We start from the raw sequence: 230,686 nt of genomic DNA on the forward strand, positions 1-230,686 counted from the left end.
ATCAAGAAAAGAATATAACAAAATTGCAAATTTTATTGCTGAACAACATGAAAAAAAGATTCTTGAAATGTCTGAAAGTAATATAGAACGAGTATTCTTAAAATTTATTAAAGTTGAATTTATGCACGGTGTTGAAGAGCCTTGATGTAATAACCAAGGTGTTGCTATTTTACCTTATGTTATTAAAGACAATGAATATTATTTTTTATTGGTTAAAGAATTAAATACATTATATAGTGAAGAGCCTACTTGGGCTACTATTACAGGTGGTTTAGAAAAATATGAACTTATCCAAACTGTTATTAATGAAATGTGAGAAGAAACTAGTATTGATATTACAAACTGAATACACAAAATTAATTATAATTCTACATATTATGCCAATAAATCAAGTACCAAATTATGACATCTTTTTTATATAGATTTAACAGAATTAAATTTAGATTTAAATAAAACTTATAAAGCTACTGGTGATGGTACAGAAGCAGAAAAAAATACTTTTGCTAAATTTTTTAATCATGAAGAAATTAACTCTGAGTCTCGTGATTTATTTTGTTTAGCTATTTGTCAAAAAATATTTAAACATATTGAAAATCAAAATAAACTATCAGTTCAAGATAACATAGAGCAAATTAATAATCAATCAATAAATACAAACTTAATAAATCAACCATCAACAAGTACAAAAAAATATCATTTATAATTAAAATTTAATAAAATGATTATTAAAAAGGAGTAATTTAATATGAAAACATGAATAAAAACAAATTTAAATAAAATAACATTAGCATTAGCACTAACTGGTGCAACAACTGGAACAATAGGATTAATCATGGGGGGTGTTTACCCATGAAAGTAAAAAATTTAATTATTATTTAAAACCCAATCATGAAGTGGTTTTTGGAGATACTACAATTTGAGAGAGGCTTTTTAGAAATCTGTGTATCTTTGTTTTACAAAGTACTAGTTAAGATTAATTCTATCTTCAAATTTTATCATAAAATGAGCAATTGCTGTATTTCAATTTTGAATGGGCATTGTTCATTTTTTTGTTATATTTTCAATTGCTAAATAAAATATTTTCAATTCTTCCATATCATTAGGAAAAACTTTTTTATTTCTGATAACTTTTCGTAATTGACTATTAACAGATTCAATAGCATTTGTGGTATAAATTACTCTTTTAATTTCTGTTGGATAACTAATAAAAACTATCAAATTTTCTCAATTTTTATATCAAGATTTAGCAATTTGAGGATATTGTTTATTTCACTTATTTTCAAATGTTTCTAAAGCCTGCATTGCTTGTTCTTCACTACATGCAGTATAAATTGGTTTTAAATCTGCAACTAGAGATTTTCTATGCTTATATGAGACATATTTCAAACTATTTCTAATTTGATGAACGATGCATAATTGATGTTCTGTTTTAGGATAAACTGATTGTATTGCTTCTGACATTCCTGTTAAATTATCACTACAAGCAATAAGAATATCATTTAAGCCTCGATTTTTCATTTCTGTGAAATTGGCTAATCAAAATTTAGAACCTTCATTTTCACTAATTCATAAGCCTAAAACATCTTTTTTTACCTTCTAAATCAACTCCTAAAGCTATATACACAGATTTGTTAATAATGCGTTTATCTTGTCGTATTTTAACTACTATGCAATCAAAATAAACAATCGGATAAATACTATCTAATGGTCGATTTTGCCATGCTTTTACATCATCAATAACATCATCAGTAATTTGACTAATAACACTTTCACTAATATCAGCACCATGATATAACTCTTGTAATTGCATTCTAATATCTGATAATGTCATACCTTTTGCATATAAAGAAAGAACTTGTTGATCAAAACCATCAAATCTTCTTTGTCTTTTTGCAATTATTAAAGGATTAAAATTACTATTGCGATCTCGTGGTACATCAATCTCAATTTTACCTTGTTGAGTTATTAATTTTTTTGAACTTATACCATTACGAGCATTGTCACTATTACTATGTTGATTCTTATCATATCCTAAATAATTTTGCATCTCAGAATTCAACATTTTTTCTACTAATCTTTTTGTTAATTCTTTATACAAACCTCCCTCTTTAAAAACTGTTGTTAAATCTTCAGTATTTTCTAATAATAAATCTACTGCTTTTGATATTGGATCATTATTATTAATATTTTGCTTTTTAGCCATCTGTAATTCACTCTTTCTAGGTTTATTATAGAATTAATTAAACATAGTTATTTTTGTAAGAACCTGTTTGGAATCTTTTAAACATAATTAAACTAAAAAAGGGAATAATTATTTCTAACCTGACAGTTAATTAACATTTTATTTTCTTTGTCATTTTTTTGTTAAAAAGATTTTATCATTTGACAACTTATCGATTAAAAATTTATTTTTCAACTATAAAATAACATTTATGATATTAATTTAATCAAAAATAAGTTAAAAAAGATCCTAAACAGGTTCTAAATTACACAGATTACTAAACATTACCATTTGAGAACATAAAAATAGTTATGATATATATTTATATTTTGCTAATAAACCAGATATTGGAAGTAGTGATTTCAAATGAGGTGGTACTTATCCCGATGGATATTTTAAAAATTAGATTTCTAAATTTATATAAGAAATATTTTCATTGTATTTATCAAATAAATTAATATTACCAAAATTTATCTCTTGTTTATCAGTTATTAAAATTAAATCATAATTACCAGCACCAAATATTCCACTAATTTCAATCCGATTTAAGTTATTAATCGGATTTTCAATTTGTAATTCAAACTCACTATTATTATCAATTTTTGATATTTCTTTATAAAATTCTAATTTAGAAAATAATTGTGATTTATTAGAACCATATAAATTTAAAATATTTTCAATTTTATTAGCACTAATAATTGCTCTTGTAAAGTATTTTCCATATTCACCATTACCTAATGTTCAATCAGCAGGAATTAATGATGGTATATTATTACTTTCTAGTTCATTAGTTATAGATAGTCAGTTAAATTGGTTATCATCTAATTTGAATAATTCATTTTGACTAATGTCATTGTTTTTTAGTTTAATATTATTTATATCTGTAAAATCAAAATATACAGATTTTAATAATACTTTTGTATCTTTAAATTCTCAAACTTTATCGGGCGTAGAATGTATAGGATTTGATTTTAATTCAAAATAATAGGGTAATAATAATTTATAGTCATCGTTTAAACCATTATTAATAGACATTGTTGAGTAAATATTTTTTGATAGCATTGTAACTATTTGTTTTAATATTTTAACTTGTGATAAATTTGTATAATTAGGATAATCTAATTCTCATTGTTTAAATAAATTAGTAATAACTTCACTCGGTTTTTGTCCTTCAAATTTACTGCGTAATCTATCTAAATCATTTAATTGATTTGGGTTTAAACTTGCACCATCAAAATTTCTATTATAACTATATGTATAGGTTAACATATCTAATAATACTTTTTGCAAACTATCAATTGGTGGTCTATCTTTTATTTCTAGTTCAACATCATGAAATTTATCCGTTGTAGAAATAAATAAATTATTGTTACCTACTAAAAATCATGACTCTAATTTTTTATCTTTTAATTCTAGTTCATCAGATAATGGTCATACTTTTGAATTTTTAGTAACATCATAACCAATTTTAGCATTTGTTACTCTTGCATTATTAATAATTTCTTTTCTTGTTTCAGTTCCACCACCAATAGCAATTAAATCTAAAACTGATTTTTCTTGTCCAATAAATTGTTTTGCAAGATTTCATGGTAATATTTGTTCACTAAATCATTGTTGTAATATTCTAACTTTTGGTTGGGTTTCAATAGGCATTGATAATAATGGAAATGCTATCTTATCCTTGACAAATAATTTTGGGTATACTTCCATATTGTCAACTTCACCAAGTACTTTTATATTGCCGAAAATCATGCTTCTAGGGGCTTTAATTTTTAAACCAATTACTTTGGTATCTTTATTTAATGGTTTTTGTAATTTAATAATGATTGGATAACCATCTCTTGTTTTAAAATCTTTAATTTTGATAATAGTTATACTTTTAGTACTTCTTGTTTTTGGATTTTGATAAGGTTGAGAATAGTTATTAATGATATATAAATTATCAATATTATTTTCAGTTAATGGTTCATTAATAGATACTGCATATAATTTAAATTGATTTAATAAATTTATTTCTTGAAATATTAAATTTTTAATATCAGTCATACTATATTCAATAGTATTATCATTAATATTAGTACTTGCTCTTTGATTTAATTGCATAGTAAAGTCTGATGTTTCAGCAGCAGTAGTTTTTAATACTTTATCAATATCAATAAAACCAATTTTAATAGTATTTGCTGAAAATCTTAAATTATTATTTTCATTATTTTTAAATAAACGTTCAATTTCATAAATATATAAAGTTCTTAGTTTAAATTCATCATATGCTCTTTTAAGCTCAGGGTCACCTTTGCTACTCATAAGATTAGTAAAGTCATAAGGAATATTGTCAATTAAATAATCATTTTCTACTTCTGCTTGATTAAGTTTAGTTTGTTTCTGTGGAAACTTCGTTTGTGGTTTGTTGTTTTGATTGTCCATTGTTTTCTCCTATTAATTGGTTATTTTCGGGATTAAATAATTTTAATCTCACTGTTAAATTATTAATTTCTTGTTCATCATTAATGTTAAATGTTTTACTATTTAATAAATCTTTATCTAAACGTACTAATATTTGAATAAATTTAAGAATATCAATATTAAATTGTCATAACTTTTGTTCAATATAATTAATAGTTGAAATATTTACAGCTGTACTTTCTGGTACTGATTGTTGTGCAGATTTCTTTTGACTTGGAATATGAATGCCACAACGTTTAAATATTTCATTAACATTTCAATCATATATATCTGTTAAATTCTTACCTTTAAAATTACTACTTGTCATATTGATATTTTCATTTTGTTCATTATTATCTCCGCCACTTTTAAAAATATAATTTTTAGTAACTAATATTCTTACAGCATCTTCTAATAAATCTTTTACATTACCATAAGTTGAATTAAAAATAAACTTTGGTGAGTTTAAAATTGTATCTAAAACAATTTGTTCATAAATAACATCTAATGCTTTAATTTTATCCATTACTTTATTACAATCTGCTAATTCATTTGCTTTATTTCGCATAATTGCTATTGGTATATAGTTAATATTTAGTATTTGTTCTTGTGCTAAATTAGGGTTATTAATGAACGATTTAAAATCTAGTGGAAATTGTTTTTTGCTATCATTAACACTATAAATTGCACGATTAATAGTTACTTGTTCATTATTTAATGTATAAACTTCAAATAATCTTACAATTTGTGCATTTTGTTCATAACTATCATAAAAAATAGTACATTGAATTAATTTACCAGTAATATCATAAACTCTTTGTTGTATATCAACTACTTGAAAATATAAGTCATCATTTGCAATAAAAATTAAATAACCACTAATTCCCAATTTACTTAATTTAAAAATAGAATTTCAATTTTTTCTATAAGAACCTGTTTAGGATCTTTTTTAACTTATTTTTGATTAAATTAATATCATAAATGTTATTTTATAGTTGAAAAATAAATTTTTAATCGATAAGTTGTCAAATGATAAAATCTTTTTAACAAAAAAATGACAAAGAAAATAAAATGTTAATTAACTGTCAGGTTAGAAATAATTATTCCCTTTTTTAGTTTAATTATGTTTAAAAGATTCCAAACAGGTTCTAAAATTCTTGTTGAATTAAATACTGCTTAATAGTTTCATTGTTAATATCTAGTGGAGCATTATATAAATTAGCATTATTTTCTGCTACAAAATCAGTAAAATATGTTTCATGATTAAAATCATTAAAACCAAAATAACTTAAAATAGAAGCATGTGTACTTTTACCTTTTAAAAAAGTTAATTTAGTTTTTTCTTCATTATTAGTACTTTTATCTCTTCTTAAAAATTTACCTAACATAATATTCACCACCTTTTTTAAAATATTTGATTAATTTTTAATATTATTTTTACAATGATAAATATAATTAAACCCGCTGTTGCTGATGATAGAATTACTCCTATTAAACCTAAAATAATTTTTATTATTTTAAAAAACATAATATTATTCCTGTAATTCTTCTAATTTTCATACATTACCTTTTAAATTACCTTTTCCAGTATAAATAGTAATCAATTTTGCATGTTGAACTGATAAAATTACTATATTAGCACTATCATTAAAGGTTTGTATTTGTACACCAGCAATTTTTTTATCAGTTATAATAAATTCTTGAATAGTATAAACTGGATTATATATACTTCAAGAATAATAAACTCTATAATGTTTATTTTCTTGAAAATCATAAGTAATTTGTCAATTATCTCATTTATTTTTTTCTCTTGTTCCTACTTCTTTTCATTGTGGAATACTTGGTGTTGGATTATTTTTTAATTCAATATCTCATTCATTTTCTCTAATTTCATTAGTTTCTAAACTATATGAATTAATTTTTAAAGGTTTTTCTATATCAATTTTTTCAGGAGCAATAATATCTAATGTTTTACTATTAATTTGATAAGTATTTTCTTCTTGATATTCTTCTAATTTACTAACAAAACCGTAATTAATACGACTTTTTTGTTTAATAAAAATTTTATTATCTTGCAATCAAAGAATACTTATTATATTATTTTCTTCAATAAAACTTTCTAAATAATTATTATTTGAAGCGTCAAATATAAATTCTTTAATAACGTTTGGGCTACTAGATTGACCCCAATTATAATAAACTTTATATCTTTTATCTCTTATAAAATTATAAGTAATATTTGTTTTATCACTACTAACTGTTCCTACTTCTTTTCATTTACCAATCTTTAAATCTTTTATTTTATCATCAATTAATTTTTTAACAAATTTAACAGGTGGAATATCATTATCTGCTGTAAAAGGTATACTACCTAAATTAATATATTCAAATGCACCCCATTTATTTTCTTGAACATAAATTAATTTATCTTGTTTTTTATCAATCTTTTCTTTATTTTCATTAATACCACCAACAATAGTTTTATTTTTAGTTTCTAAACCAGAAATTTCAGTACCAATAGCATTTAATTGAAAAGCATATTTAATAGCGTCATCCATATATTTCTTATTTGGAATATCTAAATCATCAGTTATAACTGGTTCATTTCTATAAATTAAAGTTTTACCACCAACATTAGTTTTAATAATTTCATTAACTAATCTTGTAGTACTATCTTTATCATCTTTATTATTAAATATTCTATTTTCATCAACTGAACTACCACCAGTAGCACTAATAGTATTAGTTTTTTCATCAATCTTAATATTTTCACCAGCAATTAATTTATCTTGTTTTTTGTCAATATTTAATTTATTTTCATTAATTGCCGGAACTATTTGTTTTTCTATTGTTTGTAAATTATTGTCATCTATATTTTGTTTTTTATCTAATAATTCATTAGTTTCTTGTTTTGTATAATAATCATGCTCAGTACTTTCTTCTGCTATAAATTCAGTTGGTGTATCTATTCCTTGATATTGATATATTTCTTCTATATCACCAATTAAATTAATTTTTCCACGTTCAGGATAAGAATTACCGCCACCACTAAATTCTTTCTTTTTATTGTTAGAACCTGTTTAGGATCTTTTTTAACTTATTTTTGATTAAATTAATATCATAAATGTTATTTTATAGTTGAAAAATAAATTTTTAATCGATAAGTTGTCAAATGATAAAATCTTTTTAACAAAAAAATGACAAAGAAAATAAAATGTTAATTAACTGTCAGGTTAGAAATAATTATTCCCTTTTTTAGTTTAATTATGTTTAAAAGATTCCAAACAGGTTCTTATAGTAAATCGTTCCGGTATTTAAAATTTTTTTATTTTGGATTTGTTCACTATACGTCATGGAATCAACATTTAGCAATTCAAATTCATTAAAAACATTATTTAAATAAATTTTAATTACTTTATAAAATTTCATAAAGTTATTTTCTGTTGAATATTGATAACTGATTTTAATAAAATATCATTTAAATATTTCTATATTATTATTTTCAACTTTTTTTCATAAAGGACTAGTTTCAATATTAAATCAATTATTTTTAATATCATTAATATTTTCATTAGTTTTAATTAATTCATTATTTATTTTAGTTATATTGTTTTCATTTGTAGTAATTCTTTTTTGTTGTTTAGCAGAAAAATCACAAGTTGGTGCATGCGTATAATCACCAATTTGTGGATTATTTTGTAATGCTTCGGGTGGTAATGTACCAATTTCATCAGGTCAATCTAAAATCATTGTTTCAGTTTCTTTATCATAATCAGTTGCAACATAACCTTTATTAACAAATTTACTAACAGGACCTCTATATATTTCATTTTCATTATCATCAACTAAATCATCATATAATTTAATTTGTTTTGATAATGTAAATTCTTTTTGTTGTTCGATTAATTCATCAACTTGATTTCTAGTATAAAATGCTTTTAAATCAATTTTTTCAACATCTATTTCATCATCATTATAATTTGATAATATTTGTTTTAATTCTGTTAGTCTTGCCAATATTTTCATTCTACTTGGTGCTAAATCTCAAACATTAATTGTAGGAATACTATTTGCACTAAATTGACTACCATTATTAAACTGAATAGTAGCATCAACATTAAATTCAATTGGTGTACGATTAAATACTCAATGTTCAGCGGTTACAAAAACCATATCTCTTAATGTTTCTTTAATTAATTCATCTTTAAAACTATCAAAAGGAAATTTAGATAAAATAAAACCAAGATAAGCATTAATATCATTTTGAGCACGAATAGCAAAAGTTTTAAATCAATCATTAACATTTGGTCATGTTTGTATATATTGCTGTGGTGTTTCTGTAATTTTTCCAGTTAATGGATATCAGTTATTATAATTTTCTAGACTGACACCAATTCAAAGTTTATTAATCATATTTTATCATTCCTTAAAAAATGCTTTTTTATAATGTTTAGTTTTTGTTTTAGTTTTTCTATGTGATATATGTATAATTTCTTTTTGTAATTTCTTTTTACCTTTTTTTTACAACTTGACTATATGCAAATTTTTCTAAATGATGTAATAATCCAGTACCAAATACAGTATTTACTGAAAATTTTAAACCAACACTTTTAAATGATTTATTAATATTTTCAATAGGATTATTAATAACATTTGCTACTTTATGATAAGTTCTTACGATTCTAAATATTTCTCTATATACTTTAAAACTATCTCTAATTATTTGTTGAACAACCGGTGGAGCAAATGCTATTGCTTTTAATCATTTATTTTGATTAACTCCATAACCAATGTATCAACCACTATATCAACGATATCAATGGAATGGATGTATTTAAGTAACAAAAGTTTCTGCCTTAAGAATACTATCAACAACTGTAATTGGTGTATATTTAGGATTACGATGATAAATAGTAATTGCACATTTATCTAATGACAAAGGTTGAATTTTACAACCCATAAATACTGGTGAATTTAATGGAATTAATTGTGCATGTCGAATTGCTCTTTTTTCTGCACTACTAAATAAATCAGTTGCTTTTTCTTTTAATTTATTAATTTTTTCATATGCTTGTTTTTCTAACTTTTCAAATTTTTCTTGTAATTTATATATACTTTCTCGTAATTTTTCAAAATATGGTGTATTTTTTCAAAATTTATTTAAACCTTTTTTAAAATAAAATCTAATATCAAAATATTTAAAAAATTTTGGAATGGCAACACTTTTTAGGACTATTTTTTGGTAGACACTTGTTCTTGATATTTGATAGGAGTTAAGTAGTTTAAAGTGCTGTGGATTCTTATGTTGTTGTATCAATTGATATAATCAAATAATTCTAATTTTAATTGGATTAATGATGTAAAATTTTTATCATTAATAAATTCAGTTTTGAAAGTTTTAAAAGTTGCTTCAGCAACAGCATTATCATAAGGACAACCTTTTTTGCTTAAAGATCGAGTAATATTGAATGCTAATAAAAGATTATTAATAATTTTATTGTTAAATTCATTACCTCGATCACTATGAAATATTTGGATATCTTTTAAACAGCGATTTGATTGCATAAATGCTTGATATACTAGTAATGCATCTTTTTTAACTCCAACACTATGTCCAATAATTTCTCGGTTAAATAGGTCTATTAATAGGCAAATATAGTTTCATTTACCATTAACTTGAACGTAAGTTAAATCACTAACAATAACTTCATTTTTAACCCTATTATTAAAGTTTCTATTAACAAGATTGGTTATTTGACTATTATTGACTTTATTATGATGATTTTTGAATGATAATTTAGTGTATTTTGATATTAAATTATGCTTATTCATAATTTCTTTAATTTTTCTGCGTGATAAATAAATTTCTTGGTTTTCTAAAATTTTTTTTAATCTTCTAGTACCATAAACTTCTTTATTTTCTTTAAAAGCACTAATAACAGCTTCATCATACATATTATTTTTGATTTTATTTTCTTTTTTCTTTAAGTTAAAATAATATGTTGATTTAGATATTTTCAAAAAACGACACATTGTGCGAATTTTATATTTAACTTTATTTTTAGCAATAATTTCTACTTTCTGCCTATTATTAGTGCTGCTTGCTTTAAAATATCATTTTCCATTCTTAATTGTTTTAATTCTTTTCTTAATTTAATTAATTCATTTTCTTCAACAGAACGATTATCTTTAGTTTTAAAACTACCTGAATTAGTAAATTGCTTAATTCAATTATAAGTAGCTGCTCTTGTAACATTGTACTCTTTAGCAAGACAAGACACTGACTTACCGCTTTGATATAAAGCTACTATTTGTTTTTTAAATTCATCTGAATATGAGTTAATATTGGCCATAATTATACTTCCTTTCTTTTCACTAATTTGTTCACTTGTCTACGTAATTAGTGTCCAATAAAATGTAACCATTGCATTGTATTTAATAAATTTTGTCCATTTTCAGCATTTAAATCAGCATTAGCAATTATTTCACCTGCAACTGCTTCTTCTTTAATTTCTTTTAAAATTTTAATAGTTTCAGCATAACTAACATCTAATCCTTTGCTTTTATCATTTCATTTTAGTATTTTCATTTCTGGATTTTTTGGTTTTTTAACTATAAATTCAATTTTTGTAGAATTAACCATTTCAATGGGAAAAAAACTTGCTCATGGTGAATTTGATTGTTTATAAAATTCTATAAATTCTGGTGCTTCTACTAATTTTTCGGTATTATCTAAATTTTTATTGAATGGTACTGCCATTTTTTATTTTCCTTTCTGTTATAAATTATTTTTCTTTTTATAATCCAATAAAGTACTTTTTATTGAATTTGGTTGATTTGTTATTATTGTCTGTGGTTTGCCACCTGTATTAATTGTTTCTTTAAATACTGGTTGTTCTTTAATCATTTTTTTAATAGTTTCTTCAATTTTTGAATTTTCTAAATTATTAGTTTTAAATTTTAAATAATCATAAAATTCAGTTTTAACTTGATATTTTTTAAATATATTAATAATTTCTTTTTCTTTAATTTCTTGATTAAGTTTATTTAACTTATTTTCTGCTTCATTAACTTTATTTTCTATTTCTTGTGAAGAAGCATTGTTTTCAGTTAAAGGTTCAGTTGTTTGTTGAACATTATTTTCATTTTCTAAGAACCTGTTTAGGATCTTTTTTAACTTATTTTTGATTAAATTAATATCATAAATGTTATTTTATAGTTGAAAAATAAATTTTTAATCGATAAGTTGTCAAATGATAAAATCTTTTTAACAAAAAAATGACAAAGAAAATAAAATGTTAATTAACTGTCAGGTTAGAAATAATTATTCCCTTTTTTAGTTTAATTATGTTTAAAAGATTCCAAACAGGTTCTAACATTTAACATTCTCCTAATCTTATCCCAATAATCAATCTTTAACTAATTGTGGCATTTCACTTATTAGTTTTTTATAATCATTAACAGCATTTTCTAATATATCAATATCAGAAAATTTAAAACAATTTCCTATATCTAAATCAAAATCTCTATCAATTTTGATATTATTTTTTCTATATTTTTCATTAAATTCAATTTTTGTCATATTATTTATTCTCCTTTATTAATTTTTTCGTTTAATTTTGCTAATTTTTTTTGGTGTTTTATAATTTTGTTATTTGCTCTAACATGTTTTGGAGTTGTGATAAATCTTTTTAATAAAACAATAATTTCTCTGCAAATTAATGTTCCAACACTTGTTCCAATAATTATTAATTCATGTAAAAATTCTTTCATTTCAATATTTTCCTTTCAACTATTTATTTTTAATTTTTAATTATTCATCAAATTGACCGCCATTAATTCTTTCAATCATTGACTGTGAATTACTTATAATAGTTACTAATAAAGATATTTCTTTATTTAATTGTTCCATTCTTTCTTTATATGTCTGAATTTCATTATTATAATATTTAATCAATTTTTCTTTATTCATTGCTTTTCACCTCCCTTATAAACTCATGTGATTGTAATCTCAATTTAATGAAGCATTATCAGTATTTAATGGTACTTCGCTTAGATTATCACTACCATATTGACTAGTTGTTTCACTATTAATAGTAAATCTATTGTCATTAATTAATCTTGCAGTTTCATCATTAAATGATGTTTCTTGCATTTCTTCATTATGATGTGTAGTTTCCATAGGTAGTAAATTATGTATAATTTCACTTGCACCAGCAATTATGGTAGGTACTGCATAAGCATTATTAAAATCATTATTTATACCCATTGCTACACCACTTGATATTAAACATCCACCAGTTGCCATATTACAAATTTTTCTTATTGTTTCAAATTTATTAGGTATTAACTCAGTTAATCCACTAATAAGATTTGAAATACCATAAGCATTTAAACTAATATATGTATCTCAATCCATTAATGACTGATTATCTTGTTTATCTAATAATAATCATGGTTGACCCTCAGTTGTAGTTGTAGTAGTTATTGGAGTTGGTGTTGTTGGAATAATTGGAGTAATATTATTTTCTGTTCATTTACTATAATTTGCTAAACCAATTGTTCCTAAACCTAAAATAATTTTTTTAGAACTATTAATTAATTTAGTTTTAGTATTTGGTCTTTGATTTAAATTTCATATATCTAAACCTAATTTTTTACCAAATAATAAACTATTAATTGAACCTAATACTGGATTTGCAATTACTTGACCATAATAAGCACTTATACCTATCATTGCACAAATTGGACTTATTCCAGTTCTAATTAATTTAGTTAAAGTATAATTTGATTGTGTATTTTCGTTTGGCATTTTATTCTCCTTTAATTTCTAATTTTTTAACTGTTACTTTAATTCAACCTTGATAAACATCATTATCACCAACTATTAATGCAACATTACTTTCGGGGTCAGAAACAATTATGTGTTTTGATTTAACATTTGGATATTGTCTTAAAATAATTGCTCTAATATCATTACTTGTATGAATTGCTTTTGGAAATGGTGATAATATTTCAATTTCATCTTTATTTTCAAACAAAGTAGGTAATATTATCATTAATTATTTCTCCTTATTTTTAATTTGATTAGCAATTTCACTTAATATTTTTAATACTTTATATTCATTTTTTAATTCTTTAATAATAAATATTAAAAATATTATTAGTGTTATAGATGTTATTAATATTGGTACTATTAATAAAATTTTTCATAATATCATTTTTTACTCTTTTCATTTTTTAAATCATTTAACATTAATTGAACAAAATGCACGATTTTTAGGAATATTTAAAGTATTAAAGATTTCACCAGTTACTATAATTTCATCGTTTTTGTTTAATAAAATACAGCGTCTATAAAGTTTTGGTTTATTAAAAATTAAAGTAACATAGTTTAATCCATTTCATTGACCTCGAACACTATAATATAATTCTTTATTACCTTTTTCATAATATTTTGCTTCAATAGTGTTACTCAGTTTTACTGTTAATTTGACATAATTTTCTTTATTTTTCATTTTTATAATTTCCTTAGAACCTGTTTGGAATCTTTTAAACATAATTAAACTAAAAAAGGGAATAATTATTTCTAACCTGACAGTTAATTAACATTTTATTTTCTTTGTCATTTTTTTGTTAAAAAGATTTTATCATTTGACAACTTATCGATTAAAAATTTATTTTTCAACTATAAAATAACATTTATGATATTAATTTAATCAAAAATAAGTTAAAAAAGATCCTAAACAGGTTCTTAAATAATTGTCAAAAATTAATATTTTTTTATGATTTTTTAAATAATATTGAATATGCTTATATGCATCTTGTTCATGTTTTGTTAATTTTATATTTCCTTTATAATTTGTTATTTTATTTTTATTTTTTGGTTGGTTTTCTAGATAATCTCAATTCATAACATCTTGTACTAATACCATTAATGCACCAATAATTTTAGGGGTTGCTAATGGATTAGTTAATAATTGTTTTGAACTTAAAAAGAAATTTTCTACAATAACTAATATTTTTTTATTAATAAATTTTTCTTTAATTAATTGAAATTTTTCTTTATAAATATTTTTAGTTCATAAAACAGTTAATGTATTGAATGTTTCATTAAAAATAATATTATTAGTTTCATTTGAATATATAACAATTCCATTATTACCAATACCAGCAGGGTCAATTCCAATAATTAATTCATATTTCATTATTAATCAAATTCTCTGCATTGTATTTTATTAATTAAAATTTTAATAATATCAATTGAACCTTTTAATTTATTTAAATAATATATGTCTTTTTCTTTATTATATTGTTCTATATCACTATCTAAAATTAAATTTAATCAACTAATTAATTTTTGTTTATCCATATTTATACCTCCTACTTAACCTAATATTTAAAATACAGTCATAACAAATTGCTTTACTATTTTTATCTCTTAAAAAATATTTTCTTGTTTTTATATCATTAGTATTAAAGAATAAATAATCAAATTTATGTTGTTTACATGTTCAACAAAAATACTTTTTCATAATAATTCTTTCTAATATATTCTGTTGCTTCTAGCATAAAGAATATATATTTTGATTTTTAGATTATTAATATTACTACTATTCGTTTTATTAATTCCAGAAATTCTGGGCTCAAAAATAAATTGTGAAATTTTAAAAAACATCGAGGCATTCGATTCAATATTTATTTAATTTGTGTTAAACAAATTAATATTTTAATTGAACCGGCACCGCTCAATTTTTTTTACAAGTTTGAAATTTATTTTCTCGCCCAAAAAATTTTTCAAAAAAAAATAAAAAATAAAACCAACACTTGCTCACTGGGGAGTGGCAAGGTTGGTTAAATAAAGAATAGAATTAATACAGTAGGTCCCTACAACAGGTCTATATATACTAGTTTCCAATTCGCTCCCACCCCAAGAATTACCATTACTGGTTAGCATATTTTATTAGGTATCACTCCACTTTTTATTTATCCATGCAAGTCCACATGCTAGCTACTATTTTTAACAACTGTGTTGTAGTTCACTTTTTTAGTTCCCTAACACGTGTTGATAATAGTATTAAAGAAAGTTATTAAAAATTTTAAAATTTTACAATTACAAAAAAAGACAAGAATATTTCTTGTCTTTTTCCTTAATAATAACTTTGAGAATAATTTTTATTTTTTTTAAATGTATATTTTTTAAAATACGTCGAATATAAATTTAAATTTAAGGGTAAAAGAGAGTAATTTTGTCTAATTTTCATTATTTTTCAAATAATTCATTTTTGGAAATAAGTTACTAATATGATAATAAATTATTTCGTAACTTTGACAACCGCCCAATAATCTTTTATTAGCATTCAATATTACTCGATCTTTAAGCAAAAAAGGTTGTCCTTATGATAATGCTGTTGCTGAAGCAACTTTTAAAACTTTCAAAACAGAATTTATTAATGATAAAAATTTTACATCATTAATCCAATTAAAATTAGAATTATTTGATTATATCAATTGATACAACAACATAAGAATCCACAGCACTTTAAACTACTTAACTCCTATCAAATATCAAGAACAAGTGTCTACCAAAAAATAGTCCTAAAAAGTGTTGCCATTCCAAATTTATATATTCAAATCTTATTTTTTTACTAGTCTTTGATTTTCATTAAATAAGGTTTTTTTAAAAAATGTTATATAATAATAAGTATCATTTAAGGCATGTTTTTATAGCATACTTATGGTAATTGGTGAAGAAAGGGTTGAAAATTTTATGCAAAAAAGTCAGATAGCACGAGCTGTACAAAAAAAATTAGAATTATCAGAAAAAGAATACAAAGAAGTGTTAGAATTTATCTTAGATAAAATTGCTACTGCTTTAATTAAAGGAGAAAAAGTAACACTACGTAACTTTGGAACTTTTACTATTAAATACCGCAAAGCTCGACCGGGAGTAAATCCACAAAATTCAGAACCGATGGCTATTCCTAGAAAGCGAGTAGTTAAATTTAATTCTTGTAAAGCATTAAAAAAGAGAGTTAATGAAGGTAAATAAATATTTTATTTTAGGAATGACTTCAATCAAATATAGATTGTATATTCATTCCTTTTAATTTGTAAAATTAGCAACCTTTTTTAATCTTAAATAATTAAAAAAATACTCTGTTTTAAATGAGTATTTTTTATTTTCTTCATATATTATAATATTAAGATATATTTTTATAAATTACTTAATCTATTATATTTTTATTAAGTACTTTTTTTTCTGATAAATTAGATATTTGCATTTTTTTATCTTTAGTTGTATGAATAAATGGTTTAGATTTTAAAAATGTATAAATTAATAATGGTAATAATATAAAAGCAGCAAATAAATCAATAAAGCCAAGAAATAAATAAAAATAAAAACAATTATGAGAAACATGTGCAACATAATATCCTAAACTTAAACAAACAATTGGCATTATAATTGTTCGTTGTAAACTAGCAAATAATGACAATTTACCACGATTAATTGATTGATAGAAAATAACAACAACATAATGTAGTGTAGCTAATGGATAAAAAGCAAACTGCATAATAATATAAACTTTAAAGAATTTTGCCATTTCTAAATCTACGCCAAAGAAATGCATCATATATTGTCCTGCTATTACTACTAATAATACTGAACCAATTAGCAACAATAAAAGTAATAAAGTTAAACGTCACATCAATTGTCAAACACGACTAAAGTCCTTTGAACCATAAACATAACCAATTAATGCTCTTGCTCCCTGCGTAATTCCAATAATAGGTGCATTAATTAAAATTAACCAAGGCATAATACCGCCATATAATTGAACAAAAACCGGAATACCAGTACTTCCTCCACCATGATAGTCTGGAGGTGGCAATGTATTTAAAATTTTAGTAGTAACCATTGCCAAAATACTTTGGGCAATATTTTGTAATAAAGAAGTTGCACCAATTAATAAAATGGCCGTTACTATTACTCATTTAAGTTTTAAGTGTGCTACTTTAAATCTTAAATTATCGGCACTATATCAAATAATACCTATTGAAAATAAATTAATGCTTGCTCAAGCAATAATAGTTGCATATGCAGTGCCTTCCATTCCTAATTTACCAGGAATAACAAAAATAAAATCTAAAGATATATTTACTAAACAAGCTGCAACATTAATTAAAATTGTTCATAACATCATTCCTTCACTACGTAACAATGAAACTAAAAAATAAGCAAAAAAAAGTAATGGTGTAGCAAGAATTAAAATTTGTGAAAATCTAACTGCTTCTTTAATTATTATTTCCCTAATTACTGGATTACTTCCAGCATCACTTCCAGCTTGAAATTCAATAATACTCTGACAACTAAAATACATAATGATCATAAGAACAATAGAAACTAAAAAAGATAATAGAAACCCATTTCCTAAATATTCTGACATTTGTTCTCGTTTATTTTGACCATATGCAATTGAAAACTTAATACCTGTTCCAGTTGCAACCATTAAAGCAAAGGAAACCATCATTGAAGAAGGAACAGCAACATAAGTAGTAGCAATATTAATAATTTTTAATGCTTGTTCAGCAGTTATCATTATTCCTGAATTTTGATAATTATTATAACGATCAATAATACTTTGTCCACCTCATTGTGTAGCGATTCATTTATCAAAAATTTGATAAGTAGAAAAAATAATTACAGCAATTAAAGGTGGTGTGACCATAATAAAGATTGCTTTTCATGGATTTGCCGTGCTAAAAATAGCTTGTCTTTTCAACTTGTTTATTGAATTTCTTTCTGTTCTTTTATTGAAAGTAACTTTAGCAAGATTTTCTTTTTCCATAATATTATCCTTTCTAACAAAATTAATCTAATTAATATTATATTTTATAAAAGCTCATAACTAAAATATCTATTGCTGTCACAAATAAAAAACATGTTTAGTATTTTAAAAAATGTTAGAATAAAAAAATTAAAATATAAATTTTTATAAAAAATATAATTACATTATAACCTAATAATAAATAAATATTTAAAAATAATCTCTTTAATTTATTTTTATTTAAAAACTATCATTACTTCCTGGATGGGTTACACTTTATTGGACACTAATTACGTAGACAAGTGAACAAATTAGTGAAAAGAAAGGAAGTATAATTATGGCCAATATTAACTCATATTCAGATGAATTTAAAAAACAAATAGTAGCTTTATATCAAAGCGGTAAGTCAGTGTCTTGTCTTGCTAAAGAGTACAATGTTACAAGAGCAGCTACTTATAATTGAATTAAGCAATTTACTAATTCAGGTAGTTTTAAAACTAAAGATAATCGTTCTGTTGAAGAAAATGAATTAATTAAATTAAGAAAAGAATTAAAACAATTAAGAACCTGTTTAGGATCTTTTTTAACTTATTTTTGATTAAATTAATATCATAAATGTTATTTTATAGTTGAAAAATAAATTTTTAATCGATAAGTTGTCAAATGATAAAATCTTTTTAACAAAAAAATGACAAAGAAAATAAAATGTTAATTAACTGTCAGGTTAGAAATAATTATTCCCTTTTTTAGTTTAATTATGTTTAAAAGATTCCAAACAGGTTCTAAGAATGGAAAATGATATTTTAAAGCAAGCAGCACTAATAATAGGCAGAAAGTAGAAATTATTGCTAAAAATAAAGTTAAATATAAAATTCGCACAATGTGTCGTTTTTTGAAAATATCTAAATCAACATATTATTTTAACTTAAAGAAAAAAGAAAATAAAATCAAAAATAATATGTATGATGAAGCTGTTATTAGTGCTTTTAAAGAAAATAAAGAAGTTTATGGTACTAGAAGATTAAAAAAAATTTTAGAAAACCAAGAAATTTATTTATCACGCAGAAAAATTAAAGAAATTATGAATAAGCATAATTTAATATCAAAATACACTAAATTATCATTCAAAAATCATCATAATAAAGTCAATAATAGTCAAATAACCAATCTTGTTAATAGAAACTTTAATAATAGGGTTAAAAATGAAGTTATTGTTAGTGATTTAACTTACGTTCAAGTTAATGGTAAATGAAACTATATTTGCCTATTAATAGACCTATTTAACCGCGAAATTATTGGACATAGTGTTGGAGTTAAAAAAGATGCATTACTAGTATATCAAGCATTTATGCAATCAAATCGTTGTTTAAAAGATATCCAAATATTTCATAGTGATCGAGGTAATGAATTTAACAATAAAATTATTAATAATCTTTTATTAGCATTCAATATTACTCGATCTTTAAGCAAAAAAGGTTGTCCTTATGATAATGCTGTTGCTGAAGCAACTTTTAAAACTTTCAAAACTGAATTTATTAATGATAAAAATTTTACATCATTAATCCAATTAAAATTAGAATTATTTGATTATATCAATTGATACAACAACATAAGAATCCACAGCACTTTAAACTACTTAACTCCTATCAAATATCAAGAACAAATGTCTACCAAAAAATAGTCCTAAAAAGTGTTGCCATTCCAAATGCTTTCATAAATTAATCCTCCCTCTTTTTAACACTAATTTTAGTAAAATTTTATCATTTTTCAAATAAAGATGGTTGATTATAAAATGAGGGAAATGGTTAATAATTAAAAGATAATAATTATTTTTATTATAAGAGCAAAAAATTAATTATAATAATTTAATGAATAATTGCTTTCTTTTTTTTCTATAGCAAATACTTCAAATTTAAATAGTTTTACATATTGTCTTGATAAAAAAGCACAAAAGAAAATTAAAATTGACATCTTAACAAATGAGTAAATTATAGTAACAAAAAAATTATTATTTACAAATTCTACTGCTCTTCTGGCAACATTTAATCCAAATATTAAGCGCAATAATAAACCTGTCATAAATTCAACACTAATTATTTTATTAAAAGCAATATGAAAAAATAAAATAAAAGTAGTACCATGAAATAAAAAGGCTAAAGTTTTATTATAATTAATATTTAACATAATAAAAGGAATAAATAAAAATAAAGCTTGCAAAATTTCCATAATATCTCAATAAATTAAAGGAAAATAAAATATCATTCGACAACTAATAATAACAATAAATAAAGAAAAACTAAGTAATGAATAAACCACATTATCTTTTATCTTTTCTCAATTTACTCATCACTGAAAATTAAGACCAACTAAAAAAGCTAATAACCCAGGTATCAGTTGTAAAAATCCACCCTCACGAAATGATACATAAAATAAATCTCAATTAAAGTTACCATATCAATATAACTTACTAGTAAGTTGCAATTTAATACTAAATATTAAAACTATTATTAATAAAATACTAGTAATAACTAAAGTTATTATTTTAACAATATTTCAACTTTTATTACTTAAGGAAAAATGGTTAGTAACAACTTTTACTAATGCACTACCACCAATAATAATTCATATCATTCATTTACCATAATCAAAAAATAATAATTTAAATCATAATCCTATCATATAACCTGTTGTTACATATCCTTCTTTAAAAGCAAAAAAATCTAAATACATAAAACTTGTAACTAAAGATAAAATCATAATAGCTAGTATTAATTTACTATACTCTTTTCAACTAAAATTATTATTGGCACTTAAAAAACCAAATGATATCAATATAACAAATAACATTGGTGAACAAAAATAAGCATTAAAAGCATGTAAACTACCACCAATATTTAAAGTAACATTTTGTACATTATTTCAAACAATAAAAATAGTAGCAAGCACAATAAGTAGTCTAATGCCATTATTTCGAAAATTAATTTGTTTAAAATTGATAATATCCATTACTTAAACTCCTCACTATGATCATACATATTTGTCATATCAAAAAAAGGTGTTAAAATTGGCTGACCATCTCAAATTATTGGTGGTGAATTAATATCTAATAATCAAGCAATAGTAGCTGGAATATCATAAATTTTAATTTTATCTGGAATAATTCCGTGTTTTGGAATACAATTTCCTGCAAAAAGCAAAGGAATTTTTTGTTCAGCATCAGAAGAATGACCATGATATTGTGAAACACCTCCATGATCAGAACTAATAATTAATAAGGTATCTTCTCACATTTCTAAATCTTTTAAATTTTCAATAATACCTCCAATATATTTATCAGTCTGACTAATTGCTTGATAATATTCTTCACTATTTCATTCACGTGAATGACCTGCTAAATCAGGATTAACATAATAAAAAAACGAAAATAAAGGTTTATTACTTAATACGTTTTTGGTATTTTCAAAAGTTTGTTTATCATTTTCTGTTGCACAATAATTACCATTACTACTAATTAAAGTTTTTATATTTTCTTGGCCTTTGGGTTGAAAATTAGCAATCATTTCACCTTCGCTAGCATAACCAAATAATTTTTTTGAAGAACCATACTTATCAATAATAGAACTAAAAATACTTACTTGATCAGCTTTTACTTCAGCATGAACAGTATGATGAACATTCCACAAATCTTGATCAACAACACCATGCTTAATAGGATCTGTAGCAAATATAACACTTGCTCAATTTGCAGCAGAAGAAGTTGGTAAAACATCACGTGCTTCCAGTGTATACGCACCATGATGCATTAAATAATTCATATTTGGACTATAACCACTTTTTAATGCATAACTCGCCATACCATCAACACCCACCATAACTACATGTTTAGGTTTTTTTGCTTTAGGAACCAATTGATTAGTTGGTTCATTTGTTAAATAATCGTTACTATGTGGTACATAATTTAAAATTGGATCACGATAACTATTGTAACTAATAGTTATCATAATCCAAACTACTACTCACACAATATTTATTAGTAAAAAAACAATTATTTTTTTAGAATTAAACATCATAATACACCCTTTTTAATGAAATAATGATTATTAAATTTTACTATAAATAAATTTATGAAGTAACTATATATTAAATTCTTGACTTTCATCATCCTCTAACTAATAAACTAACTCCAAGAACAAAACATATTGGTACAATAATAATTAAAAAAATAATTGCAAAATAAACTTGTTCAAAAGGATGAGAAACATAAGTATTTTTAGCCGCTTCTATATCTAGTTGATCTCAATTATAAAACAAATTAATAATACCATAGTGTTTTAAACTTCAAAAACCGTTACCAAGAAAATTATTAAAATGATCATTAAAAATAGCTGTTCCAAATAATATTAAACTAATTATTAGAAAAAACAAAGTTAAAATGCATAAGAATAATCCTAGTTTTTGCTTTCAATCCCAAGATGTAACTTTTTTATATTCTACATTTTTATCCATATTTAACACTTACTAAACACTAAGAATATAATCAACGTTTAAAATAACCAAATATTAAAGATAAAACACTAAAACCAAGAAAGATAGCAGTTAAAATTACTGTAAATACAATTCCGACAACTACTTGCGCAAGAGGATAAGTTAAAAGTTTATCACTAGTAGCATCTGTTCACATTTGATCATAGCCAGCTTTGCTTAAAAAACTATCAAGTCCTCATATAGAAATAGCATGAAAGCCATTTCCAGCATATTGTGAACTTCCTCCACTTGGGGCTTTAAAATTGGCTGTTGCAATTAAAATTAGTCCTAATGCTAAACAAAGCAAACTAATTACCAGTGAGGCAAAGCCAATTTTTATTCCTCAATTTTGTTTCTTAAAAAGATTTATAAGATTTTTCATTAAGGTTTCTCCTTTACTACCTAATTATTTTATTGTTTTACCAAAATAAAGTATTAATTGGTATTATCACAATAAATAAATTATAGCGTAAAATTTTTTTAAATAATAAAAAAATTATGAATAAAAATATAGAAAAAATCATTAGTACTTTTACTAATGATTTTTTCTATATTATTATATTATTCTTCAATTAATACTTTAATACCAGGGCCCATTGCTGTAGTAATACTTATATTTTTAATATAAGCGGCCTTAACTGCTGCAGGCTTAACTTTTCTTAAAGTGTTAAGAATTGCTAAATAATTATCTTTTAACCCTTCTTGTGCAAATGATGCTTTACCAAGAATAACATGAATATTACCTTGTTTATCAACACGATATTCAACTTTACCTTTACGAATATCAGCTGTTGCTTTTTGAACATCCATTGTTACTGTTCCTAGTTTTGCTGTAGGCATTAATCCTTTTGGTCCTAATACTCTACCAATTTTTCCTAATTCACCCATCATTTCGGGTGTTGCAATAATAACATCAAAATCAAATCAACCTTTTTGAATTTTTTCAATCATTTCCTTACCACCAACAAAATCAGCTTGACTTTCCATTGCCTCTTTTTGTTTAGTAGTAGTTATTACTAAAACACGTTGTGTTTTTCCAGTTCCTGCTGGTAAAACAATAGAACCACGTAACATTTGATCAGCATGTCTTGGATCAACATTTAAACGAAATGCTGCTTCAACTGTTGCATCAAATTTTAATGATGAAGTTTGTTTAGCTAATTCTAAAGCACGATCAATTGGATAAACTTTAGTGTTATCAACTAATTTTGCAACTGCAAGATATCTTTTACTTCTATTCATATTAAACACCTTGCTTTCCATCTTCAACAGTAATGCCCATATTCTTGGCTGTTCCTGCAACAATTTTAATTGCATCTTCTAAAGAATAAGCATTTAAATCAGGTAATTTAATTTGAGCAATTTCTGTAATTTGAGCAATAGTAAGTGTTCCTACTTTTGTTAATTTAGCATTTGATGAACCTTTTGCAAGTTTCAATGCTCTTTTTAAAAGAAATGTTGTTGGTGCAGTTTTTATTTTAAAGTCGAAAGTTTTATCTTTATATGCTGTAATAAAAACTGGAATTGGAACCGGATTAACATCATCTTTTTGATCTTTGGTTTTATCGTTAAATTCTCTACAAAAACGTGGCATATCAATACCGAATGATGCTAAACTAGCACCTGGTTTGGCACTACCAGCTGGTAATTGAATAATACCTTCACGATTAATATTTTTTTTATCTGCCATGAGCAACTCCTCCTAAATGGATTCTCACTGTGGTCCAAACGAATAAATCTTCCACAAGTTTAAACATAATTAAATTCTATTTATATATATAAATAGTACTTTACAAATAATAACATCATTATAATTAGTAGTCAAATATATTTTAATTTTATTTTACATAAAAATTAAATAGTTTAAACTAAACTTTAATTTTTTTACAACTATCATATTCTACTTTAATTTCAGTTTGACGACCAAACATATCAACAGAAACTGTTGCAACACCCTTATCTTCATCTAATTTAATAACTTGTCCTTCTCGACCTTGTAAAGCACCAGAAGTAATATGAACAAAATCATTCAACTCAAAATCACGAATAATTTTTTTTATCTCTTTAACTTTAGGTTGTGATGAATTTTTAGAATTACGATATAACATTTCATTAACTTCTTTGGTAGAAAGTGGAGTTGGTGGTACACCCTTACCACTAGAACCAATAAATCCATTAATACCTGTTGTATTACGAATATCATATCAAGTATCTTCGGTTAAAATCATATGAACAAAAATATAACCCGGAAAAATATTTTTTTCAGTTATTTTTTTATCTTTATCTGGTATTGTTTCTTTAACAACCCTAACTTGAAAAATATTATCTTTTAAATTTAATTTTTTTTCAATTTTATTTTTCAAATCAGCAGCAACTTTATCTTCATGACCTTTGTTACAATTAACAATATATCATTGTGCTTGCTCAATTCGATGTTTATGTGTTTCTTCTAATGATGTAGTTTTCACTAAAGGGGTTTCTTTTTTTATTCTTTCGCTCATTTTTTGGCATCTCCGTTTTTTACATTATTTTTAATAAAGGTAATACAAATAGTAATAACTGCTCAATTCCATAAAAGAATAGTGCTAAGACAGCAATAAATAATACTGTTGTAATAAATTTATTATTTAATTGTTTTCTTGGTGTTCAACGAGTTCTTCTAATTTCTCTTGATAAGTATAAGAAAAAATATTTATGATAAGTTCTCGCTTCTTTTTTATAATAAAAACGTTCTTCAGGCGTACGATTTTTACGTTCTTTTTCTCAAATTTCGCTAATATTAACCTTTTTATTTTTATCGGCTGTTCGTGGATCAAAACTTGGTTTTCCTTCAGAAGTTCTTTTTGTTCTTAAAGGTTTAATTTTACGTAAAATATTAAATTTACTTTTTAAAAGAGCCAATTTTTCAGGATTAATTTTTGGTTTTTCTTTTGATTTATCTTCTGCACTCATGAAAATTTCTCCTAACGTGATTCCTTATGTAAAGTATGTTTTTGACAATGTTCACAATATTTTTTTAGTTCCATACGCTCTTTATATTTAATCTTATTTTTGTATGTATGATAATTACGATTTAAACATACAGTACAAATTAAAATTATTTTTTCGTTCATTAAATTCACCTAGAAAATTTAACCATTTTTAATTATATTATTATTTAAAATAAGTGTCAATTTTAAAATATTTTTATTTTAAAAACAAAGTTAAATTTTTAATCTTTCTTTAAAATTCATCATTTCTAAAATAATTGTACAAGAAAAAATAAAATAATAAATAAAAAATAATTTTTATTAACTTATTAACTATTAATACTTCCTAAAAGTGGTTGTCTTTCATTGGGTTCTATGATAACTTCTGGCATATCATTATTTGCATTTGTAACAAATGCCGGTTCAAACTCATAATCAGGAATTTTTAACTTTATTCTTTCTCGTTGACTACTATCTTCAATCTCCGTTACTAATTCCACCTTTTTATTTTCGGGAGTATAATTATCTATTCATTCTTTAAACTTTGTCAATGTTGGTCTTCAATCTTTTATTTTTCCGGGTTTAACAAAACTAGGAATTGTTTTATCTGAATGTCTCATTTCAAACTTATCTCAATTATTTTTTTCTAAATACTCATATATTTCCTTTAAATCTTTATTACTTAAAATACCTTTATATAAAGAAAAACTTTTCGTAATGTGTTCTTTTCTTTCATTAATAATTTTAATAATAATTTCCTCTTTACTATTTGAAGTATTAGATTTACTCATTGTAGAAAAATATGTGTGACTAACATCCATCATTGCTGAAATTGACATTAAATTTCCTCCCACAATATTACCATTTGTAAAGTTAATGCCTGCAGTTGCAAAAGTAGTAAGTGATTTTAAGTATTCAATAGTTTTTGTTACTTTTTGAATTTTATATAAATCAAAACCTGATATTCCACTAAGCACTTTAACTAATCCATTTGTACCAGTAAATAATTTATTTAATGCAATAGAAATCATTTCTGGAGTTAATTCATTACTTACAGCATCTTCTGTTAATTGTTCAGCAATTTCAGAATAAAGTCTTTCATCATTTGGTGGTAAAGTAGGAAAAGTAGGTAAATTTGGTTCGGTAGTTGTACTACCCCCAGTTTCATTTAAATTATATGCTTGTCAAATGACTCAACCACCAAATGCAGCATATAACATATCAGCTACTCCACTTTTAATTAATTGGTAACGTTTTTCAATATTACTATCCCTAGTAACAGACTTAAGTCCTGCTATTGTTAGTAGAACTCCTGTTGTCGTATTACTTCAATTTTGTGCACTTAATGCTCCTGCTCTAATTGGACCATGAAGATTATTCAACGCTCATTGTACTTCTGTTCATGTTTCTTCTTTATTTATTTTCATTTTATTTATTCCTTTCATAGTTAAAGTAGTTTTAAATTAAATTTTTAATTTTATTGATAAAATGATACATAATTATTCATTAATAATGTTACTAATTGTTCATCTACTAATATTTATTGAGAAAGATGGCCCAATATCAAAAGCACGAGATATAGAACTACTTCTAAGTTGTTGATATATAGTGTTTTCATCATGTCACATAAATATATAAATAACTAATCCTTGTGATTTATGACCTGCAGGTGACTGATTTACTACTCGTCAAACTGGTAATTGATTATCTTTGTCTTGAATTTTTTTTGTATTAAAGTTTAGTTCATTACTTTTAATTGTTGTTGTATTATTCATAACACTATAAGTTATGCTGTCTGTCGAATTAGCAAAAATTGTTGGATATAAAAATATAAAATTATTTCATGAATCAGCATAATCACTTCATTTTAAAAGCGTAGTTATTTCTGAATTATAATCTATTAGTTTTCCTCCATCTTTTGGAAAACTATGACTTAATGTTAAATTATTATTAGTATCCAAATTTTTGCTATCATATTGTAAATATCCAACGCTAATAATGTTACCAGTACTGTCAACTAAATATCTAATACTTATTTTTTTACTATTATTTTCAATTGAAAAATTATTAATAACAGATTCTAAATTTGGACTATCAATCATATTATTGAAAATATTTTCAGAAATTTTTTCTGCAATGCTTTCATTATTTTTTAAACTACTTTTAGTAATAAATTGTTTAACAAAGTCAAGACAAATTCCCCTACTATTTTTTGAATGAGACTGAGCAATATAATATAATCCCAATGTTTCACTTAAATTATCATAGTTCTTAATTACATCAACAATACCTTTTGTTCCGGTTAATGATATATGAGTATTAGCACCACCAAATTGAATAAAAGTAAAATTACTTTTAGACTTTTTATTTGAAATATAAGCTGTTGTTGATATTTTGCTCAAGTTTTGTTTTTGAAAAATTTGCAAATCATTAGTACTTGTTAATTGTTCTTCTTTATAATTAATAGCAGCAATTTCTTTATCAAACTCATTAATAACATCTTTATTTATCTTTTCAGGGTTATAAGTTAATTTAAAATTATCAATATAAATTTCTTTTACATAAGGTTCTAAATTTGGATTATCAATAATACTTTTAATATCAAAAAGATGATATATTCCATCTTTATCTTGACTATTTAAAATAGTACTATTACTTAAATTACCATACGTAGTATTAGTAACGACTTCATTAATTTCAGTTTTATTTTTATTTTCTTGTTTTAATTTATTAATATTTGTTAAATTATTAGTAATACTAGTGTTAGCAACAATATTAGTGGTTGCTAATGTTAAACTAAGTCCCAACCATAAATGTTTATTTTTTAACATTCTATTTTGCACCTCAGAATTTTATTTTTTAGTAAATCTATTATAAATTTCATTTAATTTTTTTTCATAAATATTATGGAGTTTTGGTTGATAATATTTCGTATCTTTTAACTTTGTTGGTAAATACTGTTGTTGTACATAATCATTAGCATAATCATGTGGAAATTTATATAATTTACCTTTACCTACTGATTTTTTTAATGTTTTAGATCAATTATGCTTCAAATAATCAGGAATTGGATATATTTTTCCTTGTAAAACATCACTATATGCTTTTTGTACTGCCAAATTAGCACTATTTGATTTCTCACTAAGTGCCATTTCAATAACTACTAAACCAAGTGGAATTATACCTTCGGGCATACCAATTTGACGAAAAGTATCAATAGCAGTTTTTACCCTAATTGCTAAAGCAGGATTAGCAAGTCCAATATCTTCGTAAACAATAATCAACATTCTTCTTAATAAAGCTTCATAATCACCAGTTGCTAATAACCTTGCTAAATAATGCAAAGCAGCATTAACATCACTGCCTCTAATTGATTTTTGTAATGCTGACTTTAAATCATGATGTTCATTTCCCTCTTTAGCATTTCAATTACTTGCTTTAGGCATAATAGCATTAATAATATCAATAGTTATGATTTCATTAGGATATAATTTTATTAATATTTCTAAAATATTAATTGCTATTCGTAAATCACCAGTTGCTAAATTACAGATTTTTTCTAAAATTTCATCACTAATATTAAAATTAAAAAATGAATTATTAGTAATTATTTTTTTTAAGCCTAATAACATTTCTTCATTACTAATTGGCTTTAATTCTAATAATAGACATCTACTTCGTAAAGCTGGATTAATTACAAAATAAGGATTTTCAGTAGTACAAGCCATTAAAATAAAATTGCCATGTTCTAAATATTGTAATAATAAATTTTGACGATCACGATTCATGCGTTGTATTTCTTCAATTATAATTATATAAGGTTTAGTATTTTGTGCTATTTTAATTAATTTTTCTAAATTTTCTTTTTTATCAATGGCAGCATTAAATACTCCAAATTCACATTTTAAATCATTAGCTAGTGCTTGAGCAATAGTGGTTTTGCCTGTTCCTGGATTACCATAAAATATTAATGATGTTAAAAACTTCTGATTTAATATTCGATTAATAATTCCATTTTTATCATTTATCAAATGACTTTGACCAATTATATCATTAACAGTAGTTGGTCTTAATATTGTTGCTAGTGGCTTATCCATACTCATCACCTTTGTTTTTAATTTAACGTCGTGAAGTTATTTTAACAATAGAACTAAAATTAATAAAGGTTAAATTATTATTTTTAATATTAACATCCAAGCATTGAAGCATTTTATATTCTTTATCATCATCATATTTAATAATGATACCAATGTTTTTTAAGTGCTGATATTTATCATTTTGTTCAGAAACACTAACAAGCTCAATATTATTTATCTTTTTTATGATATCAAAATTAATTGTCTTTTGAAAATGAATTTGATAGTTATCGCCATCAATATTAATTCCTATATTCATTTCTAAATTAATGTCATTAGTAGGAGAAAAATTATTCATATCATTAATATCTTCTTGAAATAATAGTGAAATAAGTGAAATAGAATTATCTTTAAAAGTAATTGGATATATTACACCACTAGGAAGAACATTCGGATATAAATCAATAGAATTTAAATCTTTAACATTAAAATTGTTATTTTTAAAGGTTTTTTCATTTGGTTCTTTATTTTGACATTGAATATTTATTGAAAACTCGATAGTATCTTGTAATTGATTTTTACCAACAATTGTTACTATTATAGATTTTGGTTTTTGATAATTTCCAGTAATCGCATTACTAGTAATAATATAATCTTGATCATTAAAATCTTGATGTCATTTTTGCTTACCAAACTCATTTATTTTTTTACTAACAAGGAAAGCAATATGATTATCAATATCCACTTTGCTAACATTAGTATCATCAATAACATCTATTTGTTCAGTATTTATGCTTTCATCATTTTCCAATGATGACTTAATAGCAAATAAAGATTTTACGGTATTATTGGCCGTTAGATTAATTATCAATTGGATAGTATCTTGCAATTGATTTTTACCAACAATTGTTACTATTATAGATTTTGGTTTTTGATAATTTACAGTAATCGCATTACTAGTAATAATATAATCTTGATCATTAAAGTCTTGATGTCATTTTTGCTTACCAAACTCATTTATTTTTTTACTAACAAGGAAAGCAATATGATTATCAATATCCACTTTGCTAACATTAGTATTATCTTCAGTAGTTATTAATTGATTAATTACACTTTCATCATTTTCCAATACTGTTTTAATAACAGATAATGATTTTTTTGTTCAACTACCTTGAACATTAAAATTAATATTTAATTGACCTTTAATAATTTCACTACTATTTTTAGCACAAATAACAACTGTTATTTTCTTTTTTATCATATAATTATCAAAATTTTTTATTGAATCATAATTAATAACAAAATCACTTTTTGTTACTTTATCTGATAATGATTTTTCTTTATTAATTTCTTCTAAAAATTTCTCTTCAATAATTTTATTGACTTGAGATTCTATTTCATTTTTAGTTCCTTTTGTAGCATCTGACATTACTATTGTTTGTGATGGAATTGTAATTCTATTGTCTAAATCAAAAATATTAAATTTTTCTGGAATAACATCATTTTCAACACTAAAATTGAAATTTAAGTCACAAGGAAGCAAACCATAATTACTACCAAATTGATTAACACTCATTTCAATTTTAAATTGTTCTATTTTTTCTTTATAAGATGGTATTTTTATTGAAAAATTATTTTTAAGTGCATTTTCATCATTAATTTTAATATTAATAGCTGGATTTACTGGTAAATGTACAAAAAAATTATTAGGAATATCTATTTTATTTGTTTGTAACACATTATCAATCTTTTTTAATAAATCACTAAGATAAAAAAATTTTAGTTTTTTATCAGTAGATATTAAACTAATATTATTTAATTTATCCTTGTAATCTATCAAATTATATTTTTTATTTGTTGGACAATTATTCTTATAATAATCTTCTCAATTTTTATCTTGATTAGGATTTCAGTTGTTGGAATTATTAGTATTTATGGCACTATTTCATTGATTATTTGCAATTATTAAAATCATAGTAGTAATAATTAAAACAACAACAAATAACAAAGAAAAAATTTTAAACCAATGTTTTTTTTCTTGCTTAACATTAGGTTTTTGCTTATAATTTGATTTTTCATTTTGATTAATACCAATTTTATACATTATTTCCTCCACCAAAAATCGATAATAAAACATAAAAAAACTTTATAATGATTAAAAAATCACTACAAAGCAACAGCTAAATTATATAAATAATAATATAACAATAAAACTTATAAATTAATTTTTAAAATTAAAAAAATAAAATTAAAATATAAATTTTATTGTTGTCTTAATTCTATCATAGTAATTTTTTATTAAATATATTTTTTGTAACTATTTTTTAATTTTAACTTTACTCGTGTTCAAGCATTATCAACTTGCTTATAACTTAAATTTAATTTTTTCATAATTTGATGAACATTATATCCTCTTCGCTTTAATCTTAAAACTTCATTTTCATTAGTAGTAAAATTTGTAATACTAATAACTTCTTCCAAAAATGAAGTATATTCACAATCATTTTTTTGATATAAATAATCATTATATTTTAAGGCACAATTAATAATTTTATGATTATTATTTAAAAAACTTTTAACATAAGTAAATACTCCTCATTTTACTTCATAATATAAAAAATTTTGAAATGACTTGTTTTTTCTTTCTTGAAATTTAAAAATTGCCTTTAAAAAAATAAAATAAAAAGTTGATTTTAAATCATTTGTTTCCAAAGGAATAGCAAAAAACTTTTTAATAATATTTCGTAAAAAAAATCATTTTTTAATTCATATTTTTTATATAAAAAATTAAAAGCAAATTCATTGTTTTCAATACAATACAAATAAATTAATTCATTATCATTCATAATTAAGTCCTCCTAAATATTTCAAATAACAAACTAATTATGAATTACTAATCAACTAATTATTTAAAGCTATGATATATTAGTATTTAATTTTGAAATTCTTAATATTACATATTTAATCCATAATCACGTTTAATAGTTGTTTTAGTCACTATTGATGATGAATCTAACAAATTTATCTTATCTTTAACGATTTCTACTTCTGTTTGTGGTATGTAATACTTAAATATTTCTCTTCTAGTGCCACTTTGTCAATTTCCTGTTCTTGATTTCGATTTCAATTTGATGATAAACTAAAAAAATCTTTTAAAAACATTTTATTTTCAATAGTTAACTGATCATAATTTTTAATTGTCAAAGCAATTTTTTTTGTAATAGTAAACAAGCGTGATTTCATGCTGAATTTCCTGAGTTATCTTTATAATCAATATCAATTGGTCATTTGTTAACTAAATAAGTTACTAATTTTTGTCAATAATTTATTACCGCTATATGTAGTAATGAATAATTCAGTTCATCAAATACTAAACTATTAATAACTTCTTTTTGTCAAAAATTTTCAATATTTGAATTATTTTTTTCATTTAATTTTTTAATTTCATTTTGCAAATATTCTAATGAATCTATTACTGATTCTTCTTTTTCTAATCAATTATCATCATCTCCCTTTATAATATAGATTATTTTTTCATAACAATTTCCTTTAGAAATCATTATTTCATTTTTAAATTTTAGAAATTCTTTAAATGTTTTTATTTGGATGGGTTACATTTATTGGACACTAATTACGTAGACAAGTGAACAAATTAGTGAAAAGAAAGGAAGTATAATTATGGCCAATATTAACTCATATTCAGATGAATTTAAAAAACAAATAGTAGCTTTATATCAAAGCGGTAAGTCAGTGTCTTGTCTTGCTAAAGAGTACAATGTTACAAGAGCAGCTACTTATAATTGAATTAAGCAATTTACTAATTCAGGTAGTTTTAAAACTAAAGATAATCGTTCTGTTGAAGAAAATGAATTAATTAAATTAAGAAAAGAATTAAAACAATTAAGAATGGAAAATGATATTTTAAAGCAAGCAGCACTAATAATAGGCAGAAAGTAGAAATTATTGCTAAAAATAAAGTTAAATATAAAATTCGCACAATGTGTCGTTTTTTGAAAATATCTAAATCAACATATTATTTTAACTTAAAGAAAAAAGAAAATAAAATCAAAAATAATATGTATGATGAATCTGTTATTAGTGCTTTTAAAGAAAATAAAGAAGTTTATGGTACTAGAAGATTAAAAAAAATTTTAGAAAACCAAGAAATTTATTTATCACGCAGAAAAATTAAAGAAATTATGAATAAGCATAATTTAATATCAAAATACACTAAATTATCATTCAAAAATCATCATAATAAAGTCAATAATAGTCAAATAACCAATCTTGTTAATAGAAACTTTAATAATAGGGTTAAAAATGAAGTTATTGTTAGTGATTTAACTTACGTTCAAGTTAATGGTAAATGAAACTATATTTGCCTATTAATAGACCTATTTAACCGCGAAATTATTGGACATAGTGTTGGAGTTAAAAAAGATGCATTATTAGTATATCAAGCATTTATGCAATCAAATCGCTGTTTAAAAGATATCCAAATATTTCATAGTGATCGAGGTAATAAATTTAACAATAAAATTATTAATAATCTTTTATTAGCATTCAATATTACTCGATCTTTAAGCAAAAAAGGTTGTCCTTATGATAATGCTGTTGCTGAAGCAACTTTTAAAACTTTCAAAACAGAATTTATTAATGATAAAAATTTTACATCATTAATCCAATTAAAATTAGAATTATTTGATTATATCAATTGATACAACAACATAAGAATCCACAGCACTTTAAACTACTTAACTCCTATCAAATATCAAGAACAAGTGTCTACCAAAAAATAGTCCTAAAAAGTGTTGCCATTCCAATAAGAAAGATTATAAATTTATGTTTATAAAAGTTAGAGTACAAAACAATAATATTAAAAATTATATTAAAAATTTAGATTTATTATATGAAAAAATTTATCAACAAAAAGATCAATTACAACAATTACAACATTTATTTTTTGAATTTAATGAATTTCTTGATTTAAATAAAAAACAGCAAAGTATAAAAATAAGTGATTATGAAACTCAACAAACTAGCGAATTTCTTAGAACCTGTTTAGGATCTTTTTTAACTTATTTTTGATTAAATTAATATCATAAATGTTATTTTATAGTTGAAAAATAAATTTTTAATCGATAAGTTGTCAAATGATAAAATCTTTTTAACAAAAAAATGACAAAGAAAATAAAATGTTAATTAACTGTCAGGTTAGAAATAATTATTCCCTTTTTTAGTTTAATTATGTTTAAAAGATTCCAAACAGGTTCTTAAAGAAAATGATTTTGTATATAAAATGGTAAAAGAAATATCTAATATTTTAGATATAACATTAAATTCGATAAATTCAGATTGTTTGATAGGAAATTCTAATAATGTATTACAAATAGCAGATGTTGAATTAATAAACCAAGAAGTATCAGTTGGTCTAGTACTTTCTGAACAAAAGGTAGCGTTTACAAATAATATATAATCAAAAGTTTTAAGCTTATAAATAATGCATATTTTCCAGATAATTTAATTATCTGGAATTTAAAATATTATTTACTTATTTTGTAATTTTTTATTTTATGATTTGAATTTATAATTTACAAATTTTGTAAAATTAACGAAGAAAGAGATTTAATAATTAAGTTTTTTGTTAAAAATTATCATATAATTAACAATGAACATCTTAATTATGGAGAAAAATATGAATAAGGATATGTATTTAATTAGAGCAGTAGAAATGGCAACAATTGCTGCTTATAAATTTATTGGTCGTAAAAATAAGAATGCTATTGACTTTGCTGCTGTTGAAGCAATGACAATTATGTTAGATAATGCCCCTATTAAATGTCGTATTATCGTTGGTGAAGGTGAGTTAGATCAAGCACCAATGTTATTTGTTAATCAAGAGTTAGGAAAAGGAAAAACTTTAACTTATGATTTAGCAGTTGATCCAGTAGAAGGTACTTATCCTGCTGCTTATAATATTGCTGGTAGTATTGCTTGTTTAGCAGCAGCAGCACCTAATACTATTTTAAAGTTACCAGAAATGTATATGGAAAAATTATTTGTTGGAACCGATTTACAAGATGCTATTAACAATGAAGATGATTTTATTACTAATATTAAAACTATGCAAAAAATGAAAAAACATAATGATTTAATTGGTATTATTTTAGATAAACCAAGACATCAAAAAATAATTGAAAAGTTGGATGATTTAGGTATTATTGTTCGTTTAATTGGTGATGGTGATGTGCTTGCTGCTATTGATGTTATTAATAAGGAAGCAGATTTTGTTTATGGTATTGGTGGTGCTCCTGAAGGGGCATTAATGGCAGCATTAGCATTAAGTGCTGGCGGCAATATTAAAACTAAGTTAATTTCCTATCAAACAATATGACCCACTGATGAAGATACTAAAATTCGTATTAATATTGAAGATATTGCTATTAAAAAATATAAATTATCATATAATAAATATTATTTTGCTAAAGATTTAGTAAAAGATGAAAATGTCCGTTTTGTTGCAACAGGTTTAACAGCTGGAGGCAGTTTAAAAGCAATTAAATATTATTATGGTACATATTATTTAAATACTTTTTTTGTTTCACATGGTGTTGTTAGAAATATGGAAGTTACTTATAGTGTTAGTCAGGTTAATAAACTATTGCCAAGTGTTGAAAAAATTATGAAAATATATAATAAATATGTTTAAAAATATTTAAAGGAGAAAATTATGAATGATATTGATCGTTTACCTGCTATCCCAGTTTTAGAAAGTCAACGTTTAAAACTACGACCCATTACTTTAAATGATGCACAAGCATTATTTAATTATGCGAAGAATGAAAATATGACAAAATATGTACCGTGAAAAGCTCATAAAAGTATTAATGATAGTATTGGTTTTATTAATTCTTTATTACAAGAATATAAACAATTAAGTTCTTTAATGTGAGCAGTGCAATTAAAAGATGATGAAACCAATACGATGATCGGTACTTGTGGTTTTATTAGATATTTTGCTCATACTAAATGTTTGGAAATAGGTTATGCTTTTAATCCAAAAGAGTGGGGTAAAGGTTATGCCAAAGAAGCATTGTTGACTGCTATTAAGTATGGATTTGAAAATACTAATAGTATTAGAATTGAAGGTAGTTGTGTTAAAGAGAATATTGCTTCAGCGAAAACGATGGAAAGTGTTGGCATGAAGTTTGAAGGAATTTCTCGTAGTAATTTTATTAAAGATGGTAAAGTTAGTGATTGTAAAATATTTAGTATTATTCGTAGTGAGTATTTTAAAGATAATAAAAAATAGTAACTAGATAATAAAATTTTAATTATTATTTAATAATTTTAGTATTTTTTATATAATTAAAACGTGAATATTTTTGTTAAAATGTTTTTTTATTAAGAGGTATAAAATATTTAAAGGAGAGATTAAAATTGAAATCTTAGAACCTGTTTAGGATCTTTTTTAACTTATTTTTGATTAAATTAATATCATAAATGTTATTTTATAGTTGAAAAATAAATTTTTAATCGATAAGTTGTCAAATGATAAAATCTTTTTAACAAAAAAATGACAAAGAAAATAAAATGTTAATTAACTGTCAGGTTAGAAATAATTATTCCCTTTTTTAGTTTAATTATGTTTAAAAGATTCCAAACAGGTTCTTATAAAGACCAGCAAATTATTAATGAATATAATAAAAAACTTAGTAAAGAAATAACAAAGCAACATTTAAATAATATAGAAAAATTAAGAGAAAATTTTAAAAAAGAAGTAATTACTCAATATAAGGAAAATTTCATTAATTATCTTGAAAATGAATTTATGGAATTACTTAAAGATGATATTAGCGATCTAATTAAAATTAATATTAGTAATTGAAAACTTAAATTAATAATGAAATTACAAGAAAAAATTCAAAATGGTGACTTTGAATAATGCAATATGACTTAATTATTGGAATTGACCCTGCTGGTATTGGTAATAATGGAATTGTTATATATTCAAATGAAACTAATAATATTATTTTTAATGAAACATTCAATACATTAACTGTTTTATGAACTAAAAATATTTATAAAGAAAAATTTCAATTAATTAAAGAAAAATTTATTGATAAAAAAATATTAGTTATTGTAGAAAATTTCTTTTTAAGTTCAAAACAATTATTAACTAATCCATTAGCAACTCCTAAAATTATTGGTTCATTAATGGTATTAGTACAAGATGTTTTCAACTGAGATTATCTAGAAAACCACCCAAAAAATAAAAATAAAATAACAAATTATAAAGGAAATATAAAATTAACAAAACATGAACAAGATGCTTATAAGCATATTCAATATTATTTAAAAAATCATAAAAAAATATTAATTTTTGATAATTATTTAAGGAAATTATAAACATGAAAGAAAAAGCAAATTATGTCAAATTAACAGTAAAACTAAGTAATACTATTGAAGCAAAATATTACGAAAAAGGTAATAAAGAATTATATACTACATGAACAATATTATCTGAAATATTATTGCATCCTTTTCTTTGACAAATTACAATTTCTTCATCAAAATTATCGTTCATTTTTTGAAATTGTTTTTGTTTACTTTTTACTTTTTTTCGAACTTTACTTCTTTTTTTACTCATAAATTCTCCTTTTTTCCTTAATTTTACTTATAAATTGTACTATTTTTGATTATTTTTACAAGTATGCTTTTAAATGGAAAATAACGCCTAAATTAAAGGCCTTTATTTTGTGATACCTATACTATTAATTATATTGAAATTGTTTATTATATTTTAAATATGAAAGTTGTTTTTTAAATAATTTTTATTTAATTTTAAATTACACTTATATATTTATATAATAAAAAAGTAAATTAATTTTTTAAATATATTTACAATAAATTTAAAATTTAAAAAAAGTTAGGAGAAGTAAATGTGAATTTTAATTATAAATGAAATTTTAGAGAACAAAATGCAAAAATTGATAAATTAGTTTTAGAACATATAACAAAAAAATGAGAAAAATGAGATTGAAGAATAAAAAATACAAGAGATAAAAAGAAATATAAAATTGTTGATTATCAATATCGAACAAGAAAAACATTATATGGAATGGTAACTTATAAAAGAAGAATTTATGAATATTTTGATGAAAAATTACAAAAATGAGTTCGTGTTTGTTTAGTTGATGAATGACTAAAATTACCTAAATATAAAAGAATTGGTGAAGATGTTGAACAAACTATTATTGAATATTTTGCTGATGGAAAAAGATATCATGATATTTGTGCTATTTGTAAAAAAGCAGGTATTGGTGTTAGTACTGTTCATAGAGTTTTTAAAAATTTAGAAGTAATTGAAGCAAATCCAGAAAAAGTAAAATTAGAAAAAAATCAACCTATTTTTGTAGCAATTGATGATGGTCATCGAAAATTTTGAAATTTTAAACGTAAAGGTATAAAACACTCTATGCGATTAATAGTAACATATACAGATAATATTAATCACAAAGTACAAAATAAAAGAGTAAAGGCAATTATAAAACCAACAAGAACAGTAATTGGAGTTAAAAAGACTGCTGAATTTGTTAAAGAGCATTGTCAAAAATTTTATGAAAATATTGAACAAGCAAAAATTATTATTTGTGGTGATAGTGCAGGATGAATTAAAGAAGTTGCTGATTATTTAGGTGCACAGTTTGTTTTAGATAAATTTCATTTAATTAGAACATTATATCTTGGAATAATGGCGGGAAATAAAGGAAAATATTTAAAAGAATATAATCATTGTAAAAATTTAATTAATAATGGTAATTATAAACAATTAATTGATTATTTATATAAAGAATTAGATAATCATAAAAAATTAAAGAAAAAATATTTTAAAAATAATAAACAAGGTATTGAAAATCAAGGTGCAAAATGAAATATTGGTTGCTTTACTGAAACTAATATTTGACACGTTTTAAAAGAAATGCTTGGTGATAGAACTTATAATATTTCAATTTATATTAAAATGGTTATTTTTAAATGTAATAAAATAAATACAGAGATACAATTATTATAAGTTAAAATTTTACTTTTTTTAAAAATAAGTATTTTAGTTGTATTATCTTTTAAAAAATAGTAAGATGAATATACAATTTCATAAAAATCCAAATTATTTCTTGTCTAAATTTATAATAAGACTGTGTATGAAGTAATTTATTCCGGATTTTTGACAATCTCCCATGATCCAATATCAAAAGCAGTAGATTTATTATTAGAAAATACTGAAGATTTAACAACAGTTTTTAAAGAGGGAGGTTTGTATAAAGAATTAACAAAAAGATTAGTAGAAAAAATGTTGAATTCTGAGATGCAAAATTATTTAGGATATGATAAGAATCAACATAGTAATAGTGACAATGCTCGTAATGGTATAAGTTCAAAAAAATTAATAACTCAACAAGGTAAAATTGAGATTGATGTACCACGAGATCGCAATAGTAATTTTAATCCTTTAATAATTGCAAAAAGACAAAGAAGATTTGATGGTTTTGATCAACAAGTTCTTTCTTTATATGCAAAAGGTATGACATTATCAGATATTAGAATGCAATTACAAGAGTTATATCATGGTGCTGATATTAGTGAAAGTGTTATTAGTCAAATTACTGATGATGTTATTGATGATGTAAAAGCATGGCAAAATCGACCATTAGATAGTATTTATCCGATTGTTTATTTTGATTGCATAGTAGTTAAAATACGACAAGATAAACGCATTATTAACAAATCTGTGTATATAGCTTTAGGAGTTGATTTAGAAGGTAAAAAGATGTTTTAGGCTTATGAATTAGTGAAAATGAAGGTTCTAAATTTTGATTAGCCAATTTCACAGAAATGAAAAATCGAGGCTTAAATGATATTCTTATTGCTTGTAGTGATAATTTAACAGGAATGTCAGAAGCAATACAATCAGTTTATCCTAAAACAGAACATCAATTATGCATCGTTCATCAAATTAGAAATAGTTTGAAATATGTCTCATATAAGCATAGAAAATCTCTAGTTGCAGATTTAAAAACAATTTATACTGCATGTAGTGAAGAACAAGCAATGCAGGCTTTAGAAACATTTGAAAATAAATGAAATAAACAATATACTCAAATTGCTAAATCTTGATATAAAAATTGAGAAAATTTGATATTTTTTATTAGTTATCCAACAGAAATTAAAAGAGTAATTTATACCACAAATGCTATTGAATCTGTTAATAGTCAATTACGAAAAGTTATCAGAAATAAAAAAGTTTTTCCTAATGATATGGAAGAATTGAAAATATTTTATTTAGCAATTGAAAATATAACAAAAAAATGAACAATGCCCATTCAAAATTGAAATACAGCAATTGCTCATTTTATGATAAAATTTGAAGATAGAATTAATCTTAACTAGTACTTTGTAAAACAAAGATACACAGATTTCTAAAAAGCCTCTGCAATTACAATTTCTTTTATATTTAAAATCAATTTTAGGTCACCAAATTTGCCCATATACAAATGATTTAAAAATTTATATTGTTTAGTATTCACAAAATGTAAATCTTATATAACTTTAATTAGGAATTATTAATATCCATATCTTCAAGGATGATTTTTATTGGGTATATAAACTTTTTTAGTTTTTATTAAATTTTCTTTGATAATTGGTTTTAAAGCTATTTCTTTTAGTTCATACATTTGATTATTGTAACTAAGATATAAGAACCTGTTTAGGATCTTTTTTAACTTATTTTTGATTAAATTAATATCATAAATGTTATTTTATAGTTGAAAAATAAATTTTTAATCGATAAGTTGTCAAATGATAAAATCTTTTTAACAAAAAAATGACAAAGAAAATAAAATGTTAATTAACTGTCAGGTTAGAAATAATTATTCCCTTTTTTAGTTTAATTATGTTTAAAAGATTCCAAACAGGTTCTAAAAGATTCCAAACAGGTTCTTAGATAATTTTTTAATAGTAATGTCGTTTATAATCTTATATTTATATTTTTCTTTCATATTCATGCTTCTTTCCATATTTATCACCAAGTATATTTAACTTCACTTTTGGGAAATTTTTACTCGATAACTAATAGGAAATTATCACTAAATAATGACACAATATAAGTATTATTGTTGAATAATATTTTTCAAGTGTTAAGATTAACGTACAATTGCATATTGAAGTCTAAATTATTCTCGTCTAAACTTATAATTTAAAGACAATAATTGAATGTTATAGACAACATCGGTACGCTCCCAAATATTTAAAAAACTTATTTAAACGTAGAAAAAATCATTATCCAAGTAATAACAGTACAGATATTGAAAATAGCGATTTTTTTCTTCTATAATGAACAAAAAATTTTATCAAAATTAAAAAAAATAAGTGAAGAAAAAGATAAAGAATTAGAGAAATTAACTAATGAAAACAATAACACTCCTAAAATAATATTACTTTCTTCAAATATTTTAGAACTAAGATCAAAAATTTGAACTTTGGAAGAAATGTTAGAAAAGAAAATAACAATAAAAATAGAACAATTAGAAAAAAGTAAAATAAATAAATATAAAAATTTTTTTATTAATTTTTTTACTTTTTGAATTAAAGATAAAAACAAATGTATTAATAATAAAATAAATAAGATAAATTCTGACTATACAAATATTAAAAACAATTGTAAAGAATTAGAAAACCATTTAATTGATCAAATAAATATATGCAAAAATTTAAAAGAAAAAAAATGAAAATTTTCAGAACCAAATCCAATAAATAAAGAAAAAAAATTTACACCTAAAATATAAAACTATCTTTTTAAAAAAATATTTTATTTTTTCATAAATTTAAATATTATCAAAAAATATAGGTTCTTAAAATTTACGATAATTTTAACGTTTCAACGTAAATATAGTTTGCAATAATACCACAAGCAACGCTAGCATTAAATGATTCTATTTTTGGACTTATTGGTATTTGAACAATATAATCGGTATGTTTTAATAACTTTGAACTTATCCCTTCACCTTCATTACCAATAATTAATGCTAAGTTGCTACTACAATCAATAGTAAAATAATCAATTGCTTTTGCTGTTTTAGCAGCAGCCAAAATTCAAAATTTATATTTTTCTTGTAAATTATTAATTGCGGAAGTTAAATTATTAACTTGACAAATTGGAATAATACTTAGAGCACCGGCTGCAGCCTTTGCAACTGCACCGTTTATTTCAGATTGATTACGATTTAAAACAATTACACCATCAAAGTCATTACCCGCTGCAATTCTTAACATTGAACCAAAATTATGTGGATCAGAAATACGATCTAAAATTAAAATTCTTAAAAATTTAGATGTTGAACCAATATTAATTAATTCATCAAAAGAAAAATATTGATAGTCTTTAACATTAGCCGCAATATTTTGATGTTTAGTAGTACCTAATAGATTATTCATTGCTTGTAAACTAATAATTTCATAAGGAATATTTACACTTTTTAAATCTTTTTTTAATTCTTGGTACTTATCTTGAACTAAAAAAACTTTTTTAATTTTTATTAATGATGATGTTGATAATGCAGCAATAATAGGGTGATAACCATAAATATATTGTAATGCCATAATTTTGCTCCTTTAAATAATATTCAAATCTTTTAATTCTTGACGAATTTTATCAGCTTCTTGGTATTGTTTTTCCTTTTTTAGTTGTTCTCATATTTTAATTTTATTTTTAATCTTTTCAGAATAATTACCAACTTTAAAATCAAATCCTAATATTTTTAAAGCAAAGGTAAAAGTATAAAAAATTTCTTGAAATTCTTCATTAAAATTTTTTTTAATAAGTGCTTCATTTAATTTTTTAATCATATTTTCAATTAAAGTAATAGTATTAGTTGTATCAATATTATTTGATAAATTTTTAATAATTTGTTTATAATAAATTGAATGATGATTATTATTACATATTATATTGTTAATAAATATTTGATATGTTCATTGTTTTAAAACATTTTCATATTTTTTTGTTGACACTAATCCATTTTCAATTGTTTCCTTATTGAAATCAATTGGTTGTTGATGATCACGATTTAATATTAAATATCGCAATACATTCGGATGATTTTGCTGACAAAATTCTTTAACCAAAATAAAATTATTTAAAGATTTTGACATTTTTTCATTAGTAATATTAACATGACCATTATGTCATCAAATATTTGACATTTTTTTATTATTAGCTGCAACAAATTGAGCTCGTTCATTTTCATGATGAGGAAATTTTAAATCAACACCACCACCATGTAAATCAATAGTTTGACCATTAAATAAATCCTCAACAAAACAAGCACACTCAGTATGTCAACCAGGTCTTCCTTTTCCTCACGGACTATTTCAACTAATACCTATTGTTGTTGATTTTCACAAAGCAAAATCTAGATTATTTTCTTTAGTAACTAAATTTTTAATTCTAAAATTTGGAATTAAATCTTCAATATTTTTATGTGCCAAACTTCCATAATCTTTTAACTTATTAACTTTAAAATAAACATCACCAGCCGTAACATATGCATAATCTTTAATAATTAATTTATTAATAAATTCAATAATCTTTGAAATATATTCACTTACTTTTGGTAATTTTGTAGGAAAAATAATATTTAATTTTTCTAAGTCTTCATAATATGCTAACGTATATTTTTCAGTAACTTGTTGTTCTGTTATTTTTAAATCCGCAGCTTTCTTAATAATTTTATCATCAATATCAGTAATATTATGAACATAATTTATTTTATAATTTTGATGAATTAACAAACGATGTAAAACATCAAAAACAAGCACACCACGAATATTGCCAACATGAATATAGTTATAAACAGTAGGACCACATAAATACATATTAACTTGCTTTTTATTAGTGGCAAGCAGTTGCAATCTTTGTGAAAAACTATCATAAATTTTAATCATTTAATTAACCCTTCTTAATAAAGTTTAGTTTTCATATACTCTATTATACTGTAAAGAATATCAATCTGTAACAAAATAATTTTTTAAATTTAAAACTCTCTTTAACAAAGAGAATCATTAATAATTAAAAAAGTATTAATTATTTGAAATTTCATAATTTTTGATAGATATCATTTTTATGTTTTTATTTTTTTTCAGTTATATATAAATTTCCTTTATTAACAGAAGTTATTGTTCCTATATAAATAGTATCATTAATATTTGTTAAACTTCAAACTGCACCATTAGTACTCTCTCAACCAAGCATCAATCCAAAACTTTTATCAGTTTTACTTTTATATATTTTTCCTTCACCATTATTATTTGTTATTCCTACATAAAGTGTACTATCAACATTTGTTAAACTTGAAACTTCACCATTAGTATTATTTCAAGTAGAAACTGGCTCAATCTTAGCATTAATATCATTAGTATTTATTTTATATAAATTTCCCTTTTTATTAGCAGTTGATGTTCCTACATAAAGTACACCATTAATATTTGTTAAAACCCAAACTGCACCATTGTCTTGTTTTCAATTATTCATTAATTCAAATTTGCCATCACTATTACTTTTATATAAATTTCCTTTACCAAAAATTGATGTTCCCACATAAAGCACACCATTAATATTTACTAGAGCATGAACTGCACCATTATTATCTTCTCAATTAGAAATTTTTTTAAAATTAGTAATAGTACAAGATAAAGAAACTTCGTTTTTATAAGTACCTTTACCATTAATAATAATTTTTGTAGTGTCAATAAAACTTTTAATATCAAAATCATCTTCAGTTAGATCAATTGCTTCTTTATTTTTATCTTTAATGGCTTTTAAAATTTCAGATTTATTTGGTTTGTCCAATTGACCAATGTAAATAATACCTAATTCCTTTTTAATAATAACTGTATTTAAATCAGTTTTTTCTACTGGTGAAGGTCTTTCTCCACCACAAGTGACGACACTTATACTTGTTACTCCAATTAAAGTTACTACTGCTAGACTACTTAGTAATTTCTTCATATATCTTTACCACCTAATCTTTAATTATTTTAATACAATCATTTTACATGATTTCTATATCAATAAAAATAAACATGCTATTAAAATTAAAATAGTAATATTAAAAAATTACTATTAATTTAATATATTCTCAATAAAGAGATAAATTTAAAAATGTTACAAAAAATATCAGAAATTTTAATTAAATAATTATTTTTTGGTTTATTCTTCAGGTACTGTATTATATTGTAAAGATTGCGGATCTGTAGCGAAATAATATTTTTTAAATTGATTTTCTAAATTTAAAGTTTTCTTTAATGCAGAATAACAAGTAATAATTAAAAAAACATTAACCGTTAAATCAATAGGATATTTTATAACTCTTAATGGAAAATACATTAATCATAAAGGTGGTAATCCAGGAAATAATATTTTTAATGCAATAGGATCAGTACCAGTAATAATTAATGAAGTAATAGCATAAGCAATTGGCAAATATCAATAAATTGTCTTTTTACTATAATAAATTTTACTAAAATTTAATACTAAATAGTAAGGTAATATACATCATAAAATACTAGTAAAAGTAAAAAATAAACATGGTGATGCACCACTAGTACTAAATAATAAACCTAAAAAATCACTGGCAATACCACTAAGAAATCCTAATATTCCACCACAAAAGAAACCTATTAAAACTAATATAAAATTACCCAATTTAATTTCAAAATATTTAGAAAATGGTAAACTTTTTAACATTAAAGCACCTGTTGTATTTAAAGAAACAGCTAATGCTAACATTATTCCACTTAAGCAAATAAATTTTATTTGCTTTATCTTTTTTTTATTATCTTTATAATCAAAAACTGTGATCAATAAAAAAGTAATTAAAATTAACAGTCCACTAATTATATTCAATAACAACACATTCATTTAATTACCACCCTTTTTTATCATAATTATTTTCTTTGTTCTTAAATAATTATAAACATCTGCCAAAAAATAACAAGAACCCGTAATTAAAATTATTTTATGAGGGCTACATTCAATCATTTTTTGATAATCAAAAAATTTACCAGTAATACTATTTAAATTACTATTACTACAAATAATAATATTATCTGAGACTTTTTTTAAACAACTAATTAATTTTTGTGGATATTTATTTTTTAAACAAGAAAATATAATTTGTTGAGGAATAATTTTATTAATTTTTAGCGTTTTAATTAATGCTTTAATACCATCAATATTATGAGCAGCATCAAAATAAATAGTTTTATCATTAATTTGATATTTCTCAAATCGTAATCTAATATTAGTATCATTAATGATTTTTAAAGCTTGTTTAATATTAATTTCTAAAAATGTTTTTGAAATTACTGTTAAAACTAATTTTTTATTTTCTTGATAGTATGGTTGGTTGATTAATATTGGAGAATATATAGGTTTATAACCTTCCATATCAATTTGCTTTTTTAATTTATTATTTAAATTACCTGAAATAAAAAGATTTTTTGTCATTGGTTTTACTATTCCCAATTTTTGATGTAATATTTCAGATGTAGTTTTACCAAGTCTATCTTGATGATCTTTACCAATTGAAGTGATAATAGCATATGTTGCATCAATGATATTTGTAGGATCAATTTTTCCACCAATCCCAACTTCAATTATTGCTCATTGCACATTTTGTTCTTGAAAATAAATTAATGCAATTAAAGTTAAAATACCAAAAAAACCTAATTGATAATATTCAATATCATCAAAAATCAAGTCTCTAATACGAACTAAATCTTGATTACTAATCATTCTATCATTAACAATAATTCGTTCATTAACAAACTCAATATGGGGAGAAGTAAACAAACCAATTTTTTGTTTTAAGGTTTGTGATAATATAGCAAAAATTAAACGCGATACTGAACCTTTACCATTTGTTCCAGTTACATGAATATACTTAATATTATTGTTTAAATATTTTGGACTAATAATTTTTAATTTTTTTAAACAATCTTTATTTGAATATTTAGATATTTTTTTAAAAAATTCTTCATTCATATTTTTAAAATCCTTTATTTAATAATTATTATTATCAATATTAATTAAAGGATTAACGGTTCTTCAAGTCACATAAATTATAATTGAATTAATTATAATTTTAAGAGGTGCTTGCACAATTCTCATAATTGCTGTTACTCCATAATCCTTGGCATTAGGATCAAATAAAGTCATATCAGCATAGGAGGCTATAAGCACTGTTGTTACATACTCAGCTACTACCGCTAATAAAATAATTGGTAAAATTTCTTTAATTCTATAAATTTCTTTTTTCAATAAATAATAAAATAAAACACTATAAATACTTAATAGGCCAATAATGCCACCACCACCCATAATACTAGCCAGAACATATTTATTAACAATAATTCCTGACATAGAATATGATGATTGCTTACCTGAAATAACAATATACATGCCGCCACCAGCAAAGAAAATAATAAAAAAATTAATTAAAGCAAAAATAACTCATGGATAATCTTTTAGTTTTACTTTAAATATTCCAGCAATTCCTGCCAAAAAACCAGTAAAAATAATACAAAACATATAATAAACACTAATATATGAAGGAACAAATAACATTACTAAAATATCTGTTACTGCAGCACAAATAATACCTATAATTGGACCAAACATATAACCGGTTATTTTAATCATTAAACCCTCAAAAGCAATTCTAATTGGTGGTAATACTGTAATGGGTATCGTAATAGAAACAATAATAGTTGCCACAGCTGATACTGAAGATAACATTGTTATATAAGCAATATTTTTAGTAGTAAAACGAACACCTTTATATTTATCTTTACGAAATCATTTTCAAAAACTATTCATTAAAATATATGCTAACATTATGCTACTTAAAGTAATAATTAAATAAATAGCTGTAGATCTACTAAATAAATTTAAGGTATTTAAACCATATCGTTGAGAAAATATGTGATTAAATATTAAATTATTGGGCATTTAAATAACCACCATTCCCGAAATATTCTTTAAAACTATATTAATTTTAACAAATATATCATAACATTGTTTGCTTAAATACATATAATAAAATTAGTATTTTTTTATTTTTATCACTTAATGGTAGTTTTATTTTTTGAAATCAATCAATTATTAGTTTTGCTAAATGGTCTTGAATTAAAAAAACCATTATAAGCACTTAAAGGTGAAGGATGTGCACTCTCAATAATAAAATGTTTTTCTGTATCAATTAGCATTTTTTTATTTCTTGCATTTTTACCTCATAAAATAAAAACAAGATTAGTACAATTTAAATTTAAAAATGATAAAACATGATCAGTAAAAGTTACTCATTGATATTGTAAATGACTATTAGGTTGACTTTGTCTGACAGTTAAAGTTGTATTTAAAAGCAAAACTCCCTGTTTAGCTCAAGTTGTTAAATTACCATCATTATCTTTTTCAATATTTAAATCATTTTTTAGTTCTTGAAAAATGTTTTTTAAACTTGGTGGTAATGGAGTATTTGTTTGAACACTAAATGCTAAGCCATGAGCTTGATTTGGCTGATGATAAGGATCTTGACCTAATATTATTACTTTAACCTTTGATAAAGGAGTTATTTTAAAAGCTTGAAATATTTCTTCTCATTGAGGATAACAAAGATAAGTTTGATATTCCTTTTTAATATCTTCTAATAATTTAGTAAAATATGCTTCTTTATATTCTTGTTGAAAAAATTCTAATCATGAGGAATCAACAAATAAAGTTTTATTATACATTTTTTTCACCTACTACTTATGATAACTTTGATTATTAAGTATTTGTAATGAACGATATATTTGTTCTAATAAAACAACATAACATAATTGATGAGGTAATGTTATTTTACCAAAGGAAATTTTAATTAAATTAATATTGTCTTTTAATATTTGTGCTACACCATTACTACCGCCAATAATAAAACCAATTTTACCTTGTTGATAAATTTGATTTTTATTAATCATCTCTGATAATTGTTCACTACTTATTAATTGCCCTGATAAATCTAATAAAAATCATTGATAATCATTATTCTTTGATATGTATTCGGTGATTTTATTAGTTTCAATTTTAATATTATTAGGAATTGAATTTAATTTAGATTCGATAATATTTTTTGTTTCAATATTAGTTCGCTTTTTAATTCGTTCTAAATAATCTTTGGCGGCTGATTTTCAATATGTTTGTGACAACTGGCCAATACAAACAATTTTAATATTTATCATTATAATTCTGAAAAAGCCATGTTATTTATTCTTTCATGAACCACTTTATCTGGGTTACGAAAATCAACATCACCCAAAGCTTTATCAATAGTATTTGGATTAATAACAACTATTTCTTTTTTATTTTTATCAACTCATAAACTAAAAATTACATCAATTTGAATATTAAAATCAATTTTAAAAGTCTTGTTCATTTTTGAATCTTTCATTATAAAGAATAAATGAATTCAACCTTTTTTAATAATGGTTTTATTTTTATCATCTTTAAAGTCAGTAATTTTTGGTGAAACAATACTAGTTTTAGCAACTTTTGAAGGGTTTTCTGCTTCTGTTGCTGTTTCATATGTAACATATCAATAACCATAATATTGCTGTTTAGATATATCATTATCAGTTAAACCAAAAACTAAAAGACTTCCATTTGCATCTTTACAACTAAATGGTTCATTCATTACTTTATCTGGATCATTATTAACATTATAATTAATACTCTCATAATTACCTGATTTATATTGGTCACTATTATAAAAATCCCTAGCGGCATCTGTAACTTCTAATGCATTACGATCAATTCTAATTTTGTCTGCTGCTAGTTGCATAAATGCAGCGAGTGGTTTGTATAAAAGTTTAGTATCATATTGATAGTATTTATTATAAACATAATCAACTAACGGATCACCTTCTTTGTTTGATGGCTCGTTTTCAAAATTTGTTTGAATTTTTGAACCATCTCCAGTACCACAAGCCACAATAGTACTCACAGAAGAAGAAAGTAAACTAAGTGTTGAAAATAAAGTGATTAATTTACGCATTTGATTGTTATTCTCCTTAAACTAAATAATAATTAAATATTCACTAAGAATTGTAACTTATTTTTTTATAAAAAGCAAAAGGAAATTCATATAGGTAAAAATACATTTTTTAAAATTAAAATATTAATGTTTATTTTAATATTTTAATAAAATTATTATTGTCATAAAAGGAATTAAAAATTATATATTTTTTTATCGTTGATAATTGCGGTAATGTTTAGTAATCTGTGTAACTTACAAAAATAACTATGTTTAATTAATTCTATAATAAACCTAGAAAGAGTGAATTACAGATGGCTAAAAAGCAAAATATTAATAATAATGATCCAATATCAAAAGCAGTAGATTTATTATTAGAAAATACTGAAGATTTAACAACAGTTTTTAAAGAGGGAGGTTTGTATAAAGAATTAACAAAAAGATTAGTAGAAAAAATGTTGAATTCTGAGATGCAAAATTATTTAGGATATGATAAGAATCAACATAGTAATAGTGACAATGCTCGTAATGGTATAAGTTCAAAAAAATTAATAACTCAACAAGGTAAAATTGAGATTGATGTACCACGAGATCGCAATAGTAATTTTAATCCTGTGTCAATATCGAATGAAAATTTCCTAAAAATATTTATCAAAAAATTAAATTATTTTGGAAAGTTACACTGTTAAATAAACACAAATTCCAAATAACCTTTAAAATTTTAATTCCTGTTTTTAATATAGGATTTTTTTTGTATAATTTAATTAAACTTAATATAAGTTTTTAACTCATTGCTTTAATTTCAAAGTAAATGAGTTTTTATTTTGAAAGGATGAAAAAATGAATAAAAATTTACAAGAAGAATATGAATGAATTAATAAAGAATTGATAAAAATAATCATTGATAAAAATCAATTTACTCCAGAAATTATTAGTAATAGAGTTAATTTAGCTCAAACTACTATTGTTGATATTAATGAAAATTTAAAAAAACAAAAGATTAGCAAATTTAAAAAAATTAGTTATTTAATATTAAAAATATTTACTTTTGGAAAAATTGATAAAAATAAAATAATTAAAGAAAAAAATGATTTTTTTATAAAAATATCAAAAGAACTTTTTGGAAATATTAAAAAAGTAAAAGAATTATATATAAGAAAATCAAATAGTGAAATAAATATAGATGTTAATAAAATTAATAATGCAACTTTAAATAATTTATTAATAAATCCGAATAAATCAAACTTACCACAAATGTAAAAACGATAGATTGCAATTACAATTTCGGTAATGTTTAGTAATCTGTGTAACTTACAAAAATAACTATGTTTAATTAATTCTATAATAAACCTAGAAAGAGTGAATTACAGATGGCTAAAAAGCAAAATATTAATAATAATGATCCAATATCAAAAGCAGTAGATTTATTATTAGAAAATACTGAAGATTTAACAACAGTTTTTAAAGAGGGAGGTTTGTATAAAGAATTAACAAAAAGATTAGTAGAAAAAATGTTGAATTCTGAGATGCAAAATTATTTAGGATATGATAAGAATCAACATAGTAATAGTGACAATGCTCGTAATGGTATAAGTTCAAAAAAATTAATAACTCAACAAGGTAAAATTGAGATTGATGTACCACGAGATCGCAATAGTAATTTTAATCCTGTAATAATTGCAAAAAGACAAAGAAGATTTGATGGTTTTGATCAACAAGTTCTTTCTTTATATGCAAAAGGTATGACATTATCAGATATTAGAATGCAATTACAAGAGTTATATCATGGTGCTGATATTAGTGAAAGTGTTATTAGTCAAATTACTGATGATGTTATTGATGATGTAAAAGCATGGCAAAATCGACCATTAGATAGTATTTATCCGATTGTTTATTTTGATTGCATAGTAGTTAAAATACGACAAGATAAACGCATTATTAACAAATCTGTGTATATAGCTTTAGGAGTTGATTTAGAAGGTAAAAAAGATGTTTTAGGCTTATGAATTAGTGAAAATGAAGGTTCTAAATTTTGATTAGCCAATTTCACAGAAATGAAAAATCGAGGCTTAAATGATATTCTTATTGCTTGTAATGATAATTTAACAGGAATGTCAGAAGCAATACAATCAGTTTATCCTAAAACAGAACATCAATTATGCATCGTTCATCAAATTAGAAATAGTTTGAAATATGTCTCATATAAGCATAGAAAATCTCTAGTTGCAGATTTAAAACCAATTTATACTGCATGTAGTGAAGAACAAGCAATGCAGGCTTTAGAAACATTTGAAAATAAGTGAAATAAACAATATCCTCAAATTGCTAAATCTTGATATAAAAATTGAGAAAATTTGATAGTTTTTATTAGTTATCCAACAGAAATTAAAAGAGTAATTTATACCACAAATGCTATTGAATCTGTTAATAGTCAATTACGAAAAGTTATCAGAAATAAAAAAGTTTTTCCTAATGATATGGAAGAATTGAAAATATTTTATTTAGCAATTGAAAATATAACAAAAAAATGAACAATGCCCATTCAAAATTGAAATACAGCAATTGCTCATTTTATGATAAAATTTGAAGATAGAATTAATCTTAACTAGTACTTTGTAAAACAAAGATACACAGATTTCTAAAAAGCCTCACAATTTCTTTTAGAACCTGTTTGGAATCTTTTAAACATAATTAAACTAAAAAAGGGAATAATTATTTCTAACCTGACAGTTAATTAACATTTTATTTTCTTTGTCATTTTTTTGTTAAAAAGTGGATGGGTTACACTTTATTGGACACTAATTACGTAGACAAGTGAACAAATTAGTGAAAAGAAAGGAAGTATAATTATGGCCAATATTAACTCATATTCAGATGAATTTAAAAAACAAATAGTAGCTTTATATCAAAGCGGTAAGTCAGTGTCTTGTCTTGCTAAAGAGTACAATGTTACAAGAGCAGCTACTTATAATTGAATTAAGCAATTTACTAATTCAGGTAGTTTTAAAACTAAAGATAATCGTTCTGTTGAAGAAAATGAATTAATTAAATTAAGAAAAGAATTAAAACAATTAAGAATGGAAAATGATATTTTAAAGCAAGCAGCACTAATAATAGGCAGAAAATAAAAATTATTGTCAAAAATAAAGTTAAATATAAAATTCGCACAATGTGTCGTTTTTTGAAAATATCTAAATCAACATATTATTTTAACTTAAAGAAAAAAGAAAATAAAATCAAAAATAATATGTATGATGAAGCTGTTATTAGTGCTTTTAAAGAAAATAAAGAAGTTTATGGTACTAGAAGATTAAAAAAAATTTTAGAAAACCAAGAAATTTATTTGTCAAGAAGAAAAATTAAAGAAATTATGAATAAGCATAATTTAATATCAAAATACACTAAATTATCATTCAAAAATCATCATAATAAAGTCAATAATAGTCAAATAACCAATCTTGTTAATAGAAACTTTAATAATAGGGTTAAAAATGAAGTTATTGTTAGTGATTTAACTTACGTTCAAGTTAATGGTAAATGAAACTATATTTGCCTATTAATAGACCTATTTAACCGCGAAATTATTGGACATAGTGTTGGAGTTAAAAAAGATGCATTACTAGTATATCAAGCATTTATGCAATCAAATCGCTGTTTAAAAGATATCCAAATATTTCATAGTGATCGAGGTAATGAATTTAACAATAAAATTATTAATAATCTTTTATTAGCATTCAATATTACTCGATCTTTAAGCAAAAAAGGTTGTCCTTATGATAATGCTGTTGCTGAAGCAACTTTTAAAACTTTCAAAACTGAATTTATTAATGATAAAAATTTTACATCATTAATCCAATTAAAATTAGAATTATTTGATTATATCAATTGATACAACAACATAAGAATCAACAGCACTTTAAACTACTTAACTCCTATCAAATATCAAGAACAAGTGTCTACCAAAAAATAGTCCTAAAAAGTGTTGCCATTCCACTTGTTTCTGAAAGTGGTATTAGTGAATGAAGTGATAGTTTTGGTGAAAGTATTAATATTGATATGAATATTAACTTTCATTCTCCTAAACAAACAGTTGTAGCATAAGTTATTAATAAAATAAATTATTAAAATTATAGATATTGAATTTTATAAAACATAAATAAATTATCGGATTAAATAGTGGGTTATAAGAGATATATTTGAACTAATGGAAAGAATGATAAAAATGGATATTAAACTTATAAACAAATGAGAAGTAATAATTAAATTGATAATATATTCACAGGCAATAAGAGAATATCAAGAGTATTTTAATATTTTACAAGAATTAGAAAAAGAACGTATAACTAGATTAGAAGATCTTGAAAATAAAAAACAAGAAATAATAGAAAAAATAAATAATAAACAATTAGTAATTCCAATTATTACTGCATTATTAAATTGTTGAAGAAGAAATAAAATTCAAGATTTTGATTTTTTGATTAAAAAATTGAAAGTTAAAATTCCTCATAATAATATGAGAAAAGTATGACGTAATGTTTGAAAAGAAATATTAACTTATTATTGTGATGGTGATTTAATTAAGACAATTAATTTCGAAGAGTTTAAAGAATGACAGGATAAATTTATCGAAAATTGTGAATCATTAATTGAAAAATGAAAAGGTAAAGAAAAATATAAATTGATATTAGATACTTGTAAAAAATTATGTGAGATTTTCAAAAATTTAGTAAATGATGTATGTAGTGATCATGAATTTCAAAGAAGTGAATCATTAAATATTATTGGTAATAATATATTTTTACAAGCAAATATTGCTAAAGAAAATGGGTCTACTGATTTATCAAATAATAATTGAAAAGAAGAAATTAGAAGAGACTCAAATCACTTAATGCCAAAAACTGAAAAACCTTGTTGAAGAAGATATGTAATTAGAAGATAATTAGTAAAAAAATAAATATATATTTAAATAAATTAAAAAATAAGTTTTAACCCCTTGTTATTTTTTACTTTTATATGCTATTATTGTATAGGTAACGGCTCGGTAGCTCAGTTGGTAGAGCATTCGCCTGAAGAGCGAAGTGTCAGTGGTTCGAATCCGCTTCGAGCCACCATTATTTAAAATATAGGCAATTAAGCCTTTTTTTTAATTATTTTTCTTAGATTTAGGTTTAAGTTAAAATTTTAGGTATAATAGTGTCATTAGCAATTTTAAACAATTAATAATTCTAGAAAGAAGGGTATTAGTGTCTAAAATTTTAGTTTTAAATAATGCGAAAATAATTAGCATTAAGAAAATAATAAATAATGGTTTTTTAGTAATTAAAGATAATTTAATTTTCCAAATTAATGAAGGAAAGTATAATTATGAATTTCAAGATGCTCAGGTTATTGAATGTCATAATCAAACAATAATACCTGGTTTTATTGATTTACATGTACATGGAGGTTATGGCTATAGTTTAATGGATGGTACCATTGAATCAATTAATAATTTTGCAAAATTAGTTCCAAAAGAGGGAGTAACAAAGTTTTGTTATGCAACAGTTACTGCCAGTAAAAAAGAAATTGATAATATTCTTTCAGTATTTGCTAAGTATATGAAAACAGAAAATAAAGGTAACAAGGCACGAATTATTGGTGCATATTTAGAAGGACCTTTTATCTCAGAATTACAAAAAGGAGCACATACTCCGTCATTACTTCATGTTCCTGATCTTAATTTAGTAAAATCTTGAAATATAATTAGTAACAAAAATTTAAAATTTATTGTTTATGCTCCTGAGATAGATCCTAATTTAAATAATAAAAATTCAAATTTTATTTCTTCATTAATTAAAAATAATATTATTCCTAGTGTTGGTCATAGTAATGCTACTTTTAAAGAAATAACTAAAACTATTGAATATGGTTTAACGCATATTACCCATCTTTATAATGCAATGAGTCCCTATAATCATCGCGATCCTGGTGTTGTTCCAGCATCATTATATTATGATCAATTAGTTACTGAGTTAATTTGTGATGGAATTCATGTTGATATTGATATTTTAGCAATAACATATAAAATTAAAGGTGCCGATGGAATTTGTATGATTACTGATGCCATGAGTGCAAAGGGACAGCCTGATGGTAAGTATTTATTGGGACCATTACCTGTCATTAAAAGTAATAATAAGGTTACTGTTGAAACAACCGGAAAATTGGCAGGCAGCATTGCAACAATGATTGCTGGTTTTAAAAATTTATTAAAAATTACTAATAATAATTGACAAGATTGCATCAAAATGGCCTCTTATAATAGTGCTAAACAAGTAGGAATTGCAAATAAAACGGGTGATATTGTTATTGGTAAATTAGCAGATATTATTGTATTAACTAAGAATAATGATATTTTTTTAACAATATGCGAAGGAAAAATTGCGTATCAACAAGAATAAGTAAGTAATGTAAGGGGTTTTTAAATTATGAAATTAATTATTTTAAAAGATAAAACTGAGGTTGCTCAATTATTAAGTAAAATTATTATTGATATTATTAAAGTTAAACCAAATGCTATTTTAGGATTAGCAACAGGAAGTAGTCCAATTGAAACATATAATTTATTAATAGCAGATGCAAAAAATAACAAAAGAAATTGATCAAAAGTTGTAACATTTAATTTAGATGAATATGTTGGTTTAACTCCAGATCATGTAAAAAGTTATCGTTATTTTATGAATCATCAATTATTTAATCATATTAAAAGTCTTAATTTAAAAAATACGTATGTTCCTAAAGGTATTGGTGATTTAGACCAAAATGTGGAAGAATATGAAAAATTATTAAAAGAAAAAGGACCAATTGATTTACAAATATTGGGTTTAGGTACTAATGGTCATATTGCTTTTAATGAACCAGGTACTCTTGCAAGTAGTAAAACACATGTTGTTAATTTAACTAAAGAAACAATTGAAGCTAATAAAAGATTTTTTTCTAAAGTTGAAGATGTACCAACCAAAGCTGTTACGATGGGCATTCATACTATTTTACAAGCTAAATTGATTGTTTTAATTGCTACAGGAACTAATAAAGCACAAGCTATTCGAGAGTTAGTTGAAGGTAAAGTTTCTCCAAATTATCCATGTACTTTTTTACAAAATCATGATGATGTTACAATTATTATTGATGAAGAAGCAGCAGCATTATTAAAACCAACTATATCAAAAAAAAATTAACTTAAAGGAGAAACAAATGGAACGTAAAAAGATTATTATTGGAAATTGAAAAATGTATAAAAATATAGAAGAAACTCAATTTTTTTTAAATGAATTTAATAAATTAATAAAAACTAAAAATATTAAATATGATTATGGAATAGCAGCTAGTTTTACTAATTTACCCTTATTAAAAATGAACAAAACTTCTACTTTAATTATTGCAGCTCAAAATTGTCATTATGAAACCGAAGGTGCATATACTGGTGAAATTTCAATTAAGATGCTAAAAGATATGATGGTTAGTCATGTTATTATTGGTCATTCTGAACGCAGAATGTATTTTAATGAAGTAGATGAAACAATAAATAAAAAAATACATTCACTATTTAATGCTAATATTATACCAATTTTATGTTGTGGTGAAACTTTAAACCAATATGAAAATAAAGAAACTAATGAAGTAATTAAAAATCAAATTAAGTTAGCATTAAAAAATATTAAAACAGAAAATATTGCTAAGTTAGTAATTGCCTATGAGCCAATATGAGCAATTGGTACTGGTAAAACAGCAACAGCTCAACAAGCCCAAACGGTTTGTAAAATGATTCGTGAATTTATTAGTGAATTATATAATAAAAATGTTGCAGAACAAGTACGTATTCAGTATGGTGGTTCAGTAAAACACGATAATATTAAATTAATACTTTCTGAACCCGACATTGATGGTGCATTAGTTGGAGGTGCTTCATTAGTACCACAATCTTTTTTTGATTTACTAATTTAACTCTATTTAAATTACTAATAAAAATAAGGAGTTAACTAAACATGGAATTATCAAAGATACAAATTAAAAGTATGTGAACAAAACTAACAAAAAAAATTAAACATCGTGCCTTTCCGGCAACCACTTTTGTCAATGCTTTTAGGAATAAGTCAGAAATTTTAGCATTGTTTAGTAAAAATGGTGAAGACACTAATCAATTAGAACAAATTGGCTTTATTATTTGTACTAAAACTATTTTTGCTCCTAGTAGTGATAGTATTGTTAGTGACAAAGGTATTATTACTAATGAATATTTTACTGGTGAAGTAATTGATGTTAATAATACTCTTATTCCTAATACTTATATTCATTTAGTTAAGGTTAATAGTGGACCAATCGTTATTAACGATATTCCATTGTATTTAACTATCAATGAAAGTCATCATCAATCATTAGTTAATAATAAAATTGGTGCTAAATTATTTACAAATAGTTTGATGAAACAATTAAATTATAAAACTTCTAATTTTAGTTCTATTTCTATTACTGAACAAAATTTTATTGTTGCTCTTAATAATTTAAAGATAAATAGAAAACAAATATTGCAAAGTGAATTTATCATTAATTCTTTATTAGAACAAAAATTATCATTAGAACAGTTAATTTTATTGCAAAATAAAGAAGAATATAGTTATTTAAAAAAATTTAATGAAGTTGAATTACAAGAAATTATTAATTTGCAAAAAATAGCAGTTGTTGCTATTAAAACTAATAAAGATCAGCGAAAAATAACATTAATAGCAGGTAATAAACAACGAATTGAAAACTTTTTTATTAATGCTAAAAAACCAATCATTATTGCTATTAATGCTATTAATAAAAAAATTAGAGCAATTAATCAGCCCGAAAATATTCAACCAATAGCACCGATAACTAATATTACTAATTATCAAGATTTATGACAATTACAAAAAATTCATAAAGAACTATTGAAGTCATTTTCAAAATGGCGGATAGTATCTCAAGATATATTAGAAAATTTATCACAGACTTTTGCTTATGGTTATTATTCAGAAGTCATTGATAATTTGAAAATTACTCATTATTCTTTTAATAATGATTTATTAGATTATAATTTAATGGAAATTAAAGGACACAATTTATTAGCTAATAGTAGTAATACTATTTTATTTCTTTCTAATAATATTAGTGATAATCCTAGTATGGTTATTTTATTAAGTGAAGATTTAAAATCAATTTGTGATTTAAAAACAATAATTACTAAAATTACTAAAAAGCAATCTATTAAAATAGTCTTTAAAAAAGATATTGTTATTTTGAGTACTGTTCATTATCAATGTATTACTGATTTTATTACTAAAATGATTACTATTTTTAAATCTGATAATTTTAAACATCAGTTACAAGTTATTAAATAAAATATGAGGTGAAATTCATGAAAACAAAACAACCAATATTACTATGTATTTTAGATGGTTTTGGTATTGCAAAATCTAGTTCAACTAATGCTATTAGTTCTGCAACAAAACCTAATTTGGATTATTTATTAAAAACTTATCCGCATACTGAAGTTTCAGCTTCTGGCCTTGCAGTTGGTTTACCAGAAGGACAAATGGGCAACTCTGAAGTTGGACATTTACAAATTGGTGCCGGTAGAGTAATTTATCAGTCATTAACATTAATTAATAAGTCAATAAATGATAAAACATTTTTTAAAAATGAAACAATATTGTCAGCAATTAATCATGCCAAAAAGAATAATAGTAATGTTCATATTATTGGTTTACTAAGTGATGGTGGAGTACATGCTCATATTAATCATATTTTAGCATTATTAGAAATTGCTAAACAACAAAATTTTAAGAATGTTTATGTTCATGCTATTTTAGATGGTCGTGATACAAAAGCTGATATTTCTAAAATTTATATTGAACAGTTATTAAAAACTATGAAACAATTAGGCATTGGTATGCTTGCTACTATTTCAGGAAGATATTATGCTATGGATCGCGATAAACGTTGAGATCGTTTAAAAATAGCATATGATGTAATAGTTAATCATGAAGGTGCTTCATTTATTGATCCTATTGCTTATGTTAATGCAGAATATAGTGCTGGTCGTAATGATGAATTTATTATGCCTGCTTATAATTCTGAAATTAATAATGGTAATATTAGGAATAACGATAGCATTATTTTTGCTAATTTCCGTCCTGATCGTGCAATTCAATTAGCATCAGCATTAACAAATAATAAATATGATTTTAATATTAGTATGAAAATACCAACATTAAAAAATACTTTTTTTATTTCAATGATGGAATATGCTAAAAGTGTTAAACCACAAGGTGTTATTTTTCCACCTATATCAATGCTTGATGCTTTAGGGGAATGATTAAGTAAAAATCAATATCATCAATTACGAATTGCTGAAACTGAAAAATATGCACACGTAACTTATTTTTTTGATGGTGGTGTTGATGTTGAATATCCACTATCAACAAGAATTTTAATTCCTTCACCAAAAGTAGCAACTTATGACTTAAAACCAGAAATGAGTGCTCGCGAAATTACTACTCGTTTAGAAAGTGAAATTTCTAAAAACATATATGATGTTATGGTTTTAAATTTTGCTAATCCTGATATGGTTGGTCATACTGGTGTTTTAAATGCTGCCATTGATGCAATTGATGTTATTGATGAATGTATTGGAAAATTGTATCAAGCAATGAAAAAAGTGAATGTTATTTTAATGATTACTGCTGATCACGGTAATGCTGAAATCATGATTGATAAAGAGGGTAATCCTAATAAAAAACATACATCGCAACCAGTACCATTTATTATTTGTAAAACAGGATTAAAATTAAAATCAGGTGGTTGCTTAGCAAATATTGCTCCAACGCTATTAGACGTTTTGGGTTTAGTTAAACCAACTGTTATGACCAGTGAGTCTTTAATTATTAAATAAAAATATATTGATTTTTCTTTTTATTGATAAGTGCTTGTTTTAAGAATATAAAAGTATTAAAATATAGGCATATGAATTAAATATAGTGTTTCCCCTTTTATTTTTTTAAATAAATATAAGGGGTTTATTATATTTAGTTCCTATATTATTTTAGAAATCTATACATTTATTAAAAATTATGGAGGTAAAGTATGCCATTATCAGAAACAGTAGAATATCAATATCGAGAACTTAATGACTTTCTACAAAAATCATTAAGTTCTAAAAAAGATGAATCATCACCCAATATAACTTTAAATAGTTTGGAAGTTAAGATTGATGATATAAAAACACAATTAGATAGTAGTTTAAAAGAATATATTATTGAACTTGTATATGTAGATGAAAAGGGACGTTTAGTAAAAAATACTAATGATGAAAATGTTAGTATTATTCAACAACCACCTTTAGCAATTAATAGTGATCAATTACAACAACTAGTAATAGTAAAAGAAAAATTAGATAGTTCTCTAGTACATTTATATCGAACTAAAAAAGAAAATGATAAGATTATTCTTGAATATTTAGGTAAAAAAGAATTACCGGCATTATTATTAAAAACTCAATCAGAATCCAATAATTTAAATAATGAAGAATATAAAGAAGAGTTAGATGATCTTAATGTTAATATTATAAAAAGATCTGAAGAGCCTATGAAATTATCATTTGCTGAAAATGGAACGTGTTATTTATTTATTGATAATAAAAACAAAACAATTGTTCCTGTAGATGTAAATGATGCTAAGGAATTTAAAAACTTTGTAGCCAAAAAATGTCCTCGTAATGGTAGTATAAATATTGAAGTTGATAAAAATGGAAAGATTTTGTTTGCATATATTATTGATAACCAGACTCATAAGAGGAAAGATATAAAAATTGATGAAAAATTAATTGATACTCTTGAAAGAGTAATTAGTACAGCCTCTTCTTTACATTCACAACATTTACAAAATAATTCTTTTGCACCTAAAAAAGAAGTACAAAGTAATAATTTTTTTCCTGCAAAGGAAATTAATGGTACTGAAGCACCATCAAAACCAGTAGAACAAAATGTTAAGTCAGTTTTATCTACACCAACACCATAAATGTAATAATTAAAGGAGAAAATATAAAAATGCCACTAATGGAAAATTTTAAATGATTTACAAACATTATGAGAAGTATATATCAATCAGAAATAAGTGATGTTGAAGATATTGCTATTGAAGTAGAGGATGACCTATATTCAAAAAAGAATACACTTAATATTTTGAAGAATTTTTCTTTCAATATTAATCCATTAAAAGTAAAAAAAATAGTTAGTTTAAATCAAGATGGAAAATTTGTTGTTGATAGTGGTTCATTAGTTAATACTATATTTATTAGTGATGAATCATTAATTCAAAATGATCAAAGTATATTTAAAAAAGACCAATTAGTTTTCGTTGAGGATGAAACTGACAATACTAAAATTAAAGTATATAAAATTTTATTTGATGAATCTGAAGGTGAAATAAGACCTGAATTAGGATTATTAGGAAGTATAAATTTATTAAAATTTAATGAAATTTTTATAAATTCTGGACTGTTTAAAGAAAATGATGTTTTAATTAATCAAAAGATTAAAAGTTTATTAGATACTCCACAGTTGCGAAATCCATTTGAACAACCAAACCCAGTTTGAGATGTGGAATACTATAAAATTAATGATTATTCTTCAAATAGTACAATGATCGAAGATTTTAAAAAACATTTAAATTTAGTGAATGTTGAAAAAGACTATTTTATTTATTGTCAAGGAAATGAAATTTTTATTAAAAATGTTACTGATCCAAATGATACTTTTATAATCTCAACAACTGCTCAAAGTATTACTGATAATGATATTTTTTATTTAAATAAAAAGATTAACGAAAATGGAGAAATTTTTTGAGAAACCTATAAAATAACAAAAAAACCTGTTCTAGGACGATTATATGATAATGTAAAATATCAAGCACATAAAGTTAAATTTTTAACCGACCAGCAATTTGATGATTTAAAAGCATTAAGTACTCCTCCAGAATTAGGATTTACTATAGAACCAACAAATAATATTGGATTAGCATCTGTTATTAAAGCAGAACAAGAAGAAATTGATTTAGATGCTATGCTTTTTTTACTTATTGTACCAGAAGTATTACCAGAAGATTTACCTGAACCTTTACCGATTACAAATAATATCACTGAAACATTACAAAATAATAGCATAGAAGGTTTGTATAGTTTAGTAATAGAAGATTGTAAAATAAAAATATCAGATGCTAAATCAGATCCAGGAAATGTAATTTTTGAACAAGAACTTTCTCTGGATAATAAAAAAATATGAAATGATATAGAAGTTGCTAGTAAGTATCAAAAAGTATACTTTGCAAAAAACCCAAGTAATAATTTAGTAGAAAAATGAGTAGTTATTGCTGATCAAAATCAACTACAATGTATTGGAACACTTTCTTTATTAGAGTTAAGAAAAAGTTTTGCAAATAATAATTTATTTCCTAATGGATTAAAGGGTATTCACTGTGGAGAAAATGGATCACAAGTTAAAGTGGCAAGAGCTGCTGCTGAACAGGTAATATCACCAAAACCATCAGCTACAAAATTATCTCCAGTTATCGTTAAAAATGTTATTAATTTAAAATGAGATGATAGTAGAGAATTATGAGATTTAAACATAACAACTGATGAGCAAACATTGGATAAAAAATTAAAATTAGAAAAAGATGAAAATGATATTTTGAAAAATTTAATAGATAAAAATAATAATGCAAATACTGTTATTTTATTTAATAAGTATGATGGAAAATTTTTAAGAGCATATTATTTTGATGAAAATAATAAAAAAGTAAATTGCTCTAATAAGTTAAGTGATGAAGATAAAGAACAACTTAGTATCATAAATCAGAAAGCAAAAGTAAGAGTATCAGAAACAAGAACAGTAAGACCAATACCTGATTTAAAATCAAACTTATTTTCAAAAAATATTAAAACTTTTAATTTTAATATTTTTAATGGAAAATGTTATGTTTTATGTAATGATGAACTTGGAATTCCATTAAAAGCAGAAGTGAAACTTAGTCCTGAACAAATTCATGCATTATCATATTTAACTAAAAATGAAGTTGATTTTTCTTTAACTTTTGATAAAGATGATAATTTTAAAAGTATAAGTTATATCTTTTATAGAGATGAAGTAAAACAAAATGTAACTATTAACAGAAAAGATTTATCTAATGGTAATAATTTTAATCAAAAAACGATTGAAACTGATGAATTAATGAAAGCAATAATTACTGCTCTTAATAATCCTGAAAGTTTAATACCAGAGGATGATGGAGTAACTCCAAAACCATGAAATAGTGATACTGCTGCTAAAGTTAATGATACATCATCACCAAGTAGTACAACTCAACATTCACAACAACAACAAATGTAATTAAATCATCATTATTTTAGAAGCACAAATAAAAAATATTTGTGCTTTTTTGATTCTAAACAATATTTTTTTCTGTATAATAATTAGTGAAATATTAAAGAAAGAAGGAATTAACAAATATGTCTTGCATTATTGATATTAGAGCACTACAAGTAATAGACTCAAGAGGAAATCCAACTATTCAAGTTGAATGTTGAACTGAAGATGGTGGATACGGGATTGCTTTAGTGCCATCAGGTGCTTCAACAGGTACTAGAGAAGCTTTAGAACTACGAGACAAAGATACTAAAGTTTATGGTGGACTTGGTGTTATGAAAGCTATTAAAAATATTAATGAAAATATTGCCGAAGCCATTATTGGTTTGGAAGTTACTAATCAAAGATTAATTGATCAAACAATGATTAAGTTAGATGGAACAGAAAATAAAACAAAATTAGGTGCCAATGCTATTTTAGGGGTATCATTAGCAGTTGCTAAAGCTGCCGCTGATGAATTATATGTGCCCTTATATACATATTTAGGTGGTACTAATGCTTGTCAGTTGCCAGTCCCAATGTTAAATGTAATTAATGGTGGTGCTCATGCTGATAACAATATTGATTTTCAAGAATTTTTAATAATGCCAGTTGGTGCTAAAACATTTTCAAAGGCAATCCAAATGGCTGCTGAAACTTTTCATGCTTTAAAAAGTATTTTAAAAGGTAAGGGTTTAGTTACTGCAGTTGGTGATGAAGGTGGTTTTGCTCCTAATTTAAAATCAACTGAAGAAGCATTAGATTTAATTGTCGAAGCTATTAAAAAAGCGGGTTACACTCCAAATAAAGATATAAAAATTGCTATGGACTGTGCATCATCAGAGATTTATAAAAATGGTAAATATGTTTTTGGCAATAAAGATGGTAAAAGTAAAAATACTGAAAAATTATTAACTTCAGCGCAACTAGTAGATTATTTAGTTGATTTAACTAAAAAATATCCAATTATTTCAATTGAAGATGGTTTGGCTGAAGGTGATTGAGAAGGATTTAAATTATTATTAGAAAAATCAGAAGGTAAATTCCAAGTTGTTGGTGATGATTTATTCGTTACTAATCCAAAAATTATTAAAGAAGGAATTATTAAAAACGTTGCTAATTCAGTATTAATTAAACTAAATCAAATTGGAACATTAACTGAAACTATGGAGGCTATTGAAATGTGTCAAAAAGCTGGGTGAACAGCAGTAGTATCTCATCGTTCTGGGGAAACTGAAGATACAACGATTGCTGACTTAGCAGTAGCTTTTAATACTGGACAAATTAAAACAGGTTCAATGTCAAGAACTGATCGTGTTGCAAAATATAATCGTTTATTAACAATTGAAGCCGATTTAGCAGATCAAGCTAAATTTTTAGGTGACGATGTATTTTATAATATTAATTAATTAAGATCATATTTTATGGTTAAATTTACTGATATCCTTTTTAATTTTAAACAAATTATAATAATTATCACTAAAATAATGTAATTAGAAGAGAGGATGACTAAATATGCAAGAATTAAATAATAAAAGAAGAATTGGAATCTTAACTTCTGGTGGTGATTCACCAGGTATGAATAATGTTATTAATGCAGTATATAAGACTTTTCGTGGTATAAATCATGAAAATAGTAAAATTGCTACTGCTGATAAAAGACCATTTGAATTAGTTTTAATAAAAAATGGTTATAAAGGAATAATGACAAATGACATTCACGTTATTGATAACAATTGAGCAAATTTAATTGATCTAGGAACTGAGATGGGGGGAACAATCATTGGGTCTGCTCGTTTTAGAGAATTTGAGCAAGAAGAAACTCGTAAAAAATGTATTGAAATTTTAAAATCTAAAAAAATTGAAGGTTTAATTGCTATTGGTGGTGATGGCACATATAATGGTTTGCAAAAATTAAGTAATGAAGCAGCTATTCAATGTGTGGGTATTCCAGGTACTATTGATAATGATATTAGTTCAAGTGAGTTTACTATTGGTTTTGATACCGCTCTTAATACAATTGTTGAAAATCTTGATAAAATTCGTCAAACTGCTAATTCTCACGGAAGAATTATGATTGTTGAAGTAATGGGTCGTAATTGTGGTGATCTTGCTCTTCACAGTGCTGCTGCTGCAAATTGTGATTTAGTTGCAACTAAAGATTTAGGAATTGGAGAACAGTCATTGATTGATATTATTAAACAGTTGTACACTAAAAAACAACGTCGTTCATTAGTAATAGTAGTAACTGAACGTCAATATGATGTTAATAAAATAGCTAAAATCATTGAAAAGGATACTGATTGTGAAACAAGAGCAGTAATATTGGGTCAAATTCAACGTGGGGGAACACCAAGTGCATTTGATCGTTATTTAGCAACAATGATGGGTATTTTTGCTGCTGAAAGATTTGCAAATAGTAATAAATCTAGTATTTGTATTGGATTGCAAGATAATAAATTAGTAGCTATTGAAATTCAAGATGCATTAAACACACCTTCAATAAATAAAAATAACGTTGCTAATAAAATTTTACGTTTGTCAGGAGTTATTTTTAAAAAAAATACTTAATAAAAAGAGGTGAATAATTTGATATCAATTATAAAAAGAACTAAATGTGTAACTACTTTAGGACCTGCTTCAAATTCTGCTGATGTTATTAAACAACTAATAGAAAATGGCTCAATTTGTGGGCGTTTAAATTTTTCTCATGGTACTCATGATGAACATTTAGCAAGGGTTTTAATGATTAGAGAAGTATCTAAACAATTAAATGTACCAGTTGCTATTATGTTAGATACTAGAGGTCCGGAAGTTAGAACACATACCTTTACAAAAGGTAGTGTAGAAATCAAAAAAAATGAAATTATTACGATAATTGATAATAAAGAGATTATTGGTACTGCGGATAAGTTTTCTGTAAATTATGGTAATTTAGCAAAAGATATTAAAGTTAATGATAATTTACTAGTAGATGATGGTAAATTAACATTAAAGGTTACAGCGGTTAAAGACCATACTGTTATTTGTCAAGCTTTAAATACACATACTATTAAAGATCGTCGTGCTATTAATATTCCAAATGTTAAATTGTCTTTACCTTTTATTTCTGAAAAAGATAGAGCAGATTTAATTTTTGGTTGTCAGCAAAAAGTAGATTATGTTGCTGCATCATTTGTTTGTTCAGCAGCTGATATTAAAGAAATCCGCAAAGTTTTAGATGATAATGATGGTAAACATATTCAAATCATTGCTAAAATTGAATCACAATTAGCAGTTAATAATTTTGATGAAATTTTAAAAGAATCAGATGCTATTATGGTTGCTCGTGGTGATTTAGGAGTTGAAATTCCTTTTGAAAAAGTTCCTTTTTTAGAACGTGAATGAATTAAAAAATGTCGTACTGTTAACAAACCGATAATTGTTGCTACGCAAATGCTAGATTCAATGATAGATAACCCTCATCCAACACGTGCTGAAGTTACTGATGTTTGGGTTGCTATGGATTGGGGAGCAACATGTACAATGTTATCGGGTGAATCTGCTAATGGTAACTATCCTGTGTTATCAATTGCAACAATGAGTAAAATTCTTATTGATGCTGAAAGTCATCAAGAACAGAGTAAAATTGCTACTGATTTATTGCATACAAAAGATCAATTGGTTGCTAAAACTATTAAAAAAATTATTGAAGAAAAACCACAATATTTAATTACTAATAGTCAAGATAGTAATTATATTAGAATTATTGCTAATGCTCATTTGCCAGTTTATATAATTCCTATTGTTAATAATGTTATTGATTATAATAAATTTGTAATAAACTTTGGAATTTATACTTTTTTAGCAACTGAAGGAATTCCAGTAGAATTAAGTAATTCTTCGCAATTAGTTAAAAGCATTAGTAGCACTTATATAATCCCTACTAAATCAAAAGTATTAGTAGTAGATATTAATAATAATACTAATCCTTTTACAACTTTTATTGTTAAATAACCTAGTACTACTGAGGTAAATTAGAAAAGGAATTAGGTAAAACATGAAAATTAATGTAATTAAATTAAATGGCAAAACGATGACTTATAATATTGAAAATCCAATTACTGGTTATCAATTATTAAAACAGGAAAATGAAAATATAGATTCTTCAATTATTGCTTTTACTCTGAATGGACAATTAAAAGATTTATATTGAGAAATTAAAGAAGATGCTGAAATCAAGTTTATTAAAAAAGATGATGCTTTAGGATGAACTATTTTAAATTATGGATGTGCTATGATTTTAGCTCATACTATTAAATTAATGTATCCACAAGCGTTAATTACGATTGCTAATACTAATGATAATGGTTTTTATTTAGATTTTGATTATGAAAAACGACTTTCTAATGATGAATTAATTAAAATTGAAGAGAAAATGCGTGAAATTTTAATAAAAAATATTGAAATTAAAAGAGTTTGTCAAACTAAAGAAGAATCTTTAAAAACTCATAAAGACAATCCTTTTGCTTTAGAATATATTAAATTAAATCATGTTAATGGATTAAAATGCTCTTATTTAGTTGATAATAAGACTTTAGTAGTAGCATCGGGTGTTGCTATTAATAATTCTTCATCAATAAAAGATTTTAAATTATTAAGTATTACTGGTGCATATTGATTAGGAAATGATAAAAATAAACAATTACAGCGCATTTCTGGAATTTGTGATTATTCAAAAGTAAAATTAGTAGATAAACTTAATGAACTTGAAGAACGAAAAAATCGTGATCATCGCAAACTAGGTAAAGAATTAAGTATTTTTACTTTTAATGATGATTGTGGTAAAGGATTACCTATATTTTTACCAAATGGTATGATTATTAAAAAAGTTTTGCAGGAATATTTGAGAAAACAAGAATTTATGTGAGATTATCAAGAAGTAGCAACACCAGTTTTAGGTTCTGTTGAATTATATAAAAAAAGTGGTCATTGAGATCATTATCGTGAAAATATGTTTACTCCAATTAAAAAAGAAGAAGAACAATTGGTATTAAGACCAATGACTTGTCCTCATCACTGTATGATTTATAAAAGTGCTCTTCGTAGTTATAAAGATTTACCTTTGCGTTTAAGTGAGCATGCTTTATTATATCGTTATGAAGCAAGTGGGGCTTTAACTGGTTTAGAACGAGTAAGAAGTATGGAATTAACTGATTCTCATATTTTTGTTAGATTTGATCAAATGAAAACAGAGTTTAAACGTTGTTATCAGTTAATTGCTGAGGTTTTAAAAACTTTAAATATTAAAATTGATTATTTATCATTATCTTTACGAGATCCTGCTGATAAAGAAAAATATTTTAATGATGATAAAATGTGAAATCAAGCAGAAACAGCATTACATGAAGTATTAGATGAATTACAATTAGAGTATAAACCAATGATTGGTGAGGCTGCTTTTTATGGACCAAAATTTGATGTTCAAATTAAAACAGCATTAGGTCATGAAATTACAATATCTACTATTCAATTCGATTTCTTATTACCGAAAAAGTTTAATTTAACTTATATTGATGAAAATAATAATGAAACAAATCCAGTTATTGTTCATCGAGGATTAATTGGTACATATGAACGTTTTATTGCCACATTATTAGAACAAAATAAAGGTGTTTTTCCACTATGATTAGCACCAAGGCAAATTGCAATTTTACCAATAAATGAAAAAGAAAAAACCTTAGAATATGCTAATAAATTATTGCAAACTTGTAAACAACATAATTTACGAACTGAAATTATTAGCAGTGGAACTATTGGCAAACGTATTGTTGAAACACAAACTCAAAAAATTCCTTATCAAATTATTATTGGTGATAAGGAAATAGAAAATAATAATTTAAGTTATCGTCAGTATGGTCAAAAAGAAAGTAAAATTTTTACCTTATCAGAATTTTTAAAATTATTAACAAAACAAGTTGAGAATAAAATATAACTATAAAAATTAAAAAATCATTTAAGGTTCTAATTCTTAAATGATTTTTTAGTTAATTAAGCAATTTAAATTTTACTAAGTATATTAGTAAAATTTAAACCATTTTTTTATACGAAAAAAATATTTATATTTTTACTATTATTTTCATTGACATTGGGTTTTGTTTTCTGTAAGATACTTATTGTGCCCGAAAATAAATGGGTTACAAACTAGAAAAAACGATCTTTGAAAACTAAATAGAACAAGAATTAATCCGTCAATTTTTTATTAAAAATTAAATAAGTCAGATATCATCTTTTAAAAAAAACAATTTTATTGAGAGTTTGATCCTGGCTCAGGATTAACGCTGGCGGCATGCCTAATACATGCAAGTCGAACGAAAGTAGCAATCTTTAGTGGCGAACGGGTGAGTAACACGTATCTAACCTACCATTTAGTGGGGAATAACTGTTGGAAACGACAGCTAATACCGCATATGTTATTTATTTGCAATGATAAATAATGAAAGGAGCATTTGCTTCGCTAATTGATGGGGATGCGGCGCATTAACTAGTTGGTAAGGTAATGGCTTACCAAGGTAACGATGCGTAGCCGATCTGAGAGGATGAACGGCCACATTGGGACTGAGACACGGCCCAAACTTCTACGGAAGGCAGCAGTAGGGAATTTTTCACAATGGGCGAAAGCCTGATGGAGCAATGCCGCGTGACTGATGAAGGTCTTCGGATTGTAAAGGTCTGTTGTAAGGGAAGAAGTGCTAGAATAGGAAATGATTGTAGTATCGACCATACCTTACCAGAAAGCCACGGCTAACTATGTGCCAGCAGCCGCGGTAATACATAGGTGGCAAGCGTTATCCGGATTTATTGGGCGTAAAGCGTGCGTAGACGGTTTTGCAAGTCTGAGGTTAAATTTAGGGGCTCAACCCCTAACCGCCTTGGAAACTACATTACTAGAGTATAGGAGAGGTTAGTGGAATTTCATGTGTAGCGGTGGAATGCGTAGATATATGAAGGAACACCAGTGGCGAAAGCGGCTAACTGGCCTATTACTGACGTTGTGGCACGAAAGCGTGGGGAGCAAATAGGATTAGATACCCTAGTAGTCCACGCCGTAAACGATGAGTACTAAGTGTTGCCATGAGGCAGTGCTGTAGCTAACGCATTAAGTACTCCGCCTGAGTAGTATGCTCGCAAGAGTGAAACTCAAAGGAATTGACGGGGACCCGCACAAGCGGTGGAGCATGTGGTTTAATTCGAAGCAACGCGAAGAACCTTACCAGGTCTTGACATACCTTGCGAAGCTATAGAGATATAGTAGAGGTTAACAAGGATACAGGTGGTGCATGGTTGTCGTCAGTTCGTGTCGTGAGATGTTTGGTTAAGTTCAGCAACGAACGCAACCCTTGTCCTTAGTTGCCAGCATTAAGTTGGGGACTCTAAGGAGACTGCTAGTGTAAGCTAGAGGAAGGTGGGGACGACGTCAAATCATCATGCCCCTTATGACCTGGGCTACACACGTGCTACAATGGCTGATACAAAGAGTCGCTAAACCGCGAGGTCAAGCAAATCTCAAAAAGTCAGTCTCAGTCCGGATTGAAGTCTGCAACTCGACTTCATGAAGTCGGAATCGCTAGTAATCGCGAATCAGCAATGTCGCGGTGAATACGTTCTCGGGTCTTGTACACACCGCCCGTCAAACCACGAGAGTTGGCAATGCCAGAAGTCGGTGTCCTAACCGTAAGGAGGGAGCTGCCAAAGGCAGGGTTGATGATTGGGGTTAAGTCGTAACAAGGTATCCCTACCGGAAGGTGGGGATGGATCACCTCCTTTCTATGAAGTTTATTTTCTAATAAGAAACCAAGACAACAAGAAAAATTAGATGGATGATTTATTGGATTACTTCTTTTGTTCTGTTTAGTTTTCAGGGATTGTTTTCTCTGAGCAATTGTTCTTTAAAAACTGGATAATAGACATCTTTTAAAAAAAATAAGATAATTTTTATCTTGCAATAGGATATTCTAAAAATAAATTATTAAGAGCTTATGGTGGATGCCTTGGAATTGGAAGACGATGAAGGACGCGATTACCTGCGATAAGCTTCGGGGAGCTGGAAATAAGCTTTGATCCGGAGATGTCCGAATGGGGAAACCCACTATCTTTAATCAGATAGTACTGTACAATGAATTCATAGTTGTGCAGAGTGATACCTAGAGAATTGAAACATCTTAGTACCTAGAGGAAAAGAAAGCGAATGCGATTCCCTTAGTAGCGGCGAGCGAAAAGGGAGCAGCCTAAACCAGTCGTCAGACTGGGGTTATAGGACTGTCTATTAGGTTCGACCTATGAGAAGAGTTACAAAATTTATATATAGCAGAAGTTGTTGGGAAGCAACGCCATAGATGGTGAAAGCCCAGTATGCGAAATGTATAAATCTCTTGACAGTATCCTGAGTACGGCGAGGCACGTGGAACCTTGTCGGAATTTGCGCAGACCACTGCGTAAGGCTAAATACTAACCAATTACCGATAGTGAACCAGTACCGTGAGGGAAAGATGAAAAGTACCCCGAGAGGGGAGTGAAATAGTTTCTGAAACCATATGCTTACAACAAGTCGGAGCCCGTTAATGGGTGACGGCGTGCCTTTTGTAGAATGAGCCGGCGAGTTACGATTACATGCAAGGTTAAGTTGAAAAGACGGAGCCGAAGTGAAAGCGAGCCTGAATAGGGCGTTTAGTATGTGGTCGTAGACCCGAAACCAGGTGATCTAGCCATGAGCAGGTTGAAGTTAATGTAACAGTTAATGGAGGACCGAACCAACGTTCGTTGAAAAGACCGTGGATGACTTGTGGCTAGCGGTGAAATTCCAATCGAACCTGGAGATAGCTGGTTCTCCCCGATATAGTTTTAGGACTAGCGTCAGAATTAGTGCAATGGAGGTAAAGCTCTGAATGTATGATGGCCCCACCTTCGGGGTACTGAATGCAATTAAACTGTGAATGCCATTGTTACATATCTGGCAGTCAGTCTATGGGTGATAAGGTCCATGGACATGAGGGAAACAGCCCAGATCATCAGCTAAGGTCCCCAAATCAATGCTAAGTGGAAAACGATGTGGAATTGTTCAGACAGCTAGGAGGTTGGCTTAGAAGCAGCCATCCTTTAAAGAGTGCGTAACAGCTCACTAGTCGAATGATTCTGCGCGGAAAATGTACCGGGGCTAAGCATTGTACCGAAGCTATGGGTCTATATATATGTTTACATATATTGTGGGCGGTAGGGGAGCGTTCTAATCTGCGACGAAGTTAGACCGGAAGGACTAGTGGAGCGTTTAGAAGTGAGAATGCCGGCGTGAGTAACGATTGAAGGTGAGAATCCTTCATGCCGATTGACCAAGGTTTCCTGGGCTAGGTTCGTCCACCCAGGGTTAGTCAGGACCTAAGGCGAGGCCGAAAGGCGTAGTCGATGGATAACAGGTTGATATTCCTGTACCACCATGGTGACTGATGGAATGACGGAGAAGGCTAAAATGTCCCAGTGATTGGTAGTGCTGGGCTAAGTACAAAGAGGGTTGTGTAGGCAAATCCGCACAGCGTTAACCTTGAAGTACGATGGGGAGTGAACGGTTCGCTTAGTAACGAAGCATTTGATGCCATACTTCCAAGAAAAGTTTCTAAAGACATCACCATGGTGCCTGTACCGAGAACGGACACACGTGGTCAAGGAGAATATCCTAAGGCAAGCGAGATAACTATAGCTAAGGAACTCTGCAAAATAACCCCGTAAGTTAGCGAGAAGGGGAGCTCATAGCAATATGAGTCGCAGTGAAGAGGTCCGGGCGACTGTTTAGCAAAAACACAGCTCTCTGCTAAGTCGTAAGACGATGTATAGGGGGTGACGCCTGCCCAGTGCTGGAAGGTTAAAGAGATTTGTTAGCGTAAGCGAAGCTTTGAACTGAAGCCCCAGTGAACGGCGGCCGTAACTATAACGGTCCTAAGGTAGCGAAATTCCTTGTCAGGTAAGTTCTGACCCGCACGAAAGGCGTAACGATCCGGACGCTGTCTCGGCTATAGACTCGGTGAAATCTTAGTACCTGTGAAGATGCAGGTTACCCGCGATTAGACGGAAAGACCCCGTGGAGCTTTACTACAACTTGATATTGAATTTTGGTGTAAGTTTGTACAGCATAGGTGGGAGACGTTGATATGCAGACGCTAGTAGGCATGGAGTCACCATTGGGATACCACCCTTGCTATATTGAAATTCTAACTTGAGATCATAATCTGGTCTAAGGACAGTGTCTGGTGGGTAGTTTGACTGGGGCGGTCGCCTCCTAAAAAGTAACGGAGGCGCCCAAAGGTACCCTCAATATGAATGGAAATCATATGTAGAGCGCAAAGGTAAAAGGGTGCTTGACTGCGAGACATACAAGTCGAGCAGGAACGAAAGTTGGGCTTAGTGATCCGGCGGTGCTGTGTGGAAAGGCCGTCGCTCAACGGATAAAAGTTACCCCGGGGATAACAGGCTAATCTCTCCCAATAGTTCATATAGACGGGGAGGTTTGGCACCTCGATGTCGGCTCATCGCATCCTGGAGGTGTAGTCGCTTCCAAGGGTTGGGCTGTTCGCCCATTAAAGCGGTACGCGAGCTGGGTTCAGAACGTCGTGAGACAGTTTGGTCCCTATCTGTCGTGGGCGCAAGAAATTTGAGGAAAGCTGTTCCTAGTACGAGAGGACCGGAATGGACCTACCTCTGGTGCACCAGTTGTCACGCCAGTGGCACAGCTGGGTAGCTATGTAGGGCATGAATAAGCGCTGAAAGCATCTAAGCGCGAAGTCAGTTCCAAGATGAGATTTCTCATTCGAAAGAAGTAAGATCCCTTGAATACTACAAGGTTGATAGGTCAGGTGTGTAAGCATAGTGATATGTTCAGCTTACTGATACTAATAGATCGAGGATTTATTGAAGAATATATTCTCTATTGCAAATCAAAAGTAATCAAATTTAAAGATGTCTGTTTCTAGTTTTTAGGGAGCAATTGCTAAACTATTTGGTGTCCATGGCGGAGTGGTCACACCTGTTCCCATCTCGAACACAGCAGTTAAGCACTCCAGCGGCGAAAATACCAGCAATGGGAAAATAGCACGATGCCAAATTTTTTTTACTTATTTTAATGTAAAAATTAAAAAAATCTTAATTTTTACATTAAAATAAGTAAATAATTTTATTAATAAAAATAAAATGGTGAAAAAAACCCTTTTATTTTTAATTTATGATTGTTTTAATCCACTTATACGCTCTGCTATTGATAAATCATTTTTTATTCATCAATAAATAGTAATAATAAATCCAATTAATGATATATAAGTTATATATTGTAGTAAACTGCAAAGTCCATAGATTAGTTTTTCTTTACGATTTGATCCAACATTAATTCCGGTGACGATTTCACCAACGGATCTAATATTAAAAATTCATAAAATAGCATTAATAATAAATAAAAAATTATTAATTAAACTTTTAATTAAACGTTTTGTTTGAATATTATTCTCCTTTAAACCAAGTATATAGGGACTTCGTCCCTCGCCACTACGTGGCTCACCCAAATTATAGTCCCAGTAGGTTCACTGGGACTATAATCATTTTTATTTATCTTTATTTTTAGGTTTATCTTTCTTCTTTAAAATATTATCCAATTTATCTAAACCAGCAGACTTAATATCACTATAAGTCATATCAATACTACTTGCTTGTTTAAGGTATTTCTTAGAACCTGTTTAGGATCTTTTTTAACTTATTTTTGATTAAATTAATATCATAAATGTTATTTTATAGTTGAAAAATAAATTTTTAATCGATAAGTTGTCAAATGATAAAATCTTTTTAACAAAAAAATGACAAAGAAAATAAAATGTTAATTAACTGTCAGGTTAGAAATAATTATTCCCTTTTTTAGTTTAATTATGTTTAAAAGATTCCAAACAGGTTCTTAGAGGTGATAGTTCACTTTTAAGTTCATGCACATAATGTAAAGCACGTGAATTATACCTCTTTAACCAATGTCTAGGAAAAAATAAAGTCATAACCATTGCTTCACCTCTATAACTAGGAGGCATAAATACCTTTTTTAATCATTTTCTTTGTTTTACGATGTGAAAACACTACTTTATTATAATCTTCAATATTAGTATATAAATTAATATTAAACACAACAAAAAATAAAAAAACACGCATTCTTTTAACTTGAACAACATATTCTACTTTTTCTCTTGCTTGTACTGGTATTCTATTAGGGTGTTGTTCAATCAAATACATCGTACCATTAAACATATGACCTATTAACTTACAAAATTGTCCTAAACTTTCTTGTTGATTTTTAAACTGCATTCCTAAATCATTAGAATTTTAATGCTAATTCATCTAAAATTATTAAATCTTGTTCCTCAAAAGCATAATTACTTGCTAACTGATTAAAAGTAAAAACATCATTATAATTAACCAAATAAGAATAACCAGTCTTTAATTTAATAGGAAAAGGACTAACTACTCGTTTCTTATGAGTTTGAGCTAAACAACAAGCAAGAGCAGATTTACCAGTACGTGGTGGTGCTGAAATAATATAACTACCTACACGTTTTAATATTTTAACATTACGAATAGTTATACAAATTGGATAAATAATAACAATCAAACCTATAACTAATAACACATAACCATATCAAGGCATTATTTCAACTCCTAACCTATAATTAAACTAATTGCTCTAACAAATAATCACAAAGGTATAATATTTTCAATTGCACTAACAATATCAACATTTAAAGCAGTACTAATAGTATCTGAAAAAATATGCCGTAATAAACTATCTGTTGTAAAAAGAAACTGTCTTAATGGTTCAACGGGTAAAACTTTACCAACAACACCATAAAGTACTCATCTAAAAGCATTACGCAATTGACCAAAAACATCATATCAACTAACTCGTTCATACTCAGGATTAAAAGCACTATTTGGTGGAACTGGTGTTACTTTCTCACTTGAAAAAATATTAACTTGACCAAAATTTAACTGTGGTGAAAAAGTTGGTTTAGTTGATTCACCATGAACATCAAAAAATACTGTTAAATGTCTTAAATTTGGAACACGAATAGGCATAGTAACAAAATTATATAAATGTTGCTGATAAACATCATTATCAACTTTACCTTTAAAAACATATTTTGTGTCACCAACATTATCTAAAAAACTAAAAACAAAATTAGCAGTAAAAGTTTTAAAATATTCATATTCAAAATAAAACATAAAACCTTGAATATAAAAACTTAAAGGTTTATCAATTTCAAAATTTAACTGTGTTTGAAAATTTATAATTTTTTTACCAGTATTAACAAAATTTAAATTATTAGTATTATTCTTTGCAACATAATTATGATTAAACATAATACGTGAAAATTCATCTAATTGTTTTCTATTAAAAGTATAAACACCAGTACCCATATCTATCATTTGTGACGGAACACCAACTGTATCACTATAATAATAACAAGTATATAAACCTTCATTATTTCCTATAAATTCACCACTTACTAATTTTAAATCCGGTTGGTCAACATCAAAATAAGCAGAATTTCATGGAATTGTTGCTCAATATCAAAATCATGATATTTAACATGTTTAACCATTTCTTTTGTAATATCATAATTAACAACATTAGGGTCATTTGAAGCAATTAAACTAGTCGGTGCTTGAACAGAAGTATTTACAACAAAAAATAATTTAGCAAACTTAAATCACATAATTATTTACCAAATAAACATTTTAAAATTCACCATGAACCATAAAATATAATAAATCCAATAAAAAACTGAGTTCCATAAACTACTAAATTTCATAAAATAGTAGTAAAATCATCAACTGGATTACCTATAAACATAGTTCAATAATCAACAATACATTGATGTATTTTATTGTAAATATCTCAAACACTCATAATTAACACCTACCCAAACAATAACCTAAAAATAAATTTAATACTACGATAAATAAAATTAAAAAATACACCTAATACCAACCAAAAAGTCAAATTAAACAAAATATAAACTTCATTAGTAATATTTGGTTGATTTAAAAATATTTGAATATCTCTACTAGAAAATATAAAAATAAAATGCAATATACTAACTACAAAATTAGACATAACTATTTACCTACAAACTTCCCTTTTTTATTTTCAATACCTTTTGCCTTATTTCTTAAACGTTTTCTTTCATGTTGTTTAGCGATTTTTTTACCAACAAATTTTGAACTACCTTTAATATTTTTATAACTTTGCTTTACAGTCCCCGATGTAGAAACTGGTTGAATATCAATATTTAAAAAAACTGAGAACCTGTTTAGGATCTTTTTTAACTTATTTTTGATTAAATTAATATCATAAATGTTATTTTATAGTTGAAAAATAAATTTTTAATCGATAAGTTGTCAAATGATAAAATCTTTTTAACAAAAAAATGACAAAGAAAATAAAATGTTAATTAACTGTCAGGTTAGAAATAATTATTCCCTTTTTTAGTTTAATAATGTTTAAAAGATTCCAAACAGGTTCTGACATAGCAAACTTTATTAAAAGAATAAAAACAACAAAATTACCTAAATTAAAACCTAAATCTGCCATTGGCAAATTTCAAAATTTCATAAAAATTTCTCCAAATAATTCTAAGAACCTGTTTAAAATCTTTTTAATAAAATTGAAATAAAGGAAAGAACAACCATTTGTAAGCTAGTATTTAATTTTCTTTCACAATTTTTTCATAATCTTCTGCATTTTTCTAATCATGCAAAACTTCGTTCTACAACTCATCTTTTTGGCAATAATACAAAAGAATGTAATTCATTACGTTTGATAACTTCAACATTTGCATTTATGATTGTTTTGATTTTAAAAGCAAATTTTTCACCAGTATAACCAGCATCTACTAGTATTTTTTGAACTTTAGATAAATTTTCTTTTTCATTTTCAATCATTATTATAGCACTGTTACCATCTGTTTTTTCTGCTGTGGTTATGTAAATTGTATGTGGTAAACCTTGAGAATCAACAGCAATATGACGCTTTATTCCTGAAATTTTTTTACCAGCATCATAACCTTTATTTTTAGCAGTATCTGTGTTCTTAACACTTTGTGAATCAATTATACAAAAACTAGTTTGTTCTTTTCTACCATTATTGATACGAACTTTTCTAACTAATTTTTTTTAAAATTACTTGTCAAGTGCTAGGTTCTTTATCACTATTTTTACTTCAAATTTGAAAATAATAATATACAGTTTGTCATTTTGGAAAATTTTTTGGTAACATTCTTCATTGACATCCACTTTTTAATACATATAAAACCAAGCATTAGTTGAAAATATTGGTTGCTTTACTGAAACTAATATTAAACAAATTTTAAAACATATGATTGGTGATAGAACTTATAATATTGATATATATACAAAAATGGTTAATTTTAAATGCTATCAAATAAATACTGCCATCCAGTTATTATAAATTAAAATTAAAGATTTTAAAAAAACCAAAAATAAAATAAAACTTATTAAAGTAATTATTAATAAGAATTTTTGAATTATAAAAGTAAGTATTATTATTGACTAATATTTTACAAGTGTTAAGATTAACATACAATTGCATATTGAAGTCAAAATTATTCTCGTCTAACTTTATAATTTTAAGACAAATTTGAATATTATTGACAACATCGGTATGCTCCCATTTACAATATTATATTATGACATTTTTTTGTAAATAATAATCTAAATAAATGTAATTATAAGTTAAGTTGTATTTTAAATGATGGTATGGATGGGTTACACTTTATTGGACACTAATTACGTAGACAAGTGAACAAATTAGTGAAAAGAAAGGAAGTATAATTATGGCCAATATTAACTCATATTCAGATGAATTTAAAAAACAAATAGTAGCTTTATATCAAAGCGGTAAGTCAGTGTCTTGTCTTGCTAAAGAGTACAATGTTACAAGAGCAGCTACTTATAATTGAATTAAGCAATTTACTAATTCAGGTAGTTTTAAAACTAAAGATAATCGTTCTGTTGAAGAAAATGAATTAATTAAATTAAGAAAAGAATTAAAACAATTAAGAATGGAAAATGATATTTTAAAGCAAGCAGCACTAATAATAGGCAGAAAGTAGAAATTATTGCTAAAAATAAAGTTAAATATAAAATTCGCACAATGTGTCGTTTTTTGAAAATATCTAAATCAACATATTATTTTAACTTAAAGAAAAAAGAAAATAAAATCAAAAATAATATGTATGATGAAGCTGTTATTAGTGCTTTTAAAGAAAATAAAGAAGTTTATGGTACTAGAAGATTAAAAAAAATTTTAGAAAACCAAGAAATTTATTTATCACGCAGAAAAATTAAAGAAATTATGAATAAGCATAATTTAATATCAAAATACACTAAATTATCATTCAAAAATCATCATAATAAAGTCAATAATAGTCAAATAACCAATCTTGTTAATAGAAACTTTAATAATAGGGTTAAAAATGAAGTTATTGTTAGTGATTTAACTTACGTTCAAGTTAATGGTAAATGAAACTATATTTGCCTATTAATAAACCTATTTAACCGCGAAATTATTGGACATAGTGTTGGAGTTAAAAAAGATGCATTACTAGTATATCAAGCATTTATGCAATCAAATCGCTGTTTAAAAGATATCCAAATATTTCATAGTGATCGAGGTAATGAATTTAACAATAAAATTATTAATAATCTTTTATTAGCATTCAATATTACTCGATCTTTAAGCAAAAAAGGTTGTCCTTATGATAATGCTGTTGCTGAAGCAACTTTTAAAACTTTCAAAACTGAATTTATTAATGATAAAAATTTTACATCATTAATCCAATTAAAATTAGAATTATTTGATTATATCAATTGATACAACAACATAAGAATCCACAGCACTTTAAACTACTTAACTCCTATCAAATATCAAGAACAAGTGTCTACCAAAAAATAGTCCTAAAAAGTGTTGCCATTCCAGGTAAATGATATATACCAGTGCTAGTTGATGGTGCATTTATAAAATCAAATTGATTTATTTCATTTACCATTTTTTGTTCTTGTTCTTTAATTAAAAAACTTTCTACTATATGCTTAGTTATTTGCTCTTGAATAGAATATTGTGCTTTTTCTTCAGAAAAACCTTGATTAATACATTCAATAAAAATGAAAGATAATTTTTCATTTATTTCATTATTCTTAATAATCTCTTGATAAACATCATTAAATTCATTATTTAATAATTTTATATTTAATATTGATAAATCTTCATAACTCATATTTCTAAAATTTAAATTAAATTCAAATTTTTCAAAAATATTTATTATTAATTGCTGATTTTCAAATTCTTGATACTCGCTTTCTGATTGAATTACTTTACTAGGCATCTTTTAATCTTCCTTTTCTAATATTTTAATTTAATAAAACCTAATATAGAATAATTTATATATTAGGTATAAACATTTATTAAATTATTTTATCATTTTATCATAATTTCTATTCTAAATATAAAAATTATTAAATAATATGTATAAAATTTATTATTTATATAAATTTATTTTATTTAAAATTCTACTTTAATTAAATAACATCCTTAACAATAGTAATGCCATTTTTAAGCATTGAATATCATGCATATTGATTTAAAATATGAGCTGGATGCTCTGGTTGATCATAAGTATTTGTCATTGTCATTGGAACAATAACATTTACTTCTTTATTGTGCTGATTAAATCAAGTTTTACAACTAATAGCAAATTGATAAATACAAATATCAGTACAACAACCAACAATAATAATGTTATCCCATTGTAAATTTGGCTTAAAATCAAAAGCAAAAAAACCATTAGTACTATTTTTTTTAATAATCTTAATATTGTCAAATTTTAATTCTTCTACTAACTCTGATTCAATAGTATTTTCCAAACAATGACTAGGAAAAGTATGAAATTCGGGGCTATGTTCATTATGAGCATCATTAAAAGCAATAACTTTAGTTTCATTAGTATTTACTTTTGCTAATAAATTTTTAATTGGTTTAATAATTGAATTAATATTGGATGAAAATAAATTTCCTTTTTTAGCAAAGCCATTAACCATATCAACAATAAATATAATATTATGACCTTTTAAAGTTTTAAAATTCAAATTAACTGTTTTATCCAAAGTTTTATTTATAATTTCAATAAATGAATCATTATTTTTCATTATTCACCTCTATTTTTTAAAAATTAATCGTTTAATAATAAATCAAATTATACTACAGCCAGAACAAATTGGCATTAAGAAAATAGTAAAAATAATTCCTACTTTTAAAAAGAAAATATCTATTGTTATTCCCTGACTACTTTGATAGGTTAAACTATCAATTACACCATTTATATAAATAAAATTAAATCCATTAAAAATGTTTTCTATTTTAATACTTAATAACATAATTAACTCTAATAACAAAAATATAAAACCAGAAAAAAATAAAATAGTAATTATTTTTTCATCAAGAGGTAATTTTTTTCATCAATTTTTAGTTATCATTATTATCACCTATTTTTTTAATTATATCATTGTTATATTACTGCTATAAAATAAATAAAAAAATTCTTACTTTAATGTGAAAAATAAGAATTTTTTAAAATTAATAAATTGCTATTTTTATTTTTTTACTACTTTTAAATAACAACTGTATCCAAAAATAATAAGACTTGTAAAAAATAAGATTGGAGTAGCAATAACCGCTAAGATTACTCCTATTTGCAACTGTGCTGCTGTACCTGTTAAAGTTGCAGTTCCACCTAATGCAGCAACTGCAATTTTTAATTTATCAAAAAAATCAGTTAATGACATAGTAACACCAAAATTAGTTATACTACCCTTAATAAAATCTCCAATAGTTCAAGGATGAGAATTTCTTAAAATTCAAAACCCATCATGACTTTCAGCCGCTTTAGCTCCTAGAGGTTTAACTGTTCAAGATACTGTTCCAATTAAAATTAATCCTAAAATCATTACTATTAACATAGTTATAAATACGTAAATGCCAATTTTATCTAACTTTGATAATTTTTTTCAAATTTTTTGCATAAATTTTCTTTTTCTTTTAATATAAATATGGCTCAAAAAAATTTTAGCAAACTTTAAAAAAAATATTATATTTAAAATATATAAAACTGAAAATAGGTATAAAATAGTAATATTTAACATAAAATTATTTTTTTGGTTTTTTCTTTTAACTTTTCTTTTAAAAAATAATTAAAAATAAAATAATTTTACATTATCTTTAAAAAATAATTGTAAATGTGAAAAATATCTATTATAATGATTAAGGTTTTTTAAGAATAAATAATTCTAATAAAACAATAAATAAGGAGTATTAGCTCAGCTGGGAGAGCAATTGCCTTACAAGCAATAGGTCGGCGGTTCAAGTCCGTCATACTCCACCATTTACCTGCTGATGTGGCTCAATCCGGCAGAGCAACGGTTTTGTAAACCGTAGGTTGCAGGTTCGATTCCTGTCATCAGCACCATTATTATTTATGGAGGGGTAGCAAAGTGGCCAACTGCACCTGGCTGTAAACCAGATCTCTTCGAGTTCGGGGGTTCGACTCCCTCCCCCTCCACCATATTACTTATTGGGGTGTAGCCAAGGGGTAAGGCAACGGCCTTTGACGCCGTCATGCGTTGGTTCAAATCCAACCACCTCAGCCATATATTTTATTAATTTGTCCTCGTAGCTCAGCGGTAGAGCACTCGGCTTTTAACCGAGGTGTCGCAAGTTCGATCCTTGCCGGGGACACCATTTGATGCCCAGGTGGTGAAATGGCAGACACGTCGGGCTTAAGATCCGATGACTTTTACAGGTTGTGCGAGTTCGAGTCTCGCTCTGGGCACCATTTTATATATTTATTAATGACGAGGAAGTATTCCTCATTTTTTATAAGCAAGTAAACTATATTTTGCCCAGATGGCGAAATGGCAGACGTAGTAGACTCAAAATCTACCGAGAAATCATGCGGGTTCGAGTCCCGCTCTGGGCACCACTAATATTAAATTACTAGTATAAAAAGGTATTCTTTTAAGAATACCTTTTTATTTTTATAATATTAAATATTATTAAACTGATAATCGACGTTCTAAAGATTGTTGTTTAACAGGCAAACGTTCTTCAGAATTTAATGCTGCTGTATTAAGTGGTTTAGGATCAGCTATTTCAACAACATGAGAAGTTGACATGACTGATTGTGTTTCCTCTCCATTATTAATTTTTTCTGGATTAAAAGGTTTATTTAATAATGGATTATTATCATCACTATCTTCAGAACTTGATGATGATGGTGAAGATGTACTGCTAGAAATATTTTCATAATTATCTTCCTCATCAAAATCATTAACATCCGCACATCAATTTTCATATAATTCCATTCCAGTATTTACTAATAAACCAGTACCAACTATTGCAAGACCAGCTATTGTTTCTCAAAAAGCCGTTGATCTTTTTTTATAAAATGGTTGATCATCATCATTATTATTTGGATTACTTAATTCATGATATGCAAAAAGACTAACACCAGTAATTGCACTAGCAATAGTTATTGATGCTAATAAACTTGCAGCTGTATTACCTATTTTTTGTCATATATTACGTTGTTGATTTATTGCATTTTCTTCATTATTAGGTGCACAACATTCTGATATTTTTTTACTAATTGTCACTATATGAATTAAACTTGAAGCTGCTGCTGTAATAAAAGCATATGTAACAGGTAATGTATCTGGATTGGGTGTTGGTCAGTTAAGTAAATCTACTGGTAGTGGTAATAATGGTGCTGTTGCAAAACTTTCTACTGTTAATAAATTATTAATCCTTAGAACCTGTTTAGGATCTTTTTTAACTTATTTTTGATTAAATTAATATCATAAATGTTATTTTATAGTTGAAAAATAAATTTTTAATCGATAAGTTGTCAAATGATAAAATCTTTTTAACAAAAAAATGACAAAGAAAATAAAATGTTAATTAACTGTCAGGTTAGAAATAATTATTCCCTTTTTTAGTTTAATTATGTTTAAAAGATTCCAAACAGGTTCTTACATTATTAATATTTCAATATCTTAATATTAAATTAGTTAACGAAATTTTTGAATTAATTGCTCCTTCCCCCATAAAACATAATGCTGGTGCTAGTGATAATACTCCATCTTGATATAATAAATAGTTACCCCCAGTTACCATTCAATTACCAAGAGTAAGTAACACATCTCTTATAGTAGGTACTACCCTATTTCTATTATTAGTTGATATTAAATCATTTGATAATAATTGTTCTGTAAAAGAATAACTTCTTGCTGGTGATGAATCCATATTTTTCATCCTTTCTAAAAAATAATTTAAAGTAATAAAATTAATATAAAAACACCCATATTAAGAATTACAATCCTTAAATATGAGCTAAACTCTAGTCTTTATTTATTACTTCTTGTATTATAACCCTATATTAAATAAATGAAAGTAATATAATCATTAATATTGAAATTATGAAAAATAATTTTAATAACTTAAATAATTAAATTAATAATATTAAAAATAAATTTTTATTATTTCCTTATATAAGGAGGAGTTTTATTTTTTAATATTACTTTTTTAAAATTTACTTAAAAACCTTGTTTTTTCTTATTATTTATTTGTAATAATATCATTTTATTAAATAAAATAAAATTTTGATTTTCTATATATTTTCCAATACACATTATTAATAAATAACATCGCAAAATTTTATTTACTGAAATTGGTTTTAATAAAATATTTTTTTGTATAATTAACTGTTATAAAGGAGGTAATTTATTAATATGAAAAAACAACGCTTAAATATCTCAAAATTAGGATTCTTACTTTCAGTAATGGGTTCGGCAGTAGGATTAGGTGGTATTTTAGGATTTCCAACTCAAATGTATAACCATCATGGTGCTTTTCTAATCCCTTTTTTAATATGTATGGTAATTTGTGCAATACCAGTTTTATTTATTGAAATGACAATTGGTAATAAATATCGAAAAAATCATATTGAATTTTTTAGTGAGGTTGGAGGTAAAAAGGGTGCTTTTTTCTCTTGATTGCATTCAACAACCGTTATTTTACTAAGTACTTATTATAGTGTTTTAGTAGGATGAACTTTAATTAATATTATTATTAGTTTTACTTCTAATTTAAATAAAGGTTCTTATTTTTATCATAATATTTTACAACAAACAAATGATCAAGATATCAGCAATTTAAATAGCCTAGGTAACTTAAATTGAATGATTTTACTTGCAACAATTGGTGTCTGAATTATTTTGGGTATCATTCTACTAGGTGGTGTTGAAAAAGGAATTGAAAAAGCCAATAAAATTATGATTCCATTTTTATTTTTAATGATTATTATTTTAGCAATTTATACTAGTACATTATCAGGTGCTAAACTTGGATTAAATGTAATGTTTGATTTAGATGCTAAAGAATTATTAAATCCTGGATTATGAAAAGATGCTTTTGGTCAATCATTCTTTATGTTATCAACATGTACAGGAACCATTTATATTTATGCAGCTCATGCTCCCGAAAAACAAGATAGTACTAATCAAGCTTTTGTAGTAGCCTTTGGTACTAGCCTTATTGGTATATTAACAACAATTATTGTTTTTAATTCAATAGGTGCAATTGCTCAAAATCAAGGTAAAACTGATATTAAAGATGTATTTCAAGCAGGACCTGCTTTGATTTTCCAAGTAATACCACAATTATTTGCTATTATTAATAATCAAGTTCCTATTTTAGGAAATATTTTAGCAATATTATTTTTTGTTACACTTTTCTTTGCGGGTATGTCCTCACTAATTGGTCAAGTTGAATCAATGGTAAATGGTCTAGAATATGAAATTCATTTAAAGCGCAAACAAGCATTAGCAATATCATTATTAGGAGCAATGGCAGTATCAGTATTATTCACCTTTAGTAATTCACCAGCGCTGTTTAATGGGCTAGCAATCTGAGTAGCACAAATTTGACTACTAATAATTGGGTTTATTTTATTAATTGGTATTAGTCCATATGGCTGAAAACTATATGATACATTAAAATTATATAATAATGAAAATTCATGAATGAAATGAACAAAAAGATATAAAATAGTAATTTTAATTATCGCACCAATTTTAATTTTAATTAATATTGCTACTGGTATCTATGATTTTATTATTAATATTATCAATGCTAATTTTGTTTATGGTACAGTTGGTCTAACACTTGGTGTTGGGTTAGTTTTACTTTTAACTTTTATCTTAACTTATCATAAAAATATTCATACTGGTTTTAATAAATTATTTAAAATAAAAACAAAAACTGAAAGAGGTTAAAAAACATGGATGTTGGAGCAATTATTTTAATGGTAATTTCTTTAGTAAGTATTATTGGTCTTTTTATTTTCTTTGTCATAATGGATTTTAAGAGTCATAAAAAACAAAAAAGAAAAGAAAAAAACAAATAATAATATTTTTTAAAATATTTTAGTATACTTATGATAAAGTATTATAATTAGGTTTTTTTGTAATCTGGCATTTTGATGCCAGATTACAAAAATTATTATTAAATGGTGAGTGAAATGGAAAAAAATAAATTAAAACAAATTTTATTAATTAGCAAAATAACTTTAACAATTGCTTCTTTATTTTTATTTTTAGTTTGATTAATGTTTATGACTAATAATTTTTTTCCTAAATCTCAAAACTCATTTGTTGCCAAAATTATGAATACTTCAATTCAAATTATGATTTGACCAATTACTAGTATAATTCTATTTATTTTTATTATGCCAATATGAGTTACTAATAAAAAACAAATTTTATTAGTATTTTTAACATTGTCACTAATTATCACAATATTGTGCACAACTTTTCTTTTTAGTTTAAATATTAATAAATTCTGAATTATATGATTAATTGCTCATTTTTTTGCTATAGCTTCAATTATTTTTGTCATTGTTTCTTATTTCTTTAAAGAAAAACTTCTTTTATTTAAAAAGAAAAAAATAAACATATTGAAAAAAAGATTAAAAAATAATTTTTTTTAACTTGTTTATCAAAAGTAGTTGACTTTAATTTTAGTAATATGATATAAATACATGGTGGTTAACATAACTGCGGGTGTCGTATAATGGTATTATTACAGCCTTCCAAGCTGAAGACGTGGGTTCGATTCCCATCACCCGCTCCATTATAAAAAAATAAAAGCCGTAATTAATACGCCTTTTTTTATTTTATAATGGTTTATATTTTAGGACCTTTTTTAGTTTGTAGTACTGCTGTTTCTTCATCACTAGAATTATTGCAAGCACATTTATTAACTATTTCTGCTCATGAATTTACTGGATACATAACTAAAGACATTCCATTAGTTCTTTCTGGTAATGATTCTAAATATTTTATTTTATTATTTGTGCATTCTTCTAAATTAATTTTCATTAGTTATCCCCTACTTCTTTTAAAATTCGACTATTAAAAGCATCTGCTAAGAACTTATAAACTTTTACTTCAGAAATATTTTTTAAATCATAACAATTAATGATATCAGTTAATTTTAAAATCACATCATGATATTTTATAAAGTAAGTTTTATTTTCAACATTTGCTCACTTTTCTAAATTCATTGCATAATAAATTATTCCATCTCTATAAAATTGTGATTTCATATTTCTCACTCCTTTAAACGATATAATAAAACAAAAAACCTAATTTAAATACAAAAATTTAAACGAGGTCTATAAAAAAACCAAAATATTTTGTTCCAAAGTTCCTTTAAAACTTTAATACAATTGTAACTCATTTACAAGAAATTCCAAGTAAAATCAATAAAAAAAATTAATAACTTAAAATTAATATAAAGAGATAAATAAAGATTACATTTGTAATCTTTATTTATAATTGTCCTGAAATTGTTTTTAAAACAAAATTTTTTATATTCACTGATTGGAACTTCAGTTTTATTTATTAAATCACTCACTTGTTTTTGTCATTTTTTTAACTAATCTTTTCATCTCTACATAGTCAGGTGTAACAATAGAAACAAAAATAATCATTTGTTTCATAATTTGTAACTCAACCTCACAATGTTTCTTATTGACTAATCTGGGGTCTCAAGCATAAGCAAGAACTGTTCTATTGCTTACTGCTACTTTAATTAATTTGTTTTAGTTTTATCTTTAGGAATTTCTTTTAATCTTTTTTCCTTTTCTTTAAAACTTTAATTTAATAAAAATCCTAACATAGAGATATATCTATATTAGGAATGAACAGTTATGAACAGTTATTGAACAGTTATCAAGTATATAGGGGCTTTGCCCCTAGTTGCTTCGCAACTCACCCCAGTGGCGTAAACGCCACGGCCAACCAACCAAGGTTCTGGTTGGCTCCGACCAATAATATAGGTTTACTCTATTTTAACATCTTTCTTATTTTTCTTAGAATATTTATTTCTATAATAACAAGTACGGCATACAGTATTTTCAGTTTCTTTCTTTTCAGTTTGTAATATATTATCCAACTTATCTAATCCTACTGCTCTAATATCATCAACAGTAAAATCTAATGCTTGTGATTGTTCATAGTCTTTAACAATACTTAATTCACTCTTTAACGAATGAATATAATTTAAAGCACGACTATTATATCTTTGTAAATAAGACCTAGGAAATCATAAACTAAAAGTCATAGTTTCACCACTATAACTAGGTGGTAATCCACCACGTTTAATTATTCGCTTTGTTTGTCTTTTAGATAATACAACTTTATTATAATCATCAACATTAGTATAAATATTTAGTTTAAACTTAACTAAAAATAACAAAATACGCATTCTTTTAACTTGAACAATATATTCCACTTTTTCACGTGCTTGCTTTGGTATTCTATCGGGGTGTTGCTCAATCATATACATAATTCCATTAAAATTATGACCTATTAACTTACAAAACATTCCTAAACTTTCTTGTGTTTCTTTAAATTCGGGTGATAAATCATTACTATTAATTTTCAAACCTAACTCATCTAAAACAACCATATCACACTCTTTAAAAGCATAATTACTATTTAATTGATTAAATTTAAAAACATCATCATAAGAACAACGATAACTATATTCATTACGAACTTTAATAGGAATAGGACTTACTACTCTACCTTTATGTTTTTGTGCTAAACAACAAGCAAGAGCGGATTTACCAGTACGTGGTGGTGCTGAAATAATATAACTACCTACACGTTGTAATATCTTTATATTTTTTCTAGTTATTAAAAATGGATAAAGTATTATTAATAATATAACTCCTAAAAGTAAATAACCATATCAAGGCATTATTTCAACTCCTAACCAACTAAAAATCCTACTGCTTTTAAAAACACTCATAAAGTTAAAACTTGCTCTAAACCACTAGTAAAATCAACATTTAAAACAGAACTAATAGTATCATCAAAAATACGTCTTAATAATCCGTCAAGTTTAGTAAAAAATTCTCTTAAAGGTTCAACTGGTAAAACTTTACCAACAACTCCATAAAGTACTCATCTAAAAGCATTACGTAAATGACCAAAAACATCATATCAACTTGGTCTTTCATATTCAGGATTAAAAGGACTATTTGGTGGCACTGGAGTTATATTTTCACTTGAAAAAATATTAACTTGACCAAAAAAAACATCTGGTGAAAAAGTTGGTCTAATTGATTGACCATGAATATCAAAAAATACTGTTAAATGTCTTAAATTTGGAACACGAATAGGCATAGTAACAAAATTATATAAATCTTGCTGATAAATATCATTATCAACTTTACCTTTAAAAACATATTTTGTATCACCAACATTATCTAAAAAACTAAAAGTAAAATGAGCAGAGAAAGTTTTAAAATCATGATAAGAAAAATAAAACATAAAACCTTGAATATAAAAACTTAAAGGTTTATCAATTTCAAAATTTAACTGTGTTTGAAAATTTATAATACTTTTACCAGTATTAAGAAAACCTAAATAATTAACATTATCATTTGAAACATAATTATGATTAAACATAATACGTGAAAAGTCATCTAATTGTTTTCTATTAAAAGTATAAACACCAGTTCCCATCCTTACCACTTGTGGTAAAACACCAACTGTATCACTAAAATAACGACATGTATAAATACCCTCACCATTTCCAATAAATTCACCACTTACTAATTTTAAATCTGGTTGGTCAATGTCAAAATAAGCAGAATTTCATGGTATTGTTGCTCAATCATCAAAATTATGATATTTAACATGTTTAACCATTTCTTTTGTAATATCATAATTAACAACATTAGGGTCATTTGAAGCAATTAAACTAGTTGGTGCTTGAACAGAAGTATTTACAACAAAAAATAATTTAGCAAACTTAAATCACATAATTATTTACCAAATAAACATTTTAAAATTCACCATGAACCATAAAACAAAATAAATCCAATAAAAAACTGTGTACCATAAACTACTAAATTTCATAAAATAGTAGTAAATTGGTCAACTGGACTACCTATAAACATAGTTCAATAATCAACTATACATTGATGTATTTTATTGTAAATTTCTAAAACACTCATAATTAACACCTACCCAAACAATGACCTAAAAACAAATTTAATACTACGATAAATAAAATTAAAAAATACACCTAATACCAACCAAAAAGTCAAATTAAACAAAATATAAACTTCATCAGTAATATTTGGTTGATTTAAAAATATTTGAATATCTTTACTAGAAAATATAAAAATAAAATGCAATATACTAAAAACAAAATTAGACATAATAACACCTACTTAATATACTTAGGATTATAATAATGTTGTTCATATCCACTAGTACGAGCAACAGCAGTACCTTTTTGTTTATAAGAATAAGTACCACCTTTATAACGTTGAACTGGTTTTACACCAGATTCTCCATTACGATAAGCATTTGCAATATCTTTACCAGCACCACCACCAATAGCAACAGCAGATTTACCAATAAATTTAACACCATAACCTAAACCTAATGTTGGTAACATTAATTCGGGTAAAATAACCCTAAATGCAAATCTAAGCAAAATCAAAAATATCATTAACGTACCTAAATTAAAACCTAAATCACCAAGTGGAAAACTAAAAAACTTCATAAAAATTGAAGCAAATAATTGCATAACAGTTGTAATAAAAGGTATAAACATAATTTCACATCCTAATGTCTTGTAAATCTAAATAATCCTAAAATTAAATAAAATACAAAACTAACATTTATTAAAGCAAGAATAGGCAAAGGTAAAGTGTATAAACTATCATAAAAGAACGACTTAATAAAAAGTGTCACAGTATGTAATCCAGCAAAAGAACTTAAATACTGCATATAAATAGTTTGCACCAAAGTATTAACAACTGGTAAAAGTCTACCCAATAAAGGTAAAACAAAAACCAAACTAAAAAATAACTTTACCATTTGCTTACTTCCTTTCTAATTACTAATGTGTTCCATGGATAATATGACCAACAAACTGCTTAATAAATACAAGAACCATAAATACAATTGAAATTAACACTGGTCAATTTGTAAGTGTTCCACCATCGCCAGTAGTAAATACTCAACCAAAAATATAAGTAAAAGCATTTAATAATTGTTGGCCAACACCACCAATCATATTTAATAATGCTGATAATCCAGCAGGCATATTAATCACCCCCTTTCTCTAATTCTTTTTGTTGTTTTTCCATTTCTAATTTACGTTTCTTCTTTTCAAAATCTTTACGACAAAAAATACAATCTGGGTCATTTTCTTTTTCCTTTACATGTTTTTTATGTTTGAATTTCTGTATACACTCATGTATTCAATTACGACAAAATCAAAGTATAAGGCAAAACCCACCAATATATAAAGCATATTTAACAATCTCCTTAAAATCCATTTTAAACACCACCTAACGTATAAGCATAAGAATAATCCCAATTTAAACTTGCTCTATCTAAATTAATCTCCGACATACTATCATCATTTAAATTAACATCAACCATACTGTCATTTATACTTTGATAATCATTAACACTAGCATTAATTAATCTTGCTCTTTCATCAGTAAATACTTCTTGTAATTCTGTATTATTATGTGTATTTCTTAACGGTAACAATAAAATATTTATAATCTCACTTGCACCGGCAATAATCGTAGGAATAGCAAAATAATTATTAAAATTATTATTAATACCCATAGCAACACCACTACTAATCAAACAACCACCAGTACCCGTATTCGCTATTTTACGTATAATTTCAAATCTATTAGGTATTAATTCAGTTAAACCACTAATAACATTTGCTATACCAAAACTATTTAAAGATATATAAGTATCTCAGTCTACAAAAGGTTTATTAACTATTGGACTAGGTGTTGGTATTGGAATAGGAATTGGTAGTGGTGTAGGACAAGGTGGTCAAAAACATGGTTCATCTCTTAATAAAAAAACCGACTTATCTACATAATTAACAAACTTAGCATAATTAACTAAACCAATTGTTCCTAATCCTAAAAATATCTTTTTATAACTATTAATAACTTTATTTTTAGTAGTTGGTCTTTGATTAATATTTCATATATCAATTGCCAACTTCTTACTAAATAACAAAGAATTAATAGAACCTAAAATTGGGTCTTTTAAATATTGACCATAATAAGCACTAACTCCTACCATAGCACTTAATGGACTTAATCCAGTTCTTAAAATTTTACTTAAAGTATAATTACTAGTTTGTTCTAACTCATTAGGCATGTTTACTGTCTCCTCTATTTTTCACTTAATCTTTTTAAAATCTCTTGCAAATGCTTATCTTCCTTAGCATCTCTAAACGCTTTATCAATTAACATATAGTCATATTTAAACTGTTTCCTTTTTTCCATAAATAAAACTCCTTACTTTTATTAATAATAAGGAGCATATTTATACTAATTAGAGTAAGGGGCAAAAATACACTAAAAAGTATATATATGCCCCTTATTTAGTTTTTATTTTTTTCTTTTATTTTCTTTTCTTATTCGTTCCATTTCATTAGCAACTCTGTAACACATTTCACAACCATATACTCTTTCATAAGTTCAATCACTACACTTATGTCTCATAATTTAACTTACTTTCTTGTTGTCTCATTGCTTTATTTAAAGCAATATCTAATATACAATTTGGACAATAATATTTTCTAGTATATAAGTTTTGCAAAACTCTTTTAGGACAAATAACTTGGTCACAAAGTTTACATATATAAATTGCTAAATGAAATGCTTGTTCACATGAACAATTATCATTTTTAACCATAATTTAAAATTAACTCCTAACATAAAATAATTATTTAAAATTACCCTTTTAATAAATAACTATTTTCAATTAGAAAGTTTTTTAATATTACCGCTTAAATCAAGTTCAAGTGAATAAAAATTACCAACTTTTAAATCAACAGTAGATAAACAATTATTAAAATCACTAGCAAATTCTGGATTATATCATTTATCACGTGTTTGACCAGTTGGTACACTAGTTTGTTTATTTATTTCTACAAACTTCAAAACATCAAACTTTAATGTTTGACCTTTATTATTTTTATCGGGAATAACACGACCCTTTTCAATATTAACTAACTGTACTTTAAACATAAAAAAACTTAACCTTCACAATCATTAAAAATTAATTTAATAAGTTAAGCATAGTAGGGTAAACCTATACTTACAAAATCATTATAACATAAAAAATAAAAATACAATAAAAAAAACGAACATCAGTAATGATTGTGAAAATTACTAATGTTCATTAACCATTATATATATATATATATATATATACAAGTAAAATTATAGAAAAAATTAAGTTTTTCTTCTAATGTAAAACTCTATTTTTAAAATCTATTTTCTCAACTTTATTACCAAAAACTTTCTCTGCCCAAGTTAAAACATCTTTATCTCTTTGAATTAAATAACCTATTTCACTAGTCCGTAAATAATGCTTATACGATAAAGCACTTAAATATACATATTTTTCATAATCTTCATAATCTTTAAAATAATCATTTACAACAGTACTTTCAATAATACCACCAATCATAACAGTATTACCTTGATTATCTCTTTGAGTTTTAAAATAAAATACATTTGTTGCATTAAAACTTGCTTTAATTATATCTTGAATTGTCATTTTTTTAATTCCACGAACTACAATAGGATTTTTACAATTACGACTAAAAGAATATGCTTTAATACCTATATCTGTTTGATTTATAGATTTAACATCATCTAATGATTTTGTAACATACTTACCTAAATATTTAATAACAAACTCATTTGTACCTTTACGAACAACTCTTAAATCAATACCCTTAGCATTTCCAGCATGTGGTCATCAATCACATATCATATTATAAGGTATTTTTCTATTAAAAATTATATGAAAATGAACTGCTCCACGGTCTTGATATTCATAAACATACATATATTTTAATTCACCCATATATTCAGCACGCTTAGGGTCATTTCATCACTTTTTTAATTTAAGAAAAAATAAACGAATATCTTTTTTTGACTGCTTAACATCTTGCATATTTTCTTTATAAGTTAAAGTAACAAAACTCAAAATATTACTATTATAAAAATTATGTAATGCTTTTTGAATTAAATTATTTTTAGTACGAACAGTATTATTTCTTAATTTTTGCTTATTACCAACATAACATTTTCCTTTTTTATTTCCAATATTATTCAAAAATGAAATAGGTAAAACAACATTTTTAACATAACAAGCATAAAAAATCTTTTTGATATAAAAATCCTGTTGAATATCCATATATAAAACTTCACAATCTAGTTTTTAAAAACTAATTTTATACATTTTAATAACAAACAAATCTTAACATAAAAAATTATAAAAACAAATATAAAACAAAAACGATACTTAACAAATTATGAATATATAATAACATAAAAAATAATACTTTTGATGAAAATTATAATTAACACTTATATAAGTATTAATATTTAATTTCATATACATGTATTTTTTATAAACAATTCAATTATAAAACTTCTAAGGAGGTAACTATTTCTAATTAAACAATAGTTATCTAATACAAAAATAAATGAAAAATATCTATATTTAATATAGATACTATGATATAATTTTCCTAAAATTAATATAAGTTTTTACCTATTTACTTTTATTTTAAAGTAAATAGGTTTTTAATTTGAAAAAGGAGATATTTAGAAGTGCTATATAGTAAAAAATCAGAAAATCTTATAACAGAAAAAGAAAAAACAACAACAAATTCAAGAAAAATTAAACCACAATTACCAATAACAACATCTCTTGCTGAAATATTACTAAATAATAATGAAAAACTTGTTGGTACTATTACTAGTGATCAGTATCTTAATAAAGATAACAAACAAGTACCATTATATAAACTAATTAAAAGTTCAGAACCAAATAAAAAAATAAACATTAAAGCAATAAATTCTATTAAAAATGACAAACAACCAACAACAATTCTAAATAAAAGGACGTATTTCAAATGTGGATATAATTTAATATGAGGCTTTTTAGAAATCTGTGTATCTTTGTTTTACAAAGTACTAGTTAAGATTAATTCTATCTTCAAATTTTATCATAAAATGAGCAATTGCTGTATTTCAATTTTGAATGGGCATTGTTCATTTTTTTGTTATATTTTCAATTGCTAAATAAAATATTTTCAATTCTTCCATATCATTAGGAAAAACTTTTTTATTTCTGATAACTTTTCGTAATTGACTATTAACAGATTCAATAGCATTTGTGGTATAAATTAGGCGGTAGTGGTGAATCATTATGATTAATAGACCCTAATTCGCCTAATATTATTCAACCTAAAGAAAAAAGAATTATTACTTCAAATAATACTAGAATTGTTTATATAGCAGACCCTACACAACCACAAGATGCTGTTAATTTAAGAACATTAAATAAAAATATCCCAGATTTAACTGATTATTATAAAAAAGAAGAAGTAGATAAAGAATTAGAAGATAAAATAGATAAAACACAATTTCAATATGCTTTTGTTCTCAATACTTTTGGTACTGAAATTGCTAATTTAGAAACTAGTGATAAAACTATTGCTGGTGCTATTAATGAATTAATTAAAAAAATAAAAGATTTAAAAATTGGTAAATGAAAAGAAGTTGGTATTAAACAAGATAATAAAACTATTAATTATAATTTTATTAAAAATAAAAGATATCGTATTTATTATAATTTTGAATTAACTGATAGTAACATAAATAATTTTTCATGAATATGTAAAGAATTTATACATAATGGGAATAATAATCAAGTTTTAGAAAATTTTTTATATAGTGATAATTCAAATACATTTTTACAATTAAATATAAATTCTATATTTATGAATACAATTCCAATTTCAAAAAAAGTTGGTCAATTGTTAAAATTAGAAGAAGAAATTACAGAAAATACTTATGAAATTACTTCAAATACATTAAATATTACAAAAAGTGAAAAAATAGATATAACTAAACCTTTAAAAATTAATTCAAAAACTTTAAATATTAAAGAATTAGCAGAAAATACTTTTGATATTGAATTAAAAAATACACCAACACCAAGTATTCCACAATGAAAAGATGTAGCCTTTAATATTAGTACTACTGGTATAAAAAATCAAGAAATTAGATATGATTGTAAAGAAAATAAATTATATCGTATATGATTTAATTTAAATCCAAGACAACAAAAAATAATATTACCAGATATTTATACATTTACTGAATTTGTTTATTCGTTAGATTCTGGTATTCCACAAACTGTAACAGTATATAGTACTTATATAAAAGAGGGTGGAAGATTACAATTATTATGTTCAAGAAATGAAAATATTGATGTTTTTAAATGAGAAGACATGAATATTAGTGGTGGTAATTTATGAAAATTACAAGAATTGCAGGAATAATATTATGTTTTTTAAAATAATAAAAATTATTTTAGGTTTAATAGGAGTTTTATTATCTTCTGCTGTTGCTGGTTTAATTATATTTATTATAGTAAAAATTGTATTAAAAATTAATCAAATATTTTAAAAAAAGGTGGTGAATATTATGTTAGGTAGATTTTTAAGAAGAGATAAAAGTACTAATAATGAAGAAAAAACTAAATTAACTTTTTTAAAAGGTAAAAGTACACATGCTTCTATTTTAAGTTATTTTGGTTTTAATAATTTTAATCATGAAACATATTTTACTGATTTTGTAGCAGAAAATAATGCTAATTTATATAATGCTCCATTAGAACCTGTTTGGAATCTTTTATAAAATAACGTAAAATGACTATATATTTTAAGATAAGGGGTATATATGCATAAAAATTATCCAAGTCATGTTACTAAAGAACAATTTGAGAACATAAGATCAATTTTAGAAAATAGCAAAAAGAAAACAAAACCAAGAAATTTAGATTTATATGAAGTATTTTGTGCAGTTTTATATGTATTAAAAAGTGGATGTCAATGAAGAATGTTACCAAAAAATTTTCCAAAATGACAAACTGTATATTATTATTTTCAAATTTGAAGTAAAAATAGTGATAAAGAACCTAGCACTTGACAAGTAATTTTAAAAAAAATTAGTTAGAAAAGTTCGTATCAATAATGGTAGAAAAGAACAAACTAGTTTTTGTATAATTGATTCACAAAGTGTTAAGAACACAGATACTGCTAAAAATAAAGGTTATGATGCTGGTAAAAAAATTTCAGGAATAAAGCGTCATATTGCTGTTGATTCTCAAGGTTTACCACATACAATTTACATAACCACAGCAGAAAAAACAGATCGTAACAGTGCTATAATAATGATTGAAAATGAAAAAGAAAATTTATCTAAAGTTCAAAAAATACTAGTAGATGCTGGTTATACTGGTGAAAAATTTGCTTTTAAAATCAAAACAATCATAAATGCAAATGTTGAAGTTATCAAACGTAATGAATTACATTCTTTTGTATTATTGCCAAAAAGATGAGTTGTAGAACGAAGTTTTGCATGATTAGAAAAATGCAGAAGATTATGAAAAAATTGTGAAAGAAAATTAAATACTAGCTTACAAATGGTTGTTCTTTCCTTTATTTCAATTTTATTAAAAAGATTTTAAACAGGTTCTTAGAACCTGTTTGGAATCTTTTAAACATAATTAAACTAAAAAAGGGAATAATTATTTCTAACCTGACAGTTAATTAACATTTTATTTTCTTTGTCATTTTTTTGTTAAAAAGATTTTATCATTTGACAACTTATCGATTAAAAATTTATTTTTCAACTATAAAATAACATTTATGATATTAATTTAATCAAAAATAAGTTAAAAAAGATCCTAAACAGGTTCTTAGATACAATTTTAAACTCACCAAAGTTTATTTTTAATTCAACTTATGGTAATGTAAAAGATTTATTAGAAGATGCTGTAAGAATATTAGTTACTAAAAATTATATTTTTAAAAGTGGCGGAGATAATAATGAACAAAATGAAAATATCAATATGACAAGTAGTAATTTTAAAGGTAAGAATTTAACAGATATATATGATTGAAATGTTAATGAAATATTTAAACGTTGTGGCATTCATATTCCAAGTCAAAAGAAATCTGCACAACAATCAGTACCAGAAAGTACAGCTGTAAATATTTCAACTATTAATTATATTGAACAAAAGTTATGACAATTTAATATTGATATTCTTAAATTTATTCAAATATTAGTACGTTTAGATAAAGATTTATTAAATAGTAAAACATTTAACATTAATGATGAACAAGAAATTAATAATTTAACAGTGAGATTAAAATTATTTAATCCCGAAAATAACCAATTAATAGGAGAAAACAATGGACAATCAAAACAACAAACCACAAACGAAGTTTCCACAGAAACAAACTAAACTTAATCAAGCAGAAGTAGAAAATGATTATTTAATTGACAATATTCCTTATGACTTTACTAATCTTATGAGTAGCAAAGGTGACCCTGAGCTTAAAAGAGCATATGATGAATTTAAACTAAGAACTTTATATATTTATGAAATTGAACGTTTATTTAAAAATAATGAAAATAATAATTTAAGATTTTCAGCAAATACTATTAAAATTGGTTTTATTGATATTGATAAAGTATTAAAAACTACTGCTGCTGAAACATCAGACTTTACTATGCAATTAAATCAAAGAGCAAGTACAAATATTAATGATAATACTATTGAATATAGTATGACTGATATTAAAAATTTAATATTTCAAGAAATAAATTTATTAAATCAATTTAAGTTATATGCTGTATCTATTAATGAACCATTAACTGAAAATAATATTGATAATTTATATATCATTAATAACTATTCTCAACCTTATCAAAATCCAAAAACAAGAAGTACTAAAAGTATTACTATTATTAAAATTAAAGATTTTAAAACAAGAGATGGTTATCCAATTATTATTAAATTACAAAAACCATTAGACAAAGATACAAAAGTAATTGGTTTAAAAATTAAAGCCCCTAGAAGCATGATTTTCGGCAATATAAAGGTACTTGGTGAAGTTGACAATATGGAATTATACCCAAAGTTATTTGTTAAAGATAAGATAGCATTTCCGCTATTATCAATGCCTATTGAAATTCAACCAAAAGTTAGAATATTACAACAATGATTTAGTGAACAAATATTACCATGAAAATTAGCAAAACAATTTATTGGACAAGAAAAATCAGTTTTAGATTTAATTGCTATTGGCGGTGGAAGTGAAACAAGAAAAGAAATTATTAATAATGCAAGAGTAACTAATTTTTGAATTGGTCAATTTGTTGGTTCTAAACCAAACTGACCTTTATCAAATTCAAAACATTTAATTGATAAAGAAATCTATGGTATGGGTTCAATTGGAGCAACTGCATTATGAATTGCTACTGATAATAATTTTCAAGATGTTGAACTAGAAATAAAAGATGCACCAAAAATTGACAGTTTACAACAATTATTATTAGAACCTGTTTGGAATCTTTTAAACATAATTAAACTAAAAAAGGGAATAATTATTTCTAACCTGACAGTTAATTAACATTTTATTTTCTTTGTCATTTTTTTGTTAAAAAGATTTTATCATTTGACAACTTATCGATTAAAAATTTATTTTTCAACTATAAAATAACATTTATGATATTAATTTAATCAAAAATAAGTTAAAAAAGATCCTAAACAGGTTCTTAGATATGCTAAGTTATACATATAACTATAATCGTAATTTTGATGGTGCAGATTATGATGATAAAGGCAAACCAACAAATGAAATAGCAAAATTACGTGATAAATTCTCAGGGCAAAAACCTGATGAAATTATTACTAATTTATTTAGACAATGAGAATTAGATTATCCAAACTATATTAATTTAGAACAAATTAAAATATTTAAGCAAGTATTGATTATGCTATCAAAATATATTTATTCAATATTATCAATTAATAAAGGCTTAAATGATGATAATAAAATATTATTACCTTATTATTTTGAATTAAAATCAAATCCAATACATTCTACTAAGGATGATAGTTGAAAATATAAAGATGTAAAAGTAATATTAAAATCTGAATATTTTGATTTTACAGATATAAATAATATTAAGTTAAAAAATAATGATATCAGTCAAAATGAATTATTTAAATTAGATGATAACCAGTTTAATTGATTATCTATTCAAATGAATTAGAAAGTAATAATATACCCTCATTAATTCCTGCTGATTGAACATTATCAAATGGTGAATATGGAAAGTATTTTACAAGAACAATTATTGAAAAATCTAAAATTGAAAATGCTTTAAACTTATATGGTTCTAGCAAATCACAATTATTTTCTAAATTAGAATTTTATGAAGAAATATTAAAAATTGATAATAAAAATGAATTTGAATTGCAAATTAAAAATTCTATTAATAATTTAAATAGAATTGAAATTAGTGGAATATTTGGTTCTGGTAATTATGATTTAACTTTATTAACTGACAAACAAGAAATAAATTTAACTAATATTAATTTATTTGATAAATATAATGAAAATATCCTCTTATATTAATTTAGAAATTTAAAGGCTATTTATTAAAATACCCATCAGGATAATTACCATCTCATGGTATATCTGTTCTTTCGATGTTATTTCCTCCATTATAAAATTTTGTTTTTTTAGGACTATCAGCAAAATATATTTTAAATTCACTTTTTATAGAAACTGAAATATCATGAATGTCAGACATTCATATTTTTTGAACACCCATTATAGGTTCTTTATATGAATTTAAATAATATTTAAGTCCACTAAGATTATGGGTAAGCACCCCCCCATGATTAATCCTATTGTTCCAGTTGTAGCACCAGTTAGTGCTAATGCTAATGTAATTTTACTTAAATTTGTTTTTATTCATGTTTTCATTTTAAATTTCTCCTTTTTTCCTTGATTTTACTTATAAATTGTACTATTTTTGATTATTTTTACAAGTATGCTTTTAAATGCAAAATAACGCCTAAATTAAAGGCGTTTATTTTGTGATACCTATACTATTAATGATATTCAACTTGTTTATTATATAGCAAATGTGAAGATGCTTTTTTTCACACTAGCATTATTTTTACCCCTAATTACATTTTTGTATGGATATAGTGCATAAAACAAAGCATCATATGGGTCTTGATACATATTTTTATCAGGAATGTTAGTTTTTGTTTGGTCATAACGTAATTCTTCTAAACATTGAGTAGTTTTTGGTAAATCATTTTTATTTGCATAAAAATTTCCATAACTCATAATATTTCTCATTCAAACTACTCTATTAGTTAATCCTGCTTCTTGATTTAAATTTGAAGCATGTTTAATAGCAGTTTGTGTTATTAAAATAGTATTATGTTCATCTATTAATTTTTGATTTAATCAATCAATTGCTGTTCTTGCTTTATCATCATAAAAATAAATTGCTTGGTCAAAATTTTCAAAATTATCCATTAATCCTAAAATTTCATTTACATAAGCATTAATTTTTTCATTTTCATTAATAAAATCATTTGGAGTAACTACTAATTCACAAATAACATAAGGGTCATAATATCCAGTATTATTATATTCTTTAAAACCAATTATCATAAATACAGTATGGTCTTTTGGTCCCGTAGCTCAATCAATACCAACACTATAAAAATCAAATTTATAAATATCTTTTTCTTGATTATAAAATTGTTTTAAATCATATGGTTGTCAATATTTTACAGTTTTTTGAAATGGAAAAATTGTTGCGTCACTATCTAAAAATTCAAAACCATAAAAAACAGTATTAAATTCATCAGGATTACTTTTTTCCATTTCTAATAATGTTCTTTGTTGAATTTCAGGTAATTTTTTTCAAAATGGTTTAATAGTAAATCTTAAAATAAATAAGCCTAAACCACTAAACATGTCTTTATTTTCATAATAAACTTTACCAATTTTTTTAAGATTTTTCGTTATTTCATCATTTAATGGCAAAAATGGCGTACAGTATTTTAAATAAAATGGATGATATTTATCATAAGGATTACATGTAAAAGTAATAAAGAAACTTTTATAAAAATAACGAGTAATTAATTTTCCAAAAGTAGGACTATATATATTTTTATCAATAAAAGTTCAACTTCATTCTTTAATTGGTTCATTTGAAACTTTAATACGATTACTTCTAAACATAGAATTTTGTAAACGCTCATATCTATATGTTAATTGCTTTTCTGTTAGTGTTTCTTTTTCTTCTGCCATTATTATTTCATCAGTACGTGAACCCAAAAAACTTGACCCACCCGCTTCTTTTCCAAAAATTTTATTACCATTAGCATAACCAATAAAATCAATTTGTTGATTATTAGGAAAAATAATACATCCACCATCTTTGGTTATTTTTCATTTAATACCATGTGTATTATTAGGTAATAAATTAATATTATATGTATCTAATAAAACTTGACAAACATTCATTAAAGCACCAATTGTAGTTTCACTATGAGTATTTTCATATCGTCTTACTTCTTGAACACTACTATCACTAAAATTACAACATATAAATAAATCAAATGCTAAGCAGTTTCAAGTTTTTCTTGTTCCACGTGCTGTTGGTATAAAACGATAAAAACAATTAGTAGTGAAAAATTCTGCTCATTCATCACCAACAAATTGTTTAAAAATATCTCAACTAAAACCATAATTATTATCACTAAAATTAAGATTATATTTTTTATTTAGTTGTGCATAACTAGTAATAAAAGCCATATTTACTCCTTATTAACATATATAAGTTAAAATTAAATTATTTAAAAGAAAGGAACATTAAAAATGTTAAAATTACCATTCCTTAATCTTTTTGATTGAGACAAACACGATTTTAATCAAGATGAATTAAGTTTAAAACAAACAGAAGAATTATTTGCAAAAATAGATGAACAACTATGAAATGAATGTGATAAATCTGTATATAAATCATATAGATTCAGAGAACGAAAATTAAAAGAAAAAAGGTTTATTAAATTATAAACGACGTATTTGTAAATATTATAACATAGAAAAACAAAAAACTGAATATGTATCGTTATTAGATAACTATCTTGGTGTTAAAAAATATAGTAAACTTGCACCTAATGTTATTAAACAAATTTTAAAATTTTTTGCTGATGGAAAAAAGTATCGTGATGTTTGTGATACTTTTATTGAAGATTTAATAAGTACTAGTACAGTTTGTAGAACATATCAAAAATTTGAATTGCCAAAAGCAAATATCCCTAAAATAGTATTAAAACCAAATCAAACTTTATATATAAATATTGATGATGGACATAGAAAATTTAAGTTTAATGAAAAACACAATACTAAAAATTGTAAAAAATGTTCTATGAGATTAATAGTATTTTGTACTGGTAAAAAGAAAAATGGAAAATTAATTAATAAAAGAGCAGTTTGTAAAATAAGAGTATCAAAAACAGAAATTGGTGCAGAAAAAACAGTTAAATTTATTCAAAAATATGGTAATTTATATTTTGAAAACTTTGACCAAGCAAATTTAATAGTTTGTGGAGATAGTGCAAAATGAATTAGAAAAACTGCTACAATTTTAAATGCTAAATTTATTTTGGATAAATTTCATGCTTTTCATGTTTTATTTCTTGGTATAATGGCAGGAAGAAGAAAAAATAAAATTGCTAAACTACATTATGAAAATGCAATAAATTTATTTGCAAAAGGTAAATATTATGAATTAATTAATTTTTTACAATTACTAACTTTACAATATAAAAAATTAAAAGTTGGTTATTTTATTAATGCCAAAGATGGTGTATTAAACCAAGCATTAGTTGAAAATATTGGTTGCTTTACTGAAACTAATATTAAACAAATTTTAAAACATATGATTGGTGATAGAACTTATAATATTGATATATATACAAAAATGGTTAATTGGAATGGCAACACTTTTTAGGACTATTTTTTGGTAGACACTTGTTCTTGATATTTGATAGGAGTTAAGTAGTTTAAAGTGCTGTCGATTCTTATGTTGTTGTATCAATTGATATAATCAAATAATTCTAATTTTAATTGGATTAATGATGTAAAATTTTTATCATTAATAAATTCTGTTTTGAAAGTTTTAAAAGTTGCTTCAGCAACAGCATTATCATAAGGACAACCTTTTTTGCTTAAAGATCGAGTAATATTGAATGCTAATAAAAGATTATTAATAATTTTATTGTTAAATTCATTACCTCGATCACTATGAAATATTTGGATATCTTTTAAACAGCGATTTGATTGCATAAATGCTTGATATACTAGTAATGCATCTTTTTTAACTCCAACACTATGTCCAATAATTTCTCGGTTAAATAGGTCTATTAATAGGCAAATATAGTTTCATTTACCATTAACTTGAACGTAAGTTAAATCACTAACAATAACTTCATTTTTAACCCTATTATTAAAGTTTCTATTAACAAGATTGGTTATTTGACTATTATTGACTTTATTATGATGATTTTTGAATGATAATTTAGTGTATTTTGATATTAAATTATGCTTATTCATAATTTCTTTAATTTTTCTTCTTGATAAATAAATTTCTTGGTTTTCTAAAATTTTTTTTAATCTTCTAGTACCATAAACTTCTTTATTTTCTTTAAAAGCACTAATAACAGCTTCATCATACATATTATTTTTGATTTTATTTTCTTTTTTCTTTAAGTTAAAATAATATGTTGATTTAGATATTTTCAAAAAACGACACATTGTGCGAATTTTATATTTAACTTTATTTTTAGCAATAATTTCTACTTTCTGCCTATTATTAGTGCTGCTTGCTTTAAAATATCATTTTCCATTCTTAATTGTTTTAATTCTTTTCTTAATTTAATTAATTCATTTTCTTCAACAGAACGATTATCTTTAGTTTTAAAACTACCTGAATTAGTAAATTGCTTAATTCAATTATAAGTAGCTGCTCTTGTAACATTGTACTCTTTAGCAAGACAAGACACTGACTTACCGCTTTGATATAAAGCTACTATTTGTTTTTTAAATTCATCTGAATATGAGTTAATATTGGCCATAATTATACTTCCTTTCTTTTCACTAATTTGTTCACTTGTCTACGTAATTAGTGTCCAATAAAGTGTAACCCATCCATTCTAAGTAAATCTTAATTTAAGTCTATAATTAAAAAAATGAATATACAATAAAAATAAAAAAAATAATTTGATTAATTAAACTATCTTTTATTTATTGATTAGTGTATTTAATTTTTAGATTAAAATATTAATTAGTAAAAATATAGTCTAATGGTATATCTCAATTATCGTGATTAATTATATAAGGAATTTTTTGAATAGCAAAACCAAGTCCTATTTTACTAAAGTTAAATTTATTTTTAGATAAATAACGATCGTAAAAACCTTTACCATAACCAATACGATAATAATCTTTATCAAAAGCAATCAATGGTACTAACATACAATCAATTTGACTTCCTATAACTTTTTGGCAATTTAAACTTGGTTGTCCAATTTTAAAATCATTATCAAATACTATATCGTTTCAACTATTAATAAAGTAAAATTCCAAATGCTCACCATTCATTTTTGGTAAACAAACTTGTTTTAGATTTTTTCATAATAATTCAATAATTTCTTTAGTTTCTACTTCATATGGTAAGGAATTATAAAGAGCAAATACATTATTTTGTTTAAAATAATGTGATTCATTAAATTTATTGAAAATAATTTTATTTCACTTTTGATAATTATTTTTAGAAACATTTTTTAATTTTTTTAAATAAATGGTTCTTAAACTAATTTTATCCTTAATTTCCATTTCCATTTTTTTCACATTCTTTCTCAATTATTTTATTAATACCATTAATACCAATAAGGGCACATTTAATTCGATTACGTTGTCTTGGTACATTTTTAAAAGCAATCATATTTTCAATTATTTTATCATTAAATTGCTTTTCTGATAACATTGCTTGATAATTAATAATAATTTCTTTTATTTGTGATATTGTTTTACCTTCAATTAAAATACAAAAAAGATCGGTTGCTGCAGTTGAAATAGCACACCCAATTCCAGTAAAGCGTGCGCTATTAATAACTTTATTTTTAATAGAAATTTCAACATGAAAATTATCAACACATGATTCATTGTTTTGATGATATGTCAAACTATTTGGTAAATTTTTAAAACCTTTATTTTTTGGATTACTATAGTGTTCAACAATTAGTTTGCGATAATAGTCTTGATTGTTATTAAAAGAATTCATTTAAAAAATCTCCTCCTTCATTAATCCCTTTTTTTAAAGCTATTACTAATAAGTCAATATCTTTTTTGCAATTGTATATGTAAAAACTAAGACGAATTGTTACTTCAGCGTTAATTATATTAGGTAATAATTTAGCACAATAAGTTCCGCTGCGTACGCATATATTTTGTGTTCCTAAAAAATTAGCAACATCTTGTGCAAATACTTTTTTAATATTAAATATTATGTTACTACTATTGCCATCAATATTATAAATTTCAATGTTATTTCCTAACTGTGCTGTTAATTGTTCAATTGCGTATTTTTTTAGTAAAATTTCATGATTTCTAATATTTTCAATACCAATGTTTAATAAATACTTAATAGCTGCACCTAGCCCAAATACACCCGCAATATTTTGTGTTCCACCTTCAAAACGATAAGGACTATCTAATAAGTTAAATTTACCATTTTCATAAATATCACCATTCATGCCTCCACCCAATATTAGTGGATCTAGCATATTTAATCATTCGTTTTTTCCTCAAAAGACACCGATTCCAGTTGGACCAAAAACTTTATGACCAGAAAATGCAAAAAAATCAATATTTCAATTTTTAACATCGGTTTTTATATGTCCTATTGATTGTGCACCATCTATTATTACTAAAATATTTTTAAAAATTCAATTATCACTTTTAACATTTTTTTTACCATATTCTTTAATAAAATTAGTTAATGTTTCAGTATCATTTTCTATTGCTAAAGAATTATTAATATTTGCAAAAGCAACTATTCTGGTTTTAGGTGTTAAAACTTTTTTTAAATTTTCAACAGTAATGACTCCTTGTTTATTTGTTTCAATAAATTTTATTTTAATTTTTTTAGTTTGTATCAAACGATAAAATGGTAAGAGTAATGAGCTATGTTCTAAAGTGGTTAATAAAATTTCATCATTTTCTTGTAAATATTTTTCTAAGCCAAAAGCAATTTGATTATAAGCAAAAGTTGCTGAAGGACAAAAAACTATTTCGTTTTCGTTACTATTAATAAATTTACTAATTGTTTTTCTAGTATCTTCAAATATATCATTTCCCTTAACAGCAAGTTGATAATCTTGACTATGTGGATTAATACAATATTTTTCATAATAATCCCTAACAGCATCAATAACTATTTGTGGTTTTAGTGAAGAAGCCGCTGTATCTAAATAAACTAAATCAGGATTATTTTTAAAAAAGGGAAAATCAGTTTTAAAGGTATTATCATTAATGTTTATTTTTTTATTCATATTTACCCCTATATCATTACACCAAATATAATATACTTATACTAATGATTATACACTTAATTTTGTGCTAATTTTCTTAAAATTAAAAAATGAATAAAATATTATTTGTGCACTATAAAGTAATAATATTTAAAAAAATTAATATTTTAAATTTTTTAAAATAAATAATTGGTAATTAGTTATTTCATTTTAAAATTAATTAGAAAAAACTATCCCTTAAATATAAATTTTATGTTAAGATATCTTAGTAAAATAAATTAAAAAATCTTTTTTTGCTATAGATTTAATTAAAAGGAGTGAATAAAGTGCGCAATATTCTTGCCTTAGTTGCAGCTTTCACGTTATCATCAACATCAACTATGTCTATTATAGCTTGTAATAATTCAAATGAAAGAGGCACAACTAATGTTTTCGACTGAAATAGTGCTTTTATAGATACAAGTACTACGACTGACACCTTTTTTAATTACTTATTAAATAATCCCAATAGTGGATGAGGTAAAACATTATATACTGATATTAATCAATATATTAATCTTTCAATTTTAAAAAATACTCCAGAATATAAAGATGATTATCTTGCTGCTTTGACAGCAGCTCAATCTGAGATGGAAAATAAAATAAAATCATTACAAGCAAAATATGGTCGTTCATGAGAAAAACAATGAAAGAAAGTATTGGGCGATGATGATGTTAATACTTACATTGATAATATTTTAAAAAAGAGTGCTTTAGGTATTATTCAACGTAGTTATGTTACTAGTAATTATAAGGATTATAAATACTACAATCAAAATGAAATTAATATTTGATTAAAGGATTTATGAGAACAAGTAAAGAGTGAAAACAATCCAAATGGTACTTATGATAGTGTAAAACAGTACATTAATGGTAAAACAAGTATTACTGATGCTGGTAAATATTCTAGCAAAATTTGAGTTGTTGCTAATGCCAATAGTTTAAATCCTGATCTTACCGATTTTAAACAATTAGATGATGCTGTTAAAGCTGCTAAAACATGAACTGGTGTTAATATTAGTCTTCCTGTTGTAAAAACTAGTGATGATAAGAATGATAGTAATTATGAAATAGATTCATACAATACTATTGATGGCTTATTAAGTGATAATCAATCTAAAATAGCTAAAGTAATGTTAAGAAATCAAGAATTAATTTGAACTCGTCAAATTGTTATTCCTTTTGATTCTAATGCTAAACCTTTACAAGAAAAGATTAGTGCTTCTCAGTTTTCTCAAAATAAAACTAAAATTAATGAAATTTTAAAGAATATTAGAACTAATGGTTTTGATCAAACATTCACTGAAGAAAAAGGGGCCGCTACTACTGATGTTACTAAAACTGGTGATTTAGGATTAATGGATATTACTAAATCTTCACAAGAGAATAGTCCTTTTTATTATTACTTATATCGTTATGTAACTACTGCTGAAGGTGTTGGTAAAAATGTTGATGGTATTCAACCATATAAATTAACACAATTTACTTCACCAACTGACAAGGAAAAGGGTTTAGATGACTTAATTCCTTATATAGACCGTGATACTATTAAAGATAAAGGTAAAGATGGTACTAGCCAATATAATGATTTAGTTTATATGAAAGATATAAAAGGACCACAACTTCCTGATGCTGCAGTTAATAATGGACCTGGAGTTGGCATTTTTATTGATACTGGTGGTATTCATTTTATTCAAACGCCAGGTATCACATATCAACAGCAAGACAAACCTAAAAGCGATGAATCAACTTATAATATAATTAAAACATTTAAAAATCATAGAAAAGATACTTATCAGTGAAAAGACTTAGCACCGTTATCTGAGCGTCCAGGTGGATTATCTGATTCTCCTTATCTTGATTATTTACAAACTGGTTTTTTACTACAAAAATATACTTCAAATACAACTCTTACTTTTAATTTAAATGATGCATTAACAGCCTTTACTGGAGGTACTGGTAGCCTTGGTGATGCAACTTGATGAGATTATAATTTATACTTTAATAATAACTCGAGTTTAATTCATTGAAATTTACAGGATATATTTGGTTCAAGTCCTCTTGATCCAACTGATACAAAAATTAATAGCTTTGTTGAAAAAATGAAAAGTTGATTTGATAAAACTAAAGAAAATCGTTGAAACAATAGACAAGGTATTAATATTAATGCAACATTTAAGGATAATATTATAAAAACTAATAATACATGAGATGGCTTTACACAAGATGCACCAGTTGCTCGTATGGATACTAATATTGCTAATTATCTAGATGTTGTTGGGAAACGAACATTATGATGATATGATCCAAGTATCATTAGTTCTTAGACGGGAGATATAAAAAATGAAAAAGAGAAAAAAGATTTTACCATTATTAACTTCAGTTACTCTTTTATCTGGCCCTGTATTATTATTAGTTGCTTGTGATAATGAACGTGATATGAGTAATTTACCTAGTGGTAAAATTCCTGATGATTATAAAAATCGTGTATTATTTAATTTTTTAGGAGTAAATTTTAATGAAACGATTTCTGCTCAGTTTAAGAATACTTATTCACAAGGTCTTGATTTTATTTTAAAAGATGTTGAAGGAACAATTGCTCAGCAAAAATTTTATGAATTTTTTCATAAGAAACTTCATTATAGTGAAGACACAAAAAATGCAGATGGTACTACTGCAATAATGGGAGAAGCCAATAAAGCTTTTATAAAACTTAAAGATGATTTAGGATTAAGTTTATTAACTCAAAAGTACTTAAGTGGTATTAATACAGCCAATTCACTAGATAAAGTATCAGCAGCAGATAATAATGAGTTATTATTTCAAAATCAAAGTTGACATCAGGATGGTACAAGTAAATTTAATTATCAAAATGTAGATTTTTATAAAGAAAAAAATAAAGATACTGGTAAAGTTAATGATCCTGATCAAATATTTACTCCTGATAGTTTATATAAAGATTATGGTGATAAAGATGCTGCTTTTGATGAACAATTAGCTGCCATTGCTAAACATCCAGATGACAATTATAGTAATGAAATTGGTAAATTATTACCAAATGATGCTAAAAAATGAAATAGTAGTGCTGGTATTAATAAAACACAAAAAAGTCTTTCTGGTACTGATATTCCAACTTATTCAAAATATTTAAAACGTTTCCAATGATGATTACGTTTTCGTTATCAACAATATTATCAATATGAAATTTTACCAGCATTAAATCAAACTTTATTTACAATGTCTTATATTTTAGACAATATTATTGATATTAAAGATAATGAAGCAGGTAAACCTATAATTTCAACCCAAACAAATAATCTTTACATAAGTCAATTACAAGATACTACTGGTTGACAAAAGAGTAACTATAATGTAAATTGAAACTTTACTACTGATTTAGCAAATGCGCAAAGCATTGATAAAAAATGAAATAGTAGTCCTTCTGAACCTCCAAAGTGAGAATCAATTGTTAAAGATGATGATTCAGGAAAAGGAAAAACTTTAAATTCTGATTTTTTTACTCAATTAACAAGCGGTAATGCCTCAACTATTAGTGAAATTGATCCTAATTTTGGTGCTAATGGTTTCTTAAGTACTGCAACTAATAATCAATTGGCTACAAGTTGAGTATCTAATGGTGGATTACATTACACTACGAATAATAATATTGCTACATTTACTTACTCTGCTCCTATTTATTTCCTAAACCTTCTACAAAATTTAGATTTTAGTTTTTTAAGTAATAAAAACGAAGGCTGAGTTCCAGAAATTAGTAATTTAATTCATTCATGAAACATTAGTGGTAATGCTAGTCTTAAGACAGATTTCTCTAAGTATATAAGAGCTGATGGTAAGGAAAGCACTATTACCCAAGAAACAAAGTGAAATATATTTTGACAAATGTTATATTCTATATCTGCTACTGATTCTGAAACTAAAGATTCACCAGCAGCTGAAAACTTTAAAATCGCTGCCCAAAATTTATTTCCAACATATATTCCAAAAAATAATATATATGAAGAAGAGTTTTGAAATAAGGTAAAAGAGTTTTATCCATAATAATACTTAATATTTTAAGTTTTACTTATAAAGTAAATTGAGGTGAAATATATGACAAATAAAGCATGCATTTTTTGTACAATTGTTAAAGATACAAATAACTTAATTTTTGAAGATACAAATACAGCAGCATTCATGGATATCAATCCCTTAACTAAAGGACACATTCTAGTAATTCCAAAGCAACATTTTGAAACTTTTATTGATACTACACCTAAAATAGTGAGCGATGTTAGTATCACAACTCATAAAATTGCTAATTTGCTAATAAAAACTATTCCCGAAATTAAAGGATTTAATATTTTAACTAATAATGGTAGCGAAGCATTTCAAGAAGTATTTCATTATCATGTTCATATTATTCCAAAATATATTCGTGAAAAAGGGTTTTTAATTAATAGGACAAAAGAAAATGTTACAATTGATGATATTAATAATCTTAAAAAAATACTAAAATCACAATTAATGTAAAACAAATATTTAAGGAGGAAAAAAATGAAAAGTCTTAAGTTATTAACTTTACCTAAAATATTAATGCTAATTGGTGCTGTATGAATTATTGTTTTTAGTTTATTGTATGCAGCGGGAGTTATAACTTATAGTTTCTATGGCTGAAATGAAAATGGAGCTACATTAGTTATAATAGGTATTATTTATATTCTAATACCATTTTCAGTTAAACCCGGATTATGATCAAGACTATGAGCACTATTTATATCATTTCTTTCAGTTATAATAGTTATTGGTTTATTTGTTGGCAAAGATGTAGATTATAAGTCAACATGAACTTATATTAATGCTTTACCACATATTATCATGGCGTTTGGTTCTATTTTATGAATAGTTAATAGTAAATAAGTCATAAAATAATTATTAATAACTTAAAATATTGGACAATACATTATCCAATATTTTTTTTATAATTTTGGTTGAAAATAGTATTAAACCAATTTTTAATAAATAATTAATAATATTTTTAGAATTTATTTTCAACATAAATAATAAGAAAAAAATATTATAATAGTTATTATTATCAAATTTTATAAAAATTATTAATTGATGAGTGGCATAACTACCTTTTTGTTTTCATCAAAAAAGCATTTTTTATTAATGATGCTATAATTTTAAGCATTAATAAAAAAAGATAAAGGAGATTGAGATATGAAAAAAAGAAAAGTGTTACATTGTTCAAGCTGTAATAAAGAAATTAATGGTAATGATTTAGCTTCAAACTCAAAAACAGCAAGAAAAATTATGAAATGCCCAGAGTGTGCTAATCAATAATTTTTTGATTATTAATAAAATTTATACTATTATCAATAGCCCTTATCAACTAATTTTAAAAATTTTTACTGATTGTTTTAGATTTCTAAAACAATTTTCATCTTAATTGTTAATAAAACAAATTAGAATTAAAAACAATACTAGTCTATATCTATTGATATCAAAGGCAAGAATATAAAGAACTTATTTCTGAAATCAAAATATGGAGGAGTATTATATGTCTAAAAAAAATAAAAATTCAAAAATTATTGCTGGAATAATTAGTTCTGCGGTTTTAATTAGTGGTGCAACTACTGGTATTTTATATAATTCTGAAATGGAAGAAAATATTGAAGAAGAAATTGAAATTGAAAAGAAAAAAAACTTAGAAATAATTTTTCCTAAAGGAAAAAGAAATTTAGGTAAAATTTATATTGGACAAGACATAACTACTATAAATGATGATGAAAAAGTAAAAAAAGAAATTATAGATATTTTTAGTAATAAATATAATATAGATGTAACTAGTTTGGAAATTAAAATTGTTACTAATCAAAATGAAGCAATAATTACTTCAATAAATGAAGATATCTATATTGGAACAGTAAAGCTTAAGTATAGTCCTAATAGAACTTTTGTAACGTTAGATTATATTGTTCCTGATTTGAATATAAGAGATAAACAAGTTCCTACTTACTCTTATCAACATCATCAAGAAATTTTATTTGGAAAAAATGATATTTTAAATGATAATGAATTTAAAAATTTACCTGCTGTAAATGATTTTATTAATATTTTAAATGAACAAGTTAAATTTAAAGCAAGTGAAGAATCAAATAATGCTTTTAAAAAGTTAGAAAATAATAATGATAATTTTAAAGATTTTGAAGATTTAAAAAAACAATTTAATGATCATCATCTTTTATTTGATGGCAAAATTGATTTTGAATCATTTATTAAAACAATTAGTAATTATCATATAAATGCAAATATTGATGAATTAAAAACAGGAATATGTCGGTTTTATAATATTTTAGCTCAATTATATGGAAAAAAATAATGTTTTTAAAATGTTAGAAAAAATTGAATTAGATCAAAAGTTGTGAGAACAATCTAAAAATAAATATGTCAGGAGAAGCACATTTTGGTTCTTGTAATGATAATATGTGTAATACTAAAATAATACTTGATACAGATATTTTTAGAGATATAAAGTATGGAATGGAAGTTATGGTACATGAATATGGTCATATTTTGGATTCTTTAATTCGTAATAAACAAAATAATAATTTTGATGCAAGAAAATATATGATTTCATCATTAGCAAACGGAACTAAGATTAATAATAAATCTTATCAAAAACTTTTAAGTTATGGTATTGTTAGAAATTGATATGGAAGAACATCATATATTGATTTATTTCCAGAAGCTTTTGGTCGTTGAATAATGACTCCTGAACAAAATCGTGATCTTGGATGAGAAAAATTAGATAAATTTTTTCGAATAGATTTACTTAAATTATTATAATAACAAAAAATATATCTTTATAATCATAATAAGGACAAAATTTATTTTGTCCTTATTATTAATTTTGTTTATTAATTAAAAATTGTAAATAAAGTTATTAATTGTTCATTATGTTATGAAAATTAATGTTGTTTAATGCAATGTTAACATATGTCATACGACCAAATGAAGAATTTAAAAAACAATACCATTGAAAGTAAATATTATCATTATCATGCCAAAGATCTAAATTAAGAGCAATTTCTGTTCCTCATCCTCCACCATCTTTAGTATTAATATAAGCAATAAAAAGAACATTAGCATTACCGGGGTTTTTATATTGTTCAATTTTTGCAGTATTAGTTGCTAGTGTTGGACTACTTTTAATTCCTGTTGAAGTTGATACTTTGAAATATGAATTAATAAAAGAAAAAGTTGGATACATATTAGTGAAGGTATTTCAGTATCTCGCGTAATTGCTTCACTTAAGAATATTATAAACATTAGAATTATCAGTAGCGATTGATGTTCCATTATGTCAATCTGAAAAAGAATAATTTATTTTATCATTAATAATATTATTAGTGTTTTTTCAATTATTATAATAAATAGCCACTAGATTATTACTTTTATCAAAAATTCAATTTAATGAATAGTTTTTAGTAGTTAATGTTAGTGGTCATTTATTCAAAAAATTATAAACATTTTGATTATCAATAATTAAATTAATAATGTTACTATTTAATTGATTGTTAATTTGCCCTTTTAAACTAGTTTGATTAATAAAATACACTGCTAAGTTATTAGCTATTGTCTTACTAACTTTATTATCATGTGTTGCTTTAGCAATATAATATAAACCTAGTGTTTCATTTAGATTATTGCTATGTTCAACTTTATCAGCACCTGCTTGATTAGAAATATCAATATGTTTTTCAATATCACCTTGTTGAATATATTTTCAATTATTATAACCAGTAAAGTATGAATCAGAATATTCACTTTTACTATATGGATTATAATCATCTTTAATAATAGTTACTTTTTTGTGGCTGTTCATTTCTTGTTTTGTATTTTCAATATTTACTTTATCTTTATCAGGAATATTTATATTAGGGTTATAAACTAGGTTACCATAGTTATCTACTAAAAAAGTATTCCTTGCTTTAGGAAAAGTGTATTTTGCTAAAGATAATGTATCATAACTATAAAATTTATGATCTGTTATTGATTGATTAGTAATTCACTCACTATTGCTTAAATAGTTAAATTGGTTATTGAATGAAGTATTATTTTCTTCTAATTTATTTATTAGTACAGTATTTTCAATATTTTTATTATTAATATTGTTTCCTAAAAAAGTTAAAGGTGGTATCACACTTAAAAAAATTAAATATTTATTCATAATTTTATACCTCTATTTTTTAAATAATTATATATTTTATAACACTTTAGTCATTAAAAAGTGTTGATTTAATTATAAACATTTTATTTGAAATTAGCAAAAACTAAAAAACTTAAATAAATAATGTGTATTAAATGTACTTTACAATATGTTTCAATATTAATAATTTGCATATTAAATAAGTTCTTTTTTAAGTTATAAGTTAAGTATCGTTTTTGTTTAGTTAAGTATCGTTTTTGTTTATGTTTGCTTTTATAATTTTTTATGATAAGATTTGTTTGTTATTAAAATGTATAAAATTGGTTTTTTGAAAACCTAGAATGTGTGAATTTTATATATGGATATTCAGCAAGATTTTTATGTTAAAAAGATTTTTTATGCTTGTTATGTTAAAATGTAGTATTACCTATTTCTTTTTTAAATAATATTGGAAATAAAAAAGGTAAATGTTATGTTGGTAATAAGCAAAAATTAAGAAATAATACTGTTCGTACTAAAAATAATTTAATTCAAAAAGCATTACATAATTTTTATAATAGTAAAATGTTGAGTTTTGTTACTTTAACTTATAAAGAAAATATGCAAGATGTTAAACAATCAAAAAAAGATATTCGTTTGTTTTTTCTTAAATTAAAAAAATGGTGAAATGACCCAAAGCGTGCTAAATATATGGGTGAATTAAAATATATGTATGTTTATGAATATCAAGACCGTGGAGCAGTACATTTTCATATAATTTTTAATAGAAAGATACCATATAATATGATACGTGATTGATGACCACATGCTGGTAATGCTAAGGGCATTGATTTAAGAGTTGTTCGTAAAGGTACAAATGAATTTGTTATTAAATATTTAGGTAAATATGTTACAAAATCCTTAGATGATGTTAAATCTATAAATCAAACAGATATAGGAATAAAAGCATATTCTTTTAGTCTTAATTGTAAAAATCCTATTATAGTTCGTGGAATTAAAAAAATGACAATCGAAGATATAATTAAAGCAAGTTTTAATGCAACAAATGTATTTTATTTTAAAACTCAAAGAGATAATAATGGGGATACTGTTATGATTGGTGGTATTATTGAAAGCACTGTTGTTAATGATTATTTTAATGAGTATGAAGATTATGAACGTTATGTATATTTAAGTGCTTTATCGCATAATTATTATTTACGGACTAGTGAAATCGGTTATTTAATTCAAAGAGATAAAGATGTTTTAACTTGGGCAGAGAAAGTTTTTGGTAATAAAGTTGAAAAAATAGATTTTAAAAAAAGAGTTTTACATTAATTTTTATAATATTTATGAGTTTTTATATAGTATAATTCAAATATAAATTTGATGTATTTATATTTGAAAGGAAAATTGAAAATGATTAATCATAAAAGTTGTATGGTTTGTAATGAAAAATTTACTATAAAAACTATTGATAGTGCTTTGTATTTATCTCATTGTAGTGGAAAATGTTATGAAAAAACTTTGGAAAAATATAAATAAAAGAAAGTAAATTAAAATTTTTATTTTTAATAAAATACTTGTATATATATATATATATATATATAATGTTTATTGAACATTAGTGATTACACACATTCTTACTAATGTTCATTTTTTATTTTTTGTTGAAATTTTATATTTTTATGGTATATTATTAATAAGTATAGGTTTTACCCTACTATGCTTAACTTATTAAGTTTTTAATTTAATGAATGTGTGAGGTTAAGTTTTTTTATGTTTAAAGTTCAATTAGTTAATATTGAAAAAGGGCGTATTATTCCCGATAAAAATAATAAAGGTAAAACATTAAAGTTTGATGTTTTGAAGTTTGTAGAAATAAATAAACAAACAAGCGTGCCAACTGGTCAAACACGTGATAAATGATATAATCCGGAATTTGCTAGTGATTTTAATAATTGTTTATCTGCTGTTGATTTAAAAGTTGGCAATTTTTATTCACTTGAACTTGATTTAAGCGGTAATATTAAAAAACTTTCTAATTGAAAATAGTTATTTATTAAAAGGGTAATTTTAAATAATTATTAATATGTTAGGAGTTAAGTTTAAATTATGGCTAAAAATGATAATTGTTCATGTGAACAAGCATTTCATTTAGCAATTTATATATGTAAACTTTGTGACCAAGTTGTTTGTCCCAAAAGAGTTTTACAAAACTTATATACTAAAAATTATTATTGTCCAAATTGTATATTAGATATTGCTTTAAATAAAGCAATGAGACAACAAGAAAGTAAGTTAAATTATGAGACATAAGTGTAGTGATTGAACTTATGAAAGAGTATGTGGTTGTGAAATGTGTTACAGAGTTGCTAATGAAATGGAACGAATAAGAAAACAAAATAAAAAAAAATCAAGGTGGTAAATAAAAATGCAAGTGGATGGGTTACACTTTATTGGACACTAATTACGTAGACAAGTGAACAAATTAGTGAAAAGAAAGGAAGTATAATTATGGCCAATATTAACTCATATTCAGATGAATTTAAAAAACAAATAGTAGCTTTATATCAAAGCGGTAAGTCAGTGTCTTGTCTTGCTAAAGAGTACAATGTTACAAGAGCAGCTACTTATAATTGAATTAAGCAATTTACTAATTCAGGTAGTTTTAAAACTAAAGATAATCGTTCTGTTGAAGAAAATGAATTAATTAAATTAAGAAAAGAATTAAAACAATTAAGAATGGAAAATGATACTTTAAAGCAAGCAGCACTAATAATAGGCAGAAAGTAGAAATTATTGCTAAAAATAAAGTTAAATATAAAATTCGCACAATGTGTCGTTTTTTGAAAATATCTAAATCAACATATTATTTTAACTTAAAGAAAAAAGAAAATAAAATCAAAATAATATGTATGATGAAGCTGTTATTAGTGCTTTTAAAGAAAATAAAGAAGTTTATGGTACTAGAAGATTAAAAAAAATTTTAGAAAACCAAGAAATTTATTTATCAAGAAGAAAAATTAAAGAAATTATGAATAAGCATAATTTAATATCAAAATACACTAAATTATCATTCAAAAATCATCATAATAAAGTCAATAATAGTCAAATAACCAATCTTGTTAATAGAAACTTTAATAATAGGGTTAAAAATGAAGTTATTGTTAGTGATTTAACTTACGTTCAAGTTAATGGTAAATGAAACTATATTTGCCTATTAATAGACCTATTTAACCGCGAAATTATTGGACATAGTGTTGGAGTTAAAAAAGATGCATTACTAGTATATCAAGCATTTATGCAATCAAATCGCTGTTTAAGAACCTGTTTGGAATCTTTTAAACATAATTAAACTAAAAAAGGGAATAATTATTTCTAACCTGACAGTTAATTAACATTTTATTTTCTTTGTCATTTTTTTGTTAAAAAGATTTTATCATTTGACAACTTATCGATTAAAAATTTATTTTTCAACTATAAAATAACATTTATGATATTAATTTAATCAAAAATAAGTTAAAAAAGATCCTAAACAGGTTCTAAAAGATATCCAAATATTTCATAGTGATCGAGGTAATGAATTTAACAATAAAATTATTAATAATCTTTTATTAGCATTCAATATTACTCGATCTTTAAGCAAAAAAGGTTGTCCTTATGATAATGCTGTTGCTGAAGCAACTTTTAAAACTTTCAAAACTGAATTTATTAATGATAAAAATTTTACATCATTAATCCAATTAAAATTAGAATTATTTGATTATATCAATTGATACAACAACATAAGAATCGACAGCACTTTAAACTACTTAACTCCTATCAAATATCAAGAACAAGTGTCTACCAAAAAATAGTCCTAAAAAGTGTTGCCATTCCACTTTAACTAAAATTTTAAGAACAGGATTAAGTCCATTAAGTGCTATGGTAGGAGTTAGTGCTTATTATGGTCAATATTTAAAAGACCCAATTTTAGGTTCTATTAATTCTTTGTTATTTAGTAAGAAGTTGGCAATTGATATATGAAATATTAATCAAAGACCAACTACTAAAAATAAAGTTATTAATAGTTATAAAAAGATATTTTTAGGATTAGGAACAATTGGTTTAGTTAATTATGCTAAGTTTGTTAATTATGTAGATAAGTCAGTTTTTTTATTAAGAGATGAACCATGTTTTTGACCACCTTGTCCTACACCACCACCAATTCCTACCCCAATACCAACACCTAGTCCAATAGTTAATAAACCTTTTGTAGACTGAGATACTTATATATCTTTAAATAGTTTTGGTATAGCAAATGTTATTAGTGGTTTAACTGAATTAATACTTAATAGATTTGAAATTATACGTAAAATAGCGAATACGGGTACTGGTGGTTGTTTGATTAGTAGTGGTGTTGCTATGGGTATTAATAATAATTTTAATAATTATTTTGCTATTCCTACGATTATTGCCGGTGCAAGTGAGATTATAAATACTTTATTGTTACCGTTAAGAAATACACATAATAATACAGAATTACAAGAAGTATTTACTGATGAAAGAGCAAGATTAATTAATGCTAGTGTTAATGATTATCAAAGTACAAATGACAGTATGGTTGATGTTAATTTAAATGATGATAGTATGTCGGAGATTAATTTAGATAGAGCAAGTTTAAATTGGGATTATTCTTATGCTTATACGTTAGGTGGTGTTTAAAATGGTTAAATGAATAGTTGTGATAATTGCTGTGTTAGGTACTTTTTGATTTTTTAAAGATTCTATTAAAAAGTTAGTTTGAAAATTTAAACATAAAAAACATGAAGTAATTGAACCCGATTGTTGATATTGTAAAGAACAAAAACGTAAAGAAAGAGCAAGAAAAGAATTAGAGGAGGGAGGTGATTAGTATGCCAAAAGGACTTAGTGCTTTAATTGATATGATTGGAGGTATTGGCCAAAAATTATTAGAATCTTTTAGTTATGTTTTTAATTGAGTATTTGCTGGTGATTCTATAATGACAAATTGACCGGTTTTAATTCCAATATTTATGATGGTATTAGTGTTTATTAAAGAATTTATTGGACATATTATTAGGGGGTTTAGATAGAAAAAAAATGAAACTTATTTTTAGGAGGTAATGGTTATGATTAAATTATTTTTTGCAATAATTTTTGTTTTTCCTTTATTAGGTAAACTTTTACCTTCTTTAAATAATATTGTGCAAAATATTTTGCAAAGTTATATTACTGATTTTTCTGGTTTACATAATTTGTCTTTGGTTATTAAAAGTTTCATTTTTGGTGATAGTTCACAACAAATAGTTTCAATGCCAGCACCATTGTTAGCAATTATTTTAGTACTTTTTACTTTTTCATTAATTTTAAAATTATTAAAAATAATATAGGAGTAGTTTATTATGGGTGTTGCTTTTATTTCAAAAGTTTTAGAACCTGTTTAGGACCTTTTTTAACTTATTTTTGATTAAATTAATATCATAAATGTTATTTTATAGTTGAAAAATAAATTTTTAATCGATAAGTTGTCAAATGATAAAATCTTTTTAACAAAAAAATGACAAAGAAAATAAAATGTTAATTAACTGTCAGGTTAGAAATAATTATTCCCTTTTTTAGTTTAATTATGTTTAAAAGATTCCAAACAGGTTCTTAGAAATATTTGGAGAAATTTTTATGAAATTTTGAAATTTGCCAATGGCAGATTTAGGTTTTAATTTAGGTACTTTTGTTGTTTTCATTCTTTTAATAAAGTTTGCTATGTCAGTTTTTTTAAATATTGATATTCAACCAGTTTCTACATCGGGGACTGTAAAGCAAAGTTATAAAAATATTAAAGGTAGTTCAAAATTTGTTGGTAAAAAAATTGCTAAGGTTCATAGTAAACGTATTGATAAATTAAAAGAAAAAAATAAAAAACAAGGTAAGTTTAAAGGTGGTGCTGGTGGTAATAAATTTACTGGAACATTTAGTGGTTGAGGAGTTGGCAATTAATTATGAGTGATTTTGTGAATAGTATATTGCATTTAATTTTTATATTTTCTAGTAGAGATATTCAAATATTTTTTAATCAACCAAATATTACTAATGAAGTTTATATTTTGTTTAATTTGACTTTTTGGTTGATATTAGGTGTATTTTTTAATTTTATTTATCGTGGTATTAAATTTATTTTTAGGCTATTGTTTGGGTAGGTGTTAGTTATGAGTGTTTTAGAGATATACAATCAGATTCATAAATGTATAGTTGATTATTGAACTATGTTTATAGGTAGTCCAGTTGACCAATTTACTACTATTTTATGAAATTTAGTAGTTTATGGAACTCAGTTTTTTATTGGATTTGTTTTGTTTTATGGTTCATGGTGAATTTTAAAATGTTTATTTGGTAAATAATTATGTGATTTAAGTTTGCTAAATTATTTTTTGTTGTAAATACTTCTGTTCAAGCACCCACTAGTTTAATTGTTTCAAATGACCCTAATGTTGTTAATTATGATATTAAAAAAGAAATGATTAAACACGTTAAGTATAATGATTTTAATGCTTGAGCAACAATACCATGAAATTCTGCTTATTTTGACATTGACCAACCGGATTTAAAATTAGTTAGTGGTGAATATATTGGTAATCAGGGTACTTATATATGTTCTTATTATAGTGATACAGTTGGTGTTCCAAAACAACAGATAAATATGGGGTCTGGCGTTTATACTTTTAATAGAAAACAATTGGATGAATTTTCACGTATTATGTTTAATCATAATTATGTTTCAGAAAAGAATACTAATCATTTGAATTTTGTTAATAACGATAGGAGAGTTATAAATTTTCAAACACAGTTAAATTTTGAAATTGATAAACCTTTGAGTTTTTATATTCAAGGATTTATGTTTTATTTTGAATATGAACGTTTTAAAACTTTTACTGCTAATTTTACTTTTAGTTTTTTAGATTATGTTGGTAATACAAAGTATGTTTTTAAAGGTAAAGTGGATAATGATATTTATCAACAAGATTTATATAATTTTGTTATTTTGCCTATTCGTGTACCAAATTTAAAACATTTAAGAGTATTTTTTGACGTTCACGGTGATTCATATTCTTATATGTCACCACAATTAAATTTTGGTCAAATTAATATTTTTTCAAGTGAGAAAGTAACACCAGTACCGCCAAATAGTCCTTTTAACCCTGAGTATGAGCGTGTTAGTTGATATGATGTTTTTGGTCAATTGCGTAATGCTTTTAGAACCTGTTTGGAATCTTTTAAACATAATTAAACTAAAAAAGGGAATAATTATTTCTAACCTGACAGTTAATTAACATTTTATTTTCTTTGTCATTTTTTTGTTAAAAAGATTTTATCATTTGACAACTTATCGATTAAAAATTTATTTTTCAACTATAAAATAACATTTATGATATTAATTTAATCAAAAATAAGTTAAAAAAGATCCTAAACAGGTTCTTAGATGATTACTTTATGGTGTTGTTGGTAAGGTTTTACCAGTTGAACCATTAAGACAGTTTCTTTTTACAACAGATAGTTTATTACGGCATATTTTTTCAGATACTATTAGTACTGCTTTAAATGTTGATATTGTTAGTGCAATTGAAAATATTATACCTTTGTGATTATTTGTTAGAGCAATTAGTTTAATTATAGGTTAGGAGTTGAAATAATGCCTTGATATGGTTATGTGTTATTAGTTATAGGTTTGATTATAATTATTTATCCAATTTGTATAACTATTCGTAATGTTAAAATTTTAAAACGAGTTGGTAGTTATATTATTTCAGCACCTCCAAGAACTGGTAAATCTGCCCTTGCTTGTTGTTTAGCACAAACTCATAAGAAACGAGTAGTTAGTCCTTTCCCTATTAAGTTAAAGACTGGTTATTCTTATTTGGTTAATTATAACGATGTTTTTACTTTTAATCAGTTAGCAAGTAATTATGCTTTTGAGGAACAAGATTTAATAATTTTAGATGAATTAGCATTAAAAATAAATTCTAATGATTTAGGAGTACAGTTTAAAAATCAACAAGAAAGTTTAGGACAATTTTGTAAATTAATAGGTCATATGTTTAATGGTACAATGTATTTGATTGAACAACACCCTAATAGAATACCAGTACAAGCAAGAGAAAAAGTGGAATATGTTGTTCAAGTTAAAAAAATGCGTATTTTATTATTTTTTGTTGTATTTAATATTAATTTATATACTAATATTGATGATTATAATAAAGTAGTATTTTCACGACGTAAAACAAAGAAAATGTTTAAAAAAGGTATAATGCCTCCAAGTTATAGTGGTGAAGCAATGACTATGATTTTATTTTTTCCTAGACATTGATTAAAAAGGTATAATTCTAGGGCTTTACATTATGTGCATGAACTTAAAAGTGAATTATCACCTAAAAAATACCTTAAAGAAGCAAGTAGTATTGATATGACTTATAATGACATTAAATCTGCTGGTTTAGATAAATTAGATAATATTTTAAAGAAAAAGGGAGATAAAAATTAAAAAAATGGCCGGAACCAACAAAGAACCTTTTGTTGGGTTGGCCGCGGGGTTTAGCCCCGCTGGGGTGAGTTGCGAAGCAACGAGGGGCAAAGCCCCTACTTCTTGATAACCCAATGAAAAAAAATAATAATTTATTTATTGGAAAAATATTATTATTATGATAATATTCTACAAAAGAATATAAAGTTTTTTAATCCTCTTATTTTAATTTTAAAATAAATGGGTTTTTTATTTTTAGAAAGGAAGAAAAAATAATGGCAGCTGAAACTTATATTAGAAAATTAAAATTATCGCCAACATTTGCATTCACAACACAACAAATCCGTTCATTGACAAAAGAGCACGATTGATAAAAAACAAACACCAGTATTTACAATGGAACAAATAAGAACATTCACACTTGAACAAATGGAACAACTTGCAATTGATCCAAATCTTATTGCTGAAGCGATGAGATTATCAGAAGAAGAACAAGTGGAACTGGCAAAAAAATTATCGTTAGAAAAAGAAAAACAATCTGACATAATAGTAAAAGAATTTAAAGAAACATCAATGTCCTCATCACAAACATTTAAAGTAGAGACAGAAGTAAAATTAGTTACTGAAGAGGAAATACTAAAACAAGGAGTAAGACCCAAAGGAAGTAAGATTATTCAACATACAAATAATAATCATCAAGAAAAGGTAATAATTTCCGAACCAACCATTTCACCATCTCTTTATGAAAGTAGTTTAGATTTACAAGCAACCAATGAAGATGATGAATTTGGTTTTGTAGTTGTTGATGAACCTTATAAAACATTACCATCAGAAGAAGTATCTGAGAAAGAGCAAGAAGATATTGATAGAGCAATTGCATTATCATTGCAAGACCAATTTAATGTAGAACAAGAGCAAGAAGATATTGATAGAGCAATTGCATTAGAGGCTTTATCATTAAAAAGACAGGAAAGAAATAATAAAGCAATTGGTTTATATTTAGAAGAACAAGAAGAACTTGAAAAATCAGCAAAAACACAATCAAATTTAATGCAAGTAATCAAAAAATCTGAAATAGAAGAAATTAAAGTTTTAGAACAACAAAAAATAAATATAATTTTAAATTTCTTAATTAAATTAGTAACTTTTGGAAAAATTAATAAAAATAAGAAAATTGAAATAGAAATTAGTCAAAAATGAAAAAAAATATCAGAATCATGTAGTAAAAAACCAAAAACAAATCCAACATTATTTTCAAAATCATCTGGAAAAGATTTTAATAAACAACAAGTAAACAATGAATCAGCAAACCTACCATTAATAAACTTAAATAAACCAAGAACATCACAAATGTAAAATATTAAGAAAAGAGTTATCTTATTTAAGATGAAATATTATTTTTTTTATCTTGGGGTGACCTTTTCTTTTTTAATTTGTTCAAAGATTCAATTTAGTTAAAATAAAATTATATTTTTTGTCATTATTATTTATACTTTTTTAATTATTTTTAAAAAATTACCTATTTTATTAAGAATATTGTTAATATTATATTAAATAATAACTATTAAAAATTTAAGGAGAAATTATGGAAAATAAAATTAATTTAGATAAATTAACTATTAATTCAATTCGTATGTTAGGAGTACAAGCAGTTAATGCTGCTAAAAGTGGCCATCCTGGTATTGTTTTAGGTGCTTCACCAATGACTTTTTCTTTATTTAAAAATCATTTATCTTTTAATCCAAAAAATCCAAAATGATTTAATCGTGATCGATTTGTTTTATCAGCAGGTCATGGTAGTGCTTTATTATATTCAATATTACATCATGCTGGTTATAAATATACAATCAATGATATAAAACAATTCCGTCAATTAAATAGTAATACACCTGGTCATCCCGAATATCATTTAGACTATGGAGTAGAGACGGCTACTGGACCATTAGGTCAGGGTATCGCTAATGCTGTTGGAATGGCGCTTACTGAGAGTTTTCTTAGTGCTAAATATAATCAAAAAGATCTTAATATTATTGAACATTATACATATGCAATTTGTGGTGATGGTGATTTACAAGAAGGTATTGCACAAGAAGCACTTAGTTTTGCTGGACATTTTAAATTAAATAAACTAATTATTTTATATGATTCAAATGATGTTCAATTAGATTCATCTGTTAAATTAGTATATTCAGAAAATTTAAAAATGCGTCTTCAAGCATTAGAGTGAAATTATTTAAAAGTTGAAGATGGTGAAGATGATAAACTTATTTCTGAAGCTATTAAAAAAGCAAAAGTTAGTGATAAACCAACTTTAATTGAAATTAAAACTATAATTGGTTATGGGGCTAGTAAAAAAGGAACACCGAGTGTTCATGGCTCTCCTTTAATGGAAGATATTAAAACAGTTGCTAAAAATTTAAACTGAGAATATCCTGAATTTACTGTTCCAGAAGAAGTAAGTACTTACTTCACACAAACAGCACTTAATCATGGTTCTAAAATAGAATTAGTTTGAAATCAAAAAGTTGAAAAATATGCAAAATTATATCCAAAATTGTATAAAGAAATTAAATCAGCATTGAAAAATGAAATTTTTAATGAAGATTATCAATTAAATAAAATTGATTGAACTTCAATTATTGGGGTAAATCCACAAGCAACAAGAGTAGACTCTGGTAATATTTTAAAACTTTTATCAGCTCATTGTCCAACATTAATTGGTGGTAGTGCTGATTTAGCTGGCTCAACTAAAGCATTAGTAACAGACAAAGACTTTCTACCTCTTGATCATTCAGGAAGACATATTCATTATGGAGTAAGAGAATTTGCAATGGGCGCTATTGTTAACGGTATGACGTTACATCAAGGCACAATTCCTTTTGGTTCTACTTTTCTTGTGTTTAGTGATTATCTAAAACCTGCATTACGATTAGCAGCTTTAATGTCAATTCCATCTTTGTTTATTTTTAGTCATGATAGTATCGCAGTTGGCGAAGATGGTCCTACCCATGAACCAGTTGAACAACTAACAATGTTAAGAACTATTCCTAATTTTAATGTAATTCGCCCCGCTGATACAAAAGAAACAATTGGTGCATATTTAATGGCATTATCTAGTAAAACTAACCCTAGTGCTATTATTATTACTAGACAAAATTTACCACAACTTGCAAATAGTAATATTGAGGCAGTTCAAAAAGGTGCTTATATTATTAGTAAAGAGAATAGTAGTAAAGCTTTAGATTTAATTATTATTGCTACCGGTAGTGAAGTTTCATTAGCTATTGCTAGTCAAGAACAACTATGAAACGATCAAAAACTTAATGTTCGTGTAGTTTCAATGCCTTCTACTTTTATTTTTGATAAACAAGATAAAACATATCAAAATAAAATTTTACCTAATGATATTATAAAAGTTGCTATTGAAATGGGTTCTAAAGATAGTTGATATAAATATGTTGTAGGTAATGGCTTTGTTATTGGCGTAAGTACTTTTGGTATTTCTGCTCCTGATAAGGTAGTACTAGAAAAATATGGCTTTACATCAAATCAAGTGTGTGATAAACTTAATAAGTTTTTAAACAATAAGTAAGGAGAAATTAATAATGATGGTTTGGTGAGCAGTATTAATCATTGGCATTGCTAGTGCGTTAATTGGTGGATTAGTTGGTTTTATTGTTACTAAGAAGATTTTCGAAAAACAATTACAGAAAAATCCTCCTATTAATGAAAATATGATTCGTGCAATGTATTTACAAATGGGGCGTAAACCTACTGAATCTCAAATTAAATCAGTAATGCAAGCAATGAAACGTCAACAAAGTACTACTAAAAAACGATAATTTTTATTAAATATAAGTTGTAAAATAGTTACCATAATGGTAACTATTTTTATTCATTATATTTGTGATAAATTTAATGTTTTATATATCCACTTGTTGATGACTTATTTTGTGGATAATTTTCTTCATTTAATTCTTGTTTAATTTTTTTTCTGTCATTTTTTTTCTTTTTCTTTATTAGTATTTAATTTATTAATGTTACATTTAAATATTTTCTTTATTTTTTGTTCAATTTTTAAAATTCTTTTCTTATCAATTTTTAATCCAATTAATATTAAATTTTCTTTTATATTTTTTACTGAATTATTTGTATTTAAATGTATTAATATATTATCTTTAATATCATGAAATAATGAGTTATTTGAAAATTCTGGTCTGTATTTAATAATTTCTACTTTTGCCTTATTTGTAATATATTCTTCATATTCTTGATAAAATATGTTTTCTAATATATTTTTTATGTTTTTATCATAAAATAAACTATTATTAATAATGATTGTCAAAGCTGTATCACGATTTTGATTTATGAAATGAATATTTGCATTATTTATTAGTAAATAAAGTATTAACTATTTGTGCTAGTCCATTTTAGCAGCTAAATGCAAGGCTGTATCACCATTTTGGTTTGCGTGGTTGATATTAGCCCCATTTTCTATTAAAACATTAATTATACTTAAATAACCTTTTTTAGTAGATATTATTAGTGCTATATCACCATTTTGGTTTGCGTGGTTGATATTAGCCCCATTTTCTATTAAAATTTTAATGGAATCTATAAGTTGATAATAGTGACTTGCTACTATTAAAGGACTATCACCATTTTCGTTTGTATAATTTATATTAGTATTTTTTTCTATTAAATTATTGATCTCTTTTTTTATTTCAGAACTAATTTTTTCTTCTTTAATTATATAATCCCAATAATTAAAATATGTAATATTTTGATATGAAGTGACAGAATTTAAAATAACTGATATTATTTTTTCACCATTAATATCTTTATCATTCATTATTTTGTTCCTCCTTTTTGAAATCAAAAACCCATTTATTTTAGTAAAAAATAAATGGGTTAGAAACATATAATAATTAATAATTATATTATAACACTTTTAGTATTAATTTTATTATTGTTTAAATCATTTGTAAATCTATTTCTATGTTTAATATTATTTAGATGTATATAAAAAAATCAGTATTAATAAGTAAATACTGATTTAATATTAGTTATCTTTTAGTGATAGTGCTGTTAATAATTTATTGTATGTAGCAACATCTTGTTTTTTAAAGTATTTTAAGAAACGTTTTCTGCTTGCTACCATTTTTAACAAACTTCGTTTTGCAGTAATATCTTTTTTTTGTACTTGTAGATGGGCTGTTAATTCTAAAATTCTTTTTGTTAAATTAATAATTTGAACTGCAGAAGAACCAGTATCCTTGGCATTTAAGCGAAATTTTTTAATCAATTCATCTTGTTTAATTTGTTCCATATTTGACAACTCTCCTTTAAATATAATTCGGCTTAAGCAAAGCTAATATCGGAGAGAATATTAACAATGTTAAGTCAACACGGCTATAATAATACATTAATTTTAAACATAAAACAAGTATTTTTTAAAAAAATATTTTTATTGAGTTTGTATAAAGAGATGATTTTTTATTTTTTTTCTTCATTTGCTTTTTTATTTTTTTTTATCAAAAATAGTCACTTTACGTTCAGTATGATTAAGAATTCTTTTACAATTATCTCAATGACGAATAATAATTAATATTCAAATTAGAGCCATAGTTATATTAACAATATAGTATTGAGTGTCTTGTTGGGAAAGAAAAGAATGCAATGGTATATTCGGTATTCATGATAAGATAAAAGCAAGTATCATCATTAACATTGAAGATAAAGATGACATTCTACTTAAATATAAAATAAATCATCAACTAGCAATTGTGATAACGCAATAAATAGGATTAATCATTAATAGTACTCCTAATGAAGATGCAGCTCCTTTACCACCACGAAAACCATAAAATAGTGGTCAACAGTGACCAATAATTGCAGCAAGACCAGTTGGATAAATATATGCTTGTTTAAACATTGTTTCATAATTAGGATTAGTAATATCAATAAAGGTTAAACCGTATGCAATTAAAATAGGAATAGCGGGCTTAAAACCATCAATAATTAAAATAATAGCTCCCCATTTACCACCCATAACTCGTGTTGAATTAGTAGCACCAGCATTTTTAGAGTAATAATCTCTAACATCGGTTTTAAATTTTAATTTACTAATAATAATTGAAGGTGAGATTGAGCCAATTAAATAACCAATGATAATAAAAATAAAAGTTCCTAATAGATTAATATGTGCCATTTTTTTCTCCATTCTTGTGCAAGTATTATGTTAATAAAAATTTTATTTTTTGGAAGTTAAATTGTTCTTTTTATCTTTATTATTATAATATAAATTATAAATTATTAATGTTAATAATATGATATTAATAACTGTACCAAAGGCATTTGCTGCTAGTAAGGGAATGTTTTTAATTAAACTAGCATAAATTATGAATGAAGTTAAGCCTATTTGATATATGCTATAAGAAATTAACGATAAACCTTTTGTGTTTTTAGTTTTAATTAGTTTAATAGTTTGTGGTAAAAAGGCAACTGAAATAAAAAAGGCACCTATATATCCAATAATATCAATTGCAATATTAGACATTTTTTTCCTCCTTATTTTTTTGTTTAATTAAATTGTTAACAATAATCCCAATTATTATGAAATTTAGTGTAGCAGTAATAGTTTGACAAGTAATCATGGGAATATCATTACGAAGTATGCCAAATATTAAAAAAGTAAGACCCCCCAGTTGATAGATACTATATGAAAAAATAGAAAGACCTGAAGTATTTCTTGTTTTAATTAGTTTAATAGTTTGTGGTAAGAATGCCAAAGGAATACAAATGGCTGCAAGATACCCCAATATTTCTATAAAAATGTTCATTTTTTCTCCTTTTAATTAATTTAATTTATCATAATAATTATAATAAAATATTGGGACGTATTTCAAATGTGGATATAATTTAATTTTCTTTAAATAAAAGATAAAATAAATTATTAATTTTTATAATAATTATAACACATTAATTAAAAAAAATAAAGTATTTTGTGTCACATTTTTATTAATATAATTTAAAAATTCCTAACTATTTAGGTTTAGATTTATTAAATTTTATAAATTTAAACAAACACTTTTAATTTATTAATCCTTGCTTGTTTTAATTTTAATAAATTAAAAAATGCTTCTTTTGAATAAATTTTTGCATTATTATTATTAGAACCTGTTTGGAATCTTTTAAACATAATTAAACTAAAAAAGGGAATAATTATTTCTAACCTGACAGTTAATTAACATTTTATTTTCTTTGTCATTTTTTTGTTAAAAAGATTTTATCATTTGACAACTTATCGATTAAAAATTTATTTTTCAACTATAAAATAACATTTATGATATTAATTTAATCAAAAATAAGTTAAAAAAGATCCTAAACAGGTTCTTAGATATAGATTTTATTAAATGATAAACATCACTTTCAGCACTACAACCTATATTTCAAATAGCATTTTGATTTCTAATACCTTCTTTATTATTTTTAAAATATTCATATATTTTTTCATCAGCATTATTTTCTTTTAAATAATCTAATAATTTATAATAACAACCATTTAAAAATAATTCATAATAAGCATAATTTAATTTTTTATTATTTTCTTTTGTTCTTTTACCTTTTCCTACAATAAATACTTGTTTTAATTTTTGTAATGGATGTCATTTATCTACAGCATAATCAATTTTTAAATAATTAGCAGTAGATTTAAGATAAGTTGCACCATCACCAGTTAATTTTAAATTTTCATTAGTATAACCAATAAAAATATTATCTAAATTAGTTATTATTGATTTACCAAATTCTTTTTTAGTAATTCTTTGACCTTTTCTAGTTGAAATAACAAAAATATATTTATTTTCTAAAACATGTCTATTATCAGTAGATTTATTTAAATCAAAACCTAAACTAATACTTACCGTTCTGTGTCTAAATTTTCTTTTTTGCTTATTATCAATTAAATTATTATATGATTCATCTGATTGTATATAAATATAATCAGTTGGTAATATTTGTCTTTTTTCTTTTGGTAATTCTTGAACAAATATAATAGTTTCTTTTAATCTTCTACAAATAGTTGATAAAGATATATTTATTTTTAAATTATGTTTAATTATAGGATATGTAATATTATTAAAATCAGCATTAATTATTATTAATTTATTAACTCAATTTGTATAATTTTTATATTTATCAATATCAATATATATTCTTGTTGGAGTTATAATTTCATTTGTTAATTTATTTTTATATGTTCTTAATGGTAAATAAGATATTCCAAATTCACTTTTTATTAAATGTTTTCTACGTTTTATTAATTTATATTTATTTCTATCATATTCATTTAAAAATCAATTATTATCATATTTTAATATTTTATTATCATAATCTAATAACATTTGTTTTTCATGATTAATTTTATGTTGATAGTTGTCAAGTTTTTCAGATAGTAAAATCATAATGCTTTTTCCTTTCTAAATACATGACTTTAAGTATAACAATAATTAACTGGTGAGTGTTGTAGTATACTTTAGTTAAAATGTTATAATTAGTATATAAATATTGAATATAGGTGATATAATATGCCAGCAAAAAGAAAAGAATTAGGTAATTATGATGTTACAATTAGTAATTATTTAAGAACTAAAAATAAAACATTAACACCACAAGGATTAAATAATGCACTTGGAATTGATAGAAAATTTATATTTGATTGCCGACGCAGAAGCAGTCCATGACAACGTAATTTTTTAAAAAGTTATGATAAAGCACGTAGTATTATTTCAACTCATATGTTAGAAAAAGCATTAGTAAAACCAGAATTAATTTATCAACATTGATTAAAATCTCATCCTAATGAATTTGATATTAATGAAGATGATAATACTACTCAAAGTAATATAATTATTAATATTTGTGAACCAAGAAAAATAGAAAATAATGATTAAAAACCTATAATAAATATAGGTTTTTTTCTTTATTTTAAAGGGAAAAAATGATATAATTAATATTAAGGAAACAGTAGCCATTCTGTGAGAATAGGAGTTAAATATGGAAAACTTTAACTGAGATAAAAATAAAAATTATAATAGTGAAGAATTAGAAAGTTTATTAGAACAACACCGAAATTTTGTTTATAAAACTACTAAGACTGAATTAGAACCTAAATTAAGTGAATATGAAATAAAAATAAAAGAATATGAAAATAAAGTTAATGAATATCAAGAAAAAGAATTGTTTAATGGTTTTAATGATAAACAATTAAAAATAGTTAAATCATTAATTAATACTGAATATAAAGACCTTGATAAACATTCCGCTTTAAATAAAATAAAAGAAGATTATGCAAAAATATTTAATAATAATTTACATAATAAAGAAATTAAAAAACAAGAAATTATTAAAAATGAAGAATCTAAACAAGAGTTTTTTAATCCAAAAACACTTTTTGAATTAGATAATAATATTACATCTAAAAATGAAGAATTATTAAAAAATACAGAAGTTGTTGGTGCAAAAACTAAACAAGAAATGATTAAATTTTTAGAATTTTTATTTAGTAAAAATAATTAAATATTTCTCAAAAGGAGAGATATTATGGCTACTCCACAAGTTCCAACTGGTTTAATTACTGGTGGTAATAATGGAAATAAAGCAATGTTAACTGCTATGGAAGCACAAGTAAAAGGTATACTTTATAATGATGAAAGTATGATGTTTTTAAAAGCAAGTGCAGTTGCAGAACAAATAATTGAATTACCATTTACATCAGAAGCATTGGATGGGTTACACTTTATTGGACACTAATTACGTAGACAAGTGAACAAATTAGTGAAAAGAAAGGAAGTATAATTATGGCCAATATTAACTCATATTCAGATGAATTTAAAAAACAAATAGTAGCTTTATATCAAAGCGGTAAGTCAGTGTCTTGTCTTGCTAAAGAGTACAATGTTACAAGAGCAGCTACTTATAATTGAATTAAGCAATTTACTAATTCAGGTAGTTTTAAAACTAAAGATAATCGTTCTGTTGAAGAAAATGAATTAATTAAATTAAGAAAAGAATTAAAACAATTAAGAATGGAAAATGATATTTTAAAGCAAGCAGCACTAATAATAGGCAGAAAGTAGAAATTATTGCTAAAAATAAAGTTAAATATAAAATTCGCACAATGTGTCGTTTTTTGAAAATATCTAAATCAACATATTATTTTAACTTAAAGAAAAAAGAAAATAAAATCAAAAATAATATGTATGATGAAGCTGTTATTAGTGCTTTTAAAGAAAATAAGGTAATGTTTAGTAATCTGTGTAACTTACAAAAATAACTATGTTTAATTAATTCTATAATAAACCTAGAAAGAGTGAATTACAGATGGCTAAAAAGCAAAATATTAATAATAATGATCCAATATCAAAAGCAGTAGATTTATTATTAGAAAATACTGAAGATTTAACAACAGTTTTTAAAGAGGGAGGTTTGTATAAAGAATTAACAAAAAGATTAGTAGAAAAAATGTTGAATTCTGAGATGCAAAATTATTTAGGATATGATAAGAATCAACATAGTAATAGTGACAATGCTCGTAATGGTATAAGTTCAAAAAAATTAATAACTCAACAAGGTAAAATTGAGATTGATGTACCACGAGATCGCAATAGTAATTTTAATCCTGTAATAATTGCAAAAAGACAAAGAAGATTTGATGGTTTTGATCAACAAGTTCTTTCTTTATATGCAAAAGGTATGACATTATCAGATATTAGAACCTGTTTAGGATCTTTTTTAACTTATTTTTGATTAAATTAATATCATAAATGTTATTTTATAGTTGAAAAATAAATTTTTAATCGATAAGTTGTCAAATGATAAAATCTTTTTAACAAAAAAATGACAAAGAAAATAAAATGTTAATTAACTGTCAGGTTAGAAATAATTATTCCCTTTTTTAGTTTAATTATGTTTAAAAGATTCCAAACAGGTTCTTAGAATGCAATTACAAGAGTTATATCATGGTGCTGATATTAGTGAAAGTGTTATTAGTCAAATTACTGATGATGTTATTGATGATGTAAAAGCATGGCAAAATCGACCATTAGATAGTATTTATCCGATTGTTTATTTTGATTGCATAGTAGTTAAAATACGACAAGATAAACGCATTATTAACAAATCTGTGTATATAGCTTTAGGAGTTGATTTAGAAGGTAAAAAAGATGTTTTAGGCTTATGAATTAGTGAAAATGAAGGTTCTAAATTTTGATTAGCCAATTTCACAGAAATGAAAAATCGAGGCTTAAATGATATTCTTATTGCTTGTAGTGATAATTTAACAGGAATGTCAGAAGCAATACAATCAGTTTATCCTAAAACAGAACATCAATTATGCATCGTTCATCAAATTAGAAATAGTTTGAAATATGTCTCATATAAGCATAGAAAATCTCTAGTTGCAGATTTAAAACCAATTTATACTGCATGTAGTGAAGAACAAGCAATGCAGGCTTTAGAAACATTTGAAAATAAGTGAAATAAACAATATCCTCAAATTGCTAAATCTTGATATAAAAATTGAGAAAATTTGATAGTTTTTATTAGTTATCCAACAGAAATTAAAAGAGTAATTTATACCACAAATGCTATTGAATCTGTTAATAGTCAATTACGAAAAGTTATCAGAAATAAAAAAGTTTTTCCTAATGATATGGAAGAATTGAAAATATTTTATTTAGCAATTGAAAATATAAGAACCTGTTTGGAATCTTTTAAACATAATTAAACTAAAAAAGGGAATAATTATTTCTAACCTGACAGTTAATTAACATTTTATTTTCTTTGTCATTTTTTTGTTAAAAAGATTTTATCATTTGACAACTTATCGATTAAAAATTTATTTTTCAACTATAAAATAACATTTATGATATTAATTTAATCAAAAATAAGTTAAAAAAGATCCTAAACAGGTTCTAACAAAAAAATGAACAATGCCCATTCAAAATTGAAATACAGCAATTACTCATTTTATGATAAAATTTGAAGATAGAATTAATCTTAACTAGTACTTTGTAAAACAAAGATACACAGATTTCTAAAAAGCCTCAACAAAGATTGTTTCTTTATTATCAACAGCAATACTTGTAATACCACCATCTTTTAGTTGCTCAACTAAATTAAAAGGATTACCCCCCAATACTTTTAAAAATCATTCCTTCTGTATTACCAGCATAAATTAAACCATTTTTAGTTGTTTTTAAAACTGTAATGTTACCTATTGCTCCATCTATTTTTTTTAATTCAGTTGTTGGACTTGAATTAGTATATACCCCTTGATTTGTTCCTATATAAATATTATTTTCTTTGTCAAAAGTCATTGCTAATAATTGATGTGAACTTAAAGTATATTTTTCAGCAAGTTGATCATTTTTAAGAATATAAACTTTTAATTCATTATTTTTTTCATTATAAGTTCCAACATAAATTGTGCCATTAGGTGTTGTAATTAGTGATTTTATTTTATAATCATAATTAAGTAAATTTATTTCTTCAAAAGATTGACCATTGTCAATTTTATAAACAATACCTTCACTATTAACGGCATAAGTTTGTTCCCCCTTAAAAGTTAAACTATTAATTTCACCAGTAGTGCCTGTCATTTTGTTAAAGCTAATTTTAGAAACATTGTTTTTATTTAAAAAGTAGTATTTTGATTGCTATTAATTATTTTATTATTTGATAATATCATCCCTAAACTTGTAACAGTGGTAATTAATAATAACAATTGTTTAAATTTCATTTTTATTCCCTCCTTTTTTTAAAAATTAAATTAAGATTTAGCAAAAATACATTATTTTTTGTATTTGTTTTTTGGTAAATCTTAATTTAAGTTTATATTTGCAAAAAATAATATACAATAAAAAAACTAAAAAAATGTGAATTACAATTACACTTTATCAAAATTATATATGTAATATGTATTGTTTGCCTTTATTTATATTGTGATTCTTAGTTAGTTATGGTATTCTATTATGGTATTCTATATTAAAAGATGGTCTTGTAAGTGAGGTGTTTGTTATGTTAAATTTAGATTTTTTTGGACCTCACGGCATTACTGATACTTATGGTGGATGGTTTCATGTTTATGCATTTGCTATTATGTCAGGTATTTTTGCTTCAATTATTGCTTCTTGAGTAAAATTTAAACGTTATCGTGTTCCTACTGATTCTTTAGCATGATCAATAATATTTATTATTCCTACTTCATTATTTGGTGCTAGTTTTCTTGGTAAGGATGATCCTGATAAGTCAATTAGTTTTTTTGAAAAATTTGCATTTTGAAAACCAGGGTTGTCTATTCATGGTGGTGTTTTATTTGGCATTATTGCTGGTGCAATTATTTTTTACTTTGTTGGTCGTAAGTATAAAATATCATTATGAATATATGGCGATTTAATTATTCCTAATATTTTATTAGGGCAGATATTAGGACGTTGAGGTAATTTCTTTAATCATGAATTACTTGGTAACGTTGTAAGTTATGATTCATTATCATGATTACCTGCTTTTATTCGTGATAATTGTTTTAAATTAATTGGTGGACCAAGTGGTAATCCCGAAATGATTAATGGTGAAATTGTTTATCGTGCACCAATATTTCTTTATGAATCAATTGCTAATTTAGGTTTATGATTAGCGATTACATTTATTGTTCCAAATCTTGGTAAATGATTTGGTAAAAAGCCATGAAAAGTAGAGCCAGATAAGTTTCAATTTCATTTTAAAGATAATTTTAAATACTGAGGAAAAATAACTTTTAATCCAAAATATTGAAATAAAGTAAATCGTGATCCAAAGCATTTGACTTGAACTAAAATGTGAAATGAAGTTTACTATTATAATCAAGTACCAAAAAATGTAGTAAATAAAGCATTAGCAGAAGTCAAACCTTCTGGTAAGAAAATTAATGATTATATAAATAAAAGCAAAAAACTTTATGAAATAAATAATCCACATCATTATCGAATGATGCATGCAGGTGTTCAAATGGGGCTTTACTTTTTTGGATGAAATTTAATTAGATTTATTTTAGAGTTACAGCGCCCACCAGAAGATTTATTTTTAATTAATCGTCCAATCCTTGATTATACAATTTTATTATTGATTACTTTCTTTGGTCTGTTTCTAGCAATATTTGCACAATTTGTTGCAGCAAAATATTTACGTAGCGAAGGATGAACATATGAAAAAGAATATTATTAATATTCTTTTTTATTATTAAAATAATCATTATAACAGAAAATAAGCTATTAAATAGATAATATTAATTATATTTGCTGTTTTTGTTATAATATTTATATACTAATATATGAGGTGAAATTAGTGTTAGCAGTAGTAAGTGATGATAGTAGTACTAATACCATTAAGTTTTTAGGTTTTGAGATTCCAATTACTGCTTTTTTATATTCAATGGGTGGGTTAGCACTTTTGATTTTTCTGTTATTATTATCAATTTTATTAATAATGTATTTACGCAAAAGGATTTCTATTAAAGGATACTTAAGTTTAGAAGAAAAAGATTATCAATTTGAAGATAAAATTTTGGAAATTGAACATGAAATTGCCAAATTACAAAGAAAATTTTATTCAAGTAAACATATTTCTAAAAAGACAAAAAAATATTTTAACTAATTAAATGTAGGTGATGTATATGTCTAAAATAAAATTTAAATTATTTGATAAATTTTTTTCACAAAAAAATAGGTTATCAAATAAAGAAGGTTATCAAAAATCAACTAATAATAACACTTATTTTAGCAATGTTGTACCACCAATTAATAAAAATAAAGAAAATATTCATAATTCTGATTTTAATGAAAATGATTATAATGAAAAAAAATATGATGGTAAAAATATACAAGTTACTAGTTCTTATATAATACCTTTACAAGAAAAAAAGACAGTGCCGATCAATGAAAACTTTACTAAAGAAAAAGATATGTATTATGATCAACCACAAACATTTAATACTATGGAAATAGTTAGTTATAAAAATAGTTTTAAAATTCCAAAACCAATTAGCAGAGAAATTAAATCAGAGAAGCTAAAACAATTGATTTTATTATTTATTGGTGTTATGACATTAATTATTGCTTCAACTTTTATTGGTTTATATTTTGGTATGATTAACATAAAAATTATTCCTCATCCTGTAATTACTATTCCATTAGCAATTATTGCTCTTACTATTATTTTGATTAATATTATTGAATTTGTGACATTAAGAAGAGAAGTGGATTTATATATTGAAAGAACACTAAAAGGATCGCTATTACCTCCTAATTTTATAATTAGAAATTATCGTAAAATTCATGCTAACTTGATAATTGTTAATTGAATAAGTATTAGTAGTTATATTGTTCTTGGTATTATTATTGGCATTATGTTTTTGATTAGTGGTCAGAAATTAACTTTTATTATTCAAAAATGAACAGTTAATGTTCCTGATATTATTAAAGATGCAATAACATTAACAATTATTTTAGGTGTTATTTTCTTTATTCATATGATTAATATTGTTATTTTTAAATTTCGTAAACGTAATATTATAAGTTATTATGGCTATGAAATTATTAATCCACAAGAGTTAAATCAATACAAAAAAAAGATAAATAGAATATGTATGATTATTACTATTGGTTTTACTGCTTTAATATTTTTTGCAATTGTTATTCCAATATTTGTATTAAAAAGAAGAAAGAAAAAGTAGTTATTATTTATAATATATATATGTAATAATCATTTTTATAAGGTGTTAATTATGTCAAAAAATTTAAATAAATGAGGAAGAGAAACAATTACCTTCAATGAATTCCAAAATAAAAAATGTCAATTTAAAAGTTGTGAAGAAAATATTTTTAGTCATAGTTTAGATTTAAATTATTTTAAAAAAATGATTTTTGAACATTTAACAAATTTAAATAAATTAGAACAAAATAAAGAGTTATTTAAATTTAGTAACTCTATATATGCATCTGATTTTTGCAAAAATCATTTATTTGAAATATATTTTTCTTATTTAACTAAACTTAAGATTATTGATTTTTTAATTCCTCGTTCAAATAAAATAATAGAGTCATGATTTTTTGATTTTTTAATATATAATCAAACTAATGATGAATGATTAAGATGTTACCATGATAATAAAGGTATTGACATTTTAAAACCTAGTTTGATAAAAATAATTCCTGATGATTTTTTTCAAATAAATAATAGTGAAATTAAGTGATTTAATGACTCTAATCATTATTTAGGAATTCCTATTAAAATAAGAAAGAATTATATTTTAAAAGAATATATAGGTACTACAAAAGAACAAGGTAAATTAAATGGCCCAGATTTTATTTTAGAAAATATAAATAATAAAAAAACATTAGGACTTGAAATTGTTGAATTAAATCCTGTGTTGTTTGTTTTTCCTAATGGAGTAAGAGATTTTGAAAAAGTTGGTAAAAAGTTAGAAAAACAAATTAATGAACAAAAAGGTGGAAATTTTTATAGAAATTGAATTAATTTAATTAAAATAGTTGAAGATAAAATTAATAAGTGAAAAAAATTTCAAAAAACTGATGAAAAGGCAATTGGAATAATATTAAATAATTGAGTTCCCGATATTTGATATTATATTTTTGAAATATCTTTAAAATTTTCCAAATTTAATAATGAAATTGATTATTTTTTTATTCTTTAAAACAAAATTATTTTTTTTATTTTGAAATGATTATTTTAGTAAATTTATTTTTTATGAAAGCAATAAAAGAATTTTAGAAAACAATTATTAGTAGATGAAATTAATGATTATAGATTGACATATTATAATAAAAGTTACCATTAGGTAACTTTTATTATAATTAAATTTTTAAATATGATTACTTCCATAAGAAGGTAAATCAATTATTGCTCATTCATCTTCATCATTTATTGCTTCTTTTGCATCATCTAACATATCATATTCTTCTTCAACATTTTTGCTATTGTTATTATCTAATGTCATATTATATTCATATTTACTTATATTACTTGATTGATTTGTTAGATTCTTTGAGTTTAATGTAGTTTTCTTTTCATCATTTTTTTGTATTACTTTTATATTTAATTCTTGTTTTTTATTTTTGTAAAAATTTCATGAATAGTAACCAATTCCACCAGCAAGACACACTAGTCCCACTGTAAGAAGATTATTTGGAAGTATTGATTGTAATAAATTAGAAAGTATTTCAGAATTAATTTCGCTCTCATTTGTGTTTAAGAATTTCATTTTTATGTTCCTTTCAAATCAAAATAAAAACCTATTTATTTACAAAAATAAATAGGATAAAAACTTATATTAAATTTTTACTAAATAAATATAGCATAATTTATATATTAATTGTTAATAAGTTATTTAAAATTTTTATAAAAAAGCATATATCCAAAAAAATATTGACTTTCGCGTTAAAGTTATATATATTACAAAATAGTATTTGAATAAAGCTAATAAATTATATATAGAGGAAGATATAAGATGCCATCAAAATTAGTAATCATGGAATCTCCAGTTAAAAGTAAAGCAGTACAATCATATTTAGGTAATGATTATTTAGTGTTATCTTCGGATGGACACATTCGTAATTTAGCAATTAAAGGTCAATATGGTTTGGGAATTGATTTAGAAACTTTTGAACCAATTTACAAAATTGATCGCAAAAAAATGCCAAAGGTAAAAGAATTAAAAAGTAAATTAAAAAGTATTACTCATGTTTATCTAGCAACCGATCATGATCGTGAAGGAGAAGCAATTGCTTATCATTTAGATCAAGTATTAGCAACAAGTAATATATCATCACGAATAACTTTTAATGAAATTACTAAAGATGCAATTTTAACAGCATTTAAATCTCCACATAGTATTGATTTACCATTAGTTCGTAGTCAAGAAGCAAGAAGAATGGTTGATCGTATCATTGGTTTTCGCTTAAGTAATCTATTACAAAAGAAGATCGGTTCACGTAGTGCAGGGAGAGTACAATCAGTAGCATTAAAATTAATAGCAACAAGAGAACGTGAAATTACTAATTTTATTAGCAAAGAATTTTGAACAATTAATAGTACTTATCAAAAAAAAATAATATTAAATTGTGAAAAATATAAAGAAGAACTGTTAGTTATTAATAATGAACAAGAAGCAGTTGCTATTAAAAATGCATTAAGTGATAGTTATCAAGTAATTTCTGTTACTGAACAAAATCGTAAGCGTAATTCATTAAATCCATTTACTACTAGTAGTTTATTACAAGCAGCATCAACACAATTAAATTTTAGTACTGCTAAAACAACGCTTATTGCTCAGCAATTGTATGAAGGAATTGATGTTAATGGAACACTTACTGGATTTATTAGTTATCCTCGTACTGATTCAATACGTTTAAATGATAAATTTATTGAAAATGCCAAAACATTAATTGTTAATGAATATGGTGAACAATATCTTGGGCAGAAGAAAGAACAGACTAATAAAAAAAATGTGCAAGATGCTCATGAAGCAATCAGACCAACTGATTTAACAATGAATAATAAACGTGCTATTGATTTTTTAAATAAAGATCAATTAAAACTTTATAATTTAATTTATTTTCGTGCCCTTAGTTCATTAATGGCACCAGCGCAATTAATTAGTACTACTGTCTTATTTAAAAATAATGATTATCAATTTCGTTTAACAGGACAACAAATCAAGTTTAAAGGATTTTTAATGCTTGATGTAGAAAGTCTTGAAAATGAAGAACTTTTAGTTTTACCAAAATTTGAAAAAAATCAAATTATTAAAGTTGAGTCAGTAAATTTACAGCAACACTTTACTAAACCAAAACCAAGATACACAGAAGCTAAATTAATTAAAACATTAGAAGAACTAGGAATTGGTCGACCATCGACTTATAATCCAATTATGAACACTATTAAAGAACGCGGTTATGTTATTATTGAAAATAAGTCTTTTAAAGCTACTGAGAAAGGTCTTTTAACTAATGATAAACTTCAAGAGTTTTTTTATGATATTATTAATGAGACATATACTTCACAAGTTGAAACTCAATTAGATCAAATTGCTCATGGTAATTTTGATATGCATCAAGTGGTAAAAGACTTTTGAGTTAAGTTTGAACCAAGGATTGATGATGCTTTTGATAAAATGACTGAGTTTAAAATTAAACCGGTTTTATTAGATCAAGATTGTCCACTTTGTGGTGCCCCACTTGTGCAAAGAACAGGAAGATATGGTAAATTTAACGGTTGTTCAGCATTTCCAAAATGTCGATATATTCAAAAACAATTAGAAAAAATTAAACCTTGTTTAGTATGTACAGATGGTTGAATGGTTGTTAAATCTTCAAAACAAAATCGAAAATTTTTAGGATGTACTAATTATCCAAATTGTAAACATGTTGAAAAGTATCAAGAAGTAACTTCTGATAAAGAAGTAAAGTAGGTGAAACGCATGTTAAAAGATTATATATTATTAATAGATAAACCTTCATTTATGACATCACAAGATTGTCTTGTTGTTATTAAAAAACGTTTGAAATTAAATAAAATTGGTCATACAGGTACGTTAGATCCTTTAGCAACAGGACTAATGGTAGTACTTGTGAATGAAGCAACCAAAATTAGTGATTTTATTTTAAAAAGTGATAAAGTTTACATTGCAAAAATGCAACTATTTTTAAAAACCGACACCGGCGATATTACTGGTAAAATTATTGAATCAAAACCACATCTTGATTTAAAAGAATCAGAAATTGTTAAAGCACTTGAATTTTATAATAATCGTCAATATGAGCAAATAATTCCTGCTTATGCAGCAGTTAAAATTAATGGTAAAAAACTTTATGAATATGCTCGTGAGAATATTCCTGTTGAATTACCAAAACGTAAGGTTTATATTAAATCTTTAAAATTAATTAGTTTTAATAATGATTTAGTTACTTTTGAAGTAGTATGTTCAAAAGGAACTTATGTTCGAGCTTTGGTTACTGACATTGCTAGAATTTTACATACATCAGCAACTTTAACTTATTTGAGAAGAATTCATCAATCGGGTTTTGATTTAAGTAATGCCCTAAATTTAGATGTTATTAATGAAGAAACAGTTAGTAAAAATCATATTAGTATTTATGATGGTGTTAAAAATATTATGCCAGCGATTGTTGTTGATAATAGTAAAAGTGTTATTGATGGTAAACCCTTAGTTATTGATAGCACTAATGAGCCATATGTTTTAGTTGTTAATTCTGAACATTTGCCATTAGCTATTTATCGTAATCAAAAAAATAATTTATACGTAAGCCAACGAGGTTTTAAATGTAATGAAGATATTAAAATTGAAAAATCTAAATATTCAAAATCAAAAATTGATGTCTAAACCAATTATTGCTTGTTGAGGTTTTTTTGATGGTATTCATCAAGGTCATCAAGCCCTATTTAAACAATTATTAGTTAATTCAACAATAAATAATTATCAAACATGTATTATTAGTTTTGATAGAAAACCACAAAGTGTAATTAGTAATAAAAATAATGAGGTTTTATTAAGTAATGAAGATAAAATTAAAACAATTGCTAAATACAATTTTGATTATTATTGGGAAATTAAGTTTAGTAAAGAAATAGCAACACTTTCACCAGAGCAATTTATTTCGTGATTATTGACAAATAATGTTAAAGCAGTAGTTGTTAACCCAAATATTAGGTTTGGTTATCAAGGGCAAGGTAATATTAAAACATTACAACAATCTTCATTACAAGTTTATCTTTGTAATGATATTATTATTAATAATAACAAAGTTTCTTCAACTTATATTAAACAACTTTTACAAAATAAAGATATTAGTAGTGCTAATCTTTGTTTACAACAAGAGCCATATACAATTAGTGGTAAAGTAGTTCATGGTATTAAAGAGGCTAGAACGATTAATTTTCCAACTGCTAATTTATCGTTATTAACAAACTATGCATTACCGGGTCTTGCTACTTATATTACGCTTACTGAAGTAGATAATAGATGATATCAAAGTATGACAGTAATTATGTTACGTAATAATAAGCCGTTAGTTGAAACTTACTTATTAAACTTTAATCAAGATTTATATGGAAAAATCATTAAAGTTAGATTTTTAGATTTTCTTCGTGATAATTTAAAGTTTACTAATTTAGATGATTTAAAAAAACAAGTCGATAAAGATTTAATAGAAACAATTAAATATTTTGCTAATTCTAGTACTAAATTATTAAAGCCATAATAATTGTGATATTCTTTATATTTACAATAATTATTAACATTATAAATACTATTTATTAAAAACTATTTCCAATAAAATTTAATTTTATTGTATATGCTAATGAAAAATAAAAAAGAAAAAAGGGAGTAAATAAATAATGAAATATTGAGTAAAAGAATTTATAAATCAAATAAAAAATAATAATGAAATTTGCGCAAACTGTGATTATAAAGAAAATTTACAAAAAAATATTACTTCAAATGATAATTGTCAAATTGTAAATGATGAAAGAATGCCATTGTTACAAGAACACGCTTCAAATTTCAAATAATAAATGTATAGTTATTGAAATAGAATCAAACATTTCAGCTGTTAATAATATAGTAGAAATAAATTTACAAGGAAAACAAATTGAACAAAAAAACAGACTACTAATAAATTACCTAATTATGGTTCAATTTGTTAGAACCTGTTTAGGATCTTTTTTAACTTATTTTTGATTAAATTAATATCATAAATGTTATTTTATAGTTGAAAAATAAATTTTTAATCGATAAGTTGTCAAATGATAAAATCTTTTTAACAAAAAAATGACAAAGAAAATAAAATGTTAATTAACTGTCAGGTTAGAAATAATTATTCCCTTTTTTAGTTTAATTATGTTTAAAAGATTCCAAACAGGTTCTTAAGAAGTTAAAACTACATAATCAGACTTAAAATGATGAATTATTTAAATAACTTATTTTAATAGATTAGTTAATTTACTTTCACTAATTTCTTTATATATGTTTAAATTAGTTTGTTCGTATAAATAACAAGCTCAATAATATCAAATTAAATTTTGATAATTCATTCATTTTTTAGTAATAATTATTTGTTCATTATTTAAATTAAAACAATTAAATCAAGTATTAATTTCGGTTTCAGAAGTTAAACTTTCAGAAGCAAAAGAGGCAATATCAAATAATTCATCATTTCAACAAGCAAAATCTCAATCAATTAAATATCAACAATTATTTTTTTTAACAAAATTATTTAATGTTAAATCATTATGAGATAAAATAATTGTTGTTGGTTGATAAGTAGCAATTCATTTGATTACCTCACTGGTTATTTTTTCTAAGCAAGGATTACTAGTAGTTAAATTACAGTATAAATTAAGTTGTTCTAAACCTTTTCAAGTTTTAATTAATGATTTATTATCAAATTTAATATTATGTAGTTGTTTTACCAATGATGAAATTTGTTCTAATATTTGTTTATTAATTATTTGTTCGCTTAAATTAATTAAATTATGATAATATGGCATTAAGGTTAATAGTTTATTATTATTAATATTGACTTCATTAATAGGTAATGTAAATTTTTTTGATTTAATTAATTTAATAACATTAATTTGATTTGTAAAATTCAAAAAAGGTTGCAAAATATCTTTAGATTGTTTTAAAAAAAATGTTTATTTACTAAAAATAAGTCATTGGTTAAACCTTTTGTTTTTAATAGTTCTAATTGATATGGTGGTTTAATAGTTTTAAATTTCAAAATGACACCTCTATTTTGCTTGTATTGTCTGTAATAAAATTATACAATTTATTAAATAAAAAATATTGAAAGTAAGTGATAGTATGTTAAAAAAAGGTTATATTCATATTTATAAAGGTGAAGGAAGAGGTAAAACCTCAATTCTTAATGGTATGGTAATTAGAGCATTGGGTAATAATCTTAATGTTAGTTACTTACGTTTTTTAAAAAATCGTCCTTCTGGTGAAATTAATTTTTTAAAACAAAATACTAAACTTAAAATTGAAAGTTTTTATGAATCTTCGCAAAAATTTTTTTGAGAAATGGATGAAGAAGAAAAAAATAAATTAAAACAAGAAACTAATTATGGTCTTACTAGATTAAAACTGTTAAGTCAAAATGATAATACTGATCTTATTGTTGTTGATGAAATTTTAGGGTGTATTCAAAATAATTTGATTAAAGAACAAGACTTAATTGAAATTTTAAAAAATAAAAAATCACATATTGAAATTGCATTATCTGGTAGATATGCATCTTTTGCCTTAGAGCAATGTGCTAATTTAATTAGTGAAGTTAAATCAATTAAACATTATTTTGAAAAAGGTCAAATTGCTCGTGAAGGGATTGATTATTAATGACTGCTAAAACCTTATGGTTTGCATCTAATAATATCGGTAAAATTAATGAATTAAAGAGTATCTTACAGACAAAGGGATATAATGTCAAATCAATGTTAGAACTTAATTCTCCTCTTGAAATCAATGAAACAGGTACATCATTTATTGAAAATGCAATTTTAAAAGCAACAACACTTGCAAAATTAGTGAATGGTCCTGTAATTGCTGATGATTCAGGGTTAGAAATATTAGCTTTAAATAATTTTCCTGGTATTAACTCAGCACGATGAAAGGGTGAAATGTCCTATCATGATGCAATGTTAGACATTTTAGAACAAATGGAAGGTGAAACTAATCGTGCAGCAGTATTTATTTCTGCTATTGCTTATGTTGATTTTGATCATAAGATTACTAAAGCATTTATTGGTAAACTTGAAGGTGAAATCACTACTGAGATAAAAGGTAATGATGGTTTTGGTTACGATCAAATATTTTATGTTCCAGTAGTACATGCTACTTTAGGTGAATTGTCATTGGCAGATAAAAATAAAATTTCTCATCGTAATTCAGCAATTCAGCAATTATTAACATTTTTACAAGAACAAAATTAGATAGTTAAAATGAAAAATAAAAAGGATGGTTTAATTCTTTTTTATAGTTTTTCTTTTTTAAAAATTGAATTTTGTTTAGAAACTATTTTAAATAATAGTTTAAGTAAAATAGATAAATTAAAAAAAATTAGTAAAGATACTATGTTAGTTATATCATTTTAGTAATAGTTTACTTGTTTATTTTTTAGTGATATTTTTAAAAAATGAAAGAATGTTTTATATAAAAAAATAACGCAAAATGAAGTTGATTCATTACAAGAAGTAGTTGTTATTGGATTTCCTAGAACATATAATACTTTTGGTAATACTGAACTTTAATATTAAAACATAGTATTAGTTTTGATAGTTTTTTAATATTCAAGAAATAAATGAAAATGGTAAATGAGATTTTACTATTAATAGTTGGAATGGCAACACTTTTTAGGACTATTTTTTGGTAGACACTTGTTCTTGATATTTGATAGGAGTTAAGTAGTTTAAAGTGCTGTGGATTCTTATGTTGTTGTATCAATTGATATAATCAAATAATTCTAATTTTAATTGGATTAATGATGTAAAATTTTTATCATTAATAAATTCAGTTTTGAAAGTTTTAAAAGTTGCTTCAGCAACAGCATTGTCATAAGGACAGCCTTTTTTGCTTAAAGATCTAGTTATGTTGAATGCTAATAAAAGTTTATCAATCATTTTATTGTTAAATTCATTACCTCGATCACTATGAAATATTTGGATATCTTTTAAACAGCGATTTGATTGCATAAATGCTTGATATACTAGTAATGCATCTTTTTTAACTCCAACACTATGTCCAATAATTTCGCGGTTAAATAGGTCTATTAATAGGCAAATATAGTTTCATTTACCATTAACTTGAACGTAAGTTAAATCACTAACAATAACTTCATTTTTAACCCTATTATTAAAGTTTCTATTAACAAGATTGGTTATTTGACTATTATTGACTTTATTATGATGATTTTTGAATGATAATTTAGTGTATTTTGATATTAAATTATGCTTATTCATAATTTCTTTAATTTTTCTTCTTGATAAATAAATTTCTTGGTTTTCTAAAATTTTTTTTAATCTTCTAGCACCATAAACTTCTTTATTTTCTTTAAAAGCACTAATAACAGCTTCATCATACATATTATTTTTGATTTTATTTTCTTTTTTCTTTAAGTTAAAATAATATGTTGATTTAGATATTTTCAAAAAACGACACATTGTGCGAATTTTATATTTAACTTTATTTTTAGCAATAATTTCTACTTTCTGCCTATTATTAGTGCTGCTTGCTTTAAAATATCATTTTCCATTCTTAATTGTTTTAATTCTTTTCTTAATTTAATTAATTCATTTTCTTCAACAGAACGATTATCTTTAGTTTTAAAACTACCTGAATTAGTAAATTGCTTAATTCAATTATAAGTAGCTGCTCTTGTAACATTGTACTCTTTAGCAAGACAAGACACTGACTTACCGCTTTGATATAAAGCTACTATTTGTTTTTTAAATTCATCTGAATATGAGTTAATATTGGCCATAATTATACTTCCTTTCTTTTCACTAATTTGTTCACTTGTCTACGTAATTAGTGTCCAATAAAGTGTAACCCATCCATTACTTGCATCCATTTGAATTAATTCACCAAAATTTGTTCTACGATTTCTTGTTGGATGTAAGTTATTTTTCTTATTTTTATGTTTTTTTGGTGAAGTGAGTTTTTCTTTAATTAATATAGTATAAAGTGTGCTATATGAAATTTTAATTTTTTCTTCATTAATTAATTTCTCATGGAAATGTTGAAAATTAAAATTATAATATTTGGTTTTATACAAGTTTATAATTTCATTTTTAATTTTAATATTTGTTGCTTTATTAGAAATTTTATTACGTGATTTATGAATAAAACCAATTTTACCTTCTCTATTAAAAATTTGAATTAATTGATTAATTCTTCTAATAGTTAAGTTAAGTTTACTTTTAGCTTGATGCTTAGAACCTGTTTGGAATCTTTTAAACATAATTAAACTAAAAAAGGGAATAATTATTTCTAACCTGACAGTTAATTAACATTTTATTTTCTTTGTCATTTTTTTGTTAAAAAGATTTTATCATTTGACAACTTATCGATTAAAAATTTATTTTTCAACTATAAAATAACATTTATGATATTAATTTAATCAAAAATAAGTTAAAAAAGATCCTAAACAGGTTCTTAGATAATTTTTTAATAGTAATGTCGTTTATAATCTTATATTTATATTTTTCTTTCATAGTCATGCTTCTTTCCATATTTATCACCAAGTATATTTAACTTCACTTTTGGGAAATTTTTACTCGATAACTAATAGGAAATTATCACTAAATAATGACAAAGTAAGTATTATTGTTGACTAATATTTTGCAAGTGTTAAGATTAACATACAATTGCATATTGAAGTCTAAATTATTCTCGTCTAATCTTATAATTTAAAGACAATAATTGAATGTTATAGACAACATCGGTATGCTTCCTAAAATTTTAAAGGTTATTTGGAATTTGTGTTTATTTAACAGTGTAACTTTCCAAAATAATTTAATTTTTTGATAAATATTTTTAGGAAATTTTCATTCGATATTGACATAAAAAATAAACACGTATCTTAGTTATATCAATTTATAAAAAATGGAATAATCAATATTAAGAAATAAAAAAGTAAAAGAAGATAATTATATATCTTCTTTTAAAAATTATATAGTTTTTTTAGCAGCAGTTTTTAAGAACCTGTTTGGAATCTTTTAAACATAATTAAACTAAAAAAGGGAATAATTATTTCTAACCTGACAGTTAATTAACATTTTATTTTCTTTGTCATTTTTTTGTTAAAAAGATTTTATCATTTGACAACTTATCGATTAAAAATTTATTTTTCAACTATAAAATAACATTTATGATATTAATTTAATCAAAAATAAGTTAAAAAAGATCCTAAACAGGTTCTTATCCCAATAATCAATCTTTAACTAATTGTGGCATTTCACTTATTAGTTTTTTTATAATCATTAACAGCATTTTCTAATATATCAATATCAGAAAATTTAAAACAATTTCCTATATCTAAATCAAAATCTCTATCAATTTTGATATTATTTTTTCTATATTTTTCATTAAATTCAATTTTTGTCATATTATTTTTCTCCTTTATTAATTTTTTCATTTAACTTTGCTAATTTTTTTTGGTGTTTTATAATTTTTTTATTTGCTCTAAGAACCTGTTTGGAATCTTTTAAACATAATTAAACTAAAAAAGGGAATAATTATTTCTAACCTGACAGTTAATTAACATTTTATTTTCTTTGTCATTTTTTTGTTAAAAAGATTTTATCATTTGACAACTTATCGATTAAAAATTTATTTTTCAACTATAAAATAACATTTATGATATTAATTTAATCAAAAATAAGTTAAAAAAGATCCTAAACAGGTTCTAATAGATTACCTGTGATTAAAGCTGTTAGTTGATCAAAAAACTGATTTGGATGATTATCAATAGTTCCTCATTCTTGGCCAACAGTTATTAGTTTACCTTTATTAACAATAAAAACAATTGGTAAAGCTTTAAATGCTCTTTCTTTATCAACAGGATTTTGAATTTCCTTGACAGCTGAATCAGCAACAGGTGCTGAACTATTATCAGAAATTTTATGGTCAAGTAGTCAATGATAAATTTGTTGTTGTCAACTAATTTTTTTATCATTTCAAAATTGGTTAACAATATCACTACTAGGGTTGGCATAAGGAGATTTTTCATAAATTTTAATATCAATAGTCCCATTAGTAGTAACACTGTTTATTTCAGTTTTCTTTTCTGTTAATCAGTTATCTCATTTACTTGGTACATTATTATTTTTGATTTGCATTGTGTGTAAACGGTCAATAATTTGCTTAGAAAGTGGATTATCAGCAGCACCAAGTATGCCAAAAAAAGCATGACCACTATTAACATCACTAATAAATTCTTGATATTTTGAATCATCTGTACAAGCACTAACTTGTAAACTAGTTGTTGTGCCTATTATTAAGGCTGCTATTAGTCCAAATTTTTTACGCATTTATTTTCATCACCTTCAATATAATATCATAAAGTTATATGAGTAATAAATTAATAATTAAATATAACGTACTAAGTATACTATGTTATAATCTTAATAACAATATAAATATAAAAATCAAAAGGAGTAGTTTTTTTTCTATATGGACAGTAATTGGTATATTTATTTAATAATATTGCTAGTTTTATTATTTTTAAGTGGTTTTTATTCATCTGCTGAAACATCATTAACTTCTTTAAATGTTATAAGAATTAAATCTATTGGTAAATTACGTAGTAAGAAAAGTCGTCGTGCTAATATTGTATTTAAGTTAGTTAAAAATTATAATGTAACTTTAACAACAATTTTACTTGGTAACACAGTAATTAATGTTGGAATTGGTACTTTAAGTACCATATTATTTATTGATTCTTTTCATGTTTCTCCTACTTATGGTCCTTTAATATCAACTTTAGTTTCAGCAATTGTTGTTTTAATTATTGGTGAAATTATACCTAAAAGTGTTGCAAAATTACATCCCGAGACAATAGCTTTAAATTATGCATATATTTTGTATATTCTTAATATTATTTTTTATCCAATAACTTTTATTGTTACTTTATTTCAATTTAAAAGTAAAAAACCAATAAGTTCTGAACAAGAACTTATTGAATTGATTTCAATAATTGAAAGAGAAGGAGTTCTTGAAAAAGCAGAACGTGATTTAATTGAATCTGCAATTAAATTTGATGAAAAATCAGTTTTTCAAGCTATGCATCCCAAAAGTAAAATTAAATATATTTATGATGATACGCCACCTAAAGTTATTAAACATCTATATTTAGAAGAAAAATATAGTAGAATTCCTGTTTTAGATCATGTTAATCAAAATGTAATTGGTATTTTAAATATTAAAGAATTTATTATTAATATGTTAGAAAATGAAAATCCAGATTTATTACAATTAATGTTACCAGCAATTTTTATTTCTAAGCGTACTAAGTTAAATGAAGCATTGGAAATTTTACAAACCGAAAGAATGCATATGGCTATTGTCTGCAATAATAAAGATAAAAAAGATTTTAATGGTATTATTACATTTGAAGATATTCTTGAAGAATTAGTTGGTGAAATTTATGATGAAACTGATGAAATTGGATTGATACAAGAAATAGGAACACATAAGTTTCGTGTTGATGGTTCTTCAAAACTTGAAGTATTATTTAAACGTTATTTAAAAAGAAAACCTCCAAATTATAATAAACAAACTGTCCAAGAATGATATATGTTTAAAACAAAAGTAAAGAAAGTAAGGAAAAATAGTCCACTTTTAAAATTTCGAAATTTTTCATTTAAAGTTATAAAGGTTCGCAAAGAATTTGCTGTTTTTGAAGTTGAAATTTTTACTAATAAAAAAATTAAAAATAAATGAGAATAGTTAGTGCAGGATTTTTATTTAAATGCTACAATGTAAAATCATAATTATAATTATGATATGAAGGGGAGGCTAATTATGAAAAAAGGTATTAAATTAGTAACTATGATTACAGCATTAAATCTTGTAACAGTTAATGGTTTAATGTTAACGTTTTCTCCAGACAGTGATCATTATGTCTATTTAAATAAGCATGATGCTAATGCTAGTTTATTAAAATGAAAACTTTCACCAGAAGATGCAAAGATGGTAAAAAAATATGAATATAAAATGGGAGATTGTCAAAAATCCGTAATAAATTAATTCATATAGCCTTATTATTTTTTAGACAAGAAATAATTTGGATTTTTATGTAATTGTAAATCTATATTACTATTTTTTAAAAGATATTTCAACTAAAATACTTATAATTAAGTTTAATAAATGTTAAAATTATGAAGTAAATTTAAGGAGATTTTAAAAATGACAATTAAATCACTTAAAAAATTACAGTTAATAACTGTATTATTGTTTATTTTAACTATTTTAATTATTATTGCAGAATTATTATTACTAGGTTTATTTCATGGAAAAGAAGTAGTAACTATTAAAAGTAATCATTTAGTTAAAAATACAAAACCTTTAATATATGAATATAATGGTTTTACTTTATGAAGTAAATATAGTTGATATTACATATTAACTAATAACAATATTTGCCTTAATAATTTTGGAAGTTATTATATTATTCATAATTATTATAATTATTCTTTATTATCGTTAAAAATTGCAATTATTTTTTTTTACAATTGTAGTTCCAATTTTTATTTCTATAATTTTGTCATTAACATTTTTCATTATTGGTTTAAAAAGGAAAATAAATAATAATAATTTTTGAGATGCTATTGCAAATTGTGAAATAATAAGTAATTATTACATTCATTAAATTATGTTTCTAAATTTATTTTATTACATTTAAAAATAACCATTTTAATATAAATTGAAATATTATATGTTCTATTACCAAGCATTTCTTTTAAAACATGTCAAATATTAGTTTCAGTAAAACAACCAATATTTCACTTTGCACCTTGATTTTCAATACCTTGTTTATTATTTTTAAAATATTGTTTTTTTAATTTTTTATGATTATCTAATTGGTTATATAAATAATCAATTAATTGTTGATATTGACCATTATTAATTAAATATTTACAATGATTATATTCGTTTAAATATTTTTCTTTATTTCCAGCCATTATTCCAAGATATAATGTTCTAATTAAATGAAATTTATCTAAAACAAACTGAGCTCCTAAATAATCAGCAACTTCTTTAATTCATCCTGCACTATCACCACAAATAATAATTTTTGCTTGTTCAATGTTTTCATAAAATTTTTGACAATGTTCTTTAACAAAAACAGCAGTTTTTTTAACTCCAATTGCTGTTTTTGTTGGTCTTATAATTGCCTTTACTCTTTTATTTTGTACTTTGTGATTAATATTATCTGTATATGTTACTATTAATCTCATAGAGTGTTTTGTACCTTTACGTTTAAAATCTCAAAATTTTCGATGTCCATCATCAATTGCTACAAAAATAGGTTGATTTTTTTCTAATTTTACTTTTACTGGATTTGCTTCATTTATTTCTAAATTTTTAAAAACTCTATGAACGCTACTAACACTAATACCTGCCTTTTTACAAATCGCACAAATATCACGATATCTTTTTCCATCAGCAAAATTTTCAATAATAGTATCTTCGATATCTTCGCCAATTCTTTTATATTTTGGAAGTTCCATTTTTTCATCAACTAAACAAACACGAACTAATTTTTGTAATTTTTCATCAAAATATTCATAAATTCTTCTTTTATAAGTTACCATTCCATATATTGTTTTTCTTGTTCGATATTGATAATCAACAATTTTATATTTCTTTTTATCTCTTGTATTTTTTATTCTTCAATCTCATTTTTCTCATTTCTTTGTTATATGTTCTAAAATTAATTGGGAGCGTGGCGAAGATGTCGGTAACTAAAAAGTTTTAAAAATAGCTCCTTTCTTTTTTTACCCTTGAATTAAAAATAAATTACAAAAGACGAGAATAAAAATCTTGTCTTTTTTTTGTAATTGTAAAATTTTAAAATTTTTATTATTAACACTCTTTAAATATCTACTACACGCAGTGACCAAGTAGGAGAAAGTTAATAATTAATAACCCTCTTTAACGCTATTATCAACACGTGTTAGGGAACTAAAAAAGTGAACTACAACACAGTTGTTAAAAATAGTAGCTAGAGCATGTGGACTTGCATGAATAAATAAAAAGTGGAGTGATACCTAATAAAATATACTAACCATTAATGGTAATTCTTGGGGTGGGAGCGAATTGGAAACTAGTATATATAGACCTGTTGTAGGGACCTATTGTATTAATTCTATTCTTTATTTAACCAACCTTGCCACTCCCCAGTGAGCAAGTGTTGGTTTTATTTTTTATTTTTTTTGAAAAAATTTTTGGGCGAGAAAATAAATTTCAAACTTGTAAAAAAAATTGAGCGGTGCCGGTTCAATTAAAATATTAATTTGTTTAACACAAATTAAATAAATATTGAATCGAATGCCTCAATGTTTTTTAAAATTTCACAATTTATTTTTGAGCCCAGAATTTCTGGAATGAATAAAACTAATAGTATTAATAATATAAAAATCAAAATATATATTCTTTATGCTAGAAGCAACAGAATATATTAGAAAGAATTATTATGAAAAAGTATTTTTGTTGAACATGTAAACAACATAAATTAGATTATTTATTCTTTAATACTAATGATATAAAAACAAGAAAATATTTTTTAAGAGATAAAAATAGTAAAGCAATTTGTTATGACTGTATTTTAAATATTAGGTTAAGTAGGAGGTATAAATATGGATAAACAAAAATTAATTAGTTGATTAAATTTAATTTTAGATAGTGATATAGAACAATATAATAAAGAAAAAGACATATATTATTTAAATAAATTAAAAGGTTCAATTGATATTATTAAAATTTTAATTAATAAAATACAATGCAGAGAATTTGATTAATAATGAAATATGAATTAATTATTGGAATTGACCCTGCTGGTATTGGTAATAATGGAATTGTTATATATTCAAATGAAACTAATAATATTGTTTTTAATGAAACATTCAATACATTAACTGTTTTATGAACTAAAAATATTTATAAAGAAAAATTTCAATTAATTAAAGAAAAATTTATTGATAAAAAAATATTAGTTATTGTAGAAAATTTCTTTTTAAATTCAAAACAATTATTAACTAATCCATTAGCAACTCCTAAAATTATTGGTTCATTAATGGTATTAGTACAAGATGTTATGAATTGAGATTATCTAGAAAACCAACCAAAAAATAAAAATAAAATAACAAATTATAAAGGAAATATAAAATTAACAAAACATGAACAAGATGCATATAAGCATATTCAATATTATTTAAAAAATCATAAAAAAATATTAATTTTTGACAATTATTTAAGGAAATTATAAAAATGAAAGATAAAACAAATTATGTCAAATTAACAGTAAAACTTAGTAACACTATTGAAGCAAAATATTACGAAAAAGGTAATAAAGAATTATATTATAGTGTTCGTGGTCAATGAAATGGATTAAACTATGTTACTTTAATTTTTAATAAACCAAAACTTTATAGACGCTGTATTTTATTAAACAAAAACGATGAAATTATAGTAACTGGTGAAATCTTTAATACTTTAAATATTCCTAAAAATCGTGCATTTTGTTCAATTAATGTTAAATGATTTAAAAAATGAAAAGAGTAAAAAAATGATATTATGAAAAATTTTATTAATAGTACCGATATTAATAACAAGTATAACACTAATAATATTTTTAATATTTATTATTAAAGAATTAAAAAATGAATATAAAGTATTGAAAATATTAAATGAAATTGCTAATCAAATTGAAAATAAGGAGAAAAAATAATGAATAGATGTACATTTAGTCAAACTACTAAATTTACTAGTTTAATACCACCACATGATGAAAATTTTGAACAAATACAATGTGAAAATATAACAGAAGAGCAATTTGATGAATATGGTAGAGCATACTGTAAAGAACATAGAATTAAAGTTGATGAAATTAATAAATCAAGACATAAAAATTGTATTAATAAAGAAAAATTACTTGAACATATTAAAAATATAAATTTTAAAGGAATTTTTGGTTTATTAATTAAAAAAATAGAAAACGGAGAAATTAACTAATGACTAATTGTAAACATGAAGATGTAAGCATTGAATTAATATTTCGTTGTAATGATTGTTTAGCTGTTCAATTTCAACATCCAAAAAATAATAAGGAGAAATAACTAAATGAAAATGTGTAATGATTGTAAAGAAAATTATAATTGACCAAATTGTCAAAATTGTTTTAAAAATAATGATAATAAAAACTAATAATTGAAATATAACAATATCAAATCATGATGAAGCAGATAGTTTATTAATTGGTTGATATTATTTAAATAAGGAGAATAAATAATGAATAAAGAACAATTAATTAAATATTTAAATCAATATTATAAAAATATGGAAACTGATAATGAATATCACTTTATGGAATTTAAAAATGAACAAGATAAATATACACATTACGGGATATTATTAGCAATTAATACTATAAAAGAAAAAATAGAAAATGGAGAATTTGACTAATGATAATATTACCTACTTTGTTTGAAAATAAAGATGAAATTGAAATATTATCACCATTTCCAAAAGCAATTCATACAAGTAATGATATTAGAGCAATTATTTTAAGACAATACCCAAATGTTAAATCAAAACACATAATTGTTTCTGACCCCGAAAGTAATGTTGCATTAATAGTTGGTGATAATGATGTATATCAAGGTTGAATTAAAGTAACAATTAAAAAATTAGAAAATTAAAGGAGAACAAATAAATGCAAAAAGAAAAAATTAAAATTAGAAATTATGAATTTGAATTAAATTCTTATGTAGTAGATTCCTTATTAGATGTTATAAGAGAACTGATAAAAACAAATAAAGGAGATTAAATTATGTTAGATGAAATTTTACAAGTCATTTTTGATAAAGCAGATAAAAAAGAGTTAATCGATACGATAGAAAAGTTAATTAATGTTACTAACAATCGTTCAGAAACAAAAAAATGACTTATTATAAATTTTGATAAAACTAATTATGTTTTAGAAAAATTATTGAATATGAACGGAGAAATTAAATAATGCCAAATATAGAAAATCAATCAAATTATACATTAACTAAATTAATTAGAACTGGTATAAGTCCTATTTGTGCAATGATTGGTACAAGTGCTTATTATGGTCAAGTAATTGCAAATCCAGTATTAGGTTCAATTAATAGTTTATTATTTGGTAAAAAATTAGGTTTAGATATTTGAAATTTAAATCAAAGACCAAATACTAAAACAAAATTAATTAATAGTTCTAAAAAAATATTACTAGGTTTAGGAACAATCGGTTTAGCAAATTATAGTAAATGAACAGAAAATAATATTAATCCTATTATTCCAACAAAACCAACTCCAATAACTACTACAACTACAACTGAGGGTCCACCATGATTATTGTTAGATAAACAAGATAATCAGTCATTAATGGATTGAGATACATATATTAGTTTAAATGCTTATGGTATTTCAAATCTTATTAGTGGATTAACTGAGTTAATACCTAATAAATTTGAAACAATAAGAAAAATTTGTAATATGTCAACTGGTGGATGTTTGATTAGTACTGGTGTTGCTATGGGTATAAATAATAATTTTAATAATGCTTATGCAGTACCTACCATTATTGCTGGGGCATCTGAAATTATTCATAATTTATTACCTATGGAAACAAATCATCATGTTGAAGAAATGCAAGAAACAACATTTAATAATGAAACTACAAGATTAATTAATGATAATAGATTTTCAATTAATAGTGAAACAACCAGTCAATACGGTAGTGATAATATGAGCGAAGTACCATTAAATACTGATAATGCTTCATTAAATTGAGATTACAATCACATGAGTTTATAAAGGGGGTGAAAAGCAATGAATAAAGAAAAAATAATTGAATATTATAATCAAGAAATACAATCATATAAAGAAAGAATGGAACAATTAAATAAAGAAATATCTGTATTAGTAAAAATTATAAGTAATTCACAATCAATGATTGAAAGAATTAATGGTGGTCAATTTGATGAATAATTAAAAAATAAATAATTGAAAGGAAAATATTGAGATGAAAGAATTTTTACATGAATTAATAATTATTGGAACAAGTGTTGGAACATTAATTTGCAGAGAAATTATTGTTTTATTAAAAAGATTTATTACAACTCCAAAACATGTTAGAGCAAATAACAAAATTATAAAACATCAAAAAAAATTAGCAAAATTAAATGAAAAAATTAATAAAGGAGAAAAATAATATGACAAAAATTGAATTTAATGAAAAATATAGAAAAAATAATATCAAAATTGATAGAGATTTTGATTTAGATATAGGAAATTGTTTTAAATTTTCTGATATTGATATATTAGAAAATGCTGTTAATGATTATAAAAAACTAATAAGTGAAATGCCACAATTAGTTAAAGATTGATTATTGGGATAAGATTAGGAGAATGTTAAATGTTAGAAAATGAAAATAATGTTCAACAAACAACTGAACCTTTAACTGAAAATAATGCTTCTTCACAAGAAATAGAAAATAAAGTTAATGAAGCAGAAAATAAGTTAAATAAACTTAATCAAGAAATTAAAGAAAAAGAAATTATTAATATATTTAAAAAATATCAAGTTAAAACTGAATTTTATGATTATTTAAAATTTAAAACAAGTAATATAGAAAATTCAAAAATTGAAGAAACTATTAAAAAAATGATTAAAGAACAACCAGTATTTAAAGAAACAATTAATACAGGTGGCAAACCACAAACAATAATAACAAATCAACCAAATTCAATAAAAAGTACATTATTGGATTATAAAAATAAAAATAAATTATAAGGAAGGAAAATAAAAAATGGCAGTACCATTCAAACAAAATTTAGATAATACCGAAAAATTAGTAGAAGCACCAGAATTTATAGAATTTTTTAAACAATCAAATAGTCCGTGGGCAAGTTTTTTTCCTATCGAAATGGTTAATTCAACAAGAATTGAATTTATAGTTAAAAAACCAAAAGACCCAAAAGTTAAAGTTCTTCAATGAAATGATAAAAGTAAAAGAATAGATGTTGGATATGCTGATACAGATAAAATTATTAAAGAAATTACAGAAGAAGCCGTTGCTGGCGAAACAATTGCAGCAAAAGATTTATTAGCAGAAAATGGTCAAAATTTATTACAAAGTATGCAATATGAAGTTGCTAATGATTTAGCAGATTATTTAGCTAATAACAATACTAATGTAATTGCAAAATATGCAATTAAATTTATGATTGAAAAATCAACAGAACCAAAAGCACAAGCAATTAAATATGTAGAAGCAATGTTGGGGGCATGAAATACATTATTTCAATATAGAAATATTGCAAATTGTAGATTCTTTATTACTAATTCTCTTTATGATAGTATAGTTTATTTGGCAGATAATAAAGGTTTAATTACTGATAATGAAATTGCACAACAATTAAGATTAAATGGTAATGATTTATATATTAAAGGTGTTTTATGTCAAATTGTAATGGATGACTATATGACTTTTAAAAATGATAAAAATGATGATGAAATTATGTCATTTGTTTTAGCAACACCAAGAGCAATGAAAAGATATATGTTGCAAGATACAATTATTTATGTTCAAGAAGTGGCAGATGGTAAAGTTGGAAGAATGTATTTAGTTGGTGGAGAAGTTACAGGTCAAGCCATACCTTATATTTCTAATAATGAAACAACATCACGTTGAATGGCATGTGGAATTATTAATACTGATAAAACTGATTTAAAAACTAAAATTACAAATTTAACAACTGATATTACTGCAAATGTTAATAACAATAATAGTGAATTAAATACACAAATAAAAAGTACTAATGAACTTAAATCATTAAATCCAAATTTAACAAATCCAACTATTAAATATTTTAGTGACGCACAAGGAAAAACTAATGTAAGTAATCAAAAACAAAAAGCAGGTGACTTATATATAACTATTACTGCAAATGTTAATGACTTAAATTATAAAGGAACAACAAATCCAATTAAAATAACTCTTAAATAAAGGAAATTAATACCATGCCAATCGGTACAACTAGTACAGCAATACTTTTAAACATAAATAAACCAAAACATACTAGAACAAGTAACCAACAAGAAAATAAAAGTTTTTGATGAGAAATTTTAGAAATGATTGGTGTACAAGTTATAGCAGTAGCACTTGCTCCTTTTACTGGTGGATTAAGTGAAAGCGTAGCACTTGGATTAGGTGCAAGTGATTTAATTGCTAGTATTAGTGCTGTTGGTGTAGAGTTTTTAACTGATTTTACTATTAATCAAGTTTATGATTATTTAAAAGGAAATGTAACAAAATTAAATACTTTCTTTAATATACTTCCTGCATTTGCTGGACTTAATAAAATTAGTCGTGGTTATCGTACTACTAAATTTATTAAATTAGCAGAAAAAACTAAAACATTAGAACAAGTTGGAATTAAAGAAGCAAAAAACTTACAAGAAATTATAAGTCAAGTAAGTGGAAAAGAAATTTTAACAGATAAAATTATTGGTAATAAACGTTATTTAATGAATTATAGTTTTACTCCTAATCGTGAAACAGTATTACGAGATTTAGGTTATGTTGCTGAAAGACAATATAAAAATAATTTTCAAAAATTAGAAGCACAAGAGTTAAAAGATTACTTATTATTACAAAATACATTAACAAAATTAAGTCCTCAATTAACTCCAAAGTTTAAAATTAAAGATATTGAAAAAGCAAATAATTTTTTAAAAAAATATAATACTGATTTAAAAAAAGTACTATCTATGAATCAACATGATTGATTAAATTTAGTTCATACAATACATACAGAAAATAGATATGGAAAAACTTTAATTTTAGATTTACAAAAAATTCGTGCTAATGCTATTAAATTTAATTTTAAAAAAAGTTCAATTCATAAGATTGTTTTAAATGCAAATAAAATTTTTAAATATTTGGATATTAGATTTTATTTAAAAAAAGGTTTAAATAAATTTTGAAAAAATACATCATATTTTGAAAAATTACGAGAAAGTATATATAAATTACAAGAAAAATTTGAAAAGTTAGAAAAGCAAGCATTTGAAAAAATTAAAAAATTAAAAGAAAAAGCAACTGATTTATTTACTAGTGCAGAAAAAAGAGCAATTAAACATGCACAATTAATTCCATTAAATTCACCAGTATTTATGGGTTGTAAAATTCAACCTTTATCATTAGATAAATGTGCAATTACTATTTATTATCGTAATCCTAAATATAAACCAATTACAGTTGTTGATAGTATTCTTAAAGCAGAAACTTTTGTTGCTCAAATACATCCATTCCATTGATATCGTTGATATAGTGGTTGATACATTGGTTATGGAGTTAATCAAAATAAATGATTAAAAGCAATAGCATTTGCTCCGCCGGTTGTTCAACAAATAATTAGAGATAGTTTTAAAGTATATAGAGAAATATTTAGAATCGTAAGAACTTATCATAAAGTAGCAAATGTTATTAATAATCCTATTGAAAATATTAATAAATCATTTAAAAGTGTTGGTTTAAAATTTTCAGTAAATACTGTATTTGGTACTGGATTATTACATCATTTAGAAAAATTTGCATATAGTCAAGTTGTAAAAAAAGGTAAAAAGAAATTACAAAAAGAAATTATACATATATCACATAGAAAAACTAAAACAAAAACTAAACATTATAAAAAAGCATTTTTTAAGGAATGATAAAATATGATTAATAAACTTTGAACTGGTGTCAGTCTAGAAAATTATAATAACTGATATCCATTAACTGGAAAAATTACAGAAACACCACAGCAATATATACAAACATGACCAAATGTTAATGATTGATTTAAAACTTTTGCTATTCGTGCTCAAAATGATATTAATGCTTATCTTGGTTTTATTTTATCTAAATTTCCTTTTGATAGTTTTAAAGATGAATTAATTAAAGAAACATTAAGAGATATGGTTTTTGTAACCGCTGAACATTGAGTATTTAATCGTACACCAATTGAATTTAATGTTGATGCTACTATTCAGTTTAATAATGGTAGTCAATTTAGTGCAAATAGTATTCCTACAATTAATGTTTGAGATTTAGCACCAAGTAGAATGAAAATATTGGCAAGACTAACAGAATTAAAACAAATATTATCAAATTATAATGATGATGAAATAGATGTTGAAAAAATTGATTTAAAATCATTTTATACTAGAAATCAAGTTGATGAATTAATTGAACAGCAAAAAGAATTTACATTATCAAAACAAATTAAATTATATGATGATTTAGTTGATGATAATGAAAATGAAATATATAGAGGTCCTGTTAGTAAATTTGTTAATAAAGGTTATGTTGCAACTGATTATGATAAAGAAACTGAAACAATGATTTTAGATTGACCTGATGAAATTGGTACATTACCACCCGAAGCATTACAAAATAATCCACAAATTGGTGATTTTACTCATGCACCAACTTGTGATTTTTCGGCTAAACAACAAAAACGAATTACTACTAATGAAAATGAAATTACCAAATTAAATACTGAATTAATTAAAGCAAATGAAAATATTAATGATGTTAAAAATAATTGATTTAATATTGAAACTAGTCCTTTATGAAAAAAAGTTGAAAATAATAATATAGAAATATTTAAATGATATTTTATTAAAATCAGTTATCAATATTCAACAGAAAATAACTTTATGAAATTTTATAAAGTAATTAAAATTTATTTAAATAATGTTTTTAATAAATTTGAATTGCTAAATGTTGATTCCATGACGTATAGTGAACAAATCCAAAATAAAACAATTTTAAATACCGGAACAATTTACTATAACAATAAAAAGAAAGAATTTAGTGGTGGCGGTAATTCTTATCCTGAACGTGGAAAAATTAATTTAATTGGTGATATAGAAGAAATATATCAATATCAAGGAATAGATACACCAACTGAATTTATAGCAGAAGAAAATACTGAACGTGATTATTATACAAAACTAGAAACTAATAATTTATTAGATAAAAAACAAGATAAATTAATTGCTGGTGAAAATATTAAAATTGATGAAAAAACTAATACTATTAGTGCTACTGGTGGAAGTGGTGAATCATTATGATTAATAGACCCTAATTCGCCTAATATTATTCAACCTAAAGAAAAAAGAATTATTACTTCAAATAATACTAGAATTGTTTATATAGCAGACCCTACACAACCACAAGATGCTGTTAATTTAAGAACATTAAATAAAAATATCCCAGATTTAACTGATTATTATAAAAAAGAAGAAGTAGATAAAGAATTAGAAGATAAAATAGATAAAACACAATTTCAATATGCTTTTGTTCTCAATACTTTTGGTACTGAAATTGCTAATTTAGAAACTAAAGATAAAACTATTGTTGGTGCTATTAATGAGTTAAAAGAAAAAATAAAAGATTTAAAAATTGGTAAATGAAAAGATGTAGCCTTTAATATTAGTACTACTGGTATAAAAAATCAAGAAATTAGATATGATTGTAAAGAAAATAAATTATATCGTATATGATTTAATTTAAATCCAAGACAACAAAAAATAATATTACCAGATATTTATACATTTACTGATTTTGTTTATTCGTTAGGTTCTGGTATTCCACAAACTGTAACAGTATATAGTACTTATATAAAAGAGGGTGGAAGATTACAATTATTATGTTCAAGAAATGAAAATATTGATGTTTTTAAATGAGAAGACATGAATATTAGTGGTGGTAATTTATGAAAATTACAAGAATTGCAGGAATAATATTATGTTTTTTAAAATAATAAAAATTATTTTAGGTTTAATAGGAGTTTTATTATCTTCTGCTGTTGCTGGTTTAATTATATTTATTATAGTAAAAATTGTATTAAAAATTAATCAAATATTTTAAAAAAAGGTGGTGAATATTATGTTAGGTAGATTTTTAAGAAGAGATAAAAGCACTAATAATGAAGAAAAAACTAAATTAACTTTTTTAAAAGGTAAAAGTACACATGCTTCTATTTTAAGTTATTTTGGTTTTAATGATTTTAATCATGAAACATATTTTACTGATTTTGTAGCAGAAAATAATGCTAATTTATATAATGCTCCACTAGATATTAACAATGAAACTATTAAGCAGTATTTAATTCAACAAGAATTTTATAGAAAAAATTGAAATTCTATTTTTAAATTAAGTAAATTGGGAATTAGTGGTTATTTAATTTTTATTGCAAATGATGACTTATATTTTCAAGTAGTTGATATACAACAAAGAGTTTATGATATTACTGGTAAATTAATTCAATGTACTATTTTTTATGATAGTTATCAACAAAATGCACAAATTGTAAGATTATTTGAAGTTTATACATTAAATAATGAACAAGTAACTATTAATCGTGCAATTTATAGTGTTAATGATAGCAAAAAACAATTTCCACTAGATTTTAAATCGTTCATTAATAACCCTAATTTAGCACAAGAACAAATACTAAATATTAACTATATACCAATAGCAATTATGCGAAATAAAGCAAATGAATTAGCAGATTGTAATAAAGTAATGGATAAAATTAAAGCATTAGATGTTATTTATGAACAAATTGTTTTAGATACAATTTTAAACTCACCAAAGTTTATTTTTAATTCAACTTATGGTAATGTAAAAGATTTATTAGAAGATGCTGTAAGAATATTAGTTACTAAAAATTATATTTTTAAAAGTGGCGGAGATAATAACGAACAAAACGAAAATATCAATATGACAAGTAGTAATTTTAAAGGTAAAAATTTGACTGATATATACGATTGAAATGTTAATGAAATATTTAAACGTTGTGGCATTCATATTCCAAGTCAAAAGAAGTCAGCACAACAATCAGTTCCCGAAAGTACAGCTGTAAATATTTCAACTATTAATTATATTGAACAAAAGTTATGACAATTTAATATTGATATTCTTAAATTTATTCAAATATTAGTACGTTTAGATAAAGATTTATTAAATAGTAAAACATTTAACATTAATGATGAACAAGAAATTAATAATTTAACAGTGAGATTAAAATTATTTAATCCCGAAAATAACCAATTAATAGGAGAAAACAATGGACAATCAAAACAACAAACCACAAACGAAGTTTCCACAGAAACAAACTAAACTTAATCAAGCAGAAGTAGAAAATGATTATTTAATTGACAATATTCCTTATGACTTTACTAATCTTATGAGTAGCAAAGGTGACCCTGAGCTTAAAAGAGCATATGATGAATTTAAACTAAGAACTTTATATATTTATGAAATTGAACGTTTATTTAAAAATAATGAAAATAATAATTTAAGATTTTCAGCAAATACTATTAAAATTGGTTTTATTGATATTGATAAAGTATTAAAAACTACTGCTGCTGAAACATCAGACTTTACTATGCAATTAAATCAAAGAGCAAGTACAAATATTAATGATAATACTATTGAATATAGTATGACTGATATTAAAAATTTAATATTTCAAGAAATAAATTTATTAAATCAATTTAAGTTATATGCTGTATCTATTAATGAACCATTAACTGAAAATAATATTGATAATTTATATATCATTAATAACTATTCTCAACCTTATCAAAATCCAAAAACAAGAAGTACTAAAAGTATTACTATTATTAAAATTAAAGATTTTAAAACAAGAGATGGTTATCCAATTATTATTAAATTACAAAAACCATTAGACAAAGATACAAAAGTAATTGGTTTAAAAATTAAAGCCCCTAGAAGCATGATTTTCGGCAATATAAAGGTACTTGGTGAAGTTGACAATATGGAAGTATACCCACAAAGTTATTTGTTAAAGATAAGATAGCATTTCCGCTATTATCAATGCCTATTGAAATTCAACCAAAAGTTAGAATATTACAACAATGATTTAGTGAACAAATATTACCATGAAATTTAGCAAAACAATTTATAGGACAAGAAAAATCAGTTTTAGATTTGATTAAAATTAGTACTGGAACTGAAACAAGAAGAGAAGTTATTAAAAACGCAAGAGTTACACATGCTTGATTAGGATATGAGTTTAGTAATGTTTTAGGTGGTAAATGACCACTAAAAAGTCAAAAAGAATTAAAAGATAAAGAAGTTTGAGATTTTGTAGGTGAAAGTCAATTTTATCAATATGTTGCAACTAATAATAGATTTGATGATATTGAAATTGAAATTAAAGATGCACCAACTAATGATAGTTTACAGCAACTTTTATTAGATATGCTAAGTTACACATATAACTATAATAGAAATTTTGAAGGTGCTACATATGATGATAAAGGTAGACCAGATAATGAAATTGCAAAGTTAAGAGCAAAATTTGAAGGACAAAAACCCGAAGAAGTAATAACTAACTTATTTAAACAATGAAAATTGGATTATCCGAATTATATAAATCTACCACAAGTTCATATTTTTAAGAAACTAGTAATTATGTTATAAAATAATATTTATTCAATTATGTCAATTAATAAAGGTTTAAATGATGATAATAAAATTTTGTTACCATATTATTTTGAATTAAAATCGAGTCCAATAAAACCTACTGGTAAAGATATTTGAAGATTTAAAGATACCAAAGTTATATTAAAATCTGAGTATTTTGATTTTACAGATATGAATAGCATTAAACTAAAAAATAACGACATTAGTCAAAATGAATTATTTAAACTAGATGATAATCAATTTAACTGATTATCTATTACAAATGAATTAGAAAGTAATAATATACCATCATTAATTCCTGCTGACTGAACATTAGGTAATGGTGAATATGGCAAATACTTTACAAGAGCAATTATTAATAAAAATAAAATTGAAAATGCTTTAAATTTATATGGTTCAAATAAATCTCAATTATTTTCTAAATTAGAATTTTATAAAGAAATTTCAAAAATTGATAATATTAGTGAATTTGAATTACAAATTGAAAATCCGATTAATAACTTAAATCGAATTGAAATTAGTGGCATATTTGGTACTGGAAATTATGATTTAGTTTTAATAACTGATAAACAAGAAATAAATTTAAATAATATTAATTTATTTGATAAATATAATGAAAATATTTCTTATATAAATTTAGAAATATAACTATTCAAAATAATTATCTGTATAAGTACCATCTCATTTTATATCTTCATCATGATGTTTAAATTTAGAAAAATATAAATCTGTTTTATTAGGATTATACCATTTATTTCATCAAATAGTTGTTGTTCCTAATACTTTTTCACCATTTGGTTTTAAATAATAATTTTCCATATTATGAGTAAGCACCCCCCCCATGATTAATCCTATTGTTCCAGTTGTTGCACCAGTTAGTGCTAATGCTAATGTTATTTTACTTAAATTTGTTTTTATTCATGTTTTCATAATAAATTTCTCCTTTTTTCCTTGATTTTACTTATAAATTGTACTGTTTTTGATTATTTTTACAAGTATGCTTTTAAATGCAAAATAACGCCTAAATTAAAGGCGTTTATTTTGTGATACCTATACTATTAATTATATGTAAATTGTTTACTATATAGCAAATGTGAAGATACTTTTTTTCACACTAGCATTATTTTTACCCCTAATTACATTTTTATATGGATACAAGGCATAAAATAATGCATCGTAAGGGTCTTGGTACATATTTTTATCAGGAATGTTAGTTTTGGTTTGGTCATAACGTAATTCTTCTAAACATTGAGTAGTTTTTGGTAAATCATTTTTATTAGCATAAAAGTTTCCATAACTCATAATATTTCTCATTCATACTACTCTATTAGTTAATCCGGCTTCTTGATTTAAATTTGAAGCATGTTTAATAGCAGTTTGTGTTATTAAAATAGTATTATGTTCATCTATTAATTTTTGATTTAATCAATCTATTGCTGTTCTTGCTTTATCATCATAAAAATAAATTGCTTGTTAAAAATTTTCAAAATTATCCATTAATCCTAAAATTTCATTAACATAACCATTAATTTTTTCATTTTCATTAACAAAATCATTTGGAGTAACTACTAATTCACAAATAATATAAGCATCATAATACCCAGTATTATTATATTCTTTAAATCCGACCACCATAAATACAGTATGGTCTTTGTGACCAGTTGCTCAATCAACACCAACTGAATAAAAATCAAATTTATACATATCTTTTTCTTGATTATAAAACTGTTTTAAATCATATGATTGTCAATATTTTACTGTTTTTTGAAAAGGAAAAATTGTTGCATCACTATCTAAAAATTCAAAACCATAATAAACAGTATTGAATTCATCAGGATTACTTTTTTTCATTTCTAATAATGTTCTTTTTTGAATGTCAGGTAATTTATTTCAAAAAGGTTGAATAGTAAATCTTAAAACAAATAAACCTAAACCACTAAATATGTCTTTATTTTCATAGTAAACTTTACCAACTTTTTTAAGATTTTCAATTATTTCATCATTTAATGGTAAAAATGGCGTACAGTATTTTAAATAAAATGGGTGATATTTATCATAAGGATTACATGTAAAAGTAATAAAGAAACTTTTATAAAAATAACGAGTAATTAATTTTCCAAAAGTAGGACTATATATATTTTTATCAATAAAAGTTCAACTTCATTCTTTAATTGGTTCATTTGAAACTTTAATACGATTACTTCTAAACATAGAATTTTGTAAACGCTCATATCTATATGTTAATTGCTTTTCTGTTAGTGTTTCTTTTTCTTCTGCCATTATTATTTCATCAGTACGTGAACCCAAAAAACTTGACCCACCCGCTTCTTTTCCAAAAATTTTATTACCATTAGCATAACCAATAAAATCAATTTGTTGATTATTAGGAAAAATAATACATCCACCATCTTTGGTTATTTTTCATTTAATACCATGTGGATTATTAGGTAATAAATTAATATTATATGTATCTAATAAAACTTGACAAACATTCATTAATGCACCAATTGTCGTTTCACTATGAGTATTTTCATATCTTCTTACTTCTTGAACACTACTATCACTAAAATTACAACATATAAATAAATCAAATGCTAAACAGTTTCAAGTTTTTCTTGTTCCACGTGCAGTTGGTACAAAACGATAAAAACAATTAGTTGTAAAAAATTCTGCTCATTCATCACTAACAAATTGTTTAAAAATATCTCAACTAAAACCATAATTATTATCACTAAAATTAAGATTATATTTTTTATTCAGTTGTGCATAACTACTAATAAAAGGCATATTTTACTCCCTAATTTTTATAAGCAATACAATTAAATTATAACAAACAAAATTTAGAAAGGAACATTAAAAAATGTTTATATTACCATTCTCTAATCATTTTGATTGAGATAAACATGATTTTAATCAAGATGAATTAAGTTTAAAACAAACAGAAGAATTATTTACAAAAATAGATGATTATTTATGAAGTACCTGTGATAAATCTGAATATAAATCATATAGATTTAGAAAACGAAAATTAAAAGCAAAAAAAGGTTTATTAAATTATAAACGACGTATTTGTACAAAATATAACCAAAAAACACAAAAAAATGAATTTGTTTCATTGCTAGATAATTATCTTGGTGTTAAAAAATATAGTAAACTTGCACCTAATGTTATTAAACAAATTTTAAAGTATTTTGCTGATGGAAAAAAGTATCGTGATGTTTGTGATACTTTTATTGATGATTTAATAAGTACTAGTACAGTTTGTAGAACCTATCAAAAATTTCAATTACCAAAAGCTAATATTCCTAAAATAGTATTAGAAAAAAATCAAACTTTATATATAAATATTGATGATGGACATAGAAAATTTAAGTTTAATGAAAAACACAATACTAAAAATTGTAAAAAATGTTCTATGAGATTATTAGTATTTTGTACTGGTAAAAAGAAAAATGGAAAATTAATTAATAAAAAAGCAGTTTGTAAAATAAGAGTATCAAAAACAGAAATTGGTGCTGAAAAAACAGCACAATTAATTAAAAAACATGGTAATTTATTTTTTGAAAATTTTGAACAAGCAAATTTAGTAGTTTGTGGAGATAGTGCAAAATGAATTAGAAAAACTGCTACAATTTTAAATGCTAAATTTATTTTAGATAAATTCCATGCTTTTCATGTTTTATTTCTTGGTATAATGGCTGGAAGAAGAAAAAATAAAATTGCTAAATTACACTATCAAAATGCAATAACTTTATTTGAAAAAGGCCAATATTATGAATTAATTGATTTTTTACAATCATTAGCTTTACAATATAAAAAATTAAAAGTTGGTTATTTTATTAATGCAAAAGATGGTGTATTAAACCAAGCACTAGTTGAAAATATTGGTTGCTTTACTGAAACTAATATTAAACAAATTTTAAAGCATATGATTGGTGATAGAACCTATAATATTGATATGTATACAAAAATGGTTAATTTTAAATGCTATCAAATAAATACTACCATCCAGTTATTATAAATTAAAATTAAAGATTTTAAAAAACCAAAAATAAAATAAAACTTATTAAAGTAACTATTAATAAGAATTTTTGAATTATAAAAGTAAGTATTATTATTGACTAATATTTTACAAGTGTTAAGATTAACATACAATTGCATATTGAAGTCAAAATTATTCTCGTCTAACTTTATAATTTTAAGACAAATTTGAATATTATTGACAACATCGGTATGCTCCCAATTAATTTATCAATTTTAGGATATTGTTCTTTATAATTTCATTTATAATTAAAATCCATATTATTCTCCTAACTATTTTTTAAAAATCTAAATTTATTGTAAATATTTTTAAAAAATTAATTTACTTGTTTATTATATACATATATAAGTGTAATTTTAACTAAAATAAAAAATATTTTAAAAACAACTTTCACATTTGCCATATAATAAACAACTTATATATAATCAATAGGATAGGTATCATAAAATAACCACATTGAATTTAGGTGTTATTTTTCGTTTAAACACATACTTGTAAAAATAATGAAAAATAGTACAATTTAGAAGTAAAATTAAGGAAAAAGGAAGAATTTAAATGAGTACAAGGTGTAAAACAAGAAAAAAAGTAAAAAAAATAAAAAAACAAAATAAATTTAAAAATCAAAATTGTGATTTGTTAATAAATAAAGTAAATAAATATAAAGAAGAAAATACTAATCTTATTTTTTGTCAAAAAATGTTGTGTCCACAAGAATGAAGTAATGTTATAGAAATTAAAGAACTTGGAAAATTTTTTTTCTGCTTTGAGCATGCAGATGATTTTGAAGAAAAAGAATTACCAAAAATTTTAGATAATTTACCTGATGAAAAACTTGAAAAAATTATTAAAGCAAATCAAGAATAATTTTTAAATCCATATAAAAATATAATTATGGGTAAAATAATAATGCTACTGTGAAAAAAAGTATCTTCACATTTGCTATATAATAAACAAGTGACATATAATTAATAGTATAGGTCTCACAAAATAAACGCCTTTCATTTAGGCGTTATTTTTCGTTTAAAAGCATACTTGTAAAAATAATCAAAAATAGTACAATTTATAAGTAAAATCAAGGAAAAAAGGAGAAATTTAATATGAAAACATGAATAAAAACAAATTTAAGTAAAATAACATTAGCATTAGCACTAACTGGTGCTACAACTGGAACAATAGGATTAATCATGGGGGGGTGCTTACCCATAATGTTAGTGGAGTGAAATATTATTTAACTCCACATAAACAAGTTGAATGAGGTGTTCAAACTATTTGAACAACTAATCCAAATGATACTTTAAAAAAAGATTATAAATTTGAGTTATATTTTGCAGATGAACCATTAAGAAGAAAATTTGATATATCTTTTCAAAATTGATATTACAGTACAGATATAGTATGAAACGGTAAATATCCTAATGGATATTTTAATAAATAATTTATATTTCTAAGTTAATATAAGAAATATTTTCATTATATTTATCAAATAAATTAATATTTTGTAGGTTTATTTCTTGTTTATTAGTAATTAAAATTAAATCATAATTTCCGGCACCAAATATTCCGCTGATTTCAATCCGATTTAAATTATTAATAGGATTTTCTATTTGTAATTCAAATTCACTATTATTATCAATTTTTAAAATTTCTTTATAAAATTCCAGTTTAGAAAATAATTGTGATTTATTAGAACTATATAAATTTAAAGCATTTTCAATTTTAATTTTATCAATAATTACTCTTGTAAAATATTTTCCATATTCACCATTTGCTAATGTTCAATCAGCAGGAATTAATGAAGGTATATTATTGCTTTCTAATTCATTTGTTATTGATAATCAATTAAATTGATTATCATCTAATTTAAATAATTCATTTTGACTAATATCTTTATTTTTTAGTTTAATGTTATTAACATCAGTAAAATCAAAATATACAGATTTTAATATTACTTTTATATCTTTATACTGTCAAATATCATTTTCACTAGGTTGTATTGGACTTGATTGTAATTCAAAATAATATGGCAATAAAATCTTATTATCATCATTTAATCCTTTATTTATTGATAATGATGAATAAATGTATTTTGATAACATAGTAAATATTTGTTTAAATATTTTAACTTGTGATAAATTAACATAATTTGGATAATCTAACTCTCATTGCCTAAATAAGTTGGTAATTACTTCATCGGGTTTTTGACCTTCAAATTTTTTTCTTAATTCTGCTATTTTATTTGTTGGTTTTCCTGTTTTTTCATCATATGTAGCACCTTCAAAATTTCTATTATAGTTATATGTATAACTTAACATATCTAATAATAATTTTTGTAAACTATCAATTGTTGGTGCATCTTTTATTTCAATTTCTATACTTTTAAATCTATTATTGGTTGCAAGATAAACATATCATCCTTCATTACTAAAAGATAAAACTTTTTTATCTTCTAAATGTATTTCGTTTTTTAATGGTCAATCACCAGTTCAAATAGAACCTAATTCTCAACCTAATCAAGTATCAGTTACTCTTGCATTATTAATTATTTCTTTTCTTGTTTCAGTTCCAGTACTAATTTTAATTAAATCTAAAACTGATTTTTCTTGTCCTATAAATTGTTTTGCTAAATTTCAAGGTAATATTTGTTCACTAAATCATTGTTGTAATATTCTAACTTTTGGTTGAGTTTCAATAGGCATTGATAATAGCGGAAATGCTATCTTATTTTTAACAAATAACTTTGGGTATACTTCCATATTGTCAACTTCACCAAGTACCTTTATATTGCCGAAAATCATGCTTCTAGGGGCTTTAATTTTTAAACCAATTACTTTTGTATCTTTATCTAATGGTTTTTGTAATTTAATAATAATTGGATAACCATCTCTTGTTTTAAAATCCTTAATTTTTATAATAGTAATGCTTTTAGTACTTCTTGTTTTTGGATTTTGATAAGGTTGAGAATAATTATTAATGATATATAAATTATCAATATTATTTTCACTTAAAGGTTCATTAATACTAACGGCATATAACTTAAATTGATTTAATAAATTTATTTCTTGAAATATTAAATTTTTAATATCAGTCATACTATATTCAATTGTATTATCATTAATATTTGTGCTAGCTCTTTGATTTAATTGCATAGTAAAGTCTGATGTTTCAACAGCAGTAGTTTTTAATACTTTATCAATATCAATAAAACCAATTTTAATAGTATTTGCTGAAAATTTTAAACTATTATTTTCATTATTTTTAAATAAACGTTCAATTTCATAAATATAAATTGTTCTTTTTTTAAATTCATCGTATGCTCTATTAATATCGGGATCACTAGTAGCGCGCATCATATTAGTAAAGTCATAAGGAATATTATCAATTAAATAATCATTTTCTACTTCTGCTTGATTAAGTTTAGTTTGTTTCTGTGGAAACTTCGTTTGTGGTTTGTTGTTGTTTTCCATTGTTCTCTCCTATTAATTGGTTATTTTCGGGATTAAATAATTTTAATTTAACTGTTAAATTATTAATTTCTTGTTCATCATTAATATTAAATGTTTTACTATTTAATAAATCTTTATCTAAACGTACTAATATTTGAATAAATTTAAGAATATCAATATTAAATTGCCATAATTTTTGTTCAATATAATTAATGGTTGAAATATTTACAGCTGTACTTTCGGGAACTGATTGTTGTGCAGATTTCTTTTGACTTGGTATATGAATACCACAACGTTTAAATATTTCATTAACATTTCAATCATATATATCAGTTAAATTTTTACCTTTAAAATTACTATTTGTCATATTGATATTTTCGTTTTGTTCATTATTATCTCCACCACTTTTAAAAATATAATTTTTAGTAACTAATATTCTTACAGCATCTTCTAATAAATCTTTTACATTACCATAAGCTGAATTAAAAATAAACTTGGGTGAGTTTAAAATAGTATCTAAAACAATTTGTTCATAAATAACATCTAATGCTTTAATTTTATCCATTACTTTATTACAATCTGCTAGCTCATTTGCTTTATTTCTCATAATTGCTATTGGTATATAGTTAATATTTAGTGTTTGTTCTTGTTCTAAATTTGGATTATTAATGAATGATTTAAAATCTAGTGGAAATTGTTTTTTATTATCACTAATACTATAAATTGCACGATTAATAGTTACTTGTTCATTATTTAATGTATAAATTTCAAATAATCTTACAATTTGTGCATTTTGTTCATAACTATCATAAAAAATAGTACATTGAATTAATTTACCAGTAATATCATAAACTCTTTGTTGTATATCAACTACTTGAAAATATAAATCATCATTAGCAATAAAAATTAAATAACCACTAATTCCTAATTTACTTAATTTAAAAATAGAATTTCAATTTTTTCTATAAAACTCTTGATTAATTAAATATTGTTTAATGGTTTCATTATTAATATCTAATGGAGCATTATATAAATTAGCATTATTTTCTGCTACAAAATCAGTAAAATAAGTTTCATGATTAAAATCATTAAAACCAAAATAACTTAAAATAGAAGCATGTGTACTTTTACCTTTTAAAAAAGTTAATTTAGTTTTTTCTTCATTATTAGTACTTTTATCTCTTCTTAAAAATTTACCTAACATAATATTCACCACCTTTTTTAAAATATTTGATTAATTTTTAATATTATTTTTACAATGATAAATATAATTAAACCCGCTGTTGCTGATGATAGAATTACTCCTATTAAACCTAAAATAATTTTTATAATTTTAAAAAACATAATATTATTCCTGTAATTCTTCTAATTTTTTAAAACTATAATCTCTACCCATACCTCACATTATTCTATTGTTATAAATATTAATTTCAGTTTGTTGGTTATTGTTATTATTTGCTATTCATAAACTACTTTTTACAACGCTTGTATCTAATTGATAATAAAAATTAATTATTTGTCAACTATAATTTTTAGGCCGAATAAAAAATTGGTATATTTTATAAAAATGACATGAGAGATAAAACTCTCATTTTTAATTGTTGAACAATTATAATTAATTATTTTGATAAATCTGTACTTTATTAAAGTAATTAATTATTACATAACTAAATAAAAATTATTAAAGGCTATAGTGCAGATATAACTAATAGTAATTTTTGTCATGCTCTTTTAAAACTTGATATTTTTTGGTTCCCTTCCCCTAGAACCCCTACCCTCCAAGGCTTTGCTACTTACAGTAGCATAAGCCTTACGTAGTAGTAGAAGTATTTAGTTATTAGTATATAAGCCTTTTATCACTGTAGGTGATAAGGCTTATACGTAGAAAGGATTCGTAATGATTAATGTTAATTTAGATATTAAAAATAAAGTAAGAGAAACAACTAAAGGTATGTTATTAGAAATTGGTGAATATGAAACATGATTTCCAATTAAAGATACTATTATTAATCAAAATAATAAAAAAATAACATTAAAAATAATTGAAGATTTTAATTATAAATTAGGTAAAAAATCAATTACAAAAGATATTGAAAGTATTAAAGGTAGTGAAATTTTAAAATATATTAAAAATATTTCAGATATTACTACAAATGAAAATAAATTAATATCTTGTACATTTTATGAACAATATAATGGTTATTATATTTTTACAAATGATAAAAATCAAGAATGTTTTAAATATAACATTACATGAGAAAAAGATATGAAAAGTTTTAAAATAAATAATCCATATAAAGATAATGATTTAGTAATAAATTATATTGTTACACCAATGAAAGATATAAATACTCATAATGAAAAAATATTTTATTTAAAGTATTAAAGGAAAATAATATGTTATTAAATGTTGAAAAAATAGAATTAATTAAAAATTTATGTAATGAAAAATTACTTAAAAATAAAAAATATATTGAAATACAAGAAATATTAAAAATTATAGAAAGGGATGAATAAAATGAAATGTAATATTCATAATGAAAAATATATTTGATTTAGTGAATTAGAAAATACATATTATTGTAATAAATGTATTAATGACATGATTGAAAACGATATGTTTTTAACAAGTGATAATTGAGATTATTTATATGAATATTATATTAATGAATTACAATTAGAAAATTTTAAAGGAGTGTAAAAAAAATGAATCAATTAGAATTACAAAATGCAATGAAATTAATAGAAAAATTTGAAGAATTACAAGAAGAATTTAATAGTAAATATGAAAATTGAGAAATTACAATTGATGATGATGGTGATTTAAAAACTTATAATGATTATTTTACATATGAAGATGTAAATAAATTAGAACAAGCAATTATTGATTATAAAAGAGTTTTTAAAGGTTAAAGGAGATGAATAAATATGACACCTAGAAATAAAATTTCAAAAGATAAAATATTATTAAATAATTTTATAAGAATTCGTGTTTCTGATATTGAAAAACAAGAAATTAAAGATTTTTGTCAAAGTAAAAATATTACAATTACAAAATTTATAAGAGGTTTAATTAAAAATGCAATAAGAAAGAGTGATAAATAATGAATAATTTATATAAAAAAATACTTAAATTACAATTAAAAATTGGTAGTACACCTAAAAATGGTTTTAATAAATTTGGTAATTATAAATATTGATTATTAAGTGATATTTTTAATAAATTTAAATTATTATGTGAAGAATTAAATATTGTTATTACACATGAAGATATATTAACAACTGATAGAAAAATTAGTTATTTAGATAAAAATGAAGTAGAAATAACTTATTTTAAAAGATATACAATTATTGATTTAGATAATGATAAAGAAATTAAATATTTTGATATATTAGCATGTGCTAAAAATACAGATATAGCAAAAGCAAAAGGTAGTGCAGAAACTTATGCTTATAGATATTTTTTAATGAATTTATTGTTATTAAGTGAAGATGAACTTGACCCAGATAATGATAATGTTAATTTAATACAAAATAATAATAAATCACAAAATAATTATATTAATAATAATGTAAAAATACAAAATGAAAAATGAGAACCAAGTGAAAAACAATTAGATTATTTTGAAAAATATATGATTACAAATACAGTTTTATTTGATGAATGTATCAGAGAAGATATGGAAAGATTAAATCCAAATAATAGTAAAGATTTTTTAATATTAATGGGTGAAAATTATTTAAAAAATTTATTTAATAAATTTAAAGAAATTCGTGAAAGATTTAAAAATATAAAATCTAATAATAAAAATGAGTATAGAAATTATGAATAAATGTAAATATTGTAATAAAAGAATTTGATTAACTAATTATTGATGTATGAATTGTTTAGAAATATTAATTATGAATTTAAATAAAAATAAGGAGAATAAATAATGGGATATTGAACAAAGTATAAATGTGTTTTTTGTGGAGAAATAATGATTGGTGATGAAGAAAATATTGAACATGTAAGAGAACATAGAAAGGGTATTAGATAATGAAAAAAGAAAATAGAGTTAATAAAAGTGTATTACGTAAATATATAACAGATTTAATGTTTAAGTATAAAGATAAAGCAGATTCAATATTAGTTTTACATGAAATATTTTTATGATTAAATGAAAGTTGAGTTGATAATAATGAATAAACCCTTTGATAGTATTATATGTTCACTGGAAATACATAAAGATATACAAAAAAGAACAATTAATGAATATAAAGAAAAATTAATTAATTTTCTTAAAGAACAAATACAAGATGAATTAGATAAAGGTGATGATGGAATACCATATATTGATGCTTTTGAGTTAATTAAAGATTTAGAAAATGGAGACATTTGATAATGAATAAATTAAAATTAAATTCTTTTGAGAAGTGAATAGAAACAAATACTAAATTATATTGAGATGAAAAAGAAGAAACATTTAAAAATAATGATAATAAAAATTAAAAGAATTGAAAGAGGTGAATTTGATAATGAATAATTATTTACTTTCAATTGACCCAAGTATAAAAAATACTGGATTTACATTATGAGAAAAAGAAAATATAAGTAAAGATTGAAAAAAAATTCAAGATAATACACCATATGAATATTGAAAACCAATATCAATAGGTAGTTGTAGTTTTAAAAAAAATGGTATTGATAATTTTAATAGAGATATGCATTATGTTGTATATGGTACTTTAGAATTAAAAGATGAATTAAACATTTCTAAAAATAATTTTGATTTAATTATTGAACGTGGTACTTTTCATTCAAAAAATGGTATTGGTTATGAAACTCAAGAACATTTAAGAGGTTTTATTGCTGGACAATTTAATAAATTATTAACAAAAAATATGTTAATAAGTCCTTCTTCATGAAAAAAATGATATAAAAGTCAATCATTTATAAATATTTTAATTAATGATGAATGAGATAAAGAAAGTTCAATAAGACTAGCAACAGTATTAATTGAACAAAATAACTGAAATATAACTATATCAAATCATGATGAAGCAGATAGTTTATTAATTGGTTGATATTATTTAAATAAGGAGAATAAAAATGACTAAACAAGATATTTTAGAAATAATAGATAAATTAAAAGAATTAAAAAATTTAAATGGATTAACTATTAATATAAATATTGAAGATATTAATATAGAAAATAATTAAGGAGTATTTGATTAATGCAAAAACAAAAACAAGAAAAAGTATTACTTAAATGTATTGTTAAAGATTGTAATAGTAAAGTATTAGTTACTTTAAAAACTTTAAATATAGAAGATAGTGTAGTTCAATTTTTTAATATGTGTTATTTTCATAAAAAACAATTTAAAAATAAAGTAAAAGAAATAACAAATAAGGAGTAAATAATGACTAAAGAAATTGAACAAAAAATTATAGAATTTACTAATCAAATAAGTCATAAATTAAATACAACTGAACAACAAGTATTAAATAAAATTATTAATAATTATATAAATTTAAGTAAAACTTTAAATAAAATAACAGATAATCATATAAATAATCATTAAATTATATATATTAAATATAGAAAATATGATATAATTAAAATAAAGATAAGTATTGCTCAATTCTACTTATCTTTTTTTAATTAACATTTTTCATTATTACAACTTAAACATATTTCATATTTAATATTATCTCTAGTAGAATTAAAGTAAAAAGTATGATTTAAATCAAGAAATAATGGTTTTATTATAAAAATATCATTATTAAATCTATTAATAATATAAAAAAATCTTCTTTTTGAATCACAAAATCTTTTTTTATAAATTGGTAAGTTAATTATATTTTGGTCAATTTCTTTATCTTTAAATCCATAATTTTTATATAAAAACTTAATTTCTAATTGTGTTTTTAAATCATCTACTATTCCAGAATTTTTTTCTTTTGTAAGATTTTTATAAAAATTATCTGACTTAGAAATATCTTTTAATAAATCAAAATAAAACTTATCAATTTTGTTGACCATTTCTTTATTAGTTTTATAAGTAAATTTATTTTTTTGAATATTAATACAAATACAATCGTAAATAAATAAACTAAAATCAATTAAATGTTTCATATTTTAGAAAAATCTTTCATATCATTAAAATTAATATTATTATTTGAAATTTCATTATCTTTTAAATATTTTCTTGCATTTTGTCAAGGTTTTGTATTATGTGCTATCTCAACTAAATCAAAAGTAGACTTATTTAGGTATTTATCAATTTTTTTATCAATAAATTTTTTTATTTTATCATTATTTAAACTACATATTTCAAATAAAGTATCATCTTCTTCAATTTCAAAATTAAAACCATGATATTTGATATGATAAAAAACTTTCGTTACTACAGGTCCATATATTGCTTCAAATTCTTCATCAAATAATTTTTCATTATTTTCTTTTAAATAATCTAAATATAAAAAATATAAAATTTTTTGTAATTTTACTGGTTGAATAATTTTATATTTTTCAACTAAATATTTAGTAATTGATAATAAATTATTTTTTATTTCCTTTTTTTTCATTTTTATCACATCCGAACAATAATTTAACAAAATCTATTTTTGTATTTAAATATTAACATATTTAAAAAATGAATAATAGATAATACAAATATTAAAAAATAAATTTTAATAATTCAATTTTTAATATTTTAAAATAAAAAAAGTTACCAATAAGGTAACTTTTTAATTAGGTGTTAACCTAATAATTACATTAGTTTGAGAAAAATTGATATTATCATCATATACTTACAAAAGTAAGTAATATAAGTATATATTAATTTTGGAGATTTTAAAATAAACTTTGGAAAAATAAAAAAAGTTATCATAAAGATAACTTTTAACCTTAAACCTAATCTATTATACAAACTAATAGATTGTTTTTATTATACATTAATATTTAAGATTGTGGGGTTTTATCTTTTTCTTGTTTATCTAAAAATTTATTTAATTTATCATATAATGTTTTTTTTCTTTATATCTTAAATTAGAAATAATACAACATCCTAAAATTAAACCAAAAATATTTAAACCAAAAAATAATAATAAAATACCGTAAGAATTACTTTTAAAGCAAAATTTTAATCCAAAATAAATAAATGCAGTTAATATTGGCAATATTAGAGCAATTAGTAAAGCAATTGTACTAGGTAAATCCATTTTTAACTCCTTTGTAAATAATAATAAAATTATAACAAAGAATATCAAATTATCTATTATTAAGTATCAATTTAGTAATTTTTAAATTTGAACTTGAAATATATCTTTTAGCATATCCAACCTTTTGACCAACTGCATCTCCATAAATTGATTCTATTTTTCCAAGATTTACGTATATATTAAATTTTCATATTAAAGTATTATTAGAACTTATGTTTAATATATTGATTCCACATGCACTATCTGTAGTTAATTCTTCTTTTATACCATAATAACTTTCAGTTAATGTAAATGTATAACCAGCAAGATTATAATTAGATAATAATTTTGAATTATAAGCATATCCAAATGCAGAATATGGTTGAACATTTGGAACTAATTTTCAATCTTTAACATTTTTTTCTTGTGAATTTGAAAATATTAAATCTTTTAAATCAATAGTTATACTTGTATTTTTTGCTTCTTTTGACGGGTTAAAACTTTCTGTTGTATTAAAATTTATTGCTTGTTCATTATGTTTATTTTCAATTGTTTCAAAATTATATTTATAATAAATAGTTAAACTTTTATAATATCTTTTTAAGTCATTAAAATTATAAATTAATAATGTTGGGTCTAATTTTGATGTTAAATTTAAAATAAAATCATTAGTTTTAATTTTATTATTATTAAATCATTCATTAGTATTATCATAAGGATTATGAGAACTATTAAAACCAATTAAAGATATATCTATTCCATTATTATTTATATCAAAATTTTCTGGAATAATAATTATTGATTTTGCTATATTTTGAGGACTTGGTGGTAATATTTTTGCTGGATATGAAAATGTTGTTTCTTCACTTTCTTCATATTCATCATGATTTAATTTATATAAAGTAGTTCAATTAAAAGCATTACCAGTTAAATAACCCATATTATTATAACGAAATTGAGCAACTGCTATTTCGTTATAATCACCTTGATAAGTAAAAGGATTATCACTATAAAATGTATGTCTTTCTTCACCTTGATGTAATGATTGAGTTACAATTGTATCAATAATATAAGCATAATTTGAACCATCAATAACTCCATTTGCTGTTGGATTTCATTGACAATCTTTATCTTCATTTGTAAATGGACTTGCTATATCTAAAAACTCTGTATCTTCTGCTAAAATATAAACTTTATTATTTTTCTTTTGTGATAAATCAACAGTTGATATTTGTTCTTTTACAGTTAATTTCTTACCAGTAGTAGGGTCTCATGGATAAACACTTACTCTATCACTTAATTTCATTGTCATAGCAGTTGTTGAAACATTTGCTCCTAATAATTTACCAATAGTAAAATCATTATCATTTGTAAATGCATTTAAAGGAATTAAACCACCATTACCAATAATACTTTCTAAATTACTTGTAAAAAATGCTGACATAAAACCATTAAAATATAACATTTTTTTATATTGTTGAGCATTTTGAGTAATAACTCAACTACTTCATATACCTAATGTTAAAGCATTTAATAATTTACCAATTAAAGGTATATCACTTAAAGCAAATGGTAATCATTGTTGACTATCATAAGGCATTTGAACTAATGGAGAAAATACTACACTATTAAAATTTAATATTGCTGACATATATTTTTGACTTATTTTTGAATAATCAACAGTTGGACTTCCTATAATTAATCCAGATTCTGGGTCTTTATATTTAAAATTACTACTCATATCTACATTATAATTACCCGTTAAATTATTTATATTTCATTCACTATCTCAAAAGAATTTTGCTTCTCCTACTGATGTACCATTACTTTTTGTTGCTTTATCTTTATCAAAAGAAAGCATACCTTTAAAATCTTTTGTTACAAATAAATTATCTTGAAAATTTAATGAAGTTTTTAATCATTCTGTAAAATTTTTAAAATTAGTAAATCCAGTAGGTTTTGCATCCATAATATTATAAAATGTTGTTTCTGGATGACTACTTGTTGTTATTTTATCATTTATACCAGCAAGTAAACCACCATTATTTTTAATATCAGTTGTAGATTTTTCATTATTACCAGCAATAAATAATCTTCTTGAAGCAAATACTTTACTTTCAAATATTTCTTCATTATTTTGTTGTATTGGTTCTTGTCCTTGAATTATTGGTCTTCCATAATAATAACAACTTGATAATAATTCTAATCCATATGATTGTCTATGAGAAAATCTTACTCCTATATCACGCATTAAAGTACGATTTAATGTTACTTTTCCTTGTTGAATAGTAGGGAAAGCATAACCACTACCCGGGCTTGCATATTGTACAAAATCAAGTGTATTTTGACCACTTACAACTACTCTATCATTTAAACTACTAAAAGTTAATACTTGCATACTAAATGCACCATTATAAGGACTATAATAATTTGTTACATTTGAAATATATAATAATTGTCTATCTTGATTTTTACCACTATTACCACCAATATTTTCATTTTCATCATTAAATACAACAAAAAATTGTAAATAATCATCAATTGTAATATGTTCTTCAAACATTACTAAAGTATATTGTCTTTTAGTTTGTACTGTTTTAAATATTTGATTATTTGGTAAATTACTAAAATCAACACCACTTGTATCATCAATTAAATAAGCATTTCAATAATCACCAATTTTATATTGTTTTGTATAAAATTCATCTTGACTATTAACTTTATGTGTTTCTTCATTAATTTTACCTTTATTTTTTTGATATATTTTTGTACTATTTTTCCAAATACATACAACTGGAGTAGTACCAGTTAATATTAATTCATATTGACCAAAATCACTTATTTTACTATTAATTGGTTTATAACCAGTTTCAGTTAAAGGAATTGCACCATTATTAATAACAAATGGAAATATTTTTCAATAACTACATCTTTTAATTAGCAATTGTTGTCTTTTTAATTGAAGATGTAGATGTTTCATTAATTGAATTTGTTGATGTATCATTTTCTTTTTCTCCTAATAATTTAATTTCTTCTTTATCTTCTTCCATTATTTCTTTATAATGTTTTTTTGCTTGTTGTTTTGTTACTTCATCTAATTCAGCAATAGCTTGTGTATATGATAATGTTCTATCTGCTAATCTTTGACTAATCATTTCTTGTTTTAATAATTGGTCAGTCATAGCAATAGGTAAAAATTTAAAACTATAAGGTCTATCACCTTTACCATTTCATAATTTTTCATAAATTAATAACATATCAAAAAATCTATAAAAATAATATGAATAATGACTTATTTTAGTTTCAGTAGTTTCCATATCATTTTTATTATTAAATAATGATTTAGTTTTATTTTCATAATTTACACCACTAAATTCACTATAATCATAACCTGCACCATTTCATATATCTTTTCCTAAATCATCTTTATCTAAAATATAATTACTAGCTTTAAAATCACCTTGTATAACTTCCATACCACCAGCACCAGATTTATTATAGCCAGCAGTACCAACATTAACTACAATATTTTTTTTAGGATTATCAATAATTTTTCCATGTTCAATCATATTTTTAACAGTTTCATTATCAAATGCACCAAATAAAGTTGTAACATTTAATTCTCTATCAACATTTCTTTGAGTATAAGATTTATGATAATATTCAATTAAATTTCAAACTGGATAAGTATCTGGATATGCATTTAAAGTTGTTGAATTACCATAAAAATTAACCATTGGTAAATTTGTTATTTCTAATATTGGTAAATAATTTCAAGGATTTTTAATTTCATAACTATATTTTGGAGTTAAATTAGGTTTTAATTTTGTATGTGCTGTTCCTAAAATAATTTCTTTTTCATTTTTATTATCATTTTTATAAGTTTCAAATCTTATTTTTCCATTTTCAGCAATTACTCAAGTTAAAGTTGCACTATCTGCTTGTTCATTTATAAAAAAGAATTCTGCACATTGTTCTTCTTCATTATATTTAGCAACTCTACCAGCAAATGAATTAGGTAATACTTTTAAACTTGTACTGTTATCTTTATAAATAATAGGCATTATATATACTTTTCCAAGTAAACTTTCTTGAATTCCAAATTTATATAATTTTTCAAATCATTTATCACTAATAATTTTATTAGTAAAATATTTTAAAATATTATCTTTTTCACTATCAAATAATAAACCTTTACCTAATCATAATTTAGTTGATTTTTGAGCAATTCTCATAGGAATATCACTATATCATTCTCTTTTATTACAAGAAAGATATTCTAATGGATTATTCATTTTTATCACTCTCCAAATTTATTTTTATTAATTAATAATTCATTATCAATATTATTAATTAATCATTTCATTTTATGCATTGAAGCATACATTCTTGCATCTCAACAATTATCATATAAATCAAGCATTTGTGGTTCATTATTTGAATTTTCTAATTTAGATTTTGCTAATCATTGCATTTTTGATAATTCTTCATGTGTATTAGGACATTTTTTTCAATTAATACTTAATATACCTTTAATCATACAAATAGTATCTCAATCAATTCTATCTCTTAAATACATTGTAGTTTTATCTACTGGAGTAAAATGTAATCAATTAATTCTTCTTTTTTCTACTTCTTTTTTTAAAATATCAATAACTGCTAATCCACCACTACCATAATCAACATAACAAGTAAAACCAAATTTCATTGCTTGAAATTTAATACTTTCATCTAAATAATAATCAATAATATTATTTGCTAATTCATAAGTATCTTTAAATTTCATAATAGCATTACTATGATAAAATTCACTTTCTTGATGTATTCTTCTAGTTTTTTCATTTTCACCAATAAAACATAAAACAGCAACAGTAGGATGAGCTTGTGAACTTGTAGCAAAACCTAAATCTAAACCACCAACTATTTCATTAACATTAAAATCTAATTCAGTTTTAAGTTTATCAATATATCTTGCAAATATAGAACCAGTTAAAACACTAGGTACACCATAATATCAACTTTGTGCTTTAATAGGGTCAAGTATTTTTAATTCTTCTAAATCATTAATTTTATCTTGTTTTAAATTATGTTCATTTAATTTTCAATTTGAATAATGAAATAATTTAAAAATATTATTATCAAATACTGATTTAATTTGTTCATTATTTTCTTTCATTAAATCTAAATTAAAAGGTACTATTTTATTCATATATTCAATAAAATATTGATAAATATTATCTGGATTACAACTTCTAATTTTAATATGTTTTTTAGCATTACCTAATGCAAATGTAATTGCTTGAAATTCTGCTTGACTAAATTCATTTGCTTCTTCTTCTCATTCTATTGATAAATCAAAACCTTTTATTTCACTTCTAGATAGCCCTTTTAAAGGTATTCTATCATTACTATTTGAATATACACCCATTACTCTAATAAAAGATTTAGTTCCTTTAAATCTAAAATATGCTTGTTTATTTGGATATTTTAAATTAAAGTCTACATAATCATTAAATCCAGAAGAAATAAATGCTTCATATATTTCTTTTGTTAATTCATTAATATCTTTATTTAATTTTCTAAATCCATAAATAGCAATTGATTTATTAACTTTAATTGAAATTGCAATTAATATTGCTAATTCTTCTGCAATACTATATGTTTTACTTGAATATCTACTACCACTTAAATTATATTCACTATGAGTAAAATCACTTTTATTTAATAATCAATAACTAATTTCATGCAAATAAGTAAATTCTTTATTCATAATATTATTCCTGCAATTCTTCTAATTTTCATACATTACCTTTTAAATTACCTTTTCCAGTATAAATAGTAATCAATTTTGCATGTTGAACTGATAAAATTACTATATTAGCACTATCATTAAAGATTTGTATTTGTACACCAGCAATTTTTTTATCAGTTATAATAAATTCTTGAATAGTATAAACTGGATTATATATACTTCAAGAATAATAAACTCTATAATGTTTATTATCTTGAAAATCATAAGTAATTTGTCAATTATCTCATTTATTTTTTTCTCTTGTTCCTACTTCTTTTCAATTTGAACCACTTGGACTTGGTTGTGGTTGTTTTTCTAATATTTCATTAATTGCTTGTAATAATTTTTTATTTTGAGTTTTTAATAATTTATATTCATTATTTTCTAATAAATCTCTACAAAGTAATGAATTTTCTTCATCATTTAGTAAAATTTCATTTGTTTCAGTATTATATTTAAAATAATCATTTGAAAATTTTTTATCTTTTATTTTTTCTTTTAACTCATTAATAGCACCAACAATAGTTTTATCTTTAGTTTCTAAATTAGCAATTTCAGTACCAAAAGTATTGAGAACAAAAGCATATTGAAATTGTGTTTTATCTATTTTATCTTCTAATTCTTTATCTACTTCTTCTTTTTTATAATAATCAGTTAAATCTGGGATATTTTTATTTAATGTTCTTAAATTAACAGCATCTTGTGGTTGTGTAGGGTCTGCTATATAAACAATTCTAGTATTATTTGAAGTAATAATTCTTTTTTCTTTAGGTTGAATAATATTAGGCGAATTAGGGTCTATTAATCATAATGATTCACCACTACCGCCAGTAGCACAATAGTATTAGTTTCTTTATCAATCTTAATATTTTCACCAGCAATTAATTTATCTTGTTTTTTATCAACATATTCTTTATTGGTTGCATCAGTTAAAAATGTAGGTGTACCAACATCAATTATTCTTTTATCATTAGCACTAATACCTTTATCATCTTTGGATTTAATAAAATTAGTATTATCTTTATCAACTTCTCATAATGAATTACCACTAGTAGCACTAATAACTTTCTTTTCTTGACCTTCTTTACCATCTACTAATTTCATAGTATCATTACTAAAATATTTAGTAAATAATTCAATTGTTGTTAAATTATCAAATGATTTAATACCAGTAGTATCAATTCATAATTCAGTTCCAATTAAATGTTTAGGATGTTTAAGATATATTTTTACTCTTGTATCATTTGTTTTTAAATTTATTAATTCTAAATATCTGGTTAAAGGACTATCTTCAGCAAAATTACTAAAAAAATTACTAAAAAAATCATATCTTTTAGGTAAAACATCTAAATTAAAACCAGTAATATTTGGATATTCTTTAATTTTTCTTAAACAATTAAATACTTCTGGAACAATATAATAAGGTTCATTAGGATTATTTTCACTATAAGTCATACCACCTTGACTAATACTTGATTGACCACGAATATAATTACTATCTTTTGTTAATAAAAATCTAACATAATATGCAGTAGCAGTTTGTATTTCATCAGTAAATTCTGTTAATGTAGTTTCTGGTCATTTTTTTGAAATAGAATGTCCACTTAAATAATCAATATTATTACTTGCAACTGAAATAGCAAATCAAATTTCATTATCTGGTGTTGTTGTATCATCAAATTCTAATTTATTAAAACCTTTTCAATTTTTAAATTCTTCAATTGTAATAAACATTAATGGGTCTTTAATAGCCATAATAATTTACTCCTTAATGTAAAATAAAGGGTATTTAAACCCTTTAAATTTTAAATTTAGTTACTTTTTTCTTATCTTTTTCACTTAATTCTTGACGTTTTGCTTTTTGAGTAATTGCAAATTTTTTAATATCTTCTTCAGAAATATTAAAACTATCAAGTAATTTAGCAGTATCAGTAGTTTCTAATTGTAAATGAGAATTTAATTGTTTAATATTTTCAATAATATAATTAATTTCTAATTCTTTTTTTAATTCTTTTGCTAATTTACTATGTTTTATTTTTTTAATTTTTCTTAAAATTAATGGTGAAATAACACTAATTGAGCCACCACTTATTAATGCAATTATAATAATTTCTAATAATTTTCATGATATATTCATTTTTTATTCCTCCAATTGTATTTTATTTGAATGTTGTTTACATAAATGACATTCTTTTTTATGTTTTCTAATATTTTTATATTGATATATTAAATAAGGACTTGTAATAATAATTGGGATTGTTATTAATATATATTTAATTAATTTTCCATAATTACCTAATTTAGTTATAATATTTAATCCAATATGACCAAACATAGGAAATAACGTTAATATTAAATGGTCAGGTCAAGTAAAATTATATTGATTAGTATAATTGCCTATTCCCATTTCTATTGGTATTTTAGGTATTAATCAAGGTGTTATTGTAAAAAATAATGTTATAAACATACCAAGACTATGACTAGTTATTTTTAAAATATTTGATATTAAAATTTTAATTTTATCAATATGAGTACTATTTTTATTAAATCAAATCTTATTTAATCTTTTATATTCTTTATTATCTTTACTTAATGGATTAATAGTATTTCATATACCAATTGGTTTAATTGGTTTATCTAATTCAATAATAATTACCACCTACTTTCATGTTTTATAAAAATTAGAATTTTGTTTAATTTTTATATATTTTCTTGTATGTAAAGAATTTTTTAATAATTGTTTTCTTTCATATCTTCATTGTGTACTTCCAATTTCATTTTTAGATAAAGTTTTATATTCTTTTAATTTAAAAAAACCTTTTTCTAATCTATTAATAAAATGCATAGTTTTTTGAACATTAATATTATTTGGATAAATTACATTTGTATCTTGAGACCCGTAATACTTACCTTTTTTAGCTAATTCACTTTTAACATATTTTCTTAATTGACTTGGTAATCATTTTCTATTTCAAAATTTTCAAAATATAGTTCCAGCACCAGTACCATTTTTTCCTTTTGCTTGTGTCATTAATATTCATATTTCTTGTGGAAATGCTGGATAAGTATAAGGACCATATCATATTTGTCTTTTATCATTATCACTTTGAAATAATGTTGTTAAAGTTCCAATTTTTAAATTTTTATTATCAACAATAAATCTTCCTTTTTTAAATCATGAACTTGATAATACTTCTCATGCATTTTCTGGTATTTCTTCTTCATTTTCTTTAAATAAATTATTAAATTTATTTACATAATTTTTAACAGTTCTAATTTCTGTTGGTATAATAGAATTTTTAAAACTATTTATTGGATTTTTAAATTTATTAATTTCATTTTTTAATATAGATAATTCACTTGGTTTTAATATACTTGTTAATTTTTTAAGTATATTTGGATTAAAAACACTATATGGTTGATGTATTTCTTTTTCACTAATATTTTCACTATCAAATACTGCTTTTAATGATTGATTTTTATAATAAGTTTTTAAAGCATTTATTAATGCTAATTTAATATCATTACTTGCTAATGCATAATATATTCATTCAATAATTAAAGGTAACATTATAAACTCATATGACTATAATCTCATCTTAAATTTGATTCACTAATTTCACTAATAGCACCATATTGACTTATACTATCATTAATAAGATTTGCAGTTTCATTATTAAATGGTGTTTCTTGCATTTCTTCAATATGATTTGTAGTTTCCATAGGTAATAAATTATGAATAATTTCACTTGCACCAGCAACTATTGTTGGCACTGCATAAGCATTATTAAAATCATTATTAATACCCATAGCAACACCACTTGATATTAAACAACCACCAGTTGCCATATTTGCTATTTTACGTATAGTTTCAAATCTATTAGGTATTAATTCGCTTAATCCACCAATTAGATTTGAAATACCATAAGCATTTAAACTAAAATATGTATCTCAATCCATTAAATTATTAGTATTATTTTTCATTAATAATAAATCATCTGGAAAAGGATTAATTGGTGTTGTACTTGGAAATGGATTAGGAGTTGGATTAGGATTAATATTTATATTAGTAAATTTAGCATAATTAACTAAACCAATTGTTCCTAAACCTAATAAGATTTTTTTACTACTATTAATTAATTTAGTTTTAGTATTTGGTCTTTGATTTAAATTTCAAATATCTAAACCTAATTTTTTACCAAATAATAAACTATTAATTGAACCTAATACTGGATTTGCAATTACTTGACCATAATAAGCACTTGTACCAATCATTGCTGCTAATGGACTAATTGAAGAACGAATTATCTTTAATAAAGTATAATTATTTGATTGTATAGTTTCAGAAATTGGCATTTTCATTTACTCCTTTTAATAAATTAGGTTGTTTTTCTATTTTAATAATTACTTTACCTTCACAATGAATATTATCTCCTACACATATAGCATAAGTATCATGTACATCACTTACTATAAAATAATCATTTCTTAATTTAGGATATTCATCTAATAAAATTGCTCTAATATCATTACTTGTAGTTAAATCTGCTGGCTTTGGTGAATAAATAGTAATATTTGCTTTTTCATCAAAATATTTATAAATATATTCCATAATTATTTTTTAGAAAATTTTAAATTTACTACTCCATAATATTCAGTATTATTACCAGTCATAGTAACACTTGTTGATTTAATATCACTAAATATTGCTTTACCTTTTTCATAGCCAACATTACCAGCATTTATTATTGCTTCTTCTAATTCACCATTAGTAGGACTTGCACCAGCCATAGTTATTTTTCCTAAATTTCTATAATAAATAACATCTTCTAAATTTAATTTATTAATATCATCATATAAAGTTGATTGATAAGTTGCATTTTCATTTTTAGGATTAGTTAAAAAATCTTTTGCTCTTGCTTCTTTAATTTCTGCAAGTGTAGGCATAGTTGGTCTAATTAAATACATTAAATTAGGTCTAATAGCACTTGGTAAAGCAAATAAACATTTACCAATAATTTTAATATTATCTGTATCATTATCTAATTTTTGTCTTATTTTAGTAAATGAAATAGGCATACCTCACATATATCTATTAACTACAAATCCATGTGTATTTTTTAAACTATAATCTTTTTCTAAATGCATTGCTTTTTCAGTATCATGAATAAATTCTTGTTCTAAATAAAAACTTTCTCAAAATTCCATACCAGCAATTAAACTTGTATATCTTCTACCATACGCTAATGTATCTGCTGAAATTTGACTATAATTTAAAACCGTAAATGCTTTTGATAATCCTAAATTACTATCAATACCAGTTGCTCCCATTAAATCTTCTCTATTAGTTCCTACAGTAATATAATTTACTAATTTAATTAATTTATTATTTCTTGCTCAAATTGTATAATAAGCTTCTTTTGCTTGTTCTGCATTCATATTAATTAAATCTAAAGGTAATACTAATGATTTAGCAATAGCATAATCTTGAATACCATTTAAAAATATTAATTCTAAGTTTTCACCTAAATTTCTCATAAATGAAGCTGTTCAATTTGAAACAATTTGTACTGCAATATCTTTTGGTGCTTTCATAAATCTTTCAATATCAAATTCTGGAATTTCAAAATCAATTGTTAAATATTTATTAATTTCTAATTTAGTTGTATAAACATCACCAATTTGTCTTTTAGTTCCATTTTTTACATCTCATGTTGAACCTCATAATACACGTACTGTTGCTCTATATATTGCTATAGCAACACCAGCCATTTCACCAATTTGAGAAGCACTACAAGTTCCACGCATAAACATGGTTGATTTTTCACTTGTTAATTCACCACGTACTTGTGCTTCAAGTACACTTAAAATAGCATTTTCTGTTGGATTATTACCTTTAATAAAAAATGCTTCAGGTATTTTTATTGCTCCCATAATAAAACTTCTTTCTATTTACTAATAGATTGAAAAGCTTCATTTCTAGTAATTTCAACTAAATCTTCTAATTCTTTTTTATTAGTCATTCCTTGTGTCGTTGCTTTATTTTTTAAATCTTGAGCAATTTTAAAATGGTCTAATGAATTATTATGTAATTTTAAAATTAAATCAGTAGGATTAATTGAATTATCTTGTTGTTTATTTTCTTGTTTAATAACTTCTGTTTTATCAATTAAAAAATCTTTATAATCTTCATTTATTTTATTAAATGCTTCTTGTTTAGATAAAGATTTATAATTATCAGTACTCATTAAATTTTTAATTAAATTTACTTTTTTAGTATCTTTAATATTTGAAAATAATTGTTGCTCTTCAAAACTATTAATTTTATTTTCATATTCTTTTAATTTTGTTTGATATTCATTTATTTTTGGTTCTAATTCTTTTTTAAGAAATTCATCTTTTGCTTGTGCATATACAACATTTCTTTGTTGTTTTAAAGTTTCTTGTAATTCTTCAAAAGTATAAGTTTCTTTTTTTTCTTTAACTTCAAAATTAGACATAAAAATACTCCCTTGTTAATAATCGCTTTTTTGATAATCCCTTGTAACTTATGTTAATAAATAACATAATCGCTTTAATATATTATATCATTTTTTCCCTTTAAAATAAAGAAAAAAACCTATATTTATTATAGGTTTTTAATCATTATTTTCTATTTTTCTTGGTTCACAAATATTAATAATTATATTACTATTATTTGTTTCTATATCTTGATTATCTATTAAATCATCAAACATTTCTCTATGATTTGTTCTTAAATATAATCATTCATATTGTGCAACTTTAGTTACATTTTTTAATCGTGCAATTCCTATTTTAAGACATGCTTTATCATATTCTTTAATAAAATCTTTTTGTCATTTTGTCGACCTTCTTCGGCAATCAAATATATATTTATTATCCACATTTAAAATATAATTTAATTCTTGTTTAGTACATTTTTTTAAATTATCTTTATTTTCTCTTAAATATTCTTGTATTTTTTCTTTATAATTTCCTAATTCTTTTCTTTTTGCTGGCATATTATATCACCTATATTCAATAATTTATATATTAATTATAACATTTTAACTAAAGTATACTACAACACTCACCAGTTAATTATTGTTATACTCAAAGTCATGTATTTAGAAAGGAATAATTTTATGCCTTGAAAAAATGATAAATATGATTATGATACTTTTGATATTGAACATGCAAATCAAAAATTAGAAGATTATAATAAAGATTTATTAGATTATGATTATTATTGATATAAAAATAAATATGATAAAACTAAATTTAAATTAATACAAAGAAGAATGAAATTATTAATTAATCCTTTTGGAAAATCTTATCTTCCATTACGGATATATAAAAATTTAGAAACAAATGAAAATATAATTCCAGTTAAACAAGCAATAGGAATTAAAAAATATAAAAATTGTACTAATAATTTAACATTATTTATAATTAAACAAATACATAAAGGTAAAAGACAATGTGATATTAAAGATATGTTACCTTATTGTAATATTTCTAAACAAACTTATAGTAATATAATAAAAAATACAAAAATTGAAATTCAATTACCAATAAATAAATATGAAGTTAAAGATTATTTACATATTGATATGGATGATTGTTTTGAATATTTAGCAAATGAAAAAGGAATAATTGAAAAATATTGTATTAGAATTTTCAGTCTTTATACTCATAAAATTAATATTTATAAAAATAGGAATCAATTACAAAATAAAACATGAGCATATATGATTTTTAAACCAAGTGATAATATAACTCAAGATAAAGTATATGATTTTATATATACAACTAGTATTAATCATTATAATATTAAAATTAATCATTTTACTGATATATTTTGACAAAATAATAATTTAATTATTGGTGGAGATGGTGCATTATGAATTAGAGCAATGGCAAAATGATTTGGTGGAAAATATGTATTAGATTGTTTTCATGGTATTAGTTATTTATGAAAAGCATTTATTAATGTAAAAGGTAAGAAAAAAGCAGATACAAATTGACCTAATTATTTTGATACATCATTTAATTTTAAAAATGGTAATTATAATGAATTACTTGATATTTTAAAACCTAATGTTGATAAAAAAACATTTAATTACTTTGCTAATAATGAACAAGGAATTATTAATCAAGGTAAAGATTGAAATATTGGTTGTCATGCTGAAAGTACTGTTTCACATTTAGTTAAATCTTTAAAAGGTTATGGTGCAAAATCATATAATTATAAAACATTTGTAAATATGTTAAATACAAGAATTGCTCATATAAATAATCAAAATATTATTATTTGTTAATTTTATAAAATTAAATAAATCTAAACCTAAATAGTTAGGAATTTTTAAATTATATTAATAAAAATGTGGTACAAAATACTTTATTTTTTTTAATTAATGTGTTATAATTGTTATAACAATTAAAGATATTTTTCTCTCATAGAAAATATACTTTATACGCATTTTTTAAACGACCAATTTTTATTATTTTCTTTAGTTGTATAATCACCATAACTTATATATATTCTATAATGTGTTTTATCTTTAAATATATATTTTATATAATTTTGATTATTATTATTTTTATCTGTTATAACTTCTCCTACTTCTTTTCATTGAGGAATATTTGGACTTGGTGCATTTTTTAATTCAATATCTCATTCATTTTCTCTAATTTCATTAGTTTCTAAACTATATGAATTAATTTTTATAGGTTTTTCTATATTTATTATTTTTGGTGATTTTATTTCTAATGTTTTACTTGATAATAAATATGTTTTTTCTTCATTTCTTTGGTCTTCATATAATTTAATTAAAAAACCATTATTATCACTTATTAAAACACCATCACCCCTTACAATTAATTGTGTATCATTATTACTATCTAAAACATTACCAGCACCACGTCAAATAAAAGTTTTAGTAATAACTGGATTACTTGCTTTTTCATTACCTCAACCATAATTTATCTTATATAATTTATTTTTTATTAAATCATATTTAATTTCTTTTTCATGGGTATTTATTTTTCCAACTTCTTCTCATCTAGGAATATATTTTAAATATAAAGCATATAAATAATCTTTTAAATTACTAGAAAAATTTATAATTTCATCATCAATATATTTTTTATTTGGAATATCATTTTTATCTGTTAAATATGGACTTTTTATATATGTAAATGTTTGTTTTCCAGCAATAGCAATATCATTTGTAAAATGTAAACTTACTTTTTTTTGTTCTTCATCATCAAATATTCTATTTTCATCAACTGAACTACCACCAGCAGCACTAATTTTATTATTTTCATCAATTTTAATATTGTCACCAGCAATTAATTTATCTTGTTTTTTATCTAATAAATTATTAGTTTCTAGTTTTGTATAATAATCACGTTCAGTATTTTCTTCTGCTATAAATTCAGTTGGTGTATCTATTCCTTGATATTGATATATTTCTTCTATATCACCAATTAAATTAATTTTTCCACGTTCAGGATAAGAATTACCGCCACCACTAAATTCTTTCTTTTTATTGTTATAGTAAATCGTTCCGGTATTTAAAATTGTTTTATTTTGGATTTGTTCACTATACGTCATGGAATCAACATTTAGCAATTCAAATTTATTAAAAACATTATTTAAATAAATTTTAATTACTTTATAAAATTTCATAAAGTTATTTTCTGTTGAATATTGATAACTGATTTTAATAAAATATCATTTAAATATTTCTATATTATTATTTTCAACTTTTTTTCATAAAGGACTAGTTTCAATATTAAATCAATTATTTTTAACATCATTAATATTTTCATTTGCTTTAATTAATTCAGTATTTAATTTGGTAATTTCATTTTCATTAGTAGTAATTCGTTTTTGTTGTTTAGCAGAAAAATCACAAGTTGGTGCATGCGTATAATCACCAATTTGTGGATTATTTTGTAAGAACCTGTTTAGGATCTTTTTTAACTTATTTTTGATTAAATTAATATCATAAATGTTATTTTATAGTTGAAAAATAAATTTTTAATCGATAAGTTGTCAAATGATAAAATCTTTTTAACAAAAAAATGACAAAGAAAATAAAATGTTAATTAACTGTCAGGTTAGAAATAATTATTCCCTTTTTTAGTTTAATTATGTTTAAAAGATTCCAAACAGGTTCTAATGCTTCGGGTGGTAATGTACCAATTTCATCAGGTCAATCTAAAATCATTGTTTCAGTTTCTTTATCATAATCAGTTGCAACATAACCTTTATTAACAAATTTACTAACAGGACCTCTATATATTTCATTTTCATTATCATCAACTAAATCATCATATAATTTAATTTGTTTTGATAATGTAAATTCTTTTTGCTGTTCAATTAATTCATCAACTTGATTTCTAGTATAAAATGATTTTAAATCAATTTTTTCAACATCTATTTCATCATCATTATAATTTGATAATATTTGTTTTAATTCTGTTAGTCTTGCCAATATTTTCATTCTACTTGGTGCTAAATCTCAAACATTAATTGTAGGAATACTATTTGCACTAAATTGACTACCATTATTAAACTGAATAGTAGCATCAACATTAAATTCAATTGGTGTACGATTAAATACTCAATGTTCAGCGGTTACAAAAACCATATCTCTTAATGTTTCTTTAATTAATTCATCTTTAAAACTATCAAAAGGAAATTTAGATAAAATAAAACCAAGATAAGCATTAATATCATTTTGAGCACGAATAGCAAAAGTTTTAAATCAATCATTAACATTTGGTCATGTTTGTATATATTGCTGTGGTGTTTCTGTAATTTTTCCAGTTAATGGATATCAGTTATTATAATTTTCTAGACTGACACCAGTTCAAAGTTTATTAATCATATTTTATCATTCCTTAAAAAATGCTTTTTTATAATGTTTAGTTTTTGTTTTAGTTTTTCTATGTGATATATGTATAATTTCTTTTTGTAATTTCTTTTTACCTTTTTTTACAACTTGACTATATGCAAATTTTTCTAAATGATGTAATAATCCAGTACCAAATACAGTATTTACTGAAAATTTTAAACCAACACTTTTAAATGATTTATTAATATTTTCAATAGGATTATTAATAACATTTGCTACTTTATGATAAGTTCTTACGATTCTAAATATTTCTCTATATACTTTAAAACTATCTCTAATTATTTGTTGAACAACCGGCGGAGCAAATGCTATTGCTTTTAATCATTTATTTTGATTAACTCCATAACCAATGTATCAACCACTATATCAACGATATCAATGGAATGGATGTATTTGAGCAACAAAAGTTTCTGCTTTAAGAATACTATCAACAACTGTAATTGGTTTATATTTAGGATTACGATAATAAATAGTAATTGCACATTTATCTAATGATAAAGGTTGAATTTTACAACCCATAAATACTGGTGAATTTAATGGAATTAATTGTGCATGTTTAATTGCTCTTTTTTCTGCACTAGTAAATAAATCAGTTGCTTTTTCTTTTAATTTTTTAATTTTCTCAAATGCTTGCTTTTCTAACTTTTCAAATTTTTCTTGTAATTTATATATACTTTCTCGTAATTTTTCAAAATATGATGTATTTTTTCAAAATTTATTTAAACCTTTTTTTAAATAAAATCTAATATCCAAATATTTAAAAATTTTATTTGCATTTAAAACAATCTTATGAATTGAACTTTTTTTAAAATTAAATTTAATAGCATTAGCACGAATTTTTTGTAAATCTAAAATTAAAGTTTTTCCATATCTATTTTCTGTATGTATTGTATGAACTAAATTTAATCAATCATGTTGATTCATAGATAGTACTTTTTTTAAATCAGTATTATATTTTTTTAAAAAATTATTTGCTTTTTCAATATCTTTAATTTTAAACTTTGGAGTTAATTGAGGACTTAATTTTGTTAATGTATTTTGTAATAATAAGTAATCTTTTAACTCTTGTGCTTCTAATTTTTGAAAATTATTTTTATATTGTCTTTCAGCAACATAACCTAAATCTCGTAATACTGTTTCACGATTAGGAGTAAAACTATAATTCATTAAATAACGTTTATTACCAATAATTTTATCTGTTAAAATTTCTTTTCCACTTACTTGACTTATAATTTCTTGTAAGTTTTTTGCTTCTTTAATTCCAACTTGTTCTAATGTTTTAGTTTTTTCTGCTAATTTAATAAATTTAGTAGTACGATAACCACGACTAATTTTATTAAGTCCAGCAAATGCAGGAAGTATATTAAAGAAAGTATTTAATTTTGTTACATTTCCTTTTAAATAATCATAAACTTGATTAATAGTAAAATCAGTTAAAAACTCTACACCAACAGCACTAATACTAGCAATTAAATCACTTGCACCTAATCCAAGTGCTACGCTTTCACTTAATCCACCAGTAAAAGGAGCAAGTGCTACTGCTATAACTTGTACACCAATCATTTCTAAAATTTCTCATCAAAAACTTTTATTTTCTTGTTGGTTACTTGTTCTAGTATGTTTTGGTTTATTTATGTTTAAAAGTATTGCTGTACTAGTTGTACCGATTGGCATGGTATTAATTTCCTTTATTTAAGAGTTATTTTAATTGGATTTGTTGTTCCTTTATAATTTAAGTCATTAACATTTGCAGTAATAGTTATATATAAGTCACCTGCTTTTTGTTTTTGATTACTTACATTAGTTTTTCCTTGTGCGTCACTAAAATATTTAATAGTTGGATTTGTTAAATTTGGATTTAATGATTTAAGTTCATTAGTACTTTTTATTTGTGTATTTAATTCACTATTATTGTTATTAACATTTGCAGTAATATCAGTTGTTAAATTTGTAATTTTAGTTTTTAAATCAGTTTTATCAGTATTAATAATTCCACATGCCATTCAACGTGATGTTGTTTCATTATTAGAAATATAAGGTATGGCTTGACCTGTAACTTCTCCACCAACTAAATACATTCTTCCAACTTTACCATCTGCCACTTCTTGAACATAAATAATTGTATCTTGCAACATATATCTTTTCATTGCTCTTGGTGTTGCTAAAACAAATGACATAATTTCATCATCATTTTTATCATTTTTAAAAGTCATATAGTCATCCATTACAATTTGACATAAAACACCTTTAATATATAAATCATTACCATTTAATCTTAATTGTTGTGCAATTTCATTATCAGTAATTAAACCTTTATTATCTGCCAAATAAACTATACTATCATAAAGAGAATTAGTAATAAAGAATCTACAATTTGCAATATTTCTATATTGAAATAATGTATTTCATGCCCCCAACATTGCTTCTACATATTTAATTGCTTGTGCTTTTGGTTCTGTTGATTTTTCAATCATAAATTTAATTGCATATTTTGCAATTACATTAGTATTGTTATTAGCTAAATAATCTGCTAAATCATTAGCAACTTCATATTGCATACTTTGTAATAAATTTTGACCATTTTCTGCTAATAAATCTTTTGCTGCAATTGTTTCGCCAGCAACGGCTTCTTCTGTAATTTCTTTAATAATTTTATCTGTATCAGCATATCCAACATCTATTCTTTTACTTTTATCATTTCATTGAAGAACTTTAACTTTTGGGTCTTTTGGTTTTTTAACTATAAATTCAATTCTTGTTGAATTAACCATTTCGATAGGAAAAAAACTTGCCCACGGACTATTTGATTGTTTAAAAAATTCTATAAATTCTGGTGCTTCTACTAATTTTTCGGTATTATCTAAATTTTGTTTGAATGGTACTGCCATTTTTTATTTTCCTTCCTTATAATTTATTTTTATTTTTATAATCCAATAATGTACTTTTTATTGAATTTGGTTGATTTGTTATTATTGTTTGTGGTTTGCCACCTGTATTAATTGTTTCTTTAAATACTGGTTGTTCTTTAATCATTTTTTTAATAGTTTCTTCAATTTTTGAATTTTCTATATTACTTGTTTTAAATTTTAAATAATCATAAAATTCAGTTTTAACTTGATATTTTTTAAATATATTAATAATTTCTTTTTCTTTAATTTCTTGATTAAGTTTATTTAACTTATTTTCTGCTTCATTAACTTTATTTTCTATTTCTTGTGAAGAAGCATTATTTTCAGTTAAAGGTTCAGTTGTTTGTTGAACATTATTTTCATTTTCTAACATTTAACATTCTCCTAATCTTATCCCAATAATCAATCTTTAACTAATTGTGGCATTTCACTTATTAGTTTTTTATAATCATTAACAGCATTTTCTAATATATCTAAATCAAAATCTCTATCAATTTTGATATTATTTTTTCTATATTTTTCATTAAATTCAATTTTTGTCATATTATTTTTCTCCTTTATTAATTTTTTCATTTAATTTTGCTAATTTTTTTTGGTGTTTTATAATTTTGTTATTTGCTCTAACATGTTTTGGAGTTGTAATAAATCTTTTTAATAAAACAATAATTTCTCTGCAAATTAATGTTCCAACACTTGTTCCAATAATTATTAATTCATGTAAAAATTCTTTCATCTCAATATTTTCCTTTCAATTATTTATTTTTTAATTATTCATCAAATTGACCACCATTAATTCTTTCAATCATTGATTGTGAATTACTTATAATTTTTACTAATACAGATATTTCTTTATTTAATTGTTCCATTCTTTCTTTATATGATTGTATTTCTTGATTATAATATTCAATTATTTTTTCTTTATTCATTGCTTTTCACCCCCTTTATAAACTCATGTGATTGTAATCTCAATTTAATGAAGCATTATCAGTATTTAATGGTACTTCGCTCATATTATCACTACCGTATTGACTGGTTGTTTCACTATTAATTGAAAATCTATTATCATTAATTAATCTTGTAGTTTCATTATTAAATGTTGTTTCTTGCATTTCTTCAACATGATGATTTGTTTCCATAGGTAATAAATTATGAATAATTTCAGATGCCCCAGCAATAATGGTAGGTACTGCATAAGCATTATTAAAATCATTATTTATACCCATAGCAACACCACTTGATATTAAACATCCACCAGTTGCCATATTACAAATTTTTCTTATTGTTTCAAATTTATTAGGTATTAACTCAGTTAATCCACTAATAAGATTTGAAATACCATAAGCATTTAAACTAATATATGTATCTCAATCCATTAATGACTGATTATCTTGTTTATCTAACAATAATCATGGTGGACCCTCAGTTGTAGTTGTAGTAGTTATTGGAGTTGGTGTTGTTGGAATAATAGGATTAATATTATTTTCTGTTCATTTACTATAATTTGCTAAACCGATTGTTCCTAAACCTAGTAATATTTTTTTAGAACTATTAATTAATTTTGTTTTAGTATTTGGTCTTTGATTTAAATTTCAAATATCTAAACCTAATTTTTTACCAAATAATAAACTATTAATTGAACCTAATACTGGATTTGCAATTACTTGACCATAATAAGCACTTGTACCAATCATTGCACAAATAGGACTTATACCGGTTCTAATTAATTTGGTTAAAGTATAATTTGATTGTGTATTTTCGTTTGGCATTTTATTCTCCTTTAATTTCTAATTTTTTAACTGTTACTTTAATTCAACCTTGATAAACATCATTATCACCAACTATTAATGCAACATTACTTTCGGGGTCAGAAACAATTATGTGTTTTGATTTAACATTTGGATATTGTCTTAAAATAATTGCTCTAATATCATTACTTGTATGAATTGCTTTGGGAAATGGTGATAATATTTCAATTTCATCTTTATTTTCAAACAAAGTAGGTAATATTATCATTAGTCAAATTCTCCATTTTCTATTTTTTCTTTTATAGTATTAATTGCTAATAATATCCCGTAATGTGTATATTTATCTTGTTCATTTTTAAATTCCATAAAATGATAACCATAATCAGTTTCCATATTTTTATAATATTTATTTAAATATTTAATTAATTTTTCTTTATATTCATTAATATATTTTTGAGCAATTTTTCTTCTTATATTTTCAACTTTAATCATATGTTCTTCACAAAAATATCTTACTTGTACATTATCTTTATCTAATTTTGTTGGTAAATTAGTACAATTAGTTATATGTTTACCAACTTCATTAACTTCACTAAAACAACATGGTATATTTTCTTTATTCATTATTATCAACTCAACTTTCATTTAATCATAAAAATATTTCATGTAAAACTAATATTGAATCTGCTTTATCTTTATACTTAAACATTAAATCTGTTATATATTTACGTAATACACTTTTATTAACTCTATTTTCTTTTTTCATTATCAAATGTCTTCATTTTCTAAATCTTTAATTAACTCAAAAGCATCAATATATGGTATTCCATCATTACCTTTATCTAATTCATCTTGTATTTGTTCTTTAAGAAAATTAATTAATTTTTCTTTATATTCATTAATATATTTTTGAGCCATTTTTCTTCTTATATTTTCAACTTTAATCATATCTTCTTCACTAAAACAACATGGTAGTGGATCTTTAAAACAATTTTGACAATTTGCTCAATTATAATTTTCTTTACAATCTTTACACATTTTATTATTTCTTCTCCTTAATTTTATTTATATTAATAACTAATATTTCTAAACAATTCATACATCAATAATTAGTTAATGAAATTTTATTACAATATTTACATTTATTCATTTTTACTCTTTTCATTTTTTAAATCATTTAACATTAATTGAACAAAATGCACGATTTATATTCATATTTCAATTATTAAAGATTTCACCAGTTACTAAAATTTCATCATTTTTGTTTAATAAAATACATCGGTTATAAAGTTTTGGTTTATTAAAAATTAAAGTAACATAGTTTAATCCATTTCATTGACCACGAACACTATAATATAATTCTTTATTACCTTTTTCGTAATATTTTGCTTCAATAGTGTTACTAAGTTTTACTGTTAATTTGACATAATTTGTTTTATCTTTCATTTTTATAATTTCCTTAAATAATTGTCAAAAATTAATATTTTTTTATGATTTTTTAAATAATATTGAATATGCTTATATGCATCTTGTTCATGTTTTGTTAATTTTATATTTCCTTTATAATTTGTTATTTTATTTTTATTTTTTGGTTGGTTTTCTAGATAATCTCAATTCATAACATCTTGTACTAATACCATTAATGAACCAATAATTTTAGGAGTTGCTAATGGATTAGTTAATAATTGTTTTGAATTTAAAAAGAAATTTTCTACAATAACTAATATTTTTTTATCAATAAATTTTTCTTTAATTAATTGAAATTTTTCTTTATAAATATTTTTAGTTCATAAAACAGTTAATGTATTGAATGTTTCATTAAAAACAATATTATTAGTTTCATTTGAATATATAACAATTCCATTATTACCAATACCAGCAGGGTCAATTCCAATAATTAATTCATATTGCATTAATTAAGTTAACCTCTAATAACTGTTTTAATAATTTCTAAATCACAATTACATCAACAATATTTACATTCTTCAATAAATTCTTTATGACCACAAACTAAATTATCTTTTTTTAAATCATCAATCAGTTTAATTAGTCCTATTTTAAATTCAATATCATCACTGTCTGGTATGCAAATCGTTACTCTTTTAGTTAAATATTCTTTATCCATATTTATACCTCCTACTTAACCTAATATTTAAAATACAGTCATAACAAATCGCTTTACTATTTTTATCTATTAAAAAATATTTTCTTGTTTTTATATCATTAGTATTAAAGAATAAATAATCAAATTTATGTTGTTTACATGTTCAACAAAAATACTTTTTCATAATAATTCTTTCTAATATATTCTGTTGCTTCTAGCATAAAGAATATATATTTTGATTTTTATATTATTAATACTATTAGTTTTATTCATTCCAGAAATTCTGGGCTCAAAAATAAATTGTGAAATTTTAAAAAACATTGAGGCATTCGATTCAATATTTATTTAATTTGTGTTTAGCAAATTAATATTTTAATTGAACCGGCACCGCTCAATTTTTTTTACAAGTTTGAAATTTATTTTCTCGCCCAAAAATTTTTTCAAAAAAAATAAAAAATAAAACCAACACTTGCTCACTGGGGAGTGGCAAGGTTGGTTAAATAAAGAATAGAATTAATACAATAGGTCCCTACAACAGGTCTATATATACTAGTTTCCAATTCGCTCCCACCCCAAGAATTACCATTACTGGTTAGTATATTTTATTAGGTATCACTCCACTTTTTATTTATTCATGCAAGTCCACATGCTCTAACTACTATTTTTAACAACTGTGTTGTAGTTCACTTTTTTAGTTCCCTAACACGTGTTGATAATAGCGTTAAAGAGGGTTATTAATTATTAACTTTCTCCTACTTGGTCACTGCGTGTAGTAGATATTTAAAGAGTGTTAATAATAAAAATTTTAAAATTTTACAATTACAAAAAAAGACAAGATTATTTCTTGTCTTTTTCCTTTGATAATAATTTTTATTTTATCTTATAAAATCTATATTTTTTAAAATACGTCGAATATAAATTTAAATTTAAGGGTAAAAGAAAATTTAATTTGTCTATCATCATTTTTAAATGGTAATTTTGGAAATAAGTTACTACTATGATAATTAATTATTTCGTAAATTTGACAACCGCCCTATAAAATCCATCAAATGGCAATTAAAGAAAGTATTGATGAATTTAATAACTTGTATGATAATAATAAAAGTGATGTAATTTGAAGTAATTATGATAGTTTACAATATGATTTAACTCATACTAAAATTGGTGGTAAAACCATTGATGTTAATTGAGTTGAAATGTATAAAAAGCTGGTTTAAATAATGAACAATTACAATTAGCAGAGCAACAACAATTACGTTTTTATAATATTTTTGCTAAATTTTTTCATAAAAACACTGTTATTAAACTAATTCAAAAAGTAGCACCAGTTGCTGTAAGTGATAGCACAGTAGCATGAACTGCTTTTAATTCAGAAGCTGATAATCAACGTATGGGTTATGGTCCTGAATTTGCAAATATTAATTTAATTGATCAACAATTTCAAGTGGGTTTTGTTCTTCAGATCAAATAATTAGTGTTACAACTCACGAATATGGTCATGCTTTAAGTAATTTTATTGGTTTAAGTGCTGATGAAAGAAATTCATTTAATGCTAATTGAAAGTGACCAGATAGCAGTTATAGTGATGTTAATACTAATATGACATCAGTTTAATCATAAACTAACTGTTAACAATGATAACAAACAAATTTATGATCGTACTTGATATTTAATTGATTATTTAGGTCAACAAGCAAAATTAACTAATATTAAGCAAAAATTATTATTTGGTTTAATAACAGTTAATAGTAATTATGGTCGTAGTGCCTTATTTAATGGTAAATATAATATAAATCTTGATGATGAATTTTTTGCTGAAAGTTTTGCTAGATGAATTTTAACACCTCAGAATCAGCGTGATTGAGGATGAGAATTGGAAAATAGTTTTTTCTTAGAACCTGTTTGGAATTTTTTAAACATAATTAAACTAAAAAAGGGAATAATTATTTCTAACCTGACAGTTAATTAACATTTTATTTTCTTTGTCATTTTTTTGTTAAAAAGATTTTATCATTTGACAACTTATCGATTAAAAATTTATTTTTCAACTATAAAATAACATTTATGATATTAATTTAATCAAAAATAAGTTAAAAAAGATCCTAAACAGGTTCTTACATTATTTACCAACGGTTTTATAACATTTTACTAGTTAAAAAGGAGAAATAATTCTCCTTTTTTATTATTTGGTATAATAAATTTAAGTAAAAGAATTGAGGAAAGTAGGTAATTTTATGTTTGGCAAAAATATCCATGATCATGAATCACAGCAAAATAGTTGTTTAAAATGTCAGTATGAAAAACTTTTTAAAACAGGTAAAACATTATTTGATGAATGAGATAAACAACCACCAGCACCTGCTCAATTACTTAAAATAAAAAAACAATTAAATGAATTAAAAATTAAAATTGAAGAACAAAAAAATGATTCGGAATTAAAGTTTTGTGCCAATCACCCAGAAATTTTTGACTTCTTGCCTTTAGAAGTTTTATAGTTTTTTGTATTAATAGTATTAAAATATTTATATTTAGTAGAAGTTTAATATAATTAATGCCCTATTGTTTTGAAAAATAAAACAATAGGTTTTTTATTTTAGTATATTAAATTTATAAAAAACTTTTTTAAATAAAAACCTATTTACTTTAAAAATAAAGTAAATAGGTTAAAAACTTATATTAATGTTTAAAAACTATATCATATTACAAGTATGGAAATAATAGTTAATATATTTTCATTTCCATTAAATATAAATTTCACTTTCTTCATAAAGATTTAATAATTTTGATAAATGATCACCAACGCCACCCTCATCATTAGTTTTAGTAGTAATATCATTGGCAATACTTTTAATAACAATATTACCATTTTTCATTGCTACACCATAGCCAACTTCCATCAACATTTCTTTATCATTAATTTCATCACCATAAGCAATAACATCTCTAATATCAACATTATAATATTGAGCCAAAATGCGAGCTGTCATTCCTTTATCAATAAATTTACTTGAAATTTCAAAGATTAGTTTATTATTATCATAACGATTTCAAGTATTTACCTTAATTGAGTTTGAATATTTTTCCAAGTCACGATATACTTGATCAAGATTAGTATTTTCTTTAAATTCAATTAAAATGGCATTAGCGCTCCCTTTTCAATCACGAATTAATTTACTAATTGTAAAAGTATCATTTTCAATAGTATCTAAATGAAAATAAGTTTCAAAGAAATCATCTTTTTTTCAACATACTGCTTTGTTGTAATATTCAATAACCGCGTTTTCAATTTGTTGAAAAATATAGTCTTCATTTAAAATATGTTTAACAATTGTTTCAGAAATTGGAAAAACTAATCGTTTGAATTTTTTGATTTTTGGATCATGAATATGGCCACCATTAAAATTGCATAGTAATGTATCAAGACCTAATTCACGATAAAATTTAATTGATCCACGATAAGGTCGACCAGTGACAATACAAACAATATGACCTTGTTTTTGAGCATCAATTAGTGATTTTTTAGTATTAATATGAATTTCTCGACCACCACTTTTTAATACAGTACCATCTAAATCAACTAGGATTAAATGTTTTTGTTTTTTATTGTATAAAGACATTGTCTCTTCCTCCTATCTTTCTTTCTCGATAAAATTAATACCCATTGTGTCTTGAACAAAGTTTAATTTTTTAGTAGCAATATTATTAGCAAAATTTGCACCTTCTTCTAAATATTTTGCTAATTGTGATGATTTTTCATTAATAAATTCTTGGTGTTTTTTTTGCATTGGTTCTAATAAATCATTTATTACTTTAATTACTTCTTCTTTTAAAAAACCATAATTGTGATTGCTGAAGTATTGTTCACAAGTTTTGATATCTTTTTTAGTAATGCTAGCATAAATAGTTAATAAATTACTAACTCCAGGCTTATGTTCTGGATCAAATTTAATAATATTTTCTGAATCAGTAACTGCTTTTTTAATTTTATTGGTAACTTCTTGTTTGCTATCGCTTAAAAAAATAGTATTTTTTAGATTAGTATCAGATTTTGACATTTTTTTTTCAGGTTCTTGTAAACTCATAATTTTCTGTGCTTGTTTATCAATAATTATTTTAGGAATTTTGAATAAATCAGTTTTATAATTGTTATTCATTCTTGTTGCTAAAGTTTTTGTCAATTCTAAATGTTGAGTTTGATCAACACCAACTGGCACAAAATCAGCGTCATATAGTAAAATATCAGCAGCCATTAATGCTGGATATGTAAGAATGCCTGTTGGAATACTAATCGTTTTATTTTGTTGATTTGTCATTTTTTGACTTTTATCTTTAAATTGTGTCATTCGTTCTAATTCACCGACATAACTATTACATAATAATATATATCCTAATTGACTATGGGCTAAAACATCAGATTGAATAAAAATATGAGATTTATTTGGTATAATACCAGCAGCAAAATATCAAGCGGCAATATCTTTAATATTATCTCTTAATTCTTGTGCTTTTATTGGTAGTGTTAATCCATGTAAATTTGCAACAAATATTAAGAGTTCATGTTCTTCTTGCAATTTTAAAAAATTATTAATTGCTCCCAAGTAGTTACCAAGAGTTAATTTTCCAGTGCTAGTTATTCCAGATATAATACGAGCCATATATTTTGCTTCCTCCAAATTAATTTTTTAATATAATTAATTATCAATGATAAAGTTAAATAATTCAATTAATTATATTAAAATTTGTTTGATTTTGATATAATAAAAACATAAATTAAAAATAGTTTTTGACCCATAGCTTTTATTTTTTTAAGAGTAATAGGTTTTTTACTTTATAAAGGAGTTTTTTTATGTTATTTGGAGAAGAAAAATATAAGGATGATTTACAAAAATATTTAAAGAAAATAGAAGATCGAAACAATGTGAAAGAATATCTTCAAACTCTTGGGTTAAAACTTGAGGAATTAGAAATCAAGAAACAAAATATTGCCGAAAAACAAGCAAGTTTTGAATTTGAAAGAAAACAACTAGAAGATATATTGAAGAAAGCTGAAAGTCAATTAAGAAATATCAAAGATAGTGAAGATAAAAAAACATTTATTGAACAATATGTTAATCAGATGACTGATAAATTAAAAGCAGTTAATGAAAATATATATACTTTAGAAGTTGAAAGTAAAGAAACTGATAAAGATATAAAAAACAGAAATCTAGACAAAGCAGGTAACAGAAGAACCTTAGAAAGAATTAGAAATGAATTATTTAATTTAAAAGAAATAATTCAAGAATCATCTTTTTTTAATGGTAGTTTAAAAGCATTAAAAGAAAATATGACAAAATTACAAGAAGAAAAAACTAAAATATTAAATTTAAAAAAAGAAATTTTAAAAAAAGAAGAATTGAAAGCGGAATTACAAAGTTTAGAAAATTTAATTGCATTAATAAAACAAAAATCAGAAATTGAATTAGAAATTGAAAGATTAGAAAAAAACAAGGAACAATTAACAACAGACATTGATGCAAATAAAGGTCAAATACAATCTATTTTAAATGATAATGAAAGTTCTAAAGAACAATTAATCACAAAAATAGATGAAATAAATTTAAATATTAAAACATTAAATGACAATATAGATGCAAAAACTAATTCAATTTCTTGTTTAGAAAAAGAAATTAAAAGTAATGAAGAAAATATTAGTTTAAAACTAAAAGATTCAGAAAATATTTTTCAAAATATTATAGTTTTACAAGCTTGAAGAGATAGTATTTGACGTCGTGTTATTTCACTATTAACTTTTGGCATTTTTTGTAATTACAAAAGTGTTCAAAAAAAATTAGATAAAGAATTTGTTAATCGAAGTAATATAAATAAAGAAATTACTGATTTACGAATGGCAAATGAAAAAAAAATAAAACAAGAAAAAGATTTGTTTAATGAGATATTAAAACATAAAAAAGAGACAAATATATTAAAGGAAAATTGACTAGTATTAAAAGCACAATTAAGCAAAAAGAATAGTACTAAAGAAATAGAAGATTTAAAAGTGACTAATAGTCAAAAACAATTTTTATTAGAAAATACAATACTAAAAATTAAACAACAAAGAGAAAAATTAAAAAATATTTCAATTGAAAATATGCAACCATTAACCGATTTAGAAATACTTCAAAAAGAAAAAAGTGATAAATTAAATTCATTAAATTCCATTAGTTTAGATAAACTTGATAAAGATATAGAAACACTAATAGTAAGAGAAAGTCAATTAAAAATAAAAATTAATGAAAATAAATCATCTATTTCAGATTCTAGTTTAGATAATTTTAAGATAGAAGTAGAAATTGAAACAAAAAAACAACTTTCAGAAGTAGAACCATTTACTAAAGTAAAGCCACTCTTAGAAAAGAGTAATTCTAATGATTCTGGTATTGATATAATAACAGAATCAATTAAAATGATAAAATCAGTTTAATTTATTAAGCTATTTAAATTAAATTTTATTCATAAAATAAAAAGACTTAGTGAGGCTTTTTAGAAATCTGTGTATCTTTGTTTTACAAAGTACTAGTTAAGATTAATTCTATCTTCAAATTTTATCATAAAATGAGCAATTGCTGTATTTCAATTTTGAATGGGCATTGTTCATTTTTTTGTTATATTTTCAATTGCTAAATAAAATGTTTTCAATTCTTCCATATCATTAGGAAAAACTTTTTTATTTCTGATAACTTTGGATGGGTTACACTTTATTGGACACTAATTACGTAGACAAGTGAACAAATTAGTGAAAAGAAAGGAAGTATAATTATGGCCAATATTAACTCATATTCAGATGAATTTAAAAAACAAATAGTAGCTTTATATCAAAGCAGTAAGTCAGTGTCTTGTCTTGCTAAAGAGTACAATGTTACAAGAGCAGCTACTTATAATTGAATTAAGCAATTTACTAATTCAGGTAGTTTTAAAACTAAAGATAATCGTTCTGTTGAAGAAAATGAATTAATTAAATTAAGAAAAGAATTAAAACAATTAAGAATGGAAAATGATATTTTAAAGCAAGCAGCACTAATAATAGGCAGAAAATAAAAATTATTGTCAAAAATAAAGTTAAATATAAAATTCGCACAATGTGTCGTTTTTTGAAAATATCTAAATCAACATATTATTTTAACTTAAAGAAAAAAGAAAATAAAATCAAAAATAATATGTATGATGAAGCTGTTATTAGTGCTTTTAAAGAAAATAAAGAAGTTTATGGTACTAGAAGATTAAAAAAAATTTTAGAAAACCAAGAAATTTATTTGTCACGCAGAAAAATTAAAGAAATTATGAATAAGCATAATTTAATATCAAAATACACTAAATTATCATTCAAAAATCATCATAATAAAGTCAATAATAGTCAAATAACCAATCTTGTTAATAGAAACTTTAATAATAGGGTTAAAAACGAAGTTATTGTTAGTGATTTAACTTACGTTCAAGTTAATGGTAAATGAAACTATATTTGCCTATTAATAGACCTATTTAACCGCGAAATTATTGGACATAGTGTTGGAGTTAAAAAAGATGCATTACTAGTATATCAAGCATTTATGCAATCAAATCGATGTTTAAAAGATATCCAAATATTTCATAGTGATCGAGGTAATGAATTTAACAATAAAATTATTAATAATCTTTTATTAGCATTCAATATTACTCGATCTTTAAGCAAAAAAGGTTGTCCTTATGATAATGCTGTTGCTGAAGCAACTTTTAAAACTTTCAAAACTGAATTTATTAATGATAAAAATTTTACATCATTAATCCAATTAAAATTAGAATTATTTGATTATATCAATTGATACAACAACATAAGAATCCACAGCACTTTAAACTACTTAACTCCTATCAAATATCAAGAACAAGTGTCTACCAAAAAATAGTCCTAAAAAGTGTTGCCATTCCAATGAACAATCACAAGCATTAGATTTTACTGTTGATGATATTAGAGCAGTAGGATTAGATAAGTTGGATAATATATTACAAACTGAAAAGAAAGAAACTGAAAATACTGTATGCCGTACTTGTTATTATAGAAATAAATATTCTAAGAAAAATAAGAAAGATGTTAAAATAGAGTAAACCTATATTATTGGTCGGAGCCAACCAGAACCTTGGTTGGTTGGCCGTGGCGTTTACGCCACTGGGGTGAGTTGCGAAGCAACTAGATTATTAGGAGCAAAATTATGGCAAAAAAACACTTTAAATTTAATACTTGAAAGTTTATTCAATTTACTGGCTTTTTTTTAATTACTTTAGGAATTATATTTTCTTTTTCTTCTTTTAAAGTTAGCCTATTGTTATATTTTGGTTTAGTATCAGTATTAATAGGTTCTATTAATATTTTAATTTACTATATTTTTATTGGAACAAATAGTTATAAAAAATATTCAAGAAAACAAAATAATAATAAGTTAATAATCAAAAATAATTAAGAAATATAAAGTTAAAACTAAGAAGATTAGTTTTTTCGAGAGAATAATAGGTGAAAAACTATGAGAAAAATATTAAAAGTATTTAAAGCGATGTTTTTAACGAACATTATTTCTTTACCACTTATTGCATGTGATAAGGTAAATGATGCAAATCAAAAATATGTTGATATTAGTAATATTAATATGGGAGTTACTAATGCTCCTGTTGAATTAAATAAAGATATTTATAATACAGCTTTAATTAAATTTAAAACTAAAGTACAAACTGAAATTAATAAATTAGTTCCAGAAGGAAAAAAACCAGAAAATGGAACCGATTATAAAATAACAATTGTTAATCATAATGATATGTATGCTAAAATTGATAAATTTGAATCACTTGCTGTTAATGTATCTGCTTCAAATAATAGTAATTTTTTAAAAGGTAGTTTTAATGCTTGTGTAAAATTAGTATCAAAAGCTAAAGACATTAGTAATGTTAATATTGATAAGCAAGAAGAAAAAATTAAAATTAATACCACTACTTTTGGTGAAGCAATTGCTTTACGTTGTTTATCATTAATTGAAAGTAAAATTAATGCTATTGTTCCAACAGCAAAACAAGATAGTGACTATATTGTTAATGTAGAAGGTCATACTTTATCAGAATCTATTAAAACATTTGATGATGTTCATATTAATGTTAATGCTATTGAAGATGATTATCATTTTTTATTACATGGTAGTTTTAGTTTTGTCTTAGATTTTGTTAAAGATTAATTTATATTATTTTGGGTAATAAAAAAGAAAACTTGATTTTCATTATTATCATAAAAATAAAGTAGTATAGTATGGGGTAAGCATGTCAGAAGTAGAAAAATTATTAACAATGAATTATGAAAATGTTTGTAATTTTTTAAAAAATAAATATGGATGTATTTCAAAAAATTATTTTTCAGATGCAAAAATGTCTAAGAACCTGTTTGGAATCTTTTAAACATAATTAAACTAAAAAAGGGAATAATTATTTCTAACCTGACAGTTATGGATGGGTTACACTTTATTGGACACTAATTACGTAGACAAGTGAACAAATTAGTGAAAAGAAAGGAAGTATAATTATGGCCAATATTAACTCATATTCAGATGAATTTAAAAAACAAATAGTAGCTTTATATCAAAGCGGTAAGTCAGTGTCTTGTCTTGCTAAAGAGTACAATGTTACAATAGCAGCTACTTATAATTGAATTAAGCAATTTACTAATTCAGGTAGTTTTAAAACTAAAGATAATCGTTCTGTTGAAGAAAATGAATTAATTAAATTAAGAAAAGAATTAAAACAATTAAGAATGGAAAATGATATTTTAAAGCAAGCAGCACTAATAATAGGCAGAAAGTAGAAATTATTGCTAAAAATAAAGTTAAATATAAAATTCGCACAATGTGTCGTTTTTTGAAAATATCTAAATCAACATATTATTTTAACTTAAAGAAAAAAGAAAATAAAATCAAAAATAATATGTATGATGAAGCTGTTATTAGTGCTTTTAAAGAAAATAAAGAAGTTTATGGTACTAGAAGATTAAAAAAAATTTTAGAAAACCAAGAAATTTATTTATCACGCAGAAAAATTAAAGAAATTATGAATAAGCATAATTTAATATCAAAATACACTAAATTATCATTCAAAAATCATCATAATAAAGTCAATAATAGTCAAATAACCAATCTTGTTAATAGAAACTTTAATAATAGGGTTAAAAATGAATTTATTGTTAGTGATTTAACTTACGTTCAAGTTAATGGTAAATGAAACTATATTTGCCTATTAATAGACCTATTTAACCGCGAAATTATTGGACATAGTGTTGGAGTTAAAAAAGATGCATTACTAGTATATCAAGCATTTATGCAATCAAATCGCTGTTTAAAAGATATCCAAATATTTCATAGTGATCGAGGTAATGAATTTAACAATAAAATTATTAATAATCTTTTATTAGCATTCAATATTACTCGATCTTTAAGCAAAAAAGGTTGTCCTTATGATAATGCTGTTGCTGAAGCAACTTTTAAAACTTTCAAAACAGAATTTATTAATGATAAAAATTTTACATCATTAATCCAATTAAAATTAGAATTATTTGATTATATCAATTGATACAACAACATAAGAATCCACAGCACTTTAAACTACTTAACTCCTATCAAATATCAAGAACAAGTGTCTACCAAAAAATAGTCCTAAAAAGTGTTGCCATTCCAACATAAGATCAATTTTAGAAAATAGCAAAAAGAAAACAAAACCAAGAAATTTAGATTTATATGAAGTATTTTGTGCAGTTTTATATGTATTAAAAAGTGGATGTCAATGAAGAATGTTACCAAAAAATTTTCCAAAATGACAAACTGTATATTATTATTTTCAAATTTGAAGTAAAAATAGTGATAAAGAACCTAGCACTTGACAAGTAATTTTAAAAAAAATTAGTTAGAAAAGTTCGTATCAATAATGGTAGAAAAGAACAAACTAGTTTTTGTATAATTGATTCACAAAGTGTTAAGAACACAGATACTGCTAAAAATAAAGGTTATGATGCTGGTAAAAAAATTTCAGGAATAAAGCGTCATATTGCTGTTGATTCTCAAGGTTTACCGCATACAATTTACATAACCACAGCAGAAAAAACAGATCGTAACAGTGCTATAATAATGATTGAAAATGAAAAAGAAAATTTATCTAAAGTTCAAAAAATACTAGTAGATGCTGGTTATACTGGTGAAAAATTTGCTTTTAAAATCAAAACAATCATAAATGCAAATGTTGAAGTTATCAAACGTAATGAATTACATTCTTTTGTATTATTGCCAAAAAGATGAGTTGTAGAACGAAGTTTTGCATGATTAGAAAAATGCAGAAGATTATGAAAAAATTGTGAAAGAAAATTAAATACTAGCTTACAAATGGTTGTTCTTTCCTTTATTTCAATTTTATTAAAAAGATTTTAAACAGGTTCTAAGAAATCACAAGGAATAACAAGGGGAAAAGAAGGTTTATATATTCATCATATTGATGAAGATAAAGCAATTTTGTTATCTACTCCCAAATGAGCTCAAAAGTCACCATTTGCCTATCAATATGCTGATCGATTAGTTTATTGTAATTTATTAGAACATTTGGTTTTACATATTAAAATTTTTGAATATCCTCATCCAAATAAACATAATTTTATGGAAGTTGATGTTGGTGGAATTTATGCTTTTATTGTACCTGAATTAAATGATATTTATAGTGGTATTCAATATAAACAACCATGAAAACAGAAAGTTACTGAAGTTGTTTTACCATTAAAAGAAGATTATTTTAAATGTATTAAAAAATTAGTAGAACTTGGGTTTTCTTATCCTTTGCTTACTTCTTTTAATCATCAATTTGGTACATGAAATAATAGAAATAATAATAGGTTATATGAAGAAATGAAAAAAATGGGTGTTAAACAGTAACTTTTTTTTATTGTTATTTAATCATAAATAAAAAATGTTAGTAAATTACCAACATTTATTTTTATTAAGTTTATGAAAAAGTTAATTGACAATGATTTTGATTAATTATTGGTAATTGTTCACCATTAATACTTGTTATATCGTTATTTCTTAATAATGGAGTTCTTTCAGATATTTGTTGTTCGTTATTACTTTCAACATTAATATCAGAAATATTTGTTGGAAAACATTTATCATAAATATTTGAAATGGAAGTGCTAATTCCATACCCTAGTTTAGAACCTAAAAATGCTCCAATAAAAGTTGAACCTGTTATACTAACCATTATTCCAAAGAGTGCCATTCCTGCTTCTGGATCATGTAAAGCTTCCTTATTTTTTGAAATTAAATCATAATAAAATAACTTATGCCACTTAGTGCTGCACTACCACCTAATATTCCACCTGTATATGTAAAGTATTTTTGAATTTTTTTCATTTTTTCTCCTTTCAAAATAAAAAAACTATTTATTTTAAAATTAAAATAATAGTTTAAAAACTTGTATGAAGTTTTATCTTTTAATTTTAACATAAGATTTTTTTTGATAAAAATAAGACAAAAATTACTATTAATAGTTTATTGTAAATATATAATTTTCTATATCAATAAAAGAAATTTATTAAATTTATATTTTAGATTTTAATTTTTTAAAATAAAAACAAAGTTATTAAAATAAAATTTATAAATTATATTTTTATTTAGTTAATTTTGAACTATAAGAATGTTATTAACAATTAAAAAAATAATTTTTGAATAAATCTTTTATCTTTTTTCGTTATTTTTATTGTTATTTTATGTCAATATCGAGTGAAAATTTCCCAAAAATATTTATTAAAAAATTAAATTATTTTGGAAAATTACAGTGTTAAGTAAATACAAATTTCAAATAACCCTTAAAAATTTTAGTTCCTTGTTTTATACAGGAACTTTTTTTTGTATAATTTAATTAAACTTAATATAAGTTTTTAACTCACTACTTTAATTTTAAAGTAATTGAGTTTTTATTTTGAAAGGAAGATTTTATGAATAAAATTATATTTCGACAAATGTATAAAAATACTTATAAAGTAATATTTAAAGAACTAATAGAAACTAAAAAAATGATTGATTTTATAGAAAAGTCTAAATTCAAATGTAACGATAAGGGAGAACCAGAATTTGATGGTCTTGATAAAGAAGCTATTAAAGAGTTATTTGGTCTTATGTGAAAAGATAGATTAAGTGATGAAAAACAAAAATTTGTTAATTTAGGTGCAAATTATATTAATCAATCACCTATTTTTCAAAATAAAAAACAAGAAAGAAAATTTTTAATTAATAAAAGTGAAATACTAAAACAGATGAATTTGTTTTCAAATAAACCTTGTTTAATAACAGGAAACATTTTTAATCCTAAATTTCTAAAATCAAACGAAACTTTTTCATTGAATTGTAAAAATGAAATAAATTCTATAGATTTGCAAAATCAACTTTCAACAAGTAATACTAAATTAAACTCAGTAAAAATTTAAATTATTAAGGACTGAAGTTATTATGAAAAAGAAAATGAATCCAGAATGAGAAACAATGTTTTTAGAAAATAAAGAACAAAAACAAGATAGTATTGAATTAAAAAGAATAAATACTAATAAAAATGAAATTGGTATTGAAGCCTTTGATTATTTTAAAGATGAAATTAATAAATCGAAAAAAATAAATGACAATTTATTTATAGAAAATATAAATCAAAAAGTAAATTATTTAAATAAAAAAAATAACAATCTTATAGTTGAAAATAAGCAAATTAACGAAAGATTAAAACATTTAGACAAAAAACTTTTGAATCTTAAAAAAATGGCGTTGGAAATTAACCAAATAGAAAATAAAATATCAAAAAATATTAAATATTTAACAAGTACCACTAAACCAAGATCACCAAAAATGTAAAAAATAAGATATTGTAATTACAATATCTTTTATATTTAAAATCAATTTTAAGATATCTAATTTGCTTATATACAAACGATTTAAAAATTTATATGGTTTGGTATTAAAAAAATCTCTAATTAGAGATTTTTTTAAATTAAATATTTGGTAGTATAAAATAACTTCACTTTTGGAAAATTAAATTGTAGATATATTCCAAATAAATTCCAAAAACTTTAGTTCCCCAATTTTATAGGAACTTTTTTTGTTTTTTTTAAAAAAAGATTGTAAAATATCCAAAATTTGTTAAAAAATAAGAAGAACTAAATATTAGTTTTTAACCCATTGATTTTGAATTAAAGTCAATGGGTTTTTTATAAAATTGAAATAAAATAAGAAGAGGTATGAAAAAATATATGAATACAGAAAAAATATTAGAATTAGTTAATTCAGAAGAAATAAATGATTGAATGAATCTTTTCAAACAAAAAAATGAAAAAGAAGAAATAAAAAATTCAGAATATATGGAATTATATAATAAAAATTATAATTTAAATTATAATTTTGAATTTCTTGAAGAAGAAAAAATATTAAATATATTAGAAGAATTAGATAAAAAAATTAGAAAAAAAGAAAATTCAAAAAATAAAATTGCAAAAAAATATCAAAAAGCAACCGAAAAAAGAAATGAAAAGTTAATGGGACAATATGAAAATATAATGAAAGAAAAAAATAAAAAAATTAAAGCATTAAATTTGATTAAAGAAGAACATTTAGAAAAGATTAAAGATTTAGAATTAAAAAGATGTGAATTACTAAAAAATAATGATAAAAATGAAATTTTTTTATCAAAAGAAGATAGAGAAATACGAAATCTAGAAAATAAAATATGAAAGAAAGTATTAGATGATTATTTTCAAGATAAAAATCATAGAATTCTTAAATTAAATCAATATGAAAATTGATTTGGTGAATTTAAAATTAAATCACTAAAAATACAAATAGAAGACATTAGTTTTGAAAAACGTTTAAAAACATTGTCAGACATAGTTAAAACATTATATCATGATGTTTCTAGAGACAAATTATTTTTAGAAAGAGAAAACATAAAAACTGATGGTTTTGAAGAAATAAGTCTAAACTCTTTTGATGATGAAGGTATTGGAGAATGAATAAATTCGATAGATTTGCAAAATCAACTTTCAACAAGTGGATATAAACCAAGTTTATCATAAATGTAAAAACGAGAAATTGCTGTTGCAATCTATTATATTTTTAAAATTAATTTTAAGGTACCAAATTTGCTCATAAACAAACGTTTTAAAATTTTATATCGTTTAGTATTAAAAAAATAAAAATCTCTAATTAGAGATTTTTTAAAATTAAATATTTGGTAGTATAAAATAATAACTTCACTTTTGGGAAATTTTTACTCGATAACTAAAGAGAAATTTTTATCCGATAATGACATTTATTGTTATTTTATTGATTTATAAATTAAAAGGCGTAAAATTTCATATTAGTATATATTTTAAATTATTGAAAATATACGCATTAAAGATAAAGGAGTGTTTTTAGTGAAAAGTAGTAAAAATCTGTTTATTGTTAATCATCCTTTAATACAAGATAAATTAACAAGAATTAGAAATCACTTAACCCAAAAAAAAGATTTCAAAGAGAATTTAAGCGAAATTGCAACGTTAATGGCTTATGAAGTATTTAAAGATATTCCTCTTGATGAAATTGAAGTTGAAACACCCATTACTAAAGTTATTGGTAAAACATTAACCAAGACAATCATTCTTTCTCCGATTTTAAGAGCAGGATTAGGGATGACAAATGGATTTGAGTATGTAGTACCTAATGCAATTATTAGTCATGTTGGTCTTTATCGTGATGAAGAAACTTTAAAACCACAAAAATATTTTTTTAAATATCCCAAAAATATTAAAAATATAAGTGATGCATTAGTATTTATCTTAGATCCAATGCTTGCTACTGGTGGTACTGCTGACGCTGCTATTAAAGAATTAAAAAAAGTAGGTTTTAAAAATATTACTTTAGTTTCCATTGTAGGAGCACCAGTAGCTATTAAGAAAATTAATCATAATCATCCTGATGTTAAGATTTTTTTAGCAGCGTTGGATAAAGAATTAAATGATGATGGTTATATTGTACCTGGATTGGGTGATGCTGGTGATCGAATTTTTGGAACTAAATAAATATTTTAATGGAAAAAATTAGAAATAACCTTTTTCTTTCAATACTTTTTACAATGTTATGCTACTGATTATTAATTAATGTAGGATTAATTATAACTGTTATAATTAATACAAACCATTGGTTATTAATTGCTGGATTTAATATTGGTTTTATAGGAAGTATGATTGGGTTATGCTTTTTATATTTATCGTCAAAATGATTAACCAGCGGAATACATTTAAAACAAACCTTAGCATATTTTGGATTCTTATTAAGAATGTTAATTTATGGTTCAATTATAGTTTTGAATATTTTCTTTAACTTTGCTAATATTTTTACTATAATTGCCGGAATGTCAATATTAATGGTTGCTACTATTACTGCAACATTATGTGTATATCAAAAAAATAACTTAAAAGAAGGAATTTAAATGGAAACTTTAGCTGGATTGGAAAGTTGGAATTATTTACAAATTATGCCACAATTGGTAACAATTTTGATAACAACAGTCTTTATCAGTGTTATTAGTTATATTTATTATTATAAAGTAAAACGAATGAAGCCTGATGAAGATCCAAGAGGTGTTGTTTTAGTTGTTGAATTAATAATTAAATCAGTTGAAAAAATTGTTGTTGATGTTCTTGGCGTAAAGTATAAAAACCTGACAGTTTATTTGTTATATGTAATGGGTTATATTTTAATTGGTAATTGATTATCGATTATTGGTCTTGAACCACAGTCATCAATGTATACTGTTACTTTATCAATGGCATTAGTTACTTTTATTGGAATATATTATATTGCTATTAAATTTCAGAAACTTTTATTTTTTAAAAAATTTATTATTAACCCTCTAGAATTAATTACTCAATTTGCACCTTTGATTTCTTTATCTTTTCGTTTATTTGGTAATATTTTAGGTGGAAGTATTATTTTGGCAATGCTTTATGGGGTAACTGCTAATATTTGAAGTAATATCCCAATTATTGGTCAGATGAATTTATTAATTGGTGTAATTGGACCATTCTTACATATTTATTTTGATTTATTTGCTGGAAGTATTCAAGCCTTAATTTTTGGCACCTTAACTCTTGTTTATTGGAAGTTACAAATGGAAGAAGTAAGTTCTCATAAGGGAGAACTTACTATTAAATTACCAAGAAAACTTCGTAAACAACAAGCAATAAATCATGAAGAAGAAATTTATACCGAACGTTCAATTATGGAAAAAAAATAAAACACAAAAAGGAGAATTTATTTATTATGGAACTATTAACAACAGTAATGACACATGTCTTTCATTTTTTAAATCATTTAGCAACCGATCCTAATTCTTTAGTGAGTTTAAAGTTTGTTGGAGCTGGAATTTCAACTATTTCTTGTGCAGGAAGTGGAATTGGTCAAGGTTTTGCTGCCGGTAAAGCTGTTGAAGCGGTTGCTCGTAATCCTGAAGTAGAATCTAAAATTAGAACACAATTTGTTATTGGTGCAGCTATTGCCGAATCAGGTGCTATTTATGGATTAGTTGTTTCTCTAATTTTAATATTTGTAGCATAAGGTATTAAAAAATATTAAAAAGTAGGTGATTTTATGAATTTTAATTTCAATGATTTAGTATCAGGTGATGATATTGTTAATCAATTATTTCCCAATCTTCCTGTTTTTATTGATCATATTTTTGCAACATTAATTTTATTAATGGTACTTTGAAGATGAGTTTATGCTCCGTTTCGTAAGGCTTTACATTCGCGACATTTAGTAATTAAAGAAAAACTTGATGATGCTGCTTGCAAGCAATCATTAGCTAATCAAGATCGTGGTGAAGCTAGTCAAATATTAAAAGCTGCTAAAATTGAAGCTCAGGAAATTATTGCTAATGCACAAAATGATGGTTACAATAAGCGTAAACAAATTATTGATAAAGCGCAAGAAGAGAGTATGCGTATTACTAATCAATCAAATCGTGATTTAGTTCGTGCTCGTAAAGAGGCAGAAGCAAAGATTAACGAAGAAATCAAAGTAGTAGCATTAGAAGCAGCTAAAAAAATTATTGGTGCTGAAATGAATGCTAAAAAACATGAACAATTAATTACTGATTTTATTAAGAATTTGGAATAGTGGTGAAGTTAAATGATAGATGAAGGATTAGCTAATCAATGAAGTAATGGTCTTTTTCAATTAGCAAGAGAAATAAAAAAAATTACTCAATTTGCTGAAGAAAGTAATAAATTAATTGATATTTTTACTACTTATCCAGAATTTATTGATATTACTAGTAGTAGTAATATAACTATTGAAACACGTAAACAAATTATTAGTGAAACTTTTAAAAATCATATTGAGCCATATATGTTAAATTTTTTCTTTTTGTTGATTGATGAACATCATTTCCGGTGTGTTCGTTTCATTTTAAAAGAATTTCGCAAATTATGTAATGAATATCAAGATGTAAACTATGGCATTATTTATTCAGTAATAGAACTTTCAAACCAACAAATAAATCAAATAAAATTGAAAATTGAGAAAGTCATTAAACATAAGATTAAAGTCGTTAACAAGATTGATAAATCATTAATTGGTGGTATTAAAGTTAAAGTACGGAATCAAGTTTTTGATGGTTCCGTTAAAGGTCAAATTGATCAATTAAAACAAGAATTATTAAGTCATGAATAGAGGTAAAACAAATGTCCTTAAACGTTAATCAAATTTCAGAAATTATAAAAAGCCAAATTAAAAATTATGGTAAAAAAATTAGTGCTAATGAGGAAGGTATTGTTGTTACTGTCGGTGATGGAATTGCGCTAATTCATGGTTTAGATAAGGCTGTTAATGGTGAATTAGTATTTTTTCCTAAAAGTAATATTTATGGTATGGTTTTGAGTTTAGAAGAAACTGCTGTTGGTGTTACTTTAATGGGGGATGACACAGGTATCAAAGAAGGAGATATTGTTAGTAGAACAGGTAATGTTGTTGAAACACCAGTTGGTAATATGCTTTTAGGAAGAGTTGTTAATGCACTAGGGCAAAAGATTGATGGTAAAGGTCCAATTAAAACTACGAAAACTAGACCGATTGAAAGAATAGCGCTGGGTGTGATGACTAGAAAATCTGTATCAGAACCTTTAGCAACAGGATTATTATCAATTGATGCAATGATTCCGATTGGCAAAGGTCAACGAGAGTTAATAATTGGTGATCGTCAAACTGGAAAAACAACGATTGCTATTGATACTATTATTAATCAAAAGGGTAAAAATGTCTTTTGTGTTTATGTTGCTATTGGTCAAAAAGCTTCAACTGTTGCTCAAATTGTTGATAAATTAACACAACTAGGGGCAATGGAGTATACAACTATTGTTGCTGCTACTGCTAGTGAAGTTGCTCCTTTGCAATATATTGCTCCTTATACAGGAGTAACTATTGCCGAAGAATGAATGGAAGAAGGTAAAGATGTCTTAATTGTTTATGATGATTTGAGTAAACATGCAGTGGCCTATCGTGCTATTTCCTTATTATTAAGACGACCACCAGGAAGAGAAGCTTATCCAGGAGATGTTTTTTATCTTCATTCACGTTTATTAGAGCGTGCAGCTAAATTAAATGAAAAACATGGTGGTGGGAGTATTACTGCCTTACCTATTATTGAAACACAAGCCGGTGATATTTCTGCATATATTCCTACTAATGTTATTTCAATTACTGATGGTCAAATTTTTTTAATGTCAGAATTATTTAATGCCGGAATTCGTCCAGCAGTTGATGTAGGTTTATCGGTTTCACGGGTAGGTTCATCAGCACAAATTAAAGCAATAAAACAAGCAGGTGGAACATTAAAATTAGAATTAGCACAATTTCGTGAATTACAAGCTTTTTCACAATTTGGTTCTGATTTAGATGAAAACATTAGAGCTGTTATTGAACATGGTAAACGTGCCATTGAAATTTTAAAACAAAAACAAAATGAGCCATTAAATCAAATTGATCAAGCAATTATTTTATTAGCAATTAAAAATAAGGTAATTAAATGATTACCAGTAGAAATGATGGATTCTTTTAAAAAGGAAGTAATAACTTATTTTCAAAAACAACAACGAAAAAGTTATTTAAAATTACAGCAAGATCAAGCGTTTAGTGAAGAGTTACAAGTGAGCATTAGTCAAGGCATTATGCAGGTTGTTTATAATTTGACCAATAAGCTAAATGACTATAATCCTAAAATATATGGTAGTCTTGAAGAATGGGAAACATTAATTAAAACATTCAAATAATGTATTAGGAAGGTAAGGTGAAATATCATGGCTCAAAGCATGGAACAAATTAGACAAAAAATTAAATCTGTTAATACTAGTTATAAAATTACTAAAGCAATGCAACT

General features: G+C 23.9%; 282 protein-coding genes, 9 tRNA genes, 3 rRNA genes and 11 pseudogenes (2 of these 305 running past the window's edge). 165 read left to right on the forward strand and 140 right to left on the reverse strand.

Annotated elements, in window-relative coordinates:
• Both ACXUB0_RS06495 and ACXUB0_RS06500 read left to right on the forward strand, forming a co-directional pair.
• A protein-coding gene (locus ACXUB0_RS06495; RefSeq protein WP_458258156.1) for an NUDIX domain-containing protein crosses the window boundary here: on the forward strand, nucleotides 1-703 show its 3' portion. Its footprint begins 179 nt before the window's first position; only the last 703 of its 882 coding nucleotides appear in the window; the start codon falls outside the window, past its left edge; its stop codon occupies nucleotides 701-703.
• 136 nt (nucleotides 704-839) lie between these two features.
• On the forward strand, nucleotides 840-971 hold the full coding sequence (locus tag ACXUB0_RS06500) for a hypothetical protein (RefSeq protein ID WP_458258157.1): 132 nt from the start codon (nucleotides 840-842) through the stop codon (nucleotides 969-971).
• Here ACXUB0_RS06500 and ACXUB0_RS06505 read toward each other — a convergent pair.
• From ACXUB0_RS06505 to ACXUB0_RS06595, 19 genes and pseudogenes are all read right to left on the reverse strand, one after another.
• Nucleotides 964-2,203 (reverse strand): annotated as a pseudogene (locus tag ACXUB0_RS06505) (IS256 family transposase). The gene ACXUB0_RS06500 and the pseudogene ACXUB0_RS06505 sit on opposite strands and share 8 nt — an antisense overlap.
• Nucleotides 2,204-2,623: 420 nt before the next feature.
• Entirely contained in the window at nucleotides 2,624-4,645 is a 2,022-nt protein-coding gene (locus ACXUB0_RS06510) for a hypothetical protein (protein ID WP_458258158.1), read from the reverse strand.
• Nucleotides 4,593-5,552, reverse strand: coding sequence for a hypothetical protein (locus ACXUB0_RS06515; protein WP_458258159.1), 960 nt, complete (start codon nucleotides 5,550-5,552; stop codon nucleotides 4,593-4,595). Before ACXUB0_RS06515 ends, ACXUB0_RS06510 begins: the two co-directional genes overlap by 53 nt.
• 259 nt (nucleotides 5,553-5,811) lie before the next feature.
• Nucleotides 5,812-6,051: a hypothetical protein gene (locus ACXUB0_RS06520; protein WP_458258160.1), complete on the reverse strand. Its 240-nt coding sequence runs from the start codon at nucleotides 6,049-6,051 to the stop codon at nucleotides 5,812-5,814.
• A gap of 144 nt (nucleotides 6,052-6,195) precedes the next feature.
• Nucleotides 6,196-7,221, reverse strand: a complete 1,026-nt coding sequence (locus ACXUB0_RS06525) for a hypothetical protein (RefSeq protein ID WP_458258161.1) — start codon at nucleotides 7,219-7,221, stop codon at nucleotides 6,196-6,198.
• Between the two features lie 712 nt (nucleotides 7,222-7,933).
• A complete protein-coding gene (locus ACXUB0_RS06530) occupies nucleotides 7,934-9,076 on the reverse strand; it encodes a hypothetical protein (protein WP_458258162.1) in 1,143 nt (380 codons plus the stop codon).
• A 421-nt stretch (nucleotides 9,077-9,497) separates the two neighbouring features.
• Entirely contained in the window at nucleotides 9,498-9,980 is a 483-nt protein-coding gene (locus ACXUB0_RS06535; protein ID WP_458258163.1) for a hypothetical protein, read from the reverse strand.
• Nucleotides 9,896-11,016 (reverse strand): IS3 family transposase gene (locus ACXUB0_RS06540; protein ID WP_458257454.1). Its coding sequence is split into 2 segments (ribosomal slippage): nucleotides 9,896-10,740 and nucleotides 10,740-11,016, totalling 1,122 coding nucleotides; the frame shifts between segments, so codons are not numbered across the junction. The genes ACXUB0_RS06535 and ACXUB0_RS06540 overlap by 85 nt, the downstream gene beginning before the upstream one ends.
• Before the next feature lie 47 nt (nucleotides 11,017-11,063).
• A complete protein-coding gene (locus tag ACXUB0_RS06545; protein WP_458258164.1) occupies nucleotides 11,064-11,423 on the reverse strand; it encodes a hypothetical protein in 360 nt (119 codons plus the stop codon).
• A gap of 18 nt (nucleotides 11,424-11,441) precedes the next feature.
• Nucleotides 11,442-11,570: a hypothetical protein gene (locus ACXUB0_RS06550; RefSeq protein ID WP_458258165.1), complete on the reverse strand. Its 129-nt coding sequence runs from the start codon at nucleotides 11,568-11,570 to the stop codon at nucleotides 11,442-11,444.
• 489 nt (nucleotides 11,571-12,059) lie between these two features.
• Nucleotides 12,060-12,245: a hypothetical protein gene (locus ACXUB0_RS06555; RefSeq protein ID WP_458257413.1), complete on the reverse strand. Its 186-nt coding sequence runs from the start codon at nucleotides 12,243-12,245 to the stop codon at nucleotides 12,060-12,062.
• A gap of 5 nt (nucleotides 12,246-12,250) precedes the next feature.
• On the reverse strand, nucleotides 12,251-12,436 hold the full coding sequence (locus ACXUB0_RS06560) for a hypothetical protein (protein ID WP_458257920.1): 186 nt from the start codon (nucleotides 12,434-12,436) through the stop codon (nucleotides 12,251-12,253).
• 40 nt (nucleotides 12,437-12,476) lie between these two features.
• Nucleotides 12,477-12,635, reverse strand: coding sequence for a hypothetical protein (locus ACXUB0_RS06565; RefSeq protein ID WP_458258166.1), 159 nt, complete (start codon nucleotides 12,633-12,635; stop codon nucleotides 12,477-12,479).
• Between the two features lie 15 nt (nucleotides 12,636-12,650).
• On the reverse strand, nucleotides 12,651-13,475 hold the full coding sequence (locus tag ACXUB0_RS06570) for a hypothetical protein (RefSeq protein ID WP_458258167.1): 825 nt from the start codon (nucleotides 13,473-13,475) through the stop codon (nucleotides 12,651-12,653).
• Nucleotide 13,476: 1 nt separating this feature from the next.
• Nucleotides 13,477-13,722 (reverse strand): hypothetical protein, encoded by a 246-nt coding sequence (locus ACXUB0_RS06575; protein WP_286640816.1) that lies wholly within the window; start codon nucleotides 13,720-13,722, stop codon nucleotides 13,477-13,479.
• A gap of 3 nt (nucleotides 13,723-13,725) precedes the next feature.
• Nucleotides 13,726-13,884, reverse strand: a complete 159-nt coding sequence (locus tag ACXUB0_RS06580; RefSeq protein ID WP_174480107.1) for a hypothetical protein — start codon at nucleotides 13,882-13,884, stop codon at nucleotides 13,726-13,728.
• Nucleotides 13,885-13,887: 3 nt separating this feature from the next.
• Nucleotides 13,888-14,223 carry a hypothetical protein gene (locus tag ACXUB0_RS06585; RefSeq protein WP_458258168.1) on the reverse strand — a complete coding sequence of 112 codons (336 nt, stop codon included), beginning with the start codon at nucleotides 14,221-14,223 and terminating at the stop codon, nucleotides 13,888-13,890.
• Between the two features lie 150 nt (nucleotides 14,224-14,373).
• Nucleotides 14,374-14,871, reverse strand: coding sequence for a hypothetical protein (locus ACXUB0_RS06590; RefSeq protein ID WP_458258169.1), 498 nt, complete (start codon nucleotides 14,869-14,871; stop codon nucleotides 14,374-14,376).
• Between the two features lie 2 nt (nucleotides 14,872-14,873).
• Nucleotides 14,874-15,035, reverse strand: coding sequence for a hypothetical protein (locus ACXUB0_RS06595; protein WP_458257487.1), 162 nt, complete (start codon nucleotides 15,033-15,035; stop codon nucleotides 14,874-14,876).
• Nucleotides 15,036-16,013: 978 nt separating this feature from the next.
• Here ACXUB0_RS06595 and ACXUB0_RS06600 point away from each other — a divergent pair.
• Nucleotides 16,014-16,259: pseudogene (locus ACXUB0_RS06600) on the forward strand (IS3 family transposase); the annotation flags it as partial.
• Between the two features lie 141 nt (nucleotides 16,260-16,400).
• Nucleotides 16,401-16,715 carry an HU family DNA-binding protein gene (locus tag ACXUB0_RS06605; RefSeq protein ID WP_286641782.1) on the forward strand — a complete coding sequence of 105 codons (315 nt, stop codon included), beginning with the start codon at nucleotides 16,401-16,403 and terminating at the stop codon, nucleotides 16,713-16,715.
• A 175-nt stretch (nucleotides 16,716-16,890) separates the two neighbouring features.
• Here the strand turns inward: ACXUB0_RS06605 and ACXUB0_RS06610 are convergent, their stop codons facing one another.
• A complete protein-coding gene (locus tag ACXUB0_RS06610) occupies nucleotides 16,891-18,513 on the reverse strand; it encodes an MATE family efflux transporter (protein ID WP_458258170.1) in 1,623 nt (540 codons plus the stop codon).
• A 316-nt stretch (nucleotides 18,514-18,829) separates the two neighbouring features.
• Between ACXUB0_RS06610 and ACXUB0_RS06615 the strand changes: the two genes are divergently transcribed.
• Nucleotides 18,830-19,099, forward strand: coding sequence for a transposase (locus ACXUB0_RS06615; RefSeq protein WP_458258171.1), 270 nt, complete (start codon nucleotides 18,830-18,832; stop codon nucleotides 19,097-19,099).
• A gap of 150 nt (nucleotides 19,100-19,249) precedes the next feature.
• Nucleotides 19,250-20,173 carry an IS3 family transposase gene (locus ACXUB0_RS06620; protein WP_458258172.1) on the forward strand — a complete coding sequence of 308 codons (924 nt, stop codon included), beginning with the start codon at nucleotides 19,250-19,252 and terminating at the stop codon, nucleotides 20,171-20,173.
• Nucleotides 20,174-20,343: 170 nt separating this feature from the next.
• Here the strand turns inward: ACXUB0_RS06620 and ACXUB0_RS06625 are convergent, their stop codons facing one another.
• From ACXUB0_RS06625 to ACXUB0_RS06695, 15 genes are all read right to left on the reverse strand, one after another.
• The gene (locus tag ACXUB0_RS06625; protein WP_458258173.1) at nucleotides 20,344-21,498 is read right to left on the reverse strand and encodes a hypothetical protein; all 1,155 of its coding nucleotides are present in this window, start codon (nucleotides 21,496-21,498) and stop codon (nucleotides 20,344-20,346) included.
• Complete coding sequence (locus ACXUB0_RS06630) at nucleotides 21,498-22,493, reverse strand: alkaline phosphatase family protein (RefSeq protein ID WP_458258174.1); 996 nt, start codon at nucleotides 22,491-22,493, stop codon at nucleotides 21,498-21,500. Before ACXUB0_RS06630 ends, ACXUB0_RS06625 begins: the two co-directional genes overlap by 1 nt.
• Before the next feature lie 139 nt (nucleotides 22,494-22,632).
• Entirely contained in the window at nucleotides 22,633-22,998 is a 366-nt protein-coding gene (locus tag ACXUB0_RS06635) for a hypothetical protein (RefSeq protein WP_252320186.1), read from the reverse strand.
• A gap of 19 nt (nucleotides 22,999-23,017) precedes the next feature.
• Nucleotides 23,018-23,398, reverse strand: a complete 381-nt coding sequence (locus ACXUB0_RS06640) for a hypothetical protein (protein WP_458258175.1) — start codon at nucleotides 23,396-23,398, stop codon at nucleotides 23,018-23,020.
• A 179-nt stretch (nucleotides 23,399-23,577) separates the two neighbouring features.
• A complete protein-coding gene (gene rplA, locus ACXUB0_RS06645) occupies nucleotides 23,578-24,258 on the reverse strand; it encodes a 50S ribosomal protein L1 (RefSeq protein WP_458258176.1) in 681 nt (226 codons plus the stop codon).
• 1 nt (nucleotide 24,259) lies between these two features.
• On the reverse strand, nucleotides 24,260-24,706 hold the full coding sequence (gene rplK / locus ACXUB0_RS06650) for a 50S ribosomal protein L11 (protein WP_174481438.1): 447 nt from the start codon (nucleotides 24,704-24,706) through the stop codon (nucleotides 24,260-24,262).
• A gap of 178 nt (nucleotides 24,707-24,884) precedes the next feature.
• Complete coding sequence (gene nusG / locus ACXUB0_RS06655; RefSeq protein WP_458258177.1) at nucleotides 24,885-25,517, reverse strand: transcription termination/antitermination protein NusG; 633 nt, start codon at nucleotides 25,515-25,517, stop codon at nucleotides 24,885-24,887.
• Between the two features lie 19 nt (nucleotides 25,518-25,536).
• Entirely contained in the window at nucleotides 25,537-25,968 is a 432-nt protein-coding gene (gene secE / locus ACXUB0_RS06660; protein ID WP_174481440.1) for a preprotein translocase subunit SecE, read from the reverse strand.
• An 11-nt stretch (nucleotides 25,969-25,979) separates the two neighbouring features.
• Nucleotides 25,980-26,129 (reverse strand): 50S ribosomal protein L33, encoded by a 150-nt coding sequence (gene rpmG / locus ACXUB0_RS06665; RefSeq protein ID WP_174481441.1) that lies wholly within the window; start codon nucleotides 26,127-26,129, stop codon nucleotides 25,980-25,982.
• Nucleotides 26,130-26,314: 185 nt separating this feature from the next.
• Complete coding sequence (locus ACXUB0_RS06670; RefSeq protein WP_458258178.1) at nucleotides 26,315-27,412, reverse strand: hypothetical protein; 1,098 nt, start codon at nucleotides 27,410-27,412, stop codon at nucleotides 26,315-26,317.
• Between the two features lie 72 nt (nucleotides 27,413-27,484).
• A complete protein-coding gene (locus ACXUB0_RS06675; RefSeq protein WP_458258179.1) occupies nucleotides 27,485-28,816 on the reverse strand; it encodes a hypothetical protein in 1,332 nt (443 codons plus the stop codon).
• 21 nt (nucleotides 28,817-28,837) lie between these two features.
• Entirely contained in the window at nucleotides 28,838-30,082 is a 1,245-nt protein-coding gene (locus ACXUB0_RS06680) for a replication-associated recombination protein A (RefSeq protein ID WP_458258180.1), read from the reverse strand.
• 22 nt (nucleotides 30,083-30,104) lie between these two features.
• Nucleotides 30,105-32,165, reverse strand: coding sequence for a hypothetical protein (locus ACXUB0_RS06685; RefSeq protein ID WP_458258181.1), 2,061 nt, complete (start codon nucleotides 32,163-32,165; stop codon nucleotides 30,105-30,107).
• Between the two features lie 194 nt (nucleotides 32,166-32,359).
• Nucleotides 32,360-32,773: a hypothetical protein gene (locus ACXUB0_RS06690; protein WP_338987984.1), complete on the reverse strand. Its 414-nt coding sequence runs from the start codon at nucleotides 32,771-32,773 to the stop codon at nucleotides 32,360-32,362.
• Nucleotides 32,774-33,237: 464 nt separating this feature from the next.
• Nucleotides 33,238-33,621, reverse strand: coding sequence for a hypothetical protein (locus tag ACXUB0_RS06695; RefSeq protein WP_458258182.1), 384 nt, complete (start codon nucleotides 33,619-33,621; stop codon nucleotides 33,238-33,240).
• Nucleotides 33,622-33,739: 118 nt separating this feature from the next.
• On the opposite strand from ACXUB0_RS06695, the gene ACXUB0_RS06700 reads away from it, so the two are divergent.
• The 7 genes from ACXUB0_RS06700 (at nucleotide 33,740) to ACXUB0_RS06730 (ending at nucleotide 38,470) form a co-directional block, all read left to right on the forward strand.
• Nucleotides 33,740-34,860, forward strand: a protein-coding gene (locus tag ACXUB0_RS06700) for an IS3 family transposase (RefSeq protein ID WP_458258183.1) whose coding sequence is annotated in 2 segments (ribosomal slippage) — nucleotides 33,740-34,016 and nucleotides 34,016-34,860 — 1,122 coding nt in all. Because the reading frame shifts where the segments join, the coding sequence is not laid out codon by codon here.
• A 43-nt stretch (nucleotides 34,861-34,903) separates the two neighbouring features.
• Complete coding sequence (locus ACXUB0_RS06705; RefSeq protein WP_458258184.1) at nucleotides 34,904-35,158, forward strand: hypothetical protein; 255 nt, start codon at nucleotides 34,904-34,906, stop codon at nucleotides 35,156-35,158.
• A gap of 202 nt (nucleotides 35,159-35,360) precedes the next feature.
• The gene (locus ACXUB0_RS06710; protein WP_458258185.1) at nucleotides 35,361-35,537 is read left to right on the forward strand and encodes a hypothetical protein; all 177 of its coding nucleotides are present in this window, start codon (nucleotides 35,361-35,363) and stop codon (nucleotides 35,535-35,537) included.
• A gap of 219 nt (nucleotides 35,538-35,756) precedes the next feature.
• On the forward strand, nucleotides 35,757-36,770 hold the full coding sequence (locus ACXUB0_RS06715; protein WP_458258186.1) for a fructose-bisphosphatase class II: 1,014 nt from the start codon (nucleotides 35,757-35,759) through the stop codon (nucleotides 36,768-36,770).
• 21 nt (nucleotides 36,771-36,791) lie between these two features.
• Entirely contained in the window at nucleotides 36,792-37,373 is a 582-nt protein-coding gene (locus ACXUB0_RS06720) for a GNAT family N-acetyltransferase (protein ID WP_252320831.1), read from the forward strand.
• Nucleotides 37,374-37,706: 333 nt separating this feature from the next.
• Nucleotides 37,707-38,006, forward strand: coding sequence for a hypothetical protein (locus ACXUB0_RS06725; protein ID WP_458258187.1), 300 nt, complete (start codon nucleotides 37,707-37,709; stop codon nucleotides 38,004-38,006).
• Nucleotides 38,006-38,470 carry a hypothetical protein gene (locus tag ACXUB0_RS06730; RefSeq protein ID WP_458258188.1) on the forward strand — a complete coding sequence of 155 codons (465 nt, stop codon included), beginning with the start codon at nucleotides 38,006-38,008 and terminating at the stop codon, nucleotides 38,468-38,470. The genes ACXUB0_RS06725 and ACXUB0_RS06730 overlap by 1 nt, the downstream gene beginning before the upstream one ends.
• Before the next feature lie 67 nt (nucleotides 38,471-38,537).
• On the opposite strand, the gene ACXUB0_RS06735 is transcribed toward ACXUB0_RS06730, so the two are convergent.
• Nucleotides 38,538-38,711, reverse strand: a complete 174-nt coding sequence (locus ACXUB0_RS06735) for a hypothetical protein (RefSeq protein WP_458258189.1) — start codon at nucleotides 38,709-38,711, stop codon at nucleotides 38,538-38,540.
• Nucleotides 38,712-39,005: 294 nt separating this feature from the next.
• Here ACXUB0_RS06735 and ACXUB0_RS06740 point away from each other — a divergent pair, with 294 nt between their 5' ends.
• Nucleotides 39,006-40,136 carry an Mbov_0401 family ICE element transposase-like protein gene (locus ACXUB0_RS06740; RefSeq protein WP_458258190.1) on the forward strand — a complete coding sequence of 377 codons (1,131 nt, stop codon included), beginning with the start codon at nucleotides 39,006-39,008 and terminating at the stop codon, nucleotides 40,134-40,136.
• A 150-nt stretch (nucleotides 40,137-40,286) separates the two neighbouring features.
• A pseudogene (locus ACXUB0_RS06745) lies at nucleotides 40,287-41,509 on the forward strand (IS256 family transposase).
• A 173-nt stretch (nucleotides 41,510-41,682) separates the two neighbouring features.
• Here the strand turns inward: ACXUB0_RS06745 and ACXUB0_RS06750 are convergent.
• Nucleotides 41,683-41,817, reverse strand: a pseudogene (locus tag ACXUB0_RS06750) (ISNCY family transposase); the annotation flags it as partial.
• Between the two features lie 606 nt (nucleotides 41,818-42,423).
• Here ACXUB0_RS06750 and ACXUB0_RS06755 point away from each other — a divergent pair.
• Nucleotides 42,424-42,903: a hypothetical protein gene (locus ACXUB0_RS06755; RefSeq protein ID WP_458258191.1), complete on the forward strand. Its 480-nt coding sequence runs from the start codon at nucleotides 42,424-42,426 to the stop codon at nucleotides 42,901-42,903.
• 73 nt (nucleotides 42,904-42,976) lie between these two features.
• Here ACXUB0_RS06755 and rlmB read toward each other — a convergent pair whose 3' ends face one another.
• The 9 genes from rlmB to ACXUB0_RS06800 all read right to left on the reverse strand — a co-directional run bounded on the left by rlmB (nucleotide 42,977) and on the right by ACXUB0_RS06800 (nucleotide 51,207).
• Nucleotides 42,977-43,717, reverse strand: a complete 741-nt coding sequence (gene rlmB, locus ACXUB0_RS06760; RefSeq protein ID WP_458258192.1) for a 23S rRNA (guanosine(2251)-2'-O)-methyltransferase RlmB — start codon at nucleotides 43,715-43,717, stop codon at nucleotides 42,977-42,979.
• Between the two features lie 12 nt (nucleotides 43,718-43,729).
• Complete coding sequence (cysS, locus tag ACXUB0_RS06765; RefSeq protein WP_458258193.1) at nucleotides 43,730-45,061, reverse strand: cysteine--tRNA ligase; 1,332 nt, start codon at nucleotides 45,059-45,061, stop codon at nucleotides 43,730-43,732.
• A 184-nt stretch (nucleotides 45,062-45,245) separates the two neighbouring features.
• Entirely contained in the window at nucleotides 45,246-46,124 is an 879-nt protein-coding gene (locus ACXUB0_RS06770) for a hypothetical protein (protein ID WP_458258194.1), read from the reverse strand.
• A 201-nt stretch (nucleotides 46,125-46,325) separates the two neighbouring features.
• Entirely contained in the window at nucleotides 46,326-46,904 is a 579-nt protein-coding gene (locus ACXUB0_RS06775) for a hypothetical protein (RefSeq protein ID WP_458258195.1), read from the reverse strand.
• A gap of 132 nt (nucleotides 46,905-47,036) precedes the next feature.
• Nucleotides 47,037-48,161 carry a bifunctional folylpolyglutamate synthase/dihydrofolate synthase gene (locus tag ACXUB0_RS06780; RefSeq protein WP_458258196.1) on the reverse strand — a complete coding sequence of 375 codons (1,125 nt, stop codon included), beginning with the start codon at nucleotides 48,159-48,161 and terminating at the stop codon, nucleotides 47,037-47,039.
• 18 nt (nucleotides 48,162-48,179) lie between these two features.
• Entirely contained in the window at nucleotides 48,180-49,013 is an 834-nt protein-coding gene (locus ACXUB0_RS06785) for a hypothetical protein (RefSeq protein ID WP_458258197.1), read from the reverse strand.
• A gap of 224 nt (nucleotides 49,014-49,237) precedes the next feature.
• Nucleotides 49,238-49,909, reverse strand: coding sequence for a uracil-DNA glycosylase (locus tag ACXUB0_RS06790; protein ID WP_458258198.1), 672 nt, complete (start codon nucleotides 49,907-49,909; stop codon nucleotides 49,238-49,240).
• Nucleotides 49,910-49,921: 12 nt separating this feature from the next.
• Nucleotides 49,922-50,395, reverse strand: a complete 474-nt coding sequence (locus tag ACXUB0_RS06795; RefSeq protein WP_458258199.1) for a 23S rRNA (pseudouridine(1915)-N(3))-methyltransferase RlmH — start codon at nucleotides 50,393-50,395, stop codon at nucleotides 49,922-49,924.
• Nucleotides 50,395-51,207: a hypothetical protein gene (locus ACXUB0_RS06800; RefSeq protein WP_458258200.1), complete on the reverse strand. Its 813-nt coding sequence runs from the start codon at nucleotides 51,205-51,207 to the stop codon at nucleotides 50,395-50,397. The genes ACXUB0_RS06795 and ACXUB0_RS06800 overlap by 1 nt, the downstream gene beginning before the upstream one ends.
• 293 nt (nucleotides 51,208-51,500) lie before the next feature.
• Here ACXUB0_RS06800 and ACXUB0_RS06805 point away from each other — a divergent pair.
• The 21 genes and pseudogenes from ACXUB0_RS06805 to rrf form a co-directional block, all read left to right on the forward strand.
• Nucleotides 51,501-51,812: pseudogene (locus tag ACXUB0_RS06805) on the forward strand (transposase); the annotation flags it as partial.
• Nucleotides 51,813-52,026: 214 nt separating this feature from the next.
• Nucleotides 52,027-52,446, forward strand: a complete 420-nt coding sequence (locus ACXUB0_RS06810) for a hypothetical protein (RefSeq protein WP_458257688.1) — start codon at nucleotides 52,027-52,029, stop codon at nucleotides 52,444-52,446.
• Between the two features lie 110 nt (nucleotides 52,447-52,556).
• Entirely contained in the window at nucleotides 52,557-53,795 is a 1,239-nt protein-coding gene (locus ACXUB0_RS06815) for an IS256 family transposase (protein ID WP_458258201.1), read from the forward strand.
• Nucleotides 53,796-54,035: 240 nt separating this feature from the next.
• Nucleotides 54,036-55,156 (forward strand): IS3 family transposase gene (locus tag ACXUB0_RS06820; RefSeq protein WP_458258202.1). Its coding sequence is split into 2 segments (ribosomal slippage): nucleotides 54,036-54,279 and nucleotides 54,279-55,156, totalling 1,122 coding nucleotides; the frame shifts between segments, so codons are not numbered across the junction.
• Nucleotides 55,072-55,287: a hypothetical protein gene (locus ACXUB0_RS06825; RefSeq protein WP_458258203.1), complete on the forward strand. Its 216-nt coding sequence runs from the start codon at nucleotides 55,072-55,074 to the stop codon at nucleotides 55,285-55,287. The genes ACXUB0_RS06820 and ACXUB0_RS06825 overlap by 85 nt, the downstream gene beginning before the upstream one ends.
• A gap of 121 nt (nucleotides 55,288-55,408) precedes the next feature.
• Entirely contained in the window at nucleotides 55,409-56,125 is a 717-nt protein-coding gene (locus ACXUB0_RS06830) for a hypothetical protein (protein WP_458258204.1), read from the forward strand.
• 96 nt (nucleotides 56,126-56,221) lie between these two features.
• Nucleotides 56,222-56,297 (forward strand) — tRNA-Phe (locus ACXUB0_RS06835).
• Between the two features lie 132 nt (nucleotides 56,298-56,429).
• A complete protein-coding gene (nagA, locus tag ACXUB0_RS06840) occupies nucleotides 56,430-57,623 on the forward strand; it encodes an N-acetylglucosamine-6-phosphate deacetylase (protein ID WP_458258205.1) in 1,194 nt (397 codons plus the stop codon).
• 27 nt (nucleotides 57,624-57,650) lie between these two features.
• Nucleotides 57,651-58,400, forward strand: a complete 750-nt coding sequence (nagB, locus tag ACXUB0_RS06845; protein WP_458258206.1) for a glucosamine-6-phosphate deaminase — start codon at nucleotides 57,651-57,653, stop codon at nucleotides 58,398-58,400.
• Nucleotides 58,401-58,416: 16 nt separating this feature from the next.
• Nucleotides 58,417-59,166: a triose-phosphate isomerase gene (gene tpiA / locus ACXUB0_RS06850; protein ID WP_458258207.1), complete on the forward strand. Its 750-nt coding sequence runs from the start codon at nucleotides 58,417-58,419 to the stop codon at nucleotides 59,164-59,166.
• Nucleotides 59,167-59,207: 41 nt separating this feature from the next.
• On the forward strand, nucleotides 59,208-60,584 hold the full coding sequence (locus ACXUB0_RS06855) for a hypothetical protein (RefSeq protein WP_458258208.1): 1,377 nt from the start codon (nucleotides 59,208-59,210) through the stop codon (nucleotides 60,582-60,584).
• A 17-nt stretch (nucleotides 60,585-60,601) separates the two neighbouring features.
• Nucleotides 60,602-62,137, forward strand: a complete 1,536-nt coding sequence (gene gpmI / locus ACXUB0_RS06860; protein WP_458258209.1) for a 2,3-bisphosphoglycerate-independent phosphoglycerate mutase — start codon at nucleotides 60,602-60,604, stop codon at nucleotides 62,135-62,137.
• A gap of 191 nt (nucleotides 62,138-62,328) precedes the next feature.
• Complete coding sequence (locus ACXUB0_RS06865; protein ID WP_458258210.1) at nucleotides 62,329-63,261, forward strand: hypothetical protein; 933 nt, start codon at nucleotides 62,329-62,331, stop codon at nucleotides 63,259-63,261.
• A gap of 29 nt (nucleotides 63,262-63,290) precedes the next feature.
• Entirely contained in the window at nucleotides 63,291-65,630 is a 2,340-nt protein-coding gene (locus ACXUB0_RS06870; protein ID WP_458258211.1) for a hypothetical protein, read from the forward strand.
• 119 nt (nucleotides 65,631-65,749) lie between these two features.
• Nucleotides 65,750-67,054, forward strand: a complete 1,305-nt coding sequence (gene eno, locus ACXUB0_RS06875) for a phosphopyruvate hydratase (protein ID WP_338957874.1) — start codon at nucleotides 65,750-65,752, stop codon at nucleotides 67,052-67,054.
• 106 nt (nucleotides 67,055-67,160) lie between these two features.
• Entirely contained in the window at nucleotides 67,161-68,216 is a 1,056-nt protein-coding gene (locus ACXUB0_RS06880; RefSeq protein ID WP_458258212.1) for an ATP-dependent 6-phosphofructokinase, read from the forward strand.
• Between the two features lie 18 nt (nucleotides 68,217-68,234).
• Nucleotides 68,235-69,641, forward strand: coding sequence for a pyruvate kinase (gene pyk, locus ACXUB0_RS06885; RefSeq protein WP_458258213.1), 1,407 nt, complete (start codon nucleotides 68,235-68,237; stop codon nucleotides 69,639-69,641).
• 43 nt (nucleotides 69,642-69,684) lie between these two features.
• Nucleotides 69,685-71,619, forward strand: coding sequence for a threonine--tRNA ligase (thrS, locus tag ACXUB0_RS06890; RefSeq protein WP_458258214.1), 1,935 nt, complete (start codon nucleotides 69,685-69,687; stop codon nucleotides 71,617-71,619).
• A gap of 311 nt (nucleotides 71,620-71,930) precedes the next feature.
• A 16S ribosomal RNA gene (locus ACXUB0_RS06895) occupies nucleotides 71,931-73,451 on the forward strand.
• 192 nt (nucleotides 73,452-73,643) lie between these two features.
• Nucleotides 73,644-76,585 (forward strand): 23S ribosomal RNA (locus ACXUB0_RS06900).
• An 82-nt stretch (nucleotides 76,586-76,667) separates the two neighbouring features.
• Nucleotides 76,668-76,774, forward strand: a 5S ribosomal RNA gene (rrf, locus tag ACXUB0_RS06905).
• Together the 16S, 23S and 5S rRNA genes form the textbook arrangement of a ribosomal RNA operon.
• A gap of 114 nt (nucleotides 76,775-76,888) precedes the next feature.
• On the opposite strand, the gene ACXUB0_RS06910 is transcribed toward rrf, so the two are convergent.
• The 9 genes and pseudogenes from ACXUB0_RS06910 to ACXUB0_RS06950 form a co-directional block, all read right to left on the reverse strand.
• Nucleotides 76,889-77,224, reverse strand: a complete 336-nt coding sequence (locus ACXUB0_RS06910) for a hypothetical protein (RefSeq protein ID WP_458258215.1) — start codon at nucleotides 77,222-77,224, stop codon at nucleotides 76,889-76,891.
• A 351-nt stretch (nucleotides 77,225-77,575) separates the two neighbouring features.
• Nucleotides 77,576-77,701 carry a hypothetical protein gene (locus ACXUB0_RS06915; protein ID WP_458258216.1) on the reverse strand — a complete coding sequence of 42 codons (126 nt, stop codon included), beginning with the start codon at nucleotides 77,699-77,701 and terminating at the stop codon, nucleotides 77,576-77,578.
• Between the two features lie 22 nt (nucleotides 77,702-77,723).
• Nucleotides 77,724-78,005 (reverse strand): hypothetical protein, encoded by a 282-nt coding sequence (locus tag ACXUB0_RS06920; RefSeq protein WP_458258217.1) that lies wholly within the window; start codon nucleotides 78,003-78,005, stop codon nucleotides 77,724-77,726.
• Between the two features lie 10 nt (nucleotides 78,006-78,015).
• On the reverse strand, nucleotides 78,016-78,345 hold the full coding sequence (locus ACXUB0_RS06925; RefSeq protein ID WP_458258218.1) for a hypothetical protein: 330 nt from the start codon (nucleotides 78,343-78,345) through the stop codon (nucleotides 78,016-78,018).
• 11 nt (nucleotides 78,346-78,356) lie between these two features.
• Nucleotides 78,357-79,124: a hypothetical protein gene (locus ACXUB0_RS06930; protein ID WP_458258219.1), complete on the reverse strand. Its 768-nt coding sequence runs from the start codon at nucleotides 79,122-79,124 to the stop codon at nucleotides 78,357-78,359.
• A gap of 86 nt (nucleotides 79,125-79,210) precedes the next feature.
• Nucleotides 79,211-79,414, reverse strand: coding sequence for a hypothetical protein (locus ACXUB0_RS06935; protein ID WP_458258220.1), 204 nt, complete (start codon nucleotides 79,412-79,414; stop codon nucleotides 79,211-79,213).
• A gap of 2 nt (nucleotides 79,415-79,416) precedes the next feature.
• Nucleotides 79,417-79,608: a hypothetical protein gene (locus ACXUB0_RS06940; RefSeq protein WP_338959238.1), complete on the reverse strand. Its 192-nt coding sequence runs from the start codon at nucleotides 79,606-79,608 to the stop codon at nucleotides 79,417-79,419.
• Between the two features lie 540 nt (nucleotides 79,609-80,148).
• Nucleotides 80,149-80,313, reverse strand: a complete 165-nt coding sequence (locus ACXUB0_RS06945) for a hypothetical protein (protein ID WP_458258221.1) — start codon at nucleotides 80,311-80,313, stop codon at nucleotides 80,149-80,151.
• Nucleotides 80,314-80,345: 32 nt separating this feature from the next.
• Nucleotides 80,346-81,018 (reverse strand): annotated as a pseudogene (locus ACXUB0_RS06950) (IS5 family transposase); the annotation flags it as partial.
• 535 nt (nucleotides 81,019-81,553) lie between these two features.
• Here ACXUB0_RS06950 and ACXUB0_RS06955 point away from each other — a divergent pair.
• Nucleotides 81,554-82,674 (forward strand): IS3 family transposase gene (locus tag ACXUB0_RS06955; RefSeq protein WP_458258222.1). Its coding sequence is split into 2 segments (ribosomal slippage): nucleotides 81,554-81,830 and nucleotides 81,830-82,674, totalling 1,122 coding nucleotides; the frame shifts between segments, so codons are not numbered across the junction.
• Here the strand turns inward: ACXUB0_RS06955 and ACXUB0_RS06960 are convergent.
• From ACXUB0_RS06960 to ACXUB0_RS06970, 3 genes are all read right to left on the reverse strand, one after another.
• On the reverse strand, nucleotides 82,661-83,104 hold the full coding sequence (locus ACXUB0_RS06960) for a hypothetical protein (RefSeq protein ID WP_458258223.1): 444 nt from the start codon (nucleotides 83,102-83,104) through the stop codon (nucleotides 82,661-82,663). The two genes, ACXUB0_RS06955 and ACXUB0_RS06960, sit on opposite strands and share 14 nt — an antisense overlap.
• Before the next feature lie 193 nt (nucleotides 83,105-83,297).
• On the reverse strand, nucleotides 83,298-83,924 hold the full coding sequence (locus tag ACXUB0_RS06965) for an isochorismatase family cysteine hydrolase (protein ID WP_458258224.1): 627 nt from the start codon (nucleotides 83,922-83,924) through the stop codon (nucleotides 83,298-83,300).
• A gap of 444 nt (nucleotides 83,925-84,368) precedes the next feature.
• Nucleotides 84,369-84,797 (reverse strand): hypothetical protein, encoded by a 429-nt coding sequence (locus tag ACXUB0_RS06970; protein ID WP_458258225.1) that lies wholly within the window; start codon nucleotides 84,795-84,797, stop codon nucleotides 84,369-84,371.
• Between the two features lie 283 nt (nucleotides 84,798-85,080).
• On the opposite strand from ACXUB0_RS06970, the gene ACXUB0_RS06975 reads away from it, so the two are divergent.
• The 7 genes from ACXUB0_RS06975 to ACXUB0_RS07005 all read left to right on the forward strand — a co-directional run bounded on the left by ACXUB0_RS06975 (nucleotide 85,081) and on the right by ACXUB0_RS07005 (nucleotide 85,753).
• Nucleotides 85,081-85,156, forward strand: a tRNA-Val gene (locus ACXUB0_RS06975).
• Between the two features lie 7 nt (nucleotides 85,157-85,163).
• Nucleotides 85,164-85,240: transfer RNA gene (locus tag ACXUB0_RS06980), tRNA-Thr, on the forward strand.
• 11 nt (nucleotides 85,241-85,251) lie between these two features.
• A tRNA-Tyr gene (locus tag ACXUB0_RS06985) sits at nucleotides 85,252-85,336 on the forward strand.
• A gap of 10 nt (nucleotides 85,337-85,346) precedes the next feature.
• Nucleotides 85,347-85,421 (forward strand) — tRNA-Gln (locus ACXUB0_RS06990).
• 16 nt (nucleotides 85,422-85,437) lie between these two features.
• A tRNA-Lys gene (locus ACXUB0_RS06995) sits at nucleotides 85,438-85,512 on the forward strand.
• Nucleotides 85,513-85,518: 6 nt separating this feature from the next.
• Nucleotides 85,519-85,606: transfer RNA gene (locus ACXUB0_RS07000), tRNA-Leu, on the forward strand.
• Nucleotides 85,607-85,671: 65 nt separating this feature from the next.
• A tRNA-Leu gene (locus ACXUB0_RS07005) sits at nucleotides 85,672-85,753 on the forward strand.
• 73 nt (nucleotides 85,754-85,826) lie between these two features.
• On the opposite strand, the gene ACXUB0_RS07010 is transcribed toward ACXUB0_RS07005, so the two are convergent.
• A complete protein-coding gene (locus ACXUB0_RS07010; protein WP_458258226.1) occupies nucleotides 85,827-86,426 on the reverse strand; it encodes a hypothetical protein in 600 nt (199 codons plus the stop codon).
• A 64-nt stretch (nucleotides 86,427-86,490) separates the two neighbouring features.
• Between ACXUB0_RS07010 and ACXUB0_RS07015 the strand changes: the two genes are divergently transcribed.
• A complete protein-coding gene (locus ACXUB0_RS07015) occupies nucleotides 86,491-86,625 on the forward strand; it encodes a hypothetical protein (protein WP_458258227.1) in 135 nt (44 codons plus the stop codon).
• Nucleotides 86,626-86,769: 144 nt separating this feature from the next.
• Here ACXUB0_RS07015 and ACXUB0_RS07020 read toward each other — a convergent pair whose 3' ends face one another.
• Nucleotides 86,770-87,075, reverse strand: a complete 306-nt coding sequence (locus ACXUB0_RS07020) for a hypothetical protein (RefSeq protein ID WP_458258228.1) — start codon at nucleotides 87,073-87,075, stop codon at nucleotides 86,770-86,772.
• A gap of 485 nt (nucleotides 87,076-87,560) precedes the next feature.
• On the opposite strand from ACXUB0_RS07020, the gene ACXUB0_RS07025 reads away from it, so the two are divergent.
• From ACXUB0_RS07025 to ACXUB0_RS07035, 3 genes are all read left to right on the forward strand, one after another.
• A complete protein-coding gene (locus tag ACXUB0_RS07025) occupies nucleotides 87,561-89,105 on the forward strand; it encodes a sodium-dependent transporter (RefSeq protein WP_458258229.1) in 1,545 nt (514 codons plus the stop codon).
• Between the two features lie 5 nt (nucleotides 89,106-89,110).
• Nucleotides 89,111-89,236, forward strand: coding sequence for a hypothetical protein (locus tag ACXUB0_RS07030; RefSeq protein WP_458258230.1), 126 nt, complete (start codon nucleotides 89,111-89,113; stop codon nucleotides 89,234-89,236).
• Nucleotides 89,237-89,887: 651 nt separating this feature from the next.
• Nucleotides 89,888-89,961: transfer RNA gene (locus tag ACXUB0_RS07035), tRNA-Gly, on the forward strand.
• Between the two features lie 53 nt (nucleotides 89,962-90,014).
• Here the strand turns inward: ACXUB0_RS07035 and ACXUB0_RS07040 are convergent.
• The 15 genes and pseudogenes from ACXUB0_RS07040 to ACXUB0_RS07110 all read right to left on the reverse strand — a co-directional run.
• The gene (locus ACXUB0_RS07040; RefSeq protein ID WP_458258231.1) at nucleotides 90,015-90,209 is read right to left on the reverse strand and encodes a hypothetical protein; all 195 of its coding nucleotides are present in this window, start codon (nucleotides 90,207-90,209) and stop codon (nucleotides 90,015-90,017) included.
• The gene (locus ACXUB0_RS07045) at nucleotides 90,209-90,436 is read right to left on the reverse strand and encodes a hypothetical protein (RefSeq protein WP_174481002.1); all 228 of its coding nucleotides are present in this window, start codon (nucleotides 90,434-90,436) and stop codon (nucleotides 90,209-90,211) included. Before ACXUB0_RS07045 ends, ACXUB0_RS07040 begins: the two co-directional genes overlap by 1 nt.
• A gap of 737 nt (nucleotides 90,437-91,173) precedes the next feature.
• Nucleotides 91,174-92,097, reverse strand: coding sequence for a hypothetical protein (locus tag ACXUB0_RS07050; protein WP_458257601.1), 924 nt, complete (start codon nucleotides 92,095-92,097; stop codon nucleotides 91,174-91,176).
• Between the two features lie 11 nt (nucleotides 92,098-92,108).
• Nucleotides 92,109-93,167 (reverse strand): hypothetical protein, encoded by a 1,059-nt coding sequence (locus ACXUB0_RS07055; protein ID WP_458257600.1) that lies wholly within the window; start codon nucleotides 93,165-93,167, stop codon nucleotides 92,109-92,111.
• Nucleotides 93,168-93,169: 2 nt separating this feature from the next.
• Nucleotides 93,170-93,361: a hypothetical protein gene (locus ACXUB0_RS07060; RefSeq protein WP_458257599.1), complete on the reverse strand. Its 192-nt coding sequence runs from the start codon at nucleotides 93,359-93,361 to the stop codon at nucleotides 93,170-93,172.
• A 215-nt stretch (nucleotides 93,362-93,576) separates the two neighbouring features.
• On the reverse strand, nucleotides 93,577-93,969 hold the full coding sequence (locus ACXUB0_RS07065) for a hypothetical protein (protein WP_458257598.1): 393 nt from the start codon (nucleotides 93,967-93,969) through the stop codon (nucleotides 93,577-93,579).
• Between the two features lie 11 nt (nucleotides 93,970-93,980).
• Nucleotides 93,981-94,235 carry a hypothetical protein gene (locus tag ACXUB0_RS07070; protein WP_174480864.1) on the reverse strand — a complete coding sequence of 85 codons (255 nt, stop codon included), beginning with the start codon at nucleotides 94,233-94,235 and terminating at the stop codon, nucleotides 93,981-93,983.
• Between the two features lie 22 nt (nucleotides 94,236-94,257).
• On the reverse strand, nucleotides 94,258-94,464 hold the full coding sequence (locus tag ACXUB0_RS07075; protein ID WP_174480363.1) for a hypothetical protein: 207 nt from the start codon (nucleotides 94,462-94,464) through the stop codon (nucleotides 94,258-94,260).
• Between the two features lies 1 nt (nucleotide 94,465).
• Nucleotides 94,466-94,699 (reverse strand): hypothetical protein, encoded by a 234-nt coding sequence (locus ACXUB0_RS07080; protein WP_458257597.1) that lies wholly within the window; start codon nucleotides 94,697-94,699, stop codon nucleotides 94,466-94,468.
• 1 nt (nucleotide 94,700) lies between these two features.
• Nucleotides 94,701-95,558, reverse strand: a complete 858-nt coding sequence (locus tag ACXUB0_RS07085) for a hypothetical protein (RefSeq protein ID WP_458258232.1) — start codon at nucleotides 95,556-95,558, stop codon at nucleotides 94,701-94,703.
• A 336-nt stretch (nucleotides 95,559-95,894) separates the two neighbouring features.
• Nucleotides 95,895-96,098: a hypothetical protein gene (locus ACXUB0_RS07090; RefSeq protein WP_458257595.1), complete on the reverse strand. Its 204-nt coding sequence runs from the start codon at nucleotides 96,096-96,098 to the stop codon at nucleotides 95,895-95,897.
• Between the two features lie 59 nt (nucleotides 96,099-96,157).
• Complete coding sequence (locus ACXUB0_RS07095; RefSeq protein WP_281748721.1) at nucleotides 96,158-96,433, reverse strand: hypothetical protein; 276 nt, start codon at nucleotides 96,431-96,433, stop codon at nucleotides 96,158-96,160.
• Nucleotides 96,434-96,653: 220 nt separating this feature from the next.
• Nucleotides 96,654-97,613 (reverse strand): rolling circle replication-associated protein, encoded by a 960-nt coding sequence (locus tag ACXUB0_RS07100; protein WP_458258233.1) that lies wholly within the window; start codon nucleotides 97,611-97,613, stop codon nucleotides 96,654-96,656.
• A gap of 370 nt (nucleotides 97,614-97,983) precedes the next feature.
• Nucleotides 97,984-98,268 carry a hypothetical protein gene (locus ACXUB0_RS07105; RefSeq protein ID WP_458258234.1) on the reverse strand — a complete coding sequence of 95 codons (285 nt, stop codon included), beginning with the start codon at nucleotides 98,266-98,268 and terminating at the stop codon, nucleotides 97,984-97,986.
• 130 nt (nucleotides 98,269-98,398) lie between these two features.
• Nucleotides 98,399-98,617, reverse strand: a pseudogene (locus ACXUB0_RS07110) (transposase); the annotation flags it as partial.
• On the opposite strand from ACXUB0_RS07110, the gene ACXUB0_RS07115 reads away from it, so the two are divergent.
• The 8 genes from ACXUB0_RS07115 to ACXUB0_RS07150 all read left to right on the forward strand — a co-directional run bounded on the left by ACXUB0_RS07115 (nucleotide 98,599) and on the right by ACXUB0_RS07150 (nucleotide 103,926).
• A complete protein-coding gene (locus ACXUB0_RS07115) occupies nucleotides 98,599-99,771 on the forward strand; it encodes a hypothetical protein (RefSeq protein ID WP_458258235.1) in 1,173 nt (390 codons plus the stop codon). The pseudogene ACXUB0_RS07110 and the gene ACXUB0_RS07115 overlap by 19 nt on opposite strands.
• A gap of 4 nt (nucleotides 99,772-99,775) precedes the next feature.
• The gene (locus tag ACXUB0_RS07120) at nucleotides 99,776-99,898 is read left to right on the forward strand and encodes a hypothetical protein (RefSeq protein WP_255495889.1); all 123 of its coding nucleotides are present in this window, start codon (nucleotides 99,776-99,778) and stop codon (nucleotides 99,896-99,898) included.
• A gap of 18 nt (nucleotides 99,899-99,916) precedes the next feature.
• Nucleotides 99,917-100,129, forward strand: coding sequence for a hypothetical protein (locus ACXUB0_RS07125; protein ID WP_458258236.1), 213 nt, complete (start codon nucleotides 99,917-99,919; stop codon nucleotides 100,127-100,129).
• Between the two features lie 42 nt (nucleotides 100,130-100,171).
• Nucleotides 100,172-100,961 (forward strand): IS5 family transposase gene (locus ACXUB0_RS07130; RefSeq protein WP_458258104.1). Its coding sequence is split into 2 segments (ribosomal slippage): nucleotides 100,172-100,432 and nucleotides 100,434-100,961, totalling 789 coding nucleotides; the frame shifts between segments, so codons are not numbered across the junction.
• A 384-nt stretch (nucleotides 100,962-101,345) separates the two neighbouring features.
• Nucleotides 101,346-101,744, forward strand: coding sequence for a hypothetical protein (locus ACXUB0_RS07135; protein ID WP_458258237.1), 399 nt, complete (start codon nucleotides 101,346-101,348; stop codon nucleotides 101,742-101,744).
• Nucleotides 101,692-102,915: a hypothetical protein gene (locus ACXUB0_RS07140; protein WP_458258238.1), complete on the forward strand. Its 1,224-nt coding sequence runs from the start codon at nucleotides 101,692-101,694 to the stop codon at nucleotides 102,913-102,915. Before ACXUB0_RS07135 ends, ACXUB0_RS07140 begins: the two co-directional genes overlap by 53 nt.
• 151 nt (nucleotides 102,916-103,066) lie before the next feature.
• Nucleotides 103,067-103,561 (forward strand): hypothetical protein, encoded by a 495-nt coding sequence (locus ACXUB0_RS07145; RefSeq protein ID WP_458258239.1) that lies wholly within the window; start codon nucleotides 103,067-103,069, stop codon nucleotides 103,559-103,561.
• Nucleotides 103,537-103,926 (forward strand): hypothetical protein, encoded by a 390-nt coding sequence (locus ACXUB0_RS07150; protein WP_458258240.1) that lies wholly within the window; start codon nucleotides 103,537-103,539, stop codon nucleotides 103,924-103,926. The genes ACXUB0_RS07145 and ACXUB0_RS07150 overlap by 25 nt, the downstream gene beginning before the upstream one ends.
• 16 nt (nucleotides 103,927-103,942) lie before the next feature.
• Here ACXUB0_RS07150 and ACXUB0_RS07155 read toward each other — a convergent pair whose 3' ends face one another.
• From ACXUB0_RS07155 to ACXUB0_RS07165, 3 genes are all read right to left on the reverse strand, one after another.
• Nucleotides 103,943-104,125 (reverse strand): hypothetical protein, encoded by a 183-nt coding sequence (locus ACXUB0_RS07155; RefSeq protein WP_458258241.1) that lies wholly within the window; start codon nucleotides 104,123-104,125, stop codon nucleotides 103,943-103,945.
• A 20-nt stretch (nucleotides 104,126-104,145) separates the two neighbouring features.
• A complete protein-coding gene (locus ACXUB0_RS07160; protein WP_458258242.1) occupies nucleotides 104,146-104,280 on the reverse strand; it encodes a hypothetical protein in 135 nt (44 codons plus the stop codon).
• A gap of 150 nt (nucleotides 104,281-104,430) precedes the next feature.
• Nucleotides 104,431-106,137, reverse strand: coding sequence for a hypothetical protein (locus ACXUB0_RS07165; RefSeq protein WP_458258243.1), 1,707 nt, complete (start codon nucleotides 106,135-106,137; stop codon nucleotides 104,431-104,433).
• Between the two features lie 63 nt (nucleotides 106,138-106,200).
• Here ACXUB0_RS07165 and ACXUB0_RS07170 point away from each other — a divergent pair, with 63 nt between their 5' ends.
• Nucleotides 106,201-106,398 (forward strand): hypothetical protein, encoded by a 198-nt coding sequence (locus ACXUB0_RS07170; protein WP_458258244.1) that lies wholly within the window; start codon nucleotides 106,201-106,203, stop codon nucleotides 106,396-106,398.
• Between the two features lie 25 nt (nucleotides 106,399-106,423).
• Nucleotides 106,424-107,338, forward strand: coding sequence for an Mbov_0401 family ICE element transposase-like protein (locus ACXUB0_RS07175; RefSeq protein WP_458258804.1), 915 nt, complete (start codon nucleotides 106,424-106,426; stop codon nucleotides 107,336-107,338).
• Nucleotides 107,339-107,340: 2 nt separating this feature from the next.
• On the opposite strand, the gene ACXUB0_RS07180 is transcribed toward ACXUB0_RS07175, so the two are convergent.
• From ACXUB0_RS07180 to ACXUB0_RS07195, 4 genes are all read right to left on the reverse strand, one after another.
• Nucleotides 107,341-108,461, reverse strand: a protein-coding gene (locus ACXUB0_RS07180) for an IS3 family transposase (RefSeq protein ID WP_458258245.1) whose coding sequence is annotated in 2 segments (ribosomal slippage) — nucleotides 107,341-108,185 and nucleotides 108,185-108,461 — 1,122 coding nt in all. Because the reading frame shifts where the segments join, the coding sequence is not laid out codon by codon here.
• A 205-nt stretch (nucleotides 108,462-108,666) separates the two neighbouring features.
• Nucleotides 108,667-109,227, reverse strand: coding sequence for a 5-formyltetrahydrofolate cyclo-ligase (locus ACXUB0_RS07185; RefSeq protein WP_458258246.1), 561 nt, complete (start codon nucleotides 109,225-109,227; stop codon nucleotides 108,667-108,669).
• The gene (gene sufU / locus ACXUB0_RS07190) at nucleotides 109,211-109,669 is read right to left on the reverse strand and encodes a Fe-S cluster assembly sulfur transfer protein SufU (RefSeq protein ID WP_174481014.1); all 459 of its coding nucleotides are present in this window, start codon (nucleotides 109,667-109,669) and stop codon (nucleotides 109,211-109,213) included. Before sufU ends, ACXUB0_RS07185 begins: the two co-directional genes overlap by 17 nt.
• Nucleotides 109,656-110,939 carry an aminotransferase class V-fold PLP-dependent enzyme gene (locus tag ACXUB0_RS07195; protein ID WP_458258247.1) on the reverse strand — a complete coding sequence of 428 codons (1,284 nt, stop codon included), beginning with the start codon at nucleotides 110,937-110,939 and terminating at the stop codon, nucleotides 109,656-109,658. The genes sufU and ACXUB0_RS07195 overlap by 14 nt, the downstream gene beginning before the upstream one ends.
• A gap of 305 nt (nucleotides 110,940-111,244) precedes the next feature.
• Here ACXUB0_RS07195 and ACXUB0_RS07200 point away from each other — a divergent pair, with 305 nt between their 5' ends.
• The 7 genes from ACXUB0_RS07200 to ACXUB0_RS07230 all read left to right on the forward strand — a co-directional run bounded on the left by ACXUB0_RS07200 (nucleotide 111,245) and on the right by ACXUB0_RS07230 (nucleotide 117,806).
• Nucleotides 111,245-113,284 carry a hypothetical protein gene (locus tag ACXUB0_RS07200; RefSeq protein ID WP_458258248.1) on the forward strand — a complete coding sequence of 680 codons (2,040 nt, stop codon included), beginning with the start codon at nucleotides 111,245-111,247 and terminating at the stop codon, nucleotides 113,282-113,284.
• Nucleotides 113,285-113,300: 16 nt separating this feature from the next.
• The gene (locus ACXUB0_RS07205) at nucleotides 113,301-115,016 is read left to right on the forward strand and encodes a hypothetical protein (protein WP_458258249.1); all 1,716 of its coding nucleotides are present in this window, start codon (nucleotides 113,301-113,303) and stop codon (nucleotides 115,014-115,016) included.
• A 51-nt stretch (nucleotides 115,017-115,067) separates the two neighbouring features.
• Nucleotides 115,068-115,487 (forward strand): HIT family protein, encoded by a 420-nt coding sequence (locus tag ACXUB0_RS07210; protein WP_458258250.1) that lies wholly within the window; start codon nucleotides 115,068-115,070, stop codon nucleotides 115,485-115,487.
• A 24-nt stretch (nucleotides 115,488-115,511) separates the two neighbouring features.
• Complete coding sequence (locus ACXUB0_RS07215) at nucleotides 115,512-115,874, forward strand: hypothetical protein (RefSeq protein ID WP_458258251.1); 363 nt, start codon at nucleotides 115,512-115,514, stop codon at nucleotides 115,872-115,874.
• A 303-nt stretch (nucleotides 115,875-116,177) separates the two neighbouring features.
• Nucleotides 116,178-116,300 carry a hypothetical protein gene (locus ACXUB0_RS07220; protein ID WP_256468302.1) on the forward strand — a complete coding sequence of 41 codons (123 nt, stop codon included), beginning with the start codon at nucleotides 116,178-116,180 and terminating at the stop codon, nucleotides 116,298-116,300.
• A gap of 217 nt (nucleotides 116,301-116,517) precedes the next feature.
• On the forward strand, nucleotides 116,518-117,339 hold the full coding sequence (locus ACXUB0_RS07225) for a hypothetical protein (protein WP_458258252.1): 822 nt from the start codon (nucleotides 116,518-116,520) through the stop codon (nucleotides 117,337-117,339).
• A 65-nt stretch (nucleotides 117,340-117,404) separates the two neighbouring features.
• On the forward strand, nucleotides 117,405-117,806 hold the full coding sequence (locus ACXUB0_RS07230) for a hypothetical protein (RefSeq protein ID WP_458258253.1): 402 nt from the start codon (nucleotides 117,405-117,407) through the stop codon (nucleotides 117,804-117,806).
• A gap of 97 nt (nucleotides 117,807-117,903) precedes the next feature.
• Here the strand turns inward: ACXUB0_RS07230 and ACXUB0_RS07235 are convergent, their stop codons facing one another.
• Nucleotides 117,904-119,190: a hypothetical protein gene (locus ACXUB0_RS07235; RefSeq protein ID WP_458258254.1), complete on the reverse strand. Its 1,287-nt coding sequence runs from the start codon at nucleotides 119,188-119,190 to the stop codon at nucleotides 117,904-117,906.
• Nucleotides 119,191-119,733: 543 nt separating this feature from the next.
• Between ACXUB0_RS07235 and ACXUB0_RS07240 the strand changes: the two genes are divergently transcribed.
• From ACXUB0_RS07240 to ACXUB0_RS07330, 19 genes are all read left to right on the forward strand, one after another.
• The gene (locus tag ACXUB0_RS07240) at nucleotides 119,734-120,486 is read left to right on the forward strand and encodes a rolling circle replication-associated protein (RefSeq protein WP_458258255.1); all 753 of its coding nucleotides are present in this window, start codon (nucleotides 119,734-119,736) and stop codon (nucleotides 120,484-120,486) included.
• Between the two features lie 81 nt (nucleotides 120,487-120,567).
• Entirely contained in the window at nucleotides 120,568-120,693 is a 126-nt protein-coding gene (locus tag ACXUB0_RS07245; RefSeq protein WP_458258256.1) for a hypothetical protein, read from the forward strand.
• A gap of 234 nt (nucleotides 120,694-120,927) precedes the next feature.
• Nucleotides 120,928-121,203: a hypothetical protein gene (locus tag ACXUB0_RS07250; protein ID WP_458258257.1), complete on the forward strand. Its 276-nt coding sequence runs from the start codon at nucleotides 120,928-120,930 to the stop codon at nucleotides 121,201-121,203.
• Nucleotides 121,204-121,263: 60 nt separating this feature from the next.
• On the forward strand, nucleotides 121,264-121,467 hold the full coding sequence (locus ACXUB0_RS07255) for a hypothetical protein (protein ID WP_458257399.1): 204 nt from the start codon (nucleotides 121,264-121,266) through the stop codon (nucleotides 121,465-121,467).
• Nucleotides 121,468-121,665: 198 nt separating this feature from the next.
• Complete coding sequence (locus ACXUB0_RS07260; protein ID WP_458258258.1) at nucleotides 121,666-121,944, forward strand: transposase; 279 nt, start codon at nucleotides 121,666-121,668, stop codon at nucleotides 121,942-121,944.
• Nucleotides 121,945-121,985: 41 nt separating this feature from the next.
• Nucleotides 121,986-122,129, forward strand: coding sequence for a hypothetical protein (locus ACXUB0_RS07265; RefSeq protein ID WP_458258259.1), 144 nt, complete (start codon nucleotides 121,986-121,988; stop codon nucleotides 122,127-122,129).
• Nucleotides 122,063-122,506 carry an IS3 family transposase gene (locus ACXUB0_RS07270; protein WP_458258260.1) on the forward strand — a complete coding sequence of 148 codons (444 nt, stop codon included), beginning with the start codon at nucleotides 122,063-122,065 and terminating at the stop codon, nucleotides 122,504-122,506. The genes ACXUB0_RS07265 and ACXUB0_RS07270 overlap by 67 nt, the downstream gene beginning before the upstream one ends.
• A gap of 283 nt (nucleotides 122,507-122,789) precedes the next feature.
• Nucleotides 122,790-123,008 (forward strand): IS3 family transposase, encoded by a 219-nt coding sequence (locus ACXUB0_RS07275; RefSeq protein WP_458258805.1) that lies wholly within the window; start codon nucleotides 122,790-122,792, stop codon nucleotides 123,006-123,008.
• A 67-nt stretch (nucleotides 123,009-123,075) separates the two neighbouring features.
• The gene (locus tag ACXUB0_RS07280) at nucleotides 123,076-123,855 is read left to right on the forward strand and encodes a hypothetical protein (protein ID WP_458258261.1); all 780 of its coding nucleotides are present in this window, start codon (nucleotides 123,076-123,078) and stop codon (nucleotides 123,853-123,855) included.
• Nucleotide 123,856: 1 nt separating this feature from the next.
• The gene (locus ACXUB0_RS07285) at nucleotides 123,857-124,045 is read left to right on the forward strand and encodes a hypothetical protein (protein WP_458257624.1); all 189 of its coding nucleotides are present in this window, start codon (nucleotides 123,857-123,859) and stop codon (nucleotides 124,043-124,045) included.
• Between the two features lies 1 nt (nucleotide 124,046).
• Nucleotides 124,047-124,247, forward strand: coding sequence for a hypothetical protein (locus ACXUB0_RS07290; RefSeq protein WP_458257623.1), 201 nt, complete (start codon nucleotides 124,047-124,049; stop codon nucleotides 124,245-124,247).
• Between the two features lie 36 nt (nucleotides 124,248-124,283).
• The gene (locus tag ACXUB0_RS07295; RefSeq protein WP_338956747.1) at nucleotides 124,284-124,544 is read left to right on the forward strand and encodes a hypothetical protein; all 261 of its coding nucleotides are present in this window, start codon (nucleotides 124,284-124,286) and stop codon (nucleotides 124,542-124,544) included.
• Nucleotides 124,545-124,830: 286 nt separating this feature from the next.
• On the forward strand, nucleotides 124,831-125,148 hold the full coding sequence (locus ACXUB0_RS07300) for a hypothetical protein (protein ID WP_458258262.1): 318 nt from the start codon (nucleotides 124,831-124,833) through the stop codon (nucleotides 125,146-125,148).
• Between the two features lie 209 nt (nucleotides 125,149-125,357).
• A complete protein-coding gene (locus ACXUB0_RS07305; RefSeq protein ID WP_458258263.1) occupies nucleotides 125,358-125,549 on the forward strand; it encodes a hypothetical protein in 192 nt (63 codons plus the stop codon).
• A 2-nt stretch (nucleotides 125,550-125,551) separates the two neighbouring features.
• Nucleotides 125,552-126,436: a hypothetical protein gene (locus tag ACXUB0_RS07310; protein WP_458258264.1), complete on the forward strand. Its 885-nt coding sequence runs from the start codon at nucleotides 125,552-125,554 to the stop codon at nucleotides 126,434-126,436.
• Nucleotides 126,437-126,838: 402 nt separating this feature from the next.
• Nucleotides 126,839-127,687, forward strand: a complete 849-nt coding sequence (locus tag ACXUB0_RS07315; RefSeq protein WP_458258265.1) for a hypothetical protein — start codon at nucleotides 126,839-126,841, stop codon at nucleotides 127,685-127,687.
• Nucleotides 127,688-128,062: 375 nt separating this feature from the next.
• Nucleotides 128,063-129,022: a hypothetical protein gene (locus ACXUB0_RS07320; protein ID WP_458258266.1), complete on the forward strand. Its 960-nt coding sequence runs from the start codon at nucleotides 128,063-128,065 to the stop codon at nucleotides 129,020-129,022.
• A gap of 229 nt (nucleotides 129,023-129,251) precedes the next feature.
• Nucleotides 129,252-131,258, forward strand: coding sequence for a transketolase (gene tkt / locus ACXUB0_RS07325; protein ID WP_458258267.1), 2,007 nt, complete (start codon nucleotides 129,252-129,254; stop codon nucleotides 131,256-131,258).
• 13 nt (nucleotides 131,259-131,271) lie between these two features.
• Complete coding sequence (locus ACXUB0_RS07330) at nucleotides 131,272-131,508, forward strand: YneF family protein (RefSeq protein ID WP_252319938.1); 237 nt, start codon at nucleotides 131,272-131,274, stop codon at nucleotides 131,506-131,508.
• Between the two features lie 140 nt (nucleotides 131,509-131,648).
• Here the strand turns inward: ACXUB0_RS07330 and ACXUB0_RS07335 are convergent, their stop codons facing one another.
• From ACXUB0_RS07335 to ACXUB0_RS07370, 8 genes are all read right to left on the reverse strand, one after another.
• Nucleotides 131,649-132,011 carry a hypothetical protein gene (locus ACXUB0_RS07335; RefSeq protein ID WP_458258268.1) on the reverse strand — a complete coding sequence of 121 codons (363 nt, stop codon included), beginning with the start codon at nucleotides 132,009-132,011 and terminating at the stop codon, nucleotides 131,649-131,651.
• Between the two features lie 75 nt (nucleotides 132,012-132,086).
• Nucleotides 132,087-132,518 carry an ankyrin repeat domain-containing protein gene (locus tag ACXUB0_RS07340; protein ID WP_458258269.1) on the reverse strand — a complete coding sequence of 144 codons (432 nt, stop codon included), beginning with the start codon at nucleotides 132,516-132,518 and terminating at the stop codon, nucleotides 132,087-132,089.
• Nucleotides 132,519-132,728: 210 nt separating this feature from the next.
• Nucleotides 132,729-132,995: a 30S ribosomal protein S15 gene (rpsO, locus tag ACXUB0_RS07345; RefSeq protein ID WP_252319942.1), complete on the reverse strand. Its 267-nt coding sequence runs from the start codon at nucleotides 132,993-132,995 to the stop codon at nucleotides 132,729-132,731.
• A gap of 192 nt (nucleotides 132,996-133,187) precedes the next feature.
• A complete protein-coding gene (gene plsY / locus ACXUB0_RS07350; protein ID WP_458258270.1) occupies nucleotides 133,188-133,877 on the reverse strand; it encodes a glycerol-3-phosphate 1-O-acyltransferase PlsY in 690 nt (229 codons plus the stop codon).
• 42 nt (nucleotides 133,878-133,919) lie between these two features.
• A complete protein-coding gene (locus ACXUB0_RS07355; RefSeq protein ID WP_281748102.1) occupies nucleotides 133,920-134,225 on the reverse strand; it encodes a SemiSWEET family sugar transporter in 306 nt (101 codons plus the stop codon).
• A complete protein-coding gene (locus ACXUB0_RS07360; RefSeq protein WP_174481052.1) occupies nucleotides 134,218-134,508 on the reverse strand; it encodes a SemiSWEET family sugar transporter in 291 nt (96 codons plus the stop codon). The genes ACXUB0_RS07355 and ACXUB0_RS07360 overlap by 8 nt, the downstream gene beginning before the upstream one ends.
• Nucleotides 134,509-134,744: 236 nt before the next feature.
• The gene (locus ACXUB0_RS07365) at nucleotides 134,745-134,867 is read right to left on the reverse strand and encodes a hypothetical protein (RefSeq protein ID WP_458258271.1); all 123 of its coding nucleotides are present in this window, start codon (nucleotides 134,865-134,867) and stop codon (nucleotides 134,745-134,747) included.
• A gap of 142 nt (nucleotides 134,868-135,009) precedes the next feature.
• Nucleotides 135,010-136,131 (reverse strand): Mbov_0401 family ICE element transposase-like protein, encoded by a 1,122-nt coding sequence (locus ACXUB0_RS07370; protein ID WP_458258272.1) that lies wholly within the window; start codon nucleotides 136,129-136,131, stop codon nucleotides 135,010-135,012.
• A 123-nt stretch (nucleotides 136,132-136,254) separates the two neighbouring features.
• Between ACXUB0_RS07370 and ACXUB0_RS07375 the strand changes: the two genes are divergently transcribed.
• The 7 genes and pseudogenes from ACXUB0_RS07375 to ACXUB0_RS07405 all read left to right on the forward strand — a co-directional run.
• Entirely contained in the window at nucleotides 136,255-136,620 is a 366-nt protein-coding gene (locus ACXUB0_RS07375; RefSeq protein ID WP_458257906.1) for a hypothetical protein, read from the forward strand.
• A 103-nt stretch (nucleotides 136,621-136,723) separates the two neighbouring features.
• Complete coding sequence (locus ACXUB0_RS07380; protein WP_458258273.1) at nucleotides 136,724-137,245, forward strand: hypothetical protein; 522 nt, start codon at nucleotides 136,724-136,726, stop codon at nucleotides 137,243-137,245.
• A 24-nt stretch (nucleotides 137,246-137,269) separates the two neighbouring features.
• The gene (locus ACXUB0_RS07385) at nucleotides 137,270-137,479 is read left to right on the forward strand and encodes a hypothetical protein (RefSeq protein WP_458258274.1); all 210 of its coding nucleotides are present in this window, start codon (nucleotides 137,270-137,272) and stop codon (nucleotides 137,477-137,479) included.
• 47 nt (nucleotides 137,480-137,526) lie between these two features.
• On the forward strand, nucleotides 137,527-137,805 hold the full coding sequence (locus tag ACXUB0_RS07390; protein ID WP_353306568.1) for a transposase: 279 nt from the start codon (nucleotides 137,527-137,529) through the stop codon (nucleotides 137,803-137,805).
• A 41-nt stretch (nucleotides 137,806-137,846) separates the two neighbouring features.
• A complete protein-coding gene (locus ACXUB0_RS07395; protein WP_458258275.1) occupies nucleotides 137,847-138,002 on the forward strand; it encodes a hypothetical protein in 156 nt (51 codons plus the stop codon).
• A gap of 47 nt (nucleotides 138,003-138,049) precedes the next feature.
• A pseudogene (locus tag ACXUB0_RS07400) lies at nucleotides 138,050-138,439 on the forward strand (transposase); the annotation flags it as partial.
• A gap of 235 nt (nucleotides 138,440-138,674) precedes the next feature.
• Nucleotides 138,675-139,415 (forward strand): annotated as a pseudogene (locus ACXUB0_RS07405) (IS256 family transposase); the annotation flags it as partial.
• A gap of 439 nt (nucleotides 139,416-139,854) precedes the next feature.
• Here the strand turns inward: ACXUB0_RS07405 and ACXUB0_RS07410 are convergent.
• The gene (locus ACXUB0_RS07410) at nucleotides 139,855-140,328 is read right to left on the reverse strand and encodes a hypothetical protein (RefSeq protein ID WP_458258276.1); all 474 of its coding nucleotides are present in this window, start codon (nucleotides 140,326-140,328) and stop codon (nucleotides 139,855-139,857) included.
• Between the two features lie 418 nt (nucleotides 140,329-140,746).
• Here ACXUB0_RS07410 and ACXUB0_RS07415 point away from each other — a divergent pair, with 418 nt between their 5' ends.
• The 4 genes from ACXUB0_RS07415 to ACXUB0_RS07430 all read left to right on the forward strand — a co-directional run bounded on the left by ACXUB0_RS07415 (nucleotide 140,747) and on the right by ACXUB0_RS07430 (nucleotide 144,419).
• Nucleotides 140,747-141,931 (forward strand): prolipoprotein diacylglyceryl transferase, encoded by a 1,185-nt coding sequence (locus tag ACXUB0_RS07415; RefSeq protein ID WP_458258277.1) that lies wholly within the window; start codon nucleotides 140,747-140,749, stop codon nucleotides 141,929-141,931.
• A 120-nt stretch (nucleotides 141,932-142,051) separates the two neighbouring features.
• Nucleotides 142,052-142,360 carry a hypothetical protein gene (locus ACXUB0_RS07420; protein WP_458258278.1) on the forward strand — a complete coding sequence of 103 codons (309 nt, stop codon included), beginning with the start codon at nucleotides 142,052-142,054 and terminating at the stop codon, nucleotides 142,358-142,360.
• 19 nt (nucleotides 142,361-142,379) lie between these two features.
• On the forward strand, nucleotides 142,380-143,438 hold the full coding sequence (locus ACXUB0_RS07425; RefSeq protein ID WP_458258279.1) for an MSC_0882 family membrane protein: 1,059 nt from the start codon (nucleotides 142,380-142,382) through the stop codon (nucleotides 143,436-143,438).
• 51 nt (nucleotides 143,439-143,489) lie between these two features.
• Nucleotides 143,490-144,419, forward strand: coding sequence for a hypothetical protein (locus ACXUB0_RS07430; protein ID WP_458258280.1), 930 nt, complete (start codon nucleotides 143,490-143,492; stop codon nucleotides 144,417-144,419).
• 168 nt (nucleotides 144,420-144,587) lie between these two features.
• Here ACXUB0_RS07430 and ACXUB0_RS07435 read toward each other — a convergent pair whose 3' ends face one another.
• The gene (locus ACXUB0_RS07435; protein WP_458258281.1) at nucleotides 144,588-144,986 is read right to left on the reverse strand and encodes a hypothetical protein; all 399 of its coding nucleotides are present in this window, start codon (nucleotides 144,984-144,986) and stop codon (nucleotides 144,588-144,590) included.
• Between the two features lie 246 nt (nucleotides 144,987-145,232).
• On the opposite strand from ACXUB0_RS07435, the gene topA reads away from it, so the two are divergent.
• The 4 genes from topA to ACXUB0_RS07455 all read left to right on the forward strand — a co-directional run bounded on the left by topA (nucleotide 145,233) and on the right by ACXUB0_RS07455 (nucleotide 149,314).
• On the forward strand, nucleotides 145,233-147,194 hold the full coding sequence (gene topA / locus ACXUB0_RS07440; RefSeq protein WP_458258282.1) for a type I DNA topoisomerase: 1,962 nt from the start codon (nucleotides 145,233-145,235) through the stop codon (nucleotides 147,192-147,194).
• Between the two features lie 9 nt (nucleotides 147,195-147,203).
• Nucleotides 147,204-148,127 (forward strand): tRNA pseudouridine(55) synthase TruB, encoded by a 924-nt coding sequence (gene truB / locus ACXUB0_RS07445; RefSeq protein ID WP_252320746.1) that lies wholly within the window; start codon nucleotides 147,204-147,206, stop codon nucleotides 148,125-148,127.
• Nucleotides 148,120-149,004 (forward strand): riboflavin biosynthesis protein RibF, encoded by an 885-nt coding sequence (ribF, locus tag ACXUB0_RS07450; RefSeq protein ID WP_458258283.1) that lies wholly within the window; start codon nucleotides 148,120-148,122, stop codon nucleotides 149,002-149,004. Before truB ends, ribF begins: the two co-directional genes overlap by 8 nt.
• Before the next feature lie 136 nt (nucleotides 149,005-149,140).
• Nucleotides 149,141-149,314: a hypothetical protein gene (locus tag ACXUB0_RS07455; RefSeq protein WP_458258284.1), complete on the forward strand. Its 174-nt coding sequence runs from the start codon at nucleotides 149,141-149,143 to the stop codon at nucleotides 149,312-149,314.
• A 408-nt stretch (nucleotides 149,315-149,722) separates the two neighbouring features.
• Here the strand turns inward: ACXUB0_RS07455 and ACXUB0_RS07460 are convergent, their stop codons facing one another.
• Nucleotides 149,723-150,409, reverse strand: a complete 687-nt coding sequence (locus ACXUB0_RS07460) for a phosphotransferase (RefSeq protein WP_458258285.1) — start codon at nucleotides 150,407-150,409, stop codon at nucleotides 149,723-149,725.
• Between the two features lie 199 nt (nucleotides 150,410-150,608).
• On the opposite strand from ACXUB0_RS07460, the gene ACXUB0_RS07465 reads away from it, so the two are divergent.
• Genes ACXUB0_RS07465 through ACXUB0_RS07475 form a run of 3 tightly spaced genes read left to right on the forward strand, consistent with a single transcriptional unit; the run spans nucleotide 150,609 to nucleotide 151,897 of the window.
• Nucleotides 150,609-151,142, forward strand: coding sequence for a cob(I)yrinic acid a,c-diamide adenosyltransferase (locus ACXUB0_RS07465; RefSeq protein WP_252320873.1), 534 nt, complete (start codon nucleotides 150,609-150,611; stop codon nucleotides 151,140-151,142).
• Nucleotides 151,142-151,735, forward strand: coding sequence for an RdgB/HAM1 family non-canonical purine NTP pyrophosphatase (gene rdgB, locus ACXUB0_RS07470; protein WP_458258286.1), 594 nt, complete (start codon nucleotides 151,142-151,144; stop codon nucleotides 151,733-151,735). The genes ACXUB0_RS07465 and rdgB overlap by 1 nt, the downstream gene beginning before the upstream one ends.
• Nucleotides 151,736-151,744: 9 nt before the next feature.
• Nucleotides 151,745-151,897 (forward strand): hypothetical protein, encoded by a 153-nt coding sequence (locus ACXUB0_RS07475; protein WP_252320877.1) that lies wholly within the window; start codon nucleotides 151,745-151,747, stop codon nucleotides 151,895-151,897.
• A gap of 264 nt (nucleotides 151,898-152,161) precedes the next feature.
• Here the strand turns inward: ACXUB0_RS07475 and ACXUB0_RS07480 are convergent.
• The 5 genes and pseudogenes from ACXUB0_RS07480 to ACXUB0_RS07500 all read right to left on the reverse strand — a co-directional run bounded on the left by ACXUB0_RS07480 (nucleotide 152,162) and on the right by ACXUB0_RS07500 (nucleotide 155,833).
• Nucleotides 152,162-153,282 (reverse strand): IS3 family transposase gene (locus ACXUB0_RS07480; RefSeq protein ID WP_458258287.1). Its coding sequence is split into 2 segments (ribosomal slippage): nucleotides 152,162-153,039 and nucleotides 153,039-153,282, totalling 1,122 coding nucleotides; the frame shifts between segments, so codons are not numbered across the junction.
• Between the two features lie 75 nt (nucleotides 153,283-153,357).
• A pseudogene (locus tag ACXUB0_RS07485) lies at nucleotides 153,358-153,738 on the reverse strand (ISNCY family transposase); the annotation flags it as partial.
• A 166-nt stretch (nucleotides 153,739-153,904) separates the two neighbouring features.
• On the reverse strand, nucleotides 153,905-154,033 hold the full coding sequence (locus tag ACXUB0_RS07490) for a hypothetical protein (protein WP_458258288.1): 129 nt from the start codon (nucleotides 154,031-154,033) through the stop codon (nucleotides 153,905-153,907).
• 707 nt (nucleotides 154,034-154,740) lie between these two features.
• Nucleotides 154,741-154,908 carry a hypothetical protein gene (locus ACXUB0_RS07495; protein WP_458258289.1) on the reverse strand — a complete coding sequence of 56 codons (168 nt, stop codon included), beginning with the start codon at nucleotides 154,906-154,908 and terminating at the stop codon, nucleotides 154,741-154,743.
• A 289-nt stretch (nucleotides 154,909-155,197) separates the two neighbouring features.
• On the reverse strand, nucleotides 155,198-155,833 hold the full coding sequence (locus tag ACXUB0_RS07500; protein WP_458258290.1) for a hypothetical protein: 636 nt from the start codon (nucleotides 155,831-155,833) through the stop codon (nucleotides 155,198-155,200).
• 142 nt (nucleotides 155,834-155,975) lie between these two features.
• Between ACXUB0_RS07500 and ACXUB0_RS07505 the strand changes: the two genes are divergently transcribed.
• The 3 genes from ACXUB0_RS07505 to ACXUB0_RS07515 all read left to right on the forward strand — a co-directional run bounded on the left by ACXUB0_RS07505 (nucleotide 155,976) and on the right by ACXUB0_RS07515 (nucleotide 158,111).
• Nucleotides 155,976-157,250 (forward strand): hemolysin family protein, encoded by a 1,275-nt coding sequence (locus tag ACXUB0_RS07505; protein WP_458258291.1) that lies wholly within the window; start codon nucleotides 155,976-155,978, stop codon nucleotides 157,248-157,250.
• Nucleotides 157,251-157,325: 75 nt separating this feature from the next.
• Nucleotides 157,326-157,550, forward strand: a complete 225-nt coding sequence (locus ACXUB0_RS07510; protein WP_458258292.1) for a hypothetical protein — start codon at nucleotides 157,326-157,328, stop codon at nucleotides 157,548-157,550.
• Between the two features lie 159 nt (nucleotides 157,551-157,709).
• Nucleotides 157,710-158,111 carry a hypothetical protein gene (locus ACXUB0_RS07515; protein WP_458258293.1) on the forward strand — a complete coding sequence of 134 codons (402 nt, stop codon included), beginning with the start codon at nucleotides 157,710-157,712 and terminating at the stop codon, nucleotides 158,109-158,111.
• A gap of 62 nt (nucleotides 158,112-158,173) precedes the next feature.
• On the opposite strand, the gene ACXUB0_RS07520 is transcribed toward ACXUB0_RS07515, so the two are convergent.
• Nucleotides 158,174-159,268 (reverse strand): Mbov_0401 family ICE element transposase-like protein, encoded by a 1,095-nt coding sequence (locus ACXUB0_RS07520; protein WP_458258806.1) that lies wholly within the window; start codon nucleotides 159,266-159,268, stop codon nucleotides 158,174-158,176.
• An 894-nt stretch (nucleotides 159,269-160,162) separates the two neighbouring features.
• Here ACXUB0_RS07520 and ACXUB0_RS07525 point away from each other — a divergent pair.
• The 22 genes from ACXUB0_RS07525 (at nucleotide 160,163) to ACXUB0_RS07630 (ending at nucleotide 172,708) form a co-directional block, all read left to right on the forward strand.
• Nucleotides 160,163-160,324: a hypothetical protein gene (locus tag ACXUB0_RS07525; protein ID WP_458257487.1), complete on the forward strand. Its 162-nt coding sequence runs from the start codon at nucleotides 160,163-160,165 to the stop codon at nucleotides 160,322-160,324.
• 2 nt (nucleotides 160,325-160,326) lie between these two features.
• Nucleotides 160,327-160,791, forward strand: a complete 465-nt coding sequence (locus ACXUB0_RS07530) for a hypothetical protein (RefSeq protein WP_458257488.1) — start codon at nucleotides 160,327-160,329, stop codon at nucleotides 160,789-160,791.
• A gap of 2 nt (nucleotides 160,792-160,793) precedes the next feature.
• The gene (locus ACXUB0_RS07535; protein WP_458257489.1) at nucleotides 160,794-161,087 is read left to right on the forward strand and encodes a hypothetical protein; all 294 of its coding nucleotides are present in this window, start codon (nucleotides 160,794-160,796) and stop codon (nucleotides 161,085-161,087) included.
• Nucleotides 161,088-161,091: 4 nt separating this feature from the next.
• Nucleotides 161,092-161,253 carry a hypothetical protein gene (locus tag ACXUB0_RS07540; protein WP_342266587.1) on the forward strand — a complete coding sequence of 54 codons (162 nt, stop codon included), beginning with the start codon at nucleotides 161,092-161,094 and terminating at the stop codon, nucleotides 161,251-161,253.
• Nucleotides 161,253-161,537, forward strand: a complete 285-nt coding sequence (locus ACXUB0_RS07545) for a hypothetical protein (RefSeq protein WP_458257490.1) — start codon at nucleotides 161,253-161,255, stop codon at nucleotides 161,535-161,537. Before ACXUB0_RS07540 ends, ACXUB0_RS07545 begins: the two co-directional genes overlap by 1 nt.
• A 121-nt stretch (nucleotides 161,538-161,658) precedes the next feature.
• Nucleotides 161,659-161,814: a hypothetical protein gene (locus ACXUB0_RS07550; protein ID WP_458257491.1), complete on the forward strand. Its 156-nt coding sequence runs from the start codon at nucleotides 161,659-161,661 to the stop codon at nucleotides 161,812-161,814.
• Nucleotides 161,814-161,987 carry a hypothetical protein gene (locus ACXUB0_RS07555; RefSeq protein ID WP_458257492.1) on the forward strand — a complete coding sequence of 58 codons (174 nt, stop codon included), beginning with the start codon at nucleotides 161,814-161,816 and terminating at the stop codon, nucleotides 161,985-161,987. Before ACXUB0_RS07550 ends, ACXUB0_RS07555 begins: the two co-directional genes overlap by 1 nt.
• Nucleotides 161,987-162,223 carry a hypothetical protein gene (locus ACXUB0_RS07560; RefSeq protein ID WP_174480108.1) on the forward strand — a complete coding sequence of 79 codons (237 nt, stop codon included), beginning with the start codon at nucleotides 161,987-161,989 and terminating at the stop codon, nucleotides 162,221-162,223. The genes ACXUB0_RS07555 and ACXUB0_RS07560 overlap by 1 nt, the downstream gene beginning before the upstream one ends.
• A gap of 131 nt (nucleotides 162,224-162,354) precedes the next feature.
• Nucleotides 162,355-162,540 carry a hypothetical protein gene (locus ACXUB0_RS07565; protein WP_458257529.1) on the forward strand — a complete coding sequence of 62 codons (186 nt, stop codon included), beginning with the start codon at nucleotides 162,355-162,357 and terminating at the stop codon, nucleotides 162,538-162,540.
• Complete coding sequence (locus tag ACXUB0_RS07570; protein ID WP_458257528.1) at nucleotides 162,540-163,364, forward strand: hypothetical protein; 825 nt, start codon at nucleotides 162,540-162,542, stop codon at nucleotides 163,362-163,364. Before ACXUB0_RS07565 ends, ACXUB0_RS07570 begins: the two co-directional genes overlap by 1 nt.
• Nucleotides 163,365-163,379: 15 nt before the next feature.
• Nucleotides 163,380-163,538 carry a hypothetical protein gene (locus tag ACXUB0_RS07575; protein WP_458257360.1) on the forward strand — a complete coding sequence of 53 codons (159 nt, stop codon included), beginning with the start codon at nucleotides 163,380-163,382 and terminating at the stop codon, nucleotides 163,536-163,538.
• A 34-nt stretch (nucleotides 163,539-163,572) separates the two neighbouring features.
• Nucleotides 163,573-163,761, forward strand: a complete 189-nt coding sequence (locus tag ACXUB0_RS07580) for a hypothetical protein (RefSeq protein ID WP_174481134.1) — start codon at nucleotides 163,573-163,575, stop codon at nucleotides 163,759-163,761.
• Nucleotide 163,762: 1 nt separating this feature from the next.
• Entirely contained in the window at nucleotides 163,763-163,948 is a 186-nt protein-coding gene (locus tag ACXUB0_RS07585) for a hypothetical protein (RefSeq protein WP_458257413.1), read from the forward strand.
• 17 nt (nucleotides 163,949-163,965) lie between these two features.
• Nucleotides 163,966-164,343 carry a hypothetical protein gene (locus tag ACXUB0_RS07590; RefSeq protein WP_458257496.1) on the forward strand — a complete coding sequence of 126 codons (378 nt, stop codon included), beginning with the start codon at nucleotides 163,966-163,968 and terminating at the stop codon, nucleotides 164,341-164,343.
• Between the two features lie 16 nt (nucleotides 164,344-164,359).
• Nucleotides 164,360-165,559 carry a hypothetical protein gene (locus tag ACXUB0_RS07595; protein WP_458257497.1) on the forward strand — a complete coding sequence of 400 codons (1,200 nt, stop codon included), beginning with the start codon at nucleotides 164,360-164,362 and terminating at the stop codon, nucleotides 165,557-165,559.
• A gap of 14 nt (nucleotides 165,560-165,573) precedes the next feature.
• Complete coding sequence (locus ACXUB0_RS07600; RefSeq protein ID WP_458257527.1) at nucleotides 165,574-167,271, forward strand: hypothetical protein; 1,698 nt, start codon at nucleotides 165,574-165,576, stop codon at nucleotides 167,269-167,271.
• Between the two features lie 3 nt (nucleotides 167,272-167,274).
• Nucleotides 167,275-169,347, forward strand: coding sequence for a hypothetical protein (locus ACXUB0_RS07605; protein WP_458258294.1), 2,073 nt, complete (start codon nucleotides 167,275-167,277; stop codon nucleotides 169,345-169,347).
• 4 nt (nucleotides 169,348-169,351) lie between these two features.
• A complete protein-coding gene (locus ACXUB0_RS07610) occupies nucleotides 169,352-169,474 on the forward strand; it encodes a hypothetical protein (protein ID WP_255495889.1) in 123 nt (40 codons plus the stop codon).
• A gap of 18 nt (nucleotides 169,475-169,492) precedes the next feature.
• Nucleotides 169,493-170,728 carry a hypothetical protein gene (locus ACXUB0_RS07615; protein ID WP_458257525.1) on the forward strand — a complete coding sequence of 412 codons (1,236 nt, stop codon included), beginning with the start codon at nucleotides 169,493-169,495 and terminating at the stop codon, nucleotides 170,726-170,728.
• Complete coding sequence (locus ACXUB0_RS07620) at nucleotides 170,676-171,431, forward strand: hypothetical protein (protein WP_458258295.1); 756 nt, start codon at nucleotides 170,676-170,678, stop codon at nucleotides 171,429-171,431. Before ACXUB0_RS07615 ends, ACXUB0_RS07620 begins: the two co-directional genes overlap by 53 nt.
• Nucleotides 171,432-171,448: 17 nt before the next feature.
• On the forward strand, nucleotides 171,449-172,057 hold the full coding sequence (locus ACXUB0_RS07625; RefSeq protein WP_458258296.1) for a hypothetical protein: 609 nt from the start codon (nucleotides 171,449-171,451) through the stop codon (nucleotides 172,055-172,057).
• A gap of 18 nt (nucleotides 172,058-172,075) precedes the next feature.
• Entirely contained in the window at nucleotides 172,076-172,708 is a 633-nt protein-coding gene (locus ACXUB0_RS07630) for a hypothetical protein (RefSeq protein ID WP_458258297.1), read from the forward strand.
• Here the strand turns inward: ACXUB0_RS07630 and ACXUB0_RS07635 are convergent, their stop codons facing one another.
• From ACXUB0_RS07635 to ACXUB0_RS07645, 3 genes are all read right to left on the reverse strand, one after another.
• On the reverse strand, nucleotides 172,709-172,990 hold the full coding sequence (locus tag ACXUB0_RS07635) for a hypothetical protein (protein ID WP_458258298.1): 282 nt from the start codon (nucleotides 172,988-172,990) through the stop codon (nucleotides 172,709-172,711).
• 150 nt (nucleotides 172,991-173,140) lie between these two features.
• Nucleotides 173,141-173,374 (reverse strand): hypothetical protein, encoded by a 234-nt coding sequence (locus ACXUB0_RS07640; protein WP_458258299.1) that lies wholly within the window; start codon nucleotides 173,372-173,374, stop codon nucleotides 173,141-173,143.
• 159 nt (nucleotides 173,375-173,533) lie between these two features.
• Nucleotides 173,534-174,847: a hypothetical protein gene (locus tag ACXUB0_RS07645; protein WP_458258300.1), complete on the reverse strand. Its 1,314-nt coding sequence runs from the start codon at nucleotides 174,845-174,847 to the stop codon at nucleotides 173,534-173,536.
• Nucleotides 174,848-174,920: 73 nt separating this feature from the next.
• On the opposite strand from ACXUB0_RS07645, the gene ACXUB0_RS07650 reads away from it, so the two are divergent.
• The 4 genes from ACXUB0_RS07650 (at nucleotide 174,921) to ACXUB0_RS07665 (ending at nucleotide 177,537) form a co-directional block, all read left to right on the forward strand.
• The gene (locus ACXUB0_RS07650; protein ID WP_458257521.1) at nucleotides 174,921-176,081 is read left to right on the forward strand and encodes an Mbov_0401 family ICE element transposase-like protein; all 1,161 of its coding nucleotides are present in this window, start codon (nucleotides 174,921-174,923) and stop codon (nucleotides 176,079-176,081) included.
• 576 nt (nucleotides 176,082-176,657) lie between these two features.
• Entirely contained in the window at nucleotides 176,658-176,966 is a 309-nt protein-coding gene (locus ACXUB0_RS07655) for a hypothetical protein (RefSeq protein ID WP_458258301.1), read from the forward strand.
• Nucleotides 176,967-177,199: 233 nt separating this feature from the next.
• Nucleotides 177,200-177,334, forward strand: a complete 135-nt coding sequence (locus ACXUB0_RS07660; protein WP_458258302.1) for a hypothetical protein — start codon at nucleotides 177,200-177,202, stop codon at nucleotides 177,332-177,334.
• Nucleotides 177,295-177,537, forward strand: a complete 243-nt coding sequence (locus ACXUB0_RS07665) for a hypothetical protein (RefSeq protein WP_458258303.1) — start codon at nucleotides 177,295-177,297, stop codon at nucleotides 177,535-177,537. The genes ACXUB0_RS07660 and ACXUB0_RS07665 overlap by 40 nt, the downstream gene beginning before the upstream one ends.
• Nucleotide 177,538: 1 nt before the next feature.
• On the opposite strand, the gene ACXUB0_RS07670 is transcribed toward ACXUB0_RS07665, so the two are convergent.
• Nucleotides 177,539-179,566, reverse strand: a complete 2,028-nt coding sequence (locus ACXUB0_RS07670; protein WP_458258304.1) for a hypothetical protein — start codon at nucleotides 179,564-179,566, stop codon at nucleotides 177,539-177,541.
• Nucleotides 179,517-180,749, reverse strand: a complete 1,233-nt coding sequence (locus ACXUB0_RS07675; protein WP_458257753.1) for a hypothetical protein — start codon at nucleotides 180,747-180,749, stop codon at nucleotides 179,517-179,519. Before ACXUB0_RS07675 ends, ACXUB0_RS07670 begins: the two co-directional genes overlap by 50 nt.
• A gap of 693 nt (nucleotides 180,750-181,442) precedes the next feature.
• On the opposite strand from ACXUB0_RS07675, the gene ACXUB0_RS07680 reads away from it, so the two are divergent.
• From ACXUB0_RS07680 to ACXUB0_RS07725, 10 genes are all read left to right on the forward strand, one after another.
• Nucleotides 181,443-181,931, forward strand: coding sequence for a hypothetical protein (locus ACXUB0_RS07680; protein ID WP_458258154.1), 489 nt, complete (start codon nucleotides 181,443-181,445; stop codon nucleotides 181,929-181,931).
• A 132-nt stretch (nucleotides 181,932-182,063) separates the two neighbouring features.
• Nucleotides 182,064-182,246 (forward strand): hypothetical protein, encoded by a 183-nt coding sequence (locus ACXUB0_RS07685; RefSeq protein ID WP_458257466.1) that lies wholly within the window; start codon nucleotides 182,064-182,066, stop codon nucleotides 182,244-182,246.
• A 5-nt stretch (nucleotides 182,247-182,251) separates the two neighbouring features.
• Nucleotides 182,252-182,458 (forward strand): hypothetical protein, encoded by a 207-nt coding sequence (locus tag ACXUB0_RS07690; protein ID WP_458257465.1) that lies wholly within the window; start codon nucleotides 182,252-182,254, stop codon nucleotides 182,456-182,458.
• Between the two features lie 15 nt (nucleotides 182,459-182,473).
• Nucleotides 182,474-182,650: a hypothetical protein gene (locus ACXUB0_RS07695; RefSeq protein WP_458257579.1), complete on the forward strand. Its 177-nt coding sequence runs from the start codon at nucleotides 182,474-182,476 to the stop codon at nucleotides 182,648-182,650.
• Nucleotides 182,650-183,378: an ERF family protein gene (locus ACXUB0_RS07700; protein WP_458258305.1), complete on the forward strand. Its 729-nt coding sequence runs from the start codon at nucleotides 182,650-182,652 to the stop codon at nucleotides 183,376-183,378. Before ACXUB0_RS07695 ends, ACXUB0_RS07700 begins: the two co-directional genes overlap by 1 nt.
• Before the next feature lie 206 nt (nucleotides 183,379-183,584).
• Entirely contained in the window at nucleotides 183,585-183,734 is a 150-nt protein-coding gene (locus ACXUB0_RS07705) for a hypothetical protein (protein WP_338987125.1), read from the forward strand.
• On the forward strand, nucleotides 183,727-183,930 hold the full coding sequence (locus ACXUB0_RS07710) for a hypothetical protein (protein ID WP_458258306.1): 204 nt from the start codon (nucleotides 183,727-183,729) through the stop codon (nucleotides 183,928-183,930). The genes ACXUB0_RS07705 and ACXUB0_RS07710 overlap by 8 nt, the downstream gene beginning before the upstream one ends.
• A 133-nt stretch (nucleotides 183,931-184,063) precedes the next feature.
• Nucleotides 184,064-184,645, forward strand: coding sequence for a hypothetical protein (locus ACXUB0_RS07715; protein ID WP_458258307.1), 582 nt, complete (start codon nucleotides 184,064-184,066; stop codon nucleotides 184,643-184,645).
• Nucleotides 184,646-184,762: 117 nt separating this feature from the next.
• On the forward strand, nucleotides 184,763-184,945 hold the full coding sequence (locus ACXUB0_RS07720; RefSeq protein WP_458258121.1) for a hypothetical protein: 183 nt from the start codon (nucleotides 184,763-184,765) through the stop codon (nucleotides 184,943-184,945).
• Between the two features lie 3 nt (nucleotides 184,946-184,948).
• Nucleotides 184,949-185,110, forward strand: a complete 162-nt coding sequence (locus ACXUB0_RS07725; RefSeq protein WP_458257587.1) for a hypothetical protein — start codon at nucleotides 184,949-184,951, stop codon at nucleotides 185,108-185,110.
• A gap of 80 nt (nucleotides 185,111-185,190) precedes the next feature.
• On the opposite strand, the gene ACXUB0_RS07730 is transcribed toward ACXUB0_RS07725, so the two are convergent.
• From ACXUB0_RS07730 to ACXUB0_RS07800, 15 genes are all read right to left on the reverse strand, one after another.
• Nucleotides 185,191-185,664, reverse strand: coding sequence for a hypothetical protein (locus tag ACXUB0_RS07730; protein WP_458257588.1), 474 nt, complete (start codon nucleotides 185,662-185,664; stop codon nucleotides 185,191-185,193).
• Nucleotides 185,652-186,116: a Panacea domain-containing protein gene (locus ACXUB0_RS07735; protein WP_458258308.1), complete on the reverse strand. Its 465-nt coding sequence runs from the start codon at nucleotides 186,114-186,116 to the stop codon at nucleotides 185,652-185,654. The genes ACXUB0_RS07730 and ACXUB0_RS07735 overlap by 13 nt, the downstream gene beginning before the upstream one ends.
• 423 nt (nucleotides 186,117-186,539) lie before the next feature.
• Nucleotides 186,540-186,752, reverse strand: coding sequence for a hypothetical protein (locus ACXUB0_RS07740; protein WP_458258309.1), 213 nt, complete (start codon nucleotides 186,750-186,752; stop codon nucleotides 186,540-186,542).
• Nucleotides 186,753-186,801: 49 nt separating this feature from the next.
• On the reverse strand, nucleotides 186,802-189,735 hold the full coding sequence (locus tag ACXUB0_RS07745; RefSeq protein WP_458258310.1) for a hypothetical protein: 2,934 nt from the start codon (nucleotides 189,733-189,735) through the stop codon (nucleotides 186,802-186,804).
• A complete protein-coding gene (locus ACXUB0_RS07750) occupies nucleotides 189,665-191,026 on the reverse strand; it encodes a hypothetical protein (RefSeq protein ID WP_458258311.1) in 1,362 nt (453 codons plus the stop codon). Before ACXUB0_RS07750 ends, ACXUB0_RS07745 begins: the two co-directional genes overlap by 71 nt.
• A gap of 2 nt (nucleotides 191,027-191,028) precedes the next feature.
• The gene (locus ACXUB0_RS07755) at nucleotides 191,029-192,501 is read right to left on the reverse strand and encodes a hypothetical protein (protein ID WP_458258147.1); all 1,473 of its coding nucleotides are present in this window, start codon (nucleotides 192,499-192,501) and stop codon (nucleotides 191,029-191,031) included.
• Between the two features lie 822 nt (nucleotides 192,502-193,323).
• Entirely contained in the window at nucleotides 193,324-194,277 is a 954-nt protein-coding gene (locus ACXUB0_RS07760; RefSeq protein WP_458258312.1) for a hypothetical protein, read from the reverse strand.
• 43 nt (nucleotides 194,278-194,320) lie between these two features.
• Entirely contained in the window at nucleotides 194,321-194,659 is a 339-nt protein-coding gene (locus tag ACXUB0_RS07765) for a hypothetical protein (RefSeq protein WP_458257606.1), read from the reverse strand.
• Between the two features lie 3 nt (nucleotides 194,660-194,662).
• Entirely contained in the window at nucleotides 194,663-195,181 is a 519-nt protein-coding gene (locus tag ACXUB0_RS07770) for a hypothetical protein (RefSeq protein ID WP_458257607.1), read from the reverse strand.
• The gene (locus ACXUB0_RS07775) at nucleotides 195,182-196,093 is read right to left on the reverse strand and encodes a hypothetical protein (RefSeq protein ID WP_458258313.1); all 912 of its coding nucleotides are present in this window, start codon (nucleotides 196,091-196,093) and stop codon (nucleotides 195,182-195,184) included.
• Nucleotides 196,093-196,878 (reverse strand): hypothetical protein, encoded by a 786-nt coding sequence (locus tag ACXUB0_RS07780; protein ID WP_458257909.1) that lies wholly within the window; start codon nucleotides 196,876-196,878, stop codon nucleotides 196,093-196,095. The genes ACXUB0_RS07775 and ACXUB0_RS07780 overlap by 1 nt, the downstream gene beginning before the upstream one ends.
• Complete coding sequence (locus ACXUB0_RS07785) at nucleotides 196,847-197,134, reverse strand: hypothetical protein (protein WP_458257610.1); 288 nt, start codon at nucleotides 197,132-197,134, stop codon at nucleotides 196,847-196,849. Before ACXUB0_RS07785 ends, ACXUB0_RS07780 begins: the two co-directional genes overlap by 32 nt.
• A gap of 2 nt (nucleotides 197,135-197,136) precedes the next feature.
• A complete protein-coding gene (locus ACXUB0_RS07790) occupies nucleotides 197,137-198,456 on the reverse strand; it encodes a hypothetical protein (protein ID WP_458258314.1) in 1,320 nt (439 codons plus the stop codon).
• A 14-nt stretch (nucleotides 198,457-198,470) separates the two neighbouring features.
• Nucleotides 198,471-199,022 (reverse strand): hypothetical protein, encoded by a 552-nt coding sequence (locus tag ACXUB0_RS07795; protein ID WP_458258315.1) that lies wholly within the window; start codon nucleotides 199,020-199,022, stop codon nucleotides 198,471-198,473.
• A 138-nt stretch (nucleotides 199,023-199,160) separates the two neighbouring features.
• Nucleotides 199,161-199,544, reverse strand: a complete 384-nt coding sequence (locus ACXUB0_RS07800) for a hypothetical protein (protein ID WP_458258126.1) — start codon at nucleotides 199,542-199,544, stop codon at nucleotides 199,161-199,163.
• Between the two features lie 123 nt (nucleotides 199,545-199,667).
• On the opposite strand from ACXUB0_RS07800, the gene ACXUB0_RS07805 reads away from it, so the two are divergent.
• On the forward strand, nucleotides 199,668-200,843 hold the full coding sequence (locus ACXUB0_RS07805; protein WP_458258316.1) for an Mbov_0401 family ICE element transposase-like protein: 1,176 nt from the start codon (nucleotides 199,668-199,670) through the stop codon (nucleotides 200,841-200,843).
• 152 nt (nucleotides 200,844-200,995) lie between these two features.
• Here ACXUB0_RS07805 and ACXUB0_RS07810 read toward each other — a convergent pair whose 3' ends face one another.
• From ACXUB0_RS07810 to ACXUB0_RS07885, 16 genes are all read right to left on the reverse strand, one after another.
• Nucleotides 200,996-202,216, reverse strand: coding sequence for a hypothetical protein (locus ACXUB0_RS07810; protein ID WP_458258317.1), 1,221 nt, complete (start codon nucleotides 202,214-202,216; stop codon nucleotides 200,996-200,998).
• 418 nt (nucleotides 202,217-202,634) lie between these two features.
• The gene (locus tag ACXUB0_RS07815; protein ID WP_458258318.1) at nucleotides 202,635-203,423 is read right to left on the reverse strand and encodes a hypothetical protein; all 789 of its coding nucleotides are present in this window, start codon (nucleotides 203,421-203,423) and stop codon (nucleotides 202,635-202,637) included.
• 3 nt (nucleotides 203,424-203,426) lie between these two features.
• Complete coding sequence (locus ACXUB0_RS07820; protein WP_458257527.1) at nucleotides 203,427-205,124, reverse strand: hypothetical protein; 1,698 nt, start codon at nucleotides 205,122-205,124, stop codon at nucleotides 203,427-203,429.
• 14 nt (nucleotides 205,125-205,138) lie between these two features.
• On the reverse strand, nucleotides 205,139-206,338 hold the full coding sequence (locus tag ACXUB0_RS07825) for a hypothetical protein (protein ID WP_458257497.1): 1,200 nt from the start codon (nucleotides 206,336-206,338) through the stop codon (nucleotides 205,139-205,141).
• 16 nt (nucleotides 206,339-206,354) lie between these two features.
• A complete protein-coding gene (locus ACXUB0_RS07830; protein WP_458257496.1) occupies nucleotides 206,355-206,732 on the reverse strand; it encodes a hypothetical protein in 378 nt (125 codons plus the stop codon).
• Between the two features lie 17 nt (nucleotides 206,733-206,749).
• Nucleotides 206,750-206,902 carry a hypothetical protein gene (locus ACXUB0_RS07835; RefSeq protein ID WP_458258319.1) on the reverse strand — a complete coding sequence of 51 codons (153 nt, stop codon included), beginning with the start codon at nucleotides 206,900-206,902 and terminating at the stop codon, nucleotides 206,750-206,752.
• Between the two features lies 1 nt (nucleotide 206,903).
• Entirely contained in the window at nucleotides 206,904-207,092 is a 189-nt protein-coding gene (locus tag ACXUB0_RS07840) for a hypothetical protein (protein WP_174481134.1), read from the reverse strand.
• 34 nt (nucleotides 207,093-207,126) lie between these two features.
• Nucleotides 207,127-207,285 carry a hypothetical protein gene (locus ACXUB0_RS07845; protein ID WP_458257360.1) on the reverse strand — a complete coding sequence of 53 codons (159 nt, stop codon included), beginning with the start codon at nucleotides 207,283-207,285 and terminating at the stop codon, nucleotides 207,127-207,129.
• 15 nt (nucleotides 207,286-207,300) lie between these two features.
• Nucleotides 207,301-208,125 (reverse strand): hypothetical protein, encoded by an 825-nt coding sequence (locus ACXUB0_RS07850; protein ID WP_458258320.1) that lies wholly within the window; start codon nucleotides 208,123-208,125, stop codon nucleotides 207,301-207,303.
• Nucleotide 208,126: 1 nt separating this feature from the next.
• Entirely contained in the window at nucleotides 208,127-208,372 is a 246-nt protein-coding gene (locus tag ACXUB0_RS07855; RefSeq protein WP_286640816.1) for a hypothetical protein, read from the reverse strand.
• Entirely contained in the window at nucleotides 208,372-208,728 is a 357-nt protein-coding gene (locus ACXUB0_RS07860) for a hypothetical protein (protein WP_458257746.1), read from the reverse strand. Before ACXUB0_RS07860 ends, ACXUB0_RS07855 begins: the two co-directional genes overlap by 1 nt.
• Nucleotides 208,721-208,870 carry a hypothetical protein gene (locus tag ACXUB0_RS07865; protein ID WP_338987125.1) on the reverse strand — a complete coding sequence of 50 codons (150 nt, stop codon included), beginning with the start codon at nucleotides 208,868-208,870 and terminating at the stop codon, nucleotides 208,721-208,723. Before ACXUB0_RS07865 ends, ACXUB0_RS07860 begins: the two co-directional genes overlap by 8 nt.
• Entirely contained in the window at nucleotides 208,870-209,142 is a 273-nt protein-coding gene (locus ACXUB0_RS07870) for a hypothetical protein (RefSeq protein ID WP_458257745.1), read from the reverse strand. Before ACXUB0_RS07870 ends, ACXUB0_RS07865 begins: the two co-directional genes overlap by 1 nt.
• 114 nt (nucleotides 209,143-209,256) lie before the next feature.
• A complete protein-coding gene (locus ACXUB0_RS07875; protein WP_458257744.1) occupies nucleotides 209,257-209,550 on the reverse strand; it encodes a hypothetical protein in 294 nt (97 codons plus the stop codon).
• A 2-nt stretch (nucleotides 209,551-209,552) separates the two neighbouring features.
• Complete coding sequence (locus ACXUB0_RS07880; protein ID WP_458257743.1) at nucleotides 209,553-210,017, reverse strand: hypothetical protein; 465 nt, start codon at nucleotides 210,015-210,017, stop codon at nucleotides 209,553-209,555.
• Between the two features lie 8 nt (nucleotides 210,018-210,025).
• On the reverse strand, nucleotides 210,026-210,229 hold the full coding sequence (locus ACXUB0_RS07885) for a hypothetical protein (RefSeq protein WP_458257742.1): 204 nt from the start codon (nucleotides 210,227-210,229) through the stop codon (nucleotides 210,026-210,028).
• 1,028 nt (nucleotides 210,230-211,257) lie between these two features.
• Here ACXUB0_RS07885 and ACXUB0_RS07890 point away from each other — a divergent pair.
• From ACXUB0_RS07890 to ACXUB0_RS07900, 3 genes are all read left to right on the forward strand, one after another.
• The gene (locus ACXUB0_RS07890; protein WP_458258321.1) at nucleotides 211,258-211,425 is read left to right on the forward strand and encodes a hypothetical protein; all 168 of its coding nucleotides are present in this window, start codon (nucleotides 211,258-211,260) and stop codon (nucleotides 211,423-211,425) included.
• Between the two features lie 368 nt (nucleotides 211,426-211,793).
• Nucleotides 211,794-212,177 (forward strand): hypothetical protein, encoded by a 384-nt coding sequence (locus tag ACXUB0_RS07895; RefSeq protein WP_458258322.1) that lies wholly within the window; start codon nucleotides 211,794-211,796, stop codon nucleotides 212,175-212,177.
• A 265-nt stretch (nucleotides 212,178-212,442) separates the two neighbouring features.
• Nucleotides 212,443-212,703: a hypothetical protein gene (locus tag ACXUB0_RS07900; protein WP_174480370.1), complete on the forward strand. Its 261-nt coding sequence runs from the start codon at nucleotides 212,443-212,445 to the stop codon at nucleotides 212,701-212,703.
• A gap of 246 nt (nucleotides 212,704-212,949) precedes the next feature.
• Here ACXUB0_RS07900 and ACXUB0_RS07905 read toward each other — a convergent pair whose 3' ends face one another.
• Nucleotides 212,950-213,825 carry an HAD-IIB family hydrolase gene (locus tag ACXUB0_RS07905; protein ID WP_458258323.1) on the reverse strand — a complete coding sequence of 292 codons (876 nt, stop codon included), beginning with the start codon at nucleotides 213,823-213,825 and terminating at the stop codon, nucleotides 212,950-212,952.
• Between the two features lie 12 nt (nucleotides 213,826-213,837).
• Complete coding sequence (trpS, locus tag ACXUB0_RS07910) at nucleotides 213,838-214,863, reverse strand: tryptophan--tRNA ligase (RefSeq protein WP_338973834.1); 1,026 nt, start codon at nucleotides 214,861-214,863, stop codon at nucleotides 213,838-213,840.
• 191 nt (nucleotides 214,864-215,054) lie between these two features.
• Between trpS and ACXUB0_RS07915 the strand changes: the two genes are divergently transcribed.
• Nucleotides 215,055-216,674: a hypothetical protein gene (locus ACXUB0_RS07915; protein ID WP_458258324.1), complete on the forward strand. Its 1,620-nt coding sequence runs from the start codon at nucleotides 215,055-215,057 to the stop codon at nucleotides 216,672-216,674.
• Between the two features lie 92 nt (nucleotides 216,675-216,766).
• On the opposite strand, the pseudogene ACXUB0_RS07920 reads toward ACXUB0_RS07915, so the two are convergent.
• Nucleotides 216,767-216,934 (reverse strand): annotated as a pseudogene (locus tag ACXUB0_RS07920) (IS256 family transposase); the annotation flags it as partial.
• A 75-nt stretch (nucleotides 216,935-217,009) separates the two neighbouring features.
• Here ACXUB0_RS07920 and ACXUB0_RS07925 point away from each other — a divergent pair.
• From ACXUB0_RS07925 to ACXUB0_RS07955, 7 genes are all read left to right on the forward strand, one after another.
• Nucleotides 217,010-218,130, forward strand: a protein-coding gene (locus ACXUB0_RS07925) for an IS3 family transposase (protein ID WP_458258325.1) whose coding sequence is annotated in 2 segments (ribosomal slippage) — nucleotides 217,010-217,286 and nucleotides 217,286-218,130 — 1,122 coding nt in all. Because the reading frame shifts where the segments join, the coding sequence is not laid out codon by codon here.
• A gap of 303 nt (nucleotides 218,131-218,433) precedes the next feature.
• Nucleotides 218,434-218,682 (forward strand): hypothetical protein, encoded by a 249-nt coding sequence (locus tag ACXUB0_RS07930; protein WP_252319347.1) that lies wholly within the window; start codon nucleotides 218,434-218,436, stop codon nucleotides 218,680-218,682.
• A gap of 60 nt (nucleotides 218,683-218,742) precedes the next feature.
• Entirely contained in the window at nucleotides 218,743-219,441 is a 699-nt protein-coding gene (locus ACXUB0_RS07935; RefSeq protein ID WP_458258326.1) for a hypothetical protein, read from the forward strand.
• 82 nt (nucleotides 219,442-219,523) lie between these two features.
• On the forward strand, nucleotides 219,524-219,658 hold the full coding sequence (locus tag ACXUB0_RS07940; protein ID WP_458258327.1) for a hypothetical protein: 135 nt from the start codon (nucleotides 219,524-219,526) through the stop codon (nucleotides 219,656-219,658).
• 124 nt (nucleotides 219,659-219,782) lie between these two features.
• A protein-coding gene (locus tag ACXUB0_RS07945) for an IS3 family transposase (protein WP_458258328.1) occupies nucleotides 219,783-220,903 on the forward strand; the annotation gives its coding sequence in 2 pieces (ribosomal slippage) (nucleotides 219,783-220,059 and nucleotides 220,059-220,903; 1,122 coding nt in all).
• 25 nt (nucleotides 220,904-220,928) lie between these two features.
• A protein-coding gene (locus tag ACXUB0_RS07950) for an IS5 family transposase (RefSeq protein WP_458258807.1) occupies nucleotides 220,929-221,670 on the forward strand; the annotation gives its coding sequence in 2 pieces (ribosomal slippage) (nucleotides 220,929-221,150 and nucleotides 221,152-221,670; 741 coding nt in all).
• An 81-nt stretch (nucleotides 221,671-221,751) separates the two neighbouring features.
• The gene (locus ACXUB0_RS07955) at nucleotides 221,752-222,165 is read left to right on the forward strand and encodes a hypothetical protein (protein ID WP_458258329.1); all 414 of its coding nucleotides are present in this window, start codon (nucleotides 221,752-221,754) and stop codon (nucleotides 222,163-222,165) included.
• A gap of 70 nt (nucleotides 222,166-222,235) precedes the next feature.
• Here ACXUB0_RS07955 and ACXUB0_RS07960 read toward each other — a convergent pair whose 3' ends face one another.
• Nucleotides 222,236-222,490, reverse strand: coding sequence for a hypothetical protein (locus ACXUB0_RS07960; RefSeq protein WP_458258330.1), 255 nt, complete (start codon nucleotides 222,488-222,490; stop codon nucleotides 222,236-222,238).
• Between the two features lie 736 nt (nucleotides 222,491-223,226).
• Here ACXUB0_RS07960 and ACXUB0_RS07965 point away from each other — a divergent pair.
• The 11 genes from ACXUB0_RS07965 to atpG all read left to right on the forward strand — a co-directional run.
• Complete coding sequence (locus tag ACXUB0_RS07965; protein ID WP_458258331.1) at nucleotides 223,227-223,715, forward strand: hypothetical protein; 489 nt, start codon at nucleotides 223,227-223,229, stop codon at nucleotides 223,713-223,715.
• Between the two features lie 22 nt (nucleotides 223,716-223,737).
• Complete coding sequence (locus ACXUB0_RS07970; RefSeq protein WP_458258332.1) at nucleotides 223,738-224,130, forward strand: hypothetical protein; 393 nt, start codon at nucleotides 223,738-223,740, stop codon at nucleotides 224,128-224,130.
• A 395-nt stretch (nucleotides 224,131-224,525) separates the two neighbouring features.
• Nucleotides 224,526-225,344 (forward strand): hypothetical protein, encoded by an 819-nt coding sequence (locus ACXUB0_RS07975; RefSeq protein WP_458258333.1) that lies wholly within the window; start codon nucleotides 224,526-224,528, stop codon nucleotides 225,342-225,344.
• Nucleotides 225,345-225,704: 360 nt separating this feature from the next.
• Nucleotides 225,705-226,331 (forward strand): uracil phosphoribosyltransferase, encoded by a 627-nt coding sequence (gene upp / locus ACXUB0_RS07980; RefSeq protein WP_252319382.1) that lies wholly within the window; start codon nucleotides 225,705-225,707, stop codon nucleotides 226,329-226,331.
• A 161-nt stretch (nucleotides 226,332-226,492) separates the two neighbouring features.
• Nucleotides 226,493-226,741 carry a hypothetical protein gene (locus ACXUB0_RS07985; RefSeq protein ID WP_338978516.1) on the forward strand — a complete coding sequence of 83 codons (249 nt, stop codon included), beginning with the start codon at nucleotides 226,493-226,495 and terminating at the stop codon, nucleotides 226,739-226,741.
• Complete coding sequence (locus ACXUB0_RS07990) at nucleotides 226,742-227,548, forward strand: F0F1 ATP synthase subunit A (protein WP_458258334.1); 807 nt, start codon at nucleotides 226,742-226,744, stop codon at nucleotides 227,546-227,548.
• A 26-nt stretch (nucleotides 227,549-227,574) separates the two neighbouring features.
• Nucleotides 227,575-227,868, forward strand: coding sequence for an ATP synthase F0 subunit C (atpE, locus tag ACXUB0_RS07995; RefSeq protein WP_458258335.1), 294 nt, complete (start codon nucleotides 227,575-227,577; stop codon nucleotides 227,866-227,868).
• A gap of 33 nt (nucleotides 227,869-227,901) precedes the next feature.
• Entirely contained in the window at nucleotides 227,902-228,429 is a 528-nt protein-coding gene (gene atpF, locus ACXUB0_RS08000) for a F0F1 ATP synthase subunit B (RefSeq protein ID WP_458258336.1), read from the forward strand.
• Nucleotides 228,430-228,441: 12 nt separating this feature from the next.
• On the forward strand, nucleotides 228,442-228,984 hold the full coding sequence (locus ACXUB0_RS08005; RefSeq protein WP_458258337.1) for a F0F1 ATP synthase subunit delta: 543 nt from the start codon (nucleotides 228,442-228,444) through the stop codon (nucleotides 228,982-228,984).
• An 11-nt stretch (nucleotides 228,985-228,995) separates the two neighbouring features.
• The gene (gene atpA / locus ACXUB0_RS08010) at nucleotides 228,996-230,579 is read left to right on the forward strand and encodes a F0F1 ATP synthase subunit alpha (protein WP_458258338.1); all 1,584 of its coding nucleotides are present in this window, start codon (nucleotides 228,996-228,998) and stop codon (nucleotides 230,577-230,579) included.
• A gap of 27 nt (nucleotides 230,580-230,606) precedes the next feature.
• Nucleotides 230,607-230,686: the start of an ATP synthase F1 subunit gamma gene (gene atpG / locus ACXUB0_RS08015; RefSeq protein ID WP_458258339.1), read on the forward strand. The gene runs 772 nt beyond the window's last position; the window shows 80 of its 852 coding nt (coding positions 1-80); its start codon is at nucleotides 230,607-230,609; its stop codon lies beyond the right edge, outside the window.

This window comes from Spiroplasma endosymbiont of Dactylopius coccus (assembly GCF_977110965.1).